This is a genomic window from Kribbella sp. NPDC002412 (genome assembly GCF_053592935.1).
Genome location: NZ_JBSFBL010000007.1, coordinates 1 through 213,524, shown reverse-complemented (window position 1 = coordinate 213,524; position 213,524 = coordinate 1). Strand labels below are relative to the sequence as shown.

Here is a 213,524-nt window from a genome sequence, read left to right as displayed (position 1 = left end):
ACATCAGTCCGGCATGTCGTGAGACACCCGTCCGGGATGTGTTGAACCACAACACCACATCCTCCGCTCATCTCGTCCCAAGAGTTGCTCTGGCCTGCGGGAACGCGCGACTGGAGTCGTCCTCTAGTCAGCAAGTGCCACTGCCGTACAGGCGCCGACGGAGAAGCCTCGTGAGAATTTCTGCCGATGACTTGTCGGATCCGGAGTGAGGCGTTCGTAGTAGGGGTGACGGGCGGCCGGAGAAAGGCCGCCGGACTGACTGAAAGGCATGGCGCCATGCGGAAACTGATCTACGGCATGAACCTGTCCCTGGACGGCTACATCGCCGCGCCCGGGGACGACATCGGCTGGAGCGCGCCGAGCGACGAGCTGTTTCAGTGGTGGCTCGACGAGGAGTTGGCGATCGGGCTGTTGATGTACGGGCGCAAGCTGTGGGAGATGATGAGTTCCCACTGGCCGACCGGCGACCAGCAGCCCGACGCCACCCCGGCGCAGATCGAGTTCGCGCGGAACTGGCGGGACACGCCGAAGGTGGTGTTCTCCTCGACGATCGACAAGGTCGACTGGAACACCCGGCTGGTCACCGGCGACGCCGTACCGGAGATCACCCGGCTCAAGGCCGACGACGGCGAGCCGATGAGGGTCGGTGGCGCCACGCTCGCCGGCGCGGCCATGCGGGCCGGACTGGTCGACGAGTACGAGATCGTCACCCATCCGGTGCTGGTGGGCGGCGGCAGACCGTTCTTCACCGCGCTGGACAGCTGGGTGAACCTGAACCTGGTGGAGACGCGGACGTTTCCCGGCGGCGTGATCCTGACCAGGTACGAGACGAGGCGTTGAGCTGTTCGCTGCGACAAGCCGGGGCTCGCCATTCCTCGCCCTCACCCGATAGACGCGGATACCAGTCGAGACGGCGGTGGTTCGCGAAGGTTCGGACTGCTGCACGATCCGGCGACTACGCCGTGAGGCGGTCCGCTTCGGCCAGCAGCAGATCGCCGAAGGGCTGAAAGCCAATGCTGCAGGCGTAGACGCCGCTGACGACTCGGTGGATGGTGCCCCATTCCCAGATGGCGGTGGCATCCACGCCCGTGCGCGAAGCGAGCTGCTTGGTCCGCGCCCTGAGGTCATCGCCGAGGTCCGGGTTGCAGCGCACGATGGTGCCGAGATCGCACGCCGGTTCGGCCCGCAGCCCGGCTGGATCGATGAGCTTGTAGCTGCCGTCACTCGCCTGCAGGGCGTTCATCTCGTGGATGTCACCGTGGACCAGAACCGCGGACCGATCGTCGTGGGCGAGGCGACGACGGTTCATGCAGTCCAGCGCGTCCGCCACGGTGGCCGGCGAACACGGTCGCCCCGCCTGCTCCCAGAGTTTTGGCAGCCGATCGGCGTACTGCTCAGCCAGGTTCGCGCCGGTTGGAAGGTCAATGTCGGGACCGATCGGACGCCACAGGCGAACCGCCACTTCGGACAGTAAGTTGTGGCGGCTTGCAGGGTCGGCCACGATGTCGTACATCGGAGCGCCTAGGCGCTCCAGCAGAAGCGCCTGTCGACTCAGGTCTTCGCGTAACAGCTTGGCGCATCCGCCTCCGTTCGCCAGGCGCAGTGCCATGGCCTCCTGCCTGACGTCCCGACCTGGCACACCGATCTTGAGGACCGCCGGAGTTCCGTCGACCAGCGTCACCTCGACGGCCAGGGCGGCGTGACCGCCCGCGAAGCTGCGCCCGATCATCAGAGACCACTCCTGGGCCAGCGATTCGACCACAACTGGCAGCTCGTCCAGCCAGGATTCGTTCCCGTCGGCCATGACGGTCTTGCGGACCTGGTCGGGAATGTCGAGGCTCACACCGCCAGCCTAGAGCGAGCTGCCGTATCGACCTGGCTCGCGAGCGGCGTCGAAGCGCCCAGAGCGGCCCTCACCGCATCCGCTCTTCGGCGGGGAAATGGCAGGCGCTGGGGCGTGGATGGTGCCAGGATGCCGTCATGGTTGCGCGTGCGTTGAGCTTCGGAGTGGTGGCGGAGGCGTACGAACGGTTCCGTCCCGGGTATCCCGTGGAACTCCTCGAGCTGGTGATGGCGTACGCCGGTGCGCCGATCCGGACCGCCCTCGAGATCGGCGCCGGGACAGGCAAGGCCACCCGTCTGTTCGCGCAGGCAGGGATCGCGGTCACGGCGACCGAGCCTGACGCGGCCATGCTCGCGGAGATGCGCAAACACCTGCCGGCAAACGTCACGACCGTGCAAGCCGCCTTCGAGGACTTGCCGCTGGATTCGTCGTACGAGCTGGTGTATTCGGCTGCCGCGCTTCATTGGACCAGCCCTGAAGGCCGTTGGGCCCGGATGGCCGCACTCGTCCAACCGGGTGGCGTGTTCGCGTCGTTCGGTGCACCGATCCAACTGGCTGACCCGGACCTCCAGGAGGCCGTGCGCGCGGCACGTGCGCCGTACCTTGAGAACGACGGCATCCCGTCGCCTGACGGCACACCCGCGGATCGCCCGATGCAATGGCCCGGCACGGAGCTCCAGCAGGCCGAGTGGTTCACCGATGTCCGGCAGTCGGTGATCGAACGGCGCTTGACGATGAGCGCCCACGACTACATCGGACAGCTGTCGACGGTCTCGGCGTACGTGATGCTGCAGCCCGCCGACCGAGACCAGGTCTTCCGCCGAATCCTCCAGGTACTCCCCGAAACCGTGGAACTCAACGCCGAGATCCATGCCCACCTCGCCCGCCGCCACCAATAGCACGGGCCCGCCCGGCTCGACCATCCCGGCGTGCGCTGCCGGCGGAGCGTCGGCGATGCTGTTGGCATGGAGTACGTGTCCAGAGTGCCGCGACCTCCGCTGGACGGGCTGATCGACGACCTTTACTACCTGGAGGGTGCGCCGCCGTACGCCCTGCTGACGCTGCCGGCGGCGCCGTCGGCGTTGCTCATCGTCAACCTCGGGGCGCCGTTCCACGTCCGCGCCGGCACCGACATCGAGACGGCCGAGTACGCGGACGGCTGCGTGGTCACCATGCCCACCCGCGCGTGGGAGTTCGGCTACCCACCCCGGACCCGGTCCGTCGGCGTGCACTTCAAGGCGTGGGGGCTGGCGCCGTTCCTGCCGATGCCCGCGGCCGAGCTGTGTGACCGGCCGGTGACGGTAGAGCAGGTTTGGGGCCGGCCCGCCATTGCTGAGTTGCGAGACCGGCTGGCCACGGCGCCCGGACCGCACGAGATGCTGACTCTGCTCGAGGAAGAGCTGATGCGACGGCTGTGCGAGACCGCCGGCCTGGGGCTGGTCCGCCATACGAGCAGCGTCGTCGCGGCGACCAGCGGGGCGGTGGCGATCGGCGACCTGAGCGTGGCAGCCGGTGTCAGCAGCACTCACCTGGCACAGCGGTTCAAGGAGCTCATCGGCGTCACGCCGAAGCGGCTGGCCCGCAGCTACCGCTTCACCGCCACCGTGCTCGCGATCGACCCCGCCGGACCGATCGACTGGGGCGACCTCGCCGGTGGCGCAGGCTACTTCGACCAGGCCCACTTCGGCCACGAGTTCCGGGCGTTCACCGGGCTCACGCCGACCCGGTACGTCGAAGTCCGGCGGCGGTTCCTGCGCGAACATCCCGGCCACGTGCTGGACGGCTGGCCGCTGCCGGCCGATTGATTTCTTACAAGAGCGACAGCTCACGACGCGCTAATTTGGGGGCACCCCAAAGCAGAGGAGAGTCCCGTGGGCAAGGTGGTCATGTACGCCACGGTGTCGGTGGACGGCTTCGTCGCGGACGAGAAAGATCAGCCCGGACCGCTGTTCGACTGGTTGACCAGCGGTGACGTCCCGTTGGACGACAGCGGCGTGCTCAAGGTGTCGCAGGTGTCCTACGACTACACCCGGGCGTACTGGGACCAGATCGGGGCGACAATCGCCGGCCGGCACGTCTTCGACCTGACGGACGGCTGGGACGGGAAGCCTCCGGGCGGGGTCGACCATGCGGTCGTCGTGACGCACCGGCCGAAGCCCGAGGGCTGGGACCCCGAGGCGCCGTTTCACTTCGTCGACGGCGTGGAGGCAGCCGTGGCCAAGGCGCAGGAGCTTGCGGGTGACCGCATCGTCGAGGTTGCCGCCGGCGACGTCGGTGGCCAGGCGCTTGCCGCGGGTCTGGTCGACGAGGTGCGCATGGACGTCGTACCCGTCGTGTTCGGGTCCGGCAAGCGCTACTTCGGGTCGGTCGACGCGCAACACCTGTTGGAGGATCCTGACGAGGTGATTCAGGGCAACCGGGTGCTCCACCTGCGCTATCCGGTGCGCCGCTGACCGATCTGAGCGGGTACGCCGACGATGACCACCACGGTCCCCACCGGGCTGGTTCATCGTGAGACCACTCCGCCAGGTCCCGAGATCCGCCAGCAGTCGGCCGCCGCCGTGTGCCGCAGGTCGTGCAGGGTTCGGTTCGTGCCCAGCGCCGCGTTCGCGCGGTGCAGTACCGCCGGGGCCCGCGTGATGCAGCGGCGCAGCGTCCAACTAGGAGCCGGATGCCGCCTCGAACTGGTCGGTCCGGGCGAGGTCGCCTGACGCGCTAGGTCGAGCAGATCCCGGGACCGCACGCGCTGCCCGGCGGCTCCTGCTACGAAGTGAAACCTTCACTGAACCCGTCGAGGTCCTGGCTGGGGGCAGGGCTAGCGGGGGAGGTTTCCGGTGTCGATGACGTGGCGAGCGACCTCACGCAGGCGCTGGTTGCGGCTCTGGGAGTAGCGCTGAAGTACGCCGAATGCGTGCACGGCGTCGAGCCCGTAGCGCTGCATCAGCCGTCCGACCGCCTGACCGACTTCCTTGCGCGAGTCGAGGGCCTGGTGCAAGGAGGCCTCCATCCGAGCCGAGCAGATCGCGATGGAGGCGTGCAGCGCGAGCAAGTGGGCAGCTTCGCGGTCGCCGTCCTTGAAGACGAAGGACTCGGAGGAGATCAGGTTCAAGACGCCGCTGGTGGAATGCGTGGTGAACAGCCGGATCGCCAGCGCGCTGCGGATTCCGTTGGCGGCGGCGGTTGGCGCCCATTTGGGCCAGCGGGTTTCGGTGGTGGTGTCCTCGACCAGCACGTCCTCGTGGCCGGCGATGGCCTGCAGGCTTGGCCCTTCGCCGAGGTCGATCTGAAGTTGGTCTGCGGTGGTGATCAAGTCGTCGGTCGCTGCCACGGTTTGTGCGTGTTTGCGCTGCATCAGTAGCACTGAGGCGTGGTCGTAGTGCAGTACTTCGACCGCGAATTGCAGGACGCTGTCCACTGCGCCCAGAACGTCGCTCTGGTTATGCAGATTCATGGCCAGCTCACCGAAATCGCCGGCTCGGTCGGTCATCCGTCTTCTCCTCGCGCAGACAGGTTGCAACAACCGGTTCCCGGACGTTCGCGGTAGCAATCCTACGTACCAGTGCAGCCGTGAATCCTCTGTCGACACTGCTCTTGCAGGCTGCGATCGGAGAATAGGTGGTCGCGCGCGCTGCTTTCTCAACGCGTGCGACCTAGTCAGCCAGCGGCCTCGAGCCCAGCGGCCAACCTGCCCGACGCAGTGCCCTGCGACCCCGGCTTGTAACCCCACTCTCAGCTTGTGAGATGCGTGCCGTAGCCGTCTCCAGGCTGCACCAAGTGGGCCTGCGGTAAGACCGGATCTGCTGGGCCCCGTCGGGCTTCAGTTGGCTCGCGCCGTCGAACAACTTCCTGGCGAGCACGGCATGCCAGGTGGTGCCCGCTACGAATTGAAGTGGGACGGGTTCATTCACTGAACCTTTCCAGCCGACACGCGGGAACCCAGGAGACCGTTCACCACCGGCGCCGAGTTGATCCGTATCAAGATAAGCTCAACCGTGCCTTGACCGCTTCACGGAGCATCCGTCTTGAGGCGTAGGCCACCAAAGCTGCTGATGGCGGCGTCTGCGTAAACGGCCCAGTATTCTGTGTAGCACCCATCGATTGGGTCTCCGTCGAATCCGGGGTGCCGACCGGGCGCGCAGTATGGCGAGTTGCCGAGCCCGCCAGCCGACAAGAAACCCTGCACCAGGTAGTAGCTCGAACCGCCGCGGACAATCGGGCTGCCGGAGTCGCCCGGCTGAACATAGCCAATTGGCGGATTCTGGGGGTACTGCTCGGTGTAGAAACCTGGTCCCACCACGCGACCGCGGACTCGCCATTGCTCGTTGTCAAGGAGAACGTACTGGTAATGGCCACTTCCGGAGGCGCCGCAGCTATATGTCACCGGGCCGGTTCCCGCATAGGGCCTCTCCATCCCCCTCACCGGTATCGAAGTCGTTGTTTTCCAGTCCCCGAACCAGATCCGCCCCGCGTTCGAAGGTGTTGTGATGATCATGAAGTCACGAGACTCATTGAGATGCCCAGCGCTGACCTTCACGATCCCAATGGTCTTGCTGCTGTCGTATCCGACCCACGTGCCGTTGCCGTATTCCATGTGGCAGTGCCACATGCTCGACATGTAGCTGTAGGTGCCGGCATAGAGGGATGCGCCGGTCGAGCAGGCCGAGCCCGACACACCTTGCATACGCATCAGGCTGCCGCCGAAGAACGGCTGCGAATCTCCGCATCGTGCAAAGATCGGGCAGCCGTTGGCTGACGGTGCGGATCCAGTCAGCGGTGTGCGCCGATCAGGGGTTTGGGGTCGCCGACCTTCCGGAGGACGATTGGGATGCTGCTGGTCGCTTTCGCTTGGACCTCTGCGAGGGCGTTCGCTGGCGCCTTGGCGCTCAGCACGACGCTGATGCCGGTGTAGTCGGGAGTGCTTCCGGCGGCGGACACTGTGTCGGGGTTGTTGACCATCACCTCGGTCACTGCCGCGGTCAGCTCGGCGCGCGAGTACGGAGCTGGCTTGAAGGTCACCGGCACTGGTTGGCCAGCGGCCAGGCTCTGCAAACCGTCCGGGACGGCGCCCTTCCAATAAACCAGGACTGTCTTACGGTCCTTCAGCACTCGAACGCCGCCGGAAGCGCTGTCGTCGGGATGATCAGCGATCCAATTCCCCAACGCTCGCCCAGCCGTCTCAGCCGGGTCTGGCAGCAATCCACCGTCTGAGTCGCGATCTGGCCTCGCGCCGGGCATGTCGAGCTTGTCCATAGTTAGCCCACCTCGCCAGTTAGACCCATCTCGCCGCGCTACGTGTCGGCAGCCCACGCCCCTCATCCCGCGAGTGCGCGGTGCAGCCGCGAACAATTGACGGAGCCGGTGCGTGCCTACCACTCCCTACGCTACAACCAGCTCAACGCAGAGGCTCGCCTCGAACGCCTTGATCCGCGGGCCGTCGGGTGGTCGAGGAGTTCATGGTCACGGCGCACGAGCGGGCGCTGGGGCTGACTCCCAGCACGACGCCATCGGACCGACCCGGATGAAGCCGGTCCAGCACACGCTGCCGTCCAGTGGCACCCCTTGGCTCTGGATTGAATCAGCCGCTCAAGGTCGGTTTGGGTTCCGATGCGGCACTGAGCTGCTGGTCGGCCTCGGCGCGGCGCTGACGCGGATGCTTCAACGAGTCTTCCAACGCCGCCACTTCACCAAGCCAAGCTCGCTCTTGGGCCTCGGCGAGCCGCTCGGTCGCGTTGGCCGTCATCTCCTCGATTCGCGGCAGTTGGACGGGGTCGACGCGAAGGAATCGGCTTTCACGCAGGCGTGTTCGTGGACGCAGGGTGTGCCATAGGGGCGGTGGCAGTCGCCGAGGGCGACCTTGCGGAGCAGGAAGTGGTTCTCGAATTCGGCCCACTCTTCACCGGTCGCGGTCCGCAGTTCGCCGCTTGGGCGGGTGGCGCGGCGGCGTTCGATGAAGTGCTGGTGGGCGGCGATGACCTGTTCGGGGAAGACTGCGGTGTAGCCACGGGTGGTGTCGAGGTTGAGGTGCCCGAGCAGGGTCGCGGCGATGTGCAGTGGTAGACCGGTGGAGACCATCTCGGTGGTGAACAGTCGCCGGAAGTCGTGCGGTGTGAAGTGGATCGGCTCGCCGGCGTCGCGCAGTCCTGCGGAGGTCGCGACGTCGATGATGAGTCGGCGGGCTACCGACGGTGAGATGACCTCGTTGCGGGTGCCGATCCGGCGGACGAACAGGTGCGGAAACGGCTCGCCGTGGACCTTCTCGTGGGGGTCGTAGCGCACTGACAGGGGGATCCGGCCGCTGGTGTCCTTGGCGCGGCGCTGGACCGCGACAAGCACCGTCACCAGTTCCGGCGTCATCGGTATCAGCCGCTCGATATCGGTCTTGCTGGGCACGATGTGCAGCAACGGGACGAGCGTGCCCGTGGAGGCCGCCGTGTAGTGGCGTAGGGACAGCTGGGTGAGCTCGAGCATCTCCTCGACCCGGATCCCGGTGTGGCGCAGTGTTTCGATGATCGCCCACGCCCAGAACCCGTCGGATTCGGCGGCGGTGATGTCGATCAGGCCGTGCCGGTTGACCCGGATCAGTGGCAGGTCCGGAGCTGCGGTGACGATCCGGGCTCGCAGCAGGCTGGGCCGGTCCCGCTCGTAGTGGCGTGGAGGCGGCTGGTGCAGTTCGAACTCTGAGCCGTCGACGACGAACCGCTGTCCGTGACTCGCCTGCTGTGCGGCGGTCAGCAGCCGGGTCGACCAGTCTCGGCGGCGCACTGCTTCGGCGATCAGCGCCGGCAGGAGCGGTGTCAGTGCCCGGGTGCGGTTCTGCATCCGCGACTGCTGATGCCTCTTCGCCTTCGAGGCGTTCTTCGACTCGTGCCGTGACACCGGACACGGCGCGACCCACGGCCCCCACCGTCCGGGTTCGTCGTGTGACCACTCCGCTAGGTCCCGATACATGCCTCGGACGGCGAACAGGATGGAGTGGATCTCGCGGCGCGGTTGGCCGTCGGTGGTCATCGACAGTCGTTCGCGCCACTCAGCCGCGACCTCGGGTGCCAGCCGCAGATCGTCCTGTGCGGGGTTGATCTGCAGGACCTCCCACCAGAACAACCGCACTAGCCGGTACGCCCAGCCCTCCAGGCTGCCGTAGTCCATCGACGGTTTGAGCTCGCGCAGGTAGTCGACCAGCAGGTGGCGCACCCCGCCGACCGGGATGCCGTAGCGGTCGACGAGGGTCTCGACCGAGTGCTGGCGGGTGTTGCCCTTGGCCGACCACGCGGCTCGCAGGGTGGCGGGTTCTCCCGCGAACGGGCCAAGCGCGACCAACAGCTCCCAGGCCAGATGCTCGCGCCGGTTCCGGCCCGAGGTGCGCACCACGTCGGCGTAGAACAGCAGATCCTCACCTTGGAGCTGATCGAGGCGTTTCCCGGTCCGGATGAGCACCCGCGACAGGCAGGCCTCGGCGTCGTACTGGTGCCGCAGCAGCGCCGACCGGTAGGCCGGCAGCGCCCGCAGCTGCTCCAGCTGCTCCGCCTCGTTGACAGTCAGCAGACGCTGCGGAAGGTGAGCGCCGGCCTTGGAAGCCAGCTGCCAGCCGTAGGAGGGACGCAGCACGCGCGCAGCCAGCAGCGCGTTCACGCCTTGAGCCGCCGACGGCTCCGGCGTGCGTGGCGTGACCGACGACCGCCACGTTCGAGGTGCCAGGTCGGCGCCGCTGGCCAGCCACCGCTGCTCCCAGGTGTCGCCCTCGAACCTGTCCAGCCACCGCAGGACCCGCCGCACGCCGGTCGACGTCGGCTTGCGGCTGGGGAACACCTCGAGCGCCCGGTCCAGGGTGAAGCTGATCGCGTCATCCACGCCGAGCCACTGGACCACCTCACCAGGTGCGCCCGGTAGCAGAACCGGGGCTGCGGACCCCAGGTCGTAGGCATGCCGGAGTAAGATTCGGCCACGCTGCCCGAACAAGGCATCTGGCGCCACCGCGGTCGGAGGCGACAACGGCTTCGTCGTCGGACCGGATGCCGCCCGAGTCTGCGCCGCCTGAATCCGCGCAGCCGATCGCGGGTCGGCCGGAAGTTGATCGGCGTCGATTGATACGTCGGTCATGCGGGAAGCCCCAGTAGCTCCCGGACCATGGACTCGTCGTAGGCAGGCTCGATCACCGGTCCAGCCGGCCGCGGCCGGGCATGGTGCTCGAGGACCTTGGCGACCAGGTCCTCCAGCCGAGGCTGGGTGTAGATCTGGGTGGTCGACACGCTGGCGTGCCGAAGGATCGTCTGGACGTCGAACAGCGTGAACGCCGGGTCCGCCAGCAGCCGGGACGCCGCAGTGTGCCGTAGATCGTGCAGCGTCCAGTTCGTGCCCAACGCCGCGTTGGCGCGTTGCAGCACTGCTCTCGCGGTGTGGTAGGTCAACGGTCGTGGTGTGCCTTGGCGGGTCCACCACACCGGGCCGCCCGGTTCAGCCGGCGGCCCCTCCTGCAGATACAGCGCCAGCCACACGAACGAATCCACGCTCGCAGGGACCGTCTCCCGTAAGCGGCTTCCCTTGCTGACCACAGTGATCGTGTTCGCGCCTGCATCCAGGTCGCCGCCGTGGCGCAGTCCCAGCAGCTCGCTGGCCCGGACCCCACTCGACAGCCAAAACGACACCAGAGCCCGGTCCCGGTTGCTGCGCAGCGCCCCGAACAACGTGTCCGCGGCATCATCAGGAATCGCCCGCCACGTCGGCCGCGGTGCCTTCTGCCGATATGTCGCCCGCCGGTGAATGACGAAGTCCTCCATCGGGTTGTGGTGCGCGGCACCCCTGCCAGGAGACCGTGTTCGCTGGGCTGGGACAGGGTTGACCAGCGGTCCCAGGTCGGCCGCGCACGCCCACTCGTAGAACCCGAACAAGACACTCAGCTGATGGTTGATCGTCCTGGCGGCGTACGTCGTTCCCAGTGACGCCTTACCCGTGAGCGGGTTCACCGACCCCGGCGTCGGCGCAGACGGGCGCCGACGCTGCCGCTGAGGAACCGGCGTCTCACGCAGCCACTCCACGAACTCCCGCACATCGACTCGCTCCGGCCGCTCCCACGGCGTCCAGCGGCCGTGCAGGAACCGAAACCAGCGCAGCAGGTCGAACGCATAGCTGCGCAGCGTCCCCACAGAGCAATCCGACGCGGCCAGATCCCGAAGGAAACCAGAAGCCGCGCCGTGCTCGAACTCCGGGAACAGCACCCGCCACCGCAACCCCGTCCCGAACTCCGACACCCGGCCCACTTCACCAACCACCGGCACACTCTCTCCAGTCACGCACCCGCGCCGCCAATCGGCGCACCGAAGAGTTCAGTCAACTAGCCGGGTCGGGGCCGTGTGCCGGTCCGGAGAGGTGCGATTGTGGTCCCGCAACGGCAAGGACTTCACCGCGAAGCTTCCGGACGTCCAAGCCGGGCGCGGTGGATCGCGCGGTGTTGCGTCCGGGTCCGATCACCTGGAAACCCGCGGTAGCGAGTGCGATCGCCGTCGCCTTGCCGATACCTGAGGAAGCGCCTGTTACGAGCGCGACCTGCTGAGCTGCTGTCATCACGGGCTCCTGAGGTTCAGATGCCGTTTCGGCAAGGGGAAGGAAGGATCTTCGGACCTTCCAATTAGTGACCGTACTCATAACTGAGGCCAGTCACAGCCTGTTCCGGAGGATGCCCAAGCGCCATCGCGTCCGCTCTCGCCGCGCCGCTCGACTGTCGGCTGCGGCGGCGATCCCGCACGACCTGGCGCGCTCAGCCCTCTCGCGGCGAGCCCATGTGCCGGTAGTCCTTGACAAGATTTATGAGCAGGCTCATTATTGAGTATGCTCGGTTTTGCTGTGCTGGACGAGACCTGAGCAAGCCAACAGAGCAGCGTCAGACCAGGAAGGAAGTCACCGTGCGAGCGTTTGTCGTCAGCAAGTACAAGGGGCCTCTGCAGGAAGCGGATGTCCCCGAGCCCGTGGTCGGAGAGCGTGACGTGCTCGTCCAGGTCCGGGCCGCCGGGCTCAACCTGCTGGACGAGAAGATCCGGTCGGGGGCGTTCAAGTCGTTCCTGCGGTACGAGTTGCCGCAGGTCATGGGCAACGATGTCGCCGGGACCGTGGTCGGCGTCGGCGCCAAGGTGCGGGGCTTCGCGGTCGGCGACCAGGTGTATGCCCGGCCGGACAAGGACCGCATCGGGAGCTTCGCGGAGCGCATCGCGGTGGCCGAGGCCGATCTGGCGCTCAAGCCGGCGACGGTCACCTTCGAGGAGGCGGCCTCGCTGCCGCTGGTGGCCCTGACCGCATGGCAGGCGCTGGTCGAGAAGGGCAATGTTCGGCCGGGCCAGCGGGTCCTGATCCACGCCGGCGCCGGTGGCGTCGGGACAGTCGCGATCCAACTCGCCAAGTACCTCGGCGCCACTGTCGCCACGACGGTCAGCACGGGCAACGTCGACTTCGTCCGGACGCTCGGCGCCGACAGCGTCATCGACTATCGCAACGAGGACTTCGGACAGCTCCTGGACGGGTACGACCTGGTGCTGGACAGCGTCGGCGGGACGAATCTCGAGAAGTCCCTGCGGGTGCTGCGTCCTGGTGGCAAGGCGATCGGCATCGCCGGACCGCCCGATCCCGCGTTCGCCACAGAGGCCGGAATGAACCCGGTACTGCGCCTCGCGATCGCGGCGCTCAGCCGCAAGATCCGCGGGCAGGCGAAGAAGCTCGGCGTGACGTACGAGTTCCTCTTCATGCGCGCCAGCGGCGACCAACTCCGCCAGATCACCGCCCTCGTCGACAGCGGTGTGCTGCGTCCCGTCGTCGGACGCGTCTTCGACTTCGACCAGACCGTGGAGGCTGTGCAGTCGCTCGGCAAGGGCGGCATCCGCGGCAAGGCCGTCATCACCCGGGCCTGACAGCCCTTCTCACCATTCGCAGGACCAGAAAACAGGAGAGCATCATGAGCAACACCGAGACCTCGAACGAACCTGTCATCACCTCATACGCGCATGCCCCGGCCCGCACTGTCACCGCCGGCGGCGTCACTTACGCCTACCGGGAGCTCGGACCGAAGGGCGGTGTCCCCGTCGTCTTCTTCGTGCACCTGGCCGCGACCCTGGACAACTGGGACCCGCGGATCGTCGACCCGATCGCCGCCGGGCGCCACGTCATCACGTTCGACAACCGCGGCGTCGGGGCCTCGAGCGGCAGCGTTCCCGGCAGCGTCGAGGAGATGGCCGACGACGCCTACACCTTCATCAAGGCACTCGGGTTCGACAAGATCGACATCTTCTCCTTCTCGCTGGGCGGAATGATCGCGCAGGACCTCGTGATCAAGCACCCCGAGCTCGTCCGCAAGCTCGTTCTGACCGGCACCGGACCCAGGGGCGGCAAGGACATCGACAAGGTCGTCGGCGTCACCTACTGGGACATCCTGCGCGCGACGTTGACGCGGCAAGACCCGAAGGAATTCCTGTTCTTCAACCGCAACGCCACCGGCAAGCCCGCTGCTCGCGCATTCGTTCAGCGCCTGCAGGAGCGCACCGTCGACCGCGACGCGGACATCAAGGTGCGCGCATTCCGGACCCAGCTGAAGGCGATCCAGAAGTTCGGGCGATCGGCCCCCGCCGATCTGTCGAAGCTCACGCAGCCCACCCTGATCGCGAACGGTGACAACGACCGGATGGTGCCCTCGGTCCTGTCCGAGGACCTGCACCGCCGCATCAAGGGCTCGAAGCTGATCATCTACCCGGACTCCGGGCACGGCGGCATCTTCCAGTTCCACCAGAAGTTCGCTCCGATCGCGGTCGAGTTCCTGGCCGGCTGACCGCTCCGACCAACCGGCCGAACGAATGCAGGCAATTACCATGGCTATGAAGTATCCCTACGCCAAGAAGCCCTTCGTCTCATCGATCCCGCTGTGGATGCGCACCGACCAACCACGGCAGACGGGCATGGACTACTGGAAGGGTCCCCACTCCAAGATCATCTCCGCCACACCCGGCTTCGAGGAATACCGCCAGATCCACCTGGCCGAGCACAACCCCGGGCTGTGGCCCGCGACCCGCGGCGTCGAGACCGCGATCCCGGACGACCGCAGGATCGACGGGGTCGCCGAGGTGACGTTCGGCTCCGTCGTGTCCCCGCTGCTGGGCCGCAAGCAGACCAGGCTGGCGTTCCAGGACGAGGTGAACGTCTTCCGACGCACCCTGCTCTACGCCGGACCTCCATACTCGGCGCGCTGGTACGACGTCGCCGGGCCCGGCGAGAAGGTCGCTGCCCGGGCCCTGCTCTACCTGAGGCGAAGAGACGGAGTCCGCACCGGCACGTTCCGCAAGCACGTCAACGAGCTCGCCCGCACGCTCGCCGGCACGGGCGTACTGAGGGAACTGAGGACCCAGGTCTTCATGCCCTGGAATGAGAAGCTCTGGGACACCCCGAACGTCGCGCACGACAACCCTCCCGACCAGCGGTTCCACGCCTCCCTCCTCCTGGGCTTCGCGGATCCGGCAGCGCGGGCCGACTTCTTCAAGGGCCCCGAGATCGCGAGCCTGTCAGACACGTTGGCTTCGTTTGCCTCCGCCATCCACGCCTACGACGTCACCGACGCACTGACCTACGTGAAAAACGGCAAGGAACTCCCGCACTACCAGCGATAACGGCAACGCCCTGCCCTGCGGCTGGTGATCCACCAACAGAAAGAACATGAACATGCCCTCCCTCGATGGAGCAGTCATCCTGGTCACCGGAGCAAACGGCGGCATCGGAACCCACTTCGTGCACCAGGCTCTCGCCCGCGGCGCCGCGAAGGTCTAGCCACGGCCCGCACCCCGCACCTGGGACGACGGCCGCGTCGTCCCTCTCACCCTCGACGTCACCGACGGCGAGTCGATCACCGCCGCCGCGGCTGCCGCGCCTGGTGTCACGGCCCTCATCAACAACGCGGGCGCGATCCCGCCGAGCGCAAGCCGGCTGGAGGTCACCGAGGCGGACATCCGGGCAAACATGGAGATCAACTTCTTCGGTCCAGTCTTCCTCGCACGCGCGTTCGCGCCGGTCCTGGCCGCCAACCCGCGGTCGATCCTCGTCGAGAGCTCGCGCCCCGCGGCGTCCACGTGACCGGGGTTCACATGGGGTACGTCGAAACTCGCATGGCGGCACATGCCGACGGGCCCAAGATAGCGCCGCCCGACCTCGTGACGAAGGTCTACGACGCCGTCGAGGCCGACGAGTACGAGATCATCGGCGACGAGCTGACCGCGCAGATCAAGGCGGCCCTGAGCGGCCCCGTCGAGGCGCTCTACCCAGAGCTCCGCACACCATGACACTCCCGGCCGCCGTGGAAGAATGAGCGCCGGCAGATCCGAGCCCACTCAGCAACGAAGGGCGGCAGCCATGCCCGTCACCTCCAAGTCGCCATCGAAGTCGCCCGGTCGGCGCGAGCGGAACAAGCAGGACAAGCTCGACCGCATCACCGCAGCCGCCAGCGAGCTCTTCGCCGACCGCGGCGTCGACGAGGTCACCACCCAGGAGATCGCCGACAAGGCCGACATCGGGGCGGGCACGCTGTTCCTCTACGCCAAGTCCAAGGGCGAACTGCTCCTGCTCGTGCAGAACTCGACCTACGCCGACGCACTCCAACGAGGTAGGTCAGCGGCCGAGGGCATCACAGACACGCTCGACGCCGTGATGGCGATCGTGCGCCCCGTCGTGGAGTGCAACCGCAAACAGGTCGACAACGGGCGGACCTACCTGCGGGAGATCGTCTTCGGCGACCCCGCCGAACCCCACCACCGCGACGCACTCGTCCTGACCGTGCAGACCGAGGAAGCGATCGCCGCCGTCCTGCAGCGAGACGGGCGCACCAGCCCGCGGGACGCCGCGGCACGCGCGCACATCGTCTCCGCGATCATGTTCATCAGCATGGCCGCAACCATCAACGCCGCCAAACCGGTCGGCGACGTCGTGCGGGAGATCCGGGACCAGGTGCAGGTGCTCCTACCCGAATGACGCCACCTCGGTTGTCGTGAACGGTTGAGTCAGGGAACCATTCACCCCTCTCGGCAAACTGGATCTGACCCCGGCATTCCGTGGTTGCATGATCGCTGTGGGTCGATGAACAGTAGGCCGTCCAATGCTGAGATCACTCGGCAACCCATCCGAGTGGTGCAATTGTGGGGCGTAACGCTTGCCTAGGGCAACACTGGCGGAGTGGGTAAGCCGGCCGCTGGCCAGGGCCACCCCTGCGATGGGCGTGGAGGTCAGCGGTGATGTGCGCTGCAGGCCGACCGGTGGCGTCACCAACGCCAACGGTAGAGCGACACCAGACACCACACGGACGCCTCACCAAGGTGTCGCACACCAGGCGAAACCAGTGCGGCAGTTCACGACACCAAATCCAACCCTCTAAAAGTGGAAGACCAGAGAGACCGTCGAGGCGATCGTCGGTGCCGTGACCGGGTCGCTGCGCTGCCCGGACGTAGTGGTGGTGGGCCGCTACCGAGGCTCCCTACTCGAGGTGATCGGTCGGACAGTGAAGCTCAGCAACGACCAGGCCGTCGCCGTCGGCAGACTGCTGAAAGCGGCCCGCTCGCGGCATCCGTGGCCGGACGAGATCAGCACCTATTGGGGCCGGGACAGCAAGACCCCGATCATCAAAGGTCGAACCCAACGTGGTCGTCGAGGTCGCCGCGGACGCGGCGATGCAGGCCGGCCATTACCAACATCCACTGCGGCTTGTCCGTCAGCGCAGCGACCTCACTCCAGCCGATGTCGAGACGCTGCCAGACGGCAGCCGCAAGTGATGGCGGAATCTCCAGGGCGGCGACTGCACCGACCGACCGCAGCTGACTCTCACCGCACGGACTGCTCGGAGTGGTCGATCGTGCCGTCAGCTCAGACAACTTCAGCGAGCGAAGACAAGCAGGAGGACTCCGGTCACCGCGAGCGATAGCAGCAGCGACAAGCCGCAGCCAAGCCGGTTACTGAAGAAGAACATCGATCAGTCCATTCGATCGGGTGCAGCCGCCGGAATCCGTGGAACAGACTGCCGCCCCGGGCAAAGCCCAGGGCGGCAGTCGGGAGCGGATGGTTAGCCGCGGTCGTCGTAGAAATCGCGGCTTCCGGACTTGGCGAGGCCCCGGCTGATCATGTAGCCGATGGTCAGCAGGGTGACGAAGAACCAAGCCTGCTTGGCGTTGAAGTCGCCGTCGTCCATGACCTCGGAAGCGATCAGAACAGCGAACACCGACAGCACATAAACGATCATTTCGGTCGTCTTGAACGACGACTTGGTCTCCGTGCTGGCACGGCGGTGGGGATGAGCGTCGACATCGGGTGACACACGGGCGCCAGTGGCGTGGACAGACATGCGGAACTCCTCTATTTGCATGCAAACACACCTGGCTTCTCAAGTGCAGGGCTCGTCGAGCCCACACCTCAGTGCCCCAACGAACCGGCCACAAACGCTGCGCGCGATAAATCACAACCAACGGGCCGGACGTACGCAGTAGGAGCCAACTTGATCGGGCCGCCGCGGTCCAAACTCGATCCCCGACCAGCTCACCAAACTGTCGCCGCCACATTTGCTCGAGCAGTTGCCTGATGCGCCAGCTCGATCCACTGAAGAGTTCAGTCAGATCCCGGACGGCGTAGTACTCGACAGCGAGCTCGTGATCCTTGATAAAGACGACCGAATGAGTTTCGACGCTGCAGCAACGCCTAGTCACCAGCCCAGTCAAGGCGCGCGCCAAGGCCGCCAAGATGCCCGCCTCCTACGCTGCGTTCGACCTGCTCGCGGCCGATGCTGTTGACCGGCGAGCACAGCAGTGGACGGTGCGCCGGCAACGACTCGAGCAGCTGGCCGGCGGTTGGGCGCCGGCTTCAAGGCCGTCGCGGCCGCCGCGGCTGGTCAGGCCGGCTTGACCGCCAGCGTTGCGAAATAGTGCGACATGTATTGGGCGGATGCGTTGGATTGGTGCGGTGCTTCGGCGAAGCCGGTGAGGACGAACCCGGCGGCGAGTTGCCCGCCGATCTGGTCGGTGAGGGTGTGGCTGTATTCGAGAGCGGCGTCCGCGCCGAACTTCGTGGCGCGTTCCTCGGCGGAGTACTGCGTGACATCGCTGTAGGGCAGGGTGTGTACGACGATCAGCTCGCCGCGCTCGTCGAGGGCCTCGTGGTCGAACAAGTACGCGTCAGGGTTGAGGAAGCCCGCGAGCAGAGTTCCGCCCGGTCGCAGGACGCGGAAGCACTCACGCCACACCGGTGCCAAGTCGGGTACGAACAAGTTCGAGACCGGGTGGAAGACAACGTCGAATGCTGCGTCGCCGAAGGCGCTGAGGTCGCGCATGTCGCCAAGGACGGTGCGCAGCTCGAGTCCGTCGCGCGCCGCCACCATCTGGTCCTGGCCGAGCTGGCGGGGCGAGTTGTCGAACACGGTGACCCGCGCCCCTGCGGCGGCGAGGATCGGACCCTGCTGGCCACCGCCGGAGGCCAGGCACAACACGTCCTTGCCGGTCAGGTCCGTCGGCAGCCAGGAGCGATCGACTGGCTCGCGCCCGATGAGAACAATCGACCAGTCGCCCCTGCGGGCGCGCTCGACATCCTCAGCACTCACCGGCCTCGACCACTCGTTGCCCTCCTGGACATACTTGTCCCAGGCTGCCCGATTATGGGCAGCGGGGTCGTCAACACGGTCCCGCACGTTCAACTCCCTACCATAGCCAAGCGGATACCTGCCGTACTGCCAGTTCGGTGCCGCTAGCCAACACGATCACAGGCGCGGGCTCAACGAAATTGGCGCGCGTCGACGTGCCCACGGGCTCGCCGGGTGGTCGAGTAGCGGGTGCGTAAGCGCTGGTTGACAGCTGAGCTGGTCCACAGACGCGGACTGGTGGTTCAGGCGTGACCAGCGGTCATCGGGGGGTTGCCGGAGTACGCTCGGGGGAGGGCGTCGCCGGGTGGGATCGGTGACGCCGAGGCCTCGAGGGGGAGGAGCGGTGGCATGACCGCGTTTACGGTGTGGAAGTTCGATGATCCGGACGGCGCCGACCGGGCCGTGCGGGTGCTGCGGGACGCTCAGGGCGACGGGCTGGTGAAGATCCTCGACCACGCGGTGGTCAGCTGGCCGCAAGGGGAGTCCAAGCCGGCGACGCACCAGAGCCACGAAGAGACCTGGCGAGGCACCGGATGGGGTGCGTTCTGGGGCCTGCTGCTCGGCGCGCTCTTCTTCGTGCCGGTGATCGGTGGCGTCGTCGGCGCCGCGATCGGCGCGATCAGCAAGGCGACCGAGGGTGTCGGCATCAGGAAGGAAGACCTCGAGAAGATCCGCACCGAGGTGACGGAGGGGACGTCCGCCTTGTTCGTCGTCACCGAGCAAGGGGATCTCGATCGCTTGGGCGAGCGCTTCCACGGGATGGGGAGCAAACTCGTCCACACCAACCTCACCGACGCCGAACGCGACACCCTGCTGGAAACCTTCGGAAGCCGCTGACCGCGCACACCGCCGGCCGCGCACGCCGCCGGCTGCCGGTCGTAGGTTCGGGTCACTTCTCCTTGGCGGCGTGGCGGTGCATGCGGATCGCCGAGATCAGGAAGAACACGCCGCCCAGCGTCGCGTACCCGGCGATGGTGGTGACCGACGCCTTCGCGCCGCCGGCCTGCAGGATGAAACTGGTGCCGGCCAGGGTGGAGATTCCGCCGCTGAGGATCATCGCCCACTGGCCACCGAGCCGGTGGCGCAGGACCGCGACGATCAGTTGGACGATGCCCGCGATGATCGCCCAAACGCCCCACACCCGCAGGACATCGGGAATGCCGGAGGTGACGGCGACGGCCAACCCGATGGCGGCTAGCAGACTCACCGCCATGTTGACGTACAGCGGGATTCTCGGACGCGCGGCTCCCGAGGAGCGGAAGTCGATCACCGCCGCGGCGACGTCGAAGAGCGGGTAGATCACCAACAGGGTGATGCTCGCCGGATTGAGCGTCGAAGCGGTCAGGGCGAGCAGACCCGCCCAGACGACGGCGAATCCGAAGCGGGCGTAGTACAGGTTCCGAAGCCCTTGGGTCGTGCTGGTGGCATCAGCTACGGCTCCGGGGTCGCCGGCAACGATGGAACTGGACATCAGGTCCCTCTCTCGATGGTGAAGCGGCGGACGATCCCGCCCGGTGTCACTTGGCTGCCGTCGAACCGGGAGACAGAACGATCGGTACACCTGATCCTGCGTGAGCAAGTCGACGAATGTCAAGACCGATCGTTCTGTCTGCTAACCTCGACGCAGTACTTCGGGAGAGGACGGCGGATGTCGGAAGCACGGTCCCGGCTGCTCACCACGGCTAGCGAGCTCTTCTACGCCGAAGGCCTGCACGCCGTCGGTATCGATCGCGTCATCGCTGCCGCACCGGTGACGCGCGCCACGCTGTACAGGCACTTCCCGAGCAAGGACGACCTCGTCGTCGCCTACCTGACACAAGCCGACGAGGCGATTCGCGCGCGGGTGGACGCCGCCCGGGCTCAGGACGCGTCCCCCGACGACATCGTCCGAACTGTCAGTCGGTCCATCGCGGACGACATCCAGCGCCCCGGCTTCCGGGGCTGCGCGTTCCTCAACGCCGCCGCGGAGTACCCCGACCCGACGCATCCGGTCCACCAGGCGGTCCTCCGGCACCGGGAGTGGTTTCTGGCTGCGATCACCGAGCTTTTCTCAGCCACCGGGAAACCCGACCCGGAACCCGCCGCGCGGCACTTCGTCATGCTCCGAGACGGCGCCATGTCCGCCGGCTGCCTGACCGACCCGAAACCCATCAGCGAAACCTTCCTGCGCGGGATCGAAGGCCTCCTCACGTACCGCAGCCATCTGCAACCGCACGCCTAGATCAGCCCGCAAGCGAAGAAGCCCGGCCGCAGGGGCGTGGTGCAACTCGGGGTGACGCAGCCCGAGGCGTGGCAGGGTGGGGGGATGGAGTTGCGGGTGCCGGTTGATGGTGGTGAGGTTTGGGCTGAGCATGTGGCTGGGCCGGGGGCGCCGGTGGTCCTGCTGCATTCGGGGGTTGGGGATTCGCGAGGGTGGGATCCGGTGATGCCGCGGTTGGTGGAGCGGCATCGAGTGGTGCGGTACGACGTTCGCGGGTACGGGCGGTCCGCGCCGCCGACGCGTGAGTTCTCGTTGGCCGGGGATCTCGTCAGCGTGCTGGACCAGTTGGGGCTCGAGGAGGTCGTGCTGGTCGGGTGCAGCCTGGGTGGGGATACCGCGCTCAGCCTGGCGCTGGACGATCCGGCTCGAGTGCGGGCGCTGGTGCTGCTGTGTCCGGGCGTCAGTGGGTTCCCGATGCCGGAGGAGCCGGAGCTCGATGCGGAATTCGAAGCGCTCGCGGAGAAGCGGGACGTCGCCGGCGTCGTGCAGCTCGGGCTGCGGATGTGGGCGGGTGCAGGGGCCGACGAGGCGGTGGTCGCTCAGCTGGAGGCCGCCGTACCGGCGTGGTTCGACCAGGGCGACTTCCTGCGGAAGGGGCGGCCCGTTTACGACCGCCTGCACGAGATCCAGGCGCCGACCGTGGTGATGGTCGGCGACAAGGATCGTCCGATCCTCGCGGCCGTGGCCGGTGCGACCGCGGCCCGGATCCCCAAGGCCGACTTCATCTGGCTGCCCGGCGCCGACCACTACCCCAGCCTCCGCTGCCCCGACCTGGTGGCCGAGACCATCCTTCGCCGGGCGGTCTGACCCTTGCCGTAGACCAGTTGAACCAGATAGGTTCACCGGGTCTAGATGGTCAAGTGGAAGGCTGTCATGCGTGTCACCGTCTTCCCGGCGCCTGTCGAGCTCGGTCTCGCGCTGGCGGAGCGGATCGCCGACGGGGTCGACGCGGCGCGCGGCGCCTGGCAGGCACTACGTGCTCGGCTGACCTGGCGGCCGCAGCCCGGTCAGCTCCTACACGGCCCTCGCGGCCCTCGTCCGGCGTCGCCGCTCGGATCTGTCCGGCCTGGTCATCGCGATGATGGACGAGTACGTCGAACCGTCCGTCCAGGGCTTCGGGTACATCTCACCCGATCTTCCGCACAGCTGCCGCCGGTTCGCGCGCGAGTCGATCGTGCAGCCGTTGTCATCCGCGGCACGCGAGGGTCGCGGCATCCGCCCCGAGAACGTGTGGGTGCCGGATCCGGACAACCCCGAGGAGTACGACCGCCGCCTGGAGCGAGCCGGCGGCGTCGACCTGTTCACCCTGGCCTCGGGCGCCTCCCGACGGACACATCGGCTTCAACCCGCCCGGGAGCGACCGCGCTTCGCGATCCCGCCTCGTAGAACTGCCGGAGCCGCTCCGCCGGGACGGCTTCGCCCCGATCCGGTCATCGAGCCGTCTGGTGTCGGGGTCGCCGTCGTGGCGGGGACTGGGCCCGCTGTTGCCGGGCGAGGACCCACGCGGCGCGAGTGGAGCGCGAGCTGGTGGATCCTCGAGCCGCTTGGCGCAGGCGGGCTGGGAGATCGCGCGCTGCACGCCGTTTACCGGCATGCGCTCGGCCTGGGGCCGGACACTGCGCTGACTGCCTCGTTGCTGCAGCTCTATGGGTACGACGCCGTCGAGCAACTGCGGCACGCCTTCACCCAACGCGTCGGATCGCGGCCGTGGCAGGACAAGGCGCAGGCCGCCCGAGTCGTCCACGGCCTGGCGGCTGCGGGTGATGCCGTGGCAGTGGAGATCGTGCGGACCCAGGCGGCGCATTTGGCCGAGTACGCCAAGACGGCGGCTGTCCGCGTCGGGTTCACGCCTGGTGTGGACGCCGTACCGGTGGCGTTGTCGGGGTCAGTGCTGACGGCGGAGGCGTCGCCACTCGCCGAGGAGCTCGTGCGGGCGCTGCAGGTCGAGCTACCGGGGGCTGTGCCGGTCGTGACGTCGCTGCCGCCGGTGGCTGGTGCGGTGCTGGATGCGATGGCCGAGGCAGGGGTCGCGCTGACTCCGGAGGTAGTCGAGGCGCTGCGGGAGACGATGCCTGCTGCGGACCTGCTCCGGACCTAGACGCCGGGGCGGTACAGGTCGGCCTGGAAGCGGTAGGCGTCGCCGCGGTACGTCGTACGGCTGATCAACACGGGCAGACCTGCCGTGTCGTAGGTGACCTCCTGGCCGACGAGGACCGGGGCGTTGGCGGCGAGGCCCAGCAGGTCGGCCTGCTCTGGACCGGCGATCAAGGCCTGCAGGGTGTAGGCGCTGCGGGCCACCACGATGCCGCAAGTCTCCTCGAGTGCCTGGTACAGCGAGCGGTCGGTGAGGTCGACGTCGGCCAGTGCACGAGCCCGCTCCGCGATCAGTACGGCGTCGTCGAGGCAGATCGGTATCTCGTTCATCCCGCGCAGCCGATAGACCCGCAGCACGGGCGCGGCAGGGGCGATGCCGAGCAACTCCGCCTCGTCGAGACTCGCCTGCCGCTCCCGTACGTCGAGAATGCGAGACGTCGGCCGCAGCCCACGAGCACGGGCCATCTCGGTGAAGCTCTGCAGCACGCTCGGCGGCGTGCCGACGACCTTCTCCGGCACGAACCACCCGCGCTGAGCGGACCGCTCCAGCAGTCCCTCGTCAGCCAGTCGCACCAGGGCCTGCCGCAAGGTCGCCCGGCTGACCCCTAGCTGCTCCGCCAGCCCTCGCTCACCCGGCAGCCGGCTCCCCGGCGCATAGATCCCACGCCGAAGCCCACCCGTCAGCCGCCCGTACGCAACCTCACCCGCCGACCGCTCCACCACTCCCGCATCCTAAGACCTCAACTGGCCTAACTGGTCTCATTTCGCCGGGTAGGAGAGGTGCTGGTGGATCATTTGCCAGCCGGTGGCCGTGTGCTTGAAGACTCGGGTCGAGCGGGATTCGGTGTCGGTGCCGTCGGCCTCGACGTGGTCGATGCCGTAGGCGACGGCCAGGTCGCCGGACGACTCGACGGTGAGGTTGGGGGTGGTGAAGGTGATCTCCAACGGGGTGGATTCCAGGCCGGTTTTGCAGACTTCGCGGACGGCGGGCTTGCCGGCGTACTCGCCGTCGATCTCGTAGGAGACGACGTCCTCGGCGATGGGTTGCATCAGGGCGTCGAGGTTGCGGGCGCTGGTGTCGGCGGTCCACCGGTGCATCAGGGCGCGGATCTGGTCCTCGGCGGCGGCGGGTGGTACGTCGTCGTGCGGGAAGGAGTGGTGTTCGTGGGTGACGGTCCAGCGGCCGTTCTCGCGGCGGAGGCCGATGGTCAGCCGCAGGCGCGACGCGGGGTTGGCCGCGAGCTCGTCGGGCGTGCCGCAACGCAGGAGGGCGAACGCGAAGGCGACGTCCGCGCCCGCGGTGACCTCCAGTGATTCCAGGGCGAACGATGCACCCGACCGCTGCCACTCGAAGAAGCCGGGCCACGTCTCGCGGTAGGCGTCGACACCACGCACCCCGTCGTACGGCGGGGGCACGTCGAACATCACGATGTCCGGCGAGTGGTCGGCGAGCACCGTGTCCAGGTCGCCGGCGTGCACCGCGGTGACCCAGTTCTCGATCAGCGTGCGGACTTCCTGCTCGTTCGTCATCGCTCGAGTCCTTTCGAAGAGGGTTGTCACACCTACAACCCCGGCACCTCGAGCAAACTCATCGCGGCAGCTCGTCCGGTAGCCCGAAGCTCGCGAAGTCCGCGTCCAGGAAGGACACCACCTCGACGATCTCCGACCCGCGCAGGAAGATCACGTCCAGCCCGCCCGGCACGAACCGGTCGTGGTCCCACAGGTACGTCCCGAACGCGAGCTGCCCGTTCGCCCGGACCGGCAGGAACCGCCACTTCTCCCGCAGCGGCCCGTCCAGCAGGAACCGCCGGATCCCGGCCCGCCCGGAGAACCACTGCATCAGCGGCGGCATCGAGTACTTCGCGTCGTCCGCGAGCATCGCCACGATCGCGTCCACGTCACCGGCTTCCCACGCGGCCACGTACCGCCGTACCAGGTCACGCTCGGCGGACTTGCCGAGCTCTCGCAGCGTCTCCTGCTGACTGGGCTGCAACGCGCTCAGCACAGCACGGGCCCGCTGCAGCGCGCTGTTGACGGCAGCAACCGACGTCTCGAGCAGCTCGGCCACCTCACGCGCAGCAAACGCCAGTACGTCGCGCAGCAGCAGGACAGCACGCTGTAGCGCAGACAGGTGCTGCAGCGACGCCACGAAAGCCAGCTCCACCGACTCCAGCGCCACCACCCGGGCCTCCGGATTCAGGCGTGCGGTCCAGTCCAGTCGGCGCGCCGGGTACGGCTCCAGCCACTCGGCCTCGAAGGACGCGTTCAGGTCGGTCGGCAGCTCCCGCTTCCCGCGCTTCTCGATCAGCGTGAGGCAGCGGTTCGTGGCGATCTTGTAGAGCCAGGCCCGGATCGAGCCGCGGTCCTCGTACCTGCCGAGGCCGTTCCAGGCCCGCACCAGGGTCTCCTGGACGGCGTCGTCCGCGTCGGCGTCCGACCCGAGCATCCGGTAGCAATGCGCATGCAGCTCCCCACGCCACGGCCCCACCAGCTGTCCGAAGGCGTCCTGATCACCGCCTCGTGCGGCGTCGAGCAGCTTACGCATTAAGGGCACGCTAGCGAGTGACCGGTCCAGCGAGCCAGAGTTTCGGCAGCCTTTCCGTTGTCCACAGCCTCCCGGCACCGCTCCAGACAGTCCGCGAGGTGCTCGAGCAGCAGCCCCTGGCCAAGCTCCAGCGTGGCCAGTGCAGCCGCTGCGTTCAGCAGTACGACGTCCCGCACCGGCCCACGTTCACCGTCGACCAGACCGCGCAGCACCCGCGCGTTGTACGCGGCATCACCGCCCCGCAGCTCAGCCAACGACACCGGCCGCAACCCGAGCGCTCGCGGGTCGAACACCACCTCGGACGCTCTGCCGCCGTACACGACCCAGACCCGTGAGAGCCCAGTAGTGGTCAGCTTGTCCAACCCGTCGTCGCCACGGGCCACCAGTGCGGACCGGCCTTGCGCGGCGAGCGCACCGGCGAGTACAGGCAGCATCTGGGGGTTGGCGACACCCACCAGTTGGTGCTGCGGGTCGGCCGGGTTCAGTAGCGGTGCGAGCACGTTGAACGCGGTCGGCACGGCCAGCTCACGCCGTACGACCGCCACGTGGCGCAGCGCGGGGTTGAAGCGTGGAGCGAACAGATAGGTCAGGCCGACCTCGGCGGCGACGCGCACGGCCTCGTCAGCCGACAGGTCGAGTGGCACGCCTAGGTGCTCCACCAAGTCGGCTGACCCACCGGCGGACGAGGAGGCAGCGCGCCCGCCGTGCTTGACCACAGTCACGCCGGTGGAGGCCGCGACGACCGCAGCCATCGTGGAGACGTTCACTGCGCCGGTCCGGTCGCCTCCGGTGCCGACGATGTCGACGAACGGTCCGCGGATCCGCACCGGCGCCGCGTGCGAACGCAGTACCGAGGCTAGGCCGGCGATCTCGTCGGCCGTCTCGCCCTTGGCCCGCAAGGCGATCAGGAAGCCGGAGATCTGGGCCGGCGACACGTCGCCCAGCACCAGCTGATCCATCGCCCAGGCGGTGTCCGCGGCGGTCAGGTCGGAGCCGGCCAGGAGCGCGGAGATCAGCCCGGACCAGGTCCGGAACGTTGTTGCCATCGGCAATCCTCGGGGTGCTGGGCCGCCCACGAGGAGAGATCACGACGGCCGCCTCGCAGGAGACGGCCGGGTGGGTACGCGGGGGCAGACCGTCTAGTCGACGGCCCACCAGTTGCCCGCGCACAGGAACATGCCAACGACTATAGCGTCAGGCGACGAGCTCCTCGGCGACGTTCCAGCCGCGGATGTGGTCGATGGTGAAGGTCGGGACGAGGTGTGCGTCGTCGCCCAGGCTGCGGTCGGGGAAGTCGAAGACGGCGAGCATCAGCTGCATCGGGTACGACGGGGCGCCCGGGCACGTGCGGATCGGGGCACCGTCGACGAAGAACGTCGCCTCGCCGGGAAGCCATTGGACGGCGTAGCTGTGGAAGTCGCGCAGGTCGATCGGCAGCGGCACCACCTCGAAGTCCTGCGGCAGGATCGGGTCCCGCAGTTGCTTCAGGCCCATGCCGACCCCGGTGGACACGCCCGGCACGATCGCGTCGCCGAACACCTCCATCACGCAGATCTCCCCGCACCGCTCCGGCTGGTCCTCGAGCCCGACCATCCACAGCGACACCATCGACCGCGGACTGATCTCGGCGCGGGCGCGCAGCTCGACGTACCCGCCGTACGGCGTCCAGCCCCAGAACGGCTCCTGCTCCTCCTGGACGACCAGCCCCTCGCGGTACGGCTGCTGGCCGACCGTGCTCCCCACCGGGCCCGCGTAGTTGCCGGACTGGATCCCGGAGACGCGCAGGTCCGGCTTGTGGTCGCCCTCGCACCACAGCCCTTGGTCGGTGGGGATGCTGAGCGTGAGGCAGGAGTCATCCAGCGTGTACGACGCGGCTGACGCCGTACGCGAGCTCCAGTGCGGCAGGTAGTACGGCGACCACACGGACAGGTCCAGCGAGGACCCGTCGAAGTGGTCCTCGAACACCAGGTCACCACGGGTGGCAGGCATGCCACCATCATGGGCCCTGTCACATCAATGTGGCGCGATCCGTCAGGGAGATGACGGCGTACGACGGGAGACAGTGAGCAGTGGACGACCACGACCAGCTGGCGCGGCAGTTCGAGCAGCACCGAGGGCACCTGCGTGCGGTGGCGTACCGGATGCTCGGCTCGCTGGCTGAGGCCGAGGACGCGGTGCAGGAGGCGTGGCTGCGGCTCAGCCGGACCGACATGAGTGACGTGGGCAATCTGGGTGGCTGGCTGACCACAGTGGTGTCGCGGGTCTGCCTGGACACGCTGCGCAGTCGCAAGTCACGCCGGGAGGACTTCGTGCCGGACCCGATCGTGACCCGGGAGGACGCCGGGCCGGGACCGGAGGAGCAGGCGGTCGAGGTCGACGCGATCGGGCTCGCACTGCTCGTCGTACTCGAGACTCTGGCGCCGGCCGAGCGGCTCGCGTTCGTGCTGCACGACATGTTCGGCGTCAGCTTCGACGAGATCGCGCAGATCGTGGACAAGTCGCCGGCCGCGACCCGGCAGCTGGCCAGCCGGGCCCGGCGGCGGGTGCAAGGCGCGCCCGCGGGTGACGGGGATCCGGGCCGCCGCCGGGAGATCGTCAACGCCTTCCTGGCCGCCTCGCGCGGCGGCGACTTCGAGGCCCTGCTCGCACTGCTCGACCCCGACGTCGTCCTGCGCGCCGACGCCGGCGACGCCACCGTGGAGTTCGCCGGCCCAGCGGTCTCGAAGCTGGTCCGCGGCGCCCGCGCCGTCGTCGAGCAGGCCCTCCTCTTCAGCCGGATGGCCCCCTACACCGAGCCCACCCTCGTCAACGGCCTCCCCGGCGCCGCCACCATCGTCAACGGCCGCCTGATGGGCGTCATGGACCTGGTCGTCGTCAACAACAAAATCACCGAAATCAACATCCTCGCCGACCTCGACCGCCTCGCCGAGCTCCCTGTCCCCGCCTGAACCAAGAAACTTCTGCCGGGTGTGTCAATTTCGGCTGGGGTCCTTCGACGTCTGGGTGAGAGCGGATGGCGAGGGAGTGGATTGGGATGACTACGCAGGCTGTGGGATCGGTTGCCGGCGATGTGGTGGCTGGGCTGTTGGGGGCGGGGTTCAACGGTGGGGTTCGGTTGCCGGGGACGGCGGAGTACGACGTTCAGCGGCGGTCTGTGATCCCTACGGTCGACTCGCGGCCGTTGGTGGTTGCGGAGGCTTACGGCCGGACGGATGTGCAGGCGGCGGTGCGGACGGCTCGGGAGTACGGCGTGCCGATCGCGGTTCAGGCGACTGGGCATGGGACTCGGGTCCCGGCCGACGGCGGGATCCTGCTGAAGACGACGTCGATGAGCAGTGTGCTGGTCGACCCGGAGCGGCGGATCGCGAAGGTGGGGCCGGGGGCTCGGTGGGGCGCCGTACTCGACGCCGCGGGGCAGTTCGGGCTCGCGCCGTTGTCGGGCTCGCACCGCGATGTCGGCGTCACCGGCTACACGCTGGGTGGCGGGGTCGGCTGGCTGGCGCGGAAGTACGGGTTCGCGGCCGACAGCGTGATCCGGGCCGAGGTCGTCACCGCCGACGGCCGGTTCGTCACCGCGAGCGCGGAGCAGCACCCGGACCTCTTCTGGGCGATCCGCGGCGGCACCGGCAACTTCGGCATCGTCACGTCGCTGGAGTTCCGGCTCTACCCGGTCCGCCAGGTCCACGCCGGCATCGTGTACTACGGCGCCGACCACGCGGCTGCGATCCTGCGCCGCTACCGCGACTGGACCGCGACGATCCCGAACGAGCTGAGCACAGCCGTCGTACTCACCAAGGACGACGGTGTCGCCATCAAGGTCATGTATGCCGGTGAGGCCGACGTCGCCGAACACCTGCTGAAGCCACTCTTCGAGGTCGCCGGACCGCGGCTGGCCGGCGAGCTCCGGACGATCGAGTACGGCGCCGCCGCGATGGGCGGGACGCCCGCCCGGCACCTGGACTTCCTCGACGAGCTCACCGACGACCTGATCGACACGCTGACCGCCGCGGACGCGACCGTGGAGATCCGGCACTGGGGTGGCGCGATGGCGCACCCGGGGCCTGGCGCCGGACCGGTCGGTCACCGCGGTGCGTCGTACTCGCTGATCGTCGACCGCGAGCAGCCGCACCTGCCGAGCTCCGGCCGAACCTTCGTGAACTTCCTGGCCGACCCGGCCAAGGCGGAAACGGCGTATGCACCCGAGGACCTGCGCCGGCTCCGCGAGGTGAAGCGCGCCTACGACCCCACCAACGTCTTCCGCCTGAACGCCAACATCAGGCCGTGAGACAAAGAGCGACCCCGGCCCTCAGGTTCCGGAGGGCCGGGGTCGCTCGGGGCGTCAGCGGAGGGGCCGACGTGTGGGGGGACCTAGACCGTGCCTTCGTTTCCGTAGACGGAGACGTGCACGTGGTCCATGTGGTTCGCGGTGGCGCCACCGCGGTCTTCCATCCCGCGCCAGCCCTCGGAGCTGCGCTGGACGGTCCAGATCTGCTGCTGGTAGATCAGCTCGCTGATCCCGAGCTTCTGGTAGTTCGCCTTCAGCCACTCGGCGACCTCCTTGCCCTCCGAGCCGCTGACCATGATGTCGAGCGCGCGGCCGGTGGAGTGCTCGGAGCCGGTGTCACCGGCGCGGAGTCCGCCGTACGACGTGATGTTCGGGAACTTCGCGCAGACGGCCCGGTGCACCCGGATCGCGTCCTGGGTCAGCCCTTCCTCGACGGCCGAGCCCGACTTGCAGGCGGCCTGCGAGATGGTGCTCGCGGTGGTCGCGGTGCTCGCGACCGGCTTGGTGGCCGACAGGTACGCCGCCTTCACCCAGCGGGACTTGCCGTCCCGGACGATCTCGGCCCAGATGCCGTCGACCTTGCCGGTGACGGAGACCTTGGTGCCCTTCGGGAGGACGTCGAGCAGCACACCGGTGAGTGGGAGGGACCAGACGTTCAGGTCGGTGGTGGTGTACTTCGAGCCGGTCACCTTCGGCGGGGTCGCGCCCGCCGCGGCGGCGGCGCGGGTCTTCGTCGCGGTGGGCTTCGGGATCGGCGCCTGCTTCTTCAGGTGCTTCGCCGTCGGCGCGGCCTTCGGCTTCGGCGCCGGGGTGGTGACGTTCAGCGGAGGACGGAGGGCGTCCCGGCTGATCGCCGACTCACGCTGCACCTGCAGGGACGAGGTGGCGGTCGGGGTGTCGAGCTTGACTTCCTGGTCAGGGAACGCGGCTGCCGAGCCGGTGGCTACCAGGGCCACCGCCGCACCGGGGATCACCACCTTCGCGATACCGGGCTGGATCACCTTCGGGCGCGGTTGACGGTGCCGCGCCTGTCTATGCCGTCCTGCAGCCACTACTCCACCCAATCTGTCGAGACCAAACCGTTATCGACCGGAGGAGTCAAGCACACATCCCGGCCGGGGTTCGAATCGACCCGCGTTCTTAACGCATTACGAACATCCAATTGGGGTACCGGGCGTAATCCGCCCGCTATCCGGAAGTTATCCGTCCGAGATCAAACGATTGGGCCAATTTCGTGCTGTCGTTTCAGCACAGAGCGTCAGTGATCGCCCGCCCGATCCAGGCTCGGTAACGATCGATCGGCCAGCCGCGGGTCAGCACCAGCAGCTCGTAGAGCTCGACCGAGATGTAGGTCCACAGCACGTCGGCGACCTCGCCGAGCGTGATGCCGGCGCGCAGTTGGCCGCTCTCGAGCAGGTGGCGGCCGAGCATCGTCATCCCGGTCAGCCGCTCGTCCAGCAGGGTCTGCCACGTCTCCCGGAGCGTCTCGTCGTGGTGCCGGCCGTCCCGGATCGCGATCTGGACGCGGGCGGCCCGCTGCTGCCGCACCGCGAGACCGTCGACGTACAGCTGGATCTTGCGCCGTACGTCGGGTTCCGCCTGGATCGCAAGGGACTCCGGGCGCTCGGCCATCGGGACCGGCTCGTCGTCGCCGGCGATGACGAAGTCGAACACCGCCTTGGCCAGCGCGGCCTTGGTGCCGAAGCCCTTGTAGATGCTCTCGGCCGAGACGCCGGACCGCTTCGCGACCGCGGTGATCGTGGTGGCCTGGAAGCCGTCGGCCTCGAACAGGTCCCGGGCCGCGACCACGACGTCGCGCCGTCGTTGCCGGGCCCGCTCGCGCCGGCCGGAGGCGTCGTACTGCCTCTTGACTTCTGCCATCACCCGTCCCATGGTTTTAGGTACAGGCTCACTGTATCGAATTCCAGGGGGAAAGATGAACACCGACGTGACCGCAGCGGGGGAGATCGCCACCCGGGCGATCCGGATCATGGCCGAGGGGGAGCGGGCCGACTTCGACGCGCTCATCCATCCGGCCGCGGTCAACTCCGAGGACATTGCCGAGCCGCCGGCCTGCCGGGTCGGCGGGCCCGAGGGGTACTACCAGACCGCGCTCTGGCTGCGGACCGCGTTCGCCGGCCTGGCCTACGAGATCCACCATGTCGTTGCCAACGGCAATCTGGTGGCAATCCACTCCACGATGAGCGGCCGGCACGTCGCGCCGTTCGCGGTCTACACCGAGTCCGGAGCCGTGGACACGGTGTTCCCGCCGACCGGCAAGACGTTCGCCATCACCCAGTCGCACTGGCTGCGGATCGAGGACGGCAAGGTCATCGACCACTGGGCGAACCGCGACGACCTCGGTCAGGCCAAGCAACTCGGCTGGGTGCCGCCGACCCCGGCGTACCTGTTCAAGATGGCCCGCGCGAAGTCCCGGACCAAGCGGGCGGCCTAGATGTGATCCAGCTGGCGGCGCTGGGGACCGCCGGCTGGTTGACTGCGGGCGTGGACGAGCTGGGATTCCGGGTCGAGGGCGGGGCGGTGGCCCGGCTGGTGATCGACCGGGCCGAGAAGCGGAACGCGCTGACACGGGCGATGTGGGAGGCCCTGCCCGGGGTGCTCGCCGAGCTGGCCGCGGACGATGCGGTCAAGGTGCTGCTGGTGACCGGTACCGGGCCGGCCTTCTCGGCCGGGGCGGACATCGGGGAGCTGATCTCCGGGGCCGATCCGGCCGATCCGATGGCGGAGCTGCGCGCGTTCAACCTGCGGGCGCAGGCCGCGTTGCGGGAGTTCCCGAGGCCGACGGTCGCGGTCGTCCGCGGGCACTGCATCGGCGGCGGGCTTGAGCTCGCGGTGAACTGCGACTTCCGGTTCGCGGCCGACGACGCGACGTTCGGGGTGACTCCGGCCCGGATCGGCGTGGTCTATCCACCGGACGCGATCAAGGTCCTGCTGGACCTGGTCGGTCCGGCGACGACGAAGTACCTGCTCTTCAGCGGCGAGCTCCTGACCGCCGCACAGGCTGAGCTCAAGGGGCTGGTCGACCGGGTGGTCGAGCCGGCCGAGCTGGACGCTGAGGTCGCGGCGTTCGCGGCGACCCTGGTGTCGCGGTCGCAGTTGACGATCCGTTCGGCCAAGGAGTCGGTCAACGCGTTGCTCGCCGGTACGAACGCCGATGCGCAGGCACGGCGGCGCTACCAGGAGACGATCGCGACGGGTGAGTTGGCCGAAGGCATCGCAGCGTTCACCGAAAGGCGTGCGCCGCGGTTCCCCTCAGGCGCTGATTAGGGTCCCGCGGAGCTCGACCCGGTCGCCCACGATGGCCGAGATGCGGGCGGCGACGGCTTCGGCGCCGGCGTCGTCGGCCACGTCGATCAGGACGATGCCGGCCACCTGCGGGTCGGCAGGGACGAACGGCCCGGCGGTGGCGGTCTGCGCGTCGTCGCGGATCCGCACGATCCTGCCCTCGCTGGGCAGCTGCAGCTCCTCGGCGCTGACGACCTCGGCAAGCTCGGCCTTGACTTCGGCAATCCGGCGGGCGGCGTCCGCCCCGTAGATCATCACGACGTACTTCATGGGCTCACCGTAGCGACGAGGGCGGACAGAACCCCGCGGGGCCGGGCGCCCGCGGGGTTCTGAGGCCCAGGTCTGTCAGTACCAGTGCCGTCGTCCGCCGACGGCTCGGCCGGTGGACCCGAGCAGGAACAACACGGCCCCGACGAGCAGCACGACGATGCCGAGCGTCCACAGGATCGAGATGTTCAGCACGAGACCCAGGACCAACAGGATCAGTCCGAGGATGAGCATGAAGCCTCCTTGTCGAGGGGCCGCCGGGCGGAAGTGGCGGCCACACGAATCCGGTGCCCACTCCGGCCGTTGTAAACCTCCAACAACCGTTTGACCTCAGTGGGTAACGACTGCCTGCAGCTGTCGCTCCGCAGGGCGCTTGCGGCTCAGCAGGACCGCGCAGCCCGCGATACCGACGACGAGGCACGCCCACACCGCCCAGAACGCGATCCGGTAGCCGTGTGTCAGCGCGGTCGGGGTGGAGCCCGTCGTACTGGCCGCTGCGACCGCGGAGAGGGCTGCGATGCCTACTGCGCCGCCGATCTGGAAGCTGGCGTTCTGCAGGCCGGACGCGACGCCGGAGTCCTCGCCGGCCACGTCGCTGAGCGAGGCGATCGACCCTGCCACCGTTCCGGCGCCCAGACCGGCGCCGAAGATCGTCAGGCCCCAGAAGGCGAGCTCGAAGTATCCGGAGTGGACGGTCAGCTGCGTCATCAGCGTCGTACCGACTCCAGCCACCAGCAACGAGGCGAAGGCGACCCGGCGCGGCCCGAGAGTGGTGACGAGGTGCTGGCCGACAATCGACGCCACCACAGCGGCAGCCGCGAGTACGGCGGACATCAGGCCGTAGCGGACCGCGGACACACCAAGAGCAAACTGGGCGTACTGCGTGTAGACGTAGTTCAGCCCGAACGCCGCCAGGCCCCAGCTGACCGTGATGAGGTTGCCACCGACCAGAGCCCGCGACCGGAAGATCCGCAGCGGCACGAGCGGCGCCGCCGACCGCTGCTCCACCAGCACGAACAGCCCGAACAGCAGGCCGGATAACAGCACCAGCGCGAGCGTCCGGCCAAGCGGCGAGTGCGGTGCCTCGACGACGGCGTACACGAGCACGATGAGCGCAGCCGTCACTGTGACCGCGCCGGCGACGTCGAACCCGCGCCGGCCCGGTCCACGGCTCTCCTGCAGCAGTGCGGGCGCCAATACGACGACCAGCACGCACACCGGCACGTTGATGAAGAAGATCCACTGCCAGCCCAGGCCGTCGGTGACCGGGCCGCCGATCAGCGATCCCGCCGTACCGCCGACGCCACTGGTCGCTCCCCAGATCCCGAGCGCCTTGTTGCGGTCCGGTCCGTCCGGGAAGGTCGTCATCACGATCGCCAACGCACTCGGCAGCAGTACGGCGGCCGACGCGCCCTGCAGGCCCCGTGCGAGCACCAGTGCGTCACCACTCCAAGCGAACCCGCACAGCAGGGAGGACGCGGCGAACAGCACCAGACCGGTGATGAACACCCGGCGCCGCCCGAGCAGGTCGGAGATCCGCCCGCCCAGCAGGAGCAGGCCGCCGAACATCAGCGCGTACCCGCTCGGCACCCACTGCACGCCACCGGCCGAGAACGTCAGCTCCCGCTCGATCGACGGGACCGCGACCAGCACGATCGACGCGTCCAGGATGATCATGAACCCGGTCAGGCACAGCAACGCCAGCGCCCACCAGCGCTTGGACTCGGTAACCATGTGACATCTCCACTACGGCGGGACGCCCGGTCGGCGTCCACTCGGCGGAGACGTCGGTGCCGCGCGGACCACCTCGACATTTCTGTCGAAAGTCGTCCGGTGGGTACGACGTACCGGGTGAGAGGGGGTCACAGCGGCCTCCGGGAGCGACAGGATGGTGCCTGTGAAGTACGTGCTGCTGATCTACAGCAACCCCGAGAGCTGGGCGAGCCTGTCCGCCGAGCAACGCGAAGGCCTGTCCCGTGCACACGACGAGCTCACCCGCGAGCTCAGTGAGCAGGGCCTGCTGGTCAGTGCCGCCGGCCTGGCCGACCCCATCACCAGCCGGACCGTCTCGGTCCGCGACGACACCACCACGACCACGGACGGGCCGTACGCTGAGGCCAAGGAGCACCTGGCCGGGTTCTACCTGGTCGAGTGCGACGACATCGACCAGGCGATCAGCTACGCCGCCCGGATGCCGGACGCGAAGTACGTCGCCGTGGAGGTGCGACCGGTGATGGACACGTCCGGGCTGGAGATGTGACCGCGCCTGCGGCCTTCGAGCTGCTGCTGCGGGAGCAGGCGCCGCAGGTGCTGAGCGCGCTGGTCCGGCACTACGGGCACTTCGACCTGGCCGAGGAAGCGGTGCAGGAAGCACTGCTCGCGGCAGCGCAGCAGTGGCCCGACGAGGGCGTACCGGACAACCCTCGTGGCTGGCTGATCCGGGTCGGGTCGCGGCGCTTGACCGACCTGCTGCGCAGCGAGTCGGCCCGGCGACGGCGGGAGGAGAACGCGGCGCAGCTCGCCGCACCCGAGGAGTTCGTTGCCGCGGGCCCCGACATCGACGATCCGGGCGGCCGGGACGACACGCTGACTTTGCTGTTCCTGTGCTGCCATCCGGCCCTGTCGCCGGCCTCGCAGATCGCGCTGACCCTGCGTGCGGTCGGCGGTCTGACCACCGCGCAGATCGCGGCCGCGTTCCTGGTGCCGGAGGCAACGATGGCGCAGCGGATCAGCCGGGCCAAGCGCAGCATCAAGCAGGCGGGCAGCACGTTCGAGCTCCCTCCGGAGGCCGAGCGGGACGAGCGGATGGGCGCCGTACTGCACGTCCTCTACCTGATCTTCAACGAGGGGTACACCGCGTCGTCCGGTACGTCGCTGCACAGTGCGGAGCTCACGACCGAGGCGATCCGGCTCGTGCGCAGCGTACGGCGGCTGCTGCCTGACGACGGCGAAGTCGCCGGGTTGCTGGCGCTGATGCTGCTGACGGACGCGCGTCGGCTCGCCCGCACCGGCCCCGATGGCGCGCTGATCCCGCTGGCCGAGCAGGACCGGTCGAAGTGGAACAAGGCGGTCATCGTCGAGGGTGAGGCGCTGGTGACCGACGCACTGGCGCGTACGCAGCTCGGGCCCTACCAGGTGCAGGCGGCGATCGCGGCCGTGCACGACACGGCCGAGCACGCCGAGGACACGGACTGGCGGCAGATCGTCGCGCTGTACGAGGTGCTCGAGCACATGGTCGACAACCCGATGGTCAAGCTCAACCATGCCGTGGCGGTGGCCATGGCGACCGGTCCGAAGGAGGGCCTCGCCGTACTCGAGCCGCTCGAGTCCGACGACCGGATGACCGATCACCACCGCCTGGAGGCCGTGCGGGCCCACCTGCTGGAGATGTCGGGTGACCTGGCCGGCGCGCGGGAGAGCTACCTGCTGGCAGCCCGCCGCACGACGAGTGTCCCCGAACGCAACTACCTGCAGTCCAAGGCAGACCGGCTGGGCTGAGTCGCGGTGCCCCCGACCGTGTGCCAAGTTGGAGGGGTGGATCTCACCAGGGCCTCGCTCCTCCGCGAGATGCTGACCGGCACCGAGCTCGGCAGCCGGACGACGGACTTCGCCCACTCACTGCGCCGATTCACCACCCGGACCGGTGGCCTGATGCTGTTCGGCCCGCCGGACGACGAGCCCTGGCACCTCACCGCGCACCTGGACGACGAGCTGCACCGGGCAGGTGTAGAGGACGTCCGGCCGTCACTGGTCCGCTGGTCGCCGCCGCCCGGCGCACCGCCGCACCTCGCGATCGGCCTGGACCGGTTGCGGGACGCCGGCCGTGGCGAGTCGCTGCTGGTCGTGGCCGAGGAGGACCCGGCGGACACGCTGCTCGAGCGCATCAGCGACGTACGGCGGCGCGGTACGACGATCTTCAGCATCGGCAACGGCGACAAGGAGCTGACGTCGCTCAGCCATGAGTCGCTGGTGCCGGAGCTCCTGGTGCCGGACGGGTTCGGCTGGACCAGCCGGCAGATCGAGGTCGACCACGACGAGCCACAGGCCGCGATGACCGACCTGGAGCCCCGGACCACGGAAGGGTTCGAGATGGCGCAGCACCTGGTCAGCCTGGCCGCGGCCGACGAGGAGGCAGGCATGCCCAGCTGGCGCCGCCGCCTCCGCGCCGCGATCGAGCGCCTCGGCGGCGAGCCAGGGTGACCGTCGCTCAGTTGTCCAGGTAGAGCGCCGCCAGCCGCGGCAGGTGGGCGTGCAGGTCGTCCTCGTCGTCGAAGTCGATCTCCTGCCCGGCCGGCAGGTCCGGTGTGTCCGGCGCCTCCGCGTCGACCGCCTTCCAGAAGGCCGCCTCGTCGCCGGCCACGTTCTTGTACGCGTGACTGCCGACGTGCAGCAGCCCCTCGCCGTCGAATCCCTCGAAGCCCTCCGGCCGGTCCTCGTCGACCACGTCGGCCAGGGAGTCCGGGTCGGCCAGCGCCGCCTCCCAGATCTCCCGTCCCTGCGCGACCAACCAGCCCCGGAACGAGTCGAACCCGTCCTCCGAGGCCCCCGAGTTGATCAGGTACGCCGCCGCCCACAGGTCCCACCGGTACGACTCGACCAGCAACCGCGCGAGCTCCACTCCGAACCCGGCGATCTCCTCGGCCTCCAGCCCACCCAGCAGCTTGGTCAGCGCGTCCGCTACCCCGTCCGGATCCGCGACGGTGTCGTCCACCCCACCGCGCGCACCCTCGACCAATCCCCAGAACCCGTCCCTGTCCACCCTCCCAGCGTCCCCCCGGCGGCCGGGACCTGTCGAGGTCCCGGCCGCGGTCAGGCGCGTTGGAAGGTGGTGATCAGGATTCCTTCGCCGACGGTGAGGGACTGGGTGAGGCGCCAGGTGGTCTTGTCGGGGGTCTCGGCGAAGAGTTTGCGGCCGGTGCCGAGGAGGACGGGGAAGGTCATCAGGTGGAGCTCGTCGACCAGGTCGGCGGCGAGCAGGGTCTGGGCGAGCTGGATGCTGCCGGGGACCTGGATCTCGCCTTCGACCTCGGACTTGAGCTTCGCGACCTCGTCGCGGACATCGCCGGACAGGACCCGGGTGTTGTTCCACTTCGGGTCCTTCAGCGTGCTGGAGACGACGTACTTGGGCATGCTGTTGTACTTGTCGGCCAGCTCGCCCTCGTAGTTCGGCCAGGCGGCGGCGAAGCCCTCGTAGGTCTTGCGACCGATCAGCAACGCGTCGGCGCCGAACGCCTCGTCCTCCTTGAACTTCTCCCCGTCCGGCCCGCGGTCGAACTCGAAGCTCCAGTTCTGGTACTTGAAGTCCTCCCCGCCCGGCGCCTGGACGACGCCGTCCAGCGAGCTGAACGTGGTCACCACGATCTTCCCCATCTCACAGCTCCTTCGCGAACTGCCGCAGGACCGGGGCCAGCACCGGCGGCTCGACGTTGTGGTTCTCGCCCGGCACCGGCAGCAACCGCGCGGTCGGCAGCAGGTCGGCCACCGCTGCGGGACCGGTCTTCAGGTACGGCGCGGTGTTGTCGCCGTGCATCACCAGCACCGGCACGTCGATCGCGGCCCAGCGGTCGGTGGGCAGCGGGTTGCCCGACATCGTGGTCCCCATGATCCGGCCGTCGTACGCGATCGTCCCGGCGATCTCCTCGACTCCGGACCAGATCGGCGTCCCCCGCATCATGTCGACGAACTCGGCCGGCATGTTGGCGCCCGCGGTCATGAACAGCTCGACCGCGTCGCCCGGACGACCGGCGGCCACCGCAGCCTCGAGCCGCTCGACGTAGTCGGCCGGCAGCGGCGGGCGGCCCTCGTCGACGACCACCGGCGGTTCGAACAGCGCCAGCGCGGCGACCGGCAACCCGGCGGCGGTCGCGTCCATCGCCAGCAGGCCGCCGGAGGACCAGCCGAACAGGATCGCCGGCTGCCCGGCGTCCTCGATCAGCGCGGCGAGGTCCTCGATCTCGCGCTGGATCGCGTACGGCTTGGTGTCGGTGCTCTCGCCCCGGCCGCGCCGGTCGTAGACGTAGACCCGGAACTCGTCGCTCAGGAGCTTCGCCACCTCGGCGTTCGACGGGTTCACGGCCCGGTGGGCGGTGGCGCCGTCGATCATGATCAGCGGCCGGCCCTCCCCGATGGCGTCGAAAGCGATCGTCGTGCCGTCGGCGGATTTCACGGTACTCATCGGAGCCCTCCCTGTGTCGTTTCTCAGAACTAGACCGTACAGTACTCACAGGAGAACTGGACTGTCTAGTATGATTTTGGGAAATCATCGAGGAGGACTCCGTGGACCAACGCCAACGGGCTGCCGGCTGGCAGCCGGAGCAGGTCGTCGCCATCGAGGGCGAGGGCCGGACGCCACGCAAGCGCCGCGCGATCCTCGCCGCGGCGACCGAGGTCTTCCTGCAGCACGGGTACCTGGGCGCCAGCATGGACCTGGTCGCCGCCAAGGCCGGCGTCTCGAAGCAGACCGTCTACAAGCAGTTCGAGAACAAGGAGCGCCTGTTCGCCGAGATCGTCGGCGGCACCAGCGACCAGCTGCTCGACGGCCTGACCAAGGCGTACGCCGAGAAGCTCGACGGAGCCACCGACGCACGAGAAGCGCTCGGGAACCTGGCCCGCTACTTCCTCGACAGCCTCACCAACAGCAGCGTGCTGCAGCTACGCCGGCTCGTCATCGCGGAGGCGGACCGCTTCCCGGAGGTCTGCGGGGCCTGGTTCACCAGCGGTTTCGAGCGATCGCTGGAGGCGCTGGGGGTGGCGCTGACCAGCCTGACCGACCGCGGCATGCTCCGCGAGCTGCCCGATCCGACGCTCGCGGCCTATCAGTTCGCGGGCTTGGTCATGTACAAGCCGATGAACCGCGCGATGTTCGCCGGCACCGAGGCCCGGCCGCCCGCCGACGAGTTCGACAAACTGGCCGACCAGGCCACCGAGGTCTTCCTCGCCGCCTACGGGTTAGAGAGTCCCGCGCGTTGAGGTCCGGACGACGAGCTCGGGCGTAAAGGTGACGCGCTGGTGCTCGTGGTCCGGATTGGACGACTCGTCGAGGAGTAGCTCGGCGGCGGTGCGGCCGAGCAGCTGCCGAGGCTGACGGACAGAAGTCAGCGGTACGGCGGCCGCCGCAGCGAACTCGATGTCGTCGTACCCGACGATGGCCAGGTCCTCGGGCACGCGCAGGCCGAGGCTGACGCATTGCTGCAGCAAGCCCAACGCCAGCAGGTCGTTCGCGCAGAACGCGGCCGTCGGCCGGCGGGTCGCCGGGAGACCGGCAAGTCGTTGCCCTGCGCCCCTACCTTCGGCGACCGTCAACGCGCCGGTGGTGATTTCGATCAAGTTCTCCGGGGGTTTGCCGGCCTTGCGGAGCGCGCGGCGGGCGCCGTCGCGACGGTCGATGACCTGACCGATCGTGTTCGGCCCGCCGACGTAGGCGATCCGGTCGTGGCCGAGCTCGAGCAGGTGCGCGATGGCGAGCTCGCCGCCGAGGATGTCGTTCACCGCGACCGAGCAGTGCTCGTTGTCGTCGATCGCGCGGTCCACCACGACAACCGGCGTACCGCGGGCGGGGAGTTTGCGCAGGCGGGACGAATTCTGGTCGATCGGGGTGATCAGGATGCCCTGCACCCGCTGCTGCTCGAGCAGGTCGAGGTAGTCGGCCTCGCGGTCGGCGTCCTCGTTGCTGTTGCACAGGAAGACCGACAGACCGGCTGCGCGGGCTGCGTCCTCGACTCCCTTGGCGACGTCGGTGAAGAACGGGTTGCCGGCGTCGAGCATCAGGTACGCGAGGATCCGGCTGCTGCCGGCGCGGAGCTGGCGGGCCGACTCGTTCCGCACGAAACCGAGTGACGCCATCGCTGCCTCGACCTTGGCCCGAGTCACCGGACTCACGACCTCAGGCCGGTTCAGCACGTTCGACACGGTCCCCAAGGACACCCCCGCCGCCGCCGCAACCGCCTTCACCCCGGCGGCATGCTGCTTGGCCTTCCGCCGCCGCCCTCCAGTGGATTCCTTGCGACTGCCCGACGCTCGGCTGACGGTGCTGGAGGCGGGGTCCGGCGCGTTGTCTGCTGCCATGCGCGGCCTCCCGGCGTCAAGGTCCCACGGGGACGGGTTTGAAACGTCTTAGCAGCCGAGAGCGTACCTGCTTTCCGGCCGCTTTCCGCAGTCCGGCGTCCGGGATCGGCCGTCCAGGCCGGACGAGCCCTTGACGCCAAAAGCCGTTCGCCCGTACTTTCGTGCCAGCTTCTTGAAACCTTTCAGCAACTCAGCCGCCCCGAGTTGGAGGTGACCATGCCCGACGCCACGCCGCTGTTGCGGGTCCGCGCGGTGTCGAAGTCGTTCGGCGCGGTCGCCGCCGTCCGCGAGGTCTCCTTCGACCTGTACGGCGGTGAGGCGCGCGCCCTGGTCGGCGAGAACGGGGCCGGGAAGTCCACGATCGTGAAGATGCTGGCCGGTGTGCACCGCCCGGACACCGGCAGCATCGAGCTGAACGGCGTACCCACCGATCTCGGGACGCCGGCCGACGCGAAGGCGGCCGGGATCGCGGTCATCTACCAGGAGCCGACGCTGTTCCCGGACCTGTCGGTGGCGGAGAACATCGCGATGGGCCGCCAGCCTCTGGGTCGTTTCAAAACCATCGACCGGGCCGCGATGGTCCGGCAGGCTGCCCCGCGCCAGTACGTCAAGGACGGCACGGTGAAGAAGTTCGCGCTGTGGAACCCGGCCGACATCGGGTACCTGGCTGCATATGCCGGTGCCGCGATGAGCTCGGGCCAGATCACCGGCGCGCAGGGCGAGAAGTTCAAGGCCGGGAAGCTCGGTGAGTACACCATCGGCGCGGACGGCGAGATCGTGCTCGGCCCGCCGACCGAGTTCACCGCGGAAAACATCGACCAGTTCAACTTCTGAGGGCCGTCCTGTGAATCGCTACTGCTTCTGCCTCCAGGTCAAACCCGACCGTCTGGAGGAGTACGTCGTCCGCCACCGCGACGTCTGGCCGGAGATGCAGGCCGCGTTGCGGGAGACCGGGTGGCACAACTACTCGCTCTTCCTCCGTGACGACGGCCTGCTGATCGGGTACGTCGAGGCCGAGGACCTGGAGGCGGCGCAGAAGGCGATGGCGGCGACCGAGATCAATGCCCGCTGGCAAGCCGAGATGACCGAATTCTTCACCGGGATCGACGGACGGCCGCCGGATGAATCGTTCCTCCTGCTGCCCGAGATCTTCCACCTGAAAGAGGACTGAAACCATGACGACCGACGCTGTGAAGAGTGCCCTGAGCCGCCAGGAGATCGAACTGCCCTCGTGGGCGTTCGGCAACTCGGGCACCCGGTTCAAGGTGTTCAGCCAGCCCGGTGTGCCGCGCTCGCCGGAGGAGAAGATCGCCGACGCCGCAATGGTGCACAAGTACACCGGGGTCGCCCCGAGCGTCGCGCTGCACATCCCCTGGGACAAGGTGGACGACTACGCGGCGCTGGCGGCGTACGCGAAGGAGCAGGGGGTTCGCCTCGGCGCGATCAACTCCAACGTCTTCCAGGACGACGACTACAAGCTCGGCAGCGTCACCAACCCCGACCCCGCGGTACGGCGGAAGGCGACCGACCACCTGCTCGAGTGCGTCGACATCATGGACGCGACCGGGTCCCGCGACCTGAAGCTGTGGTTCTCCGACGGCACCAACTACCCGGGCCAGGACGACATCCAGGACCGGCAGGACCGGCTGGCCGCCGCGCTGAAGGAGGTGTACGACCGGCTCGGTGACGACCAGCGGATGCTGCTGGAGTACAAGCTGTTCGAGCCGGCCTTCTACACCACGGACGTGCCGGACTGGGGTACGTCGTACGCGCACTGCCTGGAGCTGGGGCCGAAGGCGACCGTCTGCATCGACACCGGGCACCACGCGCCGTCGACGAACATCGAGTTCATCGTCGCCTTCCTGCTCCGGGCCAAGAAGCTCGGCGCGTTCGACTTCAACAGCCGGTTCTACGCCGACGACGACCTGATGGTCGGCGCGGCGGACCCGTTCCAGCTGTTCCGGATCATGAACGAGATCGTCCGCGGCGACGCCCTCGACCCGGACCGCGGGATCGCCTTCATGCTCGACCAGTGCCACAACATCGAGGTGAAGATCCCGGCCATCATCCGCTCGGTGATGAACGTCCAGGAGGCCACCGCGAAGGCGCTGCTGGTCGACCGGGACGCGCTCCGGAAGGCGCAGCAGGACGGCGACGTGCTCGGCGCCAACGCCGCGCTGATGGACGCGTACAACACCGACGTCCGCCCGCTGCTCGCCGAGCTGCGCGAGTCGCAGGGCCTGGACCCGAATCCGGTCGCCGCCTACCAGCGCAGCGGCTACTACGAGCAGATCGTCAAGGACCGAGCCGACGGCCAGCAGGCCGGATGGGGAGCCTGAGAACATCATGACCGACACTGCAGCCGAACTTGTTGCGCGTAGCAACAGACTGGGTGCCGATCCGCGCAACACGAACTACGCCGGCGGGAACACCTCGGCGAAGGGCACGACGACCGACCCGGTAACCCAGCAGCCGGTCGACCTGGTCTGGGTGAAGGGGTCCGGCGGCGACCTCGGCACGCTGACCGCCGCCGGCCTCGCCGTACTGCGGCTGGACCGGCTGAACTCGCTGGTCGACGTGTACCCGGGCGTCGACCGTGAGGACGAGATGGTCGCCGCGTTCGACTACTGCCTGCACGGCAAGGGCGGCGCGGCGCCGTCGATCGACACCGCGATGCACGGGCTGGTCGACGCTCCACACGTCGATCATCTGCACCCGGACTCCGGGATCGCGCTGGCGACCGCGGCCGACGGCGAGAAGCTCACCGCCGAGTGCTTCGGCGACCGGGTGGTCTGGGTGCCGTGGCGGCGGCCCGGGTTCCAGCTCGGCCTCGACATCGCGGCGGTGAAGCGGGACAACCCGCAGGCGATCGGCTGCATCCTGGGCGGCCACGGCATCACCGCGTGGGGCGACACCTCCGAGGAGTGCGAGGCGAACTCCCTCGACATCATCCGTACGGCGGAACGCTTCCTGGCCGAGCGCGGCAAGCCGGAGCCGTTCGGTGCTGTCGTGCCAGGCTTCGAGGCTCTCCCGGCGGAGGAGCGTCGACTGCGGGCGGCAGCGCTGGCTCCGGTCGTCCGCGGTCTCGCGTCGACCGACAAACCGCAGGTCGGCCACTACAACGACTCCGAGGTCGTGCTCGAGTTCACCGCTCGGGAGAAACTCGGTGAACTGGCGGCACTCGGCACCTCGTGCCCCGATCACTTCCTGCGGACGAAGGTCCGTCCGCTGGTTCTCGACCTGCCGCCGACGGCCCCGCTCGAGGAGGCCGTGACCCGGCTGCGGCAGTTGCACCTGCAGTACCGCGAGGACTACGCGGCGTACTACGACCGGCACGCGCAGCCGGACAGCCCGCCGATGCGGGGCGCGGACCCGGCGATCGTGCTGGTGCCCGGGGTCGGCATGTTCAGCTTCGGCAAGGACAAGCAGACCGCGCGGGTGGCCGGCGAGTTCTACGTGAACGCGATCAACGTGATGCGTGGGGCCGAGGCGGTGTCGACGTACGCGCCGATCGACGAGAGCGAGAAGTTCCGGATCGAGTACTGGGCGCTGGAAGAGGCCAAGCTGCAGCGGATGCCGGCGCCGAAGCCGCTCGCGACCCGGGTGGCCTTCGTCACCGGTGGTGGGTCGGGGATCGGCAAGGCGATCGCGCAGCGGCTGGCCGCCGAGGGCGCGTGTGTCGTGGTGGCCGACCTCGATCTGGCCGCGGCCGAGGCGGTGGCCAAGGAGATCGGATCGTCCGACGTCGCCGTTGCCGTGGGCGCCGACGTGTCCTCCGGGGAGGCTGTCGAGGAGGCGCTGCGGCAGGCCGTGCTGGCCTTCGGCGGCGTCGACCTGGTTGTCAACAACGCCGGGCTGTCCATCTCGAAGTCGTTGCTGGAGACAACGGATCGGGACTGGGACCTGCAGCACGACGTGATGGCGAAGGGCTCGTTCCTGGTGTCCCGGGCGGCCGCGAAGGTGATGATCGACCAGGCCATCGGCGGCGACATCGTCTACATCTCCAGCAAGAACTCCGTCTTCGCCGGCCCGAACAACGTCGCGTACGGCGCGGCCAAGGCCGACCAGGCGCACCAGGTCCGGCTGCTCGCCGCCGAGCTCGGCGAACACGGGATCCGCGTCAACGGCGTGAACCCGGACGGCGTCGTCCGCGGCTCCGGGATCTTCGCCAAGGGCTGGGGCGCCCAGCGGGCCGCGGTGTACGGCGTACCGGAGTCGGAGCTGGGTGCGTACTACGCGCAGCGCACGCTGCTGAAGCGGGAGGTGCTGCCGGAGCATGTGGCGGCAGCCGTGTTCGCGCTGACCGGTGGGGAGCTCACGCACACGACCGGTCTGCATGTTCCCGTCGATGCCGGCGTAGCTGCCGCGTTCCTGCGTTAGGAGGCTGGAATGACCGAGCTGGATGTTCGCCCAGGGCTGGAGCGGATCACCACGCGCAAGACCAGGATCGGCCTGGTCGCCGGCGGTCTGGGCGCCTACTGGCCGCAGTTCCCCGACCTGCTGCCGCAGCTGCAGGCGTCCGCTCGGCGGGTGTCCGAGCGGTTCTCCTTGCTTGACTGTGAGGTCGTCGACGTCGGGTTCATCTCGGACGCGCAGGAAGGTGCTGCGGCGGCCGAGAAGCTGCGGGTGGCGGACTGCGACCTGATCGTCGGGTTCCTCACCACCTACATGACCGCGTCGATGCTGGTGCCGGTCGCGCAGCGCAGCGGTGCGCCCGTGCTGCTGCTCAACCTGCAGCCGACCGAGTCGATGAACCACGCGACCTTCGACACCGGTGCATGGCTCGCGTACTGCGGCGCCTGCCCGCTGCCCGAGATGGCGAACGCGTTCGAGCGCTGCGGGATCGACTTCCGGTCGGTGTCGGGGTACCTCGAGGACGAGCGGGCGTGGGCGCGGATCGACCGGTGGATCCGGGCGGCCGGGGTCCGGGCGGCGTTCCGGCACGGGCGGCACGGTCTGCTCGGGCATCTGTACCCGGGCATGATGGACGTGATCACCGACCCGACGCTGGTGTCGTCGCAGCTCGGCGGGCACGTCGAGATCCTGGAGATCGACGACCTCCGGGTACGGGTCGAGAAGGTGACCGAGGCGGAGACCGCGGCCCGGATGGACCTGGCCCGGGAGATCTTCACGCTCGACGACTCCGTGGTCGAGGAGGACTTCCGGTGGGGTGCGACGGTGTCGGTCGCGCTCGATCGGCTGGTCGAGGACTTCTCCCTTGACTCGCTGGCCTACTACCACCGAGGGCTCGACGGGGAGATGCACGAGCGGGTCGCGGCCGGGATGATCCTCGGCGCTTCGTTGCTGACGGCAAGGGGGATTCCGGCGGCCGGTGAGTACGAGCTGCGGACGTCGCTGGCGATGCTGGTGATGGACCGGCTCGGCGCAGGCGGTTCGTTCACCGAGCTGCAGGCGCTGAACTTCCACGACAACGTGGTCGAGATGGGTCACGACGGGCCGGCGCACCTGGCGATCAGCTCGGACAAGCCGTTGCTGCGCGGGCTCGGGGTGTACCACGGCAAGCGTGGCTGGGGTGTTTCGGTCGAGTTCGACGTCAAGCACGGGCCGGTGACGGCGTGTGGGCTCGGGCAGCGCCGGGACGGTTCGTTCAACCTCATTGCGTCCGAGGGCACCGTCGTACCCGGACCGCTGCTGCAGATCGGGAACACCACGTCGCGGGTCGACTTCGGGTGCGACCCGGGTGAGTGGACCGACGCGTGGTCCGGGTCCGGTGTCGCGCACCACTGGGCGCTCGGGACCGGTCACCGCGCCGAGGACCTGGCGGCGGTCGCCGACCTTCTCCATCTCGACCTGACCGTCGTCTCACCATGAAGCGCGTCGCGGCGGTGGATCTGGGCGCGTCCAGCGGGCGCGTCATGCTCGGCTCCGTCGGTGACGGCGTGCTCGAGCTCTCCGAGATCCACCGCTTCTGGAACGGCCCGGTGCAGGTCCACAACACCCTGCATTGGGACATCCTCCACCTCTACCGCTCCATGCTCGAAGGCCTCCACCAGGCCGGCCCCGTCGACTCCATCGGCATCGACTCCTGGGCCGTCGACTACGCCCTTCTGGACCGCACCGGCCACCTCCTGGCCAACCCCACCCACTACCGCGACGCCCGCACGGACGGCGTGATGGAACGGGTCCTCGAGAAGGTCTCGGTGGCCGAGTTATACGACGTGACGGGCCTTCAGCAGCTGCCGTTCAACACCATCTACCAGTTGGCCGCCGAGGGACTGCTCGAGCAGGCGGACAAGCTGTTGATGATCCCCGATCTTCTGGCCTACTGGCTCACGGGGGAGATCGGGGTCGAGCGGACCAACGCTTCTACTACGCAGTTGTACGACGTGCGGTCGCGCGGGTGGAGTGAGGTGTTGGCTTCGCGGGTTGGTGTGTCGATGGAGTTGTTGCCGGGGTTGCGGGATCCGGGCGCGGTGATCGGGACCGTGTTGCCGGAAACTGGGTTGGCGGCGGGGACGCCGGTGATCGCGGTGGGGTCGCATGACACCGCGTCGTCCGTGGTTGCTGTGCCTGCGGCTGACGAGCGGTTTGCGTACATCTCGTCGGGCACGTGGTCGCTGGTGGGCCTGGAGCTGGACGCGCCGGTGCTCTCGGACGAGGCGCGGGAGGCCAACTTCACCAACGAAGGCGGCGTCGACGGGCGGATCCGGTTCCTGAAGAACGTGATGGGGCTGTGGATCCTGCAGGAGTGCCAGCGGAGCTGGGGCGACGACGACCTGCCCGGGCTGCTGCGGGACGCCGCCGGCGCGCCGCCGTTCGCCGTACTGATCGATCCGGACGCTCCCGAGTTCCTTGCTCCGGGCAACATGCCGGCTCGGATCGACGAGCACTGCCGAGCCAGCGGGCAGGAGCCGCCGCAGTCGAAGGCGGCCGCGGTCCGCTGCGTGCTGGAGAGCCTCGCCCTGGCCTACCGCCGAACCCTGCGGTCGGCACAGGTGATCGCTGACCGGCCGGTCGACGTACTCCATGTCATCGGCGGCGGCTCGCAGAACGAGCTGCTCTGCCAACTGACCGCCGACGCCTGCGGCCTGCCGGTACTCGCCGGCCCGGTCGAGGCGTCCGCCCTCGGCAACGTCCTCGTCCAGGCCCGTGCCCTGGGCGAACCCCTGCCGGACCTGAGCGCCATGCGCGCGCTGGTCCGCGCCACCCATCGACTGCGGCGCTACGAGCCGCAGGGAAAACCGGCCGACTGGGACGCCGCCGAGTCCCGGGTGTTCGGAACAAGGTGATCCGTAATGACCGTCCTCCCCCAGGAAATCCGTCCGCTCGCGCGCCGGGTGCCGCCGCGTGAGATCAGCCATGACGACCTGCAACTGCTCCGGCTGCTCGCCACCGGGCTTCCGGTGGACAGCGTGGCCCGCCGGCTCGATCTGTCCGAGCGGACCGTCCGCCGCCGTACCCGGATGATCTGCGACCGCCTCGGCTTCGGCACGGCCATCGAGGCGATCGTCTGGGCCGCCCGCCGCGGCCTGGTCTGACCACTCACCCTCCCCTGCAGAAACCGCCCCTTCTCCGGAGGAGTCCGCCCCATGTCCGTCCGTTCCAGGCTGGGCTGCCTGCACAGCGTCCTCGTCCTGCTGACCCCTGTGCTCCCTGCGGACGCGGCTCCGGCCCGTCCGCAGGTGCACGACCTGAAGACGAACAGCCTCACCGATCCCCTCGGCGTCCCCGGCGCGGCACCTTCAACGACGTCGGGATGAACTCGTTCAACCACTACGCGTACGGCGCGGTCGGCGAGTGGATGTACCGGATGCTGGCCGGTGTGTCGGCGGCGGAGCCGGGGTACAAGAAGATCCTGGTCGCGCCGGTGCCGGGTGCCGGAATCACCTCGGCCGCGCGCCGGCTGCAGACACCGTACGGCGAGGTCGCGAGCAGCCGGTGGTCCGGGGCCGACGGGTTCACGCTGGATCTGACCGTGCCGGCGAACACCACCGCGATCGTGCGAATCCCGGGTACGTCCGGCGAGCGAACAGTTGCCTCGGGCACCTATCACTTCCGGGGGCGTTAGCGGCCCGGGTGTCGGGGTACTGGGGTTCCGAACGTCGAGCCCGAGGAGGAGCGATGGACGGAATGACCATCCTGTGGATCGTTGTCGCACTGGCGGTGCTGGTGATCGTGGTGGCGCTGGTCGCCGGAGCCCTGTCCAAGCGCCGGGCCCAGCGGGAACAGCAGCAGGCGCAAGAGCACGAGCAGCAGGCCAGGACGTCGGCGGCACGCGCGGACAAGCAGCAGGCCGCGGCCGACGAGGTCGAGGCGAGGGCGCGCAAGGCGCAGGCGATCGCCGACGAGAAGGCGGCCGAGGCGCGCCGTCTCGAGGCCGGCGCCGCCGAACGGCGTGAAGCCGCCGCCGAGGCTCGCACCGAGTCCGACGAGCACCGCACCCAGGCCCAGAACCTGCACCCCGACCAGGACACGCCCCACGCGGCGACCTGGGGCAAGGAGCGGACGGGGCAGGAAGGCGAGGCGACTGACGAGGAGCACTGGGCGGACGGGCAGCACCCGGACGACCCGCGCCGTCAGGCCAAGCCGGCGGAAGAACACCCCAAGCACCTGAAGCGCTGACGCACCAGACGCACGGATCCCGCCGGGAGCGCAACGGGGCTGATCACGGCACCTGACCGGAAACAGGTGGCCCAGGCTCCCCCGGCGGGATCAGTGCGTTCAGATCAGGTAGCGGAACTCCGGTGAGTTCGGGTTGATCCGCTCGATCTCCAGCGGCGCCGCCTCCATCCGGGCCAGCAGGCCGTCCAGGTCACCGGCCCGGCTGATCTCGATGCCGACCAGCGCCACCCCGGTCTCCCGGTTGTTCCGCTTCACGTACTCGAACAGCGTGATGTCGTCATCCGGTCCGAGCACCTCGTCCAGGAACGCCCGCAGCGCACCGGGCTCCTGCGGGAACGTTACCAGGAAGTAGTGCTTCAGCCCCTCGTACACCAGCGAGCGCTCGAGGATCTCGCCGTACCGGCTGACGTCGTTGTTGCCGCCGGACAGCAGGCAGACCACGGTCTCACCCGGACGTACGGCGAGACCGTTGCCCAGAGCGCCCGTCGACAGCGCGCCCGCGGGCTCGGCGATCAGGCCGTCGGTCTGGTACAGCTCGAGCATCTCGCTGCACACCAGGCCTTCCGGCACGGACATCATCTGGACGCCGGCCGTCGCGACCAACGGCAACGTCACGTCGCCGACGCGTCGCACTGCCGCACCGTCCACGAAGCTGTCCAGATGCGGCAGCGCCACCGGCCCACCGGCCGCCAGCGCCGCCGCCATGCTTGCCGCGCCGGCCGGTTCCACCCCGACGATCCGTACGCCGGGATGGCGCTCGGCCAGCCAGGTCGCGACACCCGCGATCAGCCCGCCACCACCGACCGGCACGACGAGCACATCGGGCGCGTGTCCGAGCTGCTCGACGAGCTCGACCGCGACGGTTCCCTGTCCGGCAACGGTTCTCGGGTCGTCGAACGCGGGCACCATCGTGGCGCCGCTGGCCTCGGCGTCCGCGAGGGCTGCCGCGGCGGCGTCGTCGTACGTGTCGCCGGTGACGATCACCTGGATCTGCTTGCCACCGAGGGCCGCGATCCGGTCGCGCTTCTGGCGGGGCGTCGTACGGGGCACGTAGACCTTGCCCTGGACACCGAGAATGTGGCACGAGTACGCCAGGCCCTGGCCGTGGTTGCCCGCGCTGGCGCACACCACACCGGCCGCCTTCTGCTCGTCGTCGAGCTGGGCGATCAGGTTGTAGGCGCCGCGAAGCTTGTAGGACCGGCCGATCTGCAGGTCTTCGCGCTTGAGCCAGACCTGGGCGCCGGTGCGCTCGGTCAGCCGGAGGTTGCGTTGCAACGGTGTACGGACAGCGACACCGTCGAGTCGCTTGACCGCTTCGTCGACGGCTGCCGCGTCAACCGCCTTCTGGTCTGTGCCGCTGGTCGATCGAGCGACTGAACTACTGCCCTGCATGAGCTTCCTTCCCGTGCATTTGCACGATCTTCGCCGATTCGCTCGATGCACAAGACAATTCGCGTCCACAGTACGGACGACTCACTACCTTTGCGCAACAGACCCTTGCCTCAGGCGTGAAACGGCTCTTCACTGGGCAGTCTAGTTTTCATACGCTCACTCGGTGTAACGGCCAGGGTCCTGGACGGGATGAGCCGAGTAAAGCCGGTCACAGTGGACTGGAGGGCACGAATGGAACTGATTCCGTTCAGTCTGTGGGGAGACGCCCTGTGGTGTGGTCAGGAGGTCGTGCGGGAGGCCCCGCACGAGCAGGCGATCCGAAGCCTGTTCCCGGACCCCATCCCAGCGCGAGGAGCAGACCTGGACACCGAAGCGGACCTGGTCCCGGAACCGCACAACCGTTTCGATCCCCGATCCATCGCCGTACGGGTGCAGGGGAAGGTTGTCGGCTACCTGCCGAGGGACGATGCGCACCGGTACCACCCGGTGCTGGCAGAACTGGTGGCGCAAGGCCTGCAACCGCAGGTGCCGTGCCACCTGTGGGTGAGTGAGTGGGAACCGGCCGACTGGGAGGGCAAGGGAGACCAAGGCACGGAGTTTCACGCGAGTGTCGCGGTAGCCCTCGGGCAGCCGCACATGCTGGTTCCGGTGAACCTGCCTCCACCGGGCAGTTTCCACCTGCTGCCGCCCGGCAGCGGCATCGTCGTACCGGGCAGTGAGGTCCACCCGGAGGTGCTGGCGCCGTTCTTCCGGGCCGAGGGCGAGTGCTGGGCGTACGCCACCATGCACGCGCTCGAGGAGGAGGACGGGATCCAGGACCGGCACCGGATCGTGGTCGAGATCAGGCTGGACGACGAACCGGTCGGGCGGCTGAGCCCGCGGCTGAGCGCCGAGTTCCTGCCGGCCATCCACTACCTGGCCGACATGCGCGCCGAGACCGCCGCCCGGGTCGCCGTCCGCGGCGACCGCACCGCATCGGAGGTGATCCTCTACGCGGCTCGGAGTCACGACCTGCCGGCTACTTGGCCGGACGGCCTGACCCGATCCCCAGTCGCGTCCCCCCAATGGCACTACTGGGCTACCAAGGAAGCCAACTAGGCGGCTGCGCAGTACTCACCACGCCCTCTGGCGGGTACTGCGGAGCTACTTGATCCAACTAGCCTCCGGCCATGGAACTCATGCCGCCGCCGGACGCCGAGGTGGCCGGGCGGACCCTGGACTACCTTGCCGATTCCGCGGTGCTGCTGGTCCACCGGGTCGCCGGGTCGCTGCCCGTCGATCCGGTGGCCTGGGAGCTCGAGGCGGCTGCGGAGGTCCTCGACCGCGAGGCGCCGCCGGATCAGGCTGTGCTCGCGATTCTCGCCGTACCGGACGAGATCCTGCGGGAGGTGCTGCATGCCGAGCTGCAGCACCTCGGTGCGCTGCTGAGCGGGCGTGAGCCTGATCGGCCGTTGCCGCAGATCACAGCCCTGGTCGAGGCCCGGCTGAGCCAGCTCACTGCCGCCGCGTCTCGGAAATAGGTTTGCCGAGCCGAGGTGGTTCGCGTTGGGTTGACGTGTGACGGAACTGCGTACTGAGAGGCTGTTGCTGCGGCGATGGCGGGACTCCGACCTGGAGCCGTGGGCCGCGATGAACGCGGACCCGGAGGTGCGGGAGCACCTGGGTGAGGTGCTGACGCGGGAGCAGAGCGATGCCTCGGTCGCGCTCTTCCAGCAGGAGTTCGACGCCCGCGGGTACGGCTGGTGGGCGGTCGAGGCGAGCGGCGAGTTCATCGGCTTCGCCGGCCTGGACGACGTCGACCCCGAGGTGCCGTTCACCGGCGTGGAGATCGGCTGGCGCCTCGCCCGCTCCTCCTGGGGCCACGGCTACGCCACCGAGGCCGCCCGCGCAGTCCTCGCCTACGGCTTCGACACCCTCGACCTCCCCGAGATCCTCGCCATCACCACCGCCACCAACCACCGCTCCCAAGCAGTCATGCGCCGCCTGGGCATGACCCACACCCCCACCGACACCTTCGAAGACCCCACCGCCCCCGAAGGCCCCCTCCGCCCCCACGTCGTCTACCGAATCACCCGCTGACCCTCAAGGCATCTGCCTGTGGGTTGGCAGTGTGGAGGCGGGCGGTCGCTCGGGTTCTGAGGTTGGGCATCAGGGGGAGAGGTAGAAGAGTTCGGGGTCGCCTTCGTCGAGGCCGTGCAGGATGCCGGTGGCGGACCAGCCGGCGTGTTGCAGGAGTTGCTGCATCGGAAGGTTCGAGACGTTGGTCGAGGTGAAGAGCTTCGGGGTGGTGCAGGACGTCTTTGCGGCGTCGAGCAGGAGCCGGCCGATCCCTTGGCGGCGGACGTTCGCGTCGACCATCAGCATGGTGACGAAGCCCTGCTCGAAGAAGGTGTACTCGATGGTGACGTAGCCGACAAGCCGTTGCATCTCGTCCTCGGCGGTCAGGGCGAGGTCCTGTTCGCACCAGCGGCGGATCGCCTCGGCCCGCGCTTCGTTGCCGGCCGCAGCGATCGCATCGATCTCGGTCAGCGACTTCCAGTCCGTCGCGGCTGCTCGTCGTACCGTCACGTCCATGCCCGGCATCCTGGCACGCCGCTCGGTCGGCTAGCGCGCGATTTAGTCGTCCTCGCGGAGATCTCGTCCCGAGGCTCCACGCCTACTGGCAGGCCACGACGAGGAAGACCGGGAAGCGGTTCATGTCGTGTTTGGGTGAGGTGGGGTCGATGGCCGGCGCGGGTTCGGCGGTTCGGGTGAGGGTGAAGCCGTGGGCGTGGAGGGTGTTGAGGTAGGTCGAGAGCGTGCGGTGGTTGGCGCCGACCTGTTGGCGTAGCGTCGACAGGGTGCCGTCGGCCTGCCAGTAGCGCTCGTCGTAGTACGTGCCGTCGGACGGCCAGGCGCCGGAAACGCCTTCTATTCCTGGGAAACAGGGGTGCAGGGTCGTGAGAACGAACGTGCCGCCTCGGCGCAGGAGGCGACGGACGTTGGCCAGGGCGCCGTCCAGGTCGTCGATGTCTGCAATCCCCATGCTGCAGACGGCGGCGTCGTACTCCTTGCCCTGCAGGAGTCGTGGATCCGACGCGTCCGCTTGGATGTACTGGATGCCCAGCGGCTCCTGCTCCTCGAGCTCACGTGCCTTGCCGAGCATCGCGGTCGAGAGGTCGACGCCGACCACGGATCCGCCTCTGCGCGCGAGGCCCCGGCTGATCCGGCCGTGGCCGCAGGCAACATCCAGCACTCGCTTGCCGTCGACGTCGCCGAGGAGGTCGAAGAGCGCGGTGGTGACGGGATCGGTGAGGTCGTCCGTCCAGCCGGAGGCGTAGTAGTCGGCAACTTCGTCGTACCGCGCGGCGGTGGTCATGTTGTCGACACTAGCGACGTACCTCAGGTGGAACACGCGCTTCGCGTCTGCCCTCAGTTAACGCCGGTGCTCAGCTGAGCTGCGTCCGGCCAGCTCATGCGCAGGCACTTCGGGCTGCCGTTGAGCCGAGTGGGGTCTCCGCCAGGTGGAGGGACCGTTGCCGCCTCTACCGAGACGGCTCCGCGGGCGATGTAGAAGCTCTGCGCGCTCGTGTTCTGCTGCAGCACCCACAAGTACATCGCGTTGCTGTTCGCCTGGTCGACGACGGCCTGCGCGGCACGGGCGATCAGCTGGGTGCCTATGCCGGTACGACGATTGCTGTTGTAGACATGCAGATTGTCGACAAGACTGCCCCACCGCGGGTCGTGATCGAACATCACATGCACGAACCCGACAAGCTGACCGTCGTCCTCGGCAATGATCGTGGCGGTGTCGGACGGCGCAGCCAGCCGTCCTGACCACACCGCCCGCCGCTCACTCTCGACATCCCCGTCGAGATACGCGTCGGCGTACGCCCCCCGATAGTGCCGCCGCCAACTATCGGCATGCAGCCACCCAACCTGGTCAGCGTCCTCGGCGGTCGCCGTACGAAACTCAACCGGCATCTACGCTCCTCCGTCTCAGCCAAAACCGTAGCGAAGGAGCTCGGCCAGCAACCGGTTGTCCATTTCGTGGTCGGCGCCCTCCCAGACGGGCCGGCGGCGTGGCGTGGTGGTTCGCCACGGAGAGTGGTGGCAAGAATCGGGAGGGTGGTGGAGCAGAGCAGGGCGGTGACGGTGTCGCGGTGGTGGCACGGTGTCATCGCGGCGGTCATTCTCGCCTCGCTGGTCATCCAGTAGGTGCTGATCTTCACCGGCGGGGCCGACGCGAACTCGGGCGAGACCGGCGAGTCGATCGGCGTGGGGACCCGGCTGTGGCGACTCTTCAGCTTCTTCACGATCGAGAGCAACCCGATCGTGCTGGCCGCCGCGCTGGCCCTGGTACGGCGGCCGCGCCGCGACGGCTCGGTGTGGCGCGTCGTACGGCTCGACTCGCTTCTCGGCATCGTCATCACCGGTCTGGTGTTCGCCATCGTCCTCGCGCCGCAGGTCGACCTGACCGGCGCCGCTCTCGTGGCGACCATCGGCTTCCACTACATCTCGCCCTGGGCAGCGCTGGCCGCGTGGCTGATCTTGGGCCCTCGACCCCGGATCACGTGGTGAACTGTCGCGTTCGCGTTCATCTGGCCGTGTGCCTGGCTCCTCTACATCTTCATCCAAGGCGCCTTCACCGACTGGTACCCGTACCCCTTCCTCGACGCCGCCGAGATCGGCCTCGGGGCGGCCCTCCGCAACGCCCTCCTCGTCCTCGTCATCGGCGTCGTACTCGCCCTGGGTCTGAAAGCCCTCGACGCGAAGCTGCCCACCACCGACCGCTTGAGACGGTGAGTGTCTGGATCCCGGGATCCCGTTCGTCGGAACTGTGTGACGACTTTCCGGAGGTGTCAGATGCTGGTTGAGGTCAATGGTGTCGAGTTGTGCGTGGAGACGTTCGGGGACCCGGCGGATCCGCCGGTGTTGCTGATCGGCGTCACCATGCTGAGCTGGCCGGACGAGCTGTGTACGGCGCTCGCCGGCCGCTACGTGGTGCGCTACGACCTGCGTGACGCCGGCCAGTCGACGTACGTCGACCCGGACGCGCCCGCCTACAACCTGCGCGACCTGGTGACCGATGCGTCCGAGTTGCTGGTGGCGCTGGAGCTGGGGCGTACGCACGTGGTCGGGCTGGGCGTCGGCGGTTTCATCGCGCAACTGCTCGCCCTCGACCACCTCGACCAGGTCGCGTCGCTGACCCTGGTCTCCACCCGCCCGGTCGCACCCGGCCGGATCGACCGGGACCTGCCCGACCACGATCCGGCGGTGATGAAGCAACTCTTCGGCCGCCCGAAGCCCGACTGGACCGACCGTGACAGCGTGATCGACTACATGACCGGCTCGGCATCGCTGCTCGCCGGCTCGGCCGGATTCGACGAACAGGACGCGCGGACAACCGCGGGCAGGATCTTCGACCGATCCCGACGTACGGCGGAGGCCCAGCGCGCCAGCCAGCTCGGCACAATGTTCGCCGTGATCAACTGCCGCCCGCGCTGGCGCAACCGCCTCCCCAAGATCACCGCCCCCACCCTGGTCATCCACGGCGACGAGGACCCGTTCTTCCCGCACGGCAACGGCGAAGCCCTCGCCGCCGAAATCCCGAACGCCACCCTCCTGACCCTCCCCGGCATCGGCCAAGGCCTACCCCGCCCCACCTGGCCAACCGTCACCAAAGCGCTGCTGGACCACACCTCCTGACTCGCACGAAAGCCGGCCTGGCGGCGCGCGGCCTGGGCGAAGCAGCCGACTGTTGCGCGTCGACTGGTTGAGCCCATCGCCGCTGGGTGGCAGGCTCGCCTGCGTGATTGATGAGTTTGCGAAGGGGTATTTGCATGACGCGCTTCGGTGGGTGCGGGAGGGGATGGTGGCGAAGCTCGATGGGCTTTCCGAGTACGACGTACGGCGGCCGCTGACCGGCACCGGGACGAACCTGCTCGGGCTGGTCAAGCATCTGTCGATCTCGGAGGCCAGGTACCTCGGGGAAGTCTTCGACCGGCCGTTTCCTGAGCCCCTGCCTCGGTGGGACGACGAGTCTCAGCGCGGCGCCGACATGTGGGCGACCGAGCACGAGACTCGCGCCGAGATCATCGACCGCTACCGCCGCGTCTGGGCCCACGCCGACGCGACGATCGACGCCCTTCCCATCGACGCTCCCGGCCACGTCCCCTGGTGGCCGCGCCCCAACGTCAAGCTCTTCAATGTCCTGGTCCACCGCCTCACCGAAACCAGCCGCCACGCCGGCCACGCCGACATCCTCCGCGAACAACTCGACGGCACCGTCGAAGCCCCCCAGAACGACGCCACCTTCTGGGCCAACCGCCGTACCCAGATCGAACAAGCCGCCCAAGCCGCGTCGACGTGAGCTGTCAGGGCAGGTCTTCGAGTACTCGGATGCCGCAGAAGTCGGTGTGGAAGTGACCGGTCAGGGCTCGGATCACCCCGGCGTGACAAACCGCGATGAATGGCTCCGAGTGACCCGCGGCCTGTCTGTGTAGTGCCTTGAGTGCTCGGTCGCGTACGGCGGACATGGGCTCCCAGGCCCGAGTCTCGCCAGCCGGCCACTCACCCCCGCATTCCTCGAAGTCGCTGCTGAGAGCCTGTACGTCGCTGAGTCCACGCCAGGACAATGTCGAATCCGGAAGCCATTCCCGAAGGTCGATCTCGACGGCGGCGAGCGGCAACCGAGTCTCACCGGCAATCAGAATCGCCGTCTGCATGGCTCGAGTCAGCGGCGAGGACACGATGCGCTTTGCCCCCAGCTCTCGAAGTTCCCGCCCGACAGCCTTGGCCTGCTCCATCCCCTTGTCCGTCAACGGCGCCCAATCCCGCGCGGGCCCGAACCACCCCTCCTCATCGATCTGTGGAAACCCCGGCTCACCATGACGAACAAGAAACACACTCGGCATGCCGGCATTGATACCGCACGAGACGCGTGGGCGCCTGGCGAACTGGACGTGTCGCACGGTGGTCGAGAACCCTGGGCCGACCGCGTACGGGCGTATCAGCTAGACGCAGACCCAGCAATAGAGATGCCGGCCATCCGCCTGAGCCCGCCGGGCCAGGCCCGCCAAGTCGCCGAGTACCTCCGCCAGCATCTCCGGGTCTGCCGCACCCCACAACTCTTCTGTCTGCGACCACGGCCATCAGTTGGCGGACGGTGGGTTAGGTGTCGTACCCGAGTCCGTCCCAGGGTTCGTAGTACGCGATGAAGTCTCCGGGCTCGATGTTGATGGAGTACTCGCCCTCGAACTGGTCGACCACCCAGCCGAAGGTCACGCCCTCGATCTCCCTGGTGAACGGCTCGACGTCGATCGGCTCCAGCACGTACTTGCCGAGCTCGGCCAGCCGGGACGCGACGAGCTCGTCCGCACCAGCCGAAGCAGCCTGGCCCGGTGGGAGCCCGGCAGCACGACCAACCTTGTCGACTCGCACCTCATCGAATGTCCCGTCGGCCTTCCAAAAGAACAGCCCGACGTACCCCGAGGCTTCATCGAACAGCTCATCGCTCAGGAAGAACTTCCGGCCATCCTCGGCGGTCCCGGCGTACGGCACGTGATAGTCATCAGGAACGATCCGGAACCGCGTAGGCGCTTGCTCCACAGCCTCTCCTCCACCCGGCGTCGACGAACACCCAGCCAGTACGGCGACCAGCGACAGCACAACCGCCCACAGCAGCGGCCCGCCTCGCCTCGCCCGCGGCACGTACATCGACTGACCCACGCCGCATAACCTACGGCCGGCAGCACCCCTCCGACTCCATCCCCGGCCCACCGTTACCGAACCCTGACTGGGCTTCCTTCGTCAGTAGTAGGGCGCGAGCCGAACGAGGTTGATCAGGCCCAAGACGAGGACCACGGCAGACGCGACGACGACCCCGCGAGCTACCGCGGTGTGAGTCGGGTGCCTGTGGATGCGCTGATGACCGCTCGGTCTCCGAGTGGTTTGGTCAGGGTGACAACCGCTGGTGTCGAAAGCCCAATGGCTCGGCAGGCAACGCCGGCCGGCGGATTGCTGTGGGTACCGCCGATGATCACCAGGTCGTCGAACTCCTTGACGTGAGCTCGAAGGTCGATGTCGCAGGCTCCGTGAAAGAAGGCGAAAGTGAGCGTGCTGCCGTCGATTCGGGTGAGGCTCTGGACCCGGAGGAAGCCAGGTGGAAGCTCGGGGAGACCGGGCGGTGGGACGGGCTCGACGACGGGTTTGAGGACGTCCTCGGGGACGGCGACGGCGACGATCGGTCTGGACAGGCCCTTCGCGGTGAAGGACCAGGCGGGTACGGTCGCCTTCCCGCTGCTCGTCACCACCTCAGCCGTCCGCAGCGAAGCCTTGGTGATCGTGAGACTGCATGTCGCGGCTCGGAAATGCTTGCAGTTGTTGTGCGTGGGTCCGATCGCTGCCTTGAGAGCGGGGCGGGCGTCGAGCACGCTGACCGGACGGCTCGATCCATCCGCGAACTCGATGCTGGATGCACCGCCTGACCCGAGCCGAACGCCAGGCGCGAAGGTAACGTGCCCTGCCATCCAGGCCACCTTCTGCTCGGTCGTGTCGAACGCGAGGCCAGGCGTCCGGGACGAGTACAGGAACGTCCCTTCCGGAGCCTTCGGAATCCCCGCAGCCCTGACAACCTGCGCCACAACCCCCGCCCGCTCGACAAACGCCGGAGTCCCAGGCGCGACCGGAACCACCGTCGGATCCACATCACGAGGCGCTGGCATCTCGACGGCAGGCGTAGCACTACCAGCCCCACCCGCCGGCGCGGCTTCACTCCCACACGCCGCCAGCGTCAGACCAACGAGAACGACGGCAGCTCCCAAGTACGCCCGACACCTCGCACCGCGCCCGATAACCCTCATACCCGCTGAGACGCGTCGCGCCTGGCGATTTGTTGCATCGCCCACCATGACCCGAGTATCCGCTCGTCCCCCATCGCCAGATGATTCCGCGAACAACCCGTCGCCTTCCAGATACCGCGCGAAGACCTAAGTGGCGAAGATCGTCTCCGGCGACGTACCAGGAACCTGGACGGTCACCCACGTGAGGTTGCTGAGCTTTGTCGCGTGGTGGCTAGTTGCGGTGGGCTACTACTCGGGTGAAGCCGAGGGTTTGGCCGGCGTCGGTGCGGAGCATCTCGGCTTCCCATTGGGGGGCGCTGCTGTCGCGGTCGCAGGCTTCGTTCCACTGCAGCCAGTCTCGCCATCCTTCGGGCAGCCGATCGGCGACTTCGACGGTGACGAGTCCGGTCTTCTCCCAGTGCCGGCGCCACCAGGCTGGGCTGTGCCAAGCGCAGAAGTCCCACTTCCAGTAGGGCTCGAGGCCCGGAGGGGGAAGCGTCTCGTACTCCTCGGCGAGGCCGGGCTGAACGATCCCGAGCTGGCCGCCGGGTTTCACGAAGCGGGAGTAGTAGCCGAGGTAGAGGTCATCGGTGCCGAAGTAGTGGTACGCGCCGATGCTGAAGAGCGCATCGAAGAAACCCTCGGCGAAGGGCAACGCATGGGCTTCGGCGTAGATCGGGTGAACTTGGTCTACGACGTCAGCCTCGGCAACACGCTGCAGGTTCTCGTCGGGCTTGATCCACAGGTCAGTCGCCCACACCTCGACGCCGAACTCCTTGGCCAGAAAGATCGAGCTCAGCGCAGTGCCGCATCCCAGGTCGAGAACCCGCATACCGGGCTCGAGCCGCATGACATCGCTCAACGCCTCCGCCTGCCACACAGCGTTCGGCCCCATCACCCCGTCGACCATCCACCGAGCCGAATACTTGGCAGACCGCGGGTACCGCTCATTCCTCAGCAACACAGCAAGTTCGTCATCATCCATGCAGCCGGAGTGTGGGCGCAGCACGTGCGCTCGAGCAACCGGTTATCCGCCCGCTCGCATGGCGCAATTGGCCCGATGCCGACCGTACGGTCTTGGCAGAGTTGCCGGGCGACAGCGCCCCACACTCTCAGCTCACCCCTCTGGACTCTGACAGTCGAGTGCACGGATCGCGGAGAAGGATTCAGTGTGCGGAGCTGGGCGGTAGGTCGTTGAGTGGGGTCGGCTTTGTGGTGGCTCGCCACCTGTGGGTGCTTCTCTGGCCCGTTACAGTGTTGTCGAAGACGACGCAGAGTGCTCTGGTCCGTGGGTCTGATGCGATTGTGGCAAGTCCCTGCTCGCCGGCATGGAGTGCCAGGACGGGTCCGCCGGCCCAGCCGAGCAGTCCGCGATTCGTCTTGTGGGTTGCGAGGCGAACGGTCTTGGTAGACCGGCGGTGAGCAATCTTGGGGTAGTCAAGCAGCATGGCCGGCCAGTACGTGTACACAAGGATCTGGCCGCCCACCAGTTGATGCTGCTCGCGAGTCCAGTCCCAAGCCAGCTCGAAGGCTGCAAGATCCTTTTGAGCGGTTGACAGGTACCAGGTCTCGCAGGAGGTCGCGCACGGGTACGGCGAAGGCGTCTGCCCTCGCGTCTCGTCCGATGGGAGCACGTCGACACTGTAGATGTGCCTTCAGCGGCTCGGGCTGCTGACGCGACGCCTCACTCGGGACGCCGTAATCAGGTTGTGTGGACGGTCTGGGGCTGCTTCGCTCTGGGCGTGACTGAACTTCGGACGCCGCGACTGTGCCTGCACGCCATCGACACAGCGGAGGGCGAACGCATCGTCGGGCGGCGGGCCGGGGCCGAGGATGCCTGGGCTGAGGACTTTCCGTTCGACGGCGACGTCATCGGCGTCACGGCCTTTCTCGCGGCTACGGCGGCCCACGGGGACCAGCGCCCGTTCGGGCACTACCGGATCACCCGGACCGCCGACGGGAAGGCCATCGGTGGAATCGGGTTCAAGGGGCAGCCGGACGAGGGCTGTGTCGAGGTCGGTTACGGCCTTGCCCCATCAGCCCGCGGCCACGGCTATGCAGCGGAGGCACTCGGCGCCCTGCTGAACGTCGCTGCCTCTCACGGACTATCCCGAGTCGTCGCCGACACCACCGGGGACAACATCGCTTCCCAGCGGACCCTCGAATGTGCTGGATTCCGCCGAACAGGCGCCAACGGTGACCTCTACCAATACGAGGTAGTCCTCTCGCAACCGGCCCAGGCGCAGTAGCTCGAACGTCCATAGGCACGGTGGTCGCGACGACCTCGCCACCGGATCCGTCCGCGGCCGGCAACGGATGTGCCGGCCGCGGAGGCGTTGTCAGCCGCAGCAGCCCGACTGCTTGGTGGGCGTGTCGTCGATGACGGTCAGCAGGCCACCGCTGATGCCGGTTGCCAGGCCGCGCCCGGCCGGCGCGGAGATCTCGACGGCTTGCGGCGCGGGACCGCAGCAACCGCTCGACTCCTCGGCGCTTTCGCCATAGGCCAGGTTCGACGAACACACACCGGTCTCGGGCAGGTCCAGTTGGACATCACGGGCGGCATCCCAGTCGCCAGCTAGTGCGGCCACGACCGAGCGCGCCTGCTCGTACCCAGTCGCAAGCAGGAACGTCGGCGCGCGACCGTACGACTTCGCGCCGACCGCGTAGTACCCCGGCTCGGGGTGGGCGAGTTCGTCGACGCCATGCGGCGGGACCGTGCCGCACGAGTGCTTGTTGGGGTCGATCAGTGGCGCGAGTGCCCGCGTCGATCCGAGGATCGGGTCGAGGTCGAGGCGCAGTTCGCCGACCATGTCGTGGTCCGGGCGGAAGCCGGTCGAGTTGACGACCGTGTCGACAACCACGCGCCGTTCGCCGGCGACAAGCTCGACCCGCCCGTCCGTGGTCGGGGCCAGCTCCTCGGTCCGGAACCCGCTGACCAGTTCCACTCGGCCGGACTGAACCAGCTTCTTCAGCCGCATGCCGAGCGCCCCGCGTGCGGGCAGTTCATCGGCGTCGCCACCGCCGTACGTGCGTGCCTGGTCGGTGCCTCGAACAACCCACAGCACCTCTGTGCCGGGAACCTCGTCAGCGAGTTCGCCCAGTTCCAGCAGGGTTGTCGAGGCGGAGTGGCCGGCGCCGACGACTGCGGTACGGCGTCCCGCGAAGCGCTCACGGTCTCGCCCGAGTACGTCGGGAAGGGCATGCGCAATGTGGTCGGCCGTGCTCGATTCGCCTCGCGCGGGGATGCCCGAGCCGCCGAGGACGTTCGGACGCCGCCAGGTGCCGGCCGCGTCGATCACTGCCGACGCCAGCAACTCGGATCCGTCGGCCAGCCGGACCAAGAACGGTGCGTCCGCGCGGCCCGCCGTACGGATCCGGTCGAAACCGACTCGGGTGACCGCGATGACCTCGGCGCCGTACCGGATCCGGCCGGACAGCTCGGGGGTCTTGGTGAGTGGTTCGAGGTAGTCGTCGATCAGGTCGCCGCCGGTGGGCAGCGTGCCCAGTTCGGGTTCGGTCCAGCCGCCGGCCTGTTCGAGCAGCCGCCGCGCGGCCGAGTCGATGTCGTAGCGCCACGGGCTGAACAGCTTCACGTGCCGCCACTCGTCGATCGCCGCCGCGACGCCCGGCCCGGCCTCCAGGACCGTGAACTCGATCCCGCGCTCGGCCAGGTGCGCAGCCGCCGCCAAGCCGATCGGGCCCGCGCCGATCACCACCACCGGAGCTTCGGTCATCTCTTCATCCCCACTGTCTAGAAGTTCATCTAATCAGCGTCCACCTTGCCTTCTGATTAGACAGAAGTCAAGATAGATCCATGTCTAAACAGCAGATCACGCTGATCGCCCCCACTGCGGGCGGCTGCTGCGCTCCGATCTCGTCCGGCGCCCTCGATGCCGAGCAGGCGGCCGAGGGGGCGGCGGTGTTCAAGGCGCTGGCCGACCCGGTGCGGTTGCGGCTGCTGTCGATCATCGCCTCGGCGGGCGGCGAGATGTGCGTCTGCGATATCACGCCCCAGTTCGACGTGTCCGGCCCGACGATCTCCCACCACCTGAAGGTGCTGCGCGAAGCGGGGCTGGTCGACTGTGAACGGCGGGGGACCTGGGTCTACTACTGGCCGATCCACGAGCGCATGCAATGGATCGCCGGCCTTCTGGCCGTACCGGCGGCGCCTGCGCTCACCTGACCGCGGAGGTTTGACTTCCTGAAATAGCTCAGTGATCATTGAGTCAATGAACACTGAGCGATCTGCCCTGGTGGAGCGAGCCCGGATCCACGCCGCGCTCGGCGACCCGGTGCGCCTGGCGATCGTCGACACGCTCATCGCCGGCGACGTGGCACCGGGTGAGCTCGGCGCATCCCTCGACATGCCGACCAATCTGGTTGCGCACCACCTCAAGGTGCTCGAGGACGCCGGCGTGGTCGTCCGGACCCGATCCGAAGGCGATCGTCGCCGTACTTATGTGCGTCTCGTTCCCGAGGCGCTGACGACGATTGCGGCACCCGCGTTGTCTGCGCCCAGAGTCGTGTTCGTCTGCACGCAGAACTCCGCCCGGTCGCAGCTGGCGGCAGCAGTCTGGGCTCGGCGCAGTCATGTTCCCGCGTTGTCAGCCGGGACCGAGCCCGGAGCACGGGTCAACCCCGGCGCGGTCCGGGTCGCGCGCAAGCATGGACTGAACCCAGACACCTGGCGCACTGCCCGTGTCGAGGACGTCGTCCAACCGGATGACCTGGTCATAGCGGTCTGCGACAACGCCTACGAGCACCTCCACCCCGACGTACGGCCGCGGCTGCACTGGTCCGTCCCGGACCCGGCGCCGGTGGGCACGGACGCGGCCTTCGAAGCCGCCTACCGCGAGATCGCCGGCCGAATCGACCGGCTCGCGCCAGCCCTTGCGGACGACACCGAAACCTCTAGGAGCCGATCGTGACCGAGATCGCCGGCTACCACCGCGAGAACCTGTCGATCGACCAGAACCTCGCCCTGCACACCGCAGCCGCGCGGCTGCGCGCGGAGTTCTCCAGCTTCTACGGGCCGGAGACGATCGAGCGTTTCCTGCACGCCAGCTACGACCAGTTCGCCTCCGGCAGCACGGTTCCCAACTTCCTACCGCTGCTGGCCGAACGCTTCGCCCGCCAGCGCCTGACCGCACTCGCGCGAGTCGAAGGCCACCATGACGACGGCAAACCGGTCGTGCTGTTCCTGTGTGTCCACAACGCCGGCCGTTCTCAGATGGCGCTCGGGTTCTTCCAGCAGCTTGCCGGCGGCAACGCCATCGCCTGGTCCGGTGGATCCGAGCCTGGCATCGAGGTCAACGCCGCGGCGATCGCAGCCATGGCCGAACGGGGCATCGACATCTCCGGCGAGTACCCGAAACCGTGGACCGACGAGGTCGTCCGCGCCGCCGACGTCGTGGTCACGATGGGCTGCGGTGACGCGTGCCCGATCTTTCCGGGCACCCGGTACGAGAACTGGGATCTCGACGATCCGGCCGGCCTCGACGTGGCCGGAGTTCGCCCGATCCGCGACGAGATCGAGCGCCGGGTACGGCGATTGCTCGACGAACTCGCCGTACCCGCGGAGCGCGCGTGAGTGGCCCACTCTGGCGACGTGCCGCGGCGGAGGCCATCGGCACCGGCCTCCTGGTCACGGTCGTCGTCGGCTCCGGCATCGCCGCCGCATCCCTGTCACGTGACACCGGCCTGCAACTGCTCGAGAACGCCTTCGCCACAGCCCTCGGGCTCGCGGTTCTGATCCTCGCGTTCGGCCCGGTCTCCGGTGCCCACTTCAACCCGGTCGTCTCGCTGGTCGACTGGTGGTTCGGAGCCGGACTCACCGGGCGAGACATTGCGGTGTACCTCCCCGCGCAGCTCATCGGCGCTGTCGGCGGCGCCGTACTGGCGAATCTCATGTACGGCGAGAGCGCCGTCTCGTGGTCGACGAACCACCGCTCGTCCGGGCACCTGTGGCTCGGCGAGGTGGTCGCCACCGCCGGGCTGATCCTGCTCATCGTCGCGCTCGCCCGGACCGGTCGCGCCAACCTCGCACCCGCGGCGGTCGGCGCCTACATCGGATCGGCGTACTGGTTCACCTCGTCGACCTCGTTCGCCAACCCGGCGGTCACCATCGGCCGCGCGTTCAGCGACACCTTCGCCGGTATCGCGCCCAGTTCGGTGCCCGGGTTCATCGTCTTTCAGCTGTTCGGCGGCGTCGTCGGCGCCGGTCTTGTCGCCCTGCTCTACCCCGATCCCGGCAGCGCCGCCGACGACATCGTCACCCCACACACCGACACCACTGGAGTCGCCTCGTGAGCAAGCCCACCGTGCTGTTCGTCTGCGTCCACAACGCCGGCCGCTCCCAGATGGCCGCTGGATGGCTGCGCCACCTGGCCGGTGACACCGTCGACGTACGGTCCGCGGGATCCGAGCCTGCGAACCAGATCAACCCCGTTGCGGTGGAAGCCATGCGCGAGGTCGGCATCGACATCGCCGGCGCCACCCCCGAGCTGCTGGCCACCGAAACCGTCAAGGACAGCGACGTCGTCATCACCATGGGCTGCGGCGACGCCTGCCCCATCTTCCCCGGCAAACGCTACGAAGACTGGCAACTCACCGACCCCGCCGGCCAACCCCTCGAGCTGGTCCGCAAAGTCCGCGACGACATCCGCACCCGAGTAGAAACCCTCCTCACCGACCTCCGACCTGCGATGTAGCCGCTCGTTCGGTGGTTGCCCGAGCCGGGCCAGGGCTACGGTACGTGCGTGATCCTCAACGACCCGGACGGTCCGTGGACCGCGGCGGCGTACCTCCTCGAAGACGAGTCCTTCAAGGGTGTCCAGCACGGCATCAGCGACTCCGGCGCCACACTCTGCGGCATCCCCGAGGACAAGATCACCATCGTGCGCCACCCGTTCTGGGGCCGACGTACCAACGACTGCCCAACCTGCACCCTCCGCCTCACCGAACTAGCCGACCCCACCACACCTGACCCTTAGCCCACGGCCCAGCCTGATCTGCACAGGTCAATGGCGACGCAGAGGTCGAGTTCAGGAGTCGGCAAGGCGTCAGTCAGCGCTTCCAGGGGTGATGGGCGTGAGCGTATTTTGAGGGCGTGGCGTCAGGATCCTTGCCGCAGCGCGCAGTCCGCGCGGTCGGCGAAAGCCGGGTCGCTGAGCGGCTTGCCAGCGCTCAGACGCTGGCTTACGGGCCGCTGATCGAGCGGGTACGACGCAGTCCGCTGCACACCGACGTACTCGGTCATTCGTTGCATCCGTCACTTACCGACGTGACCGCCGGGTGCTGGCTCAGCACCTCCCTTCTCGACCTCGCCGGTGGGTCCGACTCGCGTCGCGGGGCGACGCTCCTCGCCGGGTTCGGACTGCTGGCGTCCGTGCCGACGGCTCTCGCAGGCGCCGCCGACTGGGCGGAACTGTCAGGCACTGAACGCAGGATCGGCGCGATCCACGGTCTCGGCGCGGACGCCGCAATATTCCTCTTCACCGGCTCGCTCGTCGCGCGCCTACGCGGCGAACACCGCCTCGGCACAAAGCTCGCCGTAGCCGGAAACCTGGTCATAGCAGGCGCGGGCTTCCTCGGCGGCCACCTAGCCCTACACCGCGGAACAGCCCGCCGACCGCCCACGGCTGACCCCAACTAGCCCTCTCAACCCAAGCACTGCCAATCATCGTCACGGGTGCTTTCGTAGGTCCGCGCCCATCGAGCTCGGCGGACAGCCATAGGTCTCGCGCGGGACGGGCCAGCGTCCGACTCGCGGCTGATCAGTGCGAAGTGTCGGCCGCCGTCATTACAGTTTGGACCGTGACTTCCGACGACCTGAGCTCCGACCTGGTGTGGGAGAAGATGTGGGTCGGGCGACCCACCGACACGCACTTCTCGGCCGGTGGTTCCAGTCCGCTTGCGCGTGCTGACGACACGAATAAGCTCGAGACGCACGCGACCTTGGGCGGCCGCGTTGAGGACGAAGACGACGAGTCTGACCTGCTAAAGGTGGCGGCGGGCGTCGCGTTGGGAGTCTTGGTGACCATCGGCGCCTTCAAGGCGGCACCGCACGTCAAAACCTGGTGGAAGGAACGCCGGGCAAGGAAGGTCGCGCTCTCAGAAGCCGCCGAACCGGCCGACGAAGCCGATACTTCCGACGTGGCCACACTGGCCGTTGCCGCGTTCGCCTCCGAGGTGGAGGGAGCGCTCGACGAGCAAAGGACGAAGATGAGCAGCGCAGAAGCGCAGCGGCGCGTCCTCGAAATCATGCTCGCGGCGGCCATCATCGCCGACAACATGAACGCTCTGTCGAACGCTCAACTCGAGGACGGCGCCTCCGCAGAGTTGCAGAGCGCACTGGAGAGGCTCACGGTTCCCCAGGTCACGGACAGCCTCAACCGGATGCTCGAGGCGGATAGCACCCTGCTCGGTGAGCAAGCATCAGCTGAGCTCATGAAGGTCTTCGGAGGAGGTTGCGCCGCCGAAGGCCAGTACGTGCCCTTGCGCAACGACAGGATCAGGGAGGTTCTGCGCCTGCCTCGGGCAGCGTAGCTATAGGGGCTGCTGGTGGTAGTTCACTCCTCCTCCAGCGCGCCACCATGAAGACCATTCGGTCATCGGCTGATCTGTGCGTTGCTCCGACACGCGAATGTCAGGGATCACGGGGATGAGAGCGCGCTGTCCAGCCGAGGCCGATCAACTCAGCTAAGTGAAGCGGCCCGGGGCTCTGGATCCTCAGCGAGGAGGATTCAGCGGGTGGGAGCCGGCTCTGACGATGGCCGCCAGTCTCGTTTGATCAGGCCGTAGACCCAGGAGTCAGAGACCTCGCCGTTCACGATGCAGTCCTCCCGGAGCGTTCCTTCGCGCACGAAGCCGAGCTTCTCCAGGACGCGGGCTGAGGCCGCGTTGCGGGTATCGGCCTCGGCCTGGACTCGATTCAGGTCGAGCGTGTCGAATGCCCACTGCAGCAAGGCACGCGCGGCCTCGGTCGCATAGCCGTGGCCCCATGCCGCATCGTTGTAGCAGTAGCCCATCGACGCGCTGCGGTAGTCCGGGTTCCACTGGTTCAGGCTGCACCACCCGATGAACGCCCCGTCGGAAACCCGGTCCACGGCCAGCCGCGTCCCGGTCCCTTCCTCTGCCATCTGCCGGCAACCCGCGATGAACCGCTCGGCCCGCGCACGCTCGCTCCACGGCGGCGAGTCCCAATAGCGCAGTACGTAAGCACTGCTGTGCATCGCGTAGAGAGCGTCCGCGTCCACGTCCTCAAACGGCCGCAGCCGCAGGCGATCGGTGTGCAGCGTGGGGGCAGGCAGAGACATGCGTGCCATATTGCCCCTCACGAGGGCCAGCCGGACAACCGCACCCGTGATGCGGATCCCTCACAACCGAACTTGTCGGTGGCAGACAGAGGAACATGCCGAGGCGGCCCGGGGCGAGGGTGCGTTCCTGCCGTCCACCAACGGCTCCGCTGGACACGAGCCGACGTCACGGGGCGGTCGGTGAAGCGCGATGAGCGCGTGTGTCTGGGGGAGCGGCCGGCAGACCGCGACGGAGGAACGGGCGGAGAGGCGGGGGGCTACACAGAAGGAGGTGGCGCGCTCGGAGCGATTCGAACCCCAAATCTTCTGATTCGTAGTCGAGTTCAGACCGTCCACTGTCGACCACATCACGCCTGAGTGCTCGCGTCGCTCTGCCGGAATGCCCTGGGTCGTTCGGACGGATCCGTGGTCGCCGTTCGCAAATACGCGCCCGCCGCACTGACAGACCGCCGTACACACTGTTCGACCCAAGCCGAAGGCGCCAGAAGATGACCGACGAGCGCGAGATGTTCCAGCACCTGCCGTTTCCTTTCGAGAACCAGCGCTTTCCGAGCAATCTGGGCGCCGTCGTTCAAAGGACAGTGCTTTCGGGTGAGCAGCCTGCCCGAGAGGTGGTCCACGCGCCCGACGGCTCCTGGCTCGTCGGCGATGGTGTCAACGATCCGAACCCGCCTGGCGCATCGATTGCCACACACATCACTCACGCGATCGAGACGAACAGCTCTATCGCACAGCTAGCGACTATGGCGCCGGGACACATTGCCCAGCGATCCGGGTCAGGCGACCCATGGCGCATCACCGACCTCGATGATTGGGAGGAGCAGGGCTCTCCGCGTCAGTCCTAGCTCAGCTCCTTACGCATCTGAGTGCACATCGTCTCGTGCCGCGTGATCGAGCCGTCCGGGTCTTGCTGGTCCCAAGATTCGAGCACCTCGTCGTATGCGACATAGCCCAGCCGCTCGTACAGGGCACGGGCTCGGGGGTTACTCAGCTCGACACCGATCTCGGCCCGATCGAGACCTCGGGCCAAGATCCGCTGCTCAGCGGCTCCAATGAGCACTGTCCCGATCCCGCAGGACTGCAGCGCCGGGTGCACGGACAACTGCCACAGCGAACCTGAACCCGGATGCGGCAGATAGTCGACCCCACCGATAGCTACGGGTACGTCGTTCTTCGTGCAGACGGCAAGGTAGTCGACCTCCCCGGAACGCGCTCGCTCGAGTTGCTCGGCAACCTGCCTCAGGTGCAGCTCGCTGCCAGCAAAGCCACACGCGCCCAGATCGGCGTCAGCCAGATCCCTCACCGTCAGATCGAGCACGACTGCGGTCATCGTCACCACCTCCTCGTGCAGTCTTGTGTACGACTTGCGAGAACGACAACGGGTTTCTACTCGCCATGGCCCACCCGTGTCTTCCCCTTTGCTGGCTCCTGATAGGTCTGACTGGGCAGCGCACCGGGCGGGAAGACGCACCCGCCCGACCAAAGCGCCGGGCGATCCGCGCCTTGATCCATATGAGGACAATCCGGCAGAGACTCACCGGCGGATGACGCCCTCCGTCGACAGATGCGCGACACTCACCCGCCAGGTGATCTGCGAGTTCGGTCGCCCGGGCGGAAGATGAGTCGGTTGTGCAACTCCGCCGGGCAGACTAATCACATGGCCGAAGGAACCGAGGGCGAGAACCGGCCGGTGGTGCGGGCCCAGCCGATGACGCATCCCTGAGCGATGGCCCCTTCAGCTGTCCTTGTTGCGGTCACCTGACGTTGTCTGAGCGTGGCAGCTTTCTGCGATGAATGTGGATGGGAAGACGACGGCCAGGACGACCATGACAGTCACATCGTCCGTGGCGGCCCCAACGGCCGTCTCAAGCCCGGATGACGCGCGGGCGGCGTATGTGGCCAGGGGCGGACGCGCGCAATCACACCGACCGCCGACGGACCTGTAGTAGCTGGGAGTGGATGGCCGGACGGATTGACCACATCCCGACCTCGGCATGACCGCGCGGATCGCGGCAAATCCGGACGTTGCTGGTTGTGCCCAGGGCTTGGCTCAAAGTCGGGGTGGGTGGCGAGCATCCCGGTGAGCCGCTGGTAGGCGCTCCCATGTGCTGCCTACGGCGTAATGGTGAGCTCCAGCGGCGCCAGCTGCATGCTGCCGCTGTCGGTCTGTAGCTCGATGACCAGACCCCACTGTCCCGGCGGGACGGCGTACCCCAGGTCGGGAACCATCGAGGCTGTCCCGATCAAGACGGGCACAGGGCGGCTTTGGTGAGGTTCAATCCAGAACTCCACCCGCTTCGCGGTGTGCGGGCCGACGTACCGACCGACGACGGTGCCGAAGCTGTCGGTCACCGCCGATTGCAGGTCGCCGCCGGTGGCTAGCACATGCGTGCGCGCGGCGCGATTCGTGACCAGCACGTCCTGGTGAGTGAACCGGCCGGTTTGGACCGCCAACGGGGACAGGGGTTCCACGTCGAGCCCTGCGGTTTCAGCGGGCGCTCCGTGGAGCTGGCGAGCGTGGTCGGTCACCCACAGCTGTCTCGCCGGGAAGGTCATCGCCCCGACACGCAGATCCACGAGGCTCCCGTACTTACCATGCAGCATCGCCGCGATGTCGGTTGCCCACGCGGCCAGCTCGATGTAGAACGGGGGCTCACGTCGCTCGCGATCGGGGACAGGAAATACCCTGAGCGCACCCGGTGACTCCTCGCTCACCCGGCGCAGATCCGCGCGCAGACTCTCCCAACCGGCCATAGCCCGACGGTATCGGAACCGACCGCAGGCAGAGGACAATCGAGCCCTTCAGGAACTTCCTGAATTCGGCATGACCGCACATCGCTATCTGGGGCATGACCGGACCTGCGCTGATGGCCCGCGCGGAACCGATGGTTACGTTCAGCGTTGCTTGTCCGGCGGCACGATCTGAGTCTTCCCCTTGGCCTCGGCCTTCGCGTGCTTCTCGGCGCGCTTCTCCTTGAGAGACTTGCCCGCCTTCTTGGACATGTGTTGCCGAGGCGATTTGTCGGCCATGGCTGCTCCTTGAGCGGAAGCCTGGCTGGCTTCCTGAATCCACCGTACGCCGGGACGGGCGCTTCCGCTCATCGGCATGACAGCGCGGATCGCGGCAAATCCGTGCGTCGCCTGGCATGATCGGCCGGCCCATCGAAATCGGAGACGACCTATGAGCCCTTCGCCAAGCGAAAGTGCTGAACTCATCCGTATCGTGGGGCTCGAGGCCGCACTGGTCGCACCACACGAGATACTCCCGCAGGTCCGACTCGGTGTGGATCCGGGACTGACCTTTGAACCGAGCCAGGTAGGCGGCGACGGCTATCCGTAGGATGCGAGACGTCGTGACGACGACACCGGAGACGGCCGGGCCCGGTTGTGAGATCTCCATTCCCTCAGTGCCCAGGGCGCGGCAGGTCGCGTCAACCGCCTCACAAGCTCACCATCGCGGCATGTGCGGACGTTGACCGTCTGGCTGGGCATGCACAATGTCAGCCATGCTGCTCTCCGCTTCACGACGGCGCGAGCGTCTTGCCGTCGAAGCCGTAACGGTGCTCTGTTACGAAGCATTTCTGGCCATTCGCGGCAGTGCCTACACGGGTCAAGTGCAGTCAGTGGTCGATGTCGGCGAGGTGGATGTCGACGTCATGGAGTGGATGCGATTGCTGGCGGACGCCTGTCACAACTTGCCGAAGTCCCTACAGCCGTCGGTGGCGGGAGGTCGGAAACATCGGGCAACTGACGCCATTCACTATCTGCTTGCCACAGCGAGCCCGCGGCAGCGGCAGTGGCTTGTCGCCACGCTTGCTAATAACGACATCGCTGTCGAGGAGCTGACTGGCTAACGTCCGCCGACTTCCGGTCGTCGGCATGAGCGCGCAGGTCGCGGCATGTCCGGACGTTGTAGCCCACCCCGGCCCGGCTCGAACGGGCAGCCTCCCTCTCCGGTGTTGCTCGGGTGGGCGCTGGGGGTGCAGCCACCCACCTAGGGCGGGGCCGTGCACAGGGTACGAAGCGCGGTGTCACATCGCCACCGAGATGCACCCGACTGCGGCAAATGAGTGCGTCCGAGACTCTGCGCTGCCAGGATCTCTCCATGCCAACTCTGCCAAGAACGGACTCCTCGCTTCTCGTCCGCACCGACTTCGCCAGTGACACCGCGTGGCAACACTTGAGCGACGAAGCGCAGCGGGAGAACGAAGATGGTTTCCGGGCCTACATCGAAACGGTGAGCGATCCGGCATTCGACGGCGCCGACTGGCAGGCCATACAGGCCGCGGTTCCGGTCACTGACACTGGCGCCTCGGTGCTGTTCATCGCAGACACCGTGGCCCTGGGATCGGCAGAGCACCCCATCCTGGTTGTGGCTCTTGGAGAAGGCAGCAGCGAGCTGCCGTTCCGGACGCTACCGTCAGAACTGTGGGCCATCGAGAACAACCTGAACATCGCCAACATGGACTGGCAGGAGTTCGCCGCGGCAGTCGATGAAGATGGCGTGTTCCGCGGCTTCGGGGACTAACCGACGCGCTTACATGTCGGGGGCTTGCCCATCGCGCGATCAACGCGCACGCCATCAGCGGCATGTGAATGCGTTACGCCGAATGGGCTAACCCCAGTGGTTGCTGTCGAGGTCGTCCAGTTGTGCCTGAATCTCTGACAGCAGGGCCGCCGGCATGATCAGGACAAGGTCGCAACTCTCGACGTCCTGGCCCACGCTCATGGTGAGTTGACCGTCACTCACGCTCCACCAGACGGGGTGTCTCGCGCACGTCCCGAGGCTCACGTCTAGGCGCTGGGCGTGGTCGGCGCCGTGAACGCGAGGGAGGCCCGTAGCCCATTCGACCGGACTCGCGTTCACGTTCAGGAGCCACGAGTCTCCGCTCAGTGTGAGCATCACGTTGTCGTCATCGAGTTGCGCGTCCGCCCTCACATCAAATCGCTCCATGCGGAGGAGTATCGCAGCGGGATCAGCGCAGAGACCGCTCATCGGCATGACAGTGCGCGGAACGCGGCTACTGTTGACTTGTTCTACGGCAGTGGCCTGGCCAGGCTGTTGTCGAGGTGCTCGGCGGGACGCTCTCATATCAGCGGCTGCCCACCCGAAGGGTGTGGCTCTCATCTGGCGTGCGGCCCGCCGGGTGCCGCTGGTGAGGCGTGGCTCAAGAGGGGATTGCCGGGCTCGAAGTAGCTTTGCCCGTCCTCGCCGAGGTGGCTCAGGCAGGAGGTCGCAGGATGAGCGGAGTGATTGTGGGTGTGGATCCACACAAGGACAGCGTGACGATCGAAGCCGTCGACGGGCATGGTCAGGTGTTGGCGAGGGGCGATTCGGCACTGATACGGCCGGCTACCGGTTGATGAGCGGGTACGTGCATGGGCAGTGGCCGCATCACGTGTGGGCGGTCGAGGGCGCACACGGGGTGGGGCGTCCACTGGCGCAGCGGCTGCTCGCCCAGGGCGAGACCGTGTTGGATGTCCCGGCCAAGCTCGCCGCGGGTGCGAGTGTTCGACACCGGCAACGCCCGAAAGACCGACGCCGGCGACGCGCACGCGGTGGCGATGGTGGCGCTGCGCACCCCGCGGCTGACCCGGCTGGGCTATGACGAAGAGTTCGCGCTCCGGCTGCTGACCGACCGGCGCGATGAGCTGTCAAACCTGCGGGTGCAGACCGTGAACCGGTTGCACCGACTGCTCACCGAACTGATCCCCGGAGGCGAGCAGGCGCGACCTGTCCGCCCTGCAGGCCAAGCGGCTGCTGGCGACGGTGAGGCCCAAAACCCCGGTGGGCAAGACGATCCGTCCGATGGCGGTCGAGGAGCTCGCCGACCTGGTCGCGGTCGACGCCAAGCTCAAGGCGATCAAGAACGAACTGCGCACCGCCGTCAACCACCGCGGCTCGCACCTGACCGAGCTGTTCGGGATCGGCCCGGCGGGCGCCGCACGGATCCTGGCCGACGTCGGCGACGTGGCCCGGTTCCCCGACCGCAACCACTTCGCATCCTGGACCGGCACCGCACCCCTGGACGCCTCCAGCGGCGAACAGATCCGCCACCGGCTCTCCCGGGCCGGCAACCGCCGACTCAACCACGTCCTGCACATCGCCGCGATCGTGCAGATCCGCCACGACACCGCAGGCCGTGCCTGCTACCGGCGCAAGCTCGCCGACGGCAAGACGCCGATGGAAGCCCTGCGCTGCCTGAAACGACGGCTCTCCGACGCCATCTACCGCCAACTCGTCAACGACACCACCCAGACCGCGACAACCGGCGAGGCGAGCCCGGGAGGGCACTCGGGGGCGACTTCACAATCCAGCGCGGCCGACCTCTACACCCCGGTCATCGGCTCTTCGGATCAGCCACTTCCCGGACCCGCAGCCACGACGCTACCCCCGCCCACAGCCCATGCGAAACCCCGCCCGGCCCCCGGCTCACCACCCCACGCGCCGACGCGCCGGAGCGGTCAAGGTGGAGCGCCCCACCGGACGAACGACCTTGACGGCGACAAGCGCCGGCGCATCCTGAACGAGCCGAGACCGGCAACTTGACACAGAGGGGAACCAGATCAGTGCGTTTTCGGGCCACAGGCTCGTGCGACCATCTCGCCATGCTGCATGTGTCTGAGGACGGCGCTGCCGTCGCCCTTCGGTGGAGTAGCGGGGATCGCAAGGCGGAGATCGAGTTCGCATCCCCGCGCTTTCGCTACCGCGATGCCTCGGACCCATACCTGGCCTCCGACGACTTGGTCGAGTACACGGTTCGTCTTGCGGGGAACGGGTTGGCAGCAGAGGCGTTGGTCCTGAGTCTCGACACAGCCGGCAGCGGGCTGCCAGCGTTCCTTGAGCAACTGGGCGAGGACTTTCGAGGCTGGAACGGCACACGCACTTGGGAGAACCAGGATCGGGATCTCGGGGTCGAAGCCACTTGGTCGTCACGTGGGTACGTCGACCTCCGCTGGTGGATCACGCCCACCATCTACGACAAGTGGAGCGCCTCGGTTGTCGTGGAAATCGAGGCGGGTGCTGAGATGTCAGCACTCGCCCGCGAACTGTCGTCGTTCTTCGCCCTCTGAGCCGATTCCGACAAGCACGCTCATCGGCATGTGCGGACACTCGTGGTCTGGTGGATTCGCTACCTCGCGGAGGCGATCGAGTCGCTGTTCCAACGGTGGCGATCCAGGCCGACGGTTGCGTACTCGTCCTTCGGGTTCGCGGCCGTGACACCGAGCCAGCGCAAGCCCGCGTTGATGGCCATCTCGGATCCGGATCGGACCGCAGCATAGTGATCGGGTGCCTGTTCTCCGGGAGTCCTGGTGAACAGCGGGCCGAACGCGACGTCGCCGTTTTGCCAGCCGACGGCGTCGTGAGTTCCTTCGCCTCCGTGGAACTCCATGTGAATGTAGAGAACCGGACCTTGGGCTGACGCCTGGACCGCCTCTTCGGCACGGCCCTTCGTCAAATCGAGGAAGCCAGGGACCAGATCCCTGTCCGGCGTGACTTCCTCGAGTAGGGCGCCCGGTACGAAACACAGGTCGGGCACGTCGAGAGGAATGAGCACATGCTCTTGCTCCCAAGGCCAGGACTGCGGTGGCGCGAAGAGAACAAATCCGTCGATCACACCACCCATGAGTCAGAAGTCTCCCTGACCGCTGACCGTCTCCGCCATTGAGAACTGTCACGAGTTGCGGCAGACCCGTGCATCGCTGCCGGATTCACGGTCGGCAGACTTCCAGCCCTGTCGCACCTCAGCCTCCGGCGTGTCGCGGATCTGTTGGCGGATCACAAGGAGCGCGCGCCGGGTTCTCATGGCGTTGGTGTCTAGCTACGGCTCGTACTTGAGTTTGTCCTGCAATTCGTCGACCAGTCCGGAGTATTCGACCCAGTTCTCGTGCTTGGTGTAGAAGCCCTCCAGTTCGGCCCCAGTCAGCCGCTGGATCAGTTCACCGGTGTAGTGGTCACGTGCAATCCACAGGTTAGGCGGCCCATCTGTCGAATCGTCGTCGGCGTCGATGAACATGTCGAAGACGAAGACGTTGGTACGCCGATACTCGGCGAGACGCTCTTCAACCAGCCTCCAGGCGCGCGAGCCACTGACGATCATCTGAGATCGATTCATCCCGATTCGGCATGGCCAGATGCTAGTCCGAGCGCTGTAACGCATCGGCGATCGCGCATCACGCAGAGCGGCATGTCAGGACGTTGCCGGTCGGAGCCGAATCAGCGACGTCGAGAGGCGGTTCTCTGAGGTGGGTGTGTTGAGTTAGGCGGGCAAGTCATCCGCCTGCGTAGCGGGTGAGACGCACGAAGTGGTGGACCCCGAGGAAGCGGAACGGACCACGGACCATGGTCGGAACTAGCTGCAACCCTTCGCTGCTGCCGACGAATCGGGGCTGTTCATACTCGTGCGACTCACGGCGCCGCTTGACCTCTACACGACCGGCCGCCAGGGCGTTCCTTACCCAGTCCGAGCTCATTCCATACAGCACGGCGACGACGAGATCGTCTTCGGTGCCGAAGGCCAGCACTGGTGTCGCATAGTCCCGCCCGGTCCGGCGGCCGCGGTGCCTCACGATCGCAAACGGCGGCAACCATCCCGCGACCAGCCGCATGACCGGATTCGCAATCCTGCGGTTGAACCGGGCGAACCCTCTCGGGAATGGCCCACCGTCACGCGACCGTGCGGTCATGGTGGCGTGTGTGACTGGTTGAGTAGAGGCGGAAGCGGAACAGCATGACCGCGAACATCAGCGGGCAAGCGAGGAGGCCCGTCTGCAGCTCCATCAGGCTGCTCCTATCGATGATGTCCAGCCAGTACGCCGCGATCAGCAGCAGTCCGGCGACCATTGTTGAGCCCGACATCTCCACGGTGGGCCGCCACTCCATTCCCATTAACCGCATCCAAACGGCCATCGGTAGGGAGAGGTTGATGGCGATGACCAGCGCCGTCAGTTCAGGCGCCCGCTGCGGCAGGTCGGTGTAGCCGAGCATTGCGGCGGCTCCGAAGAACAGCACACTCAGCAAGATCGCGCCGACACACATCACCATGCACATCTCGAGGAGATGCAGGACGAAGCGCCCGACTGATTGCAGGAAGCCGCCGACGGGTCCGTGCCGGATCGCGGCTCTTTCGTGTTGCCTGTGTGGAATGAGCAGTGCTCGCATGATGCCCTCCTCGGGCTGGTGGTCGGGCTCTTGGACACGTCTGGAGAGCCACGGGACAATGCGAGCATCGTTCCGGGGCAATCGAGGGCGCCGGACAGCGAGCCTTTGATGCAACTGTGTGCTCACGACGATGCGCTCATAAGGGTCGAAAGACCCTGATCCTCAGGACCAAGATGCGGTCTCGAGTGGACAGTCGCGTTGCGATACAAGGCGGCACCGAGCGGATGAAGCAGCCCGCAGTCTGCTGTTCGCCGTGGATGAGCAGACGCGGCTGCCTGTCGGTTTCAGGCGGCGACTCCGCGGCAAGTCGGCGGGACCACACATCCTGACATCGGCTGATCCGTGCGTTGGCCGGGCGCTCCGGTCCTCGTCAGGCACCTAGCCCTGTCGCGAATCAGTTGGCGGACGAGTGTTGCGGATCTGTTGGCGGATCACGCGGCAGCGAACGGTCTCGCACCCGGTTGATGCCCGATGAGGCTTGTCTAGCGGTGAGCTGTGTCATCCTCAAGGTCATGAGCAGCGTTGATCTTCGGCGTATCGGCGGCGCGCTAGCACACTTCTGGCTGGAGGTAGCGGACCGAGCCGACCGCACGTACTGTCCGCGTTGCTGATCGCCGGTCACGACGGACCGACTGGGGGAACAGGCAGAAGCTCGTACTGAAGTCAATCGTTGACTCAGACGATCGCACAGCACGGAGCATTATCGAGGAGTTGCCGAACCTTCTCCGAGAGTCTGGGTACTTCGGCACTAGTGGAGCGCGTCCTGAGGTTGGTCGCCTGCAACGAACGGTTAGTCCAGGGGGCACGAGCTGATCGAGGACGGCTTCAGCCGGTGGGAGACCGTGACCGACCCGCTTGTCAGCGAGCCGCGCCGCGTCGACCAGGAAAGTGCGCCCGCCGGCGTGGTGGATGCCGTCACCAATCGAGTGCCCGGTCCACCGGCGCAGGAACGGCTCACGATTGAAGTGGCGTCGCCAAGCGTGGACCTTCTTGTCTCCTCGTTGCGAAGGCTCGGATCGGGTGCCATACGGCCATTGGCGGAGCGGCGGAGGCCGGAGCGCCCATCCCTAGAAGTGCGCGATGAGTACGATCTCAGGATCTCGTCGAGACATTGCTCCGGTGCTTGTACAGCGATGTCAGGTGGGAGGAACCGACGCGGAGCTCGGCCGGTTCGTCGAGCCGCATCGATCTCCATCTACGCGAGGGCCGCACAGCAGGTGAAGTGAAGGTGACGAGGGCCGGACGAGCAGAACGCGAACTGAAGCCGGAACTCTTGGCCGACATCAACGACTATCGCGGACATCCCACCGTCGACACTCTGGTTGTTGCGATCTTTGATCTCGCTGGAACCTTTGAGATCCCTGCGGGGTTCGAGCACAACCCCCTCGACGGGCAAGCGGAACGTCTACGGCGAGACGTGGGAGGAGGTCCACCAGAAGCTGACCAAGATGCAGGCCGACACGATGAGGGGAAGCGGGTGGCCTCCAGCACGCAGACCGTGGCGGAGTGCCTCGAGTACTGGTTGGAGGAGTACGCACGGCACCGGGTGCGCGACACGACCTTTGCTAGCCACAAGTGGCTCATCACGAAGTACCTCGTCCCGCTGTTCGGCAAGAAGAAGCTCACCGCGCTCCGCCCGACGTACGGCACGGCCTGTTCCACCTCCAGGTGTGCCAGTGCTGCGCCCAGGGCAAGGACAAGGCGCGTGAGGAGCGTGCGGAGGCCGAGCGGAAGAAGCGGGAAGGCCGGCCACCTCGGAAGAACGCCAAGGCCATCGTGGGTGCTCGGTGCTGCGCTCTCGTGCCGCAGGTTTGCTGCCGGTCGACGGTCTCAGATGGCACGGTGCGTTACCTCCACCGTCTGTTGCGGGCGGTTCTTCAAGACGCTGTGTCTGAGGACGAGATCCTGACGGAGAACATCGCCAAGAAGCTCCGGCTGAACCACAAGTACCGGTCGAAGTTCAAGGCGTGGAGTCGTGCGGAGGCAACCACCTTTCTGGATGCCATCCGGGAGGACCGGCTCTATGCCGTGTACGCGGTGGCTCTGTCGCTCGGCCGCCGCGGTGAGGCGCTCGGACTGCGCTGGACAGACGTGGACTTGGACAACAGCCTGATCCGGGTCAATCAGGCGCTCCACCGCGTCGACGGTGCGCTGAAGCTGGGGGAGGTCAAGGCGGACGGGAGTACACGACTGATCGCCGTACCCAAGCCGACCGTATCTGCCCCCCGGGTGCACCGGGCCGCGCAGGCGCAGGAGAAAAAGAACGCGGGCAAGTCATGGCAGGAATGCGGCTACGTGTTCTCGGCCATGATCGGGACCGCGAAGAGCCGCGGAACGTGAACCGGCACTTTGACCGGCTGTGCGAGAAGGCCGGCGTACGGCGTGTCCGATTCCACGACCTGCGGCAATCATGCGCCTCGCTGCTCTACAGCCAAGGGGTACCGCTGGAGGTCATCCAAGACGTGCTCGGGCACAGCTCGCCGACCGTCACCAAGGTCATCTACGTCGACGTGGCCGAGGACGTGACGCGGACGCCGTCGACAGACTCGGCTTCCTCTTCGGGGAGCACGACGAAGCGTGACGTTGGGGTACGCGTGGGGGTACGGAAGGGTGGCCGAGTGGTTGGGCCGCCATGCCGGCATGTCCCCGGAAACACAAAAGCCCAGGTCAGAGAGTGTCTGCCTGGGCTTTCACGAAGCGCGCTCGGAGGGATTCGAACCCCCAACCTTCTGATCCGTAGTCAGATGCTCTATCCGTTGAGCTACGAGCGCTGGACAACGACGAGTAACGATACATGGAGGGGCCCGGTGTAGGCCAATCGGCGTCGGTGGGGGTGGTCAACGGGTGGGTTTCGGCCGGTGCGGCGGGCGGGGTGGGGAGGATTTGCGGCCCTACGATCCGGGGCATGGGTATCGAGGACTTGCTGGGTGGGCGGGATCTGGGGGACGTGAAGAAGGCGGTCGGGTTCGTGATGGAGAACTCGGACGACTTCGAGAAGGTGCTCACGTTGGTGCGGGGGCTGCCGGACGACGCGGTGGGGTTCATCGGGAAGTTGCCGGAGTTGCTGAAGACGATCGGGTCGGGGCTGGCCGAGGCGGGGGAGCAGGCGGCGAAGGCGGCGGGGGCGCTGGTCGGGGACGACGGTGAGGGTGGGGCGCGGAAGGCGCTGACCGGGAGCGCGAACACGATGAACGCGGCCAAGGACAAGCTGAAGGACGCGGCCGGGATGCTGTCGGGGCTGGCGGGTGAGCTGGACAAGATCCCGGGGATCGGGGACGCGGCGGCGAAGAAGCTGAACGACGGGAGCGGGCAGGTCGGCGGGGTCGCGACCGAGATCGAGAGCCTGGCCGGGAACCTGCAGGACCTGTCCGGGATCCTCGCCACGGTCGGCGACGCGCTCAAGGGCCTCGGGACGAAGCTGTCCGAGTCCGGCGGATCGGTCCAGACGCTCCTCGACTGACATTGGAACCGGTTGCTCCCCGCACCCGTCCAACGACGCGTCGTTGACGGGTCAGAGAGGACCTCTGCGTGACTAAGGTCGCGGGCATGGCGAGTCGACTGGTGCGGGGTACGGCGATCGCGTGTGGGGTCGCCGTGGTTGTGGGGGCGGGGATCGGGTTCGCGCTCGGCGACCCGGTGCAGCCGGAGGACATCCTGCCTGCCCGCAAGCTGCCGTCCGACGTGTGCGAGCGGATCGGCGACGTGTCCAGCATGTTGCCGCAGGCATCCAAGGCCGAAGTCACGCTGACCCAGGCGGGGACGTCGGTGGTCACCTGTGCCGCGCAGGCCGCCCCACGGCTGAACACCTACTCCGGCGCCCAGGTGAAGCTGACCATCACGCCGTACGGCGGCCGGGACTTCGGCGCCGGCCGCGCGCCGCTCAACCCGGCGCAGAACGCGAAGTGGATGTGGGAACGGAGCCCGCTCGACGCTGTGTCCGACCGGCCGTACCCGACCAAGCTGAGCGCGACCGCGCGGGGCGTCGCCGGCCAGTCGTGGTCGGTCCATGCGGTCGTGCAGCGCGGCGATGTCATCGTCAACGTGGACTACACGGCCTACCCGGTCGAGCAGAAGAGCGCAGAGCAGGCGGCGCTGGTGCTGGCGGACCGCGCGATCTGGGAGACGAAGTGAACAGCACGCCGCAGATCCAGGGCTACGAGTTCGACCAGCAGCTGCTGGCGCATCCGCTGGCGGACTTGTGGCGCGGCCGCAGCTTCACCGGGATGGAGGTCGTCGCGCTGTTGCTGAGCGAGGCCGGCGCGCGGGACGAGGTGGTGCGTGACCGCCTGGCCCAGGCCGGTCGTGGCGCCGCCCTCGAGCCCGGGCAGCTGCAAACACCACTGTGGGCGGCGAACTTCAGCGCCGACCGCCCGTACGCGATCACCCAGCTGATCCCCGGCCAGTCCGGCGCCGAGCGGCTGGTCGACCCGCTCGATGGTGTCCTCGGCAACGACGAAGAGTCCCTGCAGGCGGTCCGCTCCCAGCTCAGCGGGTACGGCGCCATCGCGCCGGAGCCGGCCGCTTCCGCCCAGCAAGATCAACCACCAGCTGAGCAGACCCTGCACAGCGCGATGGCAGCCGCGCTGCAGCCCGCGAGACCACCGCAGTCCAAGGTCGAGCTCGCCCGCGAGTACCGGCACAAGATCGGCAGCTGGGTCTACGTCGTCGCCGTCGTCATCGTCCTGCTCGTCTTCACCGTCACGTACTCGATCGGCTCCACGATCGGCAGCGCGGTCAAGGACGAGCCGATCGAGGCAGTGCCCGCCGCGGTCACGCCGAGCCCGCTCCCGCCGTCGGTCCTGCTCCCCGGTGTCCCGCGGATCACGACCGCCAAGTACAAGGCCCCGACCGGCGCCCCCGGCGTCCTCGGCGCGACCTACCCGGCGGGGGCGGACGTCCAGCCGGTCCTGACCGCCGGCCTCCCGTTCGCGTTCGGTTGGCCGCGGCCGCCGCAGGTCGGCTCGCTCGGCGAGTCCAGTGCGGCGATCTACCGGCGCGTGCAGACCGCGGCGATGAGGGACCGGCCGCGCGGGACGCTCGACGCCCGGATCGCGCTGCACCCGTGCAGCGACCTGGCCGCCTGCCTGGCCGACCGGCCCGCGTTCGACAAGGCGTGGTCGGCGGCGTTCACGGCGCCCCCGCCGGAGACTGCCAAGGACGGCCGGACCTGGTTCACCGAACAGGGTGACTCCCAGAAGACGAAGGTGTACGCGCTGACGATGACGCACGCTTTCATCAGCGGCGGCCAGTGGTGGCTGGTCGGTGTGATGGCCACCGGTGTCGCCGGAGAGGAAGCGGACGTCCAGCGCATCGTGAACGACATCTGGTGGCAGACCAGCTGATCCGCCGGAAATTCTTCGCCAACGGCCCGCGCGTCCAGCGCGGGCCGTTCTCATTTTCACAAGGTTCGCCGGAAAGCGATTGTCGCGAAAACTTTGTGAGCGGCCTCACATGCTCCCGGTTCTCACCACGCGGTCGAGTCGCGTACCGTTAGTACCACTTGCACACTGGTATACGTCCACTGGACGCACTGGTATGCGACAGATCACACCGCCAGCCAGCTGGATCGCACCGCCGGAGACCCCGGCGGCCGGAGCCGTACCTTCCCTCAGCGTCGAGGGGCAGGTCCGCCACCGGGCCCGACAGCCGAGAGGGAATGAGCCGCCGATGACGACCACCGCCAGCCCGACCCATACCGAAGCCGACGCCCCCGCCGACACGGAGCCCCTCAAAGCCGAGGCCTACGACCTGACCGACGCTCCGACGACGCACGCCGGCCTGCTGGCCTGGGTCGCGGAGGTCGCCGCACTGACGCAGCCGGACCGGATCCACTGGATGGACGGCTCGGACGCGGAGTACGCGCAGCTCACCGAGGAGCTGATCGCGGCCGGCACCATGGTCCGGCTGAACGAGGAGAAGAAGCCGAACTCGTTCTGGGTCCGCACCGACCCGTCGGACGTCGCCCGGGTCGAGCAGCGGACGTTCATCTGCTCGGTCGACGAGGAAGACGCCGGTCCGACCAACAACTGGATGGACCCGGGCGAGATGAAGGCCCTGATGACCGGGCTGTACCGCGGCTCGATGCGCGGCCGGACGATGTACGTCGTCCCGTTCTGCATGGGCCCGCTGACCGCGGAGAAGCCGATGTTCGGGGTCGAGATCACCGACTCGGCGTACGTGGTCGCGTCGATGCGGATCATGGCCCGCACCGGTTCCGCCGTCCTCGAGAAGATGGGCGCCGACGCGCCGTACGTGCCCTGTCTGCACTCGGTCGGGGCGCCGCTGGAGCCGGGGCAGCAGGACGTGCCGTGGCCGTGCAACGACGAGAAGTACATCGTGCAGTTCCCCGAGGAGCGGGCGATCTGGTCCTACGGGTCCGGGTACGGCGGCAACTCGCTGCTCGGCAAGAAGTGCTACTCGCTGCGGATCGCGTCCGCGATGGCTCGGGACGAGGGCTGGCTCGCCGAGCACATGCTGATCCTGAAGCTGATCTCGCCGGAGAAGAAGGTCCACTACGTCGCGGCCGCGTTCCCGAGCGCCTGCGGCAAGACCAACCTGGCGATGCTCGACCCGACCCTGGAGGGCTGGGAGGTCGAGACCCTCGGCGACGACATCGCCTGGATGCGGTTCGGCGCGGACGGCCGGCTGTACGCGGTGAACCCCGAGTTCGGCCTGTTCGGCGTGGCCCCGGGGACCGGCTGGAAGACGAACCCGAACGCGATGCGCACGATCGAGAAGGGCAACTCGGTCTTCACCAACGTCGCACTCACCGACGACGGTGACGTGTGGTGGGAGGGCTACTCGCCGACCCCGCCGAACCACCTGACCGACTGGAAGGGCCGGGAGTGGACGCCGGAGTCGGGCGAGCTGTCCAGCCACCCGAACAGCCGGTTCTGCACCCCGATCAAGCAGTGCCCGATCATCGCCGACGAGTACGAGGACCCGAACGGCGTGCCGATCTCGGCGATCATCTTCGGCGGCCGGCGGGCCACCACGGTGCCGCTGGTGACCGAGGCGCGGGACTGGGACCACGGCGTGTTCATGGGCGCGACGCTGTCGTCCGAGACCACCGCGGCCGCGGTCGGCGAGGTGGGCGTCGTACGGCGGGACCCGATGGCGATGCTGCCGTTCCTCGGGTACAACGCGGGCGACTACTTCGACCACTGGCTGACCGTCGGCAAGGAGCACGACGCGTCGAAGCTGCCGCGGATCTTCTACGTGAACTGGTTCCGCAAGGACGAGGCCGGCAAGTTCGTCTGGCCGGGCTTCAGTGAGAACAGCCGGGTGCTGAAGTGGGTGATCGAGCGGATCGAGGGTCAGGCCGACGCGGTCGAGACCCCGATCGGCCGGGTGCCGGCCGCCGACGCGCTGGACGTGTCCGGCCTGGACCTGACCGAGGAGGAGCTGGCGATCGCGCTGAAGGTCGACGCCGACGAGTGGCGCGCCGAGCTCCCGCTGATCGAGGAGTGGTTCGCCAAGCTCGGCGACAAGGTTCCGGCCACGCTGAAGATCGAGCTCGACAACCTGCGAGCGCGGCTCGGCTGACCCAGACTCCGACCTGCCGATTCGGAAGCCGGCACGTCGGACTGAAAGCGCGGCGCCCTGGCCCACCGGCCGGGGCGCCGCGCTCTTCTGATCAGATCACAGGCGCTCTGATCACGGCCGCTCGGCGAGGATGCTCCGTACCTCCTCGTCCTCGACCGGCGAGAAGTCGCGGTAGGCCTGGCCGACCGCGGTGTAGTACAGCGGCGTCCACACGCACACCACCTCGTCTGCGACCCGCGCCAGGCGCCGGCAGCCGTCCGCGCCACCGACCGGTACGGCGACGATCACGCGCGCCGGCTGCTGTCGCCGTACCGCTGCCACCGCCGCTCGCATGGTCGAGCCGGTGGCCAGGCCGTCGTCGACGAGGATGACCACTTTCCCGCGGACGTCGATCGCCGGCCGGTCGCCCCGGTACGCCGCCTCGCGACGCCGCAGTTCCCGCGTCTCCTCCTCGAGTACGACGGCCAGCGCCTGCTCACCGGCCTCGGCCAGCACCGGCTCGTTGCGGACCGTCTGGGTCTCGCCGCCGACGCCCGCGATCGCGCCCATCGCGAGCTCCGGCTGCTGCGGCAGGCCGAGCTTGCGGACGATCAGCACGTCCAGCTTCGCCCCCAGGGCGTCCGCGACCGGCGCCGCCACGGGTACACCACCGCGTGCCAGCCCCAGGACCAGGACTGATCCGGCGACCTCGCCGAGCTCGTCGGCCAGAGCCCGGCCCGCAGCCGCCCGATTCGGGTACGGCCTCATGACGTCATGATCCACCCGATGTGCGCGCCTTGTCCGCAGGCCGCTGCCCGGCGACATCGTCACCGCGCGGCGACGCGGTCGGCGGGGAGGCGGAGGGTGTGCTCCCGGCCGTTGCCGTCCGTGTACTGGACGAGCGCGATCCACCCGTCCGCGCAGTGCACCCGGCCGATCAGCCAGGCCTGCGTCCAGTCGCCGTTCAGTCGAAACACCACGTGCGCGGGCAAGCCCAGGCTGAGCAGAGCCCGCGGATCGAACACCGGGGCCTGACCCACAGTCCCCGGCAGCGCCAGAGCCGTCATCGTCATCACCTCTCGAGATCCGGTCGCCCGCACCTCACCGTGACCTCGCACCCGGGCACTTCTTCGTACCCGGCCAATATCTCGGACACGTGACGTCACGGCATCAACCCGTTTCCAAAGTCCGGCCGCGGATAGGTTGGCGGCATGAAGATCGGAGTGATGCTCCCTGTCGGCGGTGAGGACGGACCCGGTGGAACGGCGCCGGGGTGGAAGGACATCCGGGCGGTGGCCGAGGCCGCGGACCGCACCGGGATGGACTCCGTCTGGCTGGCCGACCATTTCTTCTACAAGGCGCCGGACGGGCAGCTGTTCGGGATGCACGAGGCGTGGACGCTGCTGAGCGCGGTCGCCGCCGTCACCACCCGGGTCGAGCTCGGGAACCTCGTGCTGTGCGCGTCGTTCCGGGATCCGGGGCTGACCGCGAAGATGGCGGCGACGCTCGACGAGGTGTCTGGCGGGCGGCTGGTGCTCGGGGTCGGGGCCGGCTGGCACGACCCGGAGTACGAGGCGTTCGGGCTGCCGACGGACCATCGGGTCGGGCGGTTCGAGGAGTGGCTGGAGATCGTGGCGCGGTTGGTCCGCGGTGAGACGGTCAGCTTCGACGGGACGTACCACCAGGTCCGCGAGGCAGTGCTCGAGCCGGCGCCGGCGCGGCCGATCCCGATCCTGGTCGCCGGGCATCGGCCGCGGATGATGCGGCTGACCGCGGAATGGGCGGACGCGTGGAACACGGCCTGGTACGGCGCCGCGAGTGCGAAGGTCGAGGAACGTCTGGGCACCCTGCGCGACGCGGTGCAGAAGACTGGCCGCACGGTGTCGTCAACGGTCGGCATCATCGTCCGCGACCCGGACCAGCCGCCGGTCCCCGACCCGGAGGACCGTGCCTTCGAAGGAACGGTCCACGAGCTGGCCGAAGCCCTCGCGGCGTACCAGAACCTAGGCGTCGACCACCTGATCGTCTCGCTGGAGCCGATGACCCCACGCTCGGTAGAGCGCCTGGCCGAAGCCAGGCAGTTGCTGAGCAAATAACACCAGCGCGGGACCACCCCGGGGGGTCCGGGGGCGAAGCCCCGCCGGGCGGGGTCTGAGGGTTGCGCCCCCAGCAAACACACCGGAGCTCCCTGGTCCGCGCTTTCTGCGGACAGGGAGCTCCAAGGAGCGGAGGCGGCGGGATTTGAACCCGCGAGAGGGGGTTACCCTCAACCCGCTTAGCAGGCGGGCGCCATCGACCGGACTAGGCGACGCCTCCTCCGACGGTTCCCAGGCGGGAACTCGACGACGGCCAAGACTATCCGCTCGACCCGGTCCGCAGCAAAGCGGGTCCTTCGCCACTCAGCGTGCCGGGGGTGGCACGTTGGGAGACTAGCCCGGTGCCCCTGTAATCTGGCCCGCATCGACGGGGGTCGCCAGCATCACGTCAACCGAGTGGGTGCCGTGGGCGTCTGAAGTACCGTGGGCCGCTGCAAGCGGCCGACGGAGGGCTGCCACGTCGTCGATCAGGGAACGGAGCCATGTCGCGGAGTACTCGCGCTGCCGGACGGAGGTCCGCGCCTCGAGCCAACCGGTCCCGGCACCGCACACCGCGGGCACGTACGGCGTCGAAGGCGATCGGACTCACCCTGCTCAGCGCGCTGGTCCCCGGCTCCGGGCTGGTGATGGGCGGCCGCAAGAAGCTCGGCGCGTTCGTGCTGACGATCAGCATCGGCCTCCTGCTCCTCGCCGCGTACGTCGGCCTGACCCGGCGTGACTCGGTCCTGGCCTTCGCGGTCTCGCCGCGCCAGCTGCTGATCGCGACCGCGGCCGTGGTCGGCCTCGGCATCTGCTGGATCTGGATCGTGGTTGCCTCCCACAAGCTGCTCCGCCCGGTGAGCATGACCTACACCGGCCGGCTCGCGGGCTCGATGTTCGTCGGGTTGCTGTGCTTCGCGATCGCCGTACCGACGACTGTCGCGGCGCAGACCGTGATGGCGCAGCGCGACCTGGTCGGCAGCGTGTTCCAGTCCGAGGGCGACTCGAAGAGCGCGACCCGGCCGAAGGTGAACAAGAAGGACCCGTGGGCGAACACCCCGCGGCTGAACCTGCTGCTGCTCGGCGCCGACGACGGCGTCGGCCGGCAGGGCACCCGGACCGACACGGTGATCGTGGCCAGTATCGACACCAAGACCGGTGCCACCTCGCTGATCTCGCTCAGCCGGAACTGGATGCGGATGCCGTTCCCGGCCGACTCGCCGCTGCACAAGGTGTATCCCGACGGGTTCTGGGACCCGAACAAGGGCAACGTCGAGCAACCCGAGTACTACCTGGACGCGATGTACGAGAACATCCCGAAGCAGCACCCCGGGATCCTCGGGCAGACCGACAACGAGGGCGCCGACGCGGTGAAGCTCGCCGCCGGCGCCGCGCTCGGCCTGGACATCGACTACTACATGCAGGTCAACCTGGCCGGCTTCCGGCAGATCATCGACGCGGTCGGCGGGATCACCGTCAACGTCAACTACCGGGTGCCGATCGGCGGCGACTACGGCGCCGGGCCGGGCTCGAACAGCCACAAGAAGCCGTCCGGCTACATCGAGCCGGGGCCGGACCAGAAGCTGGACGGCTACCACGCGCTCTGGTTCGCCCGCGGCCGCTACGGCCTGACCGACCCGTCCCGGCAGGAGCGGCAGCGCTGCACGATTCACGCGCTGGTGAACAGCGTGAACCCGGCCACCCTGGTGACGAAGTACCAGCAGATCGCCTCGGCCGGTAAGCAGCTGCTCCGCACCGACATCCCGCAGGAGATCCTGCCGGCGTTCATCGAGCTCGGCCTGAAGGTCAAGGGCGCGAACGTCACCAACGTCGACCTGGACAAGAGCAAGAACTTCCCGACCGGCAAGAACCCGGACTACGAGGCCATGCAGGCGCTCGTGCAGAAGGCGATCAACCCGAAGAGCAAGCCGGTCGCCTCCACTCCGTCGACCACCACGACGAAGAAGCCGACCTCCGGTACGACGCCGAGGAAGCCGAAGCCGACCGTCACCCCGGGCGCGACCGAGAACCTGAACGACGCCTGCGCATACAACCCGAACGAGTCCGGCGGCAACTGACAGCAACCGGCCATCCGCGACTGACCCGGGCCGCTGCCGGGAAGTATTGACCGCACGGAACGAGTCACTGGGGGTGACTGTGCGGCGGTGGACGGCAACGGCGATCGGGATCACACTCTTGGCGGCTGCGGCGTGCAGCGCTGAGCCTGAGGCCGGGGACGCCCCGGCACCTCAGAGCAGTACGACGAGCACACCGCCGCCGAAGCCGACGCCGGCCCCACCACCCACGCCGGTGCGGCTGTCCGTGCCGATGTACCAGCGGGCGCTGACCAACGTCGAGAAGGTGCTGCGCCCGTACGTGGTCCGGGTGATGAACGCCAGGACGCTGCCCGCCTTCGACGCGACCAGGGCTCAGCTTGCGGCGGCCGTCGTACTCGAACGGCAGGCGCTCGCGAAGGTGAACCCGCCCAAGGCGCTCGACGCGGCACACGAGACGGTGCTCGCGTCGTTCGACGGCTATCCGGACGACGTCACCGGCAACCTCAGCGCCGCCGGGGTGACCAAGACCGGCTGCGGTCTGCCCAAGGCGCCCGCCGTCCGCCTGTACGAGGCCAAGTCGGGGATCCGTACGTCGGTCGCCGAGCTGACCCAAGGGGTGTCGAGGGCGGTCGGGAAGGGGCTCCGGTTCGGCGCGCTCGTCGTACCGCCGGCTCCGAAGGCACCGCCGTCGGTGAATGGGCGGGGCACGAACGGCAAGGTCATCCAGCGGTCCGGGGCGCGTGGTCCGGGACGGCTCGTGATCGACAACAGCAGTTCGTCGGACGTGGTGATCGTGGTGACGAACCGCAACCCGCGCAAGCCGCAGGTGTCGATCTACGTGCGGGCCAACCACAAGGCGACGCTGAACGGGATCCGCGGCAGCTACTACGTCTACTTCAAGTCCGGCACCGCCTGGGACGCCGCGAACCGGCGGTTCACGGAGGACTGCCAGTACGAGAAGTACGACGCCCGGTTCGACGGCTCGTTCGACTGGTCGATCAGCCTGGCGCGGACCCCCTTCGGCAACGCCTCGACCTCCGAGACCGACGCGTTCTAGGTACCCCACCTCCTCCGCTTTCGTCTTTTCGCGGGTGAGAGACTTCTGCGATGCGTACGACGTACCGGATGCGGGCGGGGCGATTCGTCGGGATCCCGGCTGCTGGGCTGATCCTCCTCGGGGTGGCCGCGATCCTGTGGGCGATCGGGCTGCCCGACGCCGTGGTCGCCGTCTTCCTCGTGCTGGGTGGGCTGGTGATCCTCGGCGGGCTGTACGTGCTCGCCCGGCCCCCCGTCGTACTGAAACTGCGGGACGACGACGTCGAGGTGCGCGGCGTGCGCACGGCTTGGACCGACGTCACCGCGGCCGGGCGCGTGCAGACGACGCACGGCGAGGCGATCGTGCTGCGGACCAAGGAGAAGGAGCACGCGATCCTGGTCCCGATCGGCTGGCTCGCGCCCGGGCAGACCGAGGCGCTGGAGAACGCGCTGCGGGACCGGCTGAACCAGGCCCACGGTTACACGATCTGGGACGGCACCGCGCCGGAGGACGCCGATCCCGCAGAATGAGTCACCCCGATCGTTTGGAGTTCCCGTGCTTTCGTTCGACCTGTCGTCCGAGGAACTGACCGGCTACCAGGGCACCAACCCGCGGCCGGCCGACTTCGACCAGTACTGGGACAAGGCGCTGCTCGAGCTCGACGCGGTCGACCCGGAGACCGAGTTCGTGGACGCGACCGACTTCCCGCTGACCACGGCGACCGCGCAGCACCTGTACTTCACCGGCACCGGCGGCTACCGCGTGCACGCGAAAGTCGTCCGGCCCGCTGAGCCGACCGGTCCCGCCGTGCTGCTCTTCCACGGGTACGGCGGTGAGCAGCCGAAGTGGGTGGAGTTGCTGCCGTACGCCGCCCGCGGGTTCACCGTGGCCGCGCTGGACGTGCGTGAGCAGGTCGGGTTCCGGACCGAGTCGCAGGCGGCGAACAGCTTCTCCCTGCACAACCACCTGGTGCACGGTCTCGACGACGGGCCGGAGGGGCTGCTGTACCGGCACGTGTTCCTGGACACCCGGCGACTCGCGCAGATCATCGGCGGGCTGCCCGACGTGGACGAGACGCGGATCGCGACCACCGGCTGGAGCCAGGGTGGCGGGCTGTCGCTGGTGGCCGCCGCGTTGACGCCGTCGATCAAGTACACCGCGAGCGTCTACCCATTCCTGGTCGACTACCAGCGGGCCTGGGAGCTCAACCTGGAGAAGGCGCCGTACGACGAGATCGTCACCTGGTTCAAGAAGCGGGACCCGCGGCACCTGCGCCAGGACGAGGTGTTCACGACCCTCGGCTACATCGACGTGCAGCACCTGGCGTCGCGGATCCGGGGCGAGGTGACGCTGTTCGTCGGCCTCGAGGACCAGGTTTGCCCGCCGTCGACGCAGTACGCCGCCTACAACAAGATCACCGCGCCGAAGTCGGTGCGGCTGTATCCGGACTTCGGGCACGACGACCTGCCGGGCGCGCACGACGACATCTACCAGCTGATCGGCGCGAAGCTCTGACCACGCTCACGGTCCTCGGCAACGCCGCGCCGTACCCGCAGCCGGATCGCCCGTGCTCGGGGTACCTGCTGAGGGCCGGTGGTGCTTCGGTGTGGGTCGATGCGGGACCGGGGTCGCTGGCCGAGCTGCTTCGGCACAGCTCGTTGGCCGAGTTGAATGCGGTGTGGTTGTCGCATTTGCACCTGGACCACATCGGCGACTTGCTGAATGCGTACTACGCGTTGGCATACGGCGAGTTGCCTGCCCGGGCTCCGCTTCCGGTCTACGCGCCGGCCGGGTTGGCGGAACGGCTGGCCGGGTTCTTCGCCCAACCGGAGGCCGGCTTCGTGGCCGACGTACTGGAGTTGCACGCTTTGGCCGACGGGCATGAGGTGAAGCTGAAGGAGCTGACGTTGCTCAGCCGGTCTGTGGATCACGGCGGCCCTGAGGCCTATGGGCTGCGCGCGACTGCGGACGGCCGGGTGCTGGCGTACTCCGGTGACTGCACGCCCTGCCCGGCGTTGGGTGAGCTAGCGGCCGACGCCGACTTGTTGCTGTGCGAGGCCAACGACCCAGTCCCGAACGCCTTCCACCACACGCCTGCGCAGGCAGGCTCGTTGGCCGGGCGGTGCGGGGTCGGGCAGTTGGTTGTGACGCATGTCGGGCCGTTGCTGACCCCTGAAGCGGCCGCTGCTCAAGCCGGTGCCGTCCACGCGGAGATAGGTGCCACCTACACCTTCTAAGGTGCGGTCATGCAGTTCTTCGTGTGGGGACGGGACCGGCCGGGCGGCTTCGACATCAAGGTGGCCTTGAACGAGGATCACTGGTCGTTCATGGATGGGTACGCCGACCAGTTGATCGCCCGCGGTCCGACATTGACCGGCCATGAGGACGACGCCGAGACGACCGGGAGCCTGCACATCGTCGACCTCCCCGACGAGGACGCCGTACGGACGTTCGCCTTCGACGAGCCGTACTACCGCGCCGGCGCCTTCGAGCGCATCGACTTGTACCGCTTCCACAACCACACCGGCGCAACCATGTGGGACTTCACCAACGCAGTCCCCGAATACCACCGCTACCTGGTCGTCACCACCGACACGACCCCCGCCGAGCCCACCGAACACTTCATCCTGCACGGCGAACTCTTCACTCTCGACGAGACGCCCGCCGGCCAGGCTGCGCTGGTAGAAGCCCCAACCCCGGAAGCCGCCGCCAACCTTCTCCCCGGCGGCCAAGCCCACGCCTGGGAATTCGGGGGCCGCCGCTAGCCGACCTTGTACCGGAGGTGGGTCGCGTCGCGGCCTTCGAGGGAGCGGATGAGTTGGAGTTCGGCCGGGGTGCTGTCGAACAGGCGCCGGCCGGCGCCGAGGAGGACTGGGACCAGGTGGATCTCCAGCTCGTCGAGCTCGCCGGCGGCGAGGAGCGACTGGGCTGCGCCGGCGCCATGCACGAGGATCGCGCGGTCGCCGGTCGCGGCCCGGGCATCCGCGACACAGCTGGCGACGTCGGTGTAGAACTTCGCGCTACCCGGCGGCACATCGCCCTCGTCGACGTGGTGGGTGAGGATGTGGATCGGTACGCCGTCATGGTGGTCGCCGTTCCACCGCCCGGCCAGCTCGAACGTCCGGCGCCCCGCGATCACCGCCCCGGTAGCCAACGCCTCCGCGTAGATCTCCCCGTTGATCCCCGGCTCGTTCCGATAGTCGAGCCAGTTGAACAACCGCCCCCCACCCCGCCCCAACTCCTGCCCCGGCCGATCATCCGGCCCAGCAATAAACCCATCCAACGACATAGCCATGTACAACCGCGTCGGTCCACTCATACCGTTCACCTCATCGCACGAAGCTTTCAAACCACTTTCACGTCGGGATCCAGGCCGGCCACCAGGGTGGGACGTTGCCGGGGCAGACGCCGGGGGAGTCGGCGGGGGTGCCTTGCCAGGAGTAGAGGGCCAGGTCCGCGATGGCGATGGCGATGGAGGCGGCGACCAGGGAGAAGAGGAAGGTCTTGCCGGCGTAGCGGAAGACGATGTTGAACAGGACCAGGTTCACGATCAGGGCGAGGGGCAGGCCGAGGAACAGCAGGGTGAGGCCGTTCGGGACGCTGCCCGCGACGTCGACCTGGCAGGCCTTCCAGGACCGCGAGGTGATCACCACCAGCCCGAACGCCGCCCCGCCGCCGACGACCACCGCCAGGAACGACTCGCCCTTGCTCCCCTTCGCAGCCAATGCCATGAGGATTACCGTAAGTGATCCCGGCGTCGACTAGTAGCGCCACCGCAAGGCGCGGACGCGGTCTTCGAGCGACAGTCCACCGAGCGACTCGGCGTCATGCCGCCGTACGGCGAGGAACGGGTCGACGATTGCCTCGCCGAGCGCCTCCCGCAGGACCGCCGACCGTTCGAGCGCGCCGAGGGCGTCGTCCAGAGTGAGCGGCAAGCGCCGTACGCCCATCCTCGAAAGCTCGGCATCCGAGTACGTCGCCGGGTCGCGGTCCAGCCCGTCCGGGAGCTCCGCCTTCTGCTCGAGCCCGGTCAACGCGCTCGCGAGTACGGCGGCCGCGGACAGATAAGCGTTGCCGGACGGATCGCCGATCTTGATCTCGCAATTGGCCGAGTCCGGGCGGCTGGTGATGCTGCCGGGCACGTAGCGCAGCGCGGCCTCGCGGTTCTCCGGACCCCAGCAGGCGTACGCGCCTGCCCAGTTCCCCGGCACCCGGCGATCGGCGCTGACCACACTCGGCGCGAGCACCCCGGTGAGCCCGTCGAGCTCGTTCAGCACCCCGGCGATCAGGTGTCGAGCATGCTCCGACGGACCGCCGTCGTCCCCGAACGGCACGCCGTTCAACGTCGCCGAGAAGTGGATGTGCGCCCCGTTGCCGACGAACCCGGCCACCGTGATCGGCGCGAACGACACGAGCAGGTCGTGCTTGCGCGCCACCCGGTGTACGACGAGACGCGCAAGCTGCGACTGGTCCGCCGCCTTCAAAGGCGAGGCCGGCGGCAACGCCACCTCGACCTGCCCCTGCGCGTACTCGGGATGCAACTGCTCTGCCGGCACCCCGGCCGCGTCGAGTGCTTCGAGCAGGTCGACCGCGAAATCCTCCAGCGTCAACGTCGCGAGGACGCCGTACGCCGGACCGAGCGTGGCGACCTGGGGATCGCCGGGGTCGCCCGTGAATACGGTGAACTCCAGCTCGAACCCGAGCTTCACGTCGAGCCCGGCCGCGATCGCCCGCTCCTCCTGCCGGCGCAGGGCCGAGCGCTGGCAGATGTCCACCGGCTGGTGGTCCTGCGTCAGCTGGTCCGCGGGCGCCCAGTAGACCGTGTTGTCCGGTCCGAGCGGCGCGGCGGCGGTCAGGTCGGGGATCAGCCGGTTGTCGCCGACCGGCCCGTTCACCAGCGGCGACGTGGTGATCCCGTCGTCGGTGCACATCAGCGCGAACACCGGGGACAGGCCGATCCCGTCGCGGGCTGCCGTACGCAATCGCTGGGCCGGAACCGACTTGGCGCGGGTCAGCCCGGCGTTGTCGACGATCGACGTGATGAGCATCCGCAGACCGCTGTCGAGCAGCGCGTTGACGTGGTCCGCGGGCGGCAGGCTGTCGGTGATGGACACGCTCACCTTGGTACCACGTCAGCGGACGAGCAGGCCGTTGGCGACGATCTCGGTGGCCGTGGCGAGCATGGCCCGAAGCTCGCTCGCATCCCGGCGGAGGCTGTCGGGGCGCCAGCCGAGGCTGATGACGCCGTTCCAGGCCGCCCACAGGATCGTCGCGATCTCCTCCGGATCCACCGACCGGATCTCGCCGGACGCCGTGCCCTGCCGGAGCGCCTCGACCAGGCGCCGGTTCTGCTCGTTGACTGCGCGGACCAGCCGCTCCGACAGTTCGTGGCCGGCCTGGTACTGACCCGGCTGCCCAGGGAACGCGAGCATCCGGAAGTAGTCCGGGTGGTCGAGGTAGAAGTCGAGGTACTGCTCCGCCGCCGCGTACAACTGCTCTACCGGCGACCGGTCCGCGGTGTACGCGCGGTCCATGTAGTGCCGGTCGGCCTCCAGCGCGTGCTCGACCACCGCCGCCTGCAGTCCCGCCTTCGAGCCGAAGTGGTTGTAGATCGACCCGACCGCGACCCCGGCCCGCTCGGCGATCTCCTCGACCGTCACGTCGTCGACGGACCGCTCGCTGAAGATCTCCTGACCGGCCCGGACCAGCGCGTCCATCGTCCGTCGCTTCCGGGGATCCACACCCCCCATGCTACGGTCTTGCAACCATTACAAGAAGCGAGCTGACCGCCAAGGCACTGCTCAGCTAGGTCGGCCGAGGAGGCGTTCCAGCAGGCGGGGGTCGGTGGGCCAGGCGGTCAGCAGGGTGTCGCGGGGGATCGAGCGGGCAGCGTATCTGAGCAGCAGGATGACGGCGACGACGTCGTCGAGTGGGCCGATGACCGGGAGGAACTCGGGCAGCAGGTCGATCGGCGACAGCGCCCAGGCGACGGCGACGAGCAGCGCGACCTTGGCTCGGCGGGGGACGTCGGGGTGCTTGCGGAGCGTCCGGGCAGCGGTCACGCAGGACGGGAGGAACTCGGCGACCTGCCGGAGCAGGCCGCTCGGGAGGCGATGGGCGAACAGGACCATCAGGCCGCAGCTGAGCGCCCACAGGCCGGCCACGATCCCGGCGATCACCAGCGCCTCGACCACGGGTCAACCATAATCGGGACCATGGACCGCTGGCCGGACGGCAAGTACCGAGTGGGGATCTCGGGCTGGCGGTACGCGCCCTGGCGGAAGGTGTACTACCCCGAGGGCCTGCCGCAGCGGGCCGAGCTCGAGTACGCGTCCCGCCGGCTGAACTCGATCGAGCTGAACGGCTCCTTCTACTCGCTGCAGCGCCCGTCGTCCTACCAGCGCTGGTACGAGCAGACGCCCGAAGGTTTCGTGTTCTCGGTCAAGGGCCCACGATTCGTGACGCATATGAAGAAGCTGGTCGACGTGGACGCGCCGATGGCGAACTTCTTCGCCTCCGGCGTACTTGCCCTTGGCAACAAACTCGGTCCGGTGCTCTGGCAGCTGCCGCCGAACCTCGGGTACGACGCCGACCGGTTGGGACCGTTCTTCGAGTCGTTGCCGCGCAGCACGGCGGCCGCGGCGAAGGTGGCGAAGGGGCACGACGAGCGGATGGAGGGCCGGGCGTTGCTGGAGTGTTCGGTCGACATTCCGCTCCGGCATGCGGTCGAGGTGCGGCACGCCAGCTTCGAGAACAAGGAGTTCGTCGAGCTGTGCCGCGCGTACGACATCGCCCTGGTTTGCGCGGACACCGCCGGCAAGTGGCCGATGTTCGGCGACGTCACCTCCGGCTTCGCGTACGTCCGGCTGCACGGCGCCGAGGAACTCTACGTCAGCGGGTACGACGACAAGGCCCTCGACCACTGGGCCCGCAAGATCAGAGCCTGGAAGCGCGACACCTTCGTCTACTTCGACAACGACGTGAAGGTCCGCGCCCCCTTCGACGCAGAAGCCCTGGCGAAGCGCCTGAAAATCACTTCGGCCTGAACCGAACCAAGCGTGAGCCGCAAGACAGCTATTGCCCGGAGCATTGGTGAGCAGGGCGGTCGAGGCGCTGCTGGCCGGTACACCGACCAGGGATGGCGACCTCAGAAGAGCCGGGCAGCGACTGGCTCCTCCAGGTCCAGTAGGAACTGCTTCCGCTTGAGACCGCCGGCGTAGCCGGTCAGGGAGCCGTTCTTCCCGACAACGCGGTGACACGGGACCACGATCGACAGCGGGTTCTGGCCGACCGCCTTGCCGACCGCCTGCGCGGTCTCGCCGAGTCGTGCTGCGATCTCGCCGTACGTCGTCGTCGCGCCGTACTCGATCTCCGTGAGGACCGCCCACACGCGCCGCTGGAAGGCGTCGCCGCGCAGGACGATCGGGAGGTCGAAGCCGGCCCGCTCACCGGCGAGGTACTCGTCGAGCTGGCGAGCGGCCTCGGCGATGACCGGGTCGGTCGGGTCGACGGGCTCGCCGAGAGTCGAGGGCGCCGGCTTGACCCAGTGGTGCGGGAAGTAGACGCCGGCCAGTGCGTTGCCTGAGGCGACCAGGGTGAGGTCACCGATCCGGGTGCTGACGATCGCATGCCTGTTCATGCTGATAGAACGCGTCAGCACCCGGAGGTGTGAGCCTCAGGAGCCGACGCGCTCCCGGGTCCGGCGCCGGAACTCCCGGCCGACCTGGGTCACCTCGGCATGCCGCACGTCCGTGAGCACCATCGCCGGCGAACCGTCTGCCGGAGCCTGGGCCACCCACTCGCCCCGCGGGTCGATCACGCCCGCCTCGAGTCCGCCGTCCGGGTTCGCCGACACGGCGAAGCTGATCCAGCAGGTGTTGTTGACCGCACACCCGCGAGCCTGAACCGCCACATGCTCGTGGTGCGAGACACCGTTCGTCGCGTACGACACCAGTACGCCGTCGGCGCCGAGCTGGTCGTACTCCGTGAACAGCTCCGGGAACAGCACGTCCAGCCCGAGCGCAAGACCGAACCGGAAGCCGTCCACGTCGAAGGTCACCGGCTGCTTGCCGGGGCTGTACATCCAGGTGAGCTTCGTGGTCGACAGCGTGCGTTCGTCGTACCGGGCGACCACTTTGCCCTGGTCGGAGACGACGTACGTGCTGTTGTGCGGCCGATCGGGGGCGGGCAGTCGGTGCACCGACGGGATCACGGCCCAGATCCCGAGCTCACCCGCGAGTACGGCGATCCGGTCGAGCTCCTGCTGCAGCGTGGTCCAGTCGGCCTTGGTCCAGTCGGACGGGCCGACCTCGTCCGGGCCGAGCTCCGACATCACGTGCTTGCTCGGGAAGCAGATCGCGCCCTCGGTGAAGTGCACCAGGCGGGCGCCGGCCTTCGCGGCCTGCTTCAGGAAGGTGCGGATCTCGGCGCCGCTCTCCCGGAGCAGAGCGGCGTTCGTCGGGTCGTCGCGCATCGTCGACTGCACGACGGCGAGACGGAGGGTGGTGTGGTTGTCCGGCATGTCTGGTTCTCCTGGAGGAGTCGGACGGAAGTGCCGGAGGGCAGCCGTGTAGGACTCACCCGTCTTGGCGGCGCGGGCGCGTACCCGGCGTTTGAGGTTCCTGTGCGCTGTCATCTGGCCTTCCACGCACTCGACCGCGATCCCCCAGCGATCCCGTCCGAGGCGGCTGACCAGGACGTACGGCCCGAGACAGGAAGTCCCTTTGCCTTCTCGGTGAGACCGGGCTGGGGCCGGTCGACGAAGGTGAGGCGCGGGCCGCGCCGGACCCATATGGTTCCGCAGCGGCCGGGCGGTCGTCAAACGTCCACGCCGTAGCGCGGGCGTCGTACCGGGGCGGCATAAAGTCGGAGGCGGACGAGGTTGTCCCTTGGGAGCAGGTCCAGACGACGTTGGGAGCAGAGGGTGAGCATTCGAGTCGGGTACAAGGCGTCGGCGGAGCAGTTCGGGCCGCGGGAGCTGGTGGAGTACTCGGTCCGGGCCGAGGAGCTCGGCCTCGACAGTGTGACCGTCTCGGACCACTTCCTGCCGTGGCGGCACGAGGGCGGCCACGCGCCGTTCGCGCTGGCCTGGCTGGCGGCGGTCGGCGAGCGGACCAACCGGGTGCTGCTGGGGACGTCGGTGCTGACGCCGACGTTCCGGTACAACCCGGCGGTGATCGCGCAGGCGTTCGCCACGATGGGCGAGCTGTACCCGGGACGGGTGATGCTCGGGGTCGGCACCGGCGAGGCGCTGAACGAGATCGCGGTGTCCGGGATGGAGTGGCCGGAGTTCAAGGAGCGGTTCGCCCGGCTGCGGGAGGCGGTGCAGCTGATCCGCGACCTGTGGACCAAGGACGGCGTCAGCTCCGAGGGCCCGTACTACAAGACCGTGGACGCGTTCATCTACGACCGTCCGGAGACTCCGCTGAAGGTGTACGTCGCCGCCGGTGGACCCCTCGTGGCCAAGTACGCCGGTCGTGCGGGTGACGGGTTCATCGCGACGTCGGGCAAGGGCATGGAGCTCTACACCGAGAAGCTGATCCCCGCCGTGAAGGAGGGCGCGGAGAAGGCCGGGAAGAAGTTCGAGGACCTGGACCGGATGCTCGAGGTCAAGGTCTCCTACGACCGCGACCCGGCCGCCGCGCTGGAGAACACCAGGTTCTGGGCGCCGCTGTCGCTCACGCCGGAGCAGAAGCACAGCGTGACGAGCGCGACCGAGATGGAGCGGCTGGCCGACGAGCTGCCGATCGAGCAGGTCGCGCAGCGCTGGATCGTCGCCTCCGACCCCGAGGAGGTCGTCAAGCAGTTCCAGCCCTACCTGGACGCCGGCTTCAACCACTTCGTCGTCCACGGCCCCGGCAACGACCAGGAACGCTTCCTCACCCAGTTCACCGAGGACGTCCTGCCGCTGCTGCGGAAGCTCGGCTAACGCAGGTCCTCCGAGAAGGCCTTGCCGGCCTGGGTGAGCAGGGGAACGGCTCGTTCGACGAGCTCCTCCGACATCCGGCCGGCGGGCCCGGAGATCGAGATCGCCAGCCGGGACGGCGCATCCGGTACGGCGACCGCGACGCAGCGCACGCCGAGCTCCTGCTCGCCTTCGTCGGTGGCGTAGCCGACTTCCTCGGCCTTGTGCAGCTGGGCGGTGAATGCCTCGGGGTCCGTGATGGTGTTGTCGGTGTGCTTCGGCATCCCTGTGCGATGGAGTAACTCGCGCACCTCGGCCTCGGGCAACTTCGCGAGGATCGCCTTCCCGACGGCCGTGCAGTGCGGCAGCACCCGGCGGCCCACCTCGGTGAACATCCGCATCGAATGCCGCGACTGGACCTGTGCGAGGTACACGATCTGGTCGCCGTCCAGCATCGCCATGTTGGCCGACTCGCCGAGCTCGTCGACCAGGCGGGTCAGGTGCGGGCGGGCCCAGACGCTCAGCATGTTCGAGGAGCTCTCGCCGAGCCGGATCAGCCGCGGGCCGAGCACGTACTGCCGGGACGGCTCCTGGCGCAGGTAGCCGAGGTCGACCAGCGTGCGGACCAGTCGGTGGATCGTCGGCAGCGGCAGGCCGGACGCCGTGGCCAGCTGGGACAGGCCCATCATCCCGCCGGCGTCGGCCATCGTCTCGAGCAGCCCGAAGGCACGCTCGATCGACTGCACACTGCCCGACCGGCCCTTGCCCTCGGTCTTCTCCGCCACCGTGCACTCCCTCTTTCCGGATCATGGAAGTTTAGCGACAGATACCGGACATTGCGGCTTCCGCAAAGTAGATATTAGTATCCGCGATACGGAAACTGCCGTCAAGGTGAACGAGGTGTGCTGTCATGACTCACGTGGACGATCTCGCTGGGGAGTTGGATCGGCTGCTGGCTGCGGCCGACGCGGAGCTGGCCGCGCGGTACCCGGGTGATCGAGGGGTCCGGCAGCCCGTGCACACCGTCTACGTGCCGGCCGATCGGTACGACGCGGACACGGTCGGCGAGTGGGGTTCGCAGGCGAGGACCGTGCTGGGCGATGATCCGGCCGGTCTGACCGATGCGCTCGATCTGCCCGCGGACCTGGGGGTCGAGCTGCACGAACGGGTTCGCGCCAAGCTGGCCCGGGAGCCGATCGAGGATCTGCGGATCGACTTCGAGGACGGCTACGGGACCAGGCCGGACGAGCAGGAGGATGCGGCCGTGGTCGACGCGGCCCGTGCGCTCGCGAAGACCGTGAAGGCTGGGTCGGCGACGCCGTACCACGGCCTTCGGATCAAGTCGCTGGAGGCGCCGAGTCGCCGGCGTGGGCTGCGCACGCTGGACCTCTTCGTCCGCGAGCTGGCCGGCGCCGACGCGTTGACGGACGGCTTCGTGATCACCCAGCCGAAGGTGACGTCGGTCGAGCAGGTCGAGGCGATGGTCGTCGTATTGTCGACAATCGAACGAGCCTACGATCTGACCGCCGGATCGTTGCCGTTCGAGATCCAGGTCGAGACCCCGCAGGCGATCCTCGGCCCGGACGGCAGTGCGCTGATCGCCCGGATGATCAGCGCGGGCGCCGGTCGCGTCACCGGTCTGCACTACGGCACCTACGACTACTCGGCTTCGCTCGGCGTGGCAGCGGCGTACCAGAGCATGGATCACCCGGTCGCCGACCACGCCAAGGACGTGATGCAGCTGGCTGCGGCGGGCACTGGGGTGTTCGTCTCAGACGGGTCGACGAACGTCCTGCCGGTCGGCGATCGCGAGGCCGTGCACGCCGCTTGGCGACTGCACTTCGGTCTGGTCCGGCGATCGCTTGCCCGCGGCATCTATCAGGGCTGGGACATGCACCCCGCCCAGCTCCCGACTCGCTACGCGGCGACGTACCTCTTCTACCGCGAGGGTCTGGAGACGGCCGGTGCGCGGCTGCGTGCGTACGTCAGCGGTGGCAACTCCGGCTACCTGGACGAGCCCGCGACCGCTGCGGCCCTGGCGGGCTACGTACTGCGCGGGCTCGAGTGCGGCGCCGTGGATCCGGCGGAGGTCGACAAGCTGATCGGCGTGGACACCGCGGGCCTGGCGAAGCTCGCCCGGCGACCAGTGCGGTCCTGATCACTCCGGGCTAGCCTCGCGACATGCGACTGGTAGCGGAGTTCACCACCGAGCCCTTCGATGTCGAGGGCCAGCCGCCCGCCCACGCGACCAAGGCGCTCGAGGCTGCCCGCGAGGCGGGGCTGGAGTGCGACTTCGGGCCCTTGGGTACGTCGGTCCGCGGCGAGGAGGAACTGCTGCTGCCGGCCGTGAGCCGGGTCCTCGAGGCCGCGTTCGCGAACGGCGCGAGCCAGGTGACGCTGCAGGTGCGCGAGGACGGCGCGGTCCGGACTCCGCGCGAGGGCAGTGGTGTGAGCGCGCTGCTCGCGGAGGTTGCGGCCGAGCTCGGCGGGCCGTTGAGTGGGTTGTCCCGGGCCGACAAGCAGCGGGCCGTGCTGCTGCTCGAGGCCAAGGGAGCATTCGAGTACCGCAAGTCGGCGGAGACCGTGGCCGAGGCTCTCGGCGTCACCCGCTTCACCGTCTACAACTACCTGAACCGGGCGCGCGACTGAGAAATTCAACAAACTGTTGACGCAACACCAGGCCGCGTGCCACTCTCGTCATACGGAAATTCAGTTTCGTGATTCGAGAAGGTGTGACCCGTGGATCTGCAGGAGTTCAACGCCGCGCCGGACGACCGGCTGCGCCCGTTGCTGGCGGCATGTTGCGACGTCCCTCGCTGGGTCGACGCCGTTCTGGCCGGACGTCCGTACGGCGACCTCGAGGCGCTGACCGGGACCGCCGACAAGGTCCTGCGCGAGCTCGACGCCGGTGATGTCGACCGGGCGCTCGCCGCGCACCCGCGGATCGGTGACCGGGCCGAAGGCGCCGGCACCGAGGCGGCCTGGTCGCGCAACGAGCAGTCGGGAGTCGGCGACGACCCGGACGTCCGTACGGCGCTGGCGGTCGGCAACCGTGAGTACGAAGAGCGGTTCGGGCGTGTGTTCCTGATCTGCGCGACCGGCCTGTCCGCGGAGCAGATGCTGACCAGCCTGCGCGAGCGGCTGACGCACGACGAGGTCGCCGAGGCGGCTGTCGTCCACGAGGAACTCCGGAAGATCGCACTCCTCCGATTGGCAAAGGTCGTCTCATGAGCTCTGTCAGCACGCACGTTCTGGACACCGGACTCGGGCTGCCGGCCGAAGGGGTGCCGGTCCGGCTGTCCCGGATCGCCGCCGGCCAGGTCGCCGTACTCGGAGAAGGCACGACGAACGCCGACGGACGGGTCACCGACTTCGAGGCGGGGCTCGAGCCCGGCACGTACCAGCTGTGGTTCGACATCGACGCCTACGCGGCGAAGTCCGGCCAGACGATCTTCTTTCCCGAGGTCACCGTGACCTTCACGATCTCCGACGAGCGGCACCACCACGTCCCGCTGCTGCTCAGCCCGTTCGCGTATTCCACCTATCGAGGGAGCTGACCCATGGCCATCCACCTGGGCGCCAACCAGTACGGCAAGGCCGAGAGCCGGGTCGTCCGCATCTACCGTGACACCCCGCGGCACCAGATCCGCGACCTGAACGTCTCCTCCGCGTTGCGCGGCAACTTCGAGGACGCGCACACCACCGGCGACCAGCGCGACGTGCTGCCGACCGACACGCAGAAGAACACCGCGTTCGCGTTCGCCAAGGAGAAGGGCATCGGCGCGATCGAGGACTACGCGCTCACCCTCGGCGCGCACTTCATCGACTCCGCGCCGGCCGCCGAGGGCGCGCGCGTCGAGGTCGAGGAGTACACCTGGGAGCGGATCCAGGTCGACGGCCAGGAGCACGACCACTCGTTCGTCCGGGCCGGCAGCGGCGTACGGACCACCGTCGTCAACGTCGAGGGCCGCGGTGACCAGCGGACGTCGTACGTCGTCTCCGGGATCAAGGACCTGGTCGTGCTGAAGTCCACGGGCTCGGAGTTCCACGGGTACCTGAAGGACAAGTACACGACGCTGCAGGAGACCGACGACCGCATCCTCGCCACGTCGCTGGTCGCCCGCTGGCGCTACGACCACACCGAGGTCGACTGGGACAAGTCCTACGACGAGATCAAGGCGCTGCTGCTGGAGCAGTTCGCGAAGATCCACAGCCTGGCGCTGCAGCAGACGCTGTACGGGATGGGTGAGGCGGTGCTCGAGCGGCACCCGGAGGTCGCGGAGATCAAGTTCTCGGCGCCGAACAAGCACCACTTCGTGGTCGACCTCAGCCCGTTCGGCCTGGAGAACCCGAACGAGGTGTTCATCGCCGCGGACCGCCCGTACGGCCTGATCGAAGCGACCGTGGTCCGGGACGACGCGTCCGACGCCGGCTCCGCGTGGCACGCCGTACCGGGCTTCGTGTAGGAACCTCCAACCGCGCGCCGCCGGCCGGGCCGAAGTTCGTGGTCCCTGCCGGTGACGCGCGATCGGGCTGATGGGTTGACTGGGCGGCATGAGTACAACGCCGATCGTCATCAACGGGGCGGCTGTGGTCACCCTCGACCCCAGCCGCCGTGAGTTCACCGGCCACGTGGTTGCTGAGGGCAACCGCATCGTCGCCGTCGGCCCGGGTCCCGCACCGGCGTACGACGGGGCTCGCGTGGTCGACGGACGGGGCTGTCTGGTCACACCGGGGTTCGTCAACACGCACCAGCATCTGTATCAGTGGGTGACTCGCGGTCTGGCCGCTGACGCGACGCTGTTCGGGTGGCTGACGACGCTGTACCCGGTGTGGGCCGGGATCGACGACGAGTCCGTGCACGTGGCAGCCCAGGCCGCGCTGGCCCGGCTCGCGCGGACCGGCTGCACGACGGCCTCCGACCACCACTACGTCTTCCCGCGCGACGCGAAGGACCTGCTGGAGGCGGAGATTCGTGCCGCTGCGCAGGTCGGGATGCGGTTCCATCCCTCCCGCGGATCGATGGACCTCAGTCAGAAGGACGGTGGCCTGCCGCCGGACTCGGTGGTCGAGGACCGCGACGAGATCCTGGCCGCGACCGAGTCCGCGATCAACCGCTGGCACGACCCCAGTCCGGACTCGATGCTGCAGCTGGTGGTCGCGCCGTGCTCACCCTTCAGCGTCACCGGTGAGCTGATGCGGGAGGCCGCCGTACTCGCGCGTCGCAAAGGCGTCCGGCTGCACACCCACCTGGCCGAGACCACCGACGAGTCCGCCTACTGCCGGGAACACTTCGGGTCCACGCCGCTGGAGTACGCCGCCGAACTCGGCTGGACCGGATCCGACGTGTGGTTTGCCCACGGGATCCACTTCTCCGATACGGAGATCGCGCAGCTGGGTCGTACCGGCACCGGCGTCGCGCACTGCCCGAGCTCGAATGCCCGGCTGGGCGCCGGCATCGCCCGCGTTGCCGACCTCCGCGCCGCCGGGAGTCCGGTCGGTCTCGGGGTAGATGGTGCCGCGAGCAACGAAGCCGGCAGCCTGATCGAGGAGCTGCGTCACGCATTGCTGTTCGCTCGCGCGCGTGGCGGCCCCGAGGCGCTCGACGTTCGCTCTGCCCTGGAAATGGCAACCCTCGACGGCGCCCGCATCCTGGGCCGCGAGAACGAGATCGGCTCCCTCGAGGAAGGCAAACTCGCCGACCTGGCCGTCTGGCGCCTCGACACCCTCGAACACGCCGGAATCGCCGACCCGGTAGCCGCCCTGGTCCTGGGCACACCCCCACCCCTGGACCTCCTCCTCATCAACGGCAAACCCGTCGTCGAGCGCGACACCGTCCTCACCCTCGACGAAGCAGACCTGGCGCTCCAGGTAACCAAGATCCAAAACCACCTACTCACCAAAGCCGGCTGAGCCCACCAGCCGACTGACATTCCTCGCACCCGGCCGACAGCCCTCGCAGCCGGCTACGCGCGCTCCTGCGTCGTGCGCTCGCATGGGTGCAAACGACGCCTACCCCGGGGACGAAGTGGCCCACGGTCAGCGTCGCGGCATCAGCACAGCGCCCGGATACCAGGGATGCGTCTGGGTACCGGTCTCGTACATCAGCGGCAAGGTGCAGGCCTCGCTTCTCTCGCCCTAAGCGAGACTTAGAGCGGCGACGCCGATCATCAAGTGCCCGGACGTTCGTTGGCCGCGGACGCCTGATCGTGCTCGCTTCTCGAGGTTGCTGGCAAAGCTCGGTGATCGGCCGCTCAGAGAAAGCTCTGGAGATGATCCGATGAACCGCGACGCGAAGCAGAACCACGATGCTGCGATGCCCGGTCTGACTGTTCAACGTGAAGCCCCTACCGTGGCGTTACAGGCTCAGTTGATCGGAACCCTCGAGATCCACACTTCAACAAACTGCCTCGTTGTCCGCACCGCAATCACCACCGCAGTCGGCGCCGGCGAGAGCCTCGTCGACTTCGATGTGGCCTGGCCTCCAGGCTGGAGTGTCGCACTCCGTGACGGCACGCCCGCCCTGATCGATGCAACAGGACAGCTGGCCTGCCGGCCAGGCGACGAGATAGCCGTCGGTGGAGGCTTCGTAGACATAGCCTTGATCGACGTCGTCTCGTGCACAGGCCAGGAGCGGATATTCCAGGCATCCGAGCTCACACGCGTTTGAGCGTTGCTTGTCGAAGCCTGACCAGGATGCAATCCTCGATCCTCCAAGGAGGACGGATTACCGTACACCTCGAATATGCGCCGGTTGCCAGTCTTCGGGCCGCTGCGGGAGTCGAGGCGGGTTCTGATGTTGCATGTCGCGTTGTGAGGCGTGCTCTTGTGTGCGCGTTGGTTTCATGTTTCGGCCGGAGTGCATTCACTCCGCCATTTCGGGTGTAGATGCCGGCGCCGGCCGGTGGGCCGCTTGGTTGCTGGTGGCAACGGGGCGGTCACCGGCCTGGCGGGTGTGGGAAGGCTGTCAGCGGCCGTGGCCGCGGTCGCGTTTGTGGGCGTCGCGTACTTCCGGCGAGTCCCAGCGGCCGCCCTTGGCCTCGATGTTCTTTGCCGCCTTGAGATGGCCCATGTCCGTGAGGCGGTCGACGACCGGGCCGTGCGCCTTGAGGAGGTCGATTGCCTTCTGCATTCCTCGTTCGTCCCGGCGTGCTTCGCGCTCTTCCTTGCTCAAGTTCATCTCCTGTGATTCATGGCGAGGTCGCGCGTAACCCCTTTGTTGGTCCGCGACGTGTTCCCACCGTTTCGATTCACGCATCCGACGTGTACTTCTGGCGGTCGGTTCCCGTGAGTTGAACAATTGGCTGCCGGGGAGTGAAAGGGTATGTGGGGCAACTATCACCCCCGCCTCCAGGCGGCCGCAGCACGTCGCGCGACGCCCGCGACCACCGTTGTCTCAACCGCCCGCGAGATGGCGGCGAGGGCGAACGCGGCCGACCGGGGAAGAGCAGACGCGGCTGACCTCCGGGGGAGGTCAGCCGCGTTGTGCGCGAGTTAGTGGTGGAGGAGTTCGCCGTCGATCCAGACTGCGTGGACGTCGGCGGGGGTGCCGAGGGTGAAGATGCGGGCGAGGGCTTCTTCGGCGTCGTCGGCGTGGGCTACGCCGACTGCGAGGGGGGAGCCGTCGGCGGGGCGGAGGAGTTGGGCGTCGAAGCGTTTGCCGACGCTGAGGTGGCCGACCTCGTCCAGGCCCAGGGCGTCCGCGCCGGCTGCGGTCGCCAGGTAGAGCAGGTGTGCGGCGCTCAGCGGGTGGCCGTGGTCGCCGATCAGCTGCTGGCAGAAGTACGCCTGCAGGCCCTCCTTCAGGAGCGAGAAGCCGGTGCCGGCGCCGACGTCCGACCCGAGGGCTACGCGTACGCCGTACTGCAGGTGCCGCGACAGCGGGAACAGCCCGCTGCCGAGGGCGGCGTTGCTGGTCGGGCAGTGAGCGACGGCGGCGCCGCCTTCGCCGAGAGTCTTCAGCTCGACGTCGGTCGGGTGGACGTTGTGCGCGAGCACGCTGCGTCGGCCGACCAGGCCGTGCTTGTCGTACGTGCTCACGTAGTCGCTGCCGCCGAACAGTTCGGACACCGTCGTGATCTCGGCCTCGTTCTCGTTCACGTGCGAGGTGAACAGCGATCCGGGGATCTCGTCGAGCAACGTCCGGCAGACCGCGAGCAGGTCGTCGGTACACGACAGCGAGAAGCGTGGGGTCACGGCGTACCGGTTGCGGCCGACGCCGTGCCAACGTTCGGCGAGGGCCAGCGACTCCGTGTAGGCCCGCTCGGGTGTCGTCAGCAGGTCTTCCCGCAGCAGGCGGTCGCTGAGGACCAGCCCGCTGGTGATCCGCAACCCGACTTGCGAAGCGGACGAGAACAGTACGTCGACAGCGTCCGCGTAATGCGCTCCGAACACCAGCGCGCTCGTGGTCCCCGCTGCTGCCAGCCCGCGGACGAACTCAGAGGCGACGCCCGCCGCGTAGCCGGTGTCAGCCATGCGCGCTTCCTCGGGCAGCGCGTAGCGGTCGAGCCACTCCAGCAGCGGCAGCCCGAGGCCGCCGACGGCCCGGATCTGCGGGAAGTGCACGTGGGTGTCGACGAAGCCAGGCAGCACCAGGCCGCCACGCAGGTCGCCGATGTCCTCGGCCGGGTGCGCCCGCCGTACCTCGCTGAAGGTGCCTCGCGCAACGATCACACCGTCCGTCACCAGCAGCGCGGCGTCTGCGTCGACGCGCAGGCCGCCGGTGGTGAACGGGTTCTCCGGGGTGTCGAGGAACGTGCCTCGGTAGATGGTCATGCTTTCGCCTCACGGTGTGCAGGGTTGCGTTCGGCAACGAACAGGTGGAGCAGCCAGGCCGCGACGCTGACCGCGATGGTGGCCGGCTCCTTGCCGGCCAGGTCGGGCAGGCCGATCGGGGTGGTGATCCGGTCGATCGCCGCGGCGGAGTTGCCGTCCTCGGCGAGTTTGCGGCGGAACCGCGCCCACTTCGCGCTGGATCCGATCAGCCCGATCGTGGCCAGGTCGTCCCGGCGGATCGCTGCGTCGCACAGGGCGGCGTCCTCCGCGTGGTCGTGGGTCATGATCAGGACGTGGGCGCCGGCCGGCAGTTCGCCGACGACGAGCTCGGGCAGCACCGGCACGTGGTGCACGTGCAGGTTGGCGACCGCGTCGTCGAGGACGACCATCCGCTCGGTCACCAGCTGGTCGGGCCGCGAGTCGATCAGGTGCAGCTCGATGTCGTGCCGGGCCAGGATCCGCGCGAGCTCGAGTCCGACGTGCCCGATACCGAAGATCGCCACGGCCGGGACGACCGGCAGCGGCTCGAGCAGCAGCTTCACCTCGCCGCCACAGCACTGAACCCCATGCTGGTACGGCGCTTTGTCAGACAACGCGACCTCGATCACCTCAGGCTCACCGACGCCCGCCGCGATCATCGCCCGGGACCGCTCGACCGCCAGCGCCTCGAGGTTGCCGCCGCCAACGGTCGCCCAGGTCCCGTCCGCGGCAACCACCATCTTGGCGCCGGCCTCGCGCGGCGAGTGCCCGCGCACCGAAATCAGGGTCACCAGGACGCCGGGCATCCGCTGCTCGCGGAGCCGCTCGACCGCCTTCATCCATTCCATCTCGGTCGTCACACTCCACTCGCCGCGAGCGACTCGACGCCGGCCGCGGACCGAGCCCGGTCCAGTGCCCAATAGACGGCCTCCGGCGTCGCCGGCGACGGCAGCTCGACGCTGAAACCGGGAGGCCCGAACGCGGCCGCGGCCTGCCGCAACGCCTCGCGCACGGAGAAGGCCAGCATCAGCGGCGGCTCGCCGACTGCCTTCGAGCCGTAGACCGCGCCTTCCTCATGCGCCTTCTCGAGCAGCTGGACGTTGAAGACCTCAGGCATCTCCGAGAAGCTCGGCAGCTTGTAGGTGCTCGCCGCCTGCGTGGCCAGCCGGCCGCGATCAGGACCGTCGCTCTCGTCCCAGCGCAGGTCCTCGAGCGTCAACCACCCGGTGCCCTGGACGAAGCCGCCCTCGATCTGGCCGACGTCGATCAACGGGCTGAGGCTGTCGCCGACGTCGTGGACGATGTCGACCCGGCGCAGTGTGTAGGCGCCGCTGAACCCGTCTGCCTCGACCTCGGCCGCGGCAACGCCGTACGCGAAGTACTTGAACGGCTCGCCGTGCATGGCGTTGGGGTCCCAGTGCAGGCCCTCGGTGCGGTAGAAACCGGCCGCCCAGAGCTGGACGCGCTGGTGGTACGCGCTGTGGACGATCTCCTCCCACGGCACGCTGTCGCCGGTCAGGCTGCTGACCTGGCCGTCGCGGAACCGCACGTCGTGCGGGCTGATCCCGAGCCGGCCGCCGGCGACCTGCGCGAGGCGGTCGCGGATCTGCTCGCACGCGTTCTTGATCGCCGCGCCGTTCAGGTCCGCGCCGGAGCTGGCCGCGGTGGCCGAGGTGTTCGGCACCTTGTCGGTGCGGGTCGGGGCCAGCCGGACGCGCGCCAGCGGGAGACCGAGCGAGGTGGCGGCGACCTGCAGCATCTTCGTGTGCAGGCCCTGCCCCATCTCCGTGCCGCCGTGGTTGATCAGCACCGAGCCGTCCTTGTAGACGTGCACGAGCGCGCCGGCCTGGTTGAACGCGGTGAGGTTGAACGAGATGCCGAACTTCACCGGCGTCATCGCCAGCGCCCGCTTCCGGTGCGCGTGCTCGGCGTTGAACGCCGCGATCTCCGCTTGCCGCCGTACGACGTCGCCGTTGGCAGCGACCTGGCTCCAGCAGGACTCCAGCCGGTCGGCGTGCCGGACGGGCTGCCCGTACGGCGTGGTGTCGTTCACCCGGTACAGGTTGCGGCGGCGCAATTCGGTCCCGTCGTACCCGAGCAGCGGTGCGCACCGGCCGAGGATGTTCTCCACGACGATCATGCCCTGCGGGCCGCCGAAGCCGCGGAACGCGGTCTGCGACGTCTTGTTCGTCTTGGCGATCCGGCCGTCCACGCGGACGTTCGGGATCCAGTAGGCGTTGTCGACGTGGCACATCGCGCGGGCGAGCACCGGCTCGGACAGGTCCAGGCTCCAGCCGCCGTCAGCGGTGAGCGTCGCGTCGAGGGCGACCAGGTGGCCGTCGTCGTCGAAGCCGGCCCGCCACTCGCTGTGGAACCCGTGCCGCTTGCCGGACATCGTCAGGTCCTGCGTGCGGTTGAGGCGCAGCCGCACGGGCCGTCCGGTCAGCGTCGCCCCCAGTGCGGCGATCGCAGCGAACCCGTGCGGCTGCATCTCCTTGCCTCCGAAACCCCCTCCCATCCGGAGACACTGCACGGTCACCTCGTGGCTCGGCACGCCTAGAACGTGGGCGACGATCTCCTGCGTCTCGGACGGGTGCTGCGTGCTGCTCTGAATGAAGATCTGCCCGCCTTCGTCGACCTGGGCGAGCGCGCAGTGGGTCTCGAGGTAGAAGTGCTCCTGCCCGGCGAACTCGAACTCGCCATGGAACACGTGGGCCGCGTCCGCGAACGCGCCCTCGACGTCGCCCCGGGCCAGGTGCCGCCCGGTGCCCTGGAAGCTGCCCGCGGCGATCGCCTCCCGGACCGTCACCAGCGACTCGAGCGGCTCGTAGTCGACCTCGATCGCGGCCGCACCGAGTCGTGCGGCCTCCAGCGTGTCGGCGAGCACCCAGCAGATCGCGTGCCCGTGGAACATCGCCTCGGTCGGGAACAACGGCTCGTCGTGCTTCACGCCGGCGTCATTGATCCCTGGTACGTCGTCACCCGTGAGCACGCGGACCACGCCGGGGACGTCGTACGCCGGTTTCACCCGCAGATCCGTGATCCGGGCATGGGCGTGCGGCGACTGGACCGGCCAGGCGTGCAGGACGTCGCGGGTCCGCTGCACCAGGTCGTCGGTGTAGAGCGCCTTGCCGGTGACATGCAGCGCGGCGCTCTCGTGCGGCAGCGGCAGACCGACCACGGCCTGCTGCGGGCGTTCGGACAGCGAACTCATGCGCGTACTCCTTCCGCGTAGAACCGGAGCAGCGACTGGCCGAGCATCGCCGAGCGGTACGACGAGCTCGCCCGGTGGTCGTCCATCGGCGTACCCTCGGCCGCCATCACCGCGGCCGCCTCCCGGACGGTCCGCTCGGTCCACGGCTTGCCGATCAGCGCCTGCTCGGTGGCCAGCGCCCGCAGCGGGGTGGCTGCGACCCCGCCGAGTCCGATCCGGGCGCGCCGTACGACGCCGTCCTCGACGTCGACGGCGTACCCGACGGCGACGCTGGAGATGTCGTCGAACCGACGCTTGGCGATCTTGTGGAAAGCGGTCAGCGGCTCGAGTGGAAGCGGGATCACGATCGTCCGGATCAGCTCGTCGGCCGCCTTCAGGGTCTGCCGGTAGCCGGTGAAGTAGTCCGCCAGCGGTACGACGCGTTCGCCGCGACGGGACGCCAGGACGAGCGAGGCGTCCAGGGCCAGCAGGGCCGGCGGGGTGTCCCCGATCGGCGACCCGGTGCCCAGGTTGCCGCCGATGGTGGCGCCGTTGCGGATCAGCCGGGACGCGAACTGCGGGAACATCTGGGCCAGCAGCGGCACCCGCCCGGCCAGCAGCCGCTCGATCTCGCTGAGCGTCAGCGCGGCGCCGAGCCGGACCTCGTCCGGACCGAACGAGAACTCCCGCAGCTCGGTCAGCCGGTCGATCGCGACGACCAGCGGCTTCCGGACACCGCGGATGTTCACCTCCACCCCGACATCGGTGGACCCGGCAACGATCTGCGCTTCGGGGCTCTCGGCAAGCACTTCGAGCACCTCGGCCAGGTCGGCCGGCCGCAGGAACTCCGCGCCGTCCACCTCGATCGCGGTGGCCACCGGCGGTGGCGGCGGCGCGGACCGGCGGGCGGCCAGCGCGTCGTCCACGGCCGGCTCACCCAGTGCGTACGCCGCGTCCTTGATCGGGCGGTACCCGGTGCACCGGCACAGATTGCCGCTCAGCGAGTGCAGGTCGAAGCCGTTCGGCCCGTGCTCGTGGTCGCAGTGCCCGTTGGACGTCGTACGCGTGGAGCGGTAGAACTCGGCGGCCATGCTGCACACGAAGCCTGGCGTGCAGTAGCCGCACTGTGACCCACCGCGTACGGCGAGCTCCTGCTGGACCGGATGCAGTTCCTCCGGGGAGCCCAGGCCCTCGGAGGTGATGACCTCCTGGCCGTCGAGGGCCGCGACCGGCAGCAGGCACGCGTTGATCGCGGTCCACTCGGTCGGGGCGTCCGTCCCGGGCCGGGCGACGAGCACGGAACACGCTCCGCACTCGCCCTCGGCACAGCCCTCCTTGGCCCCGGTCAGGCCCTGGTCACGCAGCCAGTCCAGCACCGAGGTGTGCACGGCGACGTCACCGATGGCGGTCGGTTCACCATTGACCGTGATCGAGGGTGCTTGCGTGGTCGTTGTGCTCATCGGTTACTGCTCCAGCGTGTTCTTGCACTATGAATCGGATTGGCGTCCGAGAGGAAGTCGTCGAACCGGTACCCAGCGATCTTGGCGATCTCCAGCAGGGCCGCGGCGTGCTCCTGGTTCTCGCAGTTGCCCAGCCGGGCCCGGCCCTGCTCGAGGATCCGGTCGAACGAGTCCGCGTCCCGGACCGAGATCACCAGCGGGAAGCCGAACCGCTCCCGGTACGCCTCGGTGATGGCGGCGAGCTCGTCCCGCTCCGGCTCGGCCAGGAAGGTCAGGCCGCGGGCGGACTGGTCCCGCAGCGACGCCTCACCGCTCAGGCCGTCGGCGACGAACTGCGAGCCGAGCTGCGGGTAGGACTCGATCAGCTGGCGCTGCTCCTCGGGCGAGCCGGAGAACAGAGCCTCCTGGAACGAGCGGCGCAGGGCGTGGGTGTCGGTGAACGGCCGCATCTCCCAAGCCCGCTCGACCATCCAGCGCGGGCCCTGGAACAGGCCGGCGAAGGTCTCGACGAACTCGTCGCGGCTCATCCTGTTCACCTGGTCCAGCCGGATCGAGTCGCCCGGCAGCCCGGCCACCGCGGGGCCGAAGTCCTTGCCGACGTGGTGGAAGAGGATGTTCAGGAGGATCGCGGTCAGGCTGCCCAGCGTGATGCCGCTGCCGAAGATGATCTCTGCCCAGCCCGGGACCGCCTGGGCGACCTGCGGCTGCGCGGTGACGTACATGGCCAGGCCGACGCTGGTGGCCACGATGACCACGTTGCGGTGGTCGTGGAAGTCGACCTTGGCCAGGGTCTGGAAGCCGACCACGGCCACGGTGGCGAACATCGCCAGGGCGGCGCCGCCCAGCACCGGGTGCGGGATGCCGGCCACGATCGCGCCGGCCTTCGGGATCAGGCCGAGCAGGATCATGATCACGCCGGCTGCCGCGACCACGTAGCGGCTCTTGATCCGGGTCAGCCGGACCAGGCCGACGTTCTCGGCGAAGCACGTGTAGGGGAAGGAGTTGAAGACACCGCCGATCGTGGTGGCCAGGCCGTCGGCGCGCAGCGCCCGGGCGACGTCCTCGCGGCCGATCCGCTTCTCGACGATCTCACCGGTCGCGAAGACGTCACCGGTCGTCTCCACCGCGGTGATCAGCATGACCACGACCATCGAGATGATCGCCGCGATCGAGAACTGCGGCCAGCCGAAGTGGAACGGCGTCGTGACCCCGACCCAGTCCGAGCCGCTGACCGCGTCGAAGTGGGCGTCGCCGAAGGCCCAGGCGACCAGGGTGCCGGCGACCAGGCCGACCAGGACGGCGATGGTCGCCATGAACCCCTTGAAGACGCGCTGGATCAGCACGATCAGCGCCAGCGTGCCGAGCGCGTAGGCCAGGTTCTTGCCGCTGGTCGGGTCCGACGTCGGGCCGGCGCCGCCGGTCGCGTCCGCGGCCGCCACCGGCAGCAGCGCCAGGCCGATGATGGTGATGACCGACCCGGTCACGACCGGCGGGAAGAACCGGATCAGCTTGCTGAAGAACGGCGCCAGGAAGAAGGTCACCAGACCGGCCACGATCACCGCGCCGTAGATCACCAGCAGGCCGTCGGTCCCGCCGCCCGCGGCCAGGCCGATCGCGATCATCGGCGACACCGCGGTGAACGTCACGCCCTGCAGCAGCGGCAGCCGGACGCCGACCTTCCAGAACCCGACCGACTGGATGATCGAGGCGATACCGCAGGTGAACAGGTCGGCGTTGATCAGGTGCACGAGTTCCTGGGTGCTGAGCCCGATGGAGTTCGCCAGCAGGATCGGGACGATCACGGCGCCGGCGTAGAACGCCAGTACGTGCTGGAAGCCGTAGACGGCGAGCTTGCCGGGCGGCAGTACCTCGTCGACGGGGTGACGGCTGGCGCGGCGGCCGGGTCGCAGGATTGCCTTCATCGGGCACCTTCCTCGGATGTGGCTCGGTGGGCGCGGCGGCGTTTGGTGATCTGCACGACAGCATCCGCGCGCGCCGACCCGGTTTGCACCCGGTGAACCTCCGAAGATCACCCGCTCCGGCGGCCCTCGTTTTGTGCGATCACCCAAACCAGGCGGGTCACAGCGACTTGAGAGCGAGGAACACGTCCACCCGATCCTCGAGCCGGGACAGATCGCGTCCGGTCAGTTGCTCTACGCGTTCGATCCGGTAGCGAACGGTGTTGACATGCAGGTGTAGGGCCTCGGCCGCCCGCGACCACGAGCCGTCGCAGGCGAGGAACTCCTGCAGCGTGGCGAGCAGGTCCGCGTTGGTACGGCGATCGTGCTCGAGCACCGGCCCGAGGACGCGATGGGTGTAGGTACGCCGTACGTCGTCGGGCAACGTGGCGAGCAGCAGGACGTGCGAGGCGACTTCCTCCGACGTCACCACCGATACCGGCGTACTGCCCGATCGAGCGACCCGATGGGCGAACCGGGCCTCCTCGAGAGCGCCCGCCAGGGCGTCGACACCGGTATCGCCGCTGACGCCGACGGCGAGCCGCGCGCGGACGAGTCCCGACGAGAGCCGGCCGAACGCCCGCCGCAGCTGATCCGGCAGCCCTGGCACGAACGGCAGCAACGCGACCAACACGCCGTCTCGCCCCGGCGCCACGACCGCCGGCCCGACTGTGAGCGCGACATCTTCGAGCAGCGTGATCGCGACCTCGCTCGGCCCGTCGTCCCGGAGATCCGCGACCGCGACCACCATCGGCAGGTCCGAATGCGCACCGGCCTGCCGCAGCCGGGTGGCGACCTCGGCATGCGGCGCGCCCGACTCGACCAACGCCAGCGCATCAGCCACCAGCGGCCGCAACGCCAGCCGCCCTTCGTCGCGGCGAGCCCGGTCCAGCGCGGCGATCGCGCACAACTCGTGCACCGCCTCGACATGGTCCCGGGACCACTCCGTGTGGTCGCCCTCGATCGCCAGCACCCAGGCCGTCAGCCGATTCCCCAGTCCCGACCCCACCGGGAACAGGCTGTACGGCGTACCGAAGGCATCGGCGACCGCGGGAGTGCGGTCCGCGGTCAGGAACCGCCGCGAGATCACGTCGAGGACTTCCTCGTCCAGATGACCAGGCCCGGGTACGACGTGACGGCCGGTCGGCGTGATCACCCGGCAGTCGTGCCCGATCTCCGCGGAGATGCGGTCCGCGAGCTCGTCGAGGCTTCGGCCGGCCGCGATCGACGACAACAGCTGACGTTGCCGGACCAGGCTCGCGGACAGCCGCATACCCGTCTCGACCGAGCCGGCGGCAGCGACGTACTCGGTGATGTCCGCGAACGCGACTTCGGTGGGGACCTCGACGAGGGTCACCTGATGCCGGTGGCAGGCTTCGAGCAGGTCCTTGGGGACGGCCCCGAGCAGCGCCTTCCCGGCCAGGATCGTGGTGGCGCCCCGGACCGCCATCGAGGAGACGAACGTCTCGCTGTCCGCCTCGCTCCGGCGCCAGACCAGTCCGGTCAGCACCAGCTCGCCGCCGCTCAGGTAGCGACCGGGTTCGAGCAGGTCGGTGGTGACCAGCCGGCCGACCGGACGGTCGAGCGAGTCGTCGGCCAGGTGCAGCAGGCGTAGCCCGAGCTCGGGCGCGTCGAGCAGCTCGGACAGCAGCACGGCACACCTCCTCCGCCCGGGGGTGGTTCTCAGAGGAACGTACAACGCCCGGCCACGCGGCCGGAAACGTCTCCCTTGACGGCGCGGCGATGGCGCGCCTATGGTCATTTCGCAGAACAGAAACTAACTTCCGCAATACGGAAAGTTGAGAATATCATGACCAACCCGCTGCGCTACACGGTGAACTGCTCGCTGCTGTTCACCGAGCTTCCGCTGCTGGAGCGCCCGGCGGCCGCCCGGCGGGCCGGCTTCGGCGCCGTCGAGTTCTGGTGGCCGTTCGTCGAGGCGGTGCCGACGGACCGGCACGTCGACGCGTTCGTGACCGCGATCCAGGACGCCGGCGTCCAGCTGACCGGCCTGAACTTCTTCGCCGGCGACATGCCCGGCGGCGACCGCGGCCTGGTGTCGTGGCCGAAGCGGTCCGGCGAGTTCCGGGACAACATCGACGTCACCGTCGGCATCGGCGAGCGGCTCGGCTGCCAGGCCTTCAACGCCCTGTACGGCAACCGCGAGGACGGCCACGCCCCGAGTGAGCAGGACGACCTCGCGGTCGAGAACCTCGCGCTCGCGGCCCAGGCGGCGGCCCGGATCGACGGCGTCGTCCTGCTCGAGCCGGTCAGCGGCGCGGACCGGTACCCGCTGCTGACCGCCGCCGACGCGCTGGCCGTGATCGACCGGGTGCAGGCGCCGAACGTCGGGCTGCTCGCGGACCTCTACCACCTCGCGGTCAACGGCGACGACGTCGACCGGGTGATCGCCGAGCACACCGACCGGATCGCGCACGTGCAGATCGCCGACGCCCCCGGCCGGAACGAGCCCGGCACCGGCACGCTCCCGCTCGAGCGGCAGCTCGACGCGCTCGCCGCCAACGGCTACTCCGGCTGGATCGGCCTGGAGTACAAGCCGTCCACCACCACCGTCGACAGCTTCGGCTGGCTGCCGCGCGCCGCCCGCTGACACATCTTTGGAGATCTCCGACATGACGAACATCGCCTTCATCGGCCTCGGCATCATGGGCAGCCCGATGGCTGTGCACCTGGCCGACGCCGGTCACAACGTCGCCGGCCTCGACCGCACTCCCGAGCGCGGCGCTCCGCTGGTCGAGGCCGGCGGCCGGTACGCGACCTCGGTCGCCGACGCGATCAAGGGCGCCGACGTGATCTGCGTGATGGTGCCCGACTCACCCGATGTCGAGGACGTGCTGGCCGGCGAGGACGGCGTCTTCCAGCACGCCGAGACCGGCTCGCTGATCATCGACTTCTCCAGCATCCGGCCGGACGTCACCCAGCAGCTGGCCGAGCAGGCCCGGGCGCTGGGCTTCCGGATCCTGGACGCTCCCGTCTCCGGCGGCGAGGCCGGCGCGAAGAACGCCGCGCTGTCCATCATGGTCGGCGGCGACGCGGACGACTTCGAGGCCGCCAAGCCGCTGTTCGACGTGGTCGGCAAGACCGTCGTGCACGTCGGCCCGAGCGGATCCGGCCAGACCGTCAAGGCCGCCAACCAGCTGATCGTCGCCGCCAACATCCAGGCGCTGGCCGAGTCTGTCGTCTTCCTGGAGGCGTACGGCGTCGACACCAAGGCAGCCCTGGAGGTCCTCGGCGGCGGCCTGGCCGGCTCGTCGGTGCTGAACCAGAAGAAGGAGAACATGCTGGGGCGCTCGTTCCAGCCCGGCTTCCGGATCGACCTGCACCACAAGGACATGGGCATCGTCACCGCCGCCGCTCGCGAGGCGGGGGTCGCCATACCGCTCGGATCGCTCGTCGCCCAGCTGGTGGCGTCCGCCCGGGCCAACGGCGACGGCGGCCTCGACCACTCCGCGCTGCTGCGTGGCGTGGAGCGACTGTCCGGAAAGGCGTCGGGCTGATGGCACGCATGCGCGCGGTCGACGCCGCGGTCCTGATCCTGGAGAAGGAAGGCTCCACCCAGACCTTCGGGCTGCCGGGTGCCGCCATCAATCCCTTCTACAGCGCGATGAAGAAGCACGGCGGGATCAAGCACGTGCTGGCCCGGCACGTCGAGGGCGCCTCGCACATGGCCGAGGGCTACACCCGGGCAAAGGCCGGGAACATCGGTGTCTGCATCGGTACGTCGGGACCGGCCGGAACCGACATGATCACCGGGCTGTACTCGGCGTCCGCGGACTCGATCCCGATCCTTTGCATCACCGGCCAGGCGCCGGTCGCCAAGCTGCACAAAGAGGACTTCCAGGCCGTCGACATCGCCTCGATCGCCAAGCCGGTCGCCAAGTGGGCCGTCACGGTGATGGAGCCGGCACAGGTGCCGGGGACGTTCCAGAAGGCCTTCCAGCTGATGCGCGAAGGCCGCCCGGGTCCCGTGCTGATCGACCTGCCGGTGGACGTCCAGTTGGCCGAGATCGACTTCGACATCGAGACCTACGAGCCGCTGCCGGTGGCCAAGCCGGCCGCGACGCGGGCGCAGGCGGAGAAGGCTCTCGCCCTGCTGAACGCCGCGGAGCGGCCGCTGATCGTGGCCGGTGGCGGGATCATCAACGCGGACGCGCCCGACCTGCTGGTCGAGTTCGCCGAGCTGGTCGGGGTGCCGGTCGTGCCGACGCTGATGGGCTGGGGCTCGATCCCGGACGACCACCGGCTGATGGCCGGGATGGTCGGGCTGCAGACCTCGCACCGGTACGGGAACGCGACGCTGCTCGCCTCGGACCTGGTGTTCGGGATCGGCAACCGGTGGGCCAACCGGCACACCGGGTCGGTCGGGACCTACACCGAGGGCCGCAAGTTCATCCACGTCGACATCGAGCCGACGCAGATCGGCCGGGTGTTCTCGCCGGACTACGGGATCGTGTCCGACGCGCGGGCAGCGCTCGAGGTGTTCGTCGAGGTGGCGCGGGAGTGGGCCGCTGACGGTCGCCTGGCTGACCGGACCGCGTGGGTTGCCGAGTGTCAGAAGCGCCGTACGGCGTTGCTGCGCAAGACGCACTTCGACGTCGTGCCGATCAAGCCGCAGCGGGTCTACGAGGAGATGAACCGGGCGTTCGGGCCGGACACCCGCTACGTGTCGACGATCGGGTTGTCGCAGATCCAGGCGGCTCAGATGCTGCACGTCTACCGGCCGCGGCACTGGATCAACGCCGGTCAGGCGGGTCCGCTGGGGTGGACCGTTCCGGCCACGCTGGGGGTCGCGGTGGCGGATCCGGAGAGCACTGTGGTCGCGCTGTCGGGTGACTACGACTTCCAGTTCCTGATCGAGGAGCTGGCCGTGGGCGCTCAGTTCAACATCCCGTACGTGCACGTCGTCGTGAACAACTCCTACCTGGGCCTGATCCGTCAGGCGCAACGCGGGTTCGACATGGACTTCTGCGTGCAGCTGTCCTTCGAGAACATCAACAGCCCCGAGGTCAACGGCTACGGCGTCGACCACGTCAAGGTCGCCGAAGGGCTCGGCTGCAAGGCCCTCCGCGTCACCGAGCCCGACGACATCCTCCCCGCCCTGGAGAAGGCCAAGAAGCTCATGGCCGAGCACCAGGTCCCGGTCGTCGTCGAGGTCATCCTCGAACGCGTCACCAACGTCTCCATGGGCCTGGAGATCGACAACGTCGCCGAGTTCGAGGAACTCGCCGAGCGCCCGGAGGACGCTCCGACCGCGATCGCCGTCAACCGCTGATGGCACTCCGGGTGGTAGTTGCCTCGGACAAGTTCAAGGGCAGCCTGACCAGCAACCAGGTGGCGGTGGCGGTTCGCGAAGGGGTACGGCGTGCCAACCCCGACGTGACCGTGGACGCCGTACCAGTGGCGGACGGCGGCGACGGCACCCTCGCCGCCGCCGTCGCCGCCGGCTTCGAGCTGGTCCCGGCGATCGCGTCCGGCCCCACCGGCGAGCCGGTCCGCACCGGCTACGCCCGCCGCGCCGAGGTCGCCGTCGTGGAACTCGCCGACGTCTCAGGCCTGGTCCGCCTCCCCGGCGGCCGCCCGGCCCCGATGACGGCGACCTCTCGTGGCACCGGTGAGCTCGTAGCCGCGGCCATCGACAGCGGCTGTAGCCGGGTGATCCTAGGCATAGGCGGCAGCGCCTCCACGGACGGGGGAACCGGCCTGGTCCGCGCCTTGGGAGCGAAGCTGCTCGCCTCCGACGGTACGGAGCTTCCGCCGGGCCAGCCGCTTGCCGAGGCGGCTGCGCTTGACCTCACTCCGCTTCGTGAGCGGATGGCGGGGGTTGAGGTGGTTGTGGCGTGCGACGTCGACAACCCGTTGACGGGGGAGGCGGGTGCTGCAGCTGTTTACGGGCCGCAGAAGGGCGCAGACTCGGCGCAGGTTGCGCAGTTGGATGCTGAGCTTGGCCGCTGGGCCGATCTCGTCGCCCGTGAGACCGGGCGGGACCTCCGCGACACCCCAGGCGCCGGAGCCGCGGGTGGTGTCGGCTTCGCGGCCGTGGCTCTGCTCGGCGCCGAGCTGCGGCCCGGTATCGAACTGATGCTCGACCTGGTCGGGTTCCACGAGCAGCTCGGCGACGCGCACCTCGTGGTCACCGGGGAAGGCGCGCTCGACGAGCAGACGTTGCATGGCAAGGCAGTCGCGGGCGTGGCCGCGGCAGCTCGCGAGGCAGGCATCCCGGTCGTGGCGGTCTGTGGCACCAATCGGCTCGAGCCAAAACGCATCGAAGAGGCCGGGATCGCGGCCGCCTACGCGTTGACCGACCTCGAGCCCGACGTGCGGCGCTGTATCGCCGAGCCCATCCCGTTGCTCCGGCAACTCGGCGAGAGGATCGCGGCCGACCACCTGCCGAGATCTACGATGACAGCAACCGAGAGGGGCATCGCATGACCTCGCTGGATCTCGTCATCCGGGCTCGCCGCGTGATCACCGCCGCGGGCGAAACCCCGCATGCGGTCGGGGTGCGGGACGGGCGGATCGCCGCCATCGCGCCGTACGACGCTCAGCTCGACGCCACCCAAGAGCTGACCCTGGGCGATGACGAAGTGCTGATGCCCGGCGTGGTCGACTCGCACGTGCACGTGAACGACCCCGGCCGCACCGAGTGGGAAGGGTTCACCTCCGCGACCCGGGCGGCCGCGGCCGGCGGGGTCACCACGATCATCGACATGCCGCTCAACAGCATCCCGCCGACCTGCGACGTACCGGCGCTGGAGCTGAAGCGGAAGACCGCGGCGAGCCAGGCGTACGTCGACGTCGGCTTCTGGGGCGGCGCGATCCCGGGCAACCTCGCTCAACTGCGGCCACTGCACGAAGCCGGTGTCTTCGGCTTCAAGTGCTTCCTCCTGCACAGCGGAGTCGACGAGTTCCCGCCGCTCAGCCAGGCCGAGCTGGAGCCGGCCATGCGCGAGCTCGCGGCCTTCGACGGCCTGCTCATCGTGCACGCCGAGGACGCCCACCGGATCGACCACGCACCATCGCCGAACGGCGCGAGCTACCAAGCCTTCCTGCAGTCCCGGCCGCGCGAGGCGGAGAGCGCCGCCGTGGCCGGTGTCATCGAGCTCGCCCGCCGGACCGGCTGCCGCGTGCACATCCTGCACGTGTCCTGCGCCGACGTCCTCCCAATGATCGCCCGGGCCCGAGAATCGGGTGTCCGGATCACCGCGGAGACCTGCCCGCACTACCTGACCTTCAGCGCGGAGGAGATCCCCGACGGCGCCACGCAGTACAAGTGCTGCCCGCCGATCCGGGAAGCCGCGAACCGCGAGCTGCTCTGGGACGGCCTGCGCGACGGCGTGATCGACCTCGTCGTGTCGGACCACTCGCCGTCCACGATCGAGCTCAAACGCCTCGACACCGGCGACTTCGGCGCGGCCTGGGGCGGGATCGCCTCCCTCCAGCTCGGCCTCTCCGCCGCCTGGACCGGGGCCCGCTCGCGCGGCTTCATCCTGTCCGACGTCGCACGCTGGATGTGCCAGGCGCCCGCCGTACCGCACAAGGGCCGGATCGAGACCGGGTACGACGCCGACTTCTGCGTCTTCGCCCCGGACGAGACGTTCGTGGTGGACGCGAGCACCCTGCACCACAAGAACGCCATCACCCCGTACGACGGACGCCGGCTGGACGGCGTCGTCCACAGCACCTGGCTGCGCGGCGCCCCCGTCGACATCGACGCCGGCCCCCGCGGCCGGCTGCTGACCCGAGGAGAAACCCGATGACAGCCCCGCGTTACTACTCACCCAGCGGCGGGCTGCCGGCGCAGACCGACCTCACCACCGACCGCGCCGTCTTCACCGAGGCGTACGCCGTCCTGCCGCGCGGCACCATGCGCGACATCGTCACCAGCCGGTTGCCGTTCTGGAACGACACGCGGCTGTGGGTGATCGCGCGGCCGTTGTCCGGGTTCGCCGAGACGTTCTCGCAGTACATCGTGGAGGTCGCGCCGGGCGGCGGCAGCGACAAGCCGGAGACCGACCCCGCCGCCGAGGCCGTCGTGTTCGTTGTCGAGGGCAACGTGACGCTGACGGTCGCCGGCGAGAAGCACGACCTCGGGCCCGGCGGGTACGCGTTCCTGCCGCCGGCGTCCGACTGGACGCTGCACAACACCAGCGAACAGGTCGCGCGGTTCCACCTGGTCCGGAAGGCGTACGAGCGGGTCGAGGGGATCGACGTACCCGAGCCGTTCGTCACCAACGAGGTGGACGTCGAGGGTGTGGAGATGCCGGACACCGAGGGCCGCTGGAAGACGCAGCGGTTCGTCGACCCGGACGACGTACGCCACGACATGCACGTCAACATCGTCAGCTTCGAGCCGGGCGGCGTGATCCCGTTCCCGGAGACGCACGTGATGGAGCACGGCCTCTACGTCCTCGAGGGCAAGGCCGTCTACCTGCTGAACAAGGACTGGGTCGAGGTCCAAGAGGGCGACTTCATGTGGTTGCGCGCCTTCTGCCCCCAAGCCTGCTACGCCGGCGGACCCGGCCGGTTCCGCTACCTCCTCTACAAGGACGTCAACCGGCACCCGAAGCTGACCCTCTGAGCCGATGCAGTTCGACAGGAGGTGTCCGGCGATCGAGCCTGATACCCCGCGGACGCAGGCGGGAGTGTGCCGGCAGTGGGCGTATACGTCCTGTCGGTTTGCATCCCAACGGCATCAGAGGCTGATCGTCACCGGGCGCTGGGGCGGGCTGAGCGGGTCGGTGGCCAGGCGCGCGTGCCGCTCGACGTCGTACCGGGTGCCGTCGTACGCGAGTCGCTGGCGCTCCAGGCCCTCGTAGAGGAAGCCCGCGCTGCCGGCCACCCCGCACGAGGCCGGGTTGTTCAGCCGGTGGCCGAGCTCGAGCCGGTAGAGGCCGGCCTCCTGGTGGGCCCAGTTGGCGAGGGCGCGGAGCGCGTCGCGGGCGATGCCCTGGCCGCGGACCTCCGCGAGCGTCCAGTACCAGGTCCAGCCGACCTGGTGCCGGTCGATGTTTGTCACCGCTACACATCCGATCGGGTGATCCTCGGCGTCCGCCACGGCGTACACGTGGCCGTTGTCCAGGTCGGCCACCCGCCCGATCCAGTCGACGGCCGACGCCGTGTCCACGATCCCGCCCTGGTTCACCATCTCGGGATCCTGGTGCGCCGCCGACAACCGCAGCGCGTCCGCCGTCCGCCACCGCCGAAGATCCAGCTGCCCCAGCGCATATCCCATCCATCGAATCTACCGCCGACGCCGCCTGGGCAAACCCTCTCCCGGCGCGTACACCCGTCCGCGCGCGGGCCGGACCCGGCCGGGGCAGGATAGGCGCATGGCATATCTGGATTTCAGGGATCAGGTCGTCGTGGTCACCGGCGCGAGCAGCGGGATCGGCGCAGCGGCGGCGGTCGGGTTCGCCGAGACCGGGGCGACGGTCGCGCTGCACTACCACCGCAACGCCGACGGCGCGAAGCACACGCTGGGCGCCGTCCAGACCGCCGGCGGTACGGCGACCGTCCACCAGGCCGACCTGGCCGACCCGGTGTCGGCGGGCAAGCTGATCGACGACGTGCTGGCCGAGCACGGCCGGATCGACGTGCTGGTGAACAACGCCGGTGACCTGGTCAACCGCTCGCCGGTGAGCGAGGTGCCGGACGAGGAGTTCCACCGGATCCTGGACGTGAACCTGACCTCGGTGTTCGCGCTCTCCCGCCGGATCGTGCCGGTGTTCCGGACCCAGGGCGGCGGCGCCATCGTCAACGTCACCTCGATCGCCGGCCGGCACGGCGGTGGCGGCGGGTCGGTCGTGTACGCGACCAGCAAGGGCGCGGTCAGCACGTTCACCCGCGGCCTGGCCAAGGAGCTCGCCCCCGAGGGGATCCGGGTCAACGCCATCTCACCCGGCGTGATCAAGACGCCGTTCCACGACCGGCACACCGGCGAGGAGCAGCTGAACGGCATGATCGGGACCATCCCGATGGGCCGCACCGGGACCCCGCACGAGTGCGTCGGCACCATCCTGTTCCTCGCCTCGGACGCGATGAGCTCCTACGTCACCGGCCAGATCATCGAGGTCAACGGCGGCCAACTGATGCCCTAGGCAACTGAGCGGCGGTCAGCCCGTCGCCTGCGGCCGGAAGAGCGCGTTGTGGTCCAGCGCTTCGCCGGTCGGCTGATATCCGAGCTCACTGAGTACGGCGTGCAGGCGCGCACTCGCCTCCGGGCGCTTGTCCTCGACCAGCACAGCCCGTGGTCGCAACCGCGTCAGCGTGTGCGTCGCCCCGGCCAGCGCAGCGGTTTCGCCACCCTCGATGTCCACTTTCACGACATCCAGCCGATCGAGCCCGTGCTCCCGGGCCCAGTCGTCCAGCCTGACTACCGGAACCTCCTGCACCACGGTCCCGTCGCCGTAGAGGGATCGCACACCGGCGTCAGCCTCGTCGTACCGGCTGTCCGCCCGGAGCGCCGCGTAGCTCTCCCGCTCCCCGAGCGCCGCCGGCACCACGTCCACCTGCACGCCGTTGCGCTCCGCGGCGGCGTGCAGCTTGGCCAGGCAATCGGCGGCGGGCTCGAAGGCGATCACGCGGCCGCCACCCAGTTGCTTCAAGCGGCTGGCCGCGGTGAGCGCGTGCAGCCCGATGTTCGCTCCTACGTCGAGCACGACGTCGCCCTGTCGCAACTCGCTCAGCAGGAATCGGCGGACCGCGGGTTCGTAGCGACCTGCGTAGTAGAGGACTGCCTGCAGGTTGTCCCGCAGATCCAGGTCGAGTCGCAGGCCCTGGCGTCGTACCGAGACGCTCGGAGTCGACCAGTCCGGTGAGACCTTCACGAGCCAGGGGTTGGCGTCGGCCAGGCGCGGGGAGATGCGCAGGGCGACGCGATGGACGCCGCTGTCGGTGAGGCCCTCGACAGCACCGGCCAGTCGGGCGGTTCGGCGGGCAGCCTGCGGACCCAGCGCACGCCCGAGGACGTGCGCTGAGCGCCACAGCAGTTGGGTCACCTACGCCTGGTACCCGATCACGGCCGGGTTACTGCGAGAGGGTGCGATAGCGATGGGCGGAGAGGGGGAGGAAGACGGCAATCAGGACGAGGGGGGAGATGACTGCCGCGACCTCCGCATGGGTGCCGATCCAGGTGGCTGTCGCCGACGGGTCCGGGTTGCCGAACAGGGCTCGGGACGCGGTTGCCGTTGCGGACAGCGGGTTCCACTGGGCGATGGTGCCGAGCCAGTTGGGCATCGTGGAGGTGGCGACAAAGGCGCTGGAGAGGAAGCCGATCGGCCAGACCAGCACCTGCACGACTGTCACGCTCTGCGCGTTCTTCACCGACAGCCCGATGAAGATCCCGACCCACAGCAACGCGAACCGCAGCAACAGCAGCAACCCGAAGGCCGCCAACGCCGCCGGCAGCCCCTCATGCCAGCGCCAGCCGAGCGCGAGCCCGGCCGCGGCCAGCACGATCAGCGTGACCACCGAGTCGAGCATGTCCGCGATGCACCGGCCCATCACCACGGCCGTCGAGCTCATCGGCAGTGACCGGAACCTGTCCGTCACCCCCTTGTCCTTGTCCGTGGTCACCGCCGTCATCGTGCCTTCGAGCCCGAAGAGCATCGCCAGCGCGAAGATCCCGGGCACCAGCAGTTCGTAGTACGACTCGCCCTCGGGGAAGTCCATCGCCCCGCCGAGCAGGCTGCCGAACATCAGCAGCATCAGCACCGGGAACAACCAGTTGAAGACGATGAGGCCCGGCTGGTTCCGCCAGTGCGTCAGCGTCCGCCGCGCGATCGTCCAGCTGTCCGCCAAGGTCCACCCGAGCGCCGTCATGCCGCCACCTCCGGTCCGGTCAGGTGCAGGAACACTTCGTCCAGGGTCGGTCTGCGCAGCGTGATGTCCTCCGGTTCGATCTTTGCCTCGTGCAACGAATTCGCAATCGTCACCAGCGCCCGGGTGCGGTCCTTCACCGGCACACTGATCCGTACGTCGGTCACCCGGATCTCCCCGTCGGCCAAGGGCTCGGCCAGGGCGAGCACCCTCGGCACGTCGGCCGGATCCGTGAGCACCAGGTCCAGCCAGTCGGACCCGAGCTGGGTCTTCAGCTCGTCCGGGGTGCCTTCGGCCACCACCTTCCCGGCCTTGAGCATCGAGATCCGGTTCGCCAGCTGATCCGCCTCCTCCAGGTACTGCGTGGTCAGCAGCACTGTCGTCCCACCGTCGACCAACTGCCGGACGGCGTTCCACACCTCGATCCGGCCCGCCGGGTCCAGCCCGGTGGTCGGCTCGTCGACGAACAGCACCGACGGCGCCACGATCAGGCTGGCCGCCAGGTCGAGCCGCCGCCGCATCCCGCCGGAGTACTTCGTCACCGCCTGCCCGGCCGCCTCGGTCAGGCTGAACCGCTCGAGCAGCTCGTCCGCCCGCCGGACCGCGGCCGCGTGGCCCAGGTGGTTCAGCCGGCCGAACATGACCAGGTTCTGCCGGCCGGTCAGCATCTCGTCGACCGCCGCGTACTGGCCGACGAGGCCGATCCGGCGCCGTACCTCGGCGCCTTGCCGGCGAACGTCGTACCCCGCGATCGTCGCGGTGCCGGAGTCCATCTCGAGCAGTGTGGACAGGATCCGCACCGCTGTCGTCTTGCCGGCGCCGTTGGGGCCGAGCAGGCCCGTCACGGTGCCGGCCGTGACCTCCAGGTCGAAACCGTTCAGACCTGCCCCCTCGGTGCCGCCCTTGTAGTTCTTCCGTACGCCGACGGCCTCGATCACACGTTCCGTAGTCACTTCCTACCTCTCGCCGAATTGATCGTAGGGTGTACCGTACACCGTACGACTCGGGTACGATGCGGTCAACGACGAGCGGTTGGAGTTTGTTCCCTTGAGTCCGAAGAAGTCGGCCGCGCCCGATCCGGCGCGCAGTCTGGCGCTGCTGTGGGGCAGTCACACCAAACCCGGCCGGTCCGGCCTGACCGTGCGCTCGATCGTCGGCACCGCGATCGAGCTCGCCGACGCGCACGGACTCGACGCGGTGTCCATGCGGACCGTGGCGGAGCAGCTGAAGGTCGGCACGATGTCGCTCTACACGCACGTCCCGGGCAAGGGCGAGCTGACCGACCTGATGTTCGACAGTGTGTACGGCGACCTGTACGCCGACGTCGACGAGCCCGCCCGGCAGTCAGGAGGCTGGCGAGGTGCGCTGGAATTCATCGCTCAGCGCAACTGGGACGTGCTGGTGAAGCATCCGTGGATCCACGAGGTCCCGACCATGCGGAACGCGCTCGGGCCCAACATCACCCTGAAGTACGAAGCCGAGCTCCGTCCGCTGGACGGGCTCGGCCTGACCGATGTGGAGATGGACTCCGCGCTGACGCTCGTGCTCACCCACGTCCACGGCACCGCTCGCGCCGGCGCGGAGCAACTCCGCACGCAGCGCGAGACCGGTCTGTCCGACCAGGAGTGGTGGCGTGAGATCGCACCCACGCTCACCTACGTCATGGCCGGTGCGGCCGACCGATTCCCGGTGGCCGGCCGCGTCGGCACCTCGGTCGGCGAGCACTTCCAGTCCGTCATCGATCCGGCGCATGCGCTGCAGTTCGGACTGACCCGCATCCTGGACGGGATCGAGCTGCTGATCGCTAGCCGTTGAGCAGATCCTCGAACGGCGTGGGGTTCTCGTACGGGTCGGTCTGGGCCGGGGTCTCGTGGTGGAGAGCCGCCACCAACTCGGTCGCGGCCTGCGCGATCCGGGTGCGGAGCTTGGTGGCGCCGCTGCCCCAGTCGGTGGAGGCGGCGTACACACCGGTCGCGACCGGGAGCGCCTTCAGGTAGGCGAACAGCGGCCGGAGGCCGAAGTCGAGCACCAGGGAGTGCCGCTCGGTGCCGCCGGTCGCGGCGAGCAGGACCGGCTTGCCGGCCAGCGCCTTGTCGTCGAGGACGTCGAAGAACATCTTGAACAGCCCGCTGTACGACGCGCTGAACGTCGGCGTCACCGCGATCAAAGCGTCGGCCTTCGTGACCGTGTCGAGCACCTTGCCGAGCTCGGCGGTCGGGAAGCCCGTGAGCAGGTTGTTGGTCAGGTCGTGCGCGTGGTCACGCACCTCGATCAGCTCGACCCGCGACGCGATCCCGCGACCGGACAGCTCGTCACGCACCGCGGCGGCCAGCTGGTCGGCGAGCAGCCGGGACGACGAAGGGGTCGTCAGCCCGGCCGTCACCACGGCGATCACACGCTCGGTCATACCGTCGGCTCATTGATCGTCTCCAGGTCGCGCGCCCGCTCGGCCGCGGCCTTCAGGGAGGCGTGGGTCGGCGCGTCCGGCACGTGGGCCGGCTTCTTCGCGGCGAACTCCTTGCGCAGCACCGGGACGACCTCTTCGCCGAGGATGTCCAGCTGCTCCAGCACGGTCTTCAACGGCAGCCCGGCGTGGTCGATCAGGAACAGCTGCCGCTGGTAGTCACCGAAGTGCTCCCGGAAGGTCAGCGTCCGCTCGATCACTTCCTGCGGGCTCCCGACCGTCAACGGCGTCTCCCGGCTGAAGTCCTCCAGCGACGGGCCGTGCCCGTACACCGGCGCGTTGTCGAAGTACGGCCGGAACTCCCGGACCGCGTCCTGGGAGTTCTTCCGCATGAAGACCTGGCCGCCGAGCCCGACGATCGCCTGGTCCGCGGCGCCGTGCCCGTAGTGCTCGAACCGGCTCCGGTACAGCTCGATCATCCGCTTGGTGTGCGTGACCGGCCAGAAGATGTTGTTGTGGAAGAACCCGTCGCCGTAGTACGCCGCCTGCTCGGCGATCTCGGGCGACCGGATCGACCCGTGCCAGACGAACGGAGGAACGCCGTCCAGCGGTCGAGGCGTCGCCGTGAAGCCCTGCAGCGGCGTCCGGAACTTGCCCTCCCAGTCGACCACGTCCTCACGCCACAGCCGGCGCAGCAGCGCGTAGTTCTCCACCGCGAGCCCGATGCCGTTGCGGATGTCCTGGCCGAACCACGGGTACACCGGGCCGGTGTTGCCGCGACCCATCATCAGGTCGACCCGGCCGTCGGCCAGGTGCTGCAGCATCGCGTAGTCCTCGGCGATCTTCACCGGGTCGTTGGTGGTGATCAGGGTGGTCGCGGTGGACAGCACGATCTTCGACGTCTTCGCCGCGATGAACCCGAGTTGCGTGGTGGGGGAGGACGGGACGAACGGCGGGTTGTGGTGCTCACCCTGCGCGAACACGTCCAGGCCCACCTCCTCGGCCTTCAGCGCGATCGCGACCATGGCCTTGATCCGCTCGGCCTCACTCACCGTGTGACCGGTGGTCGGGTCCTCGGTCACGTCGCCGACGCTGAACACACCGAACTGCATCTGTCCTCCTCCAGGGCTCCAGTAGTTCACTATTAAACTACTTATGACCCTCACAACGCCAATCCATGGTCGGGGCATTCCCCGCTCTTGTCAGGTCGGGTCCATGTGGTGAAACTCGGTCCCGCCACGCGAAACCTCACCGCCCCGAGGAGCGTTCATGCCACACCGCCCGACCCGTCGCGCCCCGCTCCATCACCGTCGGCCTGCAGGGCCTGACGTCCGAGGGCAGCGGTCTCCCGCGGGACTTCCAGGGCGACCTCGAGAACGCGACGCAGCTACTGGGTCAGCGCCCGCCGATCCCCGACCTGTACGCCGCCCAGCGTCAACTCAGACGCGGTGGGGCCTGAGCAAGTCGTCGTCGCCGGTCAGCGCCGCCGCGATCCGGCGGTGCTTGCCGGCCTCGTCGGGGCGCGACTGCCGCTCGAGCGTCCGCGCCAGCATCAGGTGCGCGTAGTACTCGGTCGGCTCCCGCTCGATGACCTCCAGCAGGTGCTCCTCGGCCGGCTTCAGCAAGGCCGCGTGGTAGTAGGCACGGGCGAGCAGCAGCCGCGTGCCGACGTCGTCCGGGGTCTCCTCCACGACCGGCCGCAGGGCACGGATCGCGCCGCGGTAGTCCCGCTCGTCGAAGTATTGCTGGCCGAGCCCGTAGCTCAACGCACGCAGGTCTTCCATCGCGAGAACCTCCTGTCTGGTGGGGACAAGACAGGAACGCCCCGGCCCGCGGAGCTATTCCGTGGGCCGGGGCGCCGGGTCGGGGTCAGGCCGCGTCGAGAGTGGCGACCTGCTCCGGGGTGAGCTCGAGGTCCAGAGCGGCGTACGAGTCGAGGATCGTCTCGGGCCGGCTGGAGCCGGGGATCGGGATGACGTACGGCGACCTCGCCAGCATCCACGCCAGCGTGACGCGCTGCGGGCTGACGCCGAGCTCGTTCGCGAGCTGGTGGAACGCGGGGTGCTTGGCCCCGAGCTCACCGGCGTTCGAGATGCCGCCGAGCGGGGACCAGGGCAGGAACGCGATCCCGAGCTGGTCGCAGAACTCGAGCTCGGGCTCGCTGGACCGGAAGGCCGGCGAGAACTGGTTCTGCACCGAGACGAGCCGGCCGCCGAGGATCTCGTTGGCCTGCTGGATCTGCGCCGGGTTCGCGTTCGAGATCCCGGCCATCCGGATCTTGCCCGCGTCGAGCAGGTCGCGGATCGCGCCGATCGACTCCTCGTACGGCGTGTTCGGGTCTGGCCGGTGGAACTGGTACAGCCCGATCGCGTCCACGCCGAGCCGCTTCAGCGACGCGTCGGCCGCCTCCTTCAGGTGCTGGGGCGAGCCGTCGAGCGTCCACCGCCCGTCACCCGGCCGCAGGTGCCCGCCCTTGGTCGCGACCAGGACGCGGGAGGTGTCACCGCCGTACGACGCCAGCGCCTTGGCGATCAGGGACTCGTTGTGTCCGACGTCGGTCGCGGTCAGGTGGTACGCGTCCGCGGTGTCGATCAGGGTGATGCCGGCGTCGAGCGCGGCGTGGATGGTCGCGATCGACCGGGCCTCGTCGGGCCGGCCCTCGATCGACATCGGCATCGCGCCGAGGCCGATCCCGCTGACCTCCACGTCGCCGATCCGGCGTGTCTTGTTCGTCTGAGCTGCCATGCCGTCAAGCCTTGCGCGCCGCCACTCAGACTTCCAACAGGAATCTTCGCAAACACCCAGCACTCCAGTTGCTGAATCTTTGGCGACTTCCCGTCAATGAGTGACATTACGGACGAGACATACGTAAGAATGTGACTTTACCCGACCCCCGAGCGCAGCGAGGGGGTCGTCAGTCTCGTGATTGGAGCTCCGCCCGTGCCTCCACCGCCAACACGTCGTACTTTCCTTCAGCTCACCGGGCTCAGCGCTGCGAGTGTCGCGCTGGGCGTGTCCGCGCCGGCGAGTGCGGACGCCACCCCTGGGCGTCCGATTCCGTCCGGTGCGTTCGCGCTCGGTGTCGCCTCCGGTGACCCGCGACCCGATGGTTTCGTCCTCTGGACCCGGCTTGCCCCTACGCCGTTGGCCGCCGACGGGCACGGCGGGATGCGTGCCGACCACGTGCCGGTGCAGTACGAGGTGGCCGAGGACAGCTCCTTCAAGCGAGTCGTACGGCGTGGGCTCGCCATCGCGACGCCGGAGCTTGCGCACGCCGTACATCCCGAGGTGCGTGGGCTGCGGCCGGAGCGCGAGTACTTCTACCGCTTCCGCGCCGGCGCCGAGCTCAGCCCGGTCGGCCGCACGAAGACGCTGCCGGTGCACGGCTCGCGGTTCAGCTTCGCGACTGCTTCGTGCCAGGCCTGGTACCACGGCTACTTCCCGGCGTACCGGGACATCGCCCGCCGGGCGCCGGACGCGGTGTTCTTCCTCGGCGACTACACCTACGAGTACGGCATCGTTGCTGGCGGCAACCTCTGGCGGGAGGGCGTGACGGTCGGCCCCGAGCACGGGGTGGAGATCGAGACCCTCGAGCAGTACCGGCTGCGGTACAGCCTGTTCAAGACCGACCCGGACCTGCAGGCGGCGCACGCGGCGGCGCCGTGGCTGAACGTCTGGGACGACCACGAGGTGCAGAACAACTACGGCGCGGCGAACTCGATCTACGGGATCCCGCCGGAGCTGTTCGTGCATCGCCGGGCGGTCGCCTACCGGGCCTTCTACGAGAACCTGCCGATCGGGCTCGGCAGCCTGCCCGAGGGCCCGGACACCCAGGTCTACCGGCGGTACGACGTCGGGACGCTCGCCCGGCTCAACCTGCTCGACAACCGGCAGTACCGCGATCCAGTGCCGGTGGACGAGGCCGACCGGCAGTCCGAGCAGCGCACCATCCTGGGCGCCGAGCAGGAGAAGTGGCTGTACGACGGACTGCGGCGATCCCGCGCGACCTGGAACGTCCTTGCCGGCGGTGTCGTCCTCACCGCGATTACCGACGACCGGATCGAGCAATGGGACGGCTACCCGGCCAACCGGCGCCGGCTGCTCGCGGAACTGCAGCGGGCCGGGAACGCGGTCATGCTCACCGGGGACATCCACCGGCACGTGGCGTCCGAGCTGAAGGCGGACTTCGCGGACCCGGCCTCGCCGACGATCGGCGTCGAGCTGGTGTGCTCGTCGATCGGGTCCGACGGGGACGGCGCAGACACCGACCAGTACGCGAAGGACTGGCTCCAGCACCCGTACGTGAAGTTCTACAACGCCCGGCGCGGCTACGTGCACACGACGCTGACCCGGTCCGAGCTGACCGCGGAGTTCGTCAACTTCCCGTACATCGAGGCCGACGCGAACGCCGAACCGCGGGTGGCCGCGGCGTTCCGCTCGCCGGCCGGCGCGCCCCGTCTGGAGGCCCTGTGATGAACCGCCCGCCCGCCATCTCCCACCTGACCGGCAGCGGCCAGCTCGGCACCATCACCCTCGACTGGAAACCGGTCTCGTGGGAAACGGTCGTCGACCACTACGCGGTGTACGTGCTGACCGGCGGCTCCTACGAGCCGGCCGGCAAGACCGTCTACCCGCACTTCGTCCACCGCGGCCTCGGCTTCACCGGCGTGACCCGGACGTACCGGGTCGTGACGGTCGATGCTGCGGGCAACAGGTCGAAGCCGTCGGCAACAGTTGCCGCGACCAACCTGACCTCGGTCGCGATCTCGGGCGTCCCGGTCGCGACCGTGGGGGCCTTCGACGGCAAGGGATCCGAGCTCGCCCTGTCGCCGAACGGCTACGCGAGCTACCCGGCACGGTTCCCGGCGGATGTCGACTACACGTTCGGTACGTCGACACCGTCGGCCGACTGGTCGTACCTGCTGCCGGGGCCGGCCGACAAGTGGGCCGGGTCGAAGAACCACAGGGCGACGTTGCGGTTCGACCTGGCCGCCGTACCGGACCAGGATCTCGACCTGGCGTTGTGGCTGATCGACAGCCACGCCAGCCTGGCCGGCACCGCCGTACTGACGGTCAACGGGACCCAGGTCGGCCGGTTGACGTTCGCCAACGGCGCCACCAAGGGGTCGACGATTGCCGACAGCACCTATCCGGGCTCGCCGCTGAAGCCGTCGTACCTCGAGCAGCCGCTGTCCCGGACCCTCTTCAAGCAGGGGCCGAACGCGATCGAGCTGCTGAAGGACAACGGCTCCTGGCTCGCGTACGACGCCCTCGGCCTCTTCGCGCGGAAGTAGCCCACCGGGGACCCCGGGCGGTCGCCCGGGGTCCCCGGTGGATGCCGGCATTCAGGCGGTGAGTGTCCTGCGAGTTAATGGTCCAATGCAGACTGACGAACGAGTACGACGGGCGCGGCCGGACGACGTGCCGGCGATCGTGGAACTGGTCTACGGCCTGGCCGAGTACGAGCGGGCGCCCGACGAGTGCAGGCTGACCGCCGGGCAACTGCAGACCGCGCTGTTCGGTCCGGAGCCGAAGGTGTTCTGCCACGTCGCCGAGCACGAGGGCATGGTGGCCGGCTGCGCCATCTGGTTCCTGAGCTTCTCCACCTGGCGTGGGGTCCACGGCATCTACCTCGAAGACCTCTTCGTCCGCCCCGAAACCCGCGGTACCGGCCTCGGCAAGGCCCTCCTGGTCGCCCTCGCGCAGGAGTGCGTCCGCAACGACTACGAACGCCTCGAATGGTCCGTCCTCGACTGGAACACCCCCGCCATCGACTTCTACAAGTCCCTCGGTGCTCACCCACAAGACGAATGGACCACCTACCGCCTCACCGACGAGGCCCTCACCCGCCTGGGTTCGTGACACCCGCGGTTGCAACTTCCTGCAATCGGAGCGAAAGGGGCAGCGGGATCGCGCCGATCAGGGCAAGATAGGGCGGCTGTCGGTTCGAGCGCCGGGGTGGGGTTGGGGACATGGGTGGGGAGTTGCGGGTCACGGAGGTGGACGGGGTTCCCGTCTACTGGGTGCCTGGTGAGCAGCGGATGCGGGCCGGGTTGTGGTTCCGGGTGGGGATGGCGGACGAGACGCTGCCCACCCACGGCTGGCTGCATCTGCTCGAACACCTTGCCCTGCACGGGCGGGACACGATCCGTACGCCGGTCAACGGACACGTCGGCATGCTGCACACCAGCTTCGACGTGGAAGGCGAGCCCGACGACATCGCCGCGTTCCTGCAGCAGACCTGCCGGTGGCTGACCGATCCGGACTTCACCGACCTGGAGCACGAGCAGCGCGTTCTCCGGGCCGAAGGCGCCACGCGTGGTGCCGGCGCGGTGGCGACGCACCTGCTGTGGCGCTACGGAGCGCAAGGCCCCGGCTTGGCGGGGTACGACGAGTTCGGGCTGTACACCGCCGAAGCGGATCGCCTGCGTGCGCTCGCGGCGGACATCTACACCCGCGGCAACGCCGTACTGGCCCTCACGGGCCCACCGCCGGCGGGTCTGCGGTTGCCGCTCAAGGACGGCACGCGCTGGCCGGCCAACCGCGCGACGCCGTGCGATCAGCCGATGCCGGGTGGGTTCTCGGGACCCGAGGGCTCGGTCGCGTTGTCAGGTGTGGTGCCGCGTTCGACCGCGGCTGCCACCTTGACGCGGGCCCTGCGGCGCGGGCTCGAGGGCGGCTTCCGGCACGGCGCCGGAGTGGGCTACAGCGGTTGGTCGTCGTACGAGCTCGTGGATGCCGATCACGCGATGATCAGTGCGGGGATGGACATCCTGCCCGAGGCGCTGCCGACCGTCGTCTCCGAGACCACGACCGTGCTGCGCCGGCTTCGGGACCGCGGTCCTGACCCGACTGAGCTGCGCGACGACCTGGACCAGGAGCTCCGGCGGATCAAGGCCGAGCCGGCCGAGAACTGGCTGCCGTACCTGGCCGCCCGCGACGTGCTGCTCGGACGCCCGCCGACGGACCGCGACCAGCTGGCGTCCGAGGTCGACGCCGTGACCGCCGACGACGTCCGTGCGGCCGCCCGCGCGATGTGGAGCAGCCTGCTGGTGTCGGTGGACCCCGCCGGCAGTCGCGATCCCCAGTTGAGCTGGCACGGTGGCCCGCCGCGGGTCAGTGTGCCGTTGGGGCAACAGTTCAAGCACGTCGGTCGACCGGTGGCCACGGCCACGCTGACTGTGGGCCGCAGTGGCGCCCATGTCGAGACCACCACGGGCGAGACCTCGGCGTCGTACGACGAATTGGCTGCCGTCGTCGCCTACCCCGACGGCGGACGGTTGCTGATCCGGCGGGACGGCTACCAGCTTCCGATCGAGCCCGCGCTGTGGAAGGACGGACAGCAGGCGGTCGCAACGGTCGACGCCGCGGTGCCGGTCGCGCTGCGGGTGCCGATGCCGGCCCGCGAGCCCGACGCGATCCCGCGGAGCTCAGTGACTCGGCGGGACAAGGCGGCGTACTGGCTGAAGCGGCCGACTCTCTGGGTCCTCGCCGCCCTGGTCGGTGCGGTCGCGCTGGGGCTGGCGACCGGGATGTCGTTCGGTGACCTGCCGCCCGCCACGTTCGTCGTCCTGGTGATAGGCGTCGTTGTGGCCTACCGCGAACACCGCAAGAAGTGAGGTGCTCCCGATGAAGTGGCGACGGAAAACGCCTCCTCCGCCCACGATGGTCCTCGATCCGTGTCTGGGCGATCTCACGGCCCGGCGGCTGTACGACGCCCTCGAGAACCGCGAGTGGTCCACCGCCCGCGCCGTACTGGCCGCTGCCGATCACCCTGACGACCGCGCGTTCTACCTCGATGTCTGCGGCGCCGTCCCCGGCGTACAGGTCTGGATCGGGCACCACACGCCCGACGACAACCTGGCGCAGCTGGTTCGCGGTGCGCACGCCGTGCACTGGGCCTGGGACGCCCGCGGCGGCTACGGCGCGCAGTACACCTCCCGCGATCGGTTCGAGCTCTTCTTCGAGCGACTCCGGCTCGCCGAGTCGTACCTGTACGACGTGATCAGCCGCGACCCGGACGAGGTGTCCGCGTGGGCCTTCCTGATCCGTACGGCGCGGGGACTGCAGCTGCCGCTGGACGACGGTGAGTTCCGGTACCGGGAAGCGACGAAGCGGCACCCGAGCCACTGGAAGGCGAACCACGAGTGGATGCAGACCCTCTGCAAGAAGTGGTTCGGCAGTGACGAGTGGATGCACCAGTTCGCCCGGGACACCGCGACCCGCAGCCCGGACGGCAGCATGGTGCACGCCCTCGTCGCGCTCGCTCACCTCGAGATCACTGTCGAGCTGGACGCGAACCAGACGACCGGCTACATGACCCAGCCGAACGTCCGGGCCGACCTGCGGACCGCGGCCGAGCACTCGATCTGGCACCCGGCCGCCGACCTGCGCCCCGGCTCGGCCGCTCCGCTGAACATCTTCGCCCTGGCCTTCAGCCTGAGCGAGGATCCCGCGGCCGCGGCAGCTGTCTTCCGGCAGCTCGGCGAGCGCCCGACCGAGCAGCCCTGGGGCTACCTCGGCGGCGACCCCGGCCAGAGATTCCTCGAAGCCCGATCCCGCGCCACCGCCGGCTCCTGATCCGTCAGTCCCGGCGCTTGCGCTGCTGCTTGGTGAGGTACATGGCCTGGTCGGCGGTGTGCAGGAGGGTGTCGAGGTCGGTGGTCTCGGGGGTGATCGGGGCGGTGCCGATGCTGGTGCTGACCTGGACGGTGATGTTGGGGAGCGGCCGGCTCACGGCGGTCTCGAGGCGGCCGATCAGGGCGGCCAGGTCGTCGTCGGCGATGTCCTCGGCGAGGACGGCGAACTCGTCGCCGCCGAGACGCGCGACGGTGTCGCCGTGGCGGACCTCGCTCGCCAGCCGGGCGGCGATCTCCTGCAACGCCCGGTCGCCGGCCTCGTGACCGTAGCTGTCGTTGACCAGCTTGAAGTGGTTGAGGTCGCAGAACAGCAGGGCGCCGCGACGGCCGGTGGCGCGAGTCCGCTCCAGCGCGGCCGCGAACCGGTGCTGCAGGAGACGACGGTTCGGCAGGCCGGTCAGTGGGTCGTGGGCGGCGTGGTGGCGGAGCTCGCGCTCGGCGTCCTTGCGGGCGGTCACGTCGTCGATCTGGATCAGCAGGATCCGCGGCTGCCCCTTGGCGCCGACGATGGCCGCCGTACCGCCGAGCCAGATGTCGTTGCCGGCCGGCGGCGAGAAGATCCGCTCGAACCGGTACGTCCCATTGCCGGCGGCCACCTTCTCGAGCTCCTCCCGGGACAGCGACGGGTCCTCGTCACGCAGGAAGTCCAGCAGCCGGGCGCCGACCAGCTGGTCGGCGGTGTACCCGGTGATCCGGCAGAAGGCGTCGTTCACGCGCAGGATCCGGCCGGCCTCGGGCCCGTCGACGGCGATCGTCGCCATCCCGTTGCCGGCGCCCTCGAACACCATCCGGAACGTGGTCTCGCTGGCCTCCAGCCGGGACTTCTCGGCCAGCAGCTGATCGGTCAGCCGGGCCTTGTCGATCGCCAGCCCGGCCTGGGTGGCGAAGATCTCCAGCAGCTCCCGGTGGATCGGGCCGGGCCGTCGCTGGTCCTCCGGCAGGTCGACCGCCAGCATGCCGACCAGGTCGCCGGCCGGTGAGTACAGCGGTGCGAACAGGGCGTCCAGCGGATGCCAGGCGGCCGGGTCGTCGGACACCGGCACGTCGGGCACCCAGCCGATCACCTCGCCTTCCGGCAACCGCTCGTGCGGCACGAACCGGAGCCCGCCCCACTCGTCGGCGATCGCGAACTCGGCGTCGAAGATGTCCGCCGAGCTGATCGTCCCGAGCAGCGCCTCGCGGGCCTCCGGCGACCCGGCGACCGCGATCACCTCGAACTTCCCGTCCGGCTGCCGCAGGTTCAGGACCGCGATCCCGAACCCGAGCCCGGTCACGACGCCGTCGACGACCGCCTGCAGGGTTTCGGCCAGGCTGCGCCCCGCGCCCATCCGCGCGCTCACCTCGTACAGGCGCCGAACAGCCGTCAGCCGAACAGTCGGTTCGTTCTGCACGCGTCGAGCTTAGGCCGATCTCACCCGACGTGAGCAGCTGTAACCAGTGCTGATCCGGTTAAGCGTTTGTCAGAACCGGAGATCGGACAGTCCGCGGTAGCTCCGTTCGGCGGACTGCCAGGCGTCGGTGGGCTTGTCGTGCTCGACCAGCCACTGCTCGACCCCGCCCTCGGCGGCGTGGGCGAACATCGCGGCGAAGTCGAGCTTGCCGGCGCCGACGTCCTCCCACGAGCCGTCCTCGGCCATGTCCTTCACGTGCAGCGCGGGATACCGGCCCGGGTGGTTCCGGAAGTAGTGGATCGGGTCCTTGCCGCCGTTGACCACCCAGTACAGATCCAGCTCGAAGCCGAGCAGCTCCGGGTCGACCTCGAGCAGGATGTCGAACAGCACCTGCCCGTCGACCTCGTCGAAGTCCCGGCCGTGGTTGTGGAAGAGCAGCTTCAGCCCGGCGTCCCGAGCCGCCTTGCCCGCCTCGGTGAACGCGGCGGCCGCCGTACGGAAGCCCTCCACCGAGTGTTGCTCGGAGGGGATCGACGGTACGACGACCCACTTCGCTCCCAGCGTCCTGGCGTCGGCCAGCGCGCCGGCCCAGTCGTCGGACATCCGGTCGTACTTCACGTGCTCCAGCACGATCGACAGCCCGGCCTCGTCCGCGAAGGACCGGATCTTGTCCGGGGAGTGGCCGAACCGGCCGCTCACACCGACCGTGCGGTACCCGATGCCGGCCAGCCGCTTCAGCGTTCCCGGGTAGTCCTCGGCCAGCACATCCCGCATCGTGTACAGGTGCATCCCGATGCCGTCGGCGGGGATAGTCATACAGGCAGCTCCTCTGTCGCTAGATGACGTGCTCCTGGTACCGCTCCAATGCCAGGTCGAAGACCTCCTGACCGGGCGCGTCCCACAGCTTCTGGTTGAAGATCTCGACCTCGATCGGGCCGTCGTACCCGGCCGCGTCGCAGGCCTCGCGGAGCCGGCGCAGTTCGATCGAGCCGTCGCCCATCATGCCGCGGCCGAGCAGCGTGTCCTCCGGCAGCGGGACGACCCAGTCGCTCACCTGGTAGGACAGGATCCGCTCCCCGGCCCGCTCGATCTGCCGGTACACGTCCGCGTCCCACCACAGGTGGTACGCGTCCACGATCACGCCGACCTGCGTCGCCGGGAACTGCTCGGCCAGGTCGAGGGCCCCGGACAGCGACGACACCACGCACCGGTCCGAGCAGAACATCGGGTGCAACGCCTCGACCGCGAGCTTCACGCCACGTTCCTCGGCGTACGGCGCCAGCTCGGCCAGCCCGTCCCGGACCATCGCCCGGGCCCCGTCGATGTCCCGTGACCCGGCCGGCAGGCCGCCGCTGACGAGCACGAGCACGGAGGTCCCGATCGTCGCCGCCTCGTCGATCGCGCGGCGGTTGTCCTCGATCTTCGCCTTCCGCTCGACCGGGTCGGTCGCGGTGAAGAATCCGCTCCGGCACAGCGACGACACCTTCAGGCCGGCGTCCGCGACCAGCTTGGCCGCCTTGTCGACGCCGTACTCCTGGATCGGCTCGCGCCACAGGCCGATCCAGGACAGCTCGGCCTTCGCGCTGGCCGCCACGACGTCCTCGAGCGGCCAGTACTTCGTCGTCGCCTGGTTCAGGCTGTAGCGGCTCACGCGTTTACACCACCCACACGCAGCAGCTGACGGAACCGCGAGACGGCCAGCTCCGGATTCGTCAGTACGCCGGCTTGGTCGGCGAGCCGGAAGGTGTCCGCAAGGTGCGGCAGCGACCGCCCGGTCTGCAGGCCACCGACCATCGAGAACCCGGGCTGGTGGCCGTTCAGCCAGGCCAGGAAGGCGATTCCGGTCTTGTAGTAGTACGTCGGCGCCGAGAAGATCTGCCGGGACAGCGCAACGGTCGGCTCGAACACCTCGTCGTACCGCTGCAGGTCGCCGTCGTCGAGCGCCTTCAACGCGGCCGCGGCCGCCGGGGCGATCGCGGCGAAGATCCCGAGCAGCGCGTCGCTGTAGGCGTCGTCATCGCCCTTGATCAAGGCGGGGTAGTTGAAGTCGTCGCCGGTGTAGAGGCGCACGCCCTCGGGCAGCCGGTTGCGCAGGGCAACTTCACGCGAGGCCTCGAGCAACGAGACCTTGATGCCGTCGACCTTCGCGGTGTTGTCGCAGATCAGCTCGACCACCACGTCGGCGGCGGTGTCGAGCGAGTCGCTGCCCCAGTAGCCGTCGAGCGCGGGGTCGAACATGGCGCCCAGCCAGTGCAGGATCACCGGCCGGGAGGACTGGCTCAGCAGCCGGTCGTACACCTTCCGGTAGTCGTCCGGCGCGGTCGCCGCCGCGCACAAGGCCCGGCTGGCCATCAGGATCGGCTGTGCGCCGACCTCCTCGGCGACGGCCAGCTGCTCCTCGTAGGCGCCGATCACGGTCTCCAGCGAGTGGTTGCCCGCAGCAAGTTGATCCGTGCCGACGCCGACCGCGATCCGGCCGTTCGGGGCCTCCGTGGCGGACCGCCGGATCAGCTCCTGCGTCGCCGGCCAGTCCAGCCCCATCCCGCGTTGCGCGGTGTCCATCGCCTCGGCGACCGACAACCCGAGCGACCACAGGTGCCGCCGGAACTCCAGCGTGTGCTCCCAGTCGACCACGGCAGGCTGTCCCGGCGAGTTGTCGCCCAGGGGGTCCGCTACAACATGGGCTGCGGCAAAGGCCAGCCGCGACCGGGCCGGCTCGTAGGTGCCCTGGGCAACGGGCTCGCCCACCAGCCGGTAGGACGACAGGCCGCCGTCCAGCGGGAGCTCGAGCGAGAGCGTCACAGCTTGCCCTCGATGTCGAGCGGCGGCACCTCGAGCTTGCGGCCCTCGCGCCACGACTGCAGGCCGAGCTCGGCGAGCTGCACACCCTTGGCGCCCTCGACGAAGTCCCAGGTGAACGGCGCGTCGTCGACCACGTGCCGCAGGAACATCTCCCACTGCACCTTGAAGCCGTTGTCGAACTCTTCGTTGTCCGGCACCTCGGCCCACTGCTCGCGGAACTGCTCGGTGGCCGGCAGGTCCGGGTTCCAGACCGGCTTCGGCGTCGCCGACCGGTGCTGCGCCCGGCAGCGGCGCAGCCCCGCGACCGCGCTGCCCTCGGTGCCGTCGACCTGGAACTCGACCAGCTCGTCGCGGAACACCCGGGTCACCCAGGACGAGTTCATCTGGGCGACGATGCCGCCCTCCAGCTCGAAGACGCCGTACGCCGCGTCGTCCGCGGTGGCGGTGTACTCCTGGCCCTGCTCGTCGTACCGGGTCGGGATGTGCGTCGCGCCCTGGCAGTAGACGGACTTGACCGGGCCGAAGATCTGGTCGAGCACGTACCGCCAGTGGCAGAACATGTCGACGATGATGCCGCCGCCCTCTTCGGACTTGTAGTTCCAGGACGGCCGCTGCGCCTCCTGCCAGTCGCCCTCGAAGACCCAGTAGCCGAACTCGCCGCGGACCGAGAGGATCTGTCCGAAGAACCCGCCGTCCACCAGCCGCTTCAGCTTCCGCAGGCCGGGCAGCGACAGCTTGTCCTGGACCACGCCGTTCTTCAGCCCGGAGTCGCGGACCAGGCGGGCCAGGTCGACGGCGGCCTCCAGGCCCTCGGCGATCGGCTTCTCGCAGTAGATGGCCTTGCCGGCCTCGACCGCCGCGCGGACCCCCTTCTCGCGCAGCTGGGTCAGCTGGGAGTCGAAGTAGATCTCCACGTCCGGCTCGGCAAGCGCCTCGGCCAGGTCGGTGGTCCACCGGGTCAGCTCGTACTTCTCGGCGATCCGGCGCAGCTTGAGCTCGTTGCGGCCGACCAGGATCGGCTCGGGGACGATCATGGTGCCGTCGGCGGCCGGGATGCCGCCCTGCTCACGGATCGCCACGATGGAGCGCTCGAGGTGCTGGCGCAGGCCCATCCGGCCGGTGACTCCGTTCATCACGATGCCGATGCGTCGCTCGTTCACAGTCTTGCCTCTCACGAAGTGATGTCGTAGATGTCGAGGCGACCGCACATGCCGTGCCGGCCGAACTCGGTGGGGGCGGGTAGTCGATGGAGCTCAGCGGTCTGCAGGTGCGGCGCCGTACCGGCCTCGAGGGCGTCCAGCGCGGCGCCGGTCTCGTCGGCGAGCCGGCGTGCGCCCTGCTCCCAGCGACGGCGCCAGTCGGCGAGCTGCGGCTGGACGAGCTGGACCGCGGCCGCGTAGAAGTCGTCGAGCGCCGTCGGGCCCTGCGCCTCGTACGTCTCCCGCAGTACGGCGAAACCGTCGAGCGCGAGGTCGCGGCGGGCCATCGCGGACGCGGTCCGCGCCTCACCCTCGCCGGTGAGGGCGGTCGCCTTCAGGTACGTCTCGCGGTCGGCCAGGTGCTCGGGCGGCAGCGTCAGCACGGCGTCGCCGGCCTCGGGGAGACCGGAGTTCGACATCAGCGTTAGGATCTGCAGCCCGCCGCCGTTCACCAGCCGGTGGATGGTGCCGGGGTCGAACCACACCACGGCGCCGGCCTGCAGCGGGGTCTCGGTGAAGCCCTTCGCCGTGAGCGTCTGGACCGCGCCGGTGCCGGCGATCACGTAGTACCCCTCGGAGCAGGCGAGGTGGACGTGCGGCGTCCCGCCGACCAGGCCGTCCGGGGCCTCGACGTCGTACACCGTCAGCCGCGAGATGCCGATCCCGCCCGGGAGTGCGACCGCAGCACCGGGCTCGAACTCGCACATGCCGGAGCCTCCCTCGCCGTGAGCCTTGGAAAGGGCTTTCCAGGCCTTGTGACCGCAACCTTAGGTGGGCTGTCACGACGAGTCAACCTGTAACGGAAAGCGATGTCCGACCGCATCCGGTCAACCCCGCAGGGTGCTTTCCGACAGGAGGTCCTCCCCCAGTCGCGCCGAAACTCACGCCGCGCAGGCGGGACGGCGGCCGGCAGTGGGTATATACGTCCTGTCGGTCGGCACCGGACGGTCAGGTGCGGACGGCGGCGACGGCCTGTGACCAGGTGGTGCGGCGGGATGCGCGGGAGCCGGCGTCGAGTCCCGGTTCGAAGACTCGGGCGGAGCGTTTGTCGGCCCAGCCAGTGGCTTCGCCTAGGGCGGTCCAGGCCAGCTCGGCGGCGCCGAGCGCGCTGACCTCGGCAACATCGGACGCCTCGACCGGGTGACCGAGCAGATCGGCCTGGGTTTGCATCAGCAGACCGGAGACGGTGGCCCCGCCGTCGGCCCGGAGCCGTCCAGGCGTACCCGGAATGGTGTCGACGATGTCGCAGATCTGGTGCGCGACCGCGTCCACGGACGCCCGCGCGATGTGGGCGCGAGTGGTCGAACTGCTCATCCCGGTCAGCGCGGCGCGGGCGTTGCGATCCCAGTGCGGCGCCCCGAGCCCGGCGAACGCCGGCACCAGTACGACGCCGCCCGCATCCGGCACGGTGTCCGCGAGTTCCACCAGCGCGCCGACGTCGGGCAGCCCGAGCATGCCGGCCGTCCAGGCGAGCGCGGCGCCGGACGACACGATGTTCCCTTCGAGCGCGTAGAGCGGCTGATCCGTCAGCCACGCGAGCGTGCACCCGTCGGCGACGAACGCGTCGACCGGCGTCATCACGGACGACCCGGTACCGTACGTCGCCTTGATCATCCCGGCCCGCGTGCATCCTTGCCCGTACATCGCCGCATGCGAGTCGGCCAGGACGGCGACGATCGGGATCCCGTCGGGCAGCCCCGGAACGCCTTTGGTGTGGCCGAATCCGCCGTTCGACGGCCGGACCTCCGGCAGCACCGACCGCGGTACGCCGAAGGCCTCGAGCAACGACGTGGACCAGTCGAGGTCCAGAACGTCGTACAGCAAGGTGCGTGACGCGTTGCCCGCTTCTATCAGATGCTCTTGGCAACCACTCAGGCGATGAACCAGCCAGGAGTCGACGGTGCCGACGCGATCGGGTTTCGAGTTCTTGAGCAGCCAGTGCAGCTTGGGCGCGGAGAACATCGCGTCCACCCGCAGTCCGGTGCGCTCGCGGACCAGCACATCAAGCTCGGCGGGAAGGGTCGCGCACCAGGCCGTGGTCCGCACGTCCTGCCAGCCGATGACCGGCCCGACCGCCGCGCCCGCGCCGCTCCACCCGACGACCGACTCACGCTGCGTGGACAAGGCGACCCCGACGACGTCGACACCGTCCGCAGACGCGAGGCAGGCGGAGATCGCCGTCAGCACGCTCTGCCAGATGTCCTCGGCATCCTGCTCCGCCCAGCCCGGCTGGGGTGTCGACAGGCCGACCGGAGCGGACCCGGTCGCCAGCACGGATCCGTCGGCGGCGACGAGTAGCGCTTTGGAGTTGGTCGTGCCCTGGTCGACCGCAAGCACCGCAGATCCACCCACGTCGAGCGCCCTTCCGGTTCGACAACTTTCAACTGAGGTCTTGACGGGACTCTAGCGCCGTGGTGAAACTCAGGTCGACAGGTTATGCACTACTGAATATCTATTCGAGATGGGATCTCAGGGTGGCGAAGCCGAGCAGACGTCGGGTGATCATCAACACGGACGCCAAGAACGAGGCGGACGACCAGTTCGCGATCGTGCACGGGCTGCTGTCGCCCACCTTCGACATCCGCGGGCTGATCGCCGCGCACTTCGGCACCCGGCGGTCGGACCGGAGCATGGCGGAGTCGCGCGAGGAGATCGACCTGCTGCTGGACCTGATGGACCTGACCGGCCAGGTCCCGGTCGCGGACGGGGCGCCGACCGGCATTCCGGACGAGCAGACTCCGCTGGACTCCCCGGGCGCGCGGCTGATCATCGAGGAGTCCAAGCTGGCCTCGAAGGACGACCCGCTGTTCGTGTCGTTCCTCGGCCCGCTGACCGACATGGCCTCGGCGATCCTGCTCGACCCGGAGATCGTGCGCCGGGACGTGATCGTGATCTGGATCGGCGGCCGGGGGTACGACGGCTACACGTCGTACCCGGGGATCGAGTTCAACCTGTCCAACGACATCCACGCCGCGAACGTGGTGTTCGGCTCCGGGATGACGGTCTGGCAGGTGCCGAGCGACGTCTACACCAAGGTCTCGGTGAGCTACGCGGAGCTCGACGAGAAGATCGGCGACGCCGGGCCGCTCGGCAAGTATCTGATCGAGCAGCTGCACGAGTGGAACGCCACCTACCACGGCGAACCGATCGAGTCCCGGTCCCTCGGCGACTCGCCGGCGATCGCCCTGATGCTGTACCCGCGCAGCGGGGACATGCGGGTCCGGCCGGCGCCGCGGTTCGGCGTCGACGGCTGGTACCTGCCCGGGACCGACAACCCCATCAGCGTCTGCGAACAGGTCGACGTCCGGTTCCTGCTGGAAGACATGTTCGCCAAGATCCGCCGCTTTGCCCGCCAAAGGAGCAACTCATGACAGGCAACACCTTCACCCGCCGTGGATTCCTCGGTCTCACGTCCGCCGCCGCTGCCGGCGTCGGCCTGTCCGCCTGCACCGGCGGTGGCGCGTCGACCAGCGGGAGCGGCGGCGCCACCGGCGCGGCCTCGAACAACCTGCGCCTGTTCACCTACGAGGCCGACGAGACGATCGGGCTGCTGAAGGCGCAGGTCAAGAAGTTCGACGCGCAGAACGGCACCACGACGACCGTCGACAGCCTGCCCGGCTCGGGTGCGGCGGTGTACCCGGACAAGCTGCGCACGGAACTGCTCGGTGGCAAGGGCCCGGATGTCTGGCGGATCTGGGGCGGCCAGATCGGGGCGCCGTTCGCGAAGGCCAAGCAGGCGCTCGACCTGTCGCCGTACTACTCCAAGTACGGCTGGGACTCGAAGATCAACACCGCGGCGATCGGCGGGATGACGTTCGACGGCGTGAAGACCGGGGTGCCGTTCGTCTCGCTCGGGATCGGCGCCTGGTACAACAAGTCGCTGCTCGCGAAGGCCGGGGTCAGCGGACCGCCGACGACGTACGCCGAGCTCGAGGCGATGAACGACAAGCTGGTCGCGGTCGGCGTCACGCCGTGCGGGCTGGGCGGCAAGTACGGCTGGGACATCATGCGGCTGTTCGAGTACCTGCTCGAGCACACCGCCGGGCCGGAGCTGCACGACAAGCTGCTGACCGGTGACGAGAGCTGGGACCGGCCCGAGGTCGTCGAGGCGTTCGCGCTGTTCAAGAAGTGGCAGGACAAGAAGTGGCTGCCGCAGGGCGCGCTGGGCCTCGACCCGGCCGACATCGAACCGGCGTACGTGCAGGGCAAGACGGCGTACACGATCACCGGGCCGTGGACCGAGGCGGCTGCGATCCTGTCCGCGAAGAAGAGCCCGGCCGCGTTCGGCAACTTCGAGCTGCCCACCGACCAGAAGCCGGCCCGGCACTCGGGCTTCGTCGAGGGCTACATGATCAACGCCAAGTCGGGCAACGCCGACAAGGCCGCGGCGCTGATCGACTTCATCGTGCAGCCCGAGACGCAGAAGGCGATGCAGGTCAGCGCCTCGACGGTCAAGGGCGCCGAGCCGGACCCGAAGGCGCTGCCGCTGTCGGCGGAGTGGGCGCAGAAGTACGGGAGCAACCCCTTCTACACGATCCAGGACCAGGCGTTCCCGAAGAAGGAGGCCGACCAGTACTTCAGCGTGCAGAGCGACCTGCTGCAGGGCTCGGTCACGCCGGACGCGGCGGCGAAGAAGATGCAGGAGATCGTCTCCGCCTGGGCGAAGGGCTGAGTCGGGCTGATGGCGACGGTCGCACTGTCCAAGCCCGCCAAGGCCGCGAAGGCCAAGCGCGGTGGCAAGTGGTCACCCTGGTTGTTCGCCCTGCCTGCCTTGGTGGTGTACGTCGCGTTCCTGGTGTACCCGGCGTTGTCGTCACTGTGGTTCAGCCTGACCGACTGGGACGGCCTGAGCGCGACGTACAACTTCGTCGGGCTGCAGAACTACGTCGACCTGCCCAAGGACCCGGTCGTGGTCACGGCGGTCCGGAACAACGTGATCTGGACCGTCGTGACGATCGCGTTCCCGACGATCCTCGGGCTCGCGCTGGCGATCGCGCTGAACGGCAAGGTGCACGGCAAGCCGATCCTGCGGCTGATCTTCTACACGCCCGCCGTGCTGCCGCTGGTCTCGATCGCCTCGATCTGGGGCTGGCTGTACAACCCGCAGTACGGCGCGATCAACTCGTTCCTGCGGTTGATCGGGCTGGACGGGCTGGCGCAGCCGTGGCTCGGGCAGGACTCGACCGCGTTGTGGGCGGTGTTGGTGCCGGCCATCTGGCTGCGCACCGGCTTCCCGATGCTGCTCTACCTGGCCGCCCTGCAGGGGATCCCGAACGAGCTCTACGAGGCCGCGACGGTCGACGGCGCGAGCCGGTGGCAACAGTTCTGGCACGTCACGATGCCGAGCCTGCGGCCGGCCCACTACATCGTGCTGGCGTTGTCGCTGATCGACTCGTTCAAGGTCTTCGACATGATCTACGCGATGACGTACGGCGGACCCGGCACGGCGACGCAGGTGATGGGGACGTGGATGTACGCCAACGTCTTCCAGTACTACCAGGCCGGGTACGGCACCGCGATCGCCGTGGTGATCACCCTGGTCGCGATCGCCGTCGGCATCCCGTACGTCCGGTCGCAAACGAAGGAGGCGTCATGACCTCGATCGCGCCGGTCCGGGTGGACGCGCCCGTCGTACCGAACGAGACAGAACCTGTCAGTCAGGAGTCGAAGGGCCGCAAGGGCCTGGTCATCACGCTGGTGCTCGTGGTGGTGGCGCTGTTCTGGATCTCGCCGCTGGCGCTGCTCGTGATCACCGCCGTCCGGCCGCTGTCGGACTTCATCGGCAACGGGCCGCTGTCCTGGCCGGACCAGTTCACCTGGTCGAACTTCAAGGACGCCTGGGGGATCGGCAACTTCGCCACCACCTACCGCAACAGCGCGCTGCTGGCGCTGCTCAAGGTGCCGCTCGGCGTGCTGATCTCGGCGATGCTCGGGTTCGCGCTGGCCAAGCTGCGGATGAAGTTCCGCACGACGGTGATGTTCACGGTGTTCCTCGGGCTGACCATCCCGATCTACATCACCATCGTCCCGGTCTTCATCATGATGCGCCAAGCCGGCGCCACCGACAGCATCTTCGGGCTGATCGGGCCGTACCTGGCCTTCGGCATCCCGTTCGAGGTGCTGGTGCTGCAGTCGTTCTTCCGGCAGATCCCGGACGAGATCATCGAGGCGGCCAAGGTCGACGGCGCCGGCGACTGGCGGGTGTTCTTCACGATCGTCCTGCCGCTGTCCCTGCCGGCCCTGGTCACGGTCGCGATCCTGGACGCGGTGGCGACCTGGAACGAGTTCCTGTTCGCGCTGATCCTGCTGAACTCCGACGCCAACAAGACGATCCCGGTCGGGCTGCTCAACTTCCAGGGCCAGTTCGCCAACAACAACACCGGACTCGCGGCGGGCATCCTGATCGCCGTGGTGCCGATCCTGATCGCGTACACCCTCCTGCAGCGCTGGATCGTCGGCGGCCTCACCGCCGGCTCTCTCAAAGGTTAGGAACAACCATGACTGACATGCCGGTCTTCGGCGCGGGTATCTGGCACTTCGCGACGTACAAGGACCGCTACGCCACCGACGGGTACGGCGAACCCGTCGGACTGCTCGAACAGATCGACCGGGCCGGCGCGGTGGGCGACCTGTCCGTCGTCGATCTCAACTGGCCGTTCGCCGGGTACGACGGGACGCTCGACGAGGTCAAGGAGGCGCTGAAGCGCAACAACCTCAAGGCGATCGCGATCACCCCGGAGATCTACACCCGCGACTTCGTCAAGGGATCCTTCACCAACCCCGACCCCGGCGTCCGCAAGCAGGCGCTGGAGCTGATGCACAACGCGACCGAGCTGGCCAAGGACCTGGGCTGCTCCTACGTGAAGCTCTGGCCCGGCCAGGACGGCTGGGACTACCCCTTCCAGGTGGACTACCACGACATCTGGAACCTGGCGCTGGACGGCCTGAAGGAGCTCGTCTCGGCGCACCCGGACATCAACTTCGTGATCGAGTACAAACCGCGTGAGCCGCGGGTGAAGATCATCTTCCCGAACGTCGCCCGGACCCTGCTCGGGATCGAGAAGATCGGCCTGCCCAACCTCGGCATCCTGCTGGACTTCGGCCACTCGCTGTACGGCCAGGAGACGCCGGCCGACGCCGCCCAGCTGGCGATCGACTACAACCGGCTGTTCGCGATCGACGTGAACGACAACCTGCGCGGCTGGGACGACGACATGGTGGTCGGCTCGGTGCACCTGGTCGAGACGTTCGAGTTCTTCCACACGCTGCGCAAGAACAACTGGGAGGGTGTCTGGCAGCTGGACCAGTTCCCGTTCCGCGAGGACAGCGTCGAGGCGGCCAAGCAGGCGATCCGCTTCCTGAAGGCGGTGCACCACGCGCTCGACGTACTGGACGACCAGGCCCTGGCCGCGGCGCAGGCGTCACACGACGCACTGGCCGCCCAGAAGCTGGTCCAGAAGGTCCTGCTGAGCTCAATGGCGGAGATCGCATGAGTCTGACCGTCGAACACACGACGATGCCGGTGCTGGGCAGGCTGCCGATCCACAGCAGCCGGGCCGAGCAGGTGGCGCACATCGCCGAGGCGGCCCGGCAGATCCGGATCCAGGACCTCAAGCTGGTCCACCACGCCGGTGCCGGCCACATCGGCGGTGACTTCTCCGCCATCGACATCCTGGCCACCCTGTACGGCGCGGTGCTCGGCATCACGCCGGAGACGGTGACCGATCCCGAGCGCGACCGGTTCATCCTGAGCAAGGGGCATGTCGCCGGAGCGCTCTACACCACGCTGGCGGCCTTCGGGTTCCTGCCGGTGGACGAGCTCGCCACCTTTCTCAAGCCCGAGTCGGCGCTCAACGGGCACCCGAACCGGAACAAGGTCGGCGGGGTCGAGGCGAACACCGGTCCGCTCGGGCACGGGCTGCCGGTCGCGGTCGGGCATGCGCTGTCGGCCAAGCTGGACGTGTCGATGCGCCGTACCTACGTGCTGGTCGGCGACGGCGAGCTGCAGGAGGGCAGCAACTGGGAGGCGATGATGGCGGCCTCGCAGTACCAGCTGGACCGGCTGACCGTGATCGTCGACCGGAACCGGCTGCAGCAGGGCGCCACCACGAAGGAGACCAACGACCTGGATCCGCTGCCGGAGAAGGCGATGGCGTTCGGGTTCGCGGTGGTGGAGGTGAACGGCCACGACCACGGCGAGCTCCTCGACGTGCTGTCCGCTGTGCCCTTCCGGCCCGGCAAGCCGACCTTCGTGATCGCCCACACGCACAAGGGGCACCCGATCTCGTTCATGAGCAACAACGTCGCCTGGCACCACCGGGTGCCGGACGCGGCGGAGTTCCAGCAGGCGCTGACCGAGCTGGACGCTGTTGTTCCCGGATACGCCAAGGAGCATCTAATGACCGAGCGAAGCGAGGGCATCATCAAGCACAGTCCGCTTCGTGTCTCATCCGCGCCCGGAGCGAAGCGAGGACGTGGATGAGCATCGTCGACACCTCGATCGCCGACCAGCCGCGGTACGACTGCCGGGACGCGTACGTCGAGACGCTCGCCGAGCTCGCGCACGCGGACCACCGGATCGTCGGGGTGGTGAACGACTCGGTCGGGTCCAGCAAGCTGAACAGCTTCCGCAAGGCGTTCCCGGACCGGCTGATCAACGTCGGGATCGCCGAGCAGGACATGGTCGGGGTCGCGTCCGGGCTGGCCAACGGCGGCCGGATCCCGTTCGTCTCGGCCGCGTCCTGCTTTCTGACCGGCCGCGCGCTGGAGCAGATCAAGGCGGACGTCGCCTACTCGAACACCAACGTGAAGCTCTGCGGCATGAGCCCGGGCGTCGCGTACGGCGAACTGGGCCCGACGCACCACTCGATCGAGGACATCGCGTGGTTGCGGGCGATCTCCAACCTGACCGTGATCGTGCCGGCCGACCCGATCGAGACCGCGGCGGCGCTGCGCTGGGCGGCGGCTTCGGACGGGCCGGTGTTCATCCGGGTCAGCCGGATGAGCGTGCCGAAGGTGTACGCCGACGACTACGAGTTCCGGCTCGGCAAGGCGATCACGGTCCGGGCCGGTGACGACGTGACGCTGATCAGCAACGGCACCGTGCTGTGGCGGGCGCTGGCCGCGGCCGAACAGCTCGCCACCGAAGGGATCTCGGCCCGGGTGCTGTCGATGCCGACCGTGAAACCGCTCGACGTCGAGGCCGTGGTCGCGGCCGCGCGGGAGACGGCCGGAATCGTCACCGCCGAAGAGGCGGTGTCCGGTGGCGGCCTCGGCGGTGCGGTGGCCGAGACCGTCGTACAGCAGCACCCGGCCCGGGTGTCGATCCTCGGGATCCCGGAGTTCGCGCCCACGGGCTCGGCCGGGTACCTGCTGGACCGCTACGGCCTGTCGCCGGAGGGCATCGCGGACTCCGCGCGGCAACTGGTCAAGACAAGTAAGTGATCAGGTCGGCGATCGAGATCATCGCGAAACCGTGAGTGTCGGCGAACGCGCGCAGGTCGGGTCCGGTCATCAGGGTGCCGTCGTCGTTCATCAGCTCGCCGATCACGCCGACCGGCGGCAGCCCGGCCAGCCGGACGAGCTCGACGGTGGCCTCGGTGTGACCGGGCCGCTGCCGGACACCGCCCGCCACGGCACGCAGCGGGAGGATGTGACCGGGCCGGATCAGGTCCGTGGGCTGTGCCGCCGGGTCGGCCAGTACGCGGACGGTCCGGGCCCGGTCGGCGGCCGAGATGCCGGTCCCGATCCCGCTGCCCGCGTCGACCGAGACCGTGTACGCGGTCCGCAGGCTGTCCTGGTTGTCCGGCACCATCAGCGGCAGCTCGAGCCGGTCGAGAATCTCCGGCGCGGCCGGTGCGCAGACGTATCCGCTGGTGTGCCGGACCAGCAGCGCCATCAGTTCGGGGGTCGCCAGGCTCGCGGCGAAGGTCAGGTCGCCCTCGTTCTCCCGGTCCTCGTCGTCGACGACCACGACGGGCCGTCCCAGGGCGATCTCGTCGACCGCGCGCCGAATGGTGTCCAGGTGCGTGGTAGCTGTCGCGGAGTGCACGGTCGTTGTCCTCTCGGCCTGGTACTCCGGGGCAACGACAAGCTCCGCGGGCACGTCCGGCTCGAGCGACGGCAGCGCACGCGAAGACCTGCCACGTGCGTCTTCCCATCCGGACTTTCACCGTCGGTCCCGGAGTTCCACCGGGTCAACCGCATCTCCTTGCGGACCTGCGGGTCGCGGACTGTCACCGCCGGCTCGGAATTTCACCGACCCCAGAGCACGTGTGGTCTTGCTGTTCGCCGCTCAGTCTATCCGTCCCAACCACCCTTGGAGTGTCATGTCCATCTCAGTCTGGCGTGAGGTCGAGCTGGCGCTGACCCGCAACCACGCCGAGCCGTACGCCGCCGAGGAGTGGGCCGATTTCGAGCACGAGAGCGGCCTCCGGCTGCGCCGGCCCGCGTTCTGGGACGGCGGTGACAGCTGGCGGGTCCGCTTCGCCGCGCCGCTGCCCGGTCGCTGGACGTGGACCAGTGGCTCAGACCACGGGGTGCTCGACGTGGAGTCCGCCGATCCTGAGCAGGACAACCCGTTCTACGCGCACGGCTTCTGGCAGATGTCGCCGGGCGGCCGCAGCCTGGTGCACGCGGACGGCACGCCCGCCATCCTCGCCGGTGACACGGCGTGGGCGCTGCCCTGGCGGGCGACCCCGGAGCAGGTCCGGGAGTACGCCGCCGACCGGCAGGCGAAGGGGTTCAACGCGGTCCTGCTGATGACCGTCCAGCCGGACATGCGGGCCGTCGGCCCGCGCGACCGCACCCAGGACGAGGGTTTCGCGGTCGGTTTCGAGGACCTCGCCGACGGCCACCTCAACCAGCCGAACATCGACTACTTCCAGTACCTCGACGAACTGCTCCGGATCCTGGTCGAGCACGGGCTGGTCCCGGTGCTCCAGCCCGTCTTCCACGGCTTCGGGTGGAAGGGCCTCGACGTCGCCGGCACCGTCGTACCGCCCGCCGAGTACGCCCGCTACTGCCGCTACCTGGTCGCCCGGTACGGCGCTCGACCTGCGATCTACCTGGTCGGCGGGGACGGCTCGGGCCGCGAACCCCAGATCGCAGCCGGCGGGGCCGAGGTCCACGCGACGGACTGCTACGCGCAGCCGACCGGCATCCACTACCGCCCGCACATCCACGCGGACGCCCACCAGGACGCCGACTGGCTGGACTTCCAGTGGTGCCAGACCGGGCACACCGGCGAGCACGTGCCCGAGCGGGTCGCCGACATGTGGCGGAACCAGCCCGCCAAGGCGATCGCGAACGGCGAACCGACGTACGAGAACACCGGGCGGACCGGGGTCGCGGCCGGCTGGTGGCAGGGGCACGAGGCGTGGAGCAACCTCTGCGGGGGCGGGACGATGGGGGTCGTCTACGGCGCCGGCAGCCTGTGGCAGTGGAAGCTGCATCCGGACGAGCCGGGGCACTCGGACTACTTCGCGGCGCCGGGCGCGGGCTGGCGGGAGGCGGTCGGCTTCGAGGGGTCGTCGTACGTCGGTCTGCTCACCAAGATCCTGCGTGGGTTGCCGACGACCGACATGGAGCCGGACTGGACCCGGGTCATCTCCGGCCGGGCGCTGAGCGTGCCAGGCCGGCTGCTGATCATCTACCGGGAGCACGGCGGCACGGTGCCGGTGTTCGACGAGGACGTGCCGCTGCCGTACACGATCATCGACCCTCGCGACGGCTCGGTGGTGGCGACCGGCAAGCGCGACTCGCCGCGCGACGTCCTGCCCGACGCCGGTGGACAGCCGCGCGTGTACATCTGCCTGGCTGACCTATAGTCGTCGTCTGTTAGGGGGTCTCGACGTGAACAACCGCGCGGTGCGCCAGCCAGGGCTGGACGAGTTGCGGCTGCTGGCGAAGGTGGCCCGGATGTACCACGAGAAGGGCATCCGGCAGCCCAAGATCGCGGCCGAGCTCAACCTGTCCCAGGCGCGGGTCTCGCGGATGCTCAAGCAGGCTGTCGAGGTCGGCATCGTGCACACCGTGGTGACCATGCCGAGCGGAGTGCACAGCGACCTCGAGGACGAGCTCCAGGGGCGGTACGGACTGCGGGACGCGGTCGTCGTCGACACCCTCGGCGTGGCCGACGACGTGCTCCCGGCGCTCGGCTCGGGGGCGGCGGCGTACATCGACATGACGCTCACCGGCGGGCACGTCATCGGCATCTCGTCCTGGAGTGAGACCCTGATCAGCGCGGTCGACCGGATGCCGCGCAAGAGCGTGCCGGTCGTGGACCGGGTGGTGCAGATCGTCGGCGGGCTGGGTGACGCCGCGGTGCAGATGCAGGCGACCCGGCTGACCGCGCGGTTCGCCGAGCTGACCGGCGGGATGCCGGTCTACCTGCCCGCCCCGGGCCTGGTCGGGACCCCGGCGGTCCGCCGGGCGATGATGAACGACGTGTCCGTTCGCGACGTTCTGGGCACCTGGGGACAGCTCACCGACGCCCTGGTCGGGATCGGCAGCCTCGAACCCTCGCCGCTGCTGCAGCGCAGTGGGAACGCGGTCGCGGAGGCCGACCAGGACGAGCTGCGCCGGCTCGGCGCGGTGGGCGACGTCTGTTTCCGGTTCTTCGACGAAGAGGGAAAGCACGTGCGCTCGACGTTCGACCAGCGAGTCATCGGGGTGACCGCCAAGGAGCTGCTGGCGGTGCCGCGCCGGATCGGGGTGGCCGGCGGCGACCGGAAGTTCTCCGCGATCCGGGCCGCGCTGCTCGGTGGCTGGGTCAACATCCTGATCACCGACCTGGCGATGGCCAACCGGCTGCTCGACGCCTGATGGATCGCGAGGAGCAGCGGGACGTCTACCGGACGCTCGACCTGGCCCTGCGGGTCGGCGAGGTGCTGCTGTCCAGCGGCGCCGGTACGGCGGACGCCACCGCCACCATTCTCGGCGTCACCGCGGCCGGTGGGCTGCGCGGCTGCGAGGTCGACATCACCTTCACCTCGATGGCGATCTCGTACCAGGCGGCGCCCGACGTCGCGCCGGAGACCCACATCCGCCTGGTCCGCTACCGCTCGCAGGACTTCTCCCGGCTGACCGACGTCGATCAGCTGGTACGGCGTCTTGCCCGGGGTGACGTGACCCGCGACGAAGCGAGTCGCGAGCTGGCGCGGCTGACGTCGGCGGGACCGCCGTACCCACGCTGGAGCGCCGTACTGGCCTGGGGTGTGATGGCCGGTGGCGCGACGCTGCTGCTCGGTGGCGGCTGGCTGATCACGCTGGTCGCGGTCGTCACCGCGATCGTGATCGACCTGAACAACCGGTGGTTCAACCGGCAGCGGCTGCCTGCGTTCTACCAGCAGGTGGCGGGCGCGTTCGTCGCCACCGCGGTCGCATTGATCCTGTACGCCGTTCACGCGCCGGTGAAACCGTCATTGGTCGTTGCCGCGGGCATCATCATGTTGCTGGCCGGCATCGCGCTGACCGGTGCTGTCCAGGACGCGCTCACCGGGTACTACGTGACGGCGGCGGCTCGAAGTCTCGAGGCCATGCTGCTGACCGGCGGGATCATCGCCGGCGTCAGCCTCGGCCTCACGCTGGGGATCAAGCTGGGCCTGAACGTCGGCATCGAGGCTCAGACGATCCAGCTGGCGAACCTGCCGATCATGGTCGGATCCGGTGCGCTGATGGCGGTTGCCTTCGCCTACGCGTCGTACGCGCCGCTGCGCGCCTTGCTCCCGGTCGCGATCATCGGGGCGCTCGGGTCGCTGGTCTTCACGTTGATGACGCGGGCCTCGTTCGGGCCGGCGTGGTCGACGGCGGCCGCGGCCTTCGTGGTCGGTCTCGGGAGCTACTCGCTGGGTCGCCGTACCGGAGTGCCGCCGCTAGTCGTCGTTGTCTCCGGCACCATTCCGCTGCTGCCCGGGCTGACGATCTACAAGGGCCTCTACGAGCTGATGGGGCTGGGCAACCTGATCGGCATCGTCAGCCTGGCCACCGCGGTCGCGATCGGTGTGGCGCTCGCGTCCGGCGTGATCCTCGGCGAGTACGTCGCCCAGCCGATCCGCCGCGAGGCCCGGCGACTCGAGGATCGCCTCGCCGGGCCACGCTTGGTCGGACCACGCCGTCCGGTCCGTCGCCGTACCGGATCCCGCCGGTCCCGCCGGCGGTCTGCCCAGGCTCAGGACGCGACCTAGTAGACCCGGCCGGTGCGCGACCGTCGGTCGCGCCGATGCCGTCGGCGTTGCCCACGAAGGTGGGCGCGAGCCGCCTCAGCTGATCTCCTCCAGGACGACGTCGTCCAGTTGCAGCCAGACGTCTTGGCCGCGGCCGAAGAAGCCGCCGTACAGCTGGATCAGGGACTCGCGGCCGGAGTCGAACTCGACGCTGACCTTCTCGTACGCCGGGTGCGCCCCGCCGGTCTTCTGCGCGATCGTCGTGCCGCGCAGCGTGCGGACGCCGAGCATAGTCTCGGTGTTGTTCTCGGCCGTCCGCATCCAGGCGGACAGGCGGTAGCGGTGGTGCGGCCGGACGGCGACGTTCTGCTGCAGCTGGTGGGTGCCGATCGAGTCGCGGACGTAGGCGTTGTTCGCGCCGCTGTGGCCGAGATTCGTCCGGTCGATGCCGCCGCGGCCGTTGAGCTGCCAGGGTGAAGTCGGCGTACTGCCGGTCTGGTCCTCGAAGCCGGGGTCAGTCACCAGATTGGTGACCTGGCCGTCGTCGGTGAGCTTGGTGCGCATCAGGAACACGTTGTACGGATCCCACTGCGACATCGTGAAGTACAGATCGTCCCCGGACGACCAGGGGTGCAGGTACGTCCCGTACAGACCGGGGAAGTCCTTGCCCTTGACAATGACCTGCTCACCGCTCCACGGACCGGTCAGCGACGTCGACGAGCGCAGTACGACGGATGCCCGGGTCTCGTCCAGGTACATCATCAGCCACTTCCCGACGTGCGCGTTCCACTGCACCGAGACCTCGCTGACCGGGCCGATCGCGATCGGCACCGCCGCGCTCTCCTTCGGCGACCAGGTCCGGCCGTCCCAGTACCGCCAGGCGTTCTTCCGCAGGACCTGCTTCTCCGGGACTCTCGCGACGTGGGCGTTGCCGAAGCGGCCGTTCGGCGTACCGATCATGTAGACGTAGCCCTTGTCGCGGACCAGCGCCACCATCTGGAAGTTGTTGTCCCACGCTTTGGTGTTCTGCCAGCGCGCTCCTGGGTCCTTGGTCCAGGTCTCGCCGTTGTCGTCGGAGTAGGCGAAGCCGGAGTAGTTCGTGAACCAACTGCCGGCCGGGCCCCAGTAGTTGACCGACATGTACTGGACGTACTGCCGCTTGCCGACCGCGATACCGCCGGTCGGGATGACCGTGTGCTCGTCCCGGTCGACCTTCTTGCAGTCGAGGAACTGCTTGGCGTGGCCGGGGCGGTCCTCGGCGGCCGAGTCCAGCGACATCCCGTCGGCCAGGTTGCGGTCCTTGCTGCGGAACAGCAGGTTGCAGCGCCAGTCGATGGTGGCCGGGTCGCCGACGCCGCCCCCGGGTCCGGTCCAGCCACTGCCGTAGCTGTCACCGAACGCGGTCAGGATCTCCCCGGACCCGTTGTCCCACAGGATCCCGAGGTCGGTCGCCTTCAGGGCGAATCGCGCCTCGGTGTCGTTGATCGATCCGGGACCGGTCAGTTTGGCGACGCGTTCGGCGGGCGAGGGCACCGCGGATGCCTGGGCTTCGGAGGTCTGGTCGGACGGCACCAGGGCGGCTCCGATCAGCACGGGCAGGACGAGTAGCAATCGTTTCCGCATCTCGGTCTCCTTGGGCGGGGCAGGACTCAGTGAGAAATCGATTTCCGCCGAACGTAGTCCTTCGTTGTCAACGGGTCAATGGCTGGGTGTGGTTTACTTCCTGCTGGTGCGACTCCAAGGTGTGACGGTCGGGAGCTTCCCGGGCCCGTCGGCTCCGCCGGTGGCGGAGTGACCCGGCGCTGACCGGGGCCACGCGGTGATACCCCGCTTCTAGCTCGGACCCCGCAGCGGTCCCTGACCGGAACTCACAGCCGGAGAGCGAAGCATGTTCACAGGAAGAATCGAGCACACGGCCACCGTCGTCGAGGTTGCCGGCGACGTCCTGCGGGTGAAGTCCGCGATCGCCGTCGCGCCGGGTGGCGCGGTCTGTCTCGACGGGGTCAGGTTCACCGCGGAGCCGGCCGGCGCCGGCGAGGTGCGGGTGAGCGTGACGGACGAGACCAGGCGCCGTACGACGCTGGACCGCATCTCGGCCGGTACGACGATGAACGTCGAGCTCCCGATCGCGGCCGGCGACCGGATCGACGGGCACCTGGTGCAGGGGCACGTCGAAGGGGTCGGCAGGGTCCTCCGGGTCGCCGCCGAACCGGCCGGGCGACGGGTCTGGATCAAGCCGCCGGACCGTCTGCTCGCGAAGCTGGTGGCGAAGACCTCGGTCGCGATCGACGGCGTGAGCATCACCGTGGCCGAGGTGCTGAAGGACCGGTTCTCGGTCGTCCTGGTGCCGAACACCTTGGAGAAGACCACGCTCGGCGCGGTGGCCGAAGGCGACCGGGTCAACCTGGAGAGCGATCTGCTGGTCCGGATGGCGCGCGACGGTCAGGGACCCGAGCTGCTGAAGGCGGTCAGCCGGCTGCCGTGGGCGGGTCAGCTCAGTGGCGAGATCGGCGTACAGAAGGTCGTCGCGCAGATCGCCGCCGGTGGTGGGGTCGTGGTCTGGGATCCGACCGCGGAGAGCGAGGGTGATGTCGTCTTCGCCGGTGAGCGGTTCCGGCCGCAGGCGATGACGTTCCTGCTGACGAACGCTTGTGGACACACGACGATCCCGTGCGCGGCCGACGTGCTGGAGCGGCTGGAGATCCCGCCGATGCCGGGTGAGGGCGATCGGCAGGGTACGGCGATGCACGTGTCGATCGATCTCGCGTCCGCCGCCGGGACCGGCGTGTCCGCGGCTGAGCGGGCGGCGACGATTCGCCGGCTGGCGGCGGCGGACGCCGTACCGACGGACTTCCTGCGGCCGGGGCACGTGTTCCCGCTCGCCGCGCGGCCCGGGCTGCTGGCCGAGCGGCTCGGGCACACCGAGGCGACGGTCGCGTTGTGTCGCGCGGCCGGGCTGGCGCCGGTGGGTGTGTGCTGCGAGGTGATGCGGCCGGACGGGGTGATGGCCGGTCCCGCTGATCTGGAGCAGTTCGCGTTGCGGTGGGAGTTGCCGATGATCGACATCCACGACCTGGTCCGATGGCTGTGAACGGCGCCGAGCTGTACGACGATCCCGTCTTCCTCGACGGTTACCGGGAGCTGCGGCGCGAGGGGCTCGGGCTCAACGACGAGCTCGAGATCCCGGCGATGAACGCCGTACTGCCGCCGGTCGAGGGGCTGCGAGTCGTGGATCTCGGGTGTGGTGAAGGGGGTCTGGCCGTGCGGCTGGCTTCGGGTGGGGCTGAGGTGATCGCGGTCGATGCTTCGGAGCAGATGCTGGCGGCTGCTGCCCGGCATCCGCGGGTGCGCTATGTCCGGGCGGACCTGGCCGACTTCGACCTGCCGTCCGAATCGGTGGACCTGGTGGTGAGCAGCCTGGCGTTGCACTACGTCGAGGACTTCGGCGGCTTGGTCGCGCGGGTCGCGCAGTGGCTGAAACCAGGCGGGTCCTTCGTGTTCTCGGTCGAGCATCCGGTGGTGACGGCGCCGCTGACCGCGGCCGACTGCGTCGTCGACGACTACGCGGACGAGGGCCCACGGCAACGGACCTGGTTCGTCGACGGTGTGATCAAGTATCACCGCACCATCGGGACCATGCTGAGAGTGCTGCGGGAGCAGGGATTCCGCCTGGACGTGGTGGACGAACCGGTGCCGACCCGTTCGCAGGCAGAACGCTCGCCGCAGCTCGCTGTCCATCGGCGACGGCCGGCGTTACTCCTGGTCGCGGCCGTCCGTTAGAGTTACTGACTGGAAACATCGGCTGATCGCCGGGGTGGCCCGGCGGGCTCGGAGGATCGACGTGGCTTTGGGTAGGACATCCCCGCGGGACCTGCCGTTGTTCGCGGATCTGTCCGGACGCGACATCAGAGACATCTTCCGGGCCGGCGAGGAGGTCTCGGTGCCGGCCGGCTGGTCGCTGATCCTGGAGCAGACCCCGCCGGACGCGGCGTACCTGATCCTGAGCGGCACCGCGGCGGTCCGGGTGAAGGGCGAGCAGATCGCCGAGCTCGGTCCGGGCGACATCGCCGGCGAGGTGGCGGTCCGGAAGAACACGTTGCGCACGGCAACGGTAACGGCGAAGTCGCGGCTGCAGCTGCTGCACTTCACCCGGGAGAAGTTCGACGACCTGACCAACCGGCTGCCCGCGTTCCGGGACGCGATCGACGCCACCATCGCCGAGCGCCGCGGTGGCTCCTGACCCTGCGGTGCCGGCCGATCCGGCCGCCGTGCAGCGGGACTTCGAGCAGGCGCTGCTCGGCGGCGAGCGGAAGTTCACCCGGATCCAGGTGTCGGAGCGGGCCGGGATCTCGATCGCCCGGGCCGAGCGGATGTGGCACGCGCTCGGGTTCGCGACCGTGCCGGACGACGAGGTCGCCTTCACCGACGGCGACGTCGAGGCGCTGCGGCTGGTCGCGGCCCTCGAGGACGACGGGTTCATCGACCCCGAGCTGGAGTCGTCGCTGGCCCGCAAGCTCGGCCAGACCCAGTCCCGGCTCGCGTCCTGGCAGTCCGCGATGTTCCTGGAGTTCCTCGGCACCTCGAAGCTGTCCGCCGACGAGGCGATCGAGGTGGCCGGGCTGCTGCTCCCGGCGATGGAGCGGCTGCAGACCTACGTCTGGCGCCGTCACCTGGCCGCGGCCGCCGGTCGGGCGGTGGCGGGCTCGGACCAGCTCGCCCGCGGGATCCGCGCGGTCGGGTTCGCCGACATCGTCAGCTACACCCGGCTTGCCCGCCGGCTGACCGAGGTCGAGCTCGGTCAGCTGATCGAGCGCTTCGAGGGCACGGCCGCGGACGTGGTCGCGCTGAACGGCGGCCGGGTGATCAAGTCGATCGGCGACGAGGTGCTGTTCGTCACCGACACTGCCGCGCAGGGAGCCGCGGTCGCCCTCGCCCTGCAGGACGCCGTCACCGCGGCGGGCGACCTGCCCGAGCTGCGCATCGGTCTTGCGTACGGCAACATCCTGATCCGGCTCGGCGACGTGTACGGCGAGGTGGTCAACCTGGCCGCCCGCCTCACCTCGGAGTGCAAACCCGGTCGCGTCCTCGCCGACCGGGAGCTGGCGGCGGCGCTGGACGGCCACTCGGACTACCGGTTGCGCCGGCTCCGGCGAGTCTCGGTCCGCGGCTACCACCACTTGGTCCCGTACGCCGTGCAACGTGCGGAGTGAGTCAGAATTGCCTGTGTGCGCGAGATTCTGACGACGGCCGAGTTGGCGACGGCGAGTGCCGGTGATCCGCTGATCGTCTGGGCCGGGCAGGGTCTCCGTCCGGGCGTCCGAGCCTGGTACGACGGGGAGGCGGTGGCCGTCGCCGCGCCTGACCTGTCGAAGCGCGATCGCCTCGCGGTCGTCGGTCCGGCCGATGCGGTCGCGCGGCTCGCGGTCGAGGTCTTCGCCGAGCTCGGGACGAGTTTCCGTCCGTTCGGCGACGAGCAGTTGATCCGGGAGCTCGCCGACCGGGTGCCGGGGCTGTCGTTCTCGGCTGCCTTCGGCTGGATGGACACGAGTGAGCTTTCCGCGGTGACCACCACGGCCGCCTGGCTCGACGGCGACGACGGTGTCGAGGCATTACTCGCTGATGCCGCGCCGTCGTCGTACGCCTGGCCCGGGCGTTCCGGCGTACGGCGGTGGGCGGCGGTGACTGGTGATCGCGGCGAGCTGCTGAGTATTGCGGCGGACGCGTGGAGCGCACCGGAGATCGGCTTCCTGGCCGGCGTCGCCACCGCCCACGTTGCCCGCGGCAAAGGCCTGGCCCGCCAGGTGTGCGGCTTCGCCACGGCCGAGCTGATGAAGCACCACGGCCGTGTCGGCCTGATGGTCGATCGCGACAACGCCGCTGCCATCGCGGTGTATCACCGGCTTGGGTACACGTACCGGCCCGTGGCCGCGGCAGGCATCACCGCCGGGTGACTGAATGGTTGCAGGGGTCTTTCAGTAGCTGCCGTGGTGTTGGGTCGGGTCGTCCGGGGAGAACCGGACAGCCCAGGTGGCGGCGTCGGCGAAGGTTGGGGCGCCGAGGAGGCCGGCGGCGGCGAGGTTCGGTGGTGTGGTGGCCTGTCGCCATTGGTCGGGGCGGAGGCCGACGTACTTGAGGTGGGTCAGCTCCTCCAGCACCTGGTAGTCCTGCGCCACAGCCTTCGAGAGGTCCAGCGATTGCAGGGCCGGCAATGAGCGCAGTGGGGTGAGGTCGACCGGTAGGCGGGTCTGGATCTGGAGTCGGCGCAGCGTCGGGTGCCCGCTCAGCGCCTTCAGGTCGATCTGGTCGAGGCCGATGAAGAGTTCCTCGACCGGGGTGTCCTGGAGCGGCCCGAGCTCGGCGGTCGCGCAGTTCGTCAGGGCGACGTGCCAGAGGACGGGCAGGCCGCGGACCGGCTCGAGATCGACCTGGAAGGCGTTCTTCACCCGCAGGTCCTGGATGCCTTCGTGCACGCCTTGGAGGGGCGCGGCCTGTCCGTTGACCTCGAGCAGCCGTGGGTCCTGATCGTCGGCGGCTTTCCACTGGGTGGTGACGACGCCGTTCGAGGCGGTGTAGTCGCCTCGGTCCAGCGCCTCGACGTGCAGCCGCAACAAGGTGGTCACCGAGTCGGCGACGTAGACCGGGCCGGTCCGGTGGTCCTTGCCGATCCGGACGACCTGCCCCGGGCTGCCTTGCGGACCTGGGTCCAGGTCGACGGCGAGGAAGTTGCCGAAGGTGTCACCGGCGAACGGGATCCACGCCGGCCAGTCCACTGCTCGCCGTACCGCCAGGGCCGGAACACAGTCGAGCAGTGGCGGGCTGGACACCTCGGTCGTCCAATTGCGCTCGCCCCACCAGCGGTCGAGGATCGGGTCCGCGACCGACTCGAGCCCGAACCACACGTGGTTGTCGAAGATCCCGGCGTCGCCGTCGCCGTCGATCACGGAGTAGAGCGCGAGGAGGTCCTGCGGCAGGTCGGTGTTGTGCGGCTGCACCGGCGGGGGCAGCTTGCCGAACAGCTCACCCGGCTTCCGGTCCAGGATCCGCTCGACGTGGTCGACGTATCGGTGGAGGAGCGCGACGGCCTCGTTCGGATCACCTGCCGGTACGGCGTTCGCCGGGCCGGACTGGAGTTCGGCGGGCTCGAACGGCAGGTCGTACGGGCCGAGGACGTAGAGGTAGCCGGGGTCGAGCGCCTTGAGGGACTCGCTGGTGACGGCTTCGTATTCACCCGAGGCGTGGACGACGAGGTCGAGCAGGACGGAGTCGACCGCATCGACCGCCTCGTGGAGTCGGGTGAGCTGCTTGTGGAGACGCTCGCCGTCGTCGTCCCGATAGGGCCCGTCGTCGGGCAGGTAGCGCGGGCCGTTGCGATAGGTCCAGGTGTCGCCGATCGTCGCGGTCAGCGTGGCCTGCCGCCAACCTTCCGGCCCGTCCTCGGCGACCGCACGCGCGATCGCCGCGAGGACGTCGGCAGCCCTCACGCGCCGTTGTTCCAGGCGGAGTCGGCGAGGATGGCGCGCTCGTCGTCGGTGGCCGGGCGGGTCCAGAGGACGCCAGGGACCTCGGAGGCCACCATGCGGGCCAGCAGACCGCGCAGGAGATCCATCGGCGGCGTTTGCGGCTGGGCCTGCCGAGCTTGGCTGTAGTGGTCCAGCACGCGGACCAGGTCCAGCACCAGGTGGTTGGTGTGCCGGCTCCGGTCCGCCTCCATCCTCTCGCGGGCCCGGTCGAAGGCTTCCTCGTCCGACGCGCCGTGCTGCCTCGCGTGCTCCGCCTGGGCCGACATGGCGTCCCGCTCCTCGCGCAGGCTGAGACCGGTCGCGTGGACGACTGCCTCGACCATGCTGTCGCCGTTCCAGGAGCCGCCGGTGACGCGCTGGTCGTTGTGGCGCATCAGCACGTCCATGACCAGGTCCGCGAAAGCTGAGCCGTCCATCCCGTCGACGCCCTCGGCGGGGAACCGGCCGTCCCGCAGGTGCAGCACGCCGGGCTGCTCCTGGTCGGCGAACTCGTCCAGCAACCGCCCGACCGCACTCACCGGGTACGACACCGCATCCGAGCCGAGGGCAACGAACCGCTGGGTGAGCAGGTAGAGCGAGATGACGCAATGCGGCGCGAACAGCATCACCTGCCCGCTGCTCCCGTCGACGGAGATCGGACCGTCCTTGCTCTTGTGGTACGCCTGCAGGCCGGCCATCAGAGCAGTCTCCTGCTCCTCGGTCAGCGCGAACTCCCAGTCCCACTTGCGTTCCACCGCGAACTCTTCGTCCAGCTCGTCGTCAGGACCGCGGAGCAGCCACCACAGCACCAGGGCGATCAGCAGGACGATGACGGCAACGATTCCGAGCACGATCCACACAGGGCGTTTCCTCACACGACGGGCGACAAAGCCGTCACCTTAGTGTGCGGTGGGGGCCACCGCTCAGCGCGTGGGCTGGACGGTCAGGGTCACGCTCGGGCGCGGAGTCGTTGTCGGGTTGGTGCTCGCGCCTGGTGTGGTGCTCGCGCTTGGTGTGGTGCTCGTGCTTGGTGTGGTGCTGGGGGTCGTCGTGGTGGCCGGGGCCGGTGGTGGGGAGAACGACGCCTTGTCGGAGTTCTTGCAGGTCTGCGGCTCGGTGCCGGCCCCGTCGTCGATCATCACCGGCAGCGGGAAGCTGTTGCTGGTGGCGTCGGTGTTGTCGAAGTACGTCGCGCAGTCCTGCTTGCGCAGGGTGATCGGGCTGCCGTCCTGGTCGTACAGCCGGACCGGAACCTGCTTGCCCTGGGCATCGAACGGGTAGATGTTCGTGATCGGCGTGCCGTTCAGCACCAGGCCGTCCTGGTACGACGCCGAGCTGCCGCTGTAGTCGTCGTACCCGTTGAGGAAGCCGAACGAAGCGCCCATGTAGGCGGCGGCCAGGAAGGCCGGCACCGCGACCGCCGCGACGACGTTGAGCGGTACGACGTACCAGAGCCAGTGCGCGTCCTGCTGGGTCTTGCGGCCGATCCAGATCGACACCGCGGCCCCGGCCAGCGCGCCGACCACCGTGACCGCGCCGGCGCCGAACAGCGCGAAGAACCCGCCACCGCCGGTCGCGCCGCGGGCGACCCACCAGACCGGCTGACCGATGGTGACCAGCTCGCGGCGGACGTTCGGCGGGATCTGGTCGACCAGGCCGCGGACGGCCTCGGCACCCTTCGCGCCGCGGGGTGTCTCGAGCACGATCCGCGGGTCGTGGTCGTGCAGGGCGCGCACGCCGAGGTACGCCGCGGCGAACAGCACGCCGAACCCGAGGACCCCGAAGAACAAGGTCTCCTCGTGCGACCAAGCGAAGATGCCGATGGCAACGAAGAACGGTCCTACGGTGGCCGCGATCAGACCCCAGCGCAGCGCCTTCCGGGCGGCGTCCCGATCCGCGACCGGCTGCGTGCGAGGCGGGTACCCGGCCGCGGTCCGCAGCTCGTCGGCGTACTCCCGCGGTGTGCCGAGCCGCTCCTGCAGGCCTGCGGTGGTCGGCTCGTGCTCGAACTCGGCCCCCACCTCGGTGAGGTGACCGCTGACGTCCTCGAGCACGTCCTCCAGCTCGCCCGGTGGCAGATCGCTCAGCTCGGCCCGCACCTGGGCCAGGTAGATCGCGACGGCTCCGGTCAGGGTGCTGTTCACGCGGCCTCCTCCTCCGACAGCAGCACCGACATCGTGTCGGCGAAGTGGTTCCAGGTCTTGGTCGACTGGGCCAGCATGTCCCGGCCGGTCTTGTTCAGGCCGTAGTACTTCCGGTGCGGCCCCTCCTCACTGGGCTGCACGTACGACGTCAGCGCCCCGGCCGCGAACAGCCGCCGCAACGTCCCGTACACCGACGCGTCCGCGACATCCTCCAGCCCCGCCTGCCGCAACCGCCGCAACACGTCGTACCCGTACCCGTCGGCATCCCGCAGCACGGCGAGCACCGCCAGATCCAGTACACCTTTGAGCAACTGGCTCGTGTCCACACCAACCTCCTCACACACCGGGAGGCCAGGGCCCCCTCAGACCCCGCCTCCCAGTGCTACACCGACCACACTACTACACAATGCGCAGTACTCCACAACACATCATCTGAGGCGTTCGACTGTGATCCCCCACGCCCCCGCTACGCCCGCTCCTACGTCGCGAGCTCGCCGGCCGCTCCCACCCACCCGACTTCTGCGCGCTGCCGCGCGCCCTCGACCACACCGTGGTCCCGCGCTCGCGTAGGTCCGACACCTACCGTGCTAGCGGCCGGCCGGAGCCGTGGATCGGCGCCGCCAGGCCGCCTCACCGACCGCCACCTCATCGACCGTCGGTCCGCCAACCGCCGCCCCACCAAACCCCGCCCCACCAACCGCCGGTCCGCTGACCGCCCCGCACCGACCGCCACCCCACCGATCGCCCACCCCATCGCCCACCCATCGACCGCCACCCCATCGACCGCCTACCTTCGTTGGCGCCTCCGCGGCGACTCGGCAGTTGCCTCCTTACCCGCTACGCCGTCGGCTCCTCAGACGTGCTGGCGTTGGTCGGCAGTGGTGGCTGCGAGAGCAGCTCCATGCGGCGGCGGAGCTGGCGGGGGTAGTAGAGGCCGGAGTACAGCAGCAGCGTGGCCGATGTGCCGTAGATCAGGGCCCAGAACGAGCCTGACACCGCGGAGCCGACGGCGTTGATCACCATCAGCGCGCCGATCGCCGTTCTGAACCTGGGGCCTGGGATCCAGGTGGATGACGAACCCAGCTGATGCGAGGCGATCCGCAGCGCCGCCGCCCGGATCTCGGGGTCGGACGGCACCGGTCCGCGTCGAGCAGCGCGGTGCGCGAGTTCCAGCTTCTCGGCCGGCAGGTCGCCCTCGACCTCCGCGAGTTCGCGGCGTATCCGCGGCTCGAATCGCCACATCGCGAAGGCGAACATGACTCCGCTGACTGCGGCAAACCCAGCGGTTGTCGCCCAACTCGCCCCGTCCGTCCTGACGAAGAGGCCCATCCCCACCGCGCCGATCAGCCCGAACGACACGGATATAAGCCACCCGGAGAAGAACCTCTGCACGGGCCAATCATCCAGATCGGCTCCCCGGCGCGCCAGGTCAGCAATTTCGATCAAGTCGGGTGGGAGGTGGGGCGGGCACAGTAGGGGGATGGTGGATGTGTTCGAGGAGTTCGTGGCGGTGGTGGCCGAGGGGTTGGCTGCGCCGGGCGAGCTGGTGGGCGGGGCGGACCTGGCGGGTCGGGTGCATCTGTCGCGGTTCCACTTCGACCGGGTGATCGGGGCGGTCGCGGGCGAGTCGCCGTACGCGTTCCGTCGGAGGGTTCTGCTCGAGCGGGCGGCGTACCGGCTGCTGGCGGAGGACTCGCCGGTACTCGACGTCGCGGTGGAGGCCGGGTACGGGTCGCACGAGGCGTTCACGCGGGCGTTCGTGCGGGCCTATGGAATGTCGCCGCGGGAGTGGCGTCGGGAGTCGTCGCGGGTGTTCTTCCTGTCGGCTCCGAGTGGGGTTCATTTTCAGCCACCGGCGGGCCTTCGGCTGCCGGCGCGGAAAGAGGTGAGAGGGATGGATGTCCTGGTCAGAATGGTCGAGCACCACGTCTGGCTGACCGGCGAGATGATCGAACGCGGCGCCCGCCTGGACGCGGCCACGCTCGACCGGCCGATCGAGCTTTCGGTGGAGGGGATCGACGACGACATCTCGATCCGGTACCTGCTGGATCGCCTGGTCTGGCAGGAGGAGATGTGGCTGGCGTCGGTCGAGGACCGCCCGTTCCAGGTCCCCGAATGCGGCCGCCAGGTGGTCACCCCGATCCCGGAGCTCCGCGAACGGCACGCCGTCGCCGGCGCCCGCTTCGTTGCCTTGGTCAACCAGCTGAGGGATGAGGGCCGCTTCGACGAGTCCTTCGTCGACACCACGTGCGAACCACCGCGCGTCTTCACGTACGGCGGCATGGTCGCCCACGTCCTCACCTTCGCCGCCCACCGCCGATCCCTCCTGATCGGCGCTTTCCACACCGCCGGCATCACCGACCTGGGCTTCGGTGACCCCATGCACCACGTAGCCGAAGGCAAGTAGTCACGGAACCGTGACCACCGCGGGCGCCTCCGGGTCGGTGAGCGCGTACCGGTAGGCAGCGGCCACCTCGGCGGCCGGCGTGGAGTGCGGGATGTCCCAGCCCGCCGGAATGCTCTCGGTCACCCACCCCGGGGCCACGACATGGGCACGGACCCCACTCGGCAACTCCCGCCGAGCAGCCGTGACGAAGGCGGCCAGCGCCGCATTCACCGCCGTACCCCCAGAACCACCCTCCAGCTCCGGCGCCGCACCACCCGTCAGCAGCACCACACCCCCACTCATCAGCCCCGCCGCAACCCGAAGCACCTCGATCTGCCCAAACAACTTCCCCGCAAAGTCCTCCCGCACCTGCGCGGGCCTCAACTCCCCCAACCCCCGCAACGGCGTCCCCGGCCCCAAACAAATCACCGCATCGAACGGAGCAAGGTTGCCCAAAGCAACTTCCACGTCATCGGGCCGACCGAGATCCACACCAGGCACAGACGACCGCGACACCCCAACAACCTGATGCCCATCCGCCTGCAACACCTCACCAACCGCGCTACCCAAGGTCCCCGAAGCCCCAACGATGACAATCCTCATGCTTCATCAGTACCACGAGGGGGAAGCTCGTGGACTGGGTCCGCCAGGTCGTCGAGGAGGATGTGCTGATGGTCGTTGCTGATTTCGAGCCGGTAGCGCAGGCGGTCGGGGCTTCCGGCCTCGAGCCACGCATCTTGGGTAAATTCGACGTCGTCCCACAGATTTCGGGTGCCGCCCTGGGTGACTGTCCCACCGGCGAGGCGCGCCCAGGACCCGTCCGGGTGGAAGGCGATCGCGGCGGACTCGAGTTGCATGGTCCGTACCTCGGGTTGGGTGAGATCGAGCCAGAACCGAGCGTTGTTGTCTCGGTAGATCGTGGTGTCGTGCTTGTAGTTACGGGTCGAGCCGACCGCGGTCGAGGCTGCTTCGATCAGATCGGCGACCGCGATCTGTTCAGGGTGATGACGCAACGGCATGAAGTAGGCGGGCGTGGGGAGGAACGCGCCACTCGCCGTTCCGCCGTCATGCTTGCGTAGTCGAGCGATTCCGGCGCCAAGTGGTGTGACTACAACGCCGCCGGTCTTGAGCTGAGCCAGCCAGGCGGGTGGGATGTAGTCCAGGCGGCAGGTCGCGATGATCCGGTCGTACGGCGCTCGGTCCGGAAAGCCGTCGACCCCATCAGTTGCCGCGAGCAATGGGTGGTAGCCCACCATTGCGAGGTGGCGTCGGGCATCGTCGACCGACTGTGGGTCGATATCGATGCTCACGACTCGTGTGTCGCCGAGACGCTCCGACAGTAGAGCCGCGTTGTACCCGGTGCCGGCTCCGACCTCCAGGACGGTCTCGTCACCGGAAAGGTCGAGCGCCTGAAGCATCGTCGCCATCAGGCTCGGCGCCGTGGAGGACGACGTGACGTCGTCCTTGGTCACCAGGTGCGTATCCGAGTAGACCGTGCTGAGCCACTGGTCGCCTGCGGACGCATCGATCTGCGCTGATCCCTCGCTGGTGTTCTGGTAGAACCGCGGAACCAAGAGGTGCCTCGGCACCGCCTCGAACGCCGTCCGCCAAGCCGCATCCGTGATCGCGCCCTCCGCGACAAGCGTTTCGACCAGCTTGGCCCGCAGTTCCACGGCCCGCTGATCGATGACCTGCTGACTCGACAGATTCATCGGCTACTGAGCTCCAAGAATTCGGCGATCGCCACCGCGATCGGGTCACGCAGTTGAGGTACGAATGCCCACTGGCCGTTGGGATTGGCCTCGATGAACACCCACCCGTCACGATCGACACGGAAATCCAGCGCGGCGAACGTCAACCGCAGCCTACTCAGCAGCTCGAGCGTCGCGGCTCTGACGCACGCCGGAACGCTGACCGGCACATAACTGACATCCTCGTGATGAGCCCGGATGTCAATCGGCCCATCCGGGTCGACGGGATGGATCTCGGCGGCGAACAACTGGTCGCCGACCACAGTCATCCGTACATCGACGCCGTCGACGAACTCCTGGAACAAGTGTGCGGTGACCGCGATACCGGGATCGCTCCAGAGCTCTTCGGCCACCTCCGCGGTGTACAGGACACCGCTGCCGAGATCGTCGTCGACGGTGACCATCGTCGCCAGTGACTTGGTGATGATCCGTCCGCCCACCTGACTGGCGAAGTCACGGACAACGGTGGGTTCATTTGTGATCAGTGTCGCTGGAATCCGCAGGCCGCAACGCGATGCCATTGCGAGCTGGTATGGCTTCACGCGGGCATCGGCCATCGCCGCTGGATGGTTCAGCCACGTCACCCCAGCCAGCCCGGTCAGGACGCCGGAGAGACCGTGGCGAGCCTGCGCGGTCACGAACTTCCGGTCGGGTTCGGCCAGGCCGTCCGGAGCTTGGAAGTTCGACGGCCGGCGATAGTAGACAACCCGCACGGACCCCAGATCGATCCCCCGCAACGCCCCGGTCATCGATCCTTCCCAGGACACCGCATCGGCGTCGAGACGGGCTGTCAGCCGCATATCCGCTGGGAAGCTGCCGGGATCGCAACGGACGAACGGCGTCCCGCGAGCATTCAGCACGTGTAGTACGACATCGGCCGTCGGGTCGTCGTCGTGAGTCAGCACCAGGATCCGTGTGGGTTCTTTCACCGAGGAACGTCTCCGCTACTTGTCGTCCGTGGCCCAGTCGACCGTGAGCACGTCCTTGCCGTCGGACTCGAACGACGTCATCGTCGCAGCCATCGGCATCACCTCACTGGCCGGCAGACCTGTGACCAGGCCGATCTGACGTCGCGGACACAGCGTGACTTCGGGCCGGCTGAACCGCGGCCGCCCGGGCGAATAGTCCGCGAACTGAAGCCCGAACGGTCGCACCAGCGCCGGATGGTGCTGACATGTATCGCTGTCGGCCCGCTCAAGGGTGCTCACTGGGAATCGATCGTGATCTCTCCACATACGTGTTCTCCTTCTGAATGCTTGCATCTGATGGCCCGGTTGGTGGGCAGGACTGACGCGGATCCACAATCGACGCGCCAGCCCTGCCTGTTCAGGTGGTGGTTTGGCTGCAGAGCACTGGCGTGTGCAGTGCAGCCTCGAGTTGCTTCTGAATCGCGACTGGATGACCGAAGACCGAGAAGTGCGCGAGGCTCGGAACAGCGATCGCAGCGGCTCGGTCGTCGAGGACTGCCGTCACCAGCGCGCTGAGAGCATCGGGTGCGGTCTCCACACGTTCCATGAATATCTTGCCGAGCCGATAGTCGTTCTTCCTGGCCAACGCCTCGAAACCCGCACGAATCCGGGCCTTCTCGGTGGCAGTCATCAGGAGGTGCTCACGAAAGTACCCGTGTATGACGGGCAGATCGCTCGCAACTTCCGGGTCGAGTGCGTTCTTGGCCATGCACTCACCTTGAAGGGTAGCCATGCGGTTACGGGCTGTTCGTCCGTATTCCGCGGGCAGAGGCGACAGGAATACAGACGGCGGGGGACACTTGGGTCATGACGTTCGGCGATCGGATGCGTGAGTACCGCGATCATCGGGCATGGTCGTTGGGGGATTTGGCGCGGGCGACTCATTACAGCCGGGGGCATTTGAGCAACGTCGAGAACGGGCGAAAGGCGCCGACGGAAGAGCTGGTGCGGGCATGTGACAGGGCGCTGCGGGCCAAGGGTGAGCTGATCGGCGCGTTCGAGGCTGAGGCGGTTGCCCGTCTGGATCTGACGCCGTGGGAGACGGCTGAGCTGGTGCAGCGGATGCAGGCGAGTGACACCACTTCTCGGACGCTCGAGACGCTGCATGCGACCGTCGAGGAGCTGTGCTGCCAGTACAACCGGCGTGATGCGCTGGAGCTGCGACGGGAGGCGCACACCTGGCTCCAGCACGTTGCCGAGCTCGTGCATCGGCCGATCGGACTGAAGGCGCACCAGGAGTTGCTGGTCGCCGGCGGGTGGCTTGCACTGCTCGCCGGGTGCGTCGAGTACGACCTTGGGTTGCGTTCGGCGGCGGAGGCCACGCGTACGGCGGCTGTTCAGCTCGGCGTCGAGGCTGAACATCACGAGATCGTCGGGTGGGGTCATGAGATGACCGCGTGGTTCGCGCTGACTCAGGGGCGGTTCAGGCAGGCGGTCGACGCTGCGCAGCGGGGACAGGAGGTTGCGAAGTACTCCAGCGTTCACGTCCAGTTGATCGCTCAGGAGGCGAAGGCCAAGGCGCGGCTCGGCGAATCGGGTCTGGGGGAGCTGCTCGAATCGGGCCGCGCGATGCTGGAGCGCCTTCCGTATCCCGATCGGCCGGACAATCACTTCAAGGTCGATCCCGCGAAATGGGACTACTACAGCATGGACGTCCATCGGATCGGTGGTGACAACGACCGTGCTCGTGCGCACGCGCAGACAGTCATCCGGGACAACATCGCGCCGGACGGCACCGAGCTCAGCCCGATGCGGATCTCGGAGTGCCGGTTGACACTGGGGTTCGTCGCGGGCCGGGAAGGCGACCTCGAGCAGGCGGTCGGGCTGGGCCTTGACGGACTCCGAGACGGTCGGCAGAGCCGGGTCCACCTGATGATGGTCGCCGGCGAACTGGACCAGGAACTGCGGTCGCGCTACCCCGGCGAGAGCTTGGTGCGCGACTTGGGCGAGGCCATCCGGGCCGTCTGACCGCGCCGCCGTGTTGTAAGACGGGGGATGCCGGAGGAACCGGTGGGCTTGAACAGGTTGTTGCTTGTTCAAGGCCCCTGAACGGTGTCCAGGCCCACCAGTCGGTAAGCGAATCCACGGCTAGCAAGCCCGAGGCCAGCGGCGACTACGCCCGGAGGCAGGCGGGATCTGCGTCCACGACCCGACGTCACCACAGTGCAGTCGACAAGCGGTGCGTGGGGAAGCTAGTTCTTTTGGTCGTGGAGGTCGGGGCGGTGGGTGGGGGTGGTGATGTCTACCTGGATGGGTTGGGGCTTGGTGGGGGCGGTGAGTCTGCCGGAGGTGGCGGGGAGGTTGAGTTTGGAGCCGGCGAGGTCGATGTCGATGGTGGCGCCGGTGTCGTTGGGGGAGGTCCACTCGGTGTCGCTGAGGGTGATGGCCAGGCCGATGATGCGGCCCTTGGGGATGACTGCGTCCTGGGCGCGGAGGGGGACGGTGACGGTGGACCACTTGCCGGGGGTGAGCGGGGTCGGGTTGCTCAGGGACTTGCTGTGGGCGGCGTCGATCCAGCCGCGGGAGACGATGCCGTGGTCGTTTTCGGTGGTGAGTTTCTCGACCGTGTAGTAGCAGGCGTCGTCGTACTCGGTGCTCTCACCCTCGCAGGTGCTGTCGTCGGTACGGCGGATGCCGGAGTACCGCTCTGCCTCGCCGTACTCGATCAGCCGGGCAGTGACCGGCGTGGTCGTGGAGTCGGCCTTGATCTTCAGCGTGACCGACGCGGTGCCGCTGATCCGGATCGGGGCGGGCAGGGGTGCGGAGAGGAACATCTGCCGGCCGGCGATCACCTGGGACGGGTCGGAGACGATGTCGTCCTCGGTCAGGTCCGGGTCGTCGGTGACGGTGACGGTTCCCTTGCCGGGAGCACCTAGTTTGCCGGCGGACAGCGGGACCGGGACCGTGCGGTTCACGGCCGGCCAGGTCTGGTAGTCGCGCCAGACGTCGGGGGCCGTCTCGATCGACGCCATCGGCTCCTTCATGACGCCGTTCTGCAGGCCCTGCAGCCAGTAGTCGAACCACTTGTGCAGCTCGTCCACCCACTTGTCGCGGCGGAACTCGAACGGGTCGACGTGGTCCTCGAGCCCAAGCCACAGCTTGCGCGGCACCTTGTTCTTGGCGAGTGCCGACCACCACTGCGAGAAGTGGTTGGTCTGGACGTTGTAGTCGCTCAGCCCGTGCGTGATGAAGACCGACGCCTTCACCTTGGACGCGGTCCTCAGGTAGTCCCGCTCGGCCCAGAACGACGTGTAGTCGCCGGTCTCGTCGTCGTCGTTGTCCCCGAGGTCCGCGCGTACGGCGTCGCACGCAGGCGAGTCGTGGCCGACGTACCCGCCGAGCCAGGGCATGTAGTCGTCGGAGTACGGCACGCCGCCGGAGCGGGTGTAGTCGTACCAGGAGGAGATCGCGGAGATCGGCACGATCGTCTTCAGGCCCTTGACGCCGGTCGCGGCGACACCGTTGGCGAGCGTGCCGTCGTACGACTTGCCGATCATGCCGACCGCGCCGCTGGACCAGGTCGCCTCGACGTCCTGGCCGTCCGCGGTGTGCGCGGTGTTGCGGCCGTTCAGCCAGTCGATCACGGCGACGACGGAGTCGATCTCGTCCTTGCCGCCGACGTCGCCGCAGCCGGTCGACCGGCCGGTGCCGACGATGTCGACGCCGACGACGGCGTACCCGCGCGGGACGAAGTAGTTGTCGTAGAACAACGGCATCTTCTGGATGACGCCGCTCTCGTCGTACGTCTTCTTCTCGCTCTCGTTGCCGCGGCCGCAGCAGGAGTAGTACGGCGACGCGTCCATGATCACCGGGATCCGCAGGCCGGACTGGGCGGTCTCGCGGGGCCGGACGATGTCGACGGCGACGACGTCGTTCTTGCCGTCGGAGTCGGTGTCCATCGTGGTGTCGACGTACACGGACTCGCGCAGCGCCTCGGAGTAGTCGTAGGTCGGCTGTGTGCTCTTGCGGGCGGCATCGACGTACGGCGGCGCCGCAGGGGCCCCCGCGGACCCGCCGGCAGGCGGCGCGCTGGGGTCGTCCGGCATCCGCGCGGCCGTGGCGGTACCGGTGACGGCACCCAGGCTGAGCACGGTGGACGAGACCAGGATCGTCACCCTGGCGCGGACGGTCGTCATGGCTGGGAAGGCTAGTCACTCCCGAGGGCCAACGCCAGGTTCTGCCGAGATTGGCAGCCACTTCCCTGCCACACAGAGTAATGGTGGACTGGTTCCGATAAGGTGACCGCCACCACCCAGGGGGAGCGTACGGAAGGGTAGGCCAGTGAATCTGCGAGCACCGGTGACATTGCTGGACGTGGCGCAGCGCGCGGGTGTGTCGGTCGCGACCGCTTCTCGCGTGCTCAACGGCGGGGACCGGGTTCCCCGTCCTGAGCTGCAGGAACGGGTCAAGGCCGCCGCGGACGAGCTCGGGTACACGCCGAACGCGCAGGCCCAGGCGCTGGCCAAGTCGTCGACGAACGTGGTCGGCATCCTGGTGCACGACATCGAGGACCCGTACTTCGCGGCGATCGCGAACGGCGTGATGCGGGCGGCCGACGAGCGCGGTCTGCTGGTGATGATGGCGAGCACGTTCCGTGATGCGGATCGGGAGATTGCTTACCTTTCCTCGCTGCGGGCCCAGCGGGCCCGGGCCGCGGTGATGATCGGCAGCCGGCGGACCGACCCGGACAGCCTGGCCCGGACGGCGAACGAGGTCGAGACGTTCCTGAACTCCGGCGCCGGCCTGGCCCTGGTCAGCCAGTCCGGGATGCCGGCGCACACCATCGAGCCGGACAACCGCTCCGGCGCCGCCGAGCTGGCTCGGTCGCTGGTCGGCCTCGGCTGGCGGAAGTTCGCCGTACTCGGCGGGCCGGAGACGCTGGCGACGGCCAAGGACCGGCGGGAGGGTTTCGTCGCCGGGCTGGCGGAGGCCGGGCTGCAGCCGGTCGCGGTCGAGACCGGTGAGTTCACCCGGGACGGCGGGCACGCCGCCGCCGGGGAGTTGCTGGACCGCAAGGTCGACGTGGACTGCGTGTTCGCGGTGAACGACGTGATGGCGGTCGGCGCGATGTCCGCGTTGCGGGCGCGCGGAGTCGACGTACCGAAGGATCTCGGGGTGGCCGGGTTCGACGACATCGTGACGCTGCGGGACGTGTGGCCGGGGCTGACGACGGTCCGGCTGCCGTTGGAGCAGATGGGCCGCCGGGCGCTCGAGCTCGCCATCGAAGGCGGCGAGGCGACCACCGAGACGTTCAAGGCCGAGGTCGTCCTGCGGGAGAGCACCGCCCGGCCCTGAAATATGCTCACGGGGTGACCGTCTCCGAGATCTTCGACGCGTCGGCCTGGAAGCAGGTGGACGGGTTCGACCTGACCGACATCACCTATCACCGCGCGGTCGACGCCGGGGTGGTGCGGATCGCGTTCAACCGGCCCGAGGTGCGCAACGCGTTCCGGCCGCACACCGTGGACGAGTTGTACCGGGTGCTCGACCACGCGCGGATGTCGACCGACGTCGGCTGCGTGCTGCTCACCGGCAACGGGCCGTCGCCGCGGGACGGCGGCTGGGCGTTCTGCTCCGGCGGCGACCAGCGGATCCGCGGCAAGGACGGTTACAAGTACGCCGAGGGGACGACAGCCGAGACCATCGACCCGGCGAAGGCGGGCCGGCTGCACATCCTCGAGGTGCAGCGGCTGATCCGCTTCATGTCGAAGGTGGTCATCTGCGTTGTTCCGGGCTGGGCCGCGGGTGGCGGGCACAGCCTGCATGTGGTCGCGGACCTGACGCTGGCTTCGGCGGAGCATGCCCGGTTCAAGCAGACCGACGCGGACGTGGCGTCGTTCGACGGTGGGTTCGGGTCGGCGTACCTGGCCCGGCAGGTCGGGCAGAAGTTCGCGCGGGAGATCTTCTTCCTCGGTGACGAGTACAGCGCCGAGGACGCCTACCGGATGGGCATGGTGAACAAGGTCGTGCCGCACGCCGAGCTGGAGGCGACGGCGCTGGAGTGGGGCAAGAAGATCTGCGCCAAGTCGCCGACGGCGCAGCGGATGCTCAAGTACGCGTTCAACCTGATCGACGACGGCCTGGTCGGCCAGCAGCTGTTCGCCGGCGAGGCGACCCGCCTGGCCTACGGCACCGACGAGGCCGCCGAGGGCCGCGACTCCTTCCTGGAGAAGCGCCCCGCCGACTGGTCGCCGTACCCATACGCTTTCTAACATTGATCACTGAGCAGTTATCAGAAAATTCTGTGCGAAGTGGTGACAGTTCGCGGTAAGGCGCTTACGGTCGGGCGGTATGGACAATCTCTCCCGTCGTGGGTTGCTCAGTGGCGCCGGTGCGGTTCTCGCTGCCGGTGCGCTGGGGACATCCACCGCCTCCGCCCGCCCGGTCCGTAGTTTCTGCCTGCCGCCGACGAAGCGCTTCGCGCTGGACGGGCCGGGCGGTGAGCTGTTCCGCGGCAAGCCGCTGGCCGACGTCACCGTCATGCAGTCGCTCGCGTTCGACGGTCTCAACCAGCGGCTCTACACCGGTCAGTTGCGGTCGGGTACGCCGGGCGCTAATGGCGACCTCACGTTGACCCAGTTGAGCCTGACCGGCGAGGTCCTCGGGCGGATGTACCTGCTCGGGTTCGGCCATGCCGTGTCGATCGGCGCCGAGTCTGTCGGGCGTACGACGTACCTCTGGACCGAGACTGATGTGGACACGGCCAACGGGCGCGGGCGCCAGATCGCTCGCTTCCGGTGGCAGAACGGGGTGACGCTGACCAAGGACTCACCTGGGCTGCGGAAGTGGAAGCCGGTGGAGGCGGGCAGCGTGTTCACGCCCTCGGTGGACCAGCGGTACGGCCGGCTGGGCGTGCGCTACTCGCTGCCGGACGGCATGCACATCAACGTGTACTCGCTGGACGCTGCCCGGGCGGGCAACTTCTCGAACCCGCTCGTGTCCTTCAAGCAGCCGGCGATGACGGCCGGCATCGACTTCCAGGGCTGGGCGCTGCACGGCTCGTACGCGTACCTCTGGGAGGGCGAGGCGTACGCCGGTACGCCCGACCCGGGCCTGGCGACGTCGAAGCTCTGGTGCTACGACATGAACTCCGGCCAGGTCGTCGAATCGGTCCGCGTCCTGGACGCCCCGGACCTCACGCATCGCGAGGCTGAAGGTCTCGGCGTCCACACCGACGCGTACGGCCGCTCTCGGTTGTGCTTCGGCTTCGCGTCCGGCGTCGCCGGAGACCGCCGGGCCAACCTCTTCTACCGGTCTCAACTCGTCTGACATCTTGCCCGGCCACCCCCTCGTCCCGACCATCGTCTGAAACGGGGCGAGGGGCACACCATGGCTCGATCACGATGGACGAGGCTGCTGGCTGCGGGTCCGACGAGTGCGTTGGTCGCCGTGGCCGGGGTGCTGCCGGCCGCCGCACGGGCAGCGGCTGCCTGAGTTGGTCAACTACGGCTGTCCGGGTGAGACGACCGCGAGCTTCGTCGCCGGTCCGTGCCCGGCCGGCGCGGTCGGATTCCCCTTGCACGACACGTTTGCCGGCCCGCAACTGGACGCCGCGGTCGAGTTCCTCCAGACGCACCGGGGTCGCGTCGACGTCGTCACGCGGTTGTTGTGGGGCAACGACGCAAACGCATTCGTTGCTTCCTGCAACGGAAACGTCCAGTGCATCGTCGACGGTGCGACGGCGACGCACATCCGTCCGACGCGGGCTACGCCGTACTGGCCGAAGTCGTCCGCTGACTACTGCGCAACGCCGTACAGACGATCTCCCGCATCCCCCAGACCAGGGACGATGTAGCCCTTGTCGTTGAGGTGGGAGTCCATGCCGGCGATGACGAGGTTGCACGGTACGGCGAGCTCGGCCAGCTCACGCTCGATCCGCTCGACGCCCTCGGGTGCGGCCAGCAGGCAGATCGCGGTGATGTGATCGGCGCCGCGCTCCACCAGGAACTGGATCGCCGCGGCCAGCGTGCCGCCGGTCGCCAGCATCGGGTCGAGCACGTAGCACTGGCGTCCGGACAGATCCTCCGGCAGCCGTTCGGCGTACGTCGACGCGGTCAGCGTCTCCTCGTTGCGGACCATCCCGAGGAACCCGACCTCCGCGGTCGGCAGCAGCCGGCTCATCCCCTCGAGCATGCCGAGACCGGCTCGCAGGATCGGCACGACGAGCGGCTTCGGCGCGGTCAGCTTCACGCCCTCCGCCTCGGCGACCGGGGTCTGGACGGTGACCGGCCCGGTGCGGACGTCCCGGGTCGCCTCGTAGGCGAGCAGCGTGACGAGCTCCTCGGTCAGCCGCCGGAAGGTGGGCGAGTCCGTGCGCTCGTCCCGCAGCGCGGTGAGCTTGTGGGCGACGAGCGGGTGGTCCACGACGAGGATCTGCATGGCCGGAACGGTACCGTCGGCGATTCGCGGCGGGAAAGCTCGCTCGCTGTCAGACTGAAAAGTGCACCGGAGCTGTACCGATGCATACCCGCCCCACCACCCCGGTCAGGCCCTGCCCGCCCCAACAGGAGCACGCCGATGACGGAGAACGTCGGGAAGTCCCCTGAGCAGCTCGATCGCCTCCGCCGGCGGGCGGCCTTCCTCCGGGAACTGGAGGAGGCCAAGGCGCTGCGGGACCGGATCGCGCCGCGCCGGGCCCGGGTCAGGCAACTCCGGGAAGCCATGCGCAGAGCGACGTACCATCACTGATCGTCAGGGGTACTGATACCGCGTCGAAACCCGAAAACCTCCCGTGGCGACCGCTTCTCTGCGACGATGAACCGGTGTCTGATGCCACGGCAGGGCCGATGACCACCGACCTCGACTTCGCGGTAGCCGCCTATACCGAGGACGGCGTCTGGAACGTCACACCGCTGGTGCTGCGCGGTGAAGCCGACCTGTCCACCCTGGTGTCCGCGCTCCGGCGCTACCCGGGCGAGGCCGGCGTGCTGGGGATGATCTCGGTCGACGAGGACTTCTTCGTCCTGCTCCGGGTGATCGGCGGCCGGGCCCGGCTGCTGATCTCCGACGTCACCGCGGCGACCGAGTGGCCGCTGGCCCGGCAGGTGGTCGACGAGCTCGACATCCCGCTGGCCGATGACGACGACGAGCAGGTCCCGGCCGGCGATCTCGCGATCATCGCCGACCTCGGGATGAGCGCGATGGACCTGGGCGCGCTGTGCGACGACGTCGACCTGTACCCCGAGGAGATGCTCGAGGAGATCGCCGAGACGCTTGGGTTCGGCAACCAGTTCCACGAGGCGATCGAAGCCATTGGTTAGCCCGGCGGTGCAGCGCGAGTGGGCGCGGCTGATGTCGCTCGCGCTGGCGGAAGGCGAGAAGGCGCTGCCCGACGTGCCGATCGGGGCGGTCGTGGTGGACGCCGACGGCGAGGTGATCGGCCGCGGCCACAACGAACGCGAGACCACCGGCGACCCGACCGCGCACGCCGAGGTGGTGGCGATCCGGGAGGCCGCCCGGCACGTCGGTGAGTGGCGGCTGACCGGCTGCACGCTCGTGGTCACGCTGGAGCCCTGCACGATGTGCGCGGGCGCCATCGTGCTGTCCCGGCTGGAGCGGCTGATCTTCGCGGCGTACGACGAGAAGGCGGGCGCCGTCGGGTCGCTGTGGGACGTCGTCCGGGACCGCCGGCTGAACCACCGGCCCGAGGTGATCGGCGGAGTGATGGCCGACGAGGCGGGTGCGCGGCTGCGCGATTTCTTTATCGGGCACAGACCTTGATAAGGTCACCGGCGGTGGCGTGTCCGAGCGGCCGAAGGAGCGCGCCTCGAAAGCGCGTGACGGGCAACCCCCGTCCGAGGGTTCAAATCCCTCCGCCACCGCCAACCACCCTCTAGGGTGGAGCAAGACCGGAGACCCTGATGCTGTGTGATGCGTCAGGGTTTTCGCTTCTCGGGACCTGATGCGGGAGAGGGCCCCACGTGGATGTTTCGGAGCTGGACCGGATTCTGCTGGCCGGGGCGGCGGTGCTGCTGGTCGCGATCGTCGCGATCCGGCTGACCGGGCGGTTCGGGCTCCCGTCGCTGCTCATCTACCTGCTGATGGGCCTGCTGCTCGGCGAGGCGGGGCCGGGCGGAATCCAGTTCGAGGACGCTCAGCTCGCCCACGCCCTCGGGTTCGCCGCACTGGTGGTGATCCTGACCGAGGGCGGTCTGACCACCCGGTGGAACGAAGTCCGGCCGGTGATGCCGCTGGGCGTCGTACTGGCCAGCGTCGGGGTCGCGGTCAGCGTGGGGGTCGTCGCCTGCGTCGCGCACTACGTCCTCGGGCTGGACTGGCAGACCGCCGTGCTGATCGGAGCGGTCACGTCACCGACCGACGCGGCGGCGGTCTTCTCGGTACTGCGGAGGGTGCCGATCCGACCGCGGTTGCGGGGCGCGCTGGAGGCCGAGTCCGGTCTGAACGACGCTCCGACCGTGCTCCTGGTCACCCTGGTCAGCACCGGCGAGGCCAGCGACAAGGGCCTGCTGTACTTCTCCGGGCTGGTCGTCTACGAGCTCGTGGTCGGCGCCCTGTTCGGGTTCCTGATCGGCTGGATCAGCGTCCGCGTGATCCGCCGGGTCGCACTCGGCTCGGCCGGCCTGTACCCGCTGGCTGTCCTGTCGGTGGCGATCCTCTCGTACGCCGGTGGCTCCGTGCTGCTGCACGTGTCGGGGTTCGCCTCCGTCTACGTGACCTCGCTGATCCTCGGGCGGGCCGAGTTGCCGCACCGGATGGCGACCCGGTCGTTCGTGGACGGGATCGCCTGGCTGGCCCAGATCGGGCTGTTCGTGATGCTCGGGCTGCTCGCGTCGCCCGGCCGGATCGGGTCGGACGACGTCGTGGTCGCGCTGGTGATCGGGATCACGGTGACGGTCGTCGCCCGGTTCGCCTCGGTGGCGCTGTCGGCGGCGCCGTTCCGGCTGCCGTGGAACGAGCAGGCGTTCATTTCCTGGGCGGGGCTGCGCGGCGCGGTCCCGATCGTCCTGGCGACCATTCCACTGGCCGAAGGCGTGCCGCACGCGGACCGGGTGTTCGACGTGGTCTTCGTGCTGGTGCTGCTGTTCACGCTGCTCCAGGGGCCGTCGCTGCCCTGGCTGGCCAAGCGGCTCAAGGTGCTGGACGAGAACGCGGCGTACGAGGTGGACATCGACGTGGCGCCGCTGGAGTCGCTCGGCGCCGACATGCTTCAGGTGCACGTGCCCAGCGAATCCCGTCTGGCCGGCGTCGAGATCGGCGAGCTGCGGCTGCCGGGCGGAGTCTCGGTCTCGCTGGTCATCCGCGGCGACCGCGCCTTCGTCCCCGACCTGCGGACGGTGCTCCGGGCCGGGGACTCACTGCTCGTCGTCGCGCCCAGCCCGCTCCGGGACCAGGCTGTACGGCGGCTGCGCGCCGTGTCCCGCGCCGGCCGCCTGGCCGGCTGGTTCGGCGAACGCGGCCGCGAACCGCGCTGAGGTCAGTTCGGGTTCTGGCCGGACGGGATCGGCTGCGGGGTGTGGATCACCGGGAGGCAGACGGTGGAGTCCGGCGGGACGGTGACCGAGGCCAGGCCCTTCGGCTTGAGGGCGGTGTAACCGGCGCCGACGACCAGGTCGACGGTGTGGTCGGTGCGGCCGTCGCCGATGATCAGGGCCGTCTGCCGGAGCTGGCCGGCCAGCAGCAGCAGCTCGGGGGAGTTGTCGGCCGAGCCGCGGATCGCGACGACGTCGATCTTGTCGCCCTTCGGCTCGTTGGCGATCTTGGCGACGTGGAACCCGCGCTTCTTCAGCACCTCGGCGACCGCGGCCGCCGTCCCCGCCTTGGCGCCGCCGTTGTAGACGTTCACCACGACCTGTTTGGGCACCAGCCGGTTGTTCGGCAGCTTCTGCTCGACGCAGGTCGGCTCGGCGCTGCTGTTGATCAGCGAGTTCCAGCCCCACCAGGCGCCGCCGACCAGGACCCCGAGCAGGATCACCATCGTGATCGGCGTCCGCCAGTGGATCCGTGAGTGCGGCCGCGGTTGCGGATGGATCGCGGTCATCGGCTCAACCCCCCGTGAGCAGCCATGTTTCAGTCCACGACCAGGACCCTGGCGTGCAGGACCGAACGCTGCTGCAGCGCGGCCCGGAGAGCCCGGTGCAGCCCGTCCTCGAGGAACATCTCACCCTTCCACTCCACGACGTGCGCGAACAGGTCGCCGTAGAAGGTGGAGTCCTCGTCGAGCAGCGCGTTCAGGTCGAGAGTGCCCTTGGTCGTGACGAGCTCGTCCAGCCGCACCTGCCGTGGCGGCAGCGACGACCAGTCCTTCGGCTTGAGCCCGTGGTCCGGGTACGGCCGTTCCTCCCCGACGCGCTTGAAGATCACCCCCCGAAGTCTAGCGGGGGAACAGGTCTTGTGAGAGGTCGTGAATGTCACCGGAATAGTCCGGAGTGCCGACTCAACCTTTTGGGCACGATCAGCGTCACAAGGGGCAGGGAGAGGTGGGGCGTCTCCGCACGGCCCACGGATTGGGGGGTAAACCGCATGCGAATTCTTTCCAAACTCGGCGTCGCCGCGGCCACTGTCACGCTCGTCGCCGCCGGTACGGCGCTGCCGGCCGACGCGATCACCGTGACCCAGGCCAAGGCCGCCCAGACCCGGCTGAACAAGCTGGGCTGCGGCGCCGGGCCGGTCGACGGCCAGATCGGCACGATGACCAAGGCCGCCACGGTCCGGTTCCAGTCCGCCAACCGGCTCAGCCAGAACGGTTCGCCGACCGGTACGACGTACACCCGGCTGATGGCGAGTACGGCGAAGCGCTGTGACGTCCGCGCGGTCCCGGCCCGGTCCGGGAGCGGCCGCCGGATCGTCATCAGCCAGTCGCAGAACTGGGTCTGGCTGATCGATGCCCGGGGCAAGGTCGTCCGCCAGGGCGGGATCATCGACAACCCGCGGTACCTGCGGGCCGGGACGTACACCAGCGGCTCGAAATGCGGCCGGGCGGCCCGGATCCGGAGGAACACCGACGGCGGGTCGCTGTACCTGAACAACTTCGTCCGGTTCGCCCCGTGCGGGATCGGGTTCCACCAGATCCCGACGTACAAGTCGAACGGCCGGCAGATCCACGCCGACTACCTGCTGGGCACGAACTACAAGGCCTCGCACGGGTGCATCCGGGTGTCCGCCTCGATGTCGGCGACCATCTGGTCGTTCGCGGCCAAGTCGGTCCGCGTCGTCGTGATGCGCTGACCTGCTGCTGTGCCCTCAGGTGTGGATAACTCTCGCAACCACGTCTGAGGGCACTAGCATGCGCAGCGGGTACTTCGTCAAACCGGGGAAAGGCACGCTGACATGGCCGAGACAGCCGACGTCGTGGAGACCGTCAAGCAGGGGTACGCGTTCGAGGGGGCCGCGATCGAGCTCGGCGCGCTGCTGGCCGGTGACGAGCCCAAACCGGAGGCCGCGGTCCGGATCCCGCTGTCGATGGTCAACCGGCACGGCCTGGTCGCGGGCGCGACCGGAACCGGCAAGACGAAGACGTTGCAGCTGATGGCCGAGCAGCTGTCCGCCGCCGGGGTCTCGGTGTTCGCGGCCGACATCAAGGGCGACCTGTCGGGCATCTCGCAACCGGGGCAGGAGAGCGAGAAGCTGCTGGCCCGGACCAAGACGATCGGCCAGGAGTGGACGGCGACCGGGTTCCCGACCGAGTTCTACGCGCTCGGCGGCCAGGGCACCGGCATCCCGATCCGGGCCACCATCACGTCGTTCGGTCCGGTGCTGCTGTCCAAGGTGCTCGGGCTCAACGACGTGCAGGAGTCCTCGCTCGGCCTGATCTTCCACTACGCCGACAAGCAGGGCCTGACCCTGCTCGACCTGAAGGATCTGCGCGCGGTCATCACGCACCTGACCAGCGACGAGGGCAAGGCGGACCTGAAGGAGCTCGGCGGGCTGTCCGCGGCGACCGCCGGGGTGATTCTGCGGTCCCTGATCGGGTTCGCGGACCAGGGCGCCGAGGCGTTCTTCGGCGAGCCCGAGTTCGACACCGCCGACCTGATGCAGGAGCGCGACGGCCAGGGCGTCATCTCGCTGCTCGAGCTGCCGAACCTGCAGGACCGGCCGGCGCTGTTCTCCACCTTCCTGATGTGGCTGCTGGCCGACCTGTTCGACGACCTGCCCGAGGTCGGCGACGTGGACAAGCCGAAGCTGGTGTTCTTCTTCGACGAGGCGCACCTGCTGTTCAACGACGCGTCGAAGGCGTTCCTGCAGTCGATCGCGCAGACCGTCCGGCTGATCCGGTCCAAGGGCGTCGGCGTCTTCTTCGTCACCCAGACCCCGAAGGACGTGCCGGACGAGGTGCTCGCGCAGCTCGGCTCGCGGGTGCAGCACCAGCTCCGGGCGCACACGCCGAACGACGCAAAGGCGCTGAAGGCGACGGTGTCGACCTTCCCGAGCTCGTCGTACGACCTGGAGGAAGTGCTGACCCAGCTCGGCATCGGCGAGGCGGTCGTCACGGTGATGAACGAGAAGGGCGCGCCGACGCCGGTCGCCTGGACCCGGTTGCGGGCGCCGCAGTCGCTGATGGCGCCCGCCACGGCCGAGCAGCTGACCGCCTCGGTGCAGGCGTCGGCGAACAACGCCAAGTACACCGAGGTGATCGACCGGGAGTCGGCGTACGAGAAGCTCGCCGCCAAGGTCCAGGCCGGCGCCGAGGCGGCCGAGGCCGAGAAGCAGGCGCAGGAGCAGGCCAGGCCGGCGCCGGAGCCGAAGCCGCGGGCGCAGAAGCAGGACAAGTCGATGGTGGAGCAGGTGATCGGCTCGTCCGCCTTCAAGCAGTTCGCGCGCTCGGCCGGGCGGGAGATCGTCCGCGGCTTGTTCGGGGCGGCCCGCCGGCGGCGCTAGGTCGCTGAGGATTTACCTGTCCTGCAAGGGATTCCAGCGTTTGATCCTTGATCAAACGACTGAATCATCAACCAGTGTCCATCGTTTCCACATCGTCATCCACAGCGCGCCGCCGCGGATTGGGACCAGACGCCGACTCGTCGTACGGTGTTACGTAATGGTTGCGCAGAGTAGGCGAGCGATGCGGCAATGGGCGCTGTGGACCCTGACGGTCCCGGCGTTCGCTGTTGTCGTGCTTGTCGACCTCGCCGCCGTCGGGTCCGCGGTGCAGGCCTTCACCGGCCTGCCGAGCTGGCGCGGTCTCGACGTGGTCTTCGCGCTGACCGTCTCGGCGCTGATCTCGGTCGAGGGCGCGCGCCGGGTGGAGAACCGGCGCCGCCGCGGTGGCGCGCTGCACAAGGATCTCGCGCCGGCCTGGATGATCGCGGCAGCCATCGCGCTCCACCCCGCGCTGGCGATCCTGGTGGCCGTACTGCTCCGGATCTGGTGGCGGATCCGGGCCGGCAAGTGCATCCTGTACCGCTGGGCCTTCTCGACCGCGGTGCACGTGCTCGCGGTCGGCTCCGCGCACACCGTCTTCACCGCGGTGCGCGACCTGACCGGAGGCGGCGGGCTGGCCCTGGTCGTGTCGATGGTCGCGGCCGGGATGGCGTACGTCGTCACCGACACCGTGCTCTGTGGTCTGGCGATCTCGCTCATCCTCCCCGGCAGCAGCTGGCGGGAGGCCTTCGGCGGCAAGGACGACCTGTGCACCGACGCGACGGCCGCGACGCTCGGCTGCCTGCTCGCGGCAGCCTGCCTGGTCAGCCCCTGGTTCGCGTTCGTGGCGATCCCGATCACGTTGACCGCGCAGCGGGCGCTGCTGCTCACCCAGCTCGAGACCGAGGTGCAGACCGACCCGAAGACGAGCCTGACCCGGGTCGACTGGTGGCGCCGGCGGACCGAGGAGCTGCTGCGCGCCGCGCGGAACCAGAGCGAGCCGATGGCGGTCCTGCTGATCGACATCGACCACTTCAAGCAGGTCAACGACCGGCACGGCCACCTGGTCGGCGACGAGGCGCTGCGCGCGGTCGCGACCATCCTGCGCAGCGCGATCCGGGCCAAGGACGTGATCGGCCGGTTCGGCGGCGAGGAGTTCGTGATCGCGCTGCCGGACACCGGCCTCGACGACGCGACCGTGACCGCGGACCGGCTCCGCAACGCCGTCGCCGCGAGCCCGCTGGCCGCGATGTGCGCAGGCGTCCTGGACGAGCCTGACCTGGATCCGGACACCTTCCACCTCACCGTCTCGATCGGCGTCGCCGTCTACCCCGCGGACGGCATCACCGTCGACGACCTCCTGCTGCGGGCCGACCGGGCGATGTACGCCGCCAAGGCCGCCGGCCGCAACCGCGTCCGCCTGGCCGCGGACGTCGTACCCCCGCCGCGGCCGCTCCCGACTCCGGCGGCCGCTCCGATGGACCGTCCCGCGGACCGTGATGTCGCTCCGGCCGACCATGCGGTGGCCACCGGGGCTGCGGCTCCCACCGATCGCAGCTGACCCGGCAGAACCTTTCGGCCGGGGACGGCGTCCTGTGTGTGAGGGCTGCAGGACGGAGAGGGTATGGCGAGTCCGGGGAGTCGTGACGACGACTTCACCGCCTTTGTGCTGGCCAGGTCCGCGCGGTTGGTGCACTTCGCGCGGATGCTCTGCGGCGACGCCGAACTCGCGGAGGACCTGGTCCAGACGGCGCTGGAGAAGGCCTACCTGCGCTGGGAGCGGATCGAGATGGCCGACCCGTTCGGCTACGTCCGGCAGGCGGTCGTCAACCAGCACCTGTCCTGGGTGCGGCGTCGTCCTTGGCGCGAGCGGCCGAGTGGCGACGCCGTGGAGCTCGACCAGTACCTCGGTGCGTCGGTCGCCGATCCAGCCGGAGCGGTGGCCCGCCGGGTCGCGATCGGTGCCGCGCTGGCGACCCTGACGAGGCGCGAGCGGACGGTCGTCGTACTGCGGTACGTCGAGGACCTGACGGAGAAGGAGACCGCGGCTGTCCTCGGGGTCGCGGTCGGCACGGTGAAGAGCGCGAACGCCCGGGCGCTGGAGAAGCTGCGCACGGCGCCGGAGTTGAGCGGCCGGTATGTAGGAGAACGAGCATGAACGACGAGCGGAGAGTCACCCCCGAGGACGACCTGCGGGCCGCCCTCGCGCCGGACGACACCATCACGCCGCTCGACCCGGCCCGGGTGATCGCGGGCGCACGTCGCCGCCGGAAGGTCCGCGGCCTCGCCACCGCCGGAGTCGCCTCGGTCGCGGTGCTCACGGTAGCCGCCGGCGGCCTCCTGGCCGGCGACTGGACCCTCGGCACCGCGCCCGAGCCCGCGGATCCACCGCTGGTCGTGTCCACCGAGCCGACGCCGACGCCGACGGTCCGCCCTACGCCGCTGCCGTCGCACCTGACGCCGGGGGCGACCGTGACAGCAGGATCGGGTGTGACGCCGGGGCCGGCCGCCTCCGACCCGCCGACCGGCACGCAAGGTACGCCGACACCGCCGACGGTCACGAGTTGCCTGGCGGCCTCGGCCGGCGAGCCGGCTCCCGGCCCGGCCGCCAAGCAGCGCGGCGCCCTGGACGGCAGCCTGATCATCGTTGCTGACAGCAATTACTGGATGGCCTGCGACACCACGTTCCGGTCGACCCCGTCGGCGCGGCGGCCGGCCAGGCTTCAGAAGCCGGCCGTCCAGGACAACGACGCGTTCGCGGTCGCGAACAACGTCATCGAGACGGCGGCCGGTCAGCGGGACTACTTCTGGGCGGCGGGGATGTTGCCCAGCGGTGTCGCGACCGTGCGGTACAGCTTCGTCGACGGCGCGGTCGTGGATGCCAAGGTCAGCAACGGTTTCTGGATGATGCGACACGTCTCCACCCAGCCGTCCGGCGCTCACGATCTGGGCGATCGCGTCCGGGTCCAGTTGCTGTCGGAGACCGGCGCCGTACTGAACGACGTCCGGTTGAACTGGGGCACGCAGACCTGCGCCCAGATCACCCACGGCTGCTGAGACAGAACCTTTCCGGCCTTTCCAGGCGTCCTTCAGCCCGAACCGACCGGACGAAAGGGCAACGATGATCGAACAGGACCGGAAGCGGCGGATGGTCAGACTGCTGGTGAGCGGGCTCGCCGTCGCGGCGGTGGCCGGAGTCGCAATCGCCGGTACGGCGGTGGCCCGCAACCGGGACTCGTCGGCAGACACCGCGGTCGCGGGGGGATCGGACACCCCGGCCGCCACGCCGAGCCCGGCCGGGCTGGAGACTCCGGCCCCGACCCCGAGCAACCTCGCAACCCCAGCGCCGACGCCGACTCATGCTGTGCCGACACCTTCGAGTGCCGTGCCGACGCCGAGCCAGATCCCGAGCTCCGTGGGGGTCCGCAAGCCGACCGCCACGAAACCGGCCGAGCAAGCGCCGCCGGCCGATCCCGTCGCCGCCTGCAAGAGCTGGCTGAAGCAGGTTGCCGCCGATCGCGGTGAACCGGTGCCAGGCCCCAGTGCCAAGGTCGTCGCCCAGGTGAACGGCGCCCCCGGCGCCGTGCTGATCCTTGCCGACAGCAAGTACTGGGCCGGCTGCGACACCGCCTTCGCCCGCAACGGCAGCGGCGAAGGCTCGATCCGGCAGCCCACGAAGATCGCCAGGCCCGCGCCCGGCGACGCCGAGGCGTTCACGGTCGCGAACAACCTGATCTCGATCAAGGGCAAGCAGTACGAGTACTACTGGGCCGCCGGTCAGCTGCCGTCGAACGTCGCGAAGATCTCCTACACCTTCCCCGACGGCAAAACCACCCAGGCCGTCGTCAACGGCAACTACTGGGTGATGCAGCACCAGACCGCGACACCCTGGAAGGAAGGATCGGCCGAAGGCCCACAGATCAAGGTCGTCCTGTGGGCGCCGAACGGCCAGCCGCTACGGAACTTCCTCCTCACCTGGGGCGAGGACACCTGCGCCCAGATCAGCCACGGCTGCTGAGGTGCGAACCGCCAGGCCATCACAATCGCCGCCGAATGCGCTCGCCCCCCGGCGAGCCGCGCCGCGGGCGGGATTGTGATGGCCTGGGCGTTCAGCAACGAGCGAACGTCCCCGCCGACACCCACGCCTTCGCCACGTACATCCCGGGGTGCACGCGGAGCCAGATGTTGCTGGTGCCCTGCGAGCCGGTGACGCTCTGACCGGTCGTCTGGCACTCGACGGTCACCTGTGCGGACTTGCCCGCCATCCCGACGATCGCGCCGGAGGAGCTGGCCGCGTTCCGCACGTTGAGGTAACCGGACGAGATCGACACCGTGCCGCGGCCGCCGTCGCCGGTCCACAGGTATGTCACGTCGACCCAGGCGTTGTTGGTCAGCGCGAGCCCGTCCCAGAACGTCCCGTCCGCGAGGTCGATGCCGGCCGGGTTCGCGACCGTCCGGCCGAACTGGTCCTTACCGCCGTTGTAGCCGTTCTGGTACGCCGCCTGCGCCTCCGGACGGCCCTGTGGCAGGTCCTTCCACATCTCCCGGATCGCGCTCGGGTTCCAGTAGTCGTCCTTGGTGTTCCACGGGCCGACGTCCCACACCGGCTCGAAGGCGCACCGCGACGCCGTGCAGACCTTGACCGAGTAGGTGCCGGATCCGTTCGCGGACAGTCCGCGCCGGGACGGCAGGGCGACGAAGTGGTCGCGGTTCACGATCACGTGGCCGTTGGCCGTCGTACCGCCGACCAGGCCTTCGCGGGTGGCGAAGACGCGGGACTTCAGCGGCGCGGCCTGGATGGTCATTCGGCTCGGGTCGACCTGGTCGGTCGGCTGCACCGTCACGCCGCCGACCCACGGGCTGCCGCCGGCCGGTGGCGCGCTGACGATGATCCGCAGTTGGACCTGGTCACTCGCAGCGGGCAGCGCGGTCGGCGTACCCGCCTTGGCCGGGGTCCACTCGGTCCACTTGTCCTTGACCCAGGCCCGTACGTCGACCTCGGCCGACGAACCGTCCGGCGTGCCGGACGTGTACCCGACGACGACGGCCGAGCTGGCGGCGTCGAAGCGGACCGGAGTGAGCTCGGCCAGGCCCGAGCGCTGCTTGATCTCGCTGGAGCCGATCGCGGCCGGGGCGTCGCCGAGGATGATCCGGCTGCCCTCGACCTTCACGTTGCTGGACCCGGCCACCGGCTGGGCCGTGACGGCGACCGGATCGGCCGGGGTAGCGGCGGTGCTTTGCAAGGTGGCGGTGAAGATCGCGAGCGTCGCGGCCAGACCGGCCGTGAGCTGCACACATCGGGTGATACGCATGGGCGGTTACCTCCGGGGCGGTGAAGGTGTGCTGCGCTTCTCGACCCAATGTGACAAATCAACCTGGCATCTGTACAGCCCGTCAATAAATTTCTTCGAAGGAGTTGGTGTACGGACAGAACCTGATCGATCACCCAGCGGGTTTGGACCGGTGTGACAAAGGCAGAGGAGATTCGATGACCCGGACCGCGGACGCCGACTTCGAGCGCTTCGTGTTGGCACAGTCGACCCCCTTGCTCCGCTTCGCGGAGATGTTGTGCGGCGATCGGCACACCGCCGAGGACCTGGTGCAGCAGGCGTTGATGCGGTCCTATCCGAAATGGCACCGGCTGGACGGTGACCCGTTGCGCTACGTACGCCGGGTCCTGGTCAACCGGTTCCTCTCCCAGTCCCGGCGGCGCTGGAACAACGAGGTTCCCAGCGACCCGGTGGTCAACGACTGGGACCAGCGAGCGGTGGCGGACTTCGCCGGCGAGGTCCAGACCAGGGAGGCCGTGCTCTCGGCGCTCGCCGGTCTGACCGTGCGGGAGAGAGCCGTGGTCGCGCTGCGCTACTCGCAGGATCTCTCCGAGGCCGAGACTGCCGAGCTGCTGGGCATGGCGGCCGGGACCGTGAAGAGCACGGCGTCCCGCGCCCTGGCCAAGTTGCGGCTGGCACCCGACCTGATCGAAACAGGAGTTGGAGGACACTGATGAGTGACGAGCAGCGGGTACGCAGCGCTCTCGAGTACGACCTGGAGCCCTGGCAGCCGAACGCGTCCGAGCTGATGCGGCGCGGCAAGCGGCTGGCCTGGCTCCGCCGTGGACTGGCCGCGGCGGGCGTCACCGCCTTGGCCGGAACCGTTGCGACGGTGTCCGCCGCGGTCGGCGGGCCCACCGCCGCGAAGAACCTGCTGGCCGGGGACGGCAAGCCGTCCGTGCCGGCCGTGGTTCCGGCCGAGACCCCGACGCCGTCGGTCGACCCGACCTGCCTGCCGGGCAAGCCGACGTTGCCGAAGGCCACCATCTCGGTGCACAAGACGATCGACCCGAACCAGCCGCCCAGCGTCAAGCCGTCGCGGCCGGGCAAGCCGACCGTGCCGTCGGTGAAGCCTTCGCTGCCCGGGACGCCGAGCATCCCGGCCGGCAAGCCGACGCTGCCGAACGGTACGCCGTCCCTGCCGCACGGCACGCCGTCGTTGCCGCCGAAGCCCACGGACAAGCCGAGCTTCCCGACCGGCAGGCCGAGCATCCCGACCGGTCAGCCGAGCATCCCGACCAACGCGCCGACGCTGCCGGGCACGCCGTCGATCCCGAGCGACAAGCCGTCGCTTCCGTCGGTCAGGCCGACGCTGCCGACCACCAAGCCGACGCTGCCGTCGGTGGCGGTCCCGAGTGAGCTTCCGTCCGCCAAGCCATCGGTGCCGGCCGCGACGCCGACCCTGCCGGACTGCGTGCACGGTGTTCCGTCCGAGAAGCCGTCCGCGCCGGCGCCGAAGCCGACCCTGCCGGGCAAGCCGTCGTTGCCGACGCCGAGCACCAAGCCGTCCGCGCCGAAGCCGGCCGTGCCGACCGTGACGGTCTCCGGCGGTGTGAAGGTCACCGTCGACCCGGGCAAGCAGCCGAGCATCCCAACGACCATGCCGTCGTTCCCCACCACAAAGCCGAGCATCCCCACGGACACCCCGAGCTTCCCCACCGGTCACCCCTCCTCACCCAACCGGTAGGGCCCTCGGTCACCGGCGAGTAGGTGAATGCGAGTCCCTACTCGCCGGTGACCCCATCCGCGAGCTCGCGGACCACGTCGAGGTGGCCGGCGTGCCGCGCGTACTCCTGCAGCACGTGGAAGAGGATCCAGTTCACCGTCGGCCGTACCTCGCCGAATCGGCCGCCGGTCGCGGCACGGGTGGCGGGATCCACCCCGGTCACCAGGCGCCGGGTGGTCGCGCCACCCTCGTGCAACCGGGCGATCAGCCCGGCCAAAGTATCGTCGGGCCCGATCGACCACCGGCCGTCCGGGTCGCCGCCGGAGTCACCCCACGGCTCGTCGACCTGCTCGGCGGCGAATCCCCAGCGCAGCCAGCGCCGTTCCATGAACACCAAGTGCTTCAGCAGTTCCAGCGGCGACCAGCCCGACGGCAGCCGGCTGGACGTCAGCTCGGCCTCGCTCATCCCGGTCAGCTTGGTCTCGATCACCCCGCGGTAGAAATCCAGGAACCCGAGGTGCAACTCGATCGTGTCGCCGACCTCTTGCGGCGGCGGCTGCGTCACGAGAGGCCTCGCAGAAAGTCCGCGGTCGGTTCGTCGGCCGGGTAGAACGACTCGATCATCAGCTCCGACACGGTGACGTCGAGCGGCGTGCCGAACGTCGCGATCGTGGTGAGCAGCGACAACTCATGTCCCTCGTGCCGGAGATTCATCGGTACGACGACCTCGGCCGGCCCGGGCTGCGCCGGCTTGTCGTCGGCGGCGTACCCGCGCAACTCGTCGTACAGGTCCTGGAGCTCGGGATCCGCCGTGCTGGAGACCTGGCGCTGCAGGCCGGCGAGGGCGGCCGCGCGGACCTCGGCGAGGTTGGTCAGCCGGCGGGCAAGGCCGTCCGGGTGCAGGGTGAGCCGGAGCGCGTTGATCGGTGCCTTGAGCAACTGTTCGTCGACGTCGGTGGTGAAGATCGCGATCCCGGCGTTGTGCTCGACGATGTTCCACCAGCGGTCCACCACGAGCGCCGGGTACGGCTCGTGCGCCTTCAGCAGGCGGCGCAGCGTCGTACGGATCGCGAGCATCGACGGCGAGTGCAGGGAGGCCTCGCTGTAGATCGGCGCGAAGCCACCGGCCAGCAGTAGCTGGTTGCGGTCCCGCAGCGGCACGTCGAGGTGCTCGGCCAGCCGGAGCACCATCTCGCGGCTCGGCTTCGACCGCCCGGTCTCGACGAAGCTCACGTGCCGGGTGGACACCTCGACCCGGTTCGCGAGCTCGAGCTGACTCAGCCGGCGGCGCTCCCGCCAGCCGCGCAGCAGCTCACCCACCGGGCGCTGGAACGTCTCCTCGATCGTCACTGCCATGCTCCGACCGTAACCGGTGGGGTGGTCGCCGCCATTACCTCCGGCGTCATCGACCGGGTACGGCGTCCGGCGGCAGGGTTCTGGTCATCAGCAGATTCCGACTCAGGAGGACACACCATGAGCACCCTGGCCGACCAGTACTTCGCGATGTGGAACGAGGCCGACGCCGACCGCCGGGCCGCGCTGATCGAGGCGAGCTGGGCCACCGACGGGACCTTCGTCGACCCGAGCTTCGAGGCCACCGGCCACGACGAGCTGAACAAGCTGGTCGGCGGCGCCCAGCAGATGTTCCCGGGCCTGGCCTTCGTCCGGATCGGCGAGATCGACGAGCACCACAGCTACCTGCGCTGGACCTGGCACCTGAAGGCCGAGGGGCAGGAGCCGGTCGCGGGCGGCACCGACATCGTGCTGCTGACCGCCGACGGCCGCATCCAGCGGGTCATCGGCTTCCACGACTTCGCCCCCGCGCACTGAACGTCAGAAGGCTGAGACCAGGCGGGCGCAGCGGACGGGGTCCTCGGTGAGGCCGGCCGAGAGACCCCAGAGCCAGTAGTCCACAGCACGGAAGACAACCCAGTCGCGGGCGCGGTCGCGGTCCAGGGCGGCTTCGCGTACGGCGATGTCGAAGTGCGCGACGATGTCGGTCATCTCGTCGAGGCGGGTCCACAGCACCCGGGCGAGGTCGTACGCGATGTCGCCGCGCATCAGCACCGGGTCGACCGTCAGCCAGTCCTCGCGCGTCCCTGCGAGCACCTGGGCGGAATGCAGGTCGCCGTTGACCGCGTGGTCCGACGCGGTCTCGGCGAGCTGCGGCGCGACGGCGAGCGCCTCGCGCAGGATGCCGACGTCGAACGGCCGGCCGTGCTGCTCCCACTCGGCCTCCAACTCCGCCGACCGCCTGGTCACAACGTCGGTGGTGTGTGGCGCGTCCTCGGGCGCTGGTACTGCCAGTCGGCGCATCAGCTGCCCGAGTACGGCGACCGCCTCCTCGACCGGCCTGGTCGTCAACGGCGTCGACAACCGCTCCAGCAACATCGCACCGGCCTCGACGTCGACGTCGTACATCAGGACCATGCCCCGCCCGTCCCACCACCCCAGTGCATGCGCCAGCTCCTCGACCTCACGCCCCGGCGGCGACATCCGCAAGACCCGATCTGCCCCGACCGGCACCACGATCGCGTTCGACCCGTACGCAACCTCCCCACTCACCGCCACCCCCCAAGCCGCACACTGCCGCTCCACCGCCCCCGGCAACCCAGCCAGCCACTCCTCCCCCTCCCGCCACCACCGCGGCATCCCAAGAAACCCCTCAGGCAGCTCGATCACCTGCCCAAGCTAGCCCGGGGCAGATCGGTCTGCCCCTCAATTAGCTCTGTCCGCCCAGCGACCGGCGGACCATGATGTGGGGCATGGGCGGAGATGGGTTGCAGTTCGATACGGGGATTTCGCGGCAGGTGGAGGTGGTGTACACCGCGCCGGACGTGGTGGAGCAGCGGCGGGTGGTTCGGGCGGCGTTGGCGTTGCGGCCGGGGGATCGGGTGCTGGATTTGGGGGTCGGGCCCGGGTTGCTCGCGGCCGAGATGGCGCCGGAGGTGGGGCCGGACGGGCGGATCTGCGGGATCGACATCAGCGACAGCATGCTGGCGATCGCGCAGACGCGGGCCGACGTGCCGGGCGGACCGCGGATCGAGCTCGAGCCGGGGTCGGCGACGAACATCCCGCACCCGGCGGAGAGCTTCGACGTGGTGGTCTCGACCCAGGTCTTCGAGTACGTCGACGACGTCGCCGGCGCGCTGGAGGAGGTACGGCGGGTGCTCCGGCCGGCCGGTCGCGTCGTACTGCTGGACACCGACTGGGACTCGGTGGTGTGGCGGTCGAGCGATGACGCCCGGATGCAGCGGGTGCTGACCGCGTTCGAGGAGCACCTGGTCGACCCACATCTGCCCCGCACGCTGGGCGACGTACTCGAAAAGAGCGGTTTCACGCTCACCCACCTGCAGGTGGTGCCGATGCTGAACGCCGGGTACGACGCGCACACGCTGAGCGCGGGCCTGATCGACATCATCGCCGAGTTCGTGTCCGGGCGGACCGGGGTCGGCGCGGACGAGGCGCGCGCGTGGGCGGACGACCTGCGGGCGCTCGGCAGCAGCTACTTCTTCAGCCTGAACCGGTACCTGTTCGTCGCGTCCGCACTCTGAGCAGAGGTCCGAACTCGGCGGGCGCACCCTGGGGATACGCCCGCCGGGGCCGGTCGTTCTCCCGCCCCTCAGTGGGAGAACTCGCGGCTCGGTGAACACCACCCATGCCCGAATGGCACTGACCGAACCGCGGGACCACCTACAGGTACCCCAACCGGGGGCGGATCATACATACCGGCACGCGGATCTGCGCGGGATCTTCACATTCATCGAACCTTCGCTGCCCGCAAGGACGGGTCCCCCCGACCCCGGGCCCGCCTACGCTGTACGGCGATTCCGTGACCGGGGGAGGCCCACGGGACGTGACCGGGGGAAGGATGAGGCATGTCGCACCTGTTCGACGACGAGTTGACCGACGACGACCTGGACGAGCTGGAGGCGCTCGGCGCCGCGGAGGACGCGGAGCTGATTCTCGCGGCGGTCCCGGCCGAGGAGCCGGCCGATGCCTGAGGCAAGGATCGTCTGGCGGGGCAAGCAGCTGAACAGGCGGACCGCGGCGATGGTCGAGGCCGCGGAGAAGCTCTACAAGTCGAAGTTCGCGATCCTGCAGGGGTCGTACAACGCCGGTGGCGTGACCGCGTCGGCCGGCACCCACGACGGCGGCGGTGCGGTCGACATCGACGTCGCCTCGAAGAGCGCGGCGCAGCGCCAGGCGGTCGTGAAGGCGTTGCGGCAGGTCGGGTTCGCGGCCTGGCTGCGGACGCCGGTGCAGGGCAACTGGCCGTACCACGTGCACGCCATCGCGATCGGCGACAAGGACCTGTCCCGGGGCGCGGCGCACCAGGTGGCGGAGTACCGCCGCAAGCGCAACGGGCTGGCCAACCGGGGCAAGGACGACGGCCCGTCCGGGTACTACGGGATGACCTGGGAGCTGTACCTCAAGGCGCACCCGCCGGCCCAGCCGGTGCCCGACTCGACCATCTCGCTCGGCGCGATGGCGCACGCGCGGACCCACGACGTGATGACCGGCGAGTGGGGCGCGGACCGGGCCCGGGTGATCGCCTGGGCCGCGCACCCGAAGGTCGGCGCGATCACGAAGGCGGAGACGGTGCCGCCGAAGGGCGTGCCGTGGCACCTGCACTTCCAGCGGGTGATCCGCAAGGTGCAGCTGCACTTCGAGCTCGAGGTCACCGGGGTCTTCAACTCCGCGGTCGCCGCGGTGATGACGCGGTACGGCTACAAGATCGTCGCCTGACCCGGACCGCCAGGCCATCACAATCGCCCCGATCCGCGCCGCGCACGCTCGCCGGCCGGACCGGAGCACGGTTGTGATGGGCTGGCGGTCCCAACCAACGGCAAGGCCCCACCGGTAGCAGCCGGTGGGGCCTTGGCTGGTCCACTACCGCCCGGGCATCCCCGGTGCAGCTGTGGAGGTGGAGAGCGGAACCGACGCCGATGCAGGGGTCAAGACGTCAGCTCCGCTTGCCTGTGTGGAGTTATCTCGTGTCGACCGCCCAGACGTGCGCCTGGTGGAACTCGAGGTGCTGCCGCATGGCCGCCGGGGCGCCGACCGAGCCGAGGTGGTTCATCGTCGGTACGATGACGGCGCGGACCTCGGTCCGCTTCACCTCCTCGAGCAGTGCGTGGAAGGCCGCGGACTCGGCCGCGTCGCGCTCGGTGTACACGGTGCCGAGGGTGAACCCCTCGGCGCTGGCGAAGGCGGCGAGAGAATCCGTCGCCGCGGCCAGCTCCTCCGCGCAGCTGAGCGCGTCGGCCCGGACGTACCCGAGCACCGTCGGCCGGGTGGTCATCGTCCCGGCTCCGCGGTGCTGTCCACCAGCACGGGCTCGCTTGTCACCCGGAGGGAGGCGAACCGCCGCCGCATGGCTTCCTCGTACTGCGCTGCCTGGTCCGCTGTGGCGGTGTGGTCCGCGATCGGGTGAGCGCCGAACCAGACCCGCACGCGGCGGTGCGAGGCGGGGGTCTCGAGCGTCTCGGTCATCAGCGATCCCTTTGGCAGTCTCGGTCGGCGCCCCGGACGGCTTTGTCCGGTGCTGTGAAAAGAACACAACACCCGCAGGCCCCTCCGGAACAGTTCCGAAGGGACCTTTACAGACACCTAACGCAGAGTAGGGAAACCCTACGAACTCCCTGGTCAGAGCGGGTGCAGCGGACTGGACTGGACCACTGAAAATGTCCTGTCAAGAAGGTTTGCAGGAATTTGCCAATAACGATTCGGCAGCGCCGCTTTTTCGATCGGAACCGAAATGTATGACGTCCTGCTAACCGTTTGCGCTCACCTGCTTACGTACCGGTATCGAAATCACGATTCCGAGCACGGCTGCCGCCAGCGGCACGATCAGCCCGTTGCGGAATCCGTCCACCGTGAGCTCGTCCGCGGCGGTCAGTACGGCGGCCACGACCGCCAGCCCGAGCGCCGACCCGAACTGGAACGATGTCGTCAGCACGCCGCTCGCCAGCCCTTGCTCGTCCTCCGACACCCGCTCGGTCGCCGCGATCGTCAACGGCCCATACGCGAGCGCGAACGCGAGCCCGAGCAGCAGGAACGCCGGCAGCATGACCGCAAAGCTCGACCCCAGGGGCAGGAACGCCGCATACGCGATCGCCGCGAGGATGAACCCGCCGAACACCACCCGTCCGTTGCCGAAGCGATTCACCAGCCACGGCGTGAGCGTCGGCGCGAGCACCGAGTCGATACCGATCACCATCAACGCGAGCCCGGTCTCCAGTTCGGACCAGTGCAGCAACTCCTGCAGGTACAACACAGCCACGAACTGGAACCCGACGAACGAGCCGACCAGCAGGATCGCCCCGACGTTGGCCCGGATCAGCGCCGCGTTCCGCAGCAGTCCGAGCCGGATCAGCGGTGTGGCGCATCGCTTCTCGATCGCCACAAAGGCGGCCAGCAGGACCAAGCCGCCGATGCCGGTCGCCAGGGTCTGCGCCGACGACACGTCCGGCGCCCGTACGACGGTTGCCACCACCAGCAGCATGGCGCCGGTCAAGGTGAGGGCCCCAGGGATGTCGAAGCTCTGGCGGGGTTGAGTGGTCGGGGCGTCCCGCGGGAGCAGGGCGATCGCCCCGGCCAGGATCGCCGCCGACACGATCACGGGCGCGAAGAACACCCAGCGCCAGTCGATCGCGGTGAGCAGTCCGCCGGTGACCATGCCCAACGAGAATCCGCCGGCCGCGGTACCGGCGTACACGAGGAGGGCCTTGGTGCGCTGCGGTCCCTCGGGGTACGTCGTAGTGATGATGGACAGGCCGGCCGGGGTCATGAAGGCGGCGGCGACGCCGGTGGCGAAGCGGGCCAGGATCAGCACCCAGCCCTCGGTGGCGAACCCGCCGAGGCCGCTGAACAGCAGGAACACGACCAGCCAGCCGACGAACATCCGGCGTCGGCCGAGCAGGTCCGCGGCCCGGCCGCCGAGCAGCACGAAGCCGCCGTAGCTGAGCGCGTAGGCGCTGACGATCCACTGCAGTTCGCCGGTGGCCAGGCCGAGCTCGGCCCGGATGGACGGCAGCGCGACGCCCATCATCGAGACGTCGATGCCTTCGAGGAAGATCGCGCCGCAGAGCACGAACAGAACGGCCCAGGCGCGGCCGGTGAGCCGCTCCTGGGTGACGGTTGACGACACGAAGACTCCTTAGAGATGTCGGTTACCTCTTGTAACTGACCCCATCATCAGGAACTATGAGGAGTTGTGGAAGAAGGCACTTCAAAGGAACTGAGTCACTCCTGCTGCACCGAGGAGGCGTTCCAGTGGGACACCCGCGAGGACTGTGACGTCCGGCAGATCCTGGACCGGATCGGCGACAAGTGGTCCCTGCTGGTGATCGCGCTGCTGGACACCGAGTCGATGCGGTTCACCGAGCTGAAGAAGACCATCGACGGGATCAGCCAGCGGATGCTCACCGTGACCCTGCGTCAGCTCGAGCGCGACGGCCTGGTCAGCCGGACCGTGTACCCGGTCGTGCCGCCGCGGGTCGACTACGAGCTCACCCCGCTCGGCGTCACCCTGCACGCCACCATCCAGTCCCTGGTCACCTGGACCGAGACCCACCAGTCCGAGATCGCGGCCGCCCGGGCCAGGTACGACGCGGCAGCGGCGTCCGTGTGAAGTTCGCCGGATGACCCGGTACGGCGACCAGCGTCAGACCCCCCGCGAGGACGGCGAACCCCGCGAGCACGTTGAGCGTCAGGGGTAGCTCGAGGGCCAACGTCAACGCGGGGGCGGCAAGCGCGCCGACGAGAAGGGCGAGCGAGTCGGCCGCGAAGAAGAGTGCCCCGACGCGGCCCAGCATGCCGGCCGGCGCGGTCCGCTGGATGGCGGTCTCGGCCGTGATCAGCAGGATGCTGCCGGGGAGGCCGATGAGGGCCGCGGCGGCGATCGCCCAGGGGACGCTCGGCGAGTTGAAGAGGGCGAAGTAACCTGCTGCGTTGGCGAGCTGGGTGACGACGAGCAGGTCGCGAATCCTCAAGCAGGTCAGGGCTTTTGTGCTCAGCGCTGCACCGATCAGGTAGCCGGCGCCGAGGCCGGAGATCAGGTAGCCGAGTGCGTATCCGGGGGCGTGCAGGCGGTCGACGGTGAACGGGACGAGCAGTGCGGTCAGGCCGGCGTTCGCGGTCAGGAAGACCGTTTGGCCGAGCAGGACTCCGCGCAGAGCCCGGTGTCCGGCGACGTACCGGAAGCCGGCCAGTGGGCTGTCGAATCGTTCCGTTGTCGCGTGCCGGCGGGTGCGGACGGTCGCGATGATTGCCGCGGACAACAAATAGCTGACGATATCGACGGCGAGCACGAACCTGATGCCGGGACCGGCCAGGAGGAGCGCGCCGAGTGGTGGTGCGGCGAGCCGGATTGCGCTTCCGGTGAAGGCGTTCAGCGAGTTCGCCGCCGCCAGATCGTTGCCGGTGCCAACGACTGCGGGCAGCAGTGCCCGGGAGGCCGGGCGGAAGACCGTGGTCGCGGTACTCTCGATCAGGATGGCGAGGTAGATCGGCCAGATCCGCTCCGTGTCGGCGAACAGGATCAGCGCGACCGCGGCGGCGCTGACCAGGTCGGCGATCCACATCGCCCGGACCAGGTCGCACCGGTCGAGCAGGACGCCGGCCCATGGCCCGATGAGCAAGGCCGGAAGCGCCTCCAGGGCCAGCGCCAGCCCGGTCGCGACCGGGGAACCGGTCAGGTCGAAGACGTAGAAGGGGATCGCGACGATCAGCAGCCAGGACCCGATCCCGGAGATGCCGTTGCCGATCCACAGCCGGCGGAAGTCGCGGTTCCTCACGATCCGCAAGCTATCTTGAGGAGATAGTTCTTGGCAATAGTGTTCTGTGGGAATAGGCTATTTGCTGTGGAACTAGGTGAAGTACTGCGCGAGCGCCGCAAGGCCGCCGGTCGCACAATCGCGTCGGTCGCCGTCGACGCCGGACTGTCCGTGCCGTACATCGCCAACCTCGAGAACGGCCGCGGCAACCCGACAGTCTCCGCCCTCGACCGCCTCGCCACGGCCCTCGGCGCCCGGCTCGAGGTGCGCATCGGACCCGACGAACCGGCCCCGTCAACCTCGATCGGCGCGGACCTCTTGGCGGCGTCTCCTCGAGCCGCGCACGTGGTCGCGGCTGTCGCGGCCGGCCAGTCCCGGCCGCGCGCCGCGGTCCGGGCCGGTCTGATCGCGACCCTCGACTCGCTGGCCGTCGTACTGGGTCGCTCACCCTCGACCGCCGACGTCGACCGCCTCCTCGACCTGCTGCTGCTCGCCGATCGGGATAAGCAGTCGAGTGGTGTGGTGCGCGAGCCGTAGGGTCCGAGCATGGAGATCGGTGCGCGGATTGCCGCGGCTCAGTTGGCCGGATCGTCGAGGTCGAAGCGTCAGGTGGTGGCCGGGCCCTTGGTGGGGCTGCTGCACGACGACGATGCCTGGTACCTGTCCGCGATGCTCGCGGCCGAACCCGGCAAGGCGTTCGACCCGGACGAGGTCCCGTGGGCGATCGCGACCATCCGTCAGGCATTCGCGGCCGAAGGCCGCTGGCTGAGTGCCGAGCTCGTCGACGAGGCCAACCCGGGGCTGGCCGAGGCCCTGGAGGCCCAGGGGATGACGATCGTCTCCCGTCCGCCGCTGCTCGTGGTCGAGCCGGCTGACCTGCGACTTCCGGAGCTCCCGGACGGTGTCACGGTCGAGGTGACGGCGACCGACGAGGCGCAGGCCGAGGCGAACGCGGTCTCGGCCGACGCCTACGACATGCCCGGTGCCGACTTCGGCCGGCACTCCGACCCGGTCAACGGCGGTTGTGTCCTCGTCCGCGTCGACGGTGTTGCCGCCGCGAGTGCCTCCTGGACCGCAGTCGCGGACGGCGTCACCGAGGTCGCGGGCGTCGGCACCATCCACACCCACCGCCGCCGCGGCCTCGGCGCAATCGCCACGGCCTACGCGACCCACTACGCCTTCACCCTCGCCGGCGCCACTCTCGCCTGGCTCACCCCCGGCGACGACGGCGCCGACCGGATCTACCGCCGCCTCGGCTACGCCCCCAAAGCCACCGCCGTCCACCTGGGCGACCCCGGCGGCCACCTGGCCGACCTCCGCTGACCTACCTCCCACGGGCTTCCAGCTCCAGCACCGACCTTTCAGTTCTCGCGCAGCGGCCGGTAGCTCAGTAGGACGATGCCGGAGTCGAAGGCTTGTTTGGCTGTCAGTTGCAGGGACTGCCGTGTGCCGTCCGGGAAGAGACGGCGGCCGGTGGCGACCACGGTCGGGTAGACGAACAGCCTGTACTCGTCGACGAGGTCCGCTGCGATGAGCGCGTGCGCGAGGCTGATGCTGCCGGTGCAGACGATGTCCCGGCCCGGCTCGGCCTTGATCCGCCGTACGTCGTCCAGGTCGCGCAGGATCGTGGTCGGCTCCCAGCCGGGATCCTGCAGCGTGGTCGAGACGACGTACTTGTGCACCTGGTTCAGGTAAGCGGTGACCCCGGTCGTGTCGTCGGTCTGCCGCGGCCAGAACTCCCGCATCGACTCGAACGTCAGCCGCCCGGTCAGGAACCCGTCCGCCCGCGCCGCCTGCTCGTTCAGCACGTCGAGCAGGTCCTGCCCGCCGCCGCCCGGGTCGAACCAGTCACCCGCCTCGACGACGCCGTCCACGGTGATGTTCTGGGTGACGACCAAGTCCCGCATCAGCACTCCTCCTCAGGGCGAGTTTCGGCTGGTACGTCGGACCCGACCGCCACCCGTCGACATCAACGGACGGTGAAGCCCGCCTTCCGGAACGCGTCGGCGAGCGAGGTCTCGTCCATCGGCGTCTCCGGCTGCGAGCCGCCCCGGCCACCTTGACCGCCCGGCCCACGCCCGCCACGGCCCTGACCACCGGAACCCCGGCCGCCCTGACCGCCTTGACCTCCCGGTCCGCGACCGCCTTGACCGCCGGGCCCGCGACCGCCCTGGCCCCGGCCGCCTTGGCCCCGGCCGCCTTGGTTGCCCTGGTTGCCCTGGTTGCCGCCGCGCGCACCGCGGTCGCCCGGCCGTCCGCCCGGGCCGGCGCCGGGCTCGTCGTCGAGCCGCAGCGTCAGCGAGATCCGGTTCCGGGGGATGTCGACCTCGAGCACCTTCACCTTGACGATGTCACCGGGCTTGACGACCTCGCGCGGGTCCTTGACGAAGTTCTTCGACAGCGCCGACACGTGCGCCAGCCCGTCCTGGTGGACGCCGATGTCGATGAACGCCCCGAACGCGGCGACGTTGGTGACCTGGCCCTCCAGCCGCATCCCCGGCTTGAGGTCGGCGATCTTGTCTACACCCTCCGCGAACACCGCGGTCTTGAACGCGGGCCGCGGGTCCCGACCTGGCTTCTCAAGCTCGGCCAGGATGTCGGTGACGGTCGGCAGGCCGAACATGTCGTCGACGAAGTCCGCCGCCTTGAGCCGCTTCAGCTCCGCCGACCCGATCAGCGCCTTCAGGTCCGAGCCGGTCGCGTCCAGGATCCGGCGGACCACCGGGTAGGCCTCCGGGTGCACGCTGGACGCATCCAGCGGGTCGTCGCCGTCGGGGATCCGGAGGAAGCCGGCCGCCTGCTCGAACGCCTTCGGCCCGAGCCGCGGCACCTCCTTCAGCGCCGTGCGGGACTTGAACGGGCCGTTGACGTCGCGGTGCTGGACGATGTTGTCGGCCAGCCCCTGCGTGATCCCGGAGACCCGGGTCAGCAGTGGCGCGGACGCCGTGTTGAGGTCGACGCCGACCGCGTTCACACAGTCCTCGACGACGGCGTCGAGCGAGCGGGACAAGGCGTTCTCGGCGAGGTCGTGCTGGTACTGGCCGACGCCGATCGACTTCGGGTCGATCTTCACCAGCTCGGCCAGCGGGTCCTGCAGCCGACGGGCGATCGAGACCGCGCCGCGCAGCGACACGTCCATCCCGGGCAGCTCCTGCGAGGCGAACGCGGACGCCGAGTACACCGACGCGCCGGCCTCGGAGACGACCGCCTTGGTCAGCTTCAGCTCGGGGTGCTTGGCGATCAGCTCGGCGGCCAGCTTGTCGGTCTCGCGCGACGCCGTCCCGTTGCCGATGGCAATCAGCTCGACATTGTGCGCGGCGGCGAGCGCGGCCAGGGTGGCGATCGACTTGTCCCACTGGTTCTGCGGGACGTGCGGGTAGATGACGCCGGTGTTGACCACCTTGCCGGTCGCGTCCACCACGGCGACCTTCACGCCGGTCCGGAAGCCCGGGTCCAGGCCCATCGTCGCCCGGGTGCCGGCCGGGGCCGCCAGCAGCAGGTCGCGCAGGTTGGCCGCGAACACCCGGATCGCCTCGTCCTCGGCGACCTGCCGCAGCCGCATCCGCAGGTCGATGCCCAGGTGCACCAGGATCTTCGTCCGCCAGGCCCAGCGGACCGTCTCGACCAGCCACTTGTCCGCGGCGCGGCCCTGGTTCTCGATGCCGTGGGCGCGGGCGATCGTCGTCTCGTACTCGGTCGGGCCGTCGGGCTCGACGCCGGCCGGGAGTGGCTCGACGGTCAGCGTGAGCACGTCCTCCTTCTCGCCGCGGAACATCGCGAGGATCCGGTGCGAGGGCATCTTGGTGAACGGCTCGTCGAAGTCGAAGTAGTCCGAGAACTTCGCGCCGTCGGTCTCCTTGCCCTCCCGGACCGCCGAGGCGAGCCGGCCCTGCGTCCACAGCCGCTCCCGCAGCTCGCCGATCAGGTCGGCGTTCTCCGCGAAGCGCTCGACCAGGATCGCCCGCGCGCCGTCCAGCGCCGCCTGCGGGTCGGCGACCCCGGCCTCGGCGTTGACGAACACCGCGGCGGCCGCGAACGGCTCGACGTCCGGGTCGGCGAGCAGCCCGTCGGCGAGCGGCTCGAGCCCGGCCTCGCGGGCGATCATCGCCTTGGTCCGGCGTTTCGGCTTGAACGGAAGGTAGATGTCCTCGAGCCGCGACTTGGTGTCGGCGGCAAGGATCTGCTCCTTCAGCGCGTCGTCCAGCTTGCCCTGGCTCTCGATCGACTCGAGCACCGTCTGCCGGCGCTCCTCCAGCTCGCGGAGGTACCGCAGGCGTTCCTCGAGCGTGCGCAGCTGCGCGTCGTCGAGCATCCCGGTGACCTCTTTGCGGTACCGCGCGATGAACGGAACCGTCGACCCCTCGTCGAGCAGCGCCACCGCTGCCCGCACCTGGTTCTCGCCGACCTCCAGCTCGCTGGCGATCCGCTGCTCGACCGACTGCACCACCACTGTCCGATTCCCCTCTACCGACAACCTGCCCGGGCGACCCGCACCCGCGTGGCCCATATCCTTCCCCATTCCACCCCCCACCCCGAAACCCGATACCCCACCCTGTGGACATCTTCCGTGCAATGATCACGCCACGGCCTGGGGAGGCACACATGGCGCAGTTCGACACGGCGGTACGCCGATGAGCCGGGAGTACGAGTCCCGGGGTCGGTGGCCGACGTGGATCGCGCTGCCCGCAGTCGTCCTGATCGTGCTCGGCGCCCTGGTGCTGATCGACGTCTCGTCCCGGCAGCGACTGAGCCGCGAGCTGCTCGACAACGGGATCGAGACGGTGGCCGACTCCGTCCAGGTCGAGGTCACCGGTGGCGCCGGCCGGCCGGCGATCAGCGAGGTGCGCGTCGACTTCACGGCCGGTGGCGTGGACCGGATCCGGACCACCCTCGACCACATCGAGAGCGATCGGCAGGGCATGGCGGAAGGTGTTCAGACGCCCGCCGCCGGCACTCGGTACGCCTCGCCGCTGCACATCGTCTACCGGCAGTCCGAACCCACGAAGGCGCTGGCCCTCGTCGACGCGCAGAAGTGGGTCGCGGACAAGAACACCTCGCGCCTTGGCCTCGGCCTGGTCGGTAGCGGGTTGGCTCTCCTTCTGCTGGCCATGTTGTTGCTGACCATCGGCGCTCGCCGCCGCGGTCTGGCTTGGTGGCAGTGGTACGCGGAAACCCACGCCAGGCACCGCAAATAGACGACCTCCCCACACGCTGGGTGCGGGGAGGTCGCCGTACACGTCAGGCTGCTTCCAGAGCCAGTTCCTCGGGAGCCGCCTCAACCGGCTGCTTGGCCGGGCGCATCAGGGTGCAGGCGATGACCACCGCGGCGGCCACGATGACGCCCGCGATCGCGAAGGACAGGTGGTAGCCGGAGGTCAGCGCGTCCAGCGGAGCCTTGCCCGCGGCCTCCAGGCCGGCGGTGCGGGTGGCGGACAGCGTGGCCAGGACCGCCAGGCCCAGGGCAGCGCCGACCTGCGCCGTGGTGCCGATCAGGCCGGAGGCCAGACCCGCGTCCTCGGGCTTCACGTCCGCCATCGACAGCCCCATCAGTGCCGGGAAGCAGATACCGGCGCCCAGCCCCAGCAGAACCAGCACGGGCAGCACGTGGACGACGTAGTTGCCACCGACCGGCGCCTGGGTGAACAGGGCCAGCCCAGCCACGATCAGCACCAGTCCGACGATCAGCGGCCGGCGCGGACCGAACCGCATCACCAGCTTGTCCGAGAACTTCACCGACAGCAGGCCCATCACCACGGTCGTCGGCAGGAACGCCAGGCCGATCTCCAGAGCGTCGTACCCGAGCACCCGCTGCAGGTAGAGCGAGCCCAGGAAGAAGATGCCGAACATCCCGGAGCCGGTCAGTGCCTGGACCAGGTTCGCGCCGGTCAGGTTGCGGGAGCGGAAGATCCGCAGCGGCACCAGCGGGTTCGCGGCGGTCGCCTCGCGGACGATGAACGCGGCCAGCAGGACGACGGTGACCAGGCCGAGCACGAGCGTCCGCGGTGCGGTCCAGCCTTCCTCGGCGGCCGGCTTGACGATGGTGAAGACGCCGACCATCAGCGCCGCGGTGATCAGTACGGCGCCCGGCACGTCGGTGCCGCGGCCCAGCCCCAGCCCCTTGTCCTTGCCGATCAGACGGACAGCCAGTACGGCGGTCAGCGCGCCGATCGGCAGGTTGACGAAGAAGATCCAGTGCCAGTTGATCGCCTGGGTCAGGACGCCGCCGGCGAGCAGGCCGATCGAGCCACCGGCCGAGGCGACGAAGGCGTAGACGCCGATCGCCTTGGCCTGCTCGCGCGGCTCGGGGAACAGGGTCACGATCATGCCCAGGATCACCGCGGAGGTCAGCGCGCCGCCGACACCCTGGACGAACCGGGCGATCACCAGCACCTCCTGGCTCTGCGCGAGCCCGCACAGCACCGAGGCGGCGGTGAAGACGATCAGTCCGCCGACGAACACGTTCCGGCGGCCGAGCAGGTCGCCGAGCCGGCCGGCCAGCAGCAGCAGGCCGCCGAAGGCGATCAGATAGGCGTTCACCACCCATGCGAGCGAGGAGCTGGTGAAGCCGAGGTCGTCCTGGATGGCCGGCAGGGCCACGTTCACCACCGTGACGTCGAGCACGATCATCAACATGCCCGCGCACAGTGTGTAGAGGGCCAGCCAGCGCGAGCGGCCGCCCTGCGCGGCCGGCGTCGTCGCCAGGGGTTCGGTCGTCGCGTACATTTCCGGTTCTCTCCTTGGTCCGAAGGGGCCTTACACCCTTACGTCGGACCAGGAGGGCTCAGATTGACACGTCCGCCGAAGTTTTTCTGGCCGGCCTCGACATCCAGTAGGCGATCAGCGCCGGAACCAGGCCGGATCCGACCACGAACAGCGTCACGACCTGCGACACCAGCGCGAACCAGGTGAACAGCGCGACCACCCCACCGGCGACCGGCAGCGACCGGCGGAGCAGGAACAGGTTCGCGGACCGGAACAGACTCTTCGTGGTCGTCTCGTCACCGGCCGCGGGCAGGACGGCGAGCGCGCTCAGGTAGAGGCCGACGATCATCCCGGTCAGCGGGATCAGCACCACCAGCGCGAGGATCCGCACCACGCCGTCGCTGTACGCCCAGAACGCCAGGCCGAAGGCGAGCGCGATGCCGCCGAAGTACAGCCCCAGCCCGAGCAGCCAGAACCGCCGGAACGCCCAGCGGAACTGCTGGAAGAACCGCTTCAGCAGCGCCGGCCGGTCCTGGCTGATCGCGTCCGGGACCACCCGCTGCATCGCGAACGCGGCCGGGAACAGCGTGACGATGCCGACGCTCAGGACCAGGAAGACCAGCTGCAGCACGAGCAGGTCGCCGATCATCGTCAGCTTCGCCAGGACGGCGTTGGTCCGGCCGGCACCTTCCACTGATTGCCTCCTCGTTCCGCGCGGGCTGCGTTGATCGTATGATCACGTTCAATCACGCGCCAGATCACTGCACGGGATCACTGGGACACCGCAAGGGGACTGCATGCTTGCACCGGAGCGCCACGAGCTGATCCTGCGGAGCCTGCGGCGGCACGGCCGGCTCCGGGTGGCCGAGCTGGCCGCCGAGCTCGGCGTCTCCGCGATCACAGTACGCCGGGACCTCGCGGAGCTGGACTCCGCCGGCCTGCTCCGCCGGGTGCACGGTGGCGCGATCGGGGCCAGCCCGGAGGGACGGGCCGGCCACGGCAGCCAGCTCACCATCGGCATCGTCGTACCGAGTGCGGCGTCGTACTACTCCGACGTGATCCGCGGCGCCGAGGCGATGGCCGACCGGTACGGCGCCCGCCTGGTGCTCGGGGTCTCCGGGTACGACGCCGACAAGGAGCGCGAGCGGATCGACCGGGTGCTCGGGGTCGGGGTGGCGGGGCTGCTGATCAGCACCGCGCTCGGTGACGGCGACGCCGACCGGCTCGGCTCCCGGTTGGACGAGATCGACGTGCCGGTCGTGCTGATGGAGCGGGCGTTCGGGTTCCCGCAGATGGCACGGGAGTACGACCATGTCCGCACCGACCACGCGTACGGCGCCATGCTCGCGCTGCGGCACTTCGTGAACCTCGGGCACCGGCGGGTCGCGATCAACCTGCAGGCCACCGTGACGGCGCACTGGCTGCGGCGCGGGATCGAGGCGGCCGCGTCCACGCTGGACGTCGAGCTGTTCCTGTCTCCGGTCGACCTGCCGGCGCACGGCGAGGATCCGGCCGCGGTGGCGCAGCTCGACGCGTTCCTGGCCGAGTGTGAGTCGTTCGGCAGCCGGGCGGTGCTGGTGCACTCCGACGAGCACGGCGCACGGCTGGTCGAGCGGGCGATGGAGCGTGGTCTGCGGGTGCCCGAGGACCTGGCCGTCATCGCGTACAACGACGTGACGGCTGCGCTGGCCGTCGTACCGCTGACTGCTGTCTGCCCGCCCAAGTTCGCCCTCGGGGAGATGGCCTGCGAGCTGTTGTTGCGCAAACTGCAGACCGGTCCGGGCCCGGTGCAGCACCTCAGCCTGCTGCCGGACCTCAACATCCGGACGTCCTGTGGGGCGGCCCGCAGCGTGGAACCGGGCATCGCTTTGTTCCGGAACTGATCGATAGTGATCATTCGAGCGTTCAGGTATTGACGAGGAAAGCCCTTTCCCATACTTTCGCTGCACTTGGGCAAAACCCAGGCTCGGCAGCGAAGGAGCTCCCCTGTGAGACGTGGTGTGGGACTGACCGTGCTGGCGGCCGCGCTCAGCGTGCTGGTCAGCAGTTGTGGCAACGGGGTGATCGACAAGAGCACGGACGGCGTCCCGCCGGCCGAGGCCACCGGGACGTTACGGGTGCTGATCCCGTCCTTCCCGCCCAGTACCCAGGGCCGGGAGGAGTTCCAGAAGGTCGTCGACGACTTCCAGAAGACCTATCCGAAGATGAAGGTCGAGCCGGACTTCGCGACGTACACGAACCTGAACGAGAAGCTGTCCACCTCGATCGCGGCCGGTATCCCGTACGACGTGATCGTCACCGGTGTCGGCTGGGTCCAGCCGTTCGCCTCGAAGCGGATCTTCGCCGACCTGGGCAAGTACGGCGTCACGCCGGACGTGATCCGGGAGAAGAGCGTGGCCGCGCTGATCCCGGCGGCGACGTACGACAACAAGCTGTTCGCCTACCCGCTGCTCGCCGACGCCCGCGCGGTCGCGCTGCGCAAGAGCGCGTTCAAGGAGGCCGGCCTGGACCCGG

At 68.8% G+C, this 213,524-nt stretch carries 232 protein-coding genes, 3 tRNA genes, 5 pseudogenes and 1 riboswitch; of the genes and pseudogenes, 134 read left to right on the top strand and 106 right to left on the bottom strand.

Annotated elements, in window-relative coordinates:
- The first annotated feature begins 276 nt into the window (after positions 1 to 276).
- Complete coding sequence (locus tag ACWCOV_RS08705; RefSeq protein ID WP_449828620.1) at positions 277 to 840, top strand: dihydrofolate reductase family protein; 564 nt, start codon at positions 277 to 279, stop codon at positions 838 to 840.
- Positions 841 to 955: 115 nt separating this feature from the next.
- Here ACWCOV_RS08705 and ACWCOV_RS08700 read toward each other — a convergent pair whose 3' ends face one another.
- Positions 956 to 1,843, bottom strand: a complete 888-nt coding sequence (locus tag ACWCOV_RS08700; protein WP_449828619.1) for an aminoglycoside phosphotransferase family protein — start codon at positions 1,841 to 1,843, stop codon at positions 956 to 958.
- A gap of 137 nt (positions 1,844 to 1,980) precedes the next feature.
- On the opposite strand from ACWCOV_RS08700, the gene ACWCOV_RS08695 reads away from it, so the two are divergent.
- The 3 genes from ACWCOV_RS08695 (at position 1,981) to ACWCOV_RS08685 (ending at position 4,296) form a co-directional block, all read left to right on the top strand.
- Positions 1,981 to 2,742 carry a class I SAM-dependent methyltransferase gene (locus tag ACWCOV_RS08695; protein ID WP_449828618.1) on the top strand — a complete coding sequence of 254 codons (762 nt, stop codon included), beginning with the start codon at positions 1,981 to 1,983 and terminating at the stop codon, positions 2,740 to 2,742.
- 66 nt (positions 2,743 to 2,808) lie between these two features.
- The gene (locus ACWCOV_RS08690) at positions 2,809 to 3,648 is read left to right on the top strand and encodes a helix-turn-helix domain-containing protein (RefSeq protein WP_449828617.1); all 840 of its coding nucleotides are present in this window, start codon (positions 2,809 to 2,811) and stop codon (positions 3,646 to 3,648) included.
- Between the two features lie 66 nt (positions 3,649 to 3,714).
- Positions 3,715 to 4,296, top strand: a complete 582-nt coding sequence (locus ACWCOV_RS08685) for a dihydrofolate reductase family protein (RefSeq protein ID WP_449828616.1) — start codon at positions 3,715 to 3,717, stop codon at positions 4,294 to 4,296.
- A 362-nt stretch (positions 4,297 to 4,658) separates the two neighbouring features.
- Here the strand turns inward: ACWCOV_RS08685 and ACWCOV_RS08680 are convergent, their stop codons facing one another.
- From ACWCOV_RS08680 to ACWCOV_RS08650, 7 genes are all read right to left on the bottom strand, one after another.
- Complete coding sequence (locus tag ACWCOV_RS08680) at positions 4,659 to 5,330, bottom strand: ANTAR domain-containing protein (protein WP_449828615.1); 672 nt, start codon at positions 5,328 to 5,330, stop codon at positions 4,659 to 4,661.
- A gap of 519 nt (positions 5,331 to 5,849) precedes the next feature.
- Positions 5,850 to 6,524 carry a hypothetical protein gene (locus tag ACWCOV_RS08675; RefSeq protein WP_449828614.1) on the bottom strand — a complete coding sequence of 225 codons (675 nt, stop codon included), beginning with the start codon at positions 6,522 to 6,524 and terminating at the stop codon, positions 5,850 to 5,852.
- An 86-nt stretch (positions 6,525 to 6,610) separates the two neighbouring features.
- Positions 6,611 to 7,093: a hypothetical protein gene (locus tag ACWCOV_RS08670; protein ID WP_449828613.1), complete on the bottom strand. Its 483-nt coding sequence runs from the start codon at positions 7,091 to 7,093 to the stop codon at positions 6,611 to 6,613.
- Positions 7,094 to 7,418: 325 nt separating this feature from the next.
- Positions 7,419 to 7,583, bottom strand: coding sequence for a hypothetical protein (locus tag ACWCOV_RS08665; protein WP_449828612.1), 165 nt, complete (start codon positions 7,581 to 7,583; stop codon positions 7,419 to 7,421).
- Complete coding sequence (locus tag ACWCOV_RS08660) at positions 7,580 to 9,940, bottom strand: tyrosine-type recombinase/integrase (protein ID WP_449828611.1); 2,361 nt, start codon at positions 9,938 to 9,940, stop codon at positions 7,580 to 7,582. Before ACWCOV_RS08660 ends, ACWCOV_RS08665 begins: the two co-directional genes overlap by 4 nt.
- The gene (locus ACWCOV_RS08655; protein WP_449828610.1) at positions 9,937 to 11,109 is read right to left on the bottom strand and encodes a tyrosine-type recombinase/integrase; all 1,173 of its coding nucleotides are present in this window, start codon (positions 11,107 to 11,109) and stop codon (positions 9,937 to 9,939) included. Before ACWCOV_RS08655 ends, ACWCOV_RS08660 begins: the two co-directional genes overlap by 4 nt.
- Positions 11,110 to 11,167: 58 nt before the next feature.
- Complete coding sequence (locus tag ACWCOV_RS08650) at positions 11,168 to 11,401, bottom strand: SDR family NAD(P)-dependent oxidoreductase (protein ID WP_449828609.1); 234 nt, start codon at positions 11,399 to 11,401, stop codon at positions 11,168 to 11,170.
- Positions 11,402 to 11,739: 338 nt separating this feature from the next.
- Between ACWCOV_RS08650 and ACWCOV_RS08645 the strand changes: the two genes are divergently transcribed.
- The 7 genes from ACWCOV_RS08645 to ACWCOV_RS08615 all read left to right on the top strand — a co-directional run bounded on the left by ACWCOV_RS08645 (position 11,740) and on the right by ACWCOV_RS08615 (position 16,623).
- Positions 11,740 to 12,735, top strand: coding sequence for an NADP-dependent oxidoreductase (locus ACWCOV_RS08645; RefSeq protein WP_449828608.1), 996 nt, complete (start codon positions 11,740 to 11,742; stop codon positions 12,733 to 12,735).
- Positions 12,736 to 12,779: 44 nt separating this feature from the next.
- Positions 12,780 to 13,646 carry an alpha/beta fold hydrolase gene (locus ACWCOV_RS08640; protein WP_449828607.1) on the top strand — a complete coding sequence of 289 codons (867 nt, stop codon included), beginning with the start codon at positions 12,780 to 12,782 and terminating at the stop codon, positions 13,644 to 13,646.
- Positions 13,647 to 13,692: 46 nt separating this feature from the next.
- Positions 13,693 to 14,478 (top strand): hypothetical protein, encoded by a 786-nt coding sequence (locus ACWCOV_RS08635; RefSeq protein ID WP_449828606.1) that lies wholly within the window; start codon positions 13,693 to 13,695, stop codon positions 14,476 to 14,478.
- A 232-nt stretch (positions 14,479 to 14,710) separates the two neighbouring features.
- Entirely contained in the window at positions 14,711 to 14,938 is a 228-nt protein-coding gene (locus tag ACWCOV_RS08630; protein WP_449828626.1) for an SDR family NAD(P)-dependent oxidoreductase, read from the top strand.
- A 32-nt stretch (positions 14,939 to 14,970) separates the two neighbouring features.
- Positions 14,971 to 15,144 carry a hypothetical protein gene (locus ACWCOV_RS08625; protein ID WP_449828605.1) on the top strand — a complete coding sequence of 58 codons (174 nt, stop codon included), beginning with the start codon at positions 14,971 to 14,973 and terminating at the stop codon, positions 15,142 to 15,144.
- A gap of 70 nt (positions 15,145 to 15,214) precedes the next feature.
- The gene (locus ACWCOV_RS08620; protein ID WP_449828604.1) at positions 15,215 to 15,829 is read left to right on the top strand and encodes a TetR/AcrR family transcriptional regulator; all 615 of its coding nucleotides are present in this window, start codon (positions 15,215 to 15,217) and stop codon (positions 15,827 to 15,829) included.
- Positions 15,830 to 16,491: 662 nt separating this feature from the next.
- Complete coding sequence (locus ACWCOV_RS08615) at positions 16,492 to 16,623, top strand: hypothetical protein (RefSeq protein ID WP_449828603.1); 132 nt, start codon at positions 16,492 to 16,494, stop codon at positions 16,621 to 16,623.
- A 287-nt stretch (positions 16,624 to 16,910) separates the two neighbouring features.
- Here the strand turns inward: ACWCOV_RS08615 and ACWCOV_RS08610 are convergent, their stop codons facing one another.
- Complete coding sequence (locus tag ACWCOV_RS08610; RefSeq protein ID WP_449828602.1) at positions 16,911 to 17,189, bottom strand: hypothetical protein; 279 nt, start codon at positions 17,187 to 17,189, stop codon at positions 16,911 to 16,913.
- A gap of 540 nt (positions 17,190 to 17,729) precedes the next feature.
- A complete protein-coding gene (locus ACWCOV_RS08605) occupies positions 17,730 to 18,521 on the bottom strand; it encodes a class I SAM-dependent methyltransferase (protein ID WP_449828625.1) in 792 nt (263 codons plus the stop codon).
- 300 nt (positions 18,522 to 18,821) lie between these two features.
- On the opposite strand from ACWCOV_RS08605, the gene ACWCOV_RS08600 reads away from it, so the two are divergent.
- On the top strand, positions 18,822 to 19,310 hold the full coding sequence (locus tag ACWCOV_RS08600; protein ID WP_449828601.1) for a DUF1269 domain-containing protein: 489 nt from the start codon (positions 18,822 to 18,824) through the stop codon (positions 19,308 to 19,310).
- Positions 19,311 to 19,362: 52 nt separating this feature from the next.
- On the opposite strand, the gene ACWCOV_RS08595 is transcribed toward ACWCOV_RS08600, so the two are convergent.
- The gene (locus tag ACWCOV_RS08595; RefSeq protein WP_449828600.1) at positions 19,363 to 19,944 is read right to left on the bottom strand and encodes a hypothetical protein; all 582 of its coding nucleotides are present in this window, start codon (positions 19,942 to 19,944) and stop codon (positions 19,363 to 19,365) included.
- Positions 19,945 to 20,121: 177 nt separating this feature from the next.
- On the opposite strand from ACWCOV_RS08595, the gene ACWCOV_RS08590 reads away from it, so the two are divergent.
- The 3 genes from ACWCOV_RS08590 (at position 20,122) to ACWCOV_RS08580 (ending at position 22,831) form a co-directional block, all read left to right on the top strand.
- Complete coding sequence (locus ACWCOV_RS08590; RefSeq protein ID WP_449828599.1) at positions 20,122 to 20,694, top strand: TetR/AcrR family transcriptional regulator; 573 nt, start codon at positions 20,122 to 20,124, stop codon at positions 20,692 to 20,694.
- A gap of 84 nt (positions 20,695 to 20,778) precedes the next feature.
- Positions 20,779 to 21,540, top strand: a complete 762-nt coding sequence (locus tag ACWCOV_RS08585; RefSeq protein WP_449828598.1) for an alpha/beta fold hydrolase — start codon at positions 20,779 to 20,781, stop codon at positions 21,538 to 21,540.
- A gap of 274 nt (positions 21,541 to 21,814) precedes the next feature.
- Positions 21,815 to 22,831: a hypothetical protein gene (locus ACWCOV_RS08580; protein WP_449828597.1), complete on the top strand. Its 1,017-nt coding sequence runs from the start codon at positions 21,815 to 21,817 to the stop codon at positions 22,829 to 22,831.
- Here the strand turns inward: ACWCOV_RS08580 and ACWCOV_RS08575 are convergent.
- The 5 genes from ACWCOV_RS08575 to ACWCOV_RS08555 all read right to left on the bottom strand — a co-directional run bounded on the left by ACWCOV_RS08575 (position 22,828) and on the right by ACWCOV_RS08555 (position 27,361).
- Positions 22,828 to 23,550 carry a GntR family transcriptional regulator gene (locus ACWCOV_RS08575; RefSeq protein WP_449828596.1) on the bottom strand — a complete coding sequence of 241 codons (723 nt, stop codon included), beginning with the start codon at positions 23,548 to 23,550 and terminating at the stop codon, positions 22,828 to 22,830. The genes ACWCOV_RS08580 and ACWCOV_RS08575 overlap by 4 nt on opposite strands.
- Before the next feature lie 36 nt (positions 23,551 to 23,586).
- A complete protein-coding gene (locus tag ACWCOV_RS08570) occupies positions 23,587 to 24,357 on the bottom strand; it encodes a YybH family protein (RefSeq protein WP_449828595.1) in 771 nt (256 codons plus the stop codon).
- A gap of 58 nt (positions 24,358 to 24,415) precedes the next feature.
- Positions 24,416 to 25,372, bottom strand: a complete 957-nt coding sequence (locus tag ACWCOV_RS08565) for a sigma-70 family RNA polymerase sigma factor (RefSeq protein ID WP_449828594.1) — start codon at positions 25,370 to 25,372, stop codon at positions 24,416 to 24,418.
- Positions 25,372 to 26,418, bottom strand: a complete 1,047-nt coding sequence (trpD, locus tag ACWCOV_RS08560) for an anthranilate phosphoribosyltransferase (protein WP_449828593.1) — start codon at positions 26,416 to 26,418, stop codon at positions 25,372 to 25,374. The genes ACWCOV_RS08565 and trpD overlap by 1 nt, the downstream gene beginning before the upstream one ends.
- 148 nt (positions 26,419 to 26,566) lie before the next feature.
- Positions 26,567 to 27,361: a glycoside hydrolase family 16 protein gene (locus ACWCOV_RS08555; protein ID WP_449828592.1), complete on the bottom strand. Its 795-nt coding sequence runs from the start codon at positions 27,359 to 27,361 to the stop codon at positions 26,567 to 26,569.
- Between the two features lie 80 nt (positions 27,362 to 27,441).
- On the opposite strand from ACWCOV_RS08555, the gene ACWCOV_RS08550 reads away from it, so the two are divergent.
- Both ACWCOV_RS08550 and ACWCOV_RS08545 read left to right on the top strand, forming a co-directional pair.
- On the top strand, positions 27,442 to 28,320 hold the full coding sequence (locus ACWCOV_RS08550; protein WP_449828591.1) for a sigma-70 family RNA polymerase sigma factor: 879 nt from the start codon (positions 27,442 to 27,444) through the stop codon (positions 28,318 to 28,320).
- A gap of 86 nt (positions 28,321 to 28,406) precedes the next feature.
- On the top strand, positions 28,407 to 29,657 hold the full coding sequence (locus ACWCOV_RS08545; protein WP_449828590.1) for an FAD-binding oxidoreductase: 1,251 nt from the start codon (positions 28,407 to 28,409) through the stop codon (positions 29,655 to 29,657).
- An 83-nt stretch (positions 29,658 to 29,740) separates the two neighbouring features.
- Here the strand turns inward: ACWCOV_RS08545 and ACWCOV_RS08540 are convergent, their stop codons facing one another.
- Together ACWCOV_RS08540 and ACWCOV_RS08535 are read right to left on the bottom strand one after the other, a co-directional pair.
- Complete coding sequence (locus ACWCOV_RS08540) at positions 29,741 to 30,658, bottom strand: SH3 domain-containing protein (RefSeq protein WP_449828589.1); 918 nt, start codon at positions 30,656 to 30,658, stop codon at positions 29,741 to 29,743.
- 244 nt (positions 30,659 to 30,902) lie between these two features.
- Positions 30,903 to 31,538 (bottom strand): TetR/AcrR family transcriptional regulator, encoded by a 636-nt coding sequence (locus ACWCOV_RS08535; protein ID WP_449828588.1) that lies wholly within the window; start codon positions 31,536 to 31,538, stop codon positions 30,903 to 30,905.
- A gap of 55 nt (positions 31,539 to 31,593) precedes the next feature.
- Here ACWCOV_RS08535 and ACWCOV_RS08530 point away from each other — a divergent pair, with 55 nt between their 5' ends.
- Both ACWCOV_RS08530 and ACWCOV_RS08525 read left to right on the top strand, forming a co-directional pair.
- Entirely contained in the window at positions 31,594 to 32,112 is a 519-nt protein-coding gene (locus ACWCOV_RS08530) for an ester cyclase (RefSeq protein ID WP_449828587.1), read from the top strand.
- Positions 32,113 to 32,162: 50 nt separating this feature from the next.
- Positions 32,163 to 32,945 carry an enoyl-CoA hydratase/isomerase family protein gene (locus ACWCOV_RS08525; protein WP_449828586.1) on the top strand — a complete coding sequence of 261 codons (783 nt, stop codon included), beginning with the start codon at positions 32,163 to 32,165 and terminating at the stop codon, positions 32,943 to 32,945.
- Here ACWCOV_RS08525 and ACWCOV_RS08520 read toward each other — a convergent pair.
- The 3 genes from ACWCOV_RS08520 to ACWCOV_RS08510 form a co-directional block, all read right to left on the bottom strand.
- Positions 32,931 to 33,233, bottom strand: a complete 303-nt coding sequence (locus ACWCOV_RS08520; protein ID WP_449828585.1) for a YciI family protein — start codon at positions 33,231 to 33,233, stop codon at positions 32,931 to 32,933. The two genes, ACWCOV_RS08525 and ACWCOV_RS08520, sit on opposite strands and share 15 nt — an antisense overlap.
- 75 nt (positions 33,234 to 33,308) lie before the next feature.
- Complete coding sequence (locus tag ACWCOV_RS08515; RefSeq protein ID WP_449828584.1) at positions 33,309 to 33,464, bottom strand: DUF6131 family protein; 156 nt, start codon at positions 33,462 to 33,464, stop codon at positions 33,309 to 33,311.
- Between the two features lie 96 nt (positions 33,465 to 33,560).
- Positions 33,561 to 34,964 (bottom strand): MFS transporter, encoded by a 1,404-nt coding sequence (locus ACWCOV_RS08510; RefSeq protein WP_449828583.1) that lies wholly within the window; start codon positions 34,962 to 34,964, stop codon positions 33,561 to 33,563.
- A 154-nt stretch (positions 34,965 to 35,118) separates the two neighbouring features.
- Between ACWCOV_RS08510 and ACWCOV_RS08505 the strand changes: the two genes are divergently transcribed.
- The 3 genes from ACWCOV_RS08505 to ACWCOV_RS08495 are packed head-to-tail and all read left to right on the top strand — an operon-like array spanning position 35,119 to position 37,430.
- Positions 35,119 to 35,490 (top strand): YciI family protein, encoded by a 372-nt coding sequence (locus ACWCOV_RS08505; protein WP_449828582.1) that lies wholly within the window; start codon positions 35,119 to 35,121, stop codon positions 35,488 to 35,490.
- Positions 35,487 to 36,728 (top strand): RNA polymerase sigma factor, encoded by a 1,242-nt coding sequence (locus tag ACWCOV_RS08500; protein ID WP_449828581.1) that lies wholly within the window; start codon positions 35,487 to 35,489, stop codon positions 36,726 to 36,728. Before ACWCOV_RS08505 ends, ACWCOV_RS08500 begins: the two co-directional genes overlap by 4 nt.
- 36 nt (positions 36,729 to 36,764) lie before the next feature.
- Complete coding sequence (locus ACWCOV_RS08495) at positions 36,765 to 37,430, top strand: hypothetical protein (RefSeq protein ID WP_449828580.1); 666 nt, start codon at positions 36,765 to 36,767, stop codon at positions 37,428 to 37,430.
- A 7-nt stretch (positions 37,431 to 37,437) separates the two neighbouring features.
- Here the strand turns inward: ACWCOV_RS08495 and ACWCOV_RS08490 are convergent, their stop codons facing one another.
- Genes ACWCOV_RS08490 through ACWCOV_RS08480 form a run of 3 tightly spaced genes read right to left on the bottom strand, consistent with a single transcriptional unit; the run spans position 37,438 to position 39,405 of the window.
- A complete protein-coding gene (locus tag ACWCOV_RS08490; protein WP_449828579.1) occupies positions 37,438 to 37,989 on the bottom strand; it encodes a DUF4240 domain-containing protein in 552 nt (183 codons plus the stop codon).
- Between the two features lie 50 nt (positions 37,990 to 38,039).
- Entirely contained in the window at positions 38,040 to 38,600 is a 561-nt protein-coding gene (locus tag ACWCOV_RS08485; protein ID WP_449828578.1) for a dihydrofolate reductase family protein, read from the bottom strand.
- 1 nt (position 38,601) lies between these two features.
- The gene (locus tag ACWCOV_RS08480) at positions 38,602 to 39,405 is read right to left on the bottom strand and encodes an alpha/beta fold hydrolase (RefSeq protein WP_449828577.1); all 804 of its coding nucleotides are present in this window, start codon (positions 39,403 to 39,405) and stop codon (positions 38,602 to 38,604) included.
- A gap of 101 nt (positions 39,406 to 39,506) precedes the next feature.
- Here ACWCOV_RS08480 and ACWCOV_RS08475 point away from each other — a divergent pair, with 101 nt between their 5' ends.
- Entirely contained in the window at positions 39,507 to 40,199 is a 693-nt protein-coding gene (locus ACWCOV_RS08475; RefSeq protein WP_449828576.1) for a TetR/AcrR family transcriptional regulator, read from the top strand.
- Here ACWCOV_RS08475 and ACWCOV_RS08470 read toward each other — a convergent pair.
- On the bottom strand, positions 40,179 to 41,294 hold the full coding sequence (locus ACWCOV_RS08470; protein WP_449828575.1) for a LacI family DNA-binding transcriptional regulator: 1,116 nt from the start codon (positions 41,292 to 41,294) through the stop codon (positions 40,179 to 40,181). The genes ACWCOV_RS08475 and ACWCOV_RS08470 overlap by 21 nt on opposite strands.
- 216 nt (positions 41,295 to 41,510) lie before the next feature.
- Between ACWCOV_RS08470 and ACWCOV_RS08465 the strand changes: the two genes are divergently transcribed.
- Genes ACWCOV_RS08465 through ACWCOV_RS08420 form a run of 10 tightly spaced genes read left to right on the top strand, consistent with a single transcriptional unit; the run spans position 41,511 to position 49,877 of the window.
- A complete protein-coding gene (locus tag ACWCOV_RS08465; protein WP_449828574.1) occupies positions 41,511 to 42,128 on the top strand; it encodes an ATP-binding cassette domain-containing protein in 618 nt (205 codons plus the stop codon).
- Positions 42,129 to 42,138: 10 nt separating this feature from the next.
- Entirely contained in the window at positions 42,139 to 42,465 is a 327-nt protein-coding gene (locus ACWCOV_RS08460; RefSeq protein ID WP_449828573.1) for an L-rhamnose mutarotase, read from the top strand.
- A gap of 4 nt (positions 42,466 to 42,469) precedes the next feature.
- Positions 42,470 to 43,633, top strand: a complete 1,164-nt coding sequence (gene rhaI, locus ACWCOV_RS08455) for an L-rhamnose isomerase (protein WP_449828572.1) — start codon at positions 42,470 to 42,472, stop codon at positions 43,631 to 43,633.
- Positions 43,634 to 43,640: 7 nt separating this feature from the next.
- Entirely contained in the window at positions 43,641 to 45,674 is a 2,034-nt protein-coding gene (locus tag ACWCOV_RS08450) for a bifunctional aldolase/short-chain dehydrogenase (protein ID WP_449828571.1), read from the top strand.
- A gap of 9 nt (positions 45,675 to 45,683) precedes the next feature.
- Entirely contained in the window at positions 45,684 to 47,126 is a 1,443-nt protein-coding gene (locus ACWCOV_RS08445) for an arabinose isomerase (protein WP_449828570.1), read from the top strand.
- A complete protein-coding gene (locus ACWCOV_RS08440; RefSeq protein ID WP_449828569.1) occupies positions 47,123 to 48,544 on the top strand; it encodes a rhamnulokinase in 1,422 nt (473 codons plus the stop codon). The genes ACWCOV_RS08445 and ACWCOV_RS08440 overlap by 4 nt, the downstream gene beginning before the upstream one ends.
- Before the next feature lie 6 nt (positions 48,545 to 48,550).
- Entirely contained in the window at positions 48,551 to 48,793 is a 243-nt protein-coding gene (locus ACWCOV_RS08435) for a LuxR C-terminal-related transcriptional regulator (protein WP_360534971.1), read from the top strand.
- A gap of 51 nt (positions 48,794 to 48,844) precedes the next feature.
- Complete coding sequence (locus ACWCOV_RS08430; protein WP_449828568.1) at positions 48,845 to 49,015, top strand: hypothetical protein; 171 nt, start codon at positions 48,845 to 48,847, stop codon at positions 49,013 to 49,015.
- A complete protein-coding gene (locus ACWCOV_RS08425; RefSeq protein WP_449828567.1) occupies positions 49,012 to 49,323 on the top strand; it encodes an alpha-L-rhamnosidase C-terminal domain-containing protein in 312 nt (103 codons plus the stop codon). Before ACWCOV_RS08430 ends, ACWCOV_RS08425 begins: the two co-directional genes overlap by 4 nt.
- A gap of 53 nt (positions 49,324 to 49,376) precedes the next feature.
- A complete protein-coding gene (locus tag ACWCOV_RS08420; RefSeq protein ID WP_449828566.1) occupies positions 49,377 to 49,877 on the top strand; it encodes a hypothetical protein in 501 nt (166 codons plus the stop codon).
- 99 nt (positions 49,878 to 49,976) lie between these two features.
- Here the strand turns inward: ACWCOV_RS08420 and ilvA are convergent, their stop codons facing one another.
- Positions 49,977 to 51,269: a threonine ammonia-lyase IlvA gene (ilvA, locus tag ACWCOV_RS08415; RefSeq protein WP_449828565.1), complete on the bottom strand. Its 1,293-nt coding sequence runs from the start codon at positions 51,267 to 51,269 to the stop codon at positions 49,977 to 49,979.
- A gap of 231 nt (positions 51,270 to 51,500) precedes the next feature.
- On the opposite strand from ilvA, the gene ACWCOV_RS08410 reads away from it, so the two are divergent.
- From ACWCOV_RS08410 to ACWCOV_RS08400, 3 genes are all read left to right on the top strand, one after another.
- Positions 51,501 to 52,367 (top strand): HIRAN domain-containing protein, encoded by an 867-nt coding sequence (locus ACWCOV_RS08410; RefSeq protein ID WP_449828564.1) that lies wholly within the window; start codon positions 51,501 to 51,503, stop codon positions 52,365 to 52,367.
- Between the two features lie 71 nt (positions 52,368 to 52,438).
- Positions 52,439 to 52,789 carry a hypothetical protein gene (locus ACWCOV_RS08405; RefSeq protein ID WP_449828563.1) on the top strand — a complete coding sequence of 117 codons (351 nt, stop codon included), beginning with the start codon at positions 52,439 to 52,441 and terminating at the stop codon, positions 52,787 to 52,789.
- Between the two features lie 64 nt (positions 52,790 to 52,853).
- The gene (locus ACWCOV_RS08400) at positions 52,854 to 53,348 is read left to right on the top strand and encodes a GNAT family N-acetyltransferase (RefSeq protein ID WP_449828562.1); all 495 of its coding nucleotides are present in this window, start codon (positions 52,854 to 52,856) and stop codon (positions 53,346 to 53,348) included.
- Positions 53,349 to 53,417: 69 nt separating this feature from the next.
- On the opposite strand, the gene ACWCOV_RS08395 is transcribed toward ACWCOV_RS08400, so the two are convergent.
- From ACWCOV_RS08395 to ACWCOV_RS08385, 3 genes are all read right to left on the bottom strand, one after another.
- The gene (locus tag ACWCOV_RS08395) at positions 53,418 to 53,843 is read right to left on the bottom strand and encodes an N-acetyltransferase family protein (RefSeq protein WP_449828561.1); all 426 of its coding nucleotides are present in this window, start codon (positions 53,841 to 53,843) and stop codon (positions 53,418 to 53,420) included.
- A gap of 82 nt (positions 53,844 to 53,925) precedes the next feature.
- Positions 53,926 to 54,627, bottom strand: coding sequence for a class I SAM-dependent methyltransferase (locus ACWCOV_RS08390; RefSeq protein WP_449828560.1), 702 nt, complete (start codon positions 54,625 to 54,627; stop codon positions 53,926 to 53,928).
- Positions 54,628 to 54,680: 53 nt separating this feature from the next.
- On the bottom strand, positions 54,681 to 55,232 hold the full coding sequence (locus ACWCOV_RS08385) for an N-acetyltransferase family protein (RefSeq protein WP_449828559.1): 552 nt from the start codon (positions 55,230 to 55,232) through the stop codon (positions 54,681 to 54,683).
- A 234-nt stretch (positions 55,233 to 55,466) separates the two neighbouring features.
- Here ACWCOV_RS08385 and ACWCOV_RS08380 point away from each other — a divergent pair.
- The 3 genes and pseudogenes from ACWCOV_RS08380 to ACWCOV_RS08370 all read left to right on the top strand — a co-directional run bounded on the left by ACWCOV_RS08380 (position 55,467) and on the right by ACWCOV_RS08370 (position 57,621).
- Positions 55,467 to 56,054, top strand: a pseudogene (locus ACWCOV_RS08380) (Pr6Pr family membrane protein).
- 60 nt (positions 56,055 to 56,114) lie between these two features.
- A complete protein-coding gene (locus tag ACWCOV_RS08375) occupies positions 56,115 to 56,957 on the top strand; it encodes an alpha/beta fold hydrolase (protein WP_449828558.1) in 843 nt (280 codons plus the stop codon).
- Between the two features lie 52 nt (positions 56,958 to 57,009).
- On the top strand, positions 57,010 to 57,621 hold the full coding sequence (locus tag ACWCOV_RS08370; protein ID WP_449828557.1) for a DinB family protein: 612 nt from the start codon (positions 57,010 to 57,012) through the stop codon (positions 57,619 to 57,621).
- Positions 57,622 to 57,625: 4 nt separating this feature from the next.
- Here ACWCOV_RS08370 and ACWCOV_RS08365 read toward each other — a convergent pair whose 3' ends face one another.
- The 4 genes from ACWCOV_RS08365 to ACWCOV_RS08350 all read right to left on the bottom strand — a co-directional run bounded on the left by ACWCOV_RS08365 (position 57,626) and on the right by ACWCOV_RS08350 (position 61,001).
- A complete protein-coding gene (locus ACWCOV_RS08365; protein WP_449828556.1) occupies positions 57,626 to 58,165 on the bottom strand; it encodes a histidine phosphatase family protein in 540 nt (179 codons plus the stop codon).
- A gap of 256 nt (positions 58,166 to 58,421) precedes the next feature.
- A complete protein-coding gene (locus ACWCOV_RS08360) occupies positions 58,422 to 58,979 on the bottom strand; it encodes a hypothetical protein (RefSeq protein ID WP_449828555.1) in 558 nt (185 codons plus the stop codon).
- A 161-nt stretch (positions 58,980 to 59,140) separates the two neighbouring features.
- A complete protein-coding gene (locus tag ACWCOV_RS08355; RefSeq protein ID WP_449828554.1) occupies positions 59,141 to 60,160 on the bottom strand; it encodes a hypothetical protein in 1,020 nt (339 codons plus the stop codon).
- Between the two features lie 163 nt (positions 60,161 to 60,323).
- Entirely contained in the window at positions 60,324 to 61,001 is a 678-nt protein-coding gene (locus ACWCOV_RS08350) for an SAM-dependent methyltransferase (RefSeq protein ID WP_449828553.1), read from the bottom strand.
- 832 nt (positions 61,002 to 61,833) lie between these two features.
- Between ACWCOV_RS08350 and ACWCOV_RS08345 the strand changes: the two genes are divergently transcribed.
- The gene (locus ACWCOV_RS08345; protein ID WP_449828552.1) at positions 61,834 to 62,340 is read left to right on the top strand and encodes a GNAT family N-acetyltransferase; all 507 of its coding nucleotides are present in this window, start codon (positions 61,834 to 61,836) and stop codon (positions 62,338 to 62,340) included.
- A gap of 90 nt (positions 62,341 to 62,430) precedes the next feature.
- Here the strand turns inward: ACWCOV_RS08345 and ACWCOV_RS08340 are convergent, their stop codons facing one another.
- Entirely contained in the window at positions 62,431 to 63,825 is a 1,395-nt protein-coding gene (locus ACWCOV_RS08340; protein ID WP_449828551.1) for an FAD-dependent oxidoreductase, read from the bottom strand.
- A gap of 80 nt (positions 63,826 to 63,905) precedes the next feature.
- On the opposite strand from ACWCOV_RS08340, the gene ACWCOV_RS08335 reads away from it, so the two are divergent.
- From ACWCOV_RS08335 to ACWCOV_RS08300, 8 genes are all read left to right on the top strand, one after another.
- The gene (locus tag ACWCOV_RS08335) at positions 63,906 to 64,274 is read left to right on the top strand and encodes an ArsR/SmtB family transcription factor (protein WP_449828550.1); all 369 of its coding nucleotides are present in this window, start codon (positions 63,906 to 63,908) and stop codon (positions 64,272 to 64,274) included.
- Between the two features lie 46 nt (positions 64,275 to 64,320).
- Positions 64,321 to 65,019 (top strand): arsenate reductase/protein-tyrosine-phosphatase family protein, encoded by a 699-nt coding sequence (locus ACWCOV_RS08330; RefSeq protein WP_449828549.1) that lies wholly within the window; start codon positions 64,321 to 64,323, stop codon positions 65,017 to 65,019.
- Positions 65,016 to 65,681, top strand: coding sequence for an arsenate reductase ArsC (locus ACWCOV_RS08325; RefSeq protein WP_449828548.1), 666 nt, complete (start codon positions 65,016 to 65,018; stop codon positions 65,679 to 65,681). Before ACWCOV_RS08330 ends, ACWCOV_RS08325 begins: the two co-directional genes overlap by 4 nt.
- Positions 65,678 to 66,400, top strand: coding sequence for an aquaporin (locus ACWCOV_RS08320; protein WP_449828547.1), 723 nt, complete (start codon positions 65,678 to 65,680; stop codon positions 66,398 to 66,400). The genes ACWCOV_RS08325 and ACWCOV_RS08320 overlap by 4 nt, the downstream gene beginning before the upstream one ends.
- Positions 66,397 to 66,801: an arsenate reductase ArsC gene (locus ACWCOV_RS08315; protein ID WP_449828546.1), complete on the top strand. Its 405-nt coding sequence runs from the start codon at positions 66,397 to 66,399 to the stop codon at positions 66,799 to 66,801. Before ACWCOV_RS08320 ends, ACWCOV_RS08315 begins: the two co-directional genes overlap by 4 nt.
- A 48-nt stretch (positions 66,802 to 66,849) precedes the next feature.
- Positions 66,850 to 67,083, top strand: coding sequence for a hypothetical protein (locus ACWCOV_RS08310; protein ID WP_449828545.1), 234 nt, complete (start codon positions 66,850 to 66,852; stop codon positions 67,081 to 67,083).
- A 116-nt stretch (positions 67,084 to 67,199) separates the two neighbouring features.
- Positions 67,200 to 67,745, top strand: coding sequence for a DUF2231 domain-containing protein (locus ACWCOV_RS08305; protein WP_449828544.1), 546 nt, complete (start codon positions 67,200 to 67,202; stop codon positions 67,743 to 67,745).
- Between the two features lie 161 nt (positions 67,746 to 67,906).
- Positions 67,907 to 68,638 (top strand): hypothetical protein, encoded by a 732-nt coding sequence (locus tag ACWCOV_RS08300; RefSeq protein ID WP_449828543.1) that lies wholly within the window; start codon positions 67,907 to 67,909, stop codon positions 68,636 to 68,638.
- 197 nt (positions 68,639 to 68,835) lie between these two features.
- Here the strand turns inward: ACWCOV_RS08300 and ACWCOV_RS08295 are convergent, their stop codons facing one another.
- Positions 68,836 to 69,408, bottom strand: coding sequence for a GNAT family N-acetyltransferase (locus ACWCOV_RS08295; RefSeq protein WP_449828542.1), 573 nt, complete (start codon positions 69,406 to 69,408; stop codon positions 68,836 to 68,838).
- A 488-nt stretch (positions 69,409 to 69,896) separates the two neighbouring features.
- Between ACWCOV_RS08295 and ACWCOV_RS08290 the strand changes: the two genes are divergently transcribed.
- Complete coding sequence (locus tag ACWCOV_RS08290) at positions 69,897 to 70,253, top strand: hypothetical protein (protein WP_449828541.1); 357 nt, start codon at positions 69,897 to 69,899, stop codon at positions 70,251 to 70,253.
- Here ACWCOV_RS08290 and ACWCOV_RS08285 read toward each other — a convergent pair.
- From ACWCOV_RS08285 to ACWCOV_RS08275, 3 genes are all read right to left on the bottom strand, one after another.
- On the bottom strand, positions 70,250 to 70,738 hold the full coding sequence (locus tag ACWCOV_RS08285) for a GNAT family N-acetyltransferase (protein ID WP_449828540.1): 489 nt from the start codon (positions 70,736 to 70,738) through the stop codon (positions 70,250 to 70,252). The genes ACWCOV_RS08290 and ACWCOV_RS08285 overlap by 4 nt on opposite strands.
- 782 nt (positions 70,739 to 71,520) lie before the next feature.
- Complete coding sequence (locus ACWCOV_RS08280; protein WP_449828539.1) at positions 71,521 to 72,162, bottom strand: hypothetical protein; 642 nt, start codon at positions 72,160 to 72,162, stop codon at positions 71,521 to 71,523.
- Positions 72,163 to 72,303: 141 nt separating this feature from the next.
- Positions 72,304 to 72,438, bottom strand: coding sequence for a hypothetical protein (locus ACWCOV_RS08275; RefSeq protein WP_449828538.1), 135 nt, complete (start codon positions 72,436 to 72,438; stop codon positions 72,304 to 72,306).
- Positions 72,439 to 72,914: 476 nt separating this feature from the next.
- Between ACWCOV_RS08275 and ACWCOV_RS08270 the strand changes: the two genes are divergently transcribed.
- Both ACWCOV_RS08270 and ACWCOV_RS08265 read left to right on the top strand, forming a co-directional pair.
- Entirely contained in the window at positions 72,915 to 73,262 is a 348-nt protein-coding gene (locus ACWCOV_RS08270) for a hypothetical protein (RefSeq protein WP_449828537.1), read from the top strand.
- A 251-nt stretch (positions 73,263 to 73,513) separates the two neighbouring features.
- Positions 73,514 to 73,936: a DUF6924 domain-containing protein gene (locus ACWCOV_RS08265; RefSeq protein ID WP_449828536.1), complete on the top strand. Its 423-nt coding sequence runs from the start codon at positions 73,514 to 73,516 to the stop codon at positions 73,934 to 73,936.
- Between the two features lie 87 nt (positions 73,937 to 74,023).
- Here the strand turns inward: ACWCOV_RS08265 and ACWCOV_RS08260 are convergent, their stop codons facing one another.
- Positions 74,024 to 74,362: a hypothetical protein gene (locus ACWCOV_RS08260; RefSeq protein WP_449828535.1), complete on the bottom strand. Its 339-nt coding sequence runs from the start codon at positions 74,360 to 74,362 to the stop codon at positions 74,024 to 74,026.
- A 425-nt stretch (positions 74,363 to 74,787) separates the two neighbouring features.
- Between ACWCOV_RS08260 and ACWCOV_RS08255 the strand changes: the two are divergent.
- From ACWCOV_RS08255 to ACWCOV_RS08245, 3 genes and pseudogenes are all read left to right on the top strand, one after another.
- A pseudogene (locus ACWCOV_RS08255) lies at positions 74,788 to 75,111 on the top strand (IS110 family transposase); the annotation flags it as partial.
- Positions 75,112 to 75,217: 106 nt separating this feature from the next.
- Complete coding sequence (locus ACWCOV_RS08250; protein WP_449828534.1) at positions 75,218 to 75,958, top strand: transposase; 741 nt, start codon at positions 75,218 to 75,220, stop codon at positions 75,956 to 75,958.
- 68 nt (positions 75,959 to 76,026) lie between these two features.
- Positions 76,027 to 76,482 carry a DUF6228 family protein gene (locus ACWCOV_RS08245; protein WP_449828533.1) on the top strand — a complete coding sequence of 152 codons (456 nt, stop codon included), beginning with the start codon at positions 76,027 to 76,029 and terminating at the stop codon, positions 76,480 to 76,482.
- A 59-nt stretch (positions 76,483 to 76,541) separates the two neighbouring features.
- Here ACWCOV_RS08245 and ACWCOV_RS08240 read toward each other — a convergent pair whose 3' ends face one another.
- From ACWCOV_RS08240 to ACWCOV_RS08225, 4 genes are all read right to left on the bottom strand, one after another.
- The gene (locus ACWCOV_RS08240) at positions 76,542 to 77,036 is read right to left on the bottom strand and encodes a hypothetical protein (protein ID WP_449828532.1); all 495 of its coding nucleotides are present in this window, start codon (positions 77,034 to 77,036) and stop codon (positions 76,542 to 76,544) included.
- 195 nt (positions 77,037 to 77,231) lie between these two features.
- The gene (locus tag ACWCOV_RS08235) at positions 77,232 to 77,510 is read right to left on the bottom strand and encodes a hypothetical protein (RefSeq protein WP_449828531.1); all 279 of its coding nucleotides are present in this window, start codon (positions 77,508 to 77,510) and stop codon (positions 77,232 to 77,234) included.
- A 172-nt stretch (positions 77,511 to 77,682) separates the two neighbouring features.
- Positions 77,683 to 78,018 carry a nitroreductase family deazaflavin-dependent oxidoreductase gene (locus ACWCOV_RS08230; protein ID WP_449828530.1) on the bottom strand — a complete coding sequence of 112 codons (336 nt, stop codon included), beginning with the start codon at positions 78,016 to 78,018 and terminating at the stop codon, positions 77,683 to 77,685.
- A gap of 58 nt (positions 78,019 to 78,076) precedes the next feature.
- Positions 78,077 to 78,571: a hypothetical protein gene (locus tag ACWCOV_RS08225; RefSeq protein ID WP_449828529.1), complete on the bottom strand. Its 495-nt coding sequence runs from the start codon at positions 78,569 to 78,571 to the stop codon at positions 78,077 to 78,079.
- A 1,105-nt stretch (positions 78,572 to 79,676) separates the two neighbouring features.
- On the opposite strand from ACWCOV_RS08225, the pseudogene ACWCOV_RS08220 reads away from it, so the two are divergent.
- The 4 genes and pseudogenes from ACWCOV_RS08220 to ACWCOV_RS08205 form a co-directional block, all read left to right on the top strand.
- Positions 79,677 to 79,937: pseudogene (locus ACWCOV_RS08220) on the top strand (PD-(D/E)XK nuclease domain-containing protein); the annotation flags it as partial.
- A gap of 51 nt (positions 79,938 to 79,988) precedes the next feature.
- The gene (locus ACWCOV_RS08215; RefSeq protein ID WP_449828624.1) at positions 79,989 to 80,480 is read left to right on the top strand and encodes an N-terminal phage integrase SAM-like domain-containing protein; all 492 of its coding nucleotides are present in this window, start codon (positions 79,989 to 79,991) and stop codon (positions 80,478 to 80,480) included.
- The gene (locus tag ACWCOV_RS08210) at positions 80,459 to 80,911 is read left to right on the top strand and encodes a hypothetical protein (RefSeq protein ID WP_449828528.1); all 453 of its coding nucleotides are present in this window, start codon (positions 80,459 to 80,461) and stop codon (positions 80,909 to 80,911) included. The genes ACWCOV_RS08215 and ACWCOV_RS08210 overlap by 22 nt, the downstream gene beginning before the upstream one ends.
- Positions 80,848 to 81,027 (top strand): annotated as a pseudogene (locus ACWCOV_RS08205) (tyrosine-type recombinase/integrase); the annotation flags it as partial. The gene ACWCOV_RS08210 and the pseudogene ACWCOV_RS08205, both read left to right, overlap by 64 nt.
- Before the next feature lie 242 nt (positions 81,028 to 81,269).
- Here the strand turns inward: ACWCOV_RS08205 and ACWCOV_RS08200 are convergent.
- A tRNA-Arg gene (locus ACWCOV_RS08200) sits at positions 81,270 to 81,342 on the bottom strand.
- A 134-nt stretch (positions 81,343 to 81,476) separates the two neighbouring features.
- Between ACWCOV_RS08200 and ACWCOV_RS08195 the strand changes: the two genes are divergently transcribed.
- The 4 genes from ACWCOV_RS08195 (at position 81,477) to ACWCOV_RS08180 (ending at position 86,116) form a co-directional block, all read left to right on the top strand.
- The gene (locus ACWCOV_RS08195; RefSeq protein ID WP_449828527.1) at positions 81,477 to 82,031 is read left to right on the top strand and encodes a hypothetical protein; all 555 of its coding nucleotides are present in this window, start codon (positions 81,477 to 81,479) and stop codon (positions 82,029 to 82,031) included.
- An 86-nt stretch (positions 82,032 to 82,117) separates the two neighbouring features.
- A complete protein-coding gene (locus ACWCOV_RS08190) occupies positions 82,118 to 82,702 on the top strand; it encodes a hypothetical protein (RefSeq protein WP_449828526.1) in 585 nt (194 codons plus the stop codon).
- Positions 82,699 to 83,913: a hypothetical protein gene (locus ACWCOV_RS08185; protein ID WP_449828525.1), complete on the top strand. Its 1,215-nt coding sequence runs from the start codon at positions 82,699 to 82,701 to the stop codon at positions 83,911 to 83,913. Before ACWCOV_RS08190 ends, ACWCOV_RS08185 begins: the two co-directional genes overlap by 4 nt.
- A gap of 325 nt (positions 83,914 to 84,238) precedes the next feature.
- Positions 84,239 to 86,116 (top strand): phosphoenolpyruvate carboxykinase (GTP), encoded by a 1,878-nt coding sequence (locus tag ACWCOV_RS08180; RefSeq protein WP_449828524.1) that lies wholly within the window; start codon positions 84,239 to 84,241, stop codon positions 86,114 to 86,116.
- A 111-nt stretch (positions 86,117 to 86,227) separates the two neighbouring features.
- On the opposite strand, the gene ACWCOV_RS08175 is transcribed toward ACWCOV_RS08180, so the two are convergent.
- Positions 86,228 to 86,863: a phosphoribosyltransferase gene (locus ACWCOV_RS08175; RefSeq protein ID WP_449828523.1), complete on the bottom strand. Its 636-nt coding sequence runs from the start codon at positions 86,861 to 86,863 to the stop codon at positions 86,228 to 86,230.
- Between the two features lie 59 nt (positions 86,864 to 86,922).
- Positions 86,923 to 87,162 carry a hypothetical protein gene (locus ACWCOV_RS08170; protein WP_449828522.1) on the bottom strand — a complete coding sequence of 80 codons (240 nt, stop codon included), beginning with the start codon at positions 87,160 to 87,162 and terminating at the stop codon, positions 86,923 to 86,925.
- Positions 87,163 to 87,306: 144 nt separating this feature from the next.
- Between ACWCOV_RS08170 and ACWCOV_RS08165 the strand changes: the two genes are divergently transcribed.
- On the top strand, positions 87,307 to 88,191 hold the full coding sequence (locus ACWCOV_RS08165; RefSeq protein WP_449828521.1) for an LLM class flavin-dependent oxidoreductase: 885 nt from the start codon (positions 87,307 to 87,309) through the stop codon (positions 88,189 to 88,191).
- A gap of 130 nt (positions 88,192 to 88,321) precedes the next feature.
- Here ACWCOV_RS08165 and ACWCOV_RS08160 read toward each other — a convergent pair.
- Positions 88,322 to 88,411: transfer RNA gene (locus ACWCOV_RS08160), tRNA-Ser, on the bottom strand.
- A gap of 262 nt (positions 88,412 to 88,673) precedes the next feature.
- On the opposite strand from ACWCOV_RS08160, the gene ACWCOV_RS08155 reads away from it, so the two are divergent.
- From ACWCOV_RS08155 to ACWCOV_RS08130, 6 genes are all read left to right on the top strand, one after another.
- The gene (locus tag ACWCOV_RS08155; protein WP_449828520.1) at positions 88,674 to 90,248 is read left to right on the top strand and encodes an LCP family protein; all 1,575 of its coding nucleotides are present in this window, start codon (positions 88,674 to 88,676) and stop codon (positions 90,246 to 90,248) included.
- Between the two features lie 73 nt (positions 90,249 to 90,321).
- Complete coding sequence (locus ACWCOV_RS08150; protein WP_449828519.1) at positions 90,322 to 91,284, top strand: hypothetical protein; 963 nt, start codon at positions 90,322 to 90,324, stop codon at positions 91,282 to 91,284.
- Between the two features lie 50 nt (positions 91,285 to 91,334).
- The gene (locus ACWCOV_RS08145) at positions 91,335 to 91,793 is read left to right on the top strand and encodes a hypothetical protein (RefSeq protein WP_449828518.1); all 459 of its coding nucleotides are present in this window, start codon (positions 91,335 to 91,337) and stop codon (positions 91,791 to 91,793) included.
- Between the two features lie 25 nt (positions 91,794 to 91,818).
- Positions 91,819 to 92,778 (top strand): acetylxylan esterase, encoded by a 960-nt coding sequence (locus ACWCOV_RS08140; protein ID WP_449828517.1) that lies wholly within the window; start codon positions 91,819 to 91,821, stop codon positions 92,776 to 92,778.
- A complete protein-coding gene (locus tag ACWCOV_RS08135; RefSeq protein ID WP_449828623.1) occupies positions 92,775 to 93,500 on the top strand; it encodes an MBL fold metallo-hydrolase in 726 nt (241 codons plus the stop codon). The genes ACWCOV_RS08140 and ACWCOV_RS08135 overlap by 4 nt, the downstream gene beginning before the upstream one ends.
- A gap of 9 nt (positions 93,501 to 93,509) precedes the next feature.
- Entirely contained in the window at positions 93,510 to 94,028 is a 519-nt protein-coding gene (locus ACWCOV_RS08130) for a YciI family protein (protein WP_449828516.1), read from the top strand.
- On the opposite strand, the gene ACWCOV_RS08125 is transcribed toward ACWCOV_RS08130, so the two are convergent.
- The 5 genes from ACWCOV_RS08125 to ACWCOV_RS08105 form a co-directional block, all read right to left on the bottom strand.
- Positions 94,025 to 94,552 carry a dihydrofolate reductase family protein gene (locus ACWCOV_RS08125; RefSeq protein ID WP_449828622.1) on the bottom strand — a complete coding sequence of 176 codons (528 nt, stop codon included), beginning with the start codon at positions 94,550 to 94,552 and terminating at the stop codon, positions 94,025 to 94,027. The two genes, ACWCOV_RS08130 and ACWCOV_RS08125, sit on opposite strands and share 4 nt — an antisense overlap.
- Before the next feature lie 67 nt (positions 94,553 to 94,619).
- Positions 94,620 to 94,994, bottom strand: a complete 375-nt coding sequence (locus ACWCOV_RS08120) for a hypothetical protein (protein WP_449828515.1) — start codon at positions 94,992 to 94,994, stop codon at positions 94,620 to 94,622.
- 30 nt (positions 94,995 to 95,024) lie between these two features.
- On the bottom strand, positions 95,025 to 96,377 hold the full coding sequence (locus tag ACWCOV_RS08115) for a glutamine synthetase (protein WP_449828514.1): 1,353 nt from the start codon (positions 96,375 to 96,377) through the stop codon (positions 95,025 to 95,027).
- A gap of 18 nt (positions 96,378 to 96,395) precedes the next feature.
- Entirely contained in the window at positions 96,396 to 97,004 is a 609-nt protein-coding gene (locus tag ACWCOV_RS08110) for a TetR/AcrR family transcriptional regulator (RefSeq protein ID WP_449828513.1), read from the bottom strand.
- Positions 97,005 to 97,064: 60 nt separating this feature from the next.
- Positions 97,065 to 97,457: a YkvA family protein gene (locus ACWCOV_RS08105; protein WP_449828512.1), complete on the bottom strand. Its 393-nt coding sequence runs from the start codon at positions 97,455 to 97,457 to the stop codon at positions 97,065 to 97,067.
- A 21-nt stretch (positions 97,458 to 97,478) separates the two neighbouring features.
- Here ACWCOV_RS08105 and ACWCOV_RS08100 point away from each other — a divergent pair, with 21 nt between their 5' ends.
- On the top strand, positions 97,479 to 98,309 hold the full coding sequence (locus ACWCOV_RS08100; RefSeq protein ID WP_449828511.1) for a DUF72 domain-containing protein: 831 nt from the start codon (positions 97,479 to 97,481) through the stop codon (positions 98,307 to 98,309).
- 101 nt (positions 98,310 to 98,410) lie between these two features.
- Here ACWCOV_RS08100 and ACWCOV_RS08095 read toward each other — a convergent pair whose 3' ends face one another.
- Both ACWCOV_RS08095 and ACWCOV_RS08090 read right to left on the bottom strand, forming a co-directional pair.
- A complete protein-coding gene (locus tag ACWCOV_RS08095; protein WP_449828510.1) occupies positions 98,411 to 98,902 on the bottom strand; it encodes a methylated-DNA--[protein]-cysteine S-methyltransferase in 492 nt (163 codons plus the stop codon).
- Between the two features lie 36 nt (positions 98,903 to 98,938).
- A complete protein-coding gene (locus tag ACWCOV_RS08090) occupies positions 98,939 to 99,898 on the bottom strand; it encodes a carbon-nitrogen hydrolase family protein (RefSeq protein ID WP_449828509.1) in 960 nt (319 codons plus the stop codon).
- A gap of 288 nt (positions 99,899 to 100,186) precedes the next feature.
- Here ACWCOV_RS08090 and fgd point away from each other — a divergent pair, with 288 nt between their 5' ends.
- Positions 100,187 to 101,191, top strand: coding sequence for a glucose-6-phosphate dehydrogenase (coenzyme-F420) (gene fgd, locus ACWCOV_RS08085; RefSeq protein ID WP_449828508.1), 1,005 nt, complete (start codon positions 100,187 to 100,189; stop codon positions 101,189 to 101,191).
- On the opposite strand, the gene ACWCOV_RS08080 is transcribed toward fgd, so the two are convergent.
- A complete protein-coding gene (locus ACWCOV_RS08080) occupies positions 101,188 to 101,952 on the bottom strand; it encodes an IclR family transcriptional regulator (protein WP_360518828.1) in 765 nt (254 codons plus the stop codon). The genes fgd and ACWCOV_RS08080 overlap by 4 nt on opposite strands.
- Before the next feature lie 125 nt (positions 101,953 to 102,077).
- Here ACWCOV_RS08080 and ACWCOV_RS08075 point away from each other — a divergent pair, with 125 nt between their 5' ends.
- From ACWCOV_RS08075 to ACWCOV_RS08045, 7 genes are all read left to right on the top strand, one after another.
- A complete protein-coding gene (locus ACWCOV_RS08075) occupies positions 102,078 to 103,325 on the top strand; it encodes a DUF6986 family protein (protein ID WP_449828507.1) in 1,248 nt (415 codons plus the stop codon).
- Between the two features lie 23 nt (positions 103,326 to 103,348).
- Positions 103,349 to 103,816, top strand: a complete 468-nt coding sequence (locus ACWCOV_RS08070; protein ID WP_449828506.1) for a helix-turn-helix domain-containing protein — start codon at positions 103,349 to 103,351, stop codon at positions 103,814 to 103,816.
- 90 nt (positions 103,817 to 103,906) lie between these two features.
- Positions 103,907 to 104,398 carry a 2-oxo-4-hydroxy-4-carboxy-5-ureidoimidazoline decarboxylase gene (gene uraD, locus ACWCOV_RS08065; protein ID WP_449828505.1) on the top strand — a complete coding sequence of 164 codons (492 nt, stop codon included), beginning with the start codon at positions 103,907 to 103,909 and terminating at the stop codon, positions 104,396 to 104,398.
- Positions 104,395 to 104,724 carry a hydroxyisourate hydrolase gene (gene uraH, locus ACWCOV_RS08060; RefSeq protein WP_449828504.1) on the top strand — a complete coding sequence of 110 codons (330 nt, stop codon included), beginning with the start codon at positions 104,395 to 104,397 and terminating at the stop codon, positions 104,722 to 104,724. The genes uraD (ACWCOV_RS08065) and uraH overlap by 4 nt, the downstream gene beginning before the upstream one ends.
- 3 nt (positions 104,725 to 104,727) lie before the next feature.
- The gene (gene pucL, locus ACWCOV_RS08055; protein WP_449828503.1) at positions 104,728 to 105,633 is read left to right on the top strand and encodes a factor-independent urate hydroxylase; all 906 of its coding nucleotides are present in this window, start codon (positions 104,728 to 104,730) and stop codon (positions 105,631 to 105,633) included.
- 88 nt (positions 105,634 to 105,721) lie between these two features.
- Positions 105,722 to 107,080 (top strand): 8-oxoguanine deaminase, encoded by a 1,359-nt coding sequence (locus tag ACWCOV_RS08050; protein WP_449828502.1) that lies wholly within the window; start codon positions 105,722 to 105,724, stop codon positions 107,078 to 107,080.
- A gap of 367 nt (positions 107,081 to 107,447) precedes the next feature.
- Positions 107,448 to 107,837: a hypothetical protein gene (locus tag ACWCOV_RS08045; RefSeq protein ID WP_449828501.1), complete on the top strand. Its 390-nt coding sequence runs from the start codon at positions 107,448 to 107,450 to the stop codon at positions 107,835 to 107,837.
- Between the two features lie 297 nt (positions 107,838 to 108,134).
- Here the strand turns inward: ACWCOV_RS08045 and ACWCOV_RS08040 are convergent, their stop codons facing one another.
- The 7 genes from ACWCOV_RS08040 to ACWCOV_RS08010 form a co-directional block, all read right to left on the bottom strand.
- Positions 108,135 to 108,341: a hypothetical protein gene (locus ACWCOV_RS08040; protein ID WP_449828500.1), complete on the bottom strand. Its 207-nt coding sequence runs from the start codon at positions 108,339 to 108,341 to the stop codon at positions 108,135 to 108,137.
- Positions 108,342 to 108,661: 320 nt separating this feature from the next.
- Positions 108,662 to 109,942 carry a guanine deaminase gene (gene guaD, locus ACWCOV_RS08035; protein ID WP_449828499.1) on the bottom strand — a complete coding sequence of 427 codons (1,281 nt, stop codon included), beginning with the start codon at positions 109,940 to 109,942 and terminating at the stop codon, positions 108,662 to 108,664.
- Positions 109,939 to 110,781, bottom strand: coding sequence for a xanthine dehydrogenase accessory protein XdhC (gene xdhC, locus ACWCOV_RS08030; RefSeq protein ID WP_449828498.1), 843 nt, complete (start codon positions 110,779 to 110,781; stop codon positions 109,939 to 109,941). The genes guaD and xdhC overlap by 4 nt, the downstream gene beginning before the upstream one ends.
- Positions 110,778 to 113,135 (bottom strand): xanthine dehydrogenase molybdopterin binding subunit, encoded by a 2,358-nt coding sequence (gene xdhB, locus ACWCOV_RS08025; RefSeq protein ID WP_449828497.1) that lies wholly within the window; start codon positions 113,133 to 113,135, stop codon positions 110,778 to 110,780. The genes xdhC and xdhB overlap by 4 nt, the downstream gene beginning before the upstream one ends.
- Positions 113,132 to 114,574, bottom strand: a complete 1,443-nt coding sequence (locus tag ACWCOV_RS08020) for a xanthine dehydrogenase small subunit (protein ID WP_449828496.1) — start codon at positions 114,572 to 114,574, stop codon at positions 113,132 to 113,134. Before ACWCOV_RS08020 ends, xdhB begins: the two co-directional genes overlap by 4 nt.
- Complete coding sequence (gene uraD, locus ACWCOV_RS08015) at positions 114,571 to 116,496, bottom strand: 2-oxo-4-hydroxy-4-carboxy-5-ureidoimidazoline decarboxylase (RefSeq protein WP_449828495.1); 1,926 nt, start codon at positions 116,494 to 116,496, stop codon at positions 114,571 to 114,573. Before uraD (ACWCOV_RS08015) ends, ACWCOV_RS08020 begins: the two co-directional genes overlap by 4 nt.
- Positions 116,497 to 116,653: 157 nt before the next feature.
- Positions 116,654 to 118,186, bottom strand: a complete 1,533-nt coding sequence (locus ACWCOV_RS08010; protein WP_449828494.1) for a PucR family transcriptional regulator — start codon at positions 118,184 to 118,186, stop codon at positions 116,654 to 116,656.
- Between the two features lie 156 nt (positions 118,187 to 118,342).
- On the opposite strand from ACWCOV_RS08010, the gene ACWCOV_RS08005 reads away from it, so the two are divergent.
- From ACWCOV_RS08005 to ACWCOV_RS07980, 6 genes are read left to right on the top strand one after another with little or no spacing between them, the layout of a single operon-like run.
- On the top strand, positions 118,343 to 119,143 hold the full coding sequence (locus ACWCOV_RS08005; RefSeq protein WP_449828493.1) for a hydroxypyruvate isomerase family protein: 801 nt from the start codon (positions 118,343 to 118,345) through the stop codon (positions 119,141 to 119,143).
- 22 nt (positions 119,144 to 119,165) lie between these two features.
- On the top strand, positions 119,166 to 120,050 hold the full coding sequence (locus tag ACWCOV_RS08000; protein ID WP_449828492.1) for a 2-hydroxy-3-oxopropionate reductase: 885 nt from the start codon (positions 119,166 to 119,168) through the stop codon (positions 120,048 to 120,050).
- Entirely contained in the window at positions 120,050 to 121,825 is a 1,776-nt protein-coding gene (gcl, locus tag ACWCOV_RS07995; RefSeq protein ID WP_449828491.1) for a glyoxylate carboligase, read from the top strand. Before ACWCOV_RS08000 ends, gcl begins: the two co-directional genes overlap by 1 nt.
- Positions 121,825 to 122,982, top strand: coding sequence for a glycerate kinase (locus tag ACWCOV_RS07990; protein WP_449828490.1), 1,158 nt, complete (start codon positions 121,825 to 121,827; stop codon positions 122,980 to 122,982). The genes gcl and ACWCOV_RS07990 overlap by 1 nt, the downstream gene beginning before the upstream one ends.
- The gene (gene allB, locus ACWCOV_RS07985; RefSeq protein WP_449828489.1) at positions 122,979 to 124,310 is read left to right on the top strand and encodes an allantoinase AllB; all 1,332 of its coding nucleotides are present in this window, start codon (positions 122,979 to 122,981) and stop codon (positions 124,308 to 124,310) included. The genes ACWCOV_RS07990 and allB overlap by 4 nt, the downstream gene beginning before the upstream one ends.
- Positions 124,307 to 125,131 carry a bifunctional allantoicase/(S)-ureidoglycine aminohydrolase gene (locus ACWCOV_RS07980; RefSeq protein WP_449828488.1) on the top strand — a complete coding sequence of 275 codons (825 nt, stop codon included), beginning with the start codon at positions 124,307 to 124,309 and terminating at the stop codon, positions 125,129 to 125,131. The genes allB and ACWCOV_RS07980 overlap by 4 nt, the downstream gene beginning before the upstream one ends.
- A 114-nt stretch (positions 125,132 to 125,245) precedes the next feature.
- Here the strand turns inward: ACWCOV_RS07980 and ACWCOV_RS07975 are convergent, their stop codons facing one another.
- The gene (locus ACWCOV_RS07975; RefSeq protein WP_449828487.1) at positions 125,246 to 125,785 is read right to left on the bottom strand and encodes a GNAT family N-acetyltransferase; all 540 of its coding nucleotides are present in this window, start codon (positions 125,783 to 125,785) and stop codon (positions 125,246 to 125,248) included.
- 97 nt (positions 125,786 to 125,882) lie between these two features.
- On the opposite strand from ACWCOV_RS07975, the gene ACWCOV_RS07970 reads away from it, so the two are divergent.
- Positions 125,883 to 126,650, top strand: a complete 768-nt coding sequence (locus tag ACWCOV_RS07970) for an SDR family NAD(P)-dependent oxidoreductase (protein WP_449828486.1) — start codon at positions 125,883 to 125,885, stop codon at positions 126,648 to 126,650.
- Between the two features lie 15 nt (positions 126,651 to 126,665).
- On the opposite strand, the gene ACWCOV_RS07965 is transcribed toward ACWCOV_RS07970, so the two are convergent.
- Genes ACWCOV_RS07965 through ACWCOV_RS07955 form a run of 3 tightly spaced genes read right to left on the bottom strand, consistent with a single transcriptional unit; the run spans position 126,666 to position 129,323 of the window.
- The gene (locus ACWCOV_RS07965; RefSeq protein WP_449828485.1) at positions 126,666 to 127,550 is read right to left on the bottom strand and encodes an FkbM family methyltransferase; all 885 of its coding nucleotides are present in this window, start codon (positions 127,548 to 127,550) and stop codon (positions 126,666 to 126,668) included.
- A gap of 28 nt (positions 127,551 to 127,578) precedes the next feature.
- Positions 127,579 to 128,373 (bottom strand): ABC transporter permease, encoded by a 795-nt coding sequence (locus tag ACWCOV_RS07960; protein ID WP_449828484.1) that lies wholly within the window; start codon positions 128,371 to 128,373, stop codon positions 127,579 to 127,581.
- Positions 128,370 to 129,323 carry an ATP-binding cassette domain-containing protein gene (locus ACWCOV_RS07955; protein ID WP_449828483.1) on the bottom strand — a complete coding sequence of 318 codons (954 nt, stop codon included), beginning with the start codon at positions 129,321 to 129,323 and terminating at the stop codon, positions 128,370 to 128,372. The genes ACWCOV_RS07960 and ACWCOV_RS07955 overlap by 4 nt, the downstream gene beginning before the upstream one ends.
- Before the next feature lie 94 nt (positions 129,324 to 129,417).
- Here ACWCOV_RS07955 and ACWCOV_RS07950 point away from each other — a divergent pair, with 94 nt between their 5' ends.
- The gene (locus ACWCOV_RS07950) at positions 129,418 to 130,185 is read left to right on the top strand and encodes a TetR/AcrR family transcriptional regulator (RefSeq protein ID WP_449828482.1); all 768 of its coding nucleotides are present in this window, start codon (positions 129,418 to 129,420) and stop codon (positions 130,183 to 130,185) included.
- Here the strand turns inward: ACWCOV_RS07950 and ACWCOV_RS07945 are convergent.
- The 4 genes from ACWCOV_RS07945 to ACWCOV_RS07930 all read right to left on the bottom strand — a co-directional run bounded on the left by ACWCOV_RS07945 (position 130,175) and on the right by ACWCOV_RS07930 (position 133,519).
- The gene (locus ACWCOV_RS07945) at positions 130,175 to 130,777 is read right to left on the bottom strand and encodes an FMN reductase (protein ID WP_449828481.1); all 603 of its coding nucleotides are present in this window, start codon (positions 130,775 to 130,777) and stop codon (positions 130,175 to 130,177) included. The two genes, ACWCOV_RS07950 and ACWCOV_RS07945, sit on opposite strands and share 11 nt — an antisense overlap.
- Entirely contained in the window at positions 130,774 to 131,886 is a 1,113-nt protein-coding gene (locus ACWCOV_RS07940) for an LLM class flavin-dependent oxidoreductase (RefSeq protein ID WP_449828480.1), read from the bottom strand. Before ACWCOV_RS07940 ends, ACWCOV_RS07945 begins: the two co-directional genes overlap by 4 nt.
- Before the next feature lie 327 nt (positions 131,887 to 132,213).
- Entirely contained in the window at positions 132,214 to 132,558 is a 345-nt protein-coding gene (locus ACWCOV_RS07935) for a tetratricopeptide repeat protein (protein ID WP_449828479.1), read from the bottom strand.
- A gap of 85 nt (positions 132,559 to 132,643) precedes the next feature.
- Complete coding sequence (locus ACWCOV_RS07930) at positions 132,644 to 133,519, bottom strand: aldo/keto reductase (RefSeq protein WP_449828478.1); 876 nt, start codon at positions 133,517 to 133,519, stop codon at positions 132,644 to 132,646.
- Positions 133,520 to 133,714: 195 nt separating this feature from the next.
- Here ACWCOV_RS07930 and ACWCOV_RS07925 point away from each other — a divergent pair, with 195 nt between their 5' ends.
- From ACWCOV_RS07925 to ACWCOV_RS07905, 5 genes are all read left to right on the top strand, one after another.
- Positions 133,715 to 135,247: an alkaline phosphatase D family protein gene (locus ACWCOV_RS07925; protein ID WP_449828477.1), complete on the top strand. Its 1,533-nt coding sequence runs from the start codon at positions 133,715 to 133,717 to the stop codon at positions 135,245 to 135,247.
- Entirely contained in the window at positions 135,247 to 136,068 is an 822-nt protein-coding gene (locus tag ACWCOV_RS07920; protein ID WP_449828476.1) for a polysaccharide lyase family protein, read from the top strand. The genes ACWCOV_RS07925 and ACWCOV_RS07920 overlap by 1 nt, the downstream gene beginning before the upstream one ends.
- A gap of 85 nt (positions 136,069 to 136,153) precedes the next feature.
- On the top strand, positions 136,154 to 136,636 hold the full coding sequence (locus tag ACWCOV_RS07915) for an N-acetyltransferase family protein (RefSeq protein ID WP_449828475.1): 483 nt from the start codon (positions 136,154 to 136,156) through the stop codon (positions 136,634 to 136,636).
- A 110-nt stretch (positions 136,637 to 136,746) separates the two neighbouring features.
- Positions 136,747 to 138,393 (top strand): hypothetical protein, encoded by a 1,647-nt coding sequence (locus ACWCOV_RS07910; protein WP_449828474.1) that lies wholly within the window; start codon positions 136,747 to 136,749, stop codon positions 138,391 to 138,393.
- Positions 138,394 to 138,403: 10 nt separating this feature from the next.
- A complete protein-coding gene (locus ACWCOV_RS07905; RefSeq protein WP_449828473.1) occupies positions 138,404 to 139,354 on the top strand; it encodes a hypothetical protein in 951 nt (316 codons plus the stop codon).
- A 4-nt stretch (positions 139,355 to 139,358) separates the two neighbouring features.
- Here the strand turns inward: ACWCOV_RS07905 and ACWCOV_RS07900 are convergent, their stop codons facing one another.
- From ACWCOV_RS07900 to ACWCOV_RS07870, 7 genes are all read right to left on the bottom strand, one after another.
- Positions 139,359 to 140,804, bottom strand: coding sequence for a diguanylate cyclase domain-containing protein (locus tag ACWCOV_RS07900; protein WP_449828472.1), 1,446 nt, complete (start codon positions 140,802 to 140,804; stop codon positions 139,359 to 139,361).
- A 69-nt stretch (positions 140,805 to 140,873) separates the two neighbouring features.
- Entirely contained in the window at positions 140,874 to 141,620 is a 747-nt protein-coding gene (locus ACWCOV_RS07895) for a sugar phosphate isomerase/epimerase family protein (RefSeq protein ID WP_449828471.1), read from the bottom strand.
- Positions 141,621 to 141,639: 19 nt separating this feature from the next.
- Positions 141,640 to 142,455 carry a sugar phosphate isomerase/epimerase family protein gene (locus tag ACWCOV_RS07890; protein WP_449828470.1) on the bottom strand — a complete coding sequence of 272 codons (816 nt, stop codon included), beginning with the start codon at positions 142,453 to 142,455 and terminating at the stop codon, positions 141,640 to 141,642.
- Positions 142,452 to 143,606, bottom strand: coding sequence for a dihydrodipicolinate synthase family protein (locus tag ACWCOV_RS07885; RefSeq protein ID WP_449828469.1), 1,155 nt, complete (start codon positions 143,604 to 143,606; stop codon positions 142,452 to 142,454). Before ACWCOV_RS07885 ends, ACWCOV_RS07890 begins: the two co-directional genes overlap by 4 nt.
- Positions 143,603 to 144,781: a Gfo/Idh/MocA family protein gene (locus ACWCOV_RS07880; RefSeq protein ID WP_449828468.1), complete on the bottom strand. Its 1,179-nt coding sequence runs from the start codon at positions 144,779 to 144,781 to the stop codon at positions 143,603 to 143,605. The genes ACWCOV_RS07885 and ACWCOV_RS07880 overlap by 4 nt, the downstream gene beginning before the upstream one ends.
- Positions 144,778 to 145,512 carry a cupin domain-containing protein gene (locus ACWCOV_RS07875; RefSeq protein WP_449828467.1) on the bottom strand — a complete coding sequence of 245 codons (735 nt, stop codon included), beginning with the start codon at positions 145,510 to 145,512 and terminating at the stop codon, positions 144,778 to 144,780. Before ACWCOV_RS07875 ends, ACWCOV_RS07880 begins: the two co-directional genes overlap by 4 nt.
- A gap of 241 nt (positions 145,513 to 145,753) precedes the next feature.
- Positions 145,754 to 147,157 carry an FGGY-family carbohydrate kinase gene (locus tag ACWCOV_RS07870; RefSeq protein ID WP_449828466.1) on the bottom strand — a complete coding sequence of 468 codons (1,404 nt, stop codon included), beginning with the start codon at positions 147,155 to 147,157 and terminating at the stop codon, positions 145,754 to 145,756.
- 146 nt (positions 147,158 to 147,303) lie between these two features.
- Here ACWCOV_RS07870 and ACWCOV_RS07865 point away from each other — a divergent pair, with 146 nt between their 5' ends.
- The 7 genes from ACWCOV_RS07865 to ACWCOV_RS07835 are packed head-to-tail and all read left to right on the top strand — an operon-like array spanning position 147,304 to position 154,249.
- Entirely contained in the window at positions 147,304 to 148,176 is an 873-nt protein-coding gene (locus tag ACWCOV_RS07865) for a nucleoside hydrolase (RefSeq protein ID WP_449828465.1), read from the top strand.
- Positions 148,173 to 149,477, top strand: a complete 1,305-nt coding sequence (locus tag ACWCOV_RS07860) for an ABC transporter substrate-binding protein (RefSeq protein ID WP_449828464.1) — start codon at positions 148,173 to 148,175, stop codon at positions 149,475 to 149,477. Before ACWCOV_RS07865 ends, ACWCOV_RS07860 begins: the two co-directional genes overlap by 4 nt.
- A 9-nt stretch (positions 149,478 to 149,486) precedes the next feature.
- Positions 149,487 to 150,401: a carbohydrate ABC transporter permease gene (locus ACWCOV_RS07855; RefSeq protein ID WP_449828463.1), complete on the top strand. Its 915-nt coding sequence runs from the start codon at positions 149,487 to 149,489 to the stop codon at positions 150,399 to 150,401.
- Complete coding sequence (locus ACWCOV_RS07850; RefSeq protein ID WP_449828462.1) at positions 150,398 to 151,294, top strand: carbohydrate ABC transporter permease; 897 nt, start codon at positions 150,398 to 150,400, stop codon at positions 151,292 to 151,294. The genes ACWCOV_RS07855 and ACWCOV_RS07850 overlap by 4 nt, the downstream gene beginning before the upstream one ends.
- Positions 151,295 to 151,302: 8 nt before the next feature.
- Complete coding sequence (locus ACWCOV_RS07845; RefSeq protein WP_449828461.1) at positions 151,303 to 152,298, top strand: sugar phosphate isomerase/epimerase family protein; 996 nt, start codon at positions 151,303 to 151,305, stop codon at positions 152,296 to 152,298.
- Positions 152,295 to 153,287, top strand: a complete 993-nt coding sequence (locus ACWCOV_RS07840) for a transketolase (RefSeq protein ID WP_449828460.1) — start codon at positions 152,295 to 152,297, stop codon at positions 153,285 to 153,287. The genes ACWCOV_RS07845 and ACWCOV_RS07840 overlap by 4 nt, the downstream gene beginning before the upstream one ends.
- Complete coding sequence (locus tag ACWCOV_RS07835) at positions 153,284 to 154,249, top strand: transketolase family protein (protein ID WP_449828459.1); 966 nt, start codon at positions 153,284 to 153,286, stop codon at positions 154,247 to 154,249. Before ACWCOV_RS07840 ends, ACWCOV_RS07835 begins: the two co-directional genes overlap by 4 nt.
- Here the strand turns inward: ACWCOV_RS07835 and ribB are convergent.
- Positions 154,233 to 154,910 (bottom strand): 3,4-dihydroxy-2-butanone-4-phosphate synthase, encoded by a 678-nt coding sequence (gene ribB, locus ACWCOV_RS07830; RefSeq protein WP_449828458.1) that lies wholly within the window; start codon positions 154,908 to 154,910, stop codon positions 154,233 to 154,235. The two genes, ACWCOV_RS07835 and ribB, sit on opposite strands and share 17 nt — an antisense overlap.
- Before the next feature lie 37 nt (positions 154,911 to 154,947).
- A riboswitch (FMN riboswitch) is annotated at positions 154,948 to 155,081 on the bottom strand.
- A 52-nt stretch (positions 155,082 to 155,133) separates the two neighbouring features.
- On the opposite strand from ribB, the gene ACWCOV_RS07825 reads away from it, so the two are divergent.
- Genes ACWCOV_RS07825 through ACWCOV_RS07815 form a run of 3 tightly spaced genes read left to right on the top strand, consistent with a single transcriptional unit; the run spans position 155,134 to position 158,991 of the window.
- On the top strand, positions 155,134 to 156,633 hold the full coding sequence (locus tag ACWCOV_RS07825; protein WP_449828457.1) for an apiosidase-like domain-containing protein: 1,500 nt from the start codon (positions 155,134 to 155,136) through the stop codon (positions 156,631 to 156,633).
- 25 nt (positions 156,634 to 156,658) lie between these two features.
- Positions 156,659 to 157,630 carry a sugar-binding transcriptional regulator gene (locus ACWCOV_RS07820; protein WP_449828456.1) on the top strand — a complete coding sequence of 324 codons (972 nt, stop codon included), beginning with the start codon at positions 156,659 to 156,661 and terminating at the stop codon, positions 157,628 to 157,630.
- Positions 157,630 to 158,991, top strand: coding sequence for a threonine/serine ThrE exporter family protein (locus tag ACWCOV_RS07815; protein WP_449828455.1), 1,362 nt, complete (start codon positions 157,630 to 157,632; stop codon positions 158,989 to 158,991). The genes ACWCOV_RS07820 and ACWCOV_RS07815 overlap by 1 nt, the downstream gene beginning before the upstream one ends.
- A 75-nt stretch (positions 158,992 to 159,066) precedes the next feature.
- On the opposite strand, the gene ACWCOV_RS07810 is transcribed toward ACWCOV_RS07815, so the two are convergent.
- A complete protein-coding gene (locus ACWCOV_RS07810) occupies positions 159,067 to 160,593 on the bottom strand; it encodes a DUF4185 domain-containing protein (protein WP_449828454.1) in 1,527 nt (508 codons plus the stop codon).
- A gap of 265 nt (positions 160,594 to 160,858) precedes the next feature.
- Between ACWCOV_RS07810 and ACWCOV_RS07805 the strand changes: the two genes are divergently transcribed.
- The 5 genes from ACWCOV_RS07805 to ACWCOV_RS07785 all read left to right on the top strand — a co-directional run bounded on the left by ACWCOV_RS07805 (position 160,859) and on the right by ACWCOV_RS07785 (position 164,921).
- A complete protein-coding gene (locus ACWCOV_RS07805; RefSeq protein ID WP_449828453.1) occupies positions 160,859 to 162,061 on the top strand; it encodes a 3,4-dihydroxy-2-butanone-4-phosphate synthase in 1,203 nt (400 codons plus the stop codon).
- Positions 162,052 to 162,750, top strand: a complete 699-nt coding sequence (locus ACWCOV_RS07800) for a class I SAM-dependent methyltransferase (RefSeq protein WP_449828452.1) — start codon at positions 162,052 to 162,054, stop codon at positions 162,748 to 162,750. The genes ACWCOV_RS07805 and ACWCOV_RS07800 overlap by 10 nt, the downstream gene beginning before the upstream one ends.
- A 61-nt stretch (positions 162,751 to 162,811) precedes the next feature.
- Entirely contained in the window at positions 162,812 to 163,210 is a 399-nt protein-coding gene (locus tag ACWCOV_RS07795; protein ID WP_396385443.1) for a cyclic nucleotide-binding domain-containing protein, read from the top strand.
- Positions 163,200 to 164,180: an adenylate/guanylate cyclase domain-containing protein gene (locus ACWCOV_RS07790; RefSeq protein ID WP_449828451.1), complete on the top strand. Its 981-nt coding sequence runs from the start codon at positions 163,200 to 163,202 to the stop codon at positions 164,178 to 164,180. The genes ACWCOV_RS07795 and ACWCOV_RS07790 overlap by 11 nt, the downstream gene beginning before the upstream one ends.
- A 15-nt stretch (positions 164,181 to 164,195) precedes the next feature.
- Positions 164,196 to 164,921, top strand: coding sequence for a GNAT family N-acetyltransferase (locus tag ACWCOV_RS07785; RefSeq protein ID WP_449828450.1), 726 nt, complete (start codon positions 164,196 to 164,198; stop codon positions 164,919 to 164,921).
- A 21-nt stretch (positions 164,922 to 164,942) separates the two neighbouring features.
- Here the strand turns inward: ACWCOV_RS07785 and ACWCOV_RS07780 are convergent, their stop codons facing one another.
- The 5 genes from ACWCOV_RS07780 to ACWCOV_RS07760 all read right to left on the bottom strand — a co-directional run bounded on the left by ACWCOV_RS07780 (position 164,943) and on the right by ACWCOV_RS07760 (position 170,005).
- Positions 164,943 to 166,451, bottom strand: a complete 1,509-nt coding sequence (locus ACWCOV_RS07780; RefSeq protein ID WP_449828449.1) for an SMI1/KNR4 family protein — start codon at positions 166,449 to 166,451, stop codon at positions 164,943 to 164,945.
- Positions 166,448 to 167,329, bottom strand: a complete 882-nt coding sequence (locus ACWCOV_RS07775; RefSeq protein WP_449828448.1) for a hypothetical protein — start codon at positions 167,327 to 167,329, stop codon at positions 166,448 to 166,450. Before ACWCOV_RS07775 ends, ACWCOV_RS07780 begins: the two co-directional genes overlap by 4 nt.
- Before the next feature lie 63 nt (positions 167,330 to 167,392).
- Positions 167,393 to 168,613 (bottom strand): DUF1700 domain-containing protein, encoded by a 1,221-nt coding sequence (locus ACWCOV_RS07770; protein ID WP_449828447.1) that lies wholly within the window; start codon positions 168,611 to 168,613, stop codon positions 167,393 to 167,395.
- Entirely contained in the window at positions 168,610 to 168,939 is a 330-nt protein-coding gene (locus ACWCOV_RS07765) for a PadR family transcriptional regulator (protein ID WP_449828446.1), read from the bottom strand. The genes ACWCOV_RS07770 and ACWCOV_RS07765 overlap by 4 nt, the downstream gene beginning before the upstream one ends.
- Before the next feature lie 511 nt (positions 168,940 to 169,450).
- Positions 169,451 to 170,005, bottom strand: a complete 555-nt coding sequence (locus ACWCOV_RS07760) for a hypothetical protein (protein WP_449828445.1) — start codon at positions 170,003 to 170,005, stop codon at positions 169,451 to 169,453.
- 88 nt (positions 170,006 to 170,093) lie between these two features.
- Between ACWCOV_RS07760 and ACWCOV_RS07755 the strand changes: the two genes are divergently transcribed.
- Complete coding sequence (locus ACWCOV_RS07755; RefSeq protein WP_449828444.1) at positions 170,094 to 171,020, top strand: helix-turn-helix domain-containing protein; 927 nt, start codon at positions 170,094 to 170,096, stop codon at positions 171,018 to 171,020.
- Here the strand turns inward: ACWCOV_RS07755 and ACWCOV_RS07750 are convergent, their stop codons facing one another.
- The 6 genes and pseudogenes from ACWCOV_RS07750 to ACWCOV_RS07725 form a co-directional block, all read right to left on the bottom strand.
- Positions 171,021 to 171,302 (bottom strand): hypothetical protein, encoded by a 282-nt coding sequence (locus ACWCOV_RS07750; protein ID WP_449828627.1) that lies wholly within the window; start codon positions 171,300 to 171,302, stop codon positions 171,021 to 171,023.
- 126 nt (positions 171,303 to 171,428) lie between these two features.
- Positions 171,429 to 171,602: pseudogene (locus ACWCOV_RS07745) on the bottom strand (NAD-dependent epimerase/dehydratase family protein); the annotation flags it as partial.
- The gene (locus ACWCOV_RS07740; protein WP_449828443.1) at positions 171,599 to 172,711 is read right to left on the bottom strand and encodes a methyltransferase domain-containing protein; all 1,113 of its coding nucleotides are present in this window, start codon (positions 172,709 to 172,711) and stop codon (positions 171,599 to 171,601) included. The pseudogene ACWCOV_RS07745 and the gene ACWCOV_RS07740, both read right to left, overlap by 4 nt.
- Positions 172,708 to 173,655, bottom strand: coding sequence for an MvdC/MvdD family ATP grasp protein (locus tag ACWCOV_RS07735; protein ID WP_449828442.1), 948 nt, complete (start codon positions 173,653 to 173,655; stop codon positions 172,708 to 172,710). The genes ACWCOV_RS07740 and ACWCOV_RS07735 overlap by 4 nt, the downstream gene beginning before the upstream one ends.
- 39 nt (positions 173,656 to 173,694) lie before the next feature.
- On the bottom strand, positions 173,695 to 173,904 hold the full coding sequence (locus ACWCOV_RS07730; protein WP_449828441.1) for a hypothetical protein: 210 nt from the start codon (positions 173,902 to 173,904) through the stop codon (positions 173,695 to 173,697).
- 172 nt (positions 173,905 to 174,076) lie between these two features.
- Positions 174,077 to 174,427, bottom strand: a complete 351-nt coding sequence (locus ACWCOV_RS07725) for a hypothetical protein (RefSeq protein ID WP_449828440.1) — start codon at positions 174,425 to 174,427, stop codon at positions 174,077 to 174,079.
- Between the two features lie 98 nt (positions 174,428 to 174,525).
- Between ACWCOV_RS07725 and ACWCOV_RS07720 the strand changes: the two genes are divergently transcribed.
- Positions 174,526 to 175,686, top strand: a complete 1,161-nt coding sequence (locus tag ACWCOV_RS07720; protein WP_449828439.1) for a helix-turn-helix domain-containing protein — start codon at positions 174,526 to 174,528, stop codon at positions 175,684 to 175,686.
- Between the two features lie 224 nt (positions 175,687 to 175,910).
- Here ACWCOV_RS07720 and ACWCOV_RS07715 read toward each other — a convergent pair whose 3' ends face one another.
- Positions 175,911 to 177,854, bottom strand: a complete 1,944-nt coding sequence (locus tag ACWCOV_RS07715) for a Xaa-Pro dipeptidyl-peptidase (RefSeq protein WP_449828438.1) — start codon at positions 177,852 to 177,854, stop codon at positions 175,911 to 175,913.
- A gap of 145 nt (positions 177,855 to 177,999) precedes the next feature.
- Between ACWCOV_RS07715 and ACWCOV_RS07710 the strand changes: the two genes are divergently transcribed.
- The 3 genes from ACWCOV_RS07710 (at position 178,000) to ACWCOV_RS07700 (ending at position 180,987) form a co-directional block, all read left to right on the top strand.
- Positions 178,000 to 179,013 (top strand): LacI family DNA-binding transcriptional regulator, encoded by a 1,014-nt coding sequence (locus ACWCOV_RS07710; RefSeq protein ID WP_449828437.1) that lies wholly within the window; start codon positions 178,000 to 178,002, stop codon positions 179,011 to 179,013.
- Positions 179,014 to 179,027: 14 nt separating this feature from the next.
- Complete coding sequence (locus ACWCOV_RS07705; protein WP_449828436.1) at positions 179,028 to 179,930, top strand: 1,4-dihydroxy-2-naphthoyl-CoA synthase; 903 nt, start codon at positions 179,028 to 179,030, stop codon at positions 179,928 to 179,930.
- A gap of 79 nt (positions 179,931 to 180,009) precedes the next feature.
- A complete protein-coding gene (locus ACWCOV_RS07700; protein ID WP_449828435.1) occupies positions 180,010 to 180,987 on the top strand; it encodes a phage baseplate protein in 978 nt (325 codons plus the stop codon).
- 468 nt (positions 180,988 to 181,455) lie between these two features.
- On the opposite strand, the gene upp is transcribed toward ACWCOV_RS07700, so the two are convergent.
- Entirely contained in the window at positions 181,456 to 182,097 is a 642-nt protein-coding gene (gene upp, locus ACWCOV_RS07695; protein WP_449828434.1) for a uracil phosphoribosyltransferase, read from the bottom strand.
- 138 nt (positions 182,098 to 182,235) lie between these two features.
- On the opposite strand from upp, the gene ACWCOV_RS07690 reads away from it, so the two are divergent.
- From ACWCOV_RS07690 to ACWCOV_RS07670, 5 genes are all read left to right on the top strand, one after another.
- Complete coding sequence (locus ACWCOV_RS07690) at positions 182,236 to 182,406, top strand: hypothetical protein (RefSeq protein WP_449828433.1); 171 nt, start codon at positions 182,236 to 182,238, stop codon at positions 182,404 to 182,406.
- A gap of 74 nt (positions 182,407 to 182,480) precedes the next feature.
- The gene (locus ACWCOV_RS07685) at positions 182,481 to 182,978 is read left to right on the top strand and encodes a tRNA adenosine deaminase-associated protein (RefSeq protein ID WP_449828432.1); all 498 of its coding nucleotides are present in this window, start codon (positions 182,481 to 182,483) and stop codon (positions 182,976 to 182,978) included.
- A 31-nt stretch (positions 182,979 to 183,009) separates the two neighbouring features.
- The gene (locus ACWCOV_RS07680) at positions 183,010 to 183,438 is read left to right on the top strand and encodes a nucleoside deaminase (protein ID WP_449828621.1); all 429 of its coding nucleotides are present in this window, start codon (positions 183,010 to 183,012) and stop codon (positions 183,436 to 183,438) included.
- Between the two features lie 13 nt (positions 183,439 to 183,451).
- Positions 183,452 to 183,542: transfer RNA gene (locus tag ACWCOV_RS07675), tRNA-Ser, on the top strand.
- A gap of 96 nt (positions 183,543 to 183,638) precedes the next feature.
- Positions 183,639 to 185,150 carry a potassium/proton antiporter gene (locus ACWCOV_RS07670; protein WP_449828431.1) on the top strand — a complete coding sequence of 504 codons (1,512 nt, stop codon included), beginning with the start codon at positions 183,639 to 183,641 and terminating at the stop codon, positions 185,148 to 185,150.
- Between the two features lie 2 nt (positions 185,151 to 185,152).
- Here the strand turns inward: ACWCOV_RS07670 and ACWCOV_RS07665 are convergent, their stop codons facing one another.
- Both ACWCOV_RS07665 and ACWCOV_RS07660 read right to left on the bottom strand, forming a co-directional pair.
- On the bottom strand, positions 185,153 to 185,716 hold the full coding sequence (locus ACWCOV_RS07665; RefSeq protein ID WP_449828430.1) for a LytR C-terminal domain-containing protein: 564 nt from the start codon (positions 185,714 to 185,716) through the stop codon (positions 185,153 to 185,155).
- Between the two features lie 29 nt (positions 185,717 to 185,745).
- On the bottom strand, positions 185,746 to 186,039 hold the full coding sequence (locus ACWCOV_RS07660) for a type II toxin-antitoxin system VapB family antitoxin (RefSeq protein WP_132149481.1): 294 nt from the start codon (positions 186,037 to 186,039) through the stop codon (positions 185,746 to 185,748).
- Between the two features lie 159 nt (positions 186,040 to 186,198).
- Here ACWCOV_RS07660 and ACWCOV_RS07655 point away from each other — a divergent pair, with 159 nt between their 5' ends.
- From ACWCOV_RS07655 to ACWCOV_RS07630, 6 genes are all read left to right on the top strand, one after another.
- Positions 186,199 to 186,903: a L,D-transpeptidase family protein gene (locus ACWCOV_RS07655; protein WP_449828429.1), complete on the top strand. Its 705-nt coding sequence runs from the start codon at positions 186,199 to 186,201 to the stop codon at positions 186,901 to 186,903.
- A gap of 102 nt (positions 186,904 to 187,005) precedes the next feature.
- Positions 187,006 to 188,553 (top strand): helicase HerA-like domain-containing protein, encoded by a 1,548-nt coding sequence (locus ACWCOV_RS07650; RefSeq protein WP_449828428.1) that lies wholly within the window; start codon positions 187,006 to 187,008, stop codon positions 188,551 to 188,553.
- 157 nt (positions 188,554 to 188,710) lie between these two features.
- On the top strand, positions 188,711 to 190,093 hold the full coding sequence (locus ACWCOV_RS07645) for a diguanylate cyclase (RefSeq protein ID WP_449828427.1): 1,383 nt from the start codon (positions 188,711 to 188,713) through the stop codon (positions 190,091 to 190,093).
- A 63-nt stretch (positions 190,094 to 190,156) separates the two neighbouring features.
- Positions 190,157 to 190,690 carry a SigE family RNA polymerase sigma factor gene (locus ACWCOV_RS07640; RefSeq protein ID WP_449828426.1) on the top strand — a complete coding sequence of 178 codons (534 nt, stop codon included), beginning with the start codon at positions 190,157 to 190,159 and terminating at the stop codon, positions 190,688 to 190,690.
- A complete protein-coding gene (locus tag ACWCOV_RS07635) occupies positions 190,687 to 191,589 on the top strand; it encodes a hypothetical protein (RefSeq protein ID WP_449828425.1) in 903 nt (300 codons plus the stop codon). The genes ACWCOV_RS07640 and ACWCOV_RS07635 overlap by 4 nt, the downstream gene beginning before the upstream one ends.
- 64 nt (positions 191,590 to 191,653) lie before the next feature.
- A complete protein-coding gene (locus ACWCOV_RS07630) occupies positions 191,654 to 192,550 on the top strand; it encodes a hypothetical protein (protein ID WP_449828424.1) in 897 nt (298 codons plus the stop codon).
- Positions 192,551 to 192,641: 91 nt separating this feature from the next.
- Here ACWCOV_RS07630 and ACWCOV_RS07625 read toward each other — a convergent pair whose 3' ends face one another.
- Positions 192,642 to 193,844: a hypothetical protein gene (locus ACWCOV_RS07625; protein WP_449828423.1), complete on the bottom strand. Its 1,203-nt coding sequence runs from the start codon at positions 193,842 to 193,844 to the stop codon at positions 192,642 to 192,644.
- A 176-nt stretch (positions 193,845 to 194,020) separates the two neighbouring features.
- Here ACWCOV_RS07625 and ACWCOV_RS07620 point away from each other — a divergent pair, with 176 nt between their 5' ends.
- Both ACWCOV_RS07620 and ACWCOV_RS07615 read left to right on the top strand, forming a co-directional pair.
- Positions 194,021 to 194,536 (top strand): SigE family RNA polymerase sigma factor, encoded by a 516-nt coding sequence (locus ACWCOV_RS07620; protein ID WP_449828422.1) that lies wholly within the window; start codon positions 194,021 to 194,023, stop codon positions 194,534 to 194,536.
- Positions 194,536 to 195,549, top strand: coding sequence for a hypothetical protein (locus ACWCOV_RS07615; protein ID WP_449828421.1), 1,014 nt, complete (start codon positions 194,536 to 194,538; stop codon positions 195,547 to 195,549). Before ACWCOV_RS07620 ends, ACWCOV_RS07615 begins: the two co-directional genes overlap by 1 nt.
- Before the next feature lie 37 nt (positions 195,550 to 195,586).
- Here the strand turns inward: ACWCOV_RS07615 and ACWCOV_RS07610 are convergent, their stop codons facing one another.
- Entirely contained in the window at positions 195,587 to 196,093 is a 507-nt protein-coding gene (locus ACWCOV_RS07610; RefSeq protein WP_449828420.1) for a DinB family protein, read from the bottom strand.
- Positions 196,090 to 196,884, bottom strand: coding sequence for a helix-turn-helix domain-containing protein (locus ACWCOV_RS07605; RefSeq protein ID WP_449828419.1), 795 nt, complete (start codon positions 196,882 to 196,884; stop codon positions 196,090 to 196,092). Before ACWCOV_RS07605 ends, ACWCOV_RS07610 begins: the two co-directional genes overlap by 4 nt.
- A 117-nt stretch (positions 196,885 to 197,001) precedes the next feature.
- Here ACWCOV_RS07605 and ACWCOV_RS07600 point away from each other — a divergent pair, with 117 nt between their 5' ends.
- Positions 197,002 to 197,358: a nuclear transport factor 2 family protein gene (locus ACWCOV_RS07600; RefSeq protein ID WP_449828418.1), complete on the top strand. Its 357-nt coding sequence runs from the start codon at positions 197,002 to 197,004 to the stop codon at positions 197,356 to 197,358.
- 3 nt (positions 197,359 to 197,361) lie between these two features.
- On the opposite strand, the gene ACWCOV_RS07595 is transcribed toward ACWCOV_RS07600, so the two are convergent.
- Positions 197,362 to 198,093, bottom strand: coding sequence for an aminoglycoside phosphotransferase family protein (locus tag ACWCOV_RS07595; protein ID WP_449828417.1), 732 nt, complete (start codon positions 198,091 to 198,093; stop codon positions 197,362 to 197,364).
- Positions 198,094 to 198,347: 254 nt separating this feature from the next.
- On the opposite strand from ACWCOV_RS07595, the gene ACWCOV_RS07590 reads away from it, so the two are divergent.
- The 3 genes from ACWCOV_RS07590 to ACWCOV_RS07580 all read left to right on the top strand — a co-directional run bounded on the left by ACWCOV_RS07590 (position 198,348) and on the right by ACWCOV_RS07580 (position 200,277).
- Positions 198,348 to 199,082, top strand: a complete 735-nt coding sequence (locus ACWCOV_RS07590; protein WP_449828416.1) for a methyltransferase domain-containing protein — start codon at positions 198,348 to 198,350, stop codon at positions 199,080 to 199,082.
- A gap of 324 nt (positions 199,083 to 199,406) precedes the next feature.
- Positions 199,407 to 199,532: a hypothetical protein gene (locus tag ACWCOV_RS07585; RefSeq protein WP_449828415.1), complete on the top strand. Its 126-nt coding sequence runs from the start codon at positions 199,407 to 199,409 to the stop codon at positions 199,530 to 199,532.
- Positions 199,525 to 200,277: a hypothetical protein gene (locus ACWCOV_RS07580; protein WP_449828414.1), complete on the top strand. Its 753-nt coding sequence runs from the start codon at positions 199,525 to 199,527 to the stop codon at positions 200,275 to 200,277. The genes ACWCOV_RS07585 and ACWCOV_RS07580 overlap by 8 nt, the downstream gene beginning before the upstream one ends.
- A 241-nt stretch (positions 200,278 to 200,518) precedes the next feature.
- Here the strand turns inward: ACWCOV_RS07580 and ACWCOV_RS07575 are convergent, their stop codons facing one another.
- From ACWCOV_RS07575 to ACWCOV_RS07565, 3 genes are all read right to left on the bottom strand, one after another.
- Positions 200,519 to 200,833: a hypothetical protein gene (locus ACWCOV_RS07575; RefSeq protein ID WP_449828413.1), complete on the bottom strand. Its 315-nt coding sequence runs from the start codon at positions 200,831 to 200,833 to the stop codon at positions 200,519 to 200,521.
- Positions 200,830 to 201,024: a hypothetical protein gene (locus tag ACWCOV_RS07570; RefSeq protein WP_360519270.1), complete on the bottom strand. Its 195-nt coding sequence runs from the start codon at positions 201,022 to 201,024 to the stop codon at positions 200,830 to 200,832. Before ACWCOV_RS07570 ends, ACWCOV_RS07575 begins: the two co-directional genes overlap by 4 nt.
- A gap of 280 nt (positions 201,025 to 201,304) precedes the next feature.
- Entirely contained in the window at positions 201,305 to 202,681 is a 1,377-nt protein-coding gene (locus tag ACWCOV_RS07565; RefSeq protein WP_449828412.1) for an MFS transporter, read from the bottom strand.
- A gap of 66 nt (positions 202,682 to 202,747) precedes the next feature.
- On the opposite strand from ACWCOV_RS07565, the gene ACWCOV_RS07560 reads away from it, so the two are divergent.
- Positions 202,748 to 203,164: a winged helix-turn-helix transcriptional regulator gene (locus ACWCOV_RS07560; RefSeq protein ID WP_449828411.1), complete on the top strand. Its 417-nt coding sequence runs from the start codon at positions 202,748 to 202,750 to the stop codon at positions 203,162 to 203,164.
- On the opposite strand, the gene ACWCOV_RS07555 is transcribed toward ACWCOV_RS07560, so the two are convergent.
- On the bottom strand, positions 203,088 to 204,329 hold the full coding sequence (locus tag ACWCOV_RS07555) for an MFS transporter (RefSeq protein ID WP_449828410.1): 1,242 nt from the start codon (positions 204,327 to 204,329) through the stop codon (positions 203,088 to 203,090). The genes ACWCOV_RS07560 and ACWCOV_RS07555 overlap by 77 nt on opposite strands.
- 66 nt (positions 204,330 to 204,395) lie before the next feature.
- On the opposite strand from ACWCOV_RS07555, the gene ACWCOV_RS07550 reads away from it, so the two are divergent.
- Complete coding sequence (locus ACWCOV_RS07550) at positions 204,396 to 204,845, top strand: helix-turn-helix domain-containing protein (protein ID WP_449828409.1); 450 nt, start codon at positions 204,396 to 204,398, stop codon at positions 204,843 to 204,845.
- 9 nt (positions 204,846 to 204,854) lie between these two features.
- Complete coding sequence (locus ACWCOV_RS07545) at positions 204,855 to 205,631, top strand: GNAT family N-acetyltransferase (RefSeq protein WP_449828408.1); 777 nt, start codon at positions 204,855 to 204,857, stop codon at positions 205,629 to 205,631.
- 38 nt (positions 205,632 to 205,669) lie between these two features.
- On the opposite strand, the gene ACWCOV_RS07540 is transcribed toward ACWCOV_RS07545, so the two are convergent.
- Together ACWCOV_RS07540 and ACWCOV_RS07535 are read right to left on the bottom strand one after the other, a co-directional pair.
- Positions 205,670 to 206,215: a dihydrofolate reductase family protein gene (locus ACWCOV_RS07540; protein ID WP_449828407.1), complete on the bottom strand. Its 546-nt coding sequence runs from the start codon at positions 206,213 to 206,215 to the stop codon at positions 205,670 to 205,672.
- A gap of 62 nt (positions 206,216 to 206,277) precedes the next feature.
- Positions 206,278 to 208,758 carry a Tex family protein gene (locus tag ACWCOV_RS07535; protein ID WP_449828406.1) on the bottom strand — a complete coding sequence of 827 codons (2,481 nt, stop codon included), beginning with the start codon at positions 208,756 to 208,758 and terminating at the stop codon, positions 206,278 to 206,280.
- A gap of 181 nt (positions 208,759 to 208,939) precedes the next feature.
- On the opposite strand from ACWCOV_RS07535, the gene ACWCOV_RS07530 reads away from it, so the two are divergent.
- Complete coding sequence (locus tag ACWCOV_RS07530) at positions 208,940 to 209,503, top strand: hypothetical protein (RefSeq protein WP_449828405.1); 564 nt, start codon at positions 208,940 to 208,942, stop codon at positions 209,501 to 209,503.
- A 43-nt stretch (positions 209,504 to 209,546) separates the two neighbouring features.
- On the opposite strand, the gene ACWCOV_RS07525 is transcribed toward ACWCOV_RS07530, so the two are convergent.
- The gene (locus tag ACWCOV_RS07525; RefSeq protein WP_449828404.1) at positions 209,547 to 211,031 is read right to left on the bottom strand and encodes a DHA2 family efflux MFS transporter permease subunit; all 1,485 of its coding nucleotides are present in this window, start codon (positions 211,029 to 211,031) and stop codon (positions 209,547 to 209,549) included.
- A gap of 58 nt (positions 211,032 to 211,089) precedes the next feature.
- On the bottom strand, positions 211,090 to 211,704 hold the full coding sequence (locus ACWCOV_RS07520; RefSeq protein ID WP_449828403.1) for a DUF624 domain-containing protein: 615 nt from the start codon (positions 211,702 to 211,704) through the stop codon (positions 211,090 to 211,092).
- Positions 211,705 to 211,807: 103 nt separating this feature from the next.
- Here ACWCOV_RS07520 and ACWCOV_RS07515 point away from each other — a divergent pair, with 103 nt between their 5' ends.
- Together ACWCOV_RS07515 and ACWCOV_RS07510 are read left to right on the top strand one after the other, a co-directional pair.
- Complete coding sequence (locus ACWCOV_RS07515) at positions 211,808 to 212,893, top strand: substrate-binding domain-containing protein (protein ID WP_449828402.1); 1,086 nt, start codon at positions 211,808 to 211,810, stop codon at positions 212,891 to 212,893.
- A 105-nt stretch (positions 212,894 to 212,998) separates the two neighbouring features.
- Positions 212,999 to 213,524: ABC transporter substrate-binding protein (locus ACWCOV_RS07510; protein ID WP_449828401.1), on the top strand; the 526-nt coding region annotated here is incomplete at its 3' end.

Coding starts and splice junctions, on each gene's coding strand:
- ACWCOV_RS07525 (WP_449828404.1), bottom strand. CDS start 211,031: ATGTACGCGACGACCGAACCCCTGGCGACGACGCCGGCCGCGCAGGGC.
- ACWCOV_RS08095 (WP_449828510.1), bottom strand. CDS start 98,902: ATGAACAGGCATGCGATCGTCAGCACCCGGATCGGTGACCTCACCCTG.
- ACWCOV_RS07755 (WP_449828444.1), top strand. CDS start 170,094: ATGGTGGATGTGTTCGAGGAGTTCGTGGCGGTGGTGGCCGAGGGGTTG.
- ACWCOV_RS08485 (WP_449828578.1), bottom strand. CDS start 38,600: ATGGGGAAGATCGTGGTGACCACGTTCAGCTCGCTGGACGGCGTCGTC.
- ACWCOV_RS08170 (WP_449828522.1), bottom strand. CDS start 87,162: ATGACGGCTCTGGCGCTGCCGGGGACTGTGGGTCAGGCCCCGGTGTTC.
- ACWCOV_RS08000 (WP_449828492.1), top strand. CDS start 119,166: ATGACGAACATCGCCTTCATCGGCCTCGGCATCATGGGCAGCCCGATG.
- ACWCOV_RS07665 (WP_449828430.1), bottom strand. CDS start 185,716: ATGACCGCGATCCATCCGCAACCGCGGCCGCACTCACGGATCCACTGG.
- ACWCOV_RS07860 (WP_449828464.1), top strand. CDS start 148,173: ATGACAGGCAACACCTTCACCCGCCGTGGATTCCTCGGTCTCACGTCC.
- ACWCOV_RS08405 (WP_449828563.1), top strand. CDS start 52,439: ATGGAACTCATGCCGCCGCCGGACGCCGAGGTGGCCGGGCGGACCCTG.
- ACWCOV_RS08505 (WP_449828582.1), top strand. CDS start 35,119: ATGGTGCCTGTGAAGTACGTGCTGCTGATCTACAGCAACCCCGAGAGC.
- ACWCOV_RS08555 (WP_449828592.1), bottom strand. CDS start 27,361: ATGCCTGCCACCCGTGGTGACCTGGTGTTCGAGGACCACTTCGACGGG.
- ACWCOV_RS08295 (WP_449828542.1), bottom strand. CDS start 69,408: ATGTCTCTGCCTGCCCCCACGCTGCACACCGATCGCCTGCGGCTGCGG.
- ACWCOV_RS07720 (WP_449828439.1), top strand. CDS start 174,526: ATGACGTTCGGCGATCGGATGCGTGAGTACCGCGATCATCGGGCATGG.
- ACWCOV_RS08260 (WP_449828535.1), bottom strand. CDS start 74,362: ATGGAGCGATTTGATGTGAGGGCGGACGCGCAACTCGATGACGACAAC.
- ACWCOV_RS08175 (WP_449828523.1), bottom strand. CDS start 86,863: ATGAGGCCGTACCCGAATCGGGCGGCTGCGGGCCGGGCTCTGGCCGAC.
- ACWCOV_RS07615 (WP_449828421.1), top strand. CDS start 194,536: ATGAGTGACGAGCAGCGGGTACGCAGCGCTCTCGAGTACGACCTGGAG.
- ACWCOV_RS07700 (WP_449828435.1), top strand. CDS start 180,010: ATGGACAATCTCTCCCGTCGTGGGTTGCTCAGTGGCGCCGGTGCGGTT.
- ACWCOV_RS08670 (WP_449828613.1), bottom strand. CDS start 7,093: ATGGACAAGCTCGACATGCCCGGCGCGAGGCCAGATCGCGACTCAGAC.
- ACWCOV_RS07580 (WP_449828414.1), top strand. CDS start 199,525: ATGCCTGAGGCAAGGATCGTCTGGCGGGGCAAGCAGCTGAACAGGCGG.
- ACWCOV_RS08675 (WP_449828614.1), bottom strand. CDS start 6,524: ATGCAAGGTGTGTCGGGCTCGGCCTGCTCGACCGGCGCATCCCTCTAT.
- ACWCOV_RS07935 (WP_449828479.1), bottom strand. CDS start 132,558: ATGGAAGACCTGCGTGCGTTGAGCTACGGGCTCGGCCAGCAATACTTC.
- ACWCOV_RS08285 (WP_449828540.1), bottom strand. CDS start 70,738: ATGACCGCAGTCGTGCTCGATCTGACGGTGAGGGATCTGGCTGACGCC.
- ACWCOV_RS08070 (WP_449828506.1), top strand. CDS start 103,349: ATGCGACTGGTAGCGGAGTTCACCACCGAGCCCTTCGATGTCGAGGGC.
- ACWCOV_RS07715 (WP_449828438.1), bottom strand. CDS start 177,854: ATGACGACCGTCCGCGCCAGGGTGACGATCCTGGTCTCGTCCACCGTG.
- ACWCOV_RS08240 (WP_449828532.1), bottom strand. CDS start 77,036: ATGGGTGGTGTGATCGACGGATTTGTTCTCTTCGCGCCACCGCAGTCC.
- ACWCOV_RS07585 (WP_449828415.1), top strand. CDS start 199,407: ATGTCGCACCTGTTCGACGACGAGTTGACCGACGACGACCTGGACGAG.
- ACWCOV_RS08350 (WP_449828553.1), bottom strand. CDS start 61,001: ATGGTCGACGGGGTGATGGGGCCGAACGCTGTGTGGCAGGCGGAGGCG.
- ACWCOV_RS08265 (WP_449828536.1), top strand. CDS start 73,514: ATGCCAACTCTGCCAAGAACGGACTCCTCGCTTCTCGTCCGCACCGAC.
- ACWCOV_RS07600 (WP_449828418.1), top strand. CDS start 197,002: ATGAGCACCCTGGCCGACCAGTACTTCGCGATGTGGAACGAGGCCGAC.
- ACWCOV_RS07620 (WP_449828422.1), top strand. CDS start 194,021: ATGACCCGGACCGCGGACGCCGACTTCGAGCGCTTCGTGTTGGCACAG.
- ACWCOV_RS08660 (WP_449828611.1), bottom strand. CDS start 9,940: ATGACCGACGTATCAATCGACGCCGATCAACTTCCGGCCGACCCGCGA.
- ACWCOV_RS08535 (WP_449828588.1), bottom strand. CDS start 31,538: ATGGCAGAAGTCAAGAGGCAGTACGACGCCTCCGGCCGGCGCGAGCGG.
- ACWCOV_RS07805 (WP_449828453.1), top strand. CDS start 160,859: ATGTTCACAGGAAGAATCGAGCACACGGCCACCGTCGTCGAGGTTGCC.
- ACWCOV_RS07835 (WP_449828459.1), top strand. CDS start 153,284: ATGAGCATCGTCGACACCTCGATCGCCGACCAGCCGCGGTACGACTGC.
- ACWCOV_RS07530 (WP_449828405.1), top strand. CDS start 208,940: ATGAGCCGGGAGTACGAGTCCCGGGGTCGGTGGCCGACGTGGATCGCG.
- ACWCOV_RS07575 (WP_449828413.1), bottom strand. CDS start 200,833: ATGACCACCCGGCCGACGGTGCTCGGGTACGTCCGGGCCGACGCGCTC.
- ACWCOV_RS08595 (WP_449828600.1), bottom strand. CDS start 19,944: ATGTCCAGTTCCATCGTTGCCGGCGACCCCGGAGCCGTAGCTGATGCC.
- ACWCOV_RS07930 (WP_449828478.1), bottom strand. CDS start 133,519: ATGGCAGCTCAGACGAACAAGACACGCCGGATCGGCGACGTGGAGGTC.
- ACWCOV_RS07920 (WP_449828476.1), top strand. CDS start 135,247: ATGAACCGCCCGCCCGCCATCTCCCACCTGACCGGCAGCGGCCAGCTC.
- ACWCOV_RS08650 (WP_449828609.1), bottom strand. CDS start 11,401: ATGACAGCAGCTCAGCAGGTCGCGCTCGTAACAGGCGCTTCCTCAGGT.
- ACWCOV_RS07655 (WP_449828429.1), top strand. CDS start 186,199: ATGCGAATTCTTTCCAAACTCGGCGTCGCCGCGGCCACTGTCACGCTC.
- ACWCOV_RS07945 (WP_449828481.1), bottom strand. CDS start 130,777: ATGACCGAGCGTGTGATCGCCGTGGTGACGGCCGGGCTGACGACCCCT.
- ACWCOV_RS08690 (WP_449828617.1), top strand. CDS start 2,809: ATGGAGTACGTGTCCAGAGTGCCGCGACCTCCGCTGGACGGGCTGATC.
- ACWCOV_RS07970 (WP_449828486.1), top strand. CDS start 125,883: ATGGCATATCTGGATTTCAGGGATCAGGTCGTCGTGGTCACCGGCGCG.
- ACWCOV_RS08180 (WP_449828524.1), top strand. CDS start 84,239: ATGACGACCACCGCCAGCCCGACCCATACCGAAGCCGACGCCCCCGCC.
- ACWCOV_RS08510 (WP_449828583.1), bottom strand. CDS start 34,964: ATGGTTACCGAGTCCAAGCGCTGGTGGGCGCTGGCGTTGCTGTGCCTG.
- ACWCOV_RS08100 (WP_449828511.1), top strand. CDS start 97,479: ATGGACCGCTGGCCGGACGGCAAGTACCGAGTGGGGATCTCGGGCTGG.
- ACWCOV_RS08640 (WP_449828607.1), top strand. CDS start 12,780: ATGAGCAACACCGAGACCTCGAACGAACCTGTCATCACCTCATACGCG.
- ACWCOV_RS07895 (WP_449828471.1), bottom strand. CDS start 141,620: ATGACTATCCCCGCCGACGGCATCGGGATGCACCTGTACACGATGCGG.
- ACWCOV_RS08515 (WP_449828584.1), bottom strand. CDS start 33,464: ATGCTCATCCTCGGACTGATCCTGTTGGTCCTGGGTCTCGTGCTGAAC.
- ACWCOV_RS08395 (WP_449828561.1), bottom strand. CDS start 53,843: ATGGACGTGACGGTACGACGAGCAGCCGCGACGGACTGGAAGTCGCTG.
- ACWCOV_RS08145 (WP_449828518.1), top strand. CDS start 91,335: ATGCGTACGACGTACCGGATGCGGGCGGGGCGATTCGTCGGGATCCCG.
- ACWCOV_RS08480 (WP_449828577.1), bottom strand. CDS start 39,405: ATGAGTACCGTGAAATCCGCCGACGGCACGACGATCGCTTTCGACGCC.
- ACWCOV_RS07990 (WP_449828490.1), top strand. CDS start 121,825: ATGGCACTCCGGGTGGTAGTTGCCTCGGACAAGTTCAAGGGCAGCCTG.
- ACWCOV_RS08235 (WP_449828531.1), bottom strand. CDS start 77,510: ATGATCGTCAGTGGCTCGCGCGCCTGGAGGCTGGTTGAAGAGCGTCTC.
- ACWCOV_RS08045 (WP_449828501.1), top strand. CDS start 107,448: ATGAACCGCGACGCGAAGCAGAACCACGATGCTGCGATGCCCGGTCTG.
- ACWCOV_RS08585 (WP_449828598.1), top strand. CDS start 20,779: ATGGAGTTGCGGGTGCCGGTTGATGGTGGTGAGGTTTGGGCTGAGCAT.
- ACWCOV_RS08625 (WP_449828605.1), top strand. CDS start 14,971: ATGGCGGCACATGCCGACGGGCCCAAGATAGCGCCGCCCGACCTCGTG.
- ACWCOV_RS08280 (WP_449828539.1), bottom strand. CDS start 72,162: ATGGCCGGTTGGGAGAGTCTGCGCGCGGATCTGCGCCGGGTGAGCGAG.
- ACWCOV_RS07975 (WP_449828487.1), bottom strand. CDS start 125,785: ATGGGATATGCGCTGGGGCAGCTGGATCTTCGGCGGTGGCGGACGGCG.
- ACWCOV_RS08545 (WP_449828590.1), top strand. CDS start 28,407: ATGACTACGCAGGCTGTGGGATCGGTTGCCGGCGATGTGGTGGCTGGG.
- ACWCOV_RS08680 (WP_449828615.1), bottom strand. CDS start 5,330: ATGACCGACCGAGCCGGCGATTTCGGTGAGCTGGCCATGAATCTGCAT.
- ACWCOV_RS07740 (WP_449828443.1), bottom strand. CDS start 172,711: ATGAATCTGTCGAGTCAGCAGGTCATCGATCAGCGGGCCGTGGAACTG.
- ACWCOV_RS07545 (WP_449828408.1), top strand. CDS start 204,855: ATGGAGATCGGTGCGCGGATTGCCGCGGCTCAGTTGGCCGGATCGTCG.
- ACWCOV_RS08125 (WP_449828622.1), bottom strand. CDS start 94,552: ATGTCGTTGGATGGGTTTATTGCTGGGCCGGATGATCGGCCGGGGCAG.
- ACWCOV_RS07815 (WP_449828455.1), top strand. CDS start 157,630: ATGGATCGCGAGGAGCAGCGGGACGTCTACCGGACGCTCGACCTGGCC.
- ACWCOV_RS08155 (WP_449828520.1), top strand. CDS start 88,674: ATGTCGCGGAGTACTCGCGCTGCCGGACGGAGGTCCGCGCCTCGAGCC.
- ACWCOV_RS08440 (WP_449828569.1), top strand. CDS start 47,123: ATGAAGCGCGTCGCGGCGGTGGATCTGGGCGCGTCCAGCGGGCGCGTC.
- ACWCOV_RS07570 (WP_360519270.1), bottom strand. CDS start 201,024: ATGACCGAGACGCTCGAGACCCCCGCCTCGCACCGCCGCGTGCGGGTC.
- ACWCOV_RS07840 (WP_449828460.1), top strand. CDS start 152,295: ATGAGTCTGACCGTCGAACACACGACGATGCCGGTGCTGGGCAGGCTG.
- ACWCOV_RS08195 (WP_449828527.1), top strand. CDS start 81,477: ATGGGTATCGAGGACTTGCTGGGTGGGCGGGATCTGGGGGACGTGAAG.
- ACWCOV_RS08435 (WP_360534971.1), top strand. CDS start 48,551: ATGACCGTCCTCCCCCAGGAAATCCGTCCGCTCGCGCGCCGGGTGCCG.
- ACWCOV_RS08420 (WP_449828566.1), top strand. CDS start 49,377: ATGGACGGAATGACCATCCTGTGGATCGTTGTCGCACTGGCGGTGCTG.
- gcl (WP_449828491.1), top strand. CDS start 120,050: ATGGCACGCATGCGCGCGGTCGACGCCGCGGTCCTGATCCTGGAGAAG.
- ACWCOV_RS08620 (WP_449828604.1), top strand. CDS start 15,215: ATGCCCGTCACCTCCAAGTCGCCATCGAAGTCGCCCGGTCGGCGCGAG.
- uraD (WP_449828495.1), bottom strand. CDS start 116,496: ATGAAGGCAATCCTGCGACCCGGCCGCCGCGCCAGCCGTCACCCCGTC.
- ACWCOV_RS07625 (WP_449828423.1), bottom strand. CDS start 193,844: ATGCGTATCACCCGATGTGTGCAGCTCACGGCCGGTCTGGCCGCGACG.
- ACWCOV_RS07855 (WP_449828463.1), top strand. CDS start 149,487: ATGGCGACGGTCGCACTGTCCAAGCCCGCCAAGGCCGCGAAGGCCAAG.
- ACWCOV_RS08600 (WP_449828601.1), top strand. CDS start 18,822: ATGACCGCGTTTACGGTGTGGAAGTTCGATGATCCGGACGGCGCCGAC.
- ACWCOV_RS08290 (WP_449828541.1), top strand. CDS start 69,897: ATGACCGACGAGCGCGAGATGTTCCAGCACCTGCCGTTTCCTTTCGAG.
- ACWCOV_RS07690 (WP_449828433.1), top strand. CDS start 182,236: ATGACGGAGAACGTCGGGAAGTCCCCTGAGCAGCTCGATCGCCTCCGC.
- ACWCOV_RS07940 (WP_449828480.1), bottom strand. CDS start 131,886: ATGCAGTTCGGTGTGTTCAGCGTCGGCGACGTGACCGAGGACCCGACC.
- uraH (WP_449828504.1), top strand. CDS start 104,395: ATGAGCTCTGTCAGCACGCACGTTCTGGACACCGGACTCGGGCTGCCG.
- ACWCOV_RS08270 (WP_449828537.1), top strand. CDS start 72,915: ATGCTGCTCTCCGCTTCACGACGGCGCGAGCGTCTTGCCGTCGAAGCC.
- ACWCOV_RS07980 (WP_449828488.1), top strand. CDS start 124,307: ATGACAGCCCCGCGTTACTACTCACCCAGCGGCGGGCTGCCGGCGCAG.
- xdhB (WP_449828497.1), bottom strand. CDS start 113,135: ATGAGTTCGCTGTCCGAACGCCCGCAGCAGGCCGTGGTCGGTCTGCCG.
- ACWCOV_RS08130 (WP_449828516.1), top strand. CDS start 93,510: ATGCAGTTCTTCGTGTGGGGACGGGACCGGCCGGGCGGCTTCGACATC.
- trpD (WP_449828593.1), bottom strand. CDS start 26,418: ATGGCAACAACGTTCCGGACCTGGTCCGGGCTGATCTCCGCGCTCCTG.
- ACWCOV_RS08565 (WP_449828594.1), bottom strand. CDS start 25,372: ATGCGTAAGCTGCTCGACGCCGCACGAGGCGGTGATCAGGACGCCTTC.
- ACWCOV_RS08165 (WP_449828521.1), top strand. CDS start 87,307: ATGAAGATCGGAGTGATGCTCCCTGTCGGCGGTGAGGACGGACCCGGT.
- upp (WP_449828434.1), bottom strand. CDS start 182,097: ATGCAGATCCTCGTCGTGGACCACCCGCTCGTCGCCCACAAGCTCACC.
- pucL (WP_449828503.1), top strand. CDS start 104,728: ATGGCCATCCACCTGGGCGCCAACCAGTACGGCAAGGCCGAGAGCCGG.
- ACWCOV_RS08570 (WP_449828595.1), bottom strand. CDS start 24,357: ATGACGAACGAGCAGGAAGTCCGCACGCTGATCGAGAACTGGGTCACC.
- ACWCOV_RS08075 (WP_449828507.1), top strand. CDS start 102,078: ATGACTCACGTGGACGATCTCGCTGGGGAGTTGGATCGGCTGCTGGCT.
- ACWCOV_RS07540 (WP_449828407.1), bottom strand. CDS start 206,215: ATGCGGGACTTGGTCGTCACCCAGAACATCACCGTGGACGGCGTCGTC.
- ACWCOV_RS08230 (WP_449828530.1), bottom strand. CDS start 78,018: ATGCGGCTGGTCGCGGGATGGTTGCCGCCGTTTGCGATCGTGAGGCAC.
- ACWCOV_RS07810 (WP_449828454.1), bottom strand. CDS start 160,593: ATGCGGAAACGATTGCTACTCGTCCTGCCCGTGCTGATCGGAGCCGCC.
- ACWCOV_RS08250 (WP_449828534.1), top strand. CDS start 75,218: ATGGCGGTCGAGGAGCTCGCCGACCTGGTCGCGGTCGACGCCAAGCTC.
- ACWCOV_RS08365 (WP_449828556.1), bottom strand. CDS start 58,165: ATGCCGAGTGTGTTTCTTGTTCGTCATGGTGAGCCGGGGTTTCCACAG.
- ACWCOV_RS07680 (WP_449828621.1), top strand. CDS start 183,010: ATGTCGCTCGCGCTGGCGGAAGGCGAGAAGGCGCTGCCCGACGTGCCG.
- ACWCOV_RS07910 (WP_449828474.1), top strand. CDS start 136,747: ATGGGTGGGGAGTTGCGGGTCACGGAGGTGGACGGGGTTCCCGTCTAC.
- ACWCOV_RS07850 (WP_449828462.1), top strand. CDS start 150,398: ATGACCTCGATCGCGCCGGTCCGGGTGGACGCGCCCGTCGTACCGAAC.
- ACWCOV_RS07725 (WP_449828440.1), bottom strand. CDS start 174,427: ATGGCCAAGAACGCACTCGACCCGGAAGTTGCGAGCGATCTGCCCGTC.
- ACWCOV_RS08390 (WP_449828560.1), bottom strand. CDS start 54,627: ATGACCACCGCCGCGCGGTACGACGAAGTTGCCGACTACTACGCCTCC.
- ACWCOV_RS08385 (WP_449828559.1), bottom strand. CDS start 55,232: ATGCCGGTTGAGTTTCGTACGGCGACCGCCGAGGACGCTGACCAGGTT.
- ACWCOV_RS08470 (WP_449828575.1), bottom strand. CDS start 41,294: ATGGCAGCAGACAACGCGCCGGACCCCGCCTCCAGCACCGTCAGCCGA.
- ilvA (WP_449828565.1), bottom strand. CDS start 51,269: ATGCAGGGCAGTAGTTCAGTCGCTCGATCGACCAGCGGCACAGACCAG.
- ACWCOV_RS07640 (WP_449828426.1), top strand. CDS start 190,157: ATGGCGAGTCCGGGGAGTCGTGACGACGACTTCACCGCCTTTGTGCTG.
- ACWCOV_RS07875 (WP_449828467.1), bottom strand. CDS start 145,512: ATGTGCGAGTTCGAGCCCGGTGCTGCGGTCGCACTCCCGGGCGGGATC.
- ACWCOV_RS07825 (WP_449828457.1), top strand. CDS start 155,134: ATGTCCATCTCAGTCTGGCGTGAGGTCGAGCTGGCGCTGACCCGCAAC.
- ACWCOV_RS07645 (WP_449828427.1), top strand. CDS start 188,711: ATGGTTGCGCAGAGTAGGCGAGCGATGCGGCAATGGGCGCTGTGGACC.
- ACWCOV_RS08375 (WP_449828558.1), top strand. CDS start 56,115: ATGCTGGTTGAGGTCAATGGTGTCGAGTTGTGCGTGGAGACGTTCGGG.
- ACWCOV_RS07635 (WP_449828425.1), top strand. CDS start 190,687: ATGAACGACGAGCGGAGAGTCACCCCCGAGGACGACCTGCGGGCCGCC.
- ACWCOV_RS07605 (WP_449828419.1), bottom strand. CDS start 196,884: ATGGCAGTGACGATCGAGGAGACGTTCCAGCGCCCGGTGGGTGAGCTG.
- ACWCOV_RS07845 (WP_449828461.1), top strand. CDS start 151,303: ATGACTGACATGCCGGTCTTCGGCGCGGGTATCTGGCACTTCGCGACG.
- ACWCOV_RS08190 (WP_449828526.1), top strand. CDS start 82,118: ATGGCGAGTCGACTGGTGCGGGGTACGGCGATCGCGTGTGGGGTCGCC.
- ACWCOV_RS08450 (WP_449828571.1), top strand. CDS start 43,641: ATGACCGACACTGCAGCCGAACTTGTTGCGCGTAGCAACAGACTGGGT.
- ACWCOV_RS07905 (WP_449828473.1), top strand. CDS start 138,404: ATGAAGTGGCGACGGAAAACGCCTCCTCCGCCCACGATGGTCCTCGAT.
- ACWCOV_RS07630 (WP_449828424.1), top strand. CDS start 191,654: ATGATCGAACAGGACCGGAAGCGGCGGATGGTCAGACTGCTGGTGAGC.
- allB (WP_449828489.1), top strand. CDS start 122,979: ATGACCTCGCTGGATCTCGTCATCCGGGCTCGCCGCGTGATCACCGCC.
- ACWCOV_RS08530 (WP_449828587.1), top strand. CDS start 31,594: ATGAACACCGACGTGACCGCAGCGGGGGAGATCGCCACCCGGGCGATC.
- ACWCOV_RS08425 (WP_449828567.1), top strand. CDS start 49,012: ATGAACTCGTTCAACCACTACGCGTACGGCGCGGTCGGCGAGTGGATG.
- ACWCOV_RS08225 (WP_449828529.1), bottom strand. CDS start 78,571: ATGCGAGCACTGCTCATTCCACACAGGCAACACGAAAGAGCCGCGATC.
- ACWCOV_RS07915 (WP_449828475.1), top strand. CDS start 136,154: ATGCAGACTGACGAACGAGTACGACGGGCGCGGCCGGACGACGTGCCG.
- ACWCOV_RS07800 (WP_449828452.1), top strand. CDS start 162,052: ATGGCTGTGAACGGCGCCGAGCTGTACGACGATCCCGTCTTCCTCGAC.
- ACWCOV_RS08520 (WP_449828585.1), bottom strand. CDS start 33,233: ATGAAGTACGTCGTGATGATCTACGGGGCGGACGCCGCCCGCCGGATT.
- ACWCOV_RS08430 (WP_449828568.1), top strand. CDS start 48,845: ATGTCCGTCCGTTCCAGGCTGGGCTGCCTGCACAGCGTCCTCGTCCTG.
- ACWCOV_RS08275 (WP_449828538.1), bottom strand. CDS start 72,438: ATGGCCGACAAATCGCCTCGGCAACACATGTCCAAGAAGGCGGGCAAG.
- ACWCOV_RS07650 (WP_449828428.1), top strand. CDS start 187,006: ATGGCCGAGACAGCCGACGTCGTGGAGACCGTCAAGCAGGGGTACGCG.
- ACWCOV_RS08410 (WP_449828564.1), top strand. CDS start 51,501: ATGGAACTGATTCCGTTCAGTCTGTGGGGAGACGCCCTGTGGTGTGGT.
- ACWCOV_RS08005 (WP_449828493.1), top strand. CDS start 118,343: ATGACCAACCCGCTGCGCTACACGGTGAACTGCTCGCTGCTGTTCACC.
- ACWCOV_RS08665 (WP_449828612.1), bottom strand. CDS start 7,583: ATGACGGCCAACGCGACCGAGCGGCTCGCCGAGGCCCAAGAGCGAGCT.
- ACWCOV_RS08610 (WP_449828602.1), bottom strand. CDS start 17,189: ATGTCTGTCCACGCCACTGGCGCCCGTGTGTCACCCGATGTCGACGCT.
- guaD (WP_449828499.1), bottom strand. CDS start 109,942: ATGACCATCTACCGAGGCACGTTCCTCGACACCCCGGAGAACCCGTTC.
- ACWCOV_RS08355 (WP_449828554.1), bottom strand. CDS start 60,160: ATGGTGGGCGATGCAACAAATCGCCAGGCGCGACGCGTCTCAGCGGGT.
- ACWCOV_RS08120 (WP_449828515.1), bottom strand. CDS start 94,994: ATGGCATTGGCTGCGAAGGGGAGCAAGGGCGAGTCGTTCCTGGCGGTG.
- ACWCOV_RS07750 (WP_449828627.1), bottom strand. CDS start 171,302: ATGAGTGGGGGTGTGGTGCTGCTGACGGGTGGTGCGGCGCCGGAGCTG.
- ACWCOV_RS08445 (WP_449828570.1), top strand. CDS start 45,684: ATGACCGAGCTGGATGTTCGCCCAGGGCTGGAGCGGATCACCACGCGC.
- ACWCOV_RS08695 (WP_449828618.1), top strand. CDS start 1,981: ATGGTTGCGCGTGCGTTGAGCTTCGGAGTGGTGGCGGAGGCGTACGAA.
- ACWCOV_RS08020 (WP_449828496.1), bottom strand. CDS start 114,574: ATGAGCACAACGACCACGCAAGCACCCTCGATCACGGTCAATGGTGAA.
- ACWCOV_RS08340 (WP_449828551.1), bottom strand. CDS start 63,825: ATGACCGAAGCTCCGGTGGTGGTGATCGGCGCGGGCCCGATCGGCTTG.
- rhaI (WP_449828572.1), top strand. CDS start 42,470: ATGACGACCGACGCTGTGAAGAGTGCCCTGAGCCGCCAGGAGATCGAA.
- ACWCOV_RS08090 (WP_449828509.1), bottom strand. CDS start 99,898: ATGACAGCGCACAGGAACCTCAAACGCCGGGTACGCGCCCGCGCCGCC.
- ACWCOV_RS08635 (WP_449828606.1), top strand. CDS start 13,693: ATGAAGTATCCCTACGCCAAGAAGCCCTTCGTCTCATCGATCCCGCTG.
- ACWCOV_RS08465 (WP_449828574.1), top strand. CDS start 41,511: ATGCCCGACGCCACGCCGCTGTTGCGGGTCCGCGCGGTGTCGAAGTCG.
- ACWCOV_RS07515 (WP_449828402.1), top strand. CDS start 211,808: ATGCTTGCACCGGAGCGCCACGAGCTGATCCTGCGGAGCCTGCGGCGG.
- ACWCOV_RS08580 (WP_449828597.1), top strand. CDS start 21,815: ATGGACGAGTACGTCGAACCGTCCGTCCAGGGCTTCGGGTACATCTCA.
- ACWCOV_RS08330 (WP_449828549.1), top strand. CDS start 64,321: ATGAACACTGAGCGATCTGCCCTGGTGGAGCGAGCCCGGATCCACGCC.
- ACWCOV_RS08050 (WP_449828502.1), top strand. CDS start 105,722: ATGAGTACAACGCCGATCGTCATCAACGGGGCGGCTGTGGTCACCCTC.
- ACWCOV_RS08335 (WP_449828550.1), top strand. CDS start 63,906: ATGTCTAAACAGCAGATCACGCTGATCGCCCCCACTGCGGGCGGCTGC.
- ACWCOV_RS08705 (WP_449828620.1), top strand. CDS start 277: ATGCGGAAACTGATCTACGGCATGAACCTGTCCCTGGACGGCTACATC.
- ACWCOV_RS08590 (WP_449828599.1), top strand. CDS start 20,122: ATGTCGGAAGCACGGTCCCGGCTGCTCACCACGGCTAGCGAGCTCTTC.
- ACWCOV_RS07960 (WP_449828484.1), bottom strand. CDS start 128,373: ATGACGGCGCTCGGGTGGACCTTGGCGGACAGCTGGACGATCGCGCGG.